At 35.0% G+C, this 230,686-nt stretch carries 216 protein-coding genes, 2 tRNA genes and 13 pseudogenes (1 of these 231 only partly in view); 103 read left to right on the forward strand and 128 right to left on the reverse strand.

Annotated features, from left to right (window positions below; translation table 11 throughout):
* The 3 genes in view from QWZ06_RS18810 to QWZ06_RS18820 are tightly spaced (at most 26 nt apart) and all read left to right on the forward strand, a layout consistent with a single transcriptional unit that may run on beyond the window.
* On the forward strand, positions 1-128 hold the final stretch of the coding sequence (locus QWZ06_RS18810; RefSeq protein ID WP_290300380.1) for a DUF2089 family protein. 145 nt of this gene lie to the left of the window's left edge; the window shows 128 of its 273 coding nt (coding positions 146-273); its start codon lies beyond the left edge, outside the window; its stop codon occupies positions 126-128.
* Between the two features lie 26 nt (positions 129-154).
* Positions 155-736 (forward strand): YIP1 family protein, encoded by a 582-nt coding sequence (locus QWZ06_RS18815; RefSeq protein ID WP_290300381.1) that lies wholly within the window; start codon positions 155-157, stop codon positions 734-736.
* Positions 737-742: 6 nt separating this feature from the next.
* Positions 743-2,395 carry a serine hydrolase domain-containing protein gene (locus tag QWZ06_RS18820; RefSeq protein WP_290300383.1) on the forward strand — a complete coding sequence of 551 codons (1,653 nt, stop codon included), beginning with the start codon at positions 743-745 and terminating at the stop codon, positions 2,393-2,395.
* 160 nt (positions 2,396-2,555) lie between these two features.
* On the opposite strand, the gene QWZ06_RS18825 is transcribed toward QWZ06_RS18820, so the two are convergent.
* Positions 2,556-3,974 carry an L-serine ammonia-lyase gene (locus tag QWZ06_RS18825; protein ID WP_290300384.1) on the reverse strand — a complete coding sequence of 473 codons (1,419 nt, stop codon included), beginning with the start codon at positions 3,972-3,974 and terminating at the stop codon, positions 2,556-2,558.
* A gap of 185 nt (positions 3,975-4,159) precedes the next feature.
* Here QWZ06_RS18825 and QWZ06_RS18830 point away from each other — a divergent pair, with 185 nt between their 5' ends.
* Together QWZ06_RS18830 and QWZ06_RS18835 are read left to right on the forward strand one after the other, a co-directional pair.
* A complete protein-coding gene (locus QWZ06_RS18830) occupies positions 4,160-4,738 on the forward strand; it encodes a Crp/Fnr family transcriptional regulator (protein WP_290300385.1) in 579 nt (192 codons plus the stop codon).
* Positions 4,739-4,798: 60 nt separating this feature from the next.
* Positions 4,799-5,422: an FMN-dependent NADH-azoreductase gene (locus QWZ06_RS18835; protein WP_290300386.1), complete on the forward strand. Its 624-nt coding sequence runs from the start codon at positions 4,799-4,801 to the stop codon at positions 5,420-5,422.
* 50 nt (positions 5,423-5,472) lie between these two features.
* Here the strand turns inward: QWZ06_RS18835 and QWZ06_RS18840 are convergent, their stop codons facing one another.
* The 7 genes from QWZ06_RS18840 to QWZ06_RS18870 form a co-directional block, all read right to left on the reverse strand.
* On the reverse strand, positions 5,473-6,816 hold the full coding sequence (locus QWZ06_RS18840) for an ammonium transporter (RefSeq protein ID WP_290300389.1): 1,344 nt from the start codon (positions 6,814-6,816) through the stop codon (positions 5,473-5,475).
* Positions 6,817-6,897: 81 nt separating this feature from the next.
* Entirely contained in the window at positions 6,898-7,566 is a 669-nt protein-coding gene (locus QWZ06_RS18845) for an alpha/beta hydrolase (protein ID WP_290300391.1), read from the reverse strand.
* A gap of 234 nt (positions 7,567-7,800) precedes the next feature.
* Positions 7,801-8,427: a YceI family protein gene (locus tag QWZ06_RS18850; RefSeq protein ID WP_290300392.1), complete on the reverse strand. Its 627-nt coding sequence runs from the start codon at positions 8,425-8,427 to the stop codon at positions 7,801-7,803.
* 78 nt (positions 8,428-8,505) lie between these two features.
* Positions 8,506-9,072, reverse strand: coding sequence for a YceI family protein (locus tag QWZ06_RS18855; RefSeq protein ID WP_290300394.1), 567 nt, complete (start codon positions 9,070-9,072; stop codon positions 8,506-8,508).
* A gap of 143 nt (positions 9,073-9,215) precedes the next feature.
* Entirely contained in the window at positions 9,216-10,265 is a 1,050-nt protein-coding gene (locus QWZ06_RS18860; protein WP_290300396.1) for a glucokinase, read from the reverse strand.
* Between the two features lie 116 nt (positions 10,266-10,381).
* Positions 10,382-10,945, reverse strand: coding sequence for a hypothetical protein (locus tag QWZ06_RS18865; RefSeq protein ID WP_290300397.1), 564 nt, complete (start codon positions 10,943-10,945; stop codon positions 10,382-10,384).
* Between the two features lie 274 nt (positions 10,946-11,219).
* The gene (locus tag QWZ06_RS18870) at positions 11,220-12,560 is read right to left on the reverse strand and encodes a DUF2268 domain-containing putative Zn-dependent protease (protein ID WP_290300400.1); all 1,341 of its coding nucleotides are present in this window, start codon (positions 12,558-12,560) and stop codon (positions 11,220-11,222) included.
* 650 nt (positions 12,561-13,210) lie between these two features.
* On the opposite strand from QWZ06_RS18870, the gene QWZ06_RS18875 reads away from it, so the two are divergent.
* The gene (locus QWZ06_RS18875) at positions 13,211-14,590 is read left to right on the forward strand and encodes a DUF1800 domain-containing protein (RefSeq protein ID WP_290300401.1); all 1,380 of its coding nucleotides are present in this window, start codon (positions 13,211-13,213) and stop codon (positions 14,588-14,590) included.
* A gap of 25 nt (positions 14,591-14,615) precedes the next feature.
* Positions 14,616-15,800, forward strand: a complete 1,185-nt coding sequence (locus QWZ06_RS18880) for a DUF1501 domain-containing protein (protein ID WP_290300403.1) — start codon at positions 14,616-14,618, stop codon at positions 15,798-15,800.
* Between the two features lie 325 nt (positions 15,801-16,125).
* On the opposite strand, the gene QWZ06_RS18885 is transcribed toward QWZ06_RS18880, so the two are convergent.
* The 3 genes from QWZ06_RS18885 to QWZ06_RS18895 all read right to left on the reverse strand — a co-directional run bounded on the left by QWZ06_RS18885 (position 16,126) and on the right by QWZ06_RS18895 (position 17,767).
* On the reverse strand, positions 16,126-16,263 hold the full coding sequence (locus QWZ06_RS18885) for a hypothetical protein (RefSeq protein WP_290300404.1): 138 nt from the start codon (positions 16,261-16,263) through the stop codon (positions 16,126-16,128).
* A 125-nt stretch (positions 16,264-16,388) separates the two neighbouring features.
* On the reverse strand, positions 16,389-17,408 hold the full coding sequence (locus QWZ06_RS18890) for a helix-turn-helix transcriptional regulator (protein ID WP_290300406.1): 1,020 nt from the start codon (positions 17,406-17,408) through the stop codon (positions 16,389-16,391).
* A gap of 23 nt (positions 17,409-17,431) precedes the next feature.
* Positions 17,432-17,767, reverse strand: coding sequence for a HopJ type III effector protein (locus QWZ06_RS18895; RefSeq protein ID WP_290300407.1), 336 nt, complete (start codon positions 17,765-17,767; stop codon positions 17,432-17,434).
* Positions 17,768-17,931: 164 nt separating this feature from the next.
* Here QWZ06_RS18895 and QWZ06_RS18900 point away from each other — a divergent pair, with 164 nt between their 5' ends.
* The 4 genes from QWZ06_RS18900 to QWZ06_RS18915 all read left to right on the forward strand — a co-directional run bounded on the left by QWZ06_RS18900 (position 17,932) and on the right by QWZ06_RS18915 (position 21,501).
* Complete coding sequence (locus tag QWZ06_RS18900) at positions 17,932-19,314, forward strand: RtcB family protein (RefSeq protein WP_290300408.1); 1,383 nt, start codon at positions 17,932-17,934, stop codon at positions 19,312-19,314.
* A 129-nt stretch (positions 19,315-19,443) separates the two neighbouring features.
* Positions 19,444-19,551, forward strand: a tRNA-OTHER gene (locus QWZ06_RS18905).
* Positions 19,552-19,747: 196 nt separating this feature from the next.
* Positions 19,748-21,181, forward strand: a complete 1,434-nt coding sequence (locus tag QWZ06_RS18910) for a hypothetical protein (RefSeq protein WP_290300410.1) — start codon at positions 19,748-19,750, stop codon at positions 21,179-21,181.
* The gene (locus tag QWZ06_RS18915) at positions 21,178-21,501 is read left to right on the forward strand and encodes a hypothetical protein (protein WP_290300412.1); all 324 of its coding nucleotides are present in this window, start codon (positions 21,178-21,180) and stop codon (positions 21,499-21,501) included. The genes QWZ06_RS18910 and QWZ06_RS18915 overlap by 4 nt, the downstream gene beginning before the upstream one ends.
* 107 nt (positions 21,502-21,608) lie before the next feature.
* Here the strand turns inward: QWZ06_RS18915 and cobC are convergent, their stop codons facing one another.
* From cobC to cobT, 3 genes are read right to left on the reverse strand one after another with little or no spacing between them, the layout of a single operon-like run.
* Positions 21,609-22,163 carry an alpha-ribazole phosphatase family protein gene (gene cobC / locus QWZ06_RS18920; RefSeq protein ID WP_290300414.1) on the reverse strand — a complete coding sequence of 185 codons (555 nt, stop codon included), beginning with the start codon at positions 22,161-22,163 and terminating at the stop codon, positions 21,609-21,611.
* Complete coding sequence (locus QWZ06_RS18925; RefSeq protein ID WP_290300416.1) at positions 22,148-22,930, reverse strand: adenosylcobinamide-GDP ribazoletransferase; 783 nt, start codon at positions 22,928-22,930, stop codon at positions 22,148-22,150. The genes cobC and QWZ06_RS18925 overlap by 16 nt, the downstream gene beginning before the upstream one ends.
* The gene (gene cobT, locus QWZ06_RS18930) at positions 22,927-23,934 is read right to left on the reverse strand and encodes a nicotinate-nucleotide--dimethylbenzimidazole phosphoribosyltransferase (protein WP_290300417.1); all 1,008 of its coding nucleotides are present in this window, start codon (positions 23,932-23,934) and stop codon (positions 22,927-22,929) included. Before cobT ends, QWZ06_RS18925 begins: the two co-directional genes overlap by 4 nt.
* A 301-nt stretch (positions 23,935-24,235) precedes the next feature.
* Between cobT and QWZ06_RS18935 the strand changes: the two genes are divergently transcribed.
* From QWZ06_RS18935 to QWZ06_RS18945, 3 genes and pseudogenes are all read left to right on the forward strand, one after another.
* A complete protein-coding gene (locus QWZ06_RS18935; RefSeq protein ID WP_290300419.1) occupies positions 24,236-24,985 on the forward strand; it encodes a nucleotidyltransferase domain-containing protein in 750 nt (249 codons plus the stop codon).
* Positions 24,986-24,994: 9 nt separating this feature from the next.
* Positions 24,995-25,609: a hypothetical protein gene (locus QWZ06_RS18940; RefSeq protein ID WP_290300421.1), complete on the forward strand. Its 615-nt coding sequence runs from the start codon at positions 24,995-24,997 to the stop codon at positions 25,607-25,609.
* A 62-nt stretch (positions 25,610-25,671) separates the two neighbouring features.
* Positions 25,672-26,740: pseudogene (locus tag QWZ06_RS18945) on the forward strand (nucleotidyltransferase domain-containing protein).
* 137 nt (positions 26,741-26,877) lie between these two features.
* Here QWZ06_RS18945 and QWZ06_RS18950 read toward each other — a convergent pair.
* Entirely contained in the window at positions 26,878-27,222 is a 345-nt protein-coding gene (locus QWZ06_RS18950; protein ID WP_290300424.1) for a TfoX/Sxy family protein, read from the reverse strand.
* A gap of 144 nt (positions 27,223-27,366) precedes the next feature.
* Here QWZ06_RS18950 and QWZ06_RS18955 point away from each other — a divergent pair, with 144 nt between their 5' ends.
* The 6 genes from QWZ06_RS18955 to QWZ06_RS18980 all read left to right on the forward strand — a co-directional run bounded on the left by QWZ06_RS18955 (position 27,367) and on the right by QWZ06_RS18980 (position 35,353).
* Positions 27,367-27,882: a DUF2975 domain-containing protein gene (locus QWZ06_RS18955; protein WP_290300426.1), complete on the forward strand. Its 516-nt coding sequence runs from the start codon at positions 27,367-27,369 to the stop codon at positions 27,880-27,882.
* 2 nt (positions 27,883-27,884) lie between these two features.
* Positions 27,885-28,088: a helix-turn-helix domain-containing protein gene (locus QWZ06_RS18960; RefSeq protein WP_002980904.1), complete on the forward strand. Its 204-nt coding sequence runs from the start codon at positions 27,885-27,887 to the stop codon at positions 28,086-28,088.
* Positions 28,089-28,282: 194 nt separating this feature from the next.
* Entirely contained in the window at positions 28,283-29,152 is an 870-nt protein-coding gene (locus tag QWZ06_RS18965; RefSeq protein ID WP_290300428.1) for an ABC transporter ATP-binding protein, read from the forward strand.
* A gap of 2 nt (positions 29,153-29,154) precedes the next feature.
* Complete coding sequence (locus QWZ06_RS18970) at positions 29,155-32,322, forward strand: ABC transporter permease/M1 family aminopeptidase (protein ID WP_290300430.1); 3,168 nt, start codon at positions 29,155-29,157, stop codon at positions 32,320-32,322.
* Between the two features lie 170 nt (positions 32,323-32,492).
* Complete coding sequence (locus QWZ06_RS18975; protein ID WP_290300432.1) at positions 32,493-32,933, forward strand: MarR family winged helix-turn-helix transcriptional regulator; 441 nt, start codon at positions 32,493-32,495, stop codon at positions 32,931-32,933.
* Between the two features lie 5 nt (positions 32,934-32,938).
* The gene (locus tag QWZ06_RS18980) at positions 32,939-35,353 is read left to right on the forward strand and encodes an outer membrane beta-barrel family protein (RefSeq protein ID WP_290300433.1); all 2,415 of its coding nucleotides are present in this window, start codon (positions 32,939-32,941) and stop codon (positions 35,351-35,353) included.
* A gap of 411 nt (positions 35,354-35,764) precedes the next feature.
* Here the strand turns inward: QWZ06_RS18980 and QWZ06_RS18985 are convergent, their stop codons facing one another.
* Positions 35,765-38,062 carry a polyribonucleotide nucleotidyltransferase gene (locus tag QWZ06_RS18985; RefSeq protein ID WP_290300435.1) on the reverse strand — a complete coding sequence of 766 codons (2,298 nt, stop codon included), beginning with the start codon at positions 38,060-38,062 and terminating at the stop codon, positions 35,765-35,767.
* 441 nt (positions 38,063-38,503) lie between these two features.
* Here QWZ06_RS18985 and QWZ06_RS18990 point away from each other — a divergent pair, with 441 nt between their 5' ends.
* Both QWZ06_RS18990 and QWZ06_RS18995 read left to right on the forward strand, forming a co-directional pair.
* Positions 38,504-39,916 (forward strand): sugar MFS transporter, encoded by a 1,413-nt coding sequence (locus tag QWZ06_RS18990; protein ID WP_290300437.1) that lies wholly within the window; start codon positions 38,504-38,506, stop codon positions 39,914-39,916.
* Positions 39,917-40,378: 462 nt separating this feature from the next.
* Positions 40,379-40,738 carry a DUF4260 domain-containing protein gene (locus QWZ06_RS18995; protein WP_290300439.1) on the forward strand — a complete coding sequence of 120 codons (360 nt, stop codon included), beginning with the start codon at positions 40,379-40,381 and terminating at the stop codon, positions 40,736-40,738.
* 90 nt (positions 40,739-40,828) lie between these two features.
* On the opposite strand, the gene rpsO is transcribed toward QWZ06_RS18995, so the two are convergent.
* A complete protein-coding gene (rpsO, locus tag QWZ06_RS19000; RefSeq protein WP_045494446.1) occupies positions 40,829-41,098 on the reverse strand; it encodes a 30S ribosomal protein S15 in 270 nt (89 codons plus the stop codon).
* A 173-nt stretch (positions 41,099-41,271) separates the two neighbouring features.
* Between rpsO and QWZ06_RS19005 the strand changes: the two genes are divergently transcribed.
* The 10 genes from QWZ06_RS19005 to QWZ06_RS19045 all read left to right on the forward strand — a co-directional run bounded on the left by QWZ06_RS19005 (position 41,272) and on the right by QWZ06_RS19045 (position 46,774).
* On the forward strand, positions 41,272-41,820 hold the full coding sequence (locus QWZ06_RS19005) for a pyruvate decarboxylase (RefSeq protein WP_290300448.1): 549 nt from the start codon (positions 41,272-41,274) through the stop codon (positions 41,818-41,820).
* A 346-nt stretch (positions 41,821-42,166) separates the two neighbouring features.
* The gene (locus tag QWZ06_RS19010) at positions 42,167-42,313 is read left to right on the forward strand and encodes a bacteriocin-like protein (RefSeq protein ID WP_290300451.1); all 147 of its coding nucleotides are present in this window, start codon (positions 42,167-42,169) and stop codon (positions 42,311-42,313) included.
* Between the two features lie 160 nt (positions 42,314-42,473).
* The gene (locus QWZ06_RS19015) at positions 42,474-42,614 is read left to right on the forward strand and encodes a bacteriocin-like protein (protein WP_290300452.1); all 141 of its coding nucleotides are present in this window, start codon (positions 42,474-42,476) and stop codon (positions 42,612-42,614) included.
* A 36-nt stretch (positions 42,615-42,650) separates the two neighbouring features.
* Positions 42,651-42,797: a bacteriocin-like protein gene (locus QWZ06_RS28240; RefSeq protein WP_435384127.1), complete on the forward strand. Its 147-nt coding sequence runs from the start codon at positions 42,651-42,653 to the stop codon at positions 42,795-42,797.
* 141 nt (positions 42,798-42,938) lie between these two features.
* Positions 42,939-43,082: a bacteriocin-like protein gene (locus QWZ06_RS19020; protein ID WP_164466615.1), complete on the forward strand. Its 144-nt coding sequence runs from the start codon at positions 42,939-42,941 to the stop codon at positions 43,080-43,082.
* Positions 43,083-43,109: 27 nt separating this feature from the next.
* The gene (locus QWZ06_RS19025; RefSeq protein ID WP_164466614.1) at positions 43,110-43,265 is read left to right on the forward strand and encodes a bacteriocin-like protein; all 156 of its coding nucleotides are present in this window, start codon (positions 43,110-43,112) and stop codon (positions 43,263-43,265) included.
* A gap of 20 nt (positions 43,266-43,285) precedes the next feature.
* The gene (locus tag QWZ06_RS19030; protein WP_164466613.1) at positions 43,286-43,447 is read left to right on the forward strand and encodes a hypothetical protein; all 162 of its coding nucleotides are present in this window, start codon (positions 43,286-43,288) and stop codon (positions 43,445-43,447) included.
* 162 nt (positions 43,448-43,609) lie between these two features.
* Entirely contained in the window at positions 43,610-44,932 is a 1,323-nt protein-coding gene (gene mgtE, locus QWZ06_RS19035; RefSeq protein WP_290300457.1) for a magnesium transporter, read from the forward strand.
* Positions 44,933-45,354: 422 nt separating this feature from the next.
* Positions 45,355-46,092 (forward strand): ABC transporter substrate-binding protein, encoded by a 738-nt coding sequence (locus tag QWZ06_RS19040; protein WP_290300459.1) that lies wholly within the window; start codon positions 45,355-45,357, stop codon positions 46,090-46,092.
* Positions 46,093-46,306: 214 nt separating this feature from the next.
* Entirely contained in the window at positions 46,307-46,774 is a 468-nt protein-coding gene (locus tag QWZ06_RS19045) for a cupin domain-containing protein (RefSeq protein WP_290300461.1), read from the forward strand.
* Positions 46,775-46,833: 59 nt separating this feature from the next.
* Here QWZ06_RS19045 and QWZ06_RS19050 read toward each other — a convergent pair whose 3' ends face one another.
* Both QWZ06_RS19050 and QWZ06_RS19055 read right to left on the reverse strand, forming a co-directional pair.
* On the reverse strand, positions 46,834-47,283 hold the full coding sequence (locus QWZ06_RS19050; protein WP_290300463.1) for a GAF domain-containing protein: 450 nt from the start codon (positions 47,281-47,283) through the stop codon (positions 46,834-46,836).
* Between the two features lie 11 nt (positions 47,284-47,294).
* Positions 47,295-48,722 (reverse strand): TonB-dependent receptor, encoded by a 1,428-nt coding sequence (locus QWZ06_RS19055; protein ID WP_290300465.1) that lies wholly within the window; start codon positions 48,720-48,722, stop codon positions 47,295-47,297.
* A 54-nt stretch (positions 48,723-48,776) separates the two neighbouring features.
* On the opposite strand from QWZ06_RS19055, the gene QWZ06_RS19060 reads away from it, so the two are divergent.
* Together QWZ06_RS19060 and QWZ06_RS19065 are read left to right on the forward strand one after the other, a co-directional pair.
* Positions 48,777-49,544 (forward strand): MBL fold metallo-hydrolase, encoded by a 768-nt coding sequence (locus tag QWZ06_RS19060; RefSeq protein ID WP_290300467.1) that lies wholly within the window; start codon positions 48,777-48,779, stop codon positions 49,542-49,544.
* A 93-nt stretch (positions 49,545-49,637) separates the two neighbouring features.
* Positions 49,638-49,717: transfer RNA gene (locus tag QWZ06_RS19065), tRNA-Leu, on the forward strand.
* Here QWZ06_RS19065 and QWZ06_RS19070 read toward each other — a convergent pair.
* The 3 genes from QWZ06_RS19070 to QWZ06_RS19080 all read right to left on the reverse strand — a co-directional run bounded on the left by QWZ06_RS19070 (position 49,671) and on the right by QWZ06_RS19080 (position 53,147).
* Complete coding sequence (locus QWZ06_RS19070; protein ID WP_290301385.1) at positions 49,671-51,245, reverse strand: recombinase family protein; 1,575 nt, start codon at positions 51,243-51,245, stop codon at positions 49,671-49,673. The two genes, QWZ06_RS19065 and QWZ06_RS19070, sit on opposite strands and share 47 nt — an antisense overlap.
* An 18-nt stretch (positions 51,246-51,263) precedes the next feature.
* Complete coding sequence (locus QWZ06_RS19075; RefSeq protein WP_290300469.1) at positions 51,264-51,425, reverse strand: hypothetical protein; 162 nt, start codon at positions 51,423-51,425, stop codon at positions 51,264-51,266.
* Between the two features lie 537 nt (positions 51,426-51,962).
* The gene (locus tag QWZ06_RS19080; RefSeq protein WP_290300470.1) at positions 51,963-53,147 is read right to left on the reverse strand and encodes a PDDEXK nuclease domain-containing protein; all 1,185 of its coding nucleotides are present in this window, start codon (positions 53,145-53,147) and stop codon (positions 51,963-51,965) included.
* 311 nt (positions 53,148-53,458) lie between these two features.
* Here QWZ06_RS19080 and QWZ06_RS19085 point away from each other — a divergent pair, with 311 nt between their 5' ends.
* The 3 genes from QWZ06_RS19085 to QWZ06_RS19095 are packed head-to-tail and all read left to right on the forward strand — an operon-like array spanning position 53,459 to position 55,482.
* Positions 53,459-53,869 (forward strand): single-stranded DNA-binding protein, encoded by a 411-nt coding sequence (locus QWZ06_RS19085; RefSeq protein ID WP_290300472.1) that lies wholly within the window; start codon positions 53,459-53,461, stop codon positions 53,867-53,869.
* Between the two features lie 38 nt (positions 53,870-53,907).
* Positions 53,908-54,981 (forward strand): DUF932 domain-containing protein, encoded by a 1,074-nt coding sequence (locus tag QWZ06_RS19090; protein ID WP_290300473.1) that lies wholly within the window; start codon positions 53,908-53,910, stop codon positions 54,979-54,981.
* Positions 54,982-55,038: 57 nt separating this feature from the next.
* Complete coding sequence (locus QWZ06_RS19095) at positions 55,039-55,482, forward strand: JAB domain-containing protein (protein ID WP_290300476.1); 444 nt, start codon at positions 55,039-55,041, stop codon at positions 55,480-55,482.
* 188 nt (positions 55,483-55,670) lie between these two features.
* On the opposite strand, the gene QWZ06_RS19100 is transcribed toward QWZ06_RS19095, so the two are convergent.
* The 15 genes and pseudogenes from QWZ06_RS19100 to QWZ06_RS19170 form a co-directional block, all read right to left on the reverse strand.
* Positions 55,671-56,123 (reverse strand): DUF3872 domain-containing protein, encoded by a 453-nt coding sequence (locus tag QWZ06_RS19100; protein WP_290300477.1) that lies wholly within the window; start codon positions 56,121-56,123, stop codon positions 55,671-55,673.
* Positions 56,124-56,133: 10 nt separating this feature from the next.
* Positions 56,134-56,694 (reverse strand): conjugal transfer protein TraO, encoded by a 561-nt coding sequence (locus QWZ06_RS19105; protein ID WP_290300479.1) that lies wholly within the window; start codon positions 56,692-56,694, stop codon positions 56,134-56,136.
* A gap of 1 nt (position 56,695) precedes the next feature.
* On the reverse strand, positions 56,696-57,598 hold the full coding sequence (traN, locus tag QWZ06_RS19110; RefSeq protein ID WP_290300482.1) for a conjugative transposon protein TraN: 903 nt from the start codon (positions 57,596-57,598) through the stop codon (positions 56,696-56,698).
* A 15-nt stretch (positions 57,599-57,613) separates the two neighbouring features.
* Positions 57,614-58,912: a conjugative transposon protein TraM gene (traM, locus tag QWZ06_RS19115; protein ID WP_290300485.1), complete on the reverse strand. Its 1,299-nt coding sequence runs from the start codon at positions 58,910-58,912 to the stop codon at positions 57,614-57,616.
* Between the two features lie 3 nt (positions 58,913-58,915).
* Positions 58,916-59,185: a hypothetical protein gene (locus QWZ06_RS19120; protein WP_290300486.1), complete on the reverse strand. Its 270-nt coding sequence runs from the start codon at positions 59,183-59,185 to the stop codon at positions 58,916-58,918.
* Positions 59,186-59,196: 11 nt separating this feature from the next.
* On the reverse strand, positions 59,197-59,820 hold the full coding sequence (gene traK / locus QWZ06_RS19125; protein WP_290300487.1) for a conjugative transposon protein TraK: 624 nt from the start codon (positions 59,818-59,820) through the stop codon (positions 59,197-59,199).
* Positions 59,821-59,832: 12 nt separating this feature from the next.
* Positions 59,833-60,824: pseudogene (gene traJ / locus QWZ06_RS19130) on the reverse strand (conjugative transposon protein TraJ).
* 1 nt (position 60,825) lies between these two features.
* Positions 60,826-61,457 (reverse strand): annotated as a pseudogene (locus QWZ06_RS19135) (DUF4141 domain-containing protein).
* Positions 61,458-61,478: 21 nt separating this feature from the next.
* Positions 61,479-63,988 (reverse strand): annotated as a pseudogene (locus QWZ06_RS19140) (TraG family conjugative transposon ATPase).
* Positions 63,985-64,317, reverse strand: coding sequence for a DUF4133 domain-containing protein (locus QWZ06_RS19145; RefSeq protein WP_290300489.1), 333 nt, complete (start codon positions 64,315-64,317; stop codon positions 63,985-63,987). Before QWZ06_RS19145 ends, QWZ06_RS19140 begins: the two are co-directional and overlap by 4 nt.
* Before the next feature lie 10 nt (positions 64,318-64,327).
* Positions 64,328-64,603 carry a DUF4134 domain-containing protein gene (locus QWZ06_RS19150; RefSeq protein WP_435384128.1) on the reverse strand — a complete coding sequence of 92 codons (276 nt, stop codon included), beginning with the start codon at positions 64,601-64,603 and terminating at the stop codon, positions 64,328-64,330.
* A 221-nt stretch (positions 64,604-64,824) separates the two neighbouring features.
* Positions 64,825-65,349: a hypothetical protein gene (locus tag QWZ06_RS19155; protein ID WP_290300493.1), complete on the reverse strand. Its 525-nt coding sequence runs from the start codon at positions 65,347-65,349 to the stop codon at positions 64,825-64,827.
* A gap of 58 nt (positions 65,350-65,407) precedes the next feature.
* Entirely contained in the window at positions 65,408-66,028 is a 621-nt protein-coding gene (locus QWZ06_RS19160; RefSeq protein WP_290300494.1) for a hypothetical protein, read from the reverse strand.
* A gap of 11 nt (positions 66,029-66,039) precedes the next feature.
* Positions 66,040-66,435 (reverse strand): DUF3408 domain-containing protein, encoded by a 396-nt coding sequence (locus QWZ06_RS19165; RefSeq protein ID WP_290300495.1) that lies wholly within the window; start codon positions 66,433-66,435, stop codon positions 66,040-66,042.
* A 4-nt stretch (positions 66,436-66,439) separates the two neighbouring features.
* Entirely contained in the window at positions 66,440-67,207 is a 768-nt protein-coding gene (locus QWZ06_RS19170) for a ParA family protein (RefSeq protein ID WP_290300497.1), read from the reverse strand.
* A 630-nt stretch (positions 67,208-67,837) separates the two neighbouring features.
* Here QWZ06_RS19170 and mobA point away from each other — a divergent pair.
* Together mobA and mobB are read left to right on the forward strand one after the other, a co-directional pair.
* A complete protein-coding gene (mobA, locus tag QWZ06_RS19175) occupies positions 67,838-68,272 on the forward strand; it encodes a conjugal transfer protein MobA (RefSeq protein WP_290300499.1) in 435 nt (144 codons plus the stop codon).
* The gene (gene mobB, locus QWZ06_RS19180) at positions 68,269-69,522 is read left to right on the forward strand and encodes a conjugal transfer protein MobB (protein WP_290300501.1); all 1,254 of its coding nucleotides are present in this window, start codon (positions 68,269-68,271) and stop codon (positions 69,520-69,522) included. The genes mobA and mobB overlap by 4 nt, the downstream gene beginning before the upstream one ends.
* A gap of 32 nt (positions 69,523-69,554) precedes the next feature.
* On the opposite strand, the gene QWZ06_RS19185 is transcribed toward mobB, so the two are convergent.
* Entirely contained in the window at positions 69,555-70,424 is an 870-nt protein-coding gene (locus QWZ06_RS19185) for a DMT family transporter (RefSeq protein WP_290300503.1), read from the reverse strand.
* Positions 70,425-70,795: 371 nt separating this feature from the next.
* On the opposite strand from QWZ06_RS19185, the gene mobC reads away from it, so the two are divergent.
* Entirely contained in the window at positions 70,796-72,796 is a 2,001-nt protein-coding gene (gene mobC, locus QWZ06_RS19190; RefSeq protein ID WP_290301386.1) for a conjugal transfer protein MobC, read from the forward strand.
* A gap of 49 nt (positions 72,797-72,845) precedes the next feature.
* Here the strand turns inward: mobC and QWZ06_RS19195 are convergent, their stop codons facing one another.
* Together QWZ06_RS19195 and QWZ06_RS19200 are read right to left on the reverse strand one after the other, a co-directional pair.
* Entirely contained in the window at positions 72,846-73,691 is an 846-nt protein-coding gene (locus QWZ06_RS19195) for an RteC domain-containing protein (RefSeq protein WP_290300506.1), read from the reverse strand.
* Between the two features lie 46 nt (positions 73,692-73,737).
* On the reverse strand, positions 73,738-75,441 hold the full coding sequence (locus QWZ06_RS19200) for a helix-turn-helix domain-containing protein (protein ID WP_290300507.1): 1,704 nt from the start codon (positions 75,439-75,441) through the stop codon (positions 73,738-73,740).
* Positions 75,442-75,718: 277 nt separating this feature from the next.
* Here QWZ06_RS19200 and QWZ06_RS19205 point away from each other — a divergent pair, with 277 nt between their 5' ends.
* From QWZ06_RS19205 to QWZ06_RS19215, 3 genes are all read left to right on the forward strand, one after another.
* Positions 75,719-75,955: a hypothetical protein gene (locus QWZ06_RS19205; protein WP_290300508.1), complete on the forward strand. Its 237-nt coding sequence runs from the start codon at positions 75,719-75,721 to the stop codon at positions 75,953-75,955.
* Positions 75,956-76,158: 203 nt separating this feature from the next.
* Positions 76,159-77,505, forward strand: coding sequence for a MauE/DoxX family redox-associated membrane protein (locus tag QWZ06_RS19210; RefSeq protein WP_290300511.1), 1,347 nt, complete (start codon positions 76,159-76,161; stop codon positions 77,503-77,505).
* A gap of 172 nt (positions 77,506-77,677) precedes the next feature.
* Entirely contained in the window at positions 77,678-77,956 is a 279-nt protein-coding gene (locus QWZ06_RS19215; RefSeq protein WP_047383977.1) for a DUF6520 family protein, read from the forward strand.
* 144 nt (positions 77,957-78,100) lie between these two features.
* Here QWZ06_RS19215 and QWZ06_RS19220 read toward each other — a convergent pair whose 3' ends face one another.
* The 5 genes from QWZ06_RS19220 to QWZ06_RS19240 all read right to left on the reverse strand — a co-directional run bounded on the left by QWZ06_RS19220 (position 78,101) and on the right by QWZ06_RS19240 (position 84,944).
* On the reverse strand, positions 78,101-80,563 hold the full coding sequence (locus QWZ06_RS19220) for an alpha/beta hydrolase family protein (RefSeq protein ID WP_290300513.1): 2,463 nt from the start codon (positions 80,561-80,563) through the stop codon (positions 78,101-78,103).
* Entirely contained in the window at positions 80,563-81,927 is a 1,365-nt protein-coding gene (locus tag QWZ06_RS19225) for a RagB/SusD family nutrient uptake outer membrane protein (protein ID WP_290300515.1), read from the reverse strand. The genes QWZ06_RS19220 and QWZ06_RS19225 overlap by 1 nt, the downstream gene beginning before the upstream one ends.
* 196 nt (positions 81,928-82,123) lie before the next feature.
* Entirely contained in the window at positions 82,124-82,651 is a 528-nt protein-coding gene (locus QWZ06_RS19230; protein ID WP_290300517.1) for a hypothetical protein, read from the reverse strand.
* A 59-nt stretch (positions 82,652-82,710) separates the two neighbouring features.
* Positions 82,711-84,144 carry a SusC/RagA family TonB-linked outer membrane protein gene (locus tag QWZ06_RS19235; RefSeq protein ID WP_290300518.1) on the reverse strand — a complete coding sequence of 478 codons (1,434 nt, stop codon included), beginning with the start codon at positions 84,142-84,144 and terminating at the stop codon, positions 82,711-82,713.
* Positions 84,145-84,152: 8 nt separating this feature from the next.
* Positions 84,153-84,944, reverse strand: coding sequence for a TonB-dependent receptor plug domain-containing protein (locus QWZ06_RS19240; protein ID WP_290300521.1), 792 nt, complete (start codon positions 84,942-84,944; stop codon positions 84,153-84,155).
* Between the two features lie 672 nt (positions 84,945-85,616).
* Here QWZ06_RS19240 and QWZ06_RS19245 point away from each other — a divergent pair.
* The 4 genes from QWZ06_RS19245 to QWZ06_RS19260 all read left to right on the forward strand — a co-directional run bounded on the left by QWZ06_RS19245 (position 85,617) and on the right by QWZ06_RS19260 (position 90,041).
* Positions 85,617-85,865 (forward strand): helix-turn-helix domain-containing protein, encoded by a 249-nt coding sequence (locus tag QWZ06_RS19245; RefSeq protein WP_290300523.1) that lies wholly within the window; start codon positions 85,617-85,619, stop codon positions 85,863-85,865.
* A 159-nt stretch (positions 85,866-86,024) separates the two neighbouring features.
* Entirely contained in the window at positions 86,025-86,762 is a 738-nt protein-coding gene (locus QWZ06_RS19250) for a hypothetical protein (protein WP_290300526.1), read from the forward strand.
* A 201-nt stretch (positions 86,763-86,963) separates the two neighbouring features.
* Positions 86,964-89,618 carry a hypothetical protein gene (locus QWZ06_RS19255; RefSeq protein ID WP_290300528.1) on the forward strand — a complete coding sequence of 885 codons (2,655 nt, stop codon included), beginning with the start codon at positions 86,964-86,966 and terminating at the stop codon, positions 89,616-89,618.
* Between the two features lie 72 nt (positions 89,619-89,690).
* Positions 89,691-90,041: a hypothetical protein gene (locus QWZ06_RS19260; protein WP_290300529.1), complete on the forward strand. Its 351-nt coding sequence runs from the start codon at positions 89,691-89,693 to the stop codon at positions 90,039-90,041.
* A gap of 156 nt (positions 90,042-90,197) precedes the next feature.
* On the opposite strand, the gene QWZ06_RS19265 is transcribed toward QWZ06_RS19260, so the two are convergent.
* Positions 90,198-90,722 carry a hypothetical protein gene (locus QWZ06_RS19265; protein WP_290300531.1) on the reverse strand — a complete coding sequence of 175 codons (525 nt, stop codon included), beginning with the start codon at positions 90,720-90,722 and terminating at the stop codon, positions 90,198-90,200.
* 229 nt (positions 90,723-90,951) lie between these two features.
* Here QWZ06_RS19265 and QWZ06_RS19270 point away from each other — a divergent pair, with 229 nt between their 5' ends.
* The 8 genes from QWZ06_RS19270 to QWZ06_RS19305 all read left to right on the forward strand — a co-directional run bounded on the left by QWZ06_RS19270 (position 90,952) and on the right by QWZ06_RS19305 (position 100,990).
* A complete protein-coding gene (locus QWZ06_RS19270) occupies positions 90,952-91,473 on the forward strand; it encodes a KwaA family protein (protein WP_290300532.1) in 522 nt (173 codons plus the stop codon).
* A gap of 14 nt (positions 91,474-91,487) precedes the next feature.
* The gene (locus QWZ06_RS19275; protein WP_290300533.1) at positions 91,488-92,300 is read left to right on the forward strand and encodes a hypothetical protein; all 813 of its coding nucleotides are present in this window, start codon (positions 91,488-91,490) and stop codon (positions 92,298-92,300) included.
* Between the two features lie 117 nt (positions 92,301-92,417).
* Positions 92,418-93,560 carry a DUF3800 domain-containing protein gene (locus QWZ06_RS19280; RefSeq protein WP_290300535.1) on the forward strand — a complete coding sequence of 381 codons (1,143 nt, stop codon included), beginning with the start codon at positions 92,418-92,420 and terminating at the stop codon, positions 93,558-93,560.
* Positions 93,561-93,588: 28 nt separating this feature from the next.
* Entirely contained in the window at positions 93,589-94,791 is a 1,203-nt protein-coding gene (locus QWZ06_RS19285) for a phospholipase D family protein (RefSeq protein ID WP_290300536.1), read from the forward strand.
* Positions 94,792-94,830: 39 nt separating this feature from the next.
* Entirely contained in the window at positions 94,831-95,940 is a 1,110-nt protein-coding gene (locus tag QWZ06_RS19290) for a putative phage abortive infection protein (RefSeq protein WP_290300539.1), read from the forward strand.
* Positions 95,941-96,364: 424 nt separating this feature from the next.
* Positions 96,365-97,168, forward strand: coding sequence for a GIY-YIG nuclease family protein (locus QWZ06_RS19295; protein WP_290300541.1), 804 nt, complete (start codon positions 96,365-96,367; stop codon positions 97,166-97,168).
* Positions 97,169-97,222: 54 nt separating this feature from the next.
* Positions 97,223-99,790 (forward strand): AAA domain-containing protein, encoded by a 2,568-nt coding sequence (locus tag QWZ06_RS19300; RefSeq protein WP_290300542.1) that lies wholly within the window; start codon positions 97,223-97,225, stop codon positions 99,788-99,790.
* 78 nt (positions 99,791-99,868) lie between these two features.
* The gene (locus tag QWZ06_RS19305) at positions 99,869-100,990 is read left to right on the forward strand and encodes a DUF4236 domain-containing protein (protein ID WP_290300544.1); all 1,122 of its coding nucleotides are present in this window, start codon (positions 99,869-99,871) and stop codon (positions 100,988-100,990) included.
* Between the two features lie 46 nt (positions 100,991-101,036).
* Here the strand turns inward: QWZ06_RS19305 and QWZ06_RS19310 are convergent.
* The 3 genes and pseudogenes from QWZ06_RS19310 to QWZ06_RS19320 all read right to left on the reverse strand — a co-directional run bounded on the left by QWZ06_RS19310 (position 101,037) and on the right by QWZ06_RS19320 (position 104,966).
* A pseudogene (locus QWZ06_RS19310) lies at positions 101,037-103,114 on the reverse strand (type IA DNA topoisomerase).
* A gap of 115 nt (positions 103,115-103,229) precedes the next feature.
* Positions 103,230-104,597 (reverse strand): DUF3945 domain-containing protein, encoded by a 1,368-nt coding sequence (locus QWZ06_RS19315; RefSeq protein WP_435384129.1) that lies wholly within the window; start codon positions 104,595-104,597, stop codon positions 103,230-103,232.
* Positions 104,598-104,684: 87 nt separating this feature from the next.
* The gene (locus tag QWZ06_RS19320) at positions 104,685-104,966 is read right to left on the reverse strand and encodes a helix-turn-helix domain-containing protein (RefSeq protein ID WP_290300546.1); all 282 of its coding nucleotides are present in this window, start codon (positions 104,964-104,966) and stop codon (positions 104,685-104,687) included.
* 478 nt (positions 104,967-105,444) lie between these two features.
* Between QWZ06_RS19320 and QWZ06_RS19325 the strand changes: the two genes are divergently transcribed.
* Positions 105,445-106,404: a hypothetical protein gene (locus tag QWZ06_RS19325; protein ID WP_290300548.1), complete on the forward strand. Its 960-nt coding sequence runs from the start codon at positions 105,445-105,447 to the stop codon at positions 106,402-106,404.
* 89 nt (positions 106,405-106,493) lie between these two features.
* On the forward strand, positions 106,494-107,483 hold the full coding sequence (locus QWZ06_RS19330; protein WP_290300549.1) for a hypothetical protein: 990 nt from the start codon (positions 106,494-106,496) through the stop codon (positions 107,481-107,483).
* Positions 107,484-107,528: 45 nt separating this feature from the next.
* On the opposite strand, the gene QWZ06_RS19335 is transcribed toward QWZ06_RS19330, so the two are convergent.
* On the reverse strand, positions 107,529-108,137 hold the full coding sequence (locus tag QWZ06_RS19335) for an alpha-ketoglutarate-dependent dioxygenase AlkB family protein (RefSeq protein WP_290300551.1): 609 nt from the start codon (positions 108,135-108,137) through the stop codon (positions 107,529-107,531).
* A 127-nt stretch (positions 108,138-108,264) separates the two neighbouring features.
* Positions 108,265-109,041, reverse strand: a complete 777-nt coding sequence (locus tag QWZ06_RS19340) for an XRE family transcriptional regulator (protein ID WP_290300553.1) — start codon at positions 109,039-109,041, stop codon at positions 108,265-108,267.
* Positions 109,042-109,102: 61 nt separating this feature from the next.
* Between QWZ06_RS19340 and dinB the strand changes: the two genes are divergently transcribed.
* On the forward strand, positions 109,103-110,245 hold the full coding sequence (gene dinB, locus QWZ06_RS19345) for a DNA polymerase IV (protein ID WP_290300555.1): 1,143 nt from the start codon (positions 109,103-109,105) through the stop codon (positions 110,243-110,245).
* A gap of 7 nt (positions 110,246-110,252) precedes the next feature.
* Positions 110,253-113,305 (forward strand): annotated as a pseudogene (locus QWZ06_RS19350) (DNA polymerase III subunit alpha).
* Between the two features lie 25 nt (positions 113,306-113,330).
* Here QWZ06_RS19350 and QWZ06_RS19355 read toward each other — a convergent pair.
* On the reverse strand, positions 113,331-113,561 hold the full coding sequence (locus QWZ06_RS19355) for a hypothetical protein (protein WP_290300557.1): 231 nt from the start codon (positions 113,559-113,561) through the stop codon (positions 113,331-113,333).
* Positions 113,562-113,774: 213 nt separating this feature from the next.
* Positions 113,775-114,668 (reverse strand): SDR family NAD(P)-dependent oxidoreductase, encoded by an 894-nt coding sequence (locus QWZ06_RS19360; RefSeq protein ID WP_290300559.1) that lies wholly within the window; start codon positions 114,666-114,668, stop codon positions 113,775-113,777.
* Positions 114,669-115,046: 378 nt separating this feature from the next.
* Here QWZ06_RS19360 and QWZ06_RS19365 point away from each other — a divergent pair, with 378 nt between their 5' ends.
* The 8 genes from QWZ06_RS19365 to ccoG all read left to right on the forward strand — a co-directional run bounded on the left by QWZ06_RS19365 (position 115,047) and on the right by ccoG (position 123,051).
* Positions 115,047-116,321 carry an NAD(P)/FAD-dependent oxidoreductase gene (locus tag QWZ06_RS19365; RefSeq protein WP_290300561.1) on the forward strand — a complete coding sequence of 425 codons (1,275 nt, stop codon included), beginning with the start codon at positions 115,047-115,049 and terminating at the stop codon, positions 116,319-116,321.
* 17 nt (positions 116,322-116,338) lie between these two features.
* The gene (locus QWZ06_RS19370; protein ID WP_073174686.1) at positions 116,339-116,746 is read left to right on the forward strand and encodes a hypothetical protein; all 408 of its coding nucleotides are present in this window, start codon (positions 116,339-116,341) and stop codon (positions 116,744-116,746) included.
* 295 nt (positions 116,747-117,041) lie between these two features.
* Positions 117,042-117,509: a PA2169 family four-helix-bundle protein gene (locus tag QWZ06_RS19375; RefSeq protein WP_290300565.1), complete on the forward strand. Its 468-nt coding sequence runs from the start codon at positions 117,042-117,044 to the stop codon at positions 117,507-117,509.
* Between the two features lie 151 nt (positions 117,510-117,660).
* Positions 117,661-118,623 (forward strand): YihY/virulence factor BrkB family protein, encoded by a 963-nt coding sequence (locus QWZ06_RS19380; protein WP_290300566.1) that lies wholly within the window; start codon positions 117,661-117,663, stop codon positions 118,621-118,623.
* A 24-nt stretch (positions 118,624-118,647) separates the two neighbouring features.
* On the forward strand, positions 118,648-119,490 hold the full coding sequence (locus QWZ06_RS19385) for a transporter (protein WP_290300567.1): 843 nt from the start codon (positions 118,648-118,650) through the stop codon (positions 119,488-119,490).
* A gap of 189 nt (positions 119,491-119,679) precedes the next feature.
* Entirely contained in the window at positions 119,680-119,937 is a 258-nt protein-coding gene (locus tag QWZ06_RS19390; RefSeq protein ID WP_073174689.1) for a GlsB/YeaQ/YmgE family stress response membrane protein, read from the forward strand.
* A 76-nt stretch (positions 119,938-120,013) separates the two neighbouring features.
* Positions 120,014-121,534 carry an FAD-dependent oxidoreductase gene (locus QWZ06_RS19395; RefSeq protein WP_290300570.1) on the forward strand — a complete coding sequence of 507 codons (1,521 nt, stop codon included), beginning with the start codon at positions 120,014-120,016 and terminating at the stop codon, positions 121,532-121,534.
* A gap of 62 nt (positions 121,535-121,596) precedes the next feature.
* On the forward strand, positions 121,597-123,051 hold the full coding sequence (gene ccoG, locus QWZ06_RS19400) for a cytochrome c oxidase accessory protein CcoG (protein WP_290300572.1): 1,455 nt from the start codon (positions 121,597-121,599) through the stop codon (positions 123,049-123,051).
* 113 nt (positions 123,052-123,164) lie between these two features.
* Here ccoG and QWZ06_RS19405 read toward each other — a convergent pair whose 3' ends face one another.
* The 17 genes and pseudogenes from QWZ06_RS19405 to QWZ06_RS19490 all read right to left on the reverse strand — a co-directional run bounded on the left by QWZ06_RS19405 (position 123,165) and on the right by QWZ06_RS19490 (position 136,674).
* On the reverse strand, positions 123,165-123,704 hold the full coding sequence (locus tag QWZ06_RS19405) for a CinA family protein (protein WP_290300573.1): 540 nt from the start codon (positions 123,702-123,704) through the stop codon (positions 123,165-123,167).
* A gap of 161 nt (positions 123,705-123,865) precedes the next feature.
* Positions 123,866-124,452: pseudogene (locus tag QWZ06_RS27975) on the reverse strand (ferritin-like domain-containing protein).
* Between the two features lie 63 nt (positions 124,453-124,515).
* Positions 124,516-124,629 carry a KGG domain-containing protein gene (locus QWZ06_RS19420; protein WP_290300578.1) on the reverse strand — a complete coding sequence of 38 codons (114 nt, stop codon included), beginning with the start codon at positions 124,627-124,629 and terminating at the stop codon, positions 124,516-124,518.
* A complete protein-coding gene (locus QWZ06_RS19425) occupies positions 124,626-125,333 on the reverse strand; it encodes a hypothetical protein (protein ID WP_290300579.1) in 708 nt (235 codons plus the stop codon). The genes QWZ06_RS19420 and QWZ06_RS19425 overlap by 4 nt, the downstream gene beginning before the upstream one ends.
* Positions 125,334-125,521: 188 nt before the next feature.
* Positions 125,522-125,740, reverse strand: a complete 219-nt coding sequence (locus QWZ06_RS19430; protein WP_290300580.1) for a hypothetical protein — start codon at positions 125,738-125,740, stop codon at positions 125,522-125,524.
* Positions 125,741-125,946: 206 nt separating this feature from the next.
* Positions 125,947-126,570, reverse strand: coding sequence for a hypothetical protein (locus QWZ06_RS19435; RefSeq protein WP_290300581.1), 624 nt, complete (start codon positions 126,568-126,570; stop codon positions 125,947-125,949).
* Positions 126,571-126,598: 28 nt separating this feature from the next.
* Positions 126,599-127,252, reverse strand: a complete 654-nt coding sequence (locus QWZ06_RS19440; protein ID WP_073174696.1) for a DUF6766 family protein — start codon at positions 127,250-127,252, stop codon at positions 126,599-126,601.
* Between the two features lie 60 nt (positions 127,253-127,312).
* Positions 127,313-128,317, reverse strand: a complete 1,005-nt coding sequence (gene amyA, locus QWZ06_RS19445) for an alpha-amylase (protein WP_290300582.1) — start codon at positions 128,315-128,317, stop codon at positions 127,313-127,315.
* Complete coding sequence (locus QWZ06_RS19450; protein WP_290300583.1) at positions 128,302-128,781, reverse strand: alpha-amylase family glycosyl hydrolase; 480 nt, start codon at positions 128,779-128,781, stop codon at positions 128,302-128,304. The genes amyA and QWZ06_RS19450 overlap by 16 nt, the downstream gene beginning before the upstream one ends.
* A 10-nt stretch (positions 128,782-128,791) precedes the next feature.
* Positions 128,792-129,544: an SDR family oxidoreductase gene (locus tag QWZ06_RS19455; RefSeq protein ID WP_290300585.1), complete on the reverse strand. Its 753-nt coding sequence runs from the start codon at positions 129,542-129,544 to the stop codon at positions 128,792-128,794.
* A 12-nt stretch (positions 129,545-129,556) separates the two neighbouring features.
* Entirely contained in the window at positions 129,557-130,351 is a 795-nt protein-coding gene (locus tag QWZ06_RS19460; RefSeq protein ID WP_290300587.1) for an SDR family NAD(P)-dependent oxidoreductase, read from the reverse strand.
* 5 nt (positions 130,352-130,356) lie between these two features.
* A complete protein-coding gene (locus QWZ06_RS19465) occupies positions 130,357-130,857 on the reverse strand; it encodes a CinA family protein (RefSeq protein ID WP_290300588.1) in 501 nt (166 codons plus the stop codon).
* A 56-nt stretch (positions 130,858-130,913) separates the two neighbouring features.
* Positions 130,914-132,080, reverse strand: coding sequence for a zinc-dependent alcohol dehydrogenase (locus tag QWZ06_RS19470; RefSeq protein WP_290300590.1), 1,167 nt, complete (start codon positions 132,078-132,080; stop codon positions 130,914-130,916).
* Between the two features lie 172 nt (positions 132,081-132,252).
* Complete coding sequence (locus QWZ06_RS19475; RefSeq protein WP_290300592.1) at positions 132,253-132,519, reverse strand: CCC motif membrane protein; 267 nt, start codon at positions 132,517-132,519, stop codon at positions 132,253-132,255.
* Between the two features lie 215 nt (positions 132,520-132,734).
* Complete coding sequence (locus tag QWZ06_RS19480) at positions 132,735-133,346, reverse strand: DUF4142 domain-containing protein (protein WP_290300593.1); 612 nt, start codon at positions 133,344-133,346, stop codon at positions 132,735-132,737.
* 54 nt (positions 133,347-133,400) lie between these two features.
* Complete coding sequence (locus QWZ06_RS19485; RefSeq protein WP_290300596.1) at positions 133,401-135,545, reverse strand: catalase; 2,145 nt, start codon at positions 135,543-135,545, stop codon at positions 133,401-133,403.
* Between the two features lie 532 nt (positions 135,546-136,077).
* On the reverse strand, positions 136,078-136,674 hold the full coding sequence (locus tag QWZ06_RS19490) for a Crp/Fnr family transcriptional regulator (RefSeq protein ID WP_290300598.1): 597 nt from the start codon (positions 136,672-136,674) through the stop codon (positions 136,078-136,080).
* Between the two features lie 362 nt (positions 136,675-137,036).
* Here QWZ06_RS19490 and QWZ06_RS19495 point away from each other — a divergent pair, with 362 nt between their 5' ends.
* The 3 genes from QWZ06_RS19495 (at position 137,037) to QWZ06_RS19500 (ending at position 138,760) form a co-directional block, all read left to right on the forward strand.
* The gene (locus QWZ06_RS19495) at positions 137,037-137,360 is read left to right on the forward strand and encodes a cyclic nucleotide-binding domain-containing protein (RefSeq protein ID WP_290300600.1); all 324 of its coding nucleotides are present in this window, start codon (positions 137,037-137,039) and stop codon (positions 137,358-137,360) included.
* A gap of 47 nt (positions 137,361-137,407) precedes the next feature.
* On the forward strand, positions 137,408-137,632 hold the full coding sequence (locus tag QWZ06_RS27980; RefSeq protein ID WP_353960023.1) for a helix-turn-helix domain-containing protein: 225 nt from the start codon (positions 137,408-137,410) through the stop codon (positions 137,630-137,632).
* A gap of 531 nt (positions 137,633-138,163) precedes the next feature.
* Positions 138,164-138,760 (forward strand): Crp/Fnr family transcriptional regulator, encoded by a 597-nt coding sequence (locus QWZ06_RS19500; protein ID WP_290300601.1) that lies wholly within the window; start codon positions 138,164-138,166, stop codon positions 138,758-138,760.
* Positions 138,761-138,943: 183 nt separating this feature from the next.
* On the opposite strand, the gene QWZ06_RS19505 is transcribed toward QWZ06_RS19500, so the two are convergent.
* The 3 genes from QWZ06_RS19505 to QWZ06_RS19515 form a co-directional block, all read right to left on the reverse strand.
* On the reverse strand, positions 138,944-139,324 hold the full coding sequence (locus QWZ06_RS19505) for a low affinity iron permease family protein (RefSeq protein ID WP_265427241.1): 381 nt from the start codon (positions 139,322-139,324) through the stop codon (positions 138,944-138,946).
* A 413-nt stretch (positions 139,325-139,737) separates the two neighbouring features.
* Positions 139,738-140,463, reverse strand: a complete 726-nt coding sequence (locus tag QWZ06_RS19510; protein WP_353960024.1) for an SDR family oxidoreductase — start codon at positions 140,461-140,463, stop codon at positions 139,738-139,740.
* Positions 140,463-140,723 (reverse strand): hypothetical protein, encoded by a 261-nt coding sequence (locus QWZ06_RS19515; RefSeq protein WP_290300606.1) that lies wholly within the window; start codon positions 140,721-140,723, stop codon positions 140,463-140,465. The genes QWZ06_RS19510 and QWZ06_RS19515 overlap by 1 nt, the downstream gene beginning before the upstream one ends.
* A 307-nt stretch (positions 140,724-141,030) precedes the next feature.
* Here QWZ06_RS19515 and ku point away from each other — a divergent pair, with 307 nt between their 5' ends.
* From ku to ligD, 3 genes are all read left to right on the forward strand, one after another.
* Positions 141,031-141,816 (forward strand): non-homologous end joining protein Ku, encoded by a 786-nt coding sequence (gene ku / locus QWZ06_RS19520; protein ID WP_290300607.1) that lies wholly within the window; start codon positions 141,031-141,033, stop codon positions 141,814-141,816.
* Complete coding sequence (locus QWZ06_RS19525; RefSeq protein ID WP_290300608.1) at positions 141,816-142,415, forward strand: DNA polymerase ligase N-terminal domain-containing protein; 600 nt, start codon at positions 141,816-141,818, stop codon at positions 142,413-142,415. The genes ku and QWZ06_RS19525 overlap by 1 nt, the downstream gene beginning before the upstream one ends.
* Positions 142,416-142,495: 80 nt before the next feature.
* Complete coding sequence (ligD, locus tag QWZ06_RS19530; protein ID WP_290300609.1) at positions 142,496-144,349, forward strand: DNA ligase D; 1,854 nt, start codon at positions 142,496-142,498, stop codon at positions 144,347-144,349.
* A gap of 462 nt (positions 144,350-144,811) precedes the next feature.
* Here ligD and QWZ06_RS19535 read toward each other — a convergent pair whose 3' ends face one another.
* Positions 144,812-145,399, reverse strand: a complete 588-nt coding sequence (locus QWZ06_RS19535) for a PDDEXK nuclease domain-containing protein (protein ID WP_290300611.1) — start codon at positions 145,397-145,399, stop codon at positions 144,812-144,814.
* 28 nt (positions 145,400-145,427) lie between these two features.
* A complete protein-coding gene (locus QWZ06_RS19540; RefSeq protein ID WP_290300613.1) occupies positions 145,428-145,685 on the reverse strand; it encodes a hypothetical protein in 258 nt (85 codons plus the stop codon).
* A 464-nt stretch (positions 145,686-146,149) separates the two neighbouring features.
* On the opposite strand from QWZ06_RS19540, the gene QWZ06_RS19545 reads away from it, so the two are divergent.
* The 6 genes from QWZ06_RS19545 (at position 146,150) to QWZ06_RS19570 (ending at position 152,828) form a co-directional block, all read left to right on the forward strand.
* Positions 146,150-147,058: a hypothetical protein gene (locus QWZ06_RS19545; protein ID WP_290300614.1), complete on the forward strand. Its 909-nt coding sequence runs from the start codon at positions 146,150-146,152 to the stop codon at positions 147,056-147,058.
* Between the two features lie 9 nt (positions 147,059-147,067).
* Positions 147,068-147,823: a hypothetical protein gene (locus QWZ06_RS19550; protein WP_290300615.1), complete on the forward strand. Its 756-nt coding sequence runs from the start codon at positions 147,068-147,070 to the stop codon at positions 147,821-147,823.
* 61 nt (positions 147,824-147,884) lie between these two features.
* Positions 147,885-149,081, forward strand: a complete 1,197-nt coding sequence (locus QWZ06_RS19555) for a Swt1 family HEPN domain-containing protein (protein ID WP_290300617.1) — start codon at positions 147,885-147,887, stop codon at positions 149,079-149,081.
* Between the two features lie 28 nt (positions 149,082-149,109).
* Positions 149,110-150,618 carry a hypothetical protein gene (locus QWZ06_RS19560; RefSeq protein ID WP_290300618.1) on the forward strand — a complete coding sequence of 503 codons (1,509 nt, stop codon included), beginning with the start codon at positions 149,110-149,112 and terminating at the stop codon, positions 150,616-150,618.
* 32 nt (positions 150,619-150,650) lie between these two features.
* A complete protein-coding gene (locus QWZ06_RS19565) occupies positions 150,651-151,346 on the forward strand; it encodes a hypothetical protein (RefSeq protein ID WP_290300619.1) in 696 nt (231 codons plus the stop codon).
* A 1,236-nt stretch (positions 151,347-152,582) separates the two neighbouring features.
* On the forward strand, positions 152,583-152,828 hold the full coding sequence (locus tag QWZ06_RS19570; RefSeq protein WP_290300622.1) for a hypothetical protein: 246 nt from the start codon (positions 152,583-152,585) through the stop codon (positions 152,826-152,828).
* A gap of 249 nt (positions 152,829-153,077) precedes the next feature.
* On the opposite strand, the gene QWZ06_RS19575 is transcribed toward QWZ06_RS19570, so the two are convergent.
* The 3 genes from QWZ06_RS19575 to QWZ06_RS19585 all read right to left on the reverse strand — a co-directional run bounded on the left by QWZ06_RS19575 (position 153,078) and on the right by QWZ06_RS19585 (position 154,900).
* Entirely contained in the window at positions 153,078-153,572 is a 495-nt protein-coding gene (locus QWZ06_RS19575; RefSeq protein ID WP_290300624.1) for a DoxX family protein, read from the reverse strand.
* A 145-nt stretch (positions 153,573-153,717) separates the two neighbouring features.
* A complete protein-coding gene (locus QWZ06_RS19580; protein WP_290300626.1) occupies positions 153,718-154,062 on the reverse strand; it encodes a hypothetical protein in 345 nt (114 codons plus the stop codon).
* Between the two features lie 232 nt (positions 154,063-154,294).
* Positions 154,295-154,900, reverse strand: coding sequence for an imm11 family protein (locus QWZ06_RS19585; RefSeq protein ID WP_290300628.1), 606 nt, complete (start codon positions 154,898-154,900; stop codon positions 154,295-154,297).
* A 332-nt stretch (positions 154,901-155,232) separates the two neighbouring features.
* Between QWZ06_RS19585 and QWZ06_RS19590 the strand changes: the two genes are divergently transcribed.
* From QWZ06_RS19590 to QWZ06_RS19640, 11 genes are all read left to right on the forward strand, one after another.
* Positions 155,233-155,694 (forward strand): DUF6438 domain-containing protein, encoded by a 462-nt coding sequence (locus tag QWZ06_RS19590; RefSeq protein WP_290300629.1) that lies wholly within the window; start codon positions 155,233-155,235, stop codon positions 155,692-155,694.
* A gap of 272 nt (positions 155,695-155,966) precedes the next feature.
* Positions 155,967-156,272, forward strand: a complete 306-nt coding sequence (locus QWZ06_RS19595) for a hypothetical protein (protein WP_290300630.1) — start codon at positions 155,967-155,969, stop codon at positions 156,270-156,272.
* A gap of 1,162 nt (positions 156,273-157,434) precedes the next feature.
* On the forward strand, positions 157,435-158,718 hold the full coding sequence (locus QWZ06_RS19600) for a hypothetical protein (protein ID WP_290300632.1): 1,284 nt from the start codon (positions 157,435-157,437) through the stop codon (positions 158,716-158,718).
* 60 nt (positions 158,719-158,778) lie between these two features.
* Positions 158,779-159,654 (forward strand): polyprenyl synthetase family protein, encoded by an 876-nt coding sequence (locus tag QWZ06_RS19605; RefSeq protein WP_290300634.1) that lies wholly within the window; start codon positions 158,779-158,781, stop codon positions 159,652-159,654.
* Between the two features lie 26 nt (positions 159,655-159,680).
* Positions 159,681-159,803: a hypothetical protein gene (locus QWZ06_RS19610; protein WP_290300635.1), complete on the forward strand. Its 123-nt coding sequence runs from the start codon at positions 159,681-159,683 to the stop codon at positions 159,801-159,803.
* An 11-nt stretch (positions 159,804-159,814) separates the two neighbouring features.
* Positions 159,815-160,084, forward strand: coding sequence for a hypothetical protein (locus QWZ06_RS19615; RefSeq protein ID WP_290300637.1), 270 nt, complete (start codon positions 159,815-159,817; stop codon positions 160,082-160,084).
* 32 nt (positions 160,085-160,116) lie between these two features.
* The gene (locus QWZ06_RS19620) at positions 160,117-160,365 is read left to right on the forward strand and encodes a hypothetical protein (protein ID WP_290300639.1); all 249 of its coding nucleotides are present in this window, start codon (positions 160,117-160,119) and stop codon (positions 160,363-160,365) included.
* A gap of 2 nt (positions 160,366-160,367) precedes the next feature.
* Positions 160,368-160,667, forward strand: a complete 300-nt coding sequence (locus QWZ06_RS19625; protein WP_290300640.1) for a hypothetical protein — start codon at positions 160,368-160,370, stop codon at positions 160,665-160,667.
* 19 nt (positions 160,668-160,686) lie between these two features.
* The gene (locus QWZ06_RS19630; RefSeq protein WP_290300642.1) at positions 160,687-161,337 is read left to right on the forward strand and encodes an endonuclease/exonuclease/phosphatase family protein; all 651 of its coding nucleotides are present in this window, start codon (positions 160,687-160,689) and stop codon (positions 161,335-161,337) included.
* 26 nt (positions 161,338-161,363) lie between these two features.
* Complete coding sequence (locus tag QWZ06_RS19635; protein ID WP_290300644.1) at positions 161,364-162,884, forward strand: hypothetical protein; 1,521 nt, start codon at positions 161,364-161,366, stop codon at positions 162,882-162,884.
* A complete protein-coding gene (locus tag QWZ06_RS19640) occupies positions 162,881-165,541 on the forward strand; it encodes a hypothetical protein (RefSeq protein ID WP_290300647.1) in 2,661 nt (886 codons plus the stop codon). Before QWZ06_RS19635 ends, QWZ06_RS19640 begins: the two co-directional genes overlap by 4 nt.
* Positions 165,542-165,640: 99 nt before the next feature.
* Here QWZ06_RS19640 and QWZ06_RS19645 read toward each other — a convergent pair whose 3' ends face one another.
* From QWZ06_RS19645 to QWZ06_RS19720, 16 genes and pseudogenes are all read right to left on the reverse strand, one after another.
* The gene (locus QWZ06_RS19645; protein WP_290300649.1) at positions 165,641-166,015 is read right to left on the reverse strand and encodes a hypothetical protein; all 375 of its coding nucleotides are present in this window, start codon (positions 166,013-166,015) and stop codon (positions 165,641-165,643) included.
* Between the two features lie 12 nt (positions 166,016-166,027).
* A complete protein-coding gene (locus QWZ06_RS19650) occupies positions 166,028-166,876 on the reverse strand; it encodes a tetratricopeptide repeat protein (protein ID WP_290300650.1) in 849 nt (282 codons plus the stop codon).
* A 53-nt stretch (positions 166,877-166,929) separates the two neighbouring features.
* Complete coding sequence (locus QWZ06_RS19655; RefSeq protein ID WP_290300652.1) at positions 166,930-167,364, reverse strand: hypothetical protein; 435 nt, start codon at positions 167,362-167,364, stop codon at positions 166,930-166,932.
* On the reverse strand, positions 167,361-168,749 hold the full coding sequence (locus QWZ06_RS19660; protein ID WP_290300654.1) for a DUF4280 domain-containing protein: 1,389 nt from the start codon (positions 168,747-168,749) through the stop codon (positions 167,361-167,363). The genes QWZ06_RS19655 and QWZ06_RS19660 overlap by 4 nt, the downstream gene beginning before the upstream one ends.
* Positions 168,750-168,853: 104 nt before the next feature.
* Positions 168,854-169,381 (reverse strand): hypothetical protein, encoded by a 528-nt coding sequence (locus QWZ06_RS19665; protein WP_290300655.1) that lies wholly within the window; start codon positions 169,379-169,381, stop codon positions 168,854-168,856.
* 12 nt (positions 169,382-169,393) lie between these two features.
* Complete coding sequence (locus tag QWZ06_RS19670) at positions 169,394-169,555, reverse strand: hypothetical protein (RefSeq protein WP_290300656.1); 162 nt, start codon at positions 169,553-169,555, stop codon at positions 169,394-169,396.
* A 160-nt stretch (positions 169,556-169,715) separates the two neighbouring features.
* A complete protein-coding gene (locus tag QWZ06_RS19675) occupies positions 169,716-170,270 on the reverse strand; it encodes a hypothetical protein (protein ID WP_290300658.1) in 555 nt (184 codons plus the stop codon).
* A 5-nt stretch (positions 170,271-170,275) separates the two neighbouring features.
* Positions 170,276-172,660 (reverse strand): zinc metalloprotease, encoded by a 2,385-nt coding sequence (locus QWZ06_RS19680; protein ID WP_290300660.1) that lies wholly within the window; start codon positions 172,658-172,660, stop codon positions 170,276-170,278.
* Positions 172,648-173,352 carry a hypothetical protein gene (locus QWZ06_RS19685; protein WP_290300662.1) on the reverse strand — a complete coding sequence of 235 codons (705 nt, stop codon included), beginning with the start codon at positions 173,350-173,352 and terminating at the stop codon, positions 172,648-172,650. Before QWZ06_RS19685 ends, QWZ06_RS19680 begins: the two co-directional genes overlap by 13 nt.
* Positions 173,353-173,354: 2 nt before the next feature.
* A complete protein-coding gene (locus tag QWZ06_RS19690) occupies positions 173,355-175,175 on the reverse strand; it encodes a phospholipase effector Tle1 domain-containing protein (RefSeq protein WP_290300663.1) in 1,821 nt (606 codons plus the stop codon).
* A 30-nt stretch (positions 175,176-175,205) separates the two neighbouring features.
* On the reverse strand, positions 175,206-175,832 hold the full coding sequence (locus tag QWZ06_RS19695; protein WP_290300665.1) for a hypothetical protein: 627 nt from the start codon (positions 175,830-175,832) through the stop codon (positions 175,206-175,208).
* Positions 175,775-176,302, reverse strand: a complete 528-nt coding sequence (locus QWZ06_RS19700; RefSeq protein WP_290300666.1) for a DUF2931 family protein — start codon at positions 176,300-176,302, stop codon at positions 175,775-175,777. Before QWZ06_RS19700 ends, QWZ06_RS19695 begins: the two co-directional genes overlap by 58 nt.
* Positions 176,303-176,353: 51 nt before the next feature.
* Positions 176,354-178,212: pseudogene (locus QWZ06_RS19705) on the reverse strand (type VI secretion system Vgr family protein).
* Between the two features lie 247 nt (positions 178,213-178,459).
* Positions 178,460-178,867, reverse strand: coding sequence for a type VI secretion system tube protein TssD (tssD, locus tag QWZ06_RS19710; RefSeq protein WP_290300667.1), 408 nt, complete (start codon positions 178,865-178,867; stop codon positions 178,460-178,462).
* Positions 178,868-179,078: 211 nt separating this feature from the next.
* Positions 179,079-179,774 (reverse strand): VIT1/CCC1 transporter family protein, encoded by a 696-nt coding sequence (locus tag QWZ06_RS19715; RefSeq protein ID WP_290300669.1) that lies wholly within the window; start codon positions 179,772-179,774, stop codon positions 179,079-179,081.
* A gap of 183 nt (positions 179,775-179,957) precedes the next feature.
* Positions 179,958-180,701, reverse strand: coding sequence for a polysaccharide deacetylase family protein (locus tag QWZ06_RS19720; RefSeq protein WP_290300671.1), 744 nt, complete (start codon positions 180,699-180,701; stop codon positions 179,958-179,960).
* Positions 180,702-180,936: 235 nt separating this feature from the next.
* On the opposite strand from QWZ06_RS19720, the gene lgt reads away from it, so the two are divergent.
* Complete coding sequence (gene lgt / locus QWZ06_RS19725) at positions 180,937-181,773, forward strand: prolipoprotein diacylglyceryl transferase (RefSeq protein WP_290300673.1); 837 nt, start codon at positions 180,937-180,939, stop codon at positions 181,771-181,773.
* 75 nt (positions 181,774-181,848) lie between these two features.
* Here the strand turns inward: lgt and QWZ06_RS19730 are convergent, their stop codons facing one another.
* Positions 181,849-182,604 (reverse strand): SDR family oxidoreductase, encoded by a 756-nt coding sequence (locus QWZ06_RS19730; protein ID WP_290300674.1) that lies wholly within the window; start codon positions 182,602-182,604, stop codon positions 181,849-181,851.
* 718 nt (positions 182,605-183,322) lie between these two features.
* Here QWZ06_RS19730 and QWZ06_RS19735 point away from each other — a divergent pair.
* Positions 183,323-183,745, forward strand: coding sequence for a cold shock domain-containing protein (locus tag QWZ06_RS19735; protein WP_047420468.1), 423 nt, complete (start codon positions 183,323-183,325; stop codon positions 183,743-183,745).
* Between the two features lie 194 nt (positions 183,746-183,939).
* Here the strand turns inward: QWZ06_RS19735 and QWZ06_RS19740 are convergent, their stop codons facing one another.
* From QWZ06_RS19740 to queG, 7 genes and pseudogenes are all read right to left on the reverse strand, one after another.
* Positions 183,940-185,382, reverse strand: coding sequence for an efflux transporter outer membrane subunit (locus QWZ06_RS19740; protein ID WP_290300678.1), 1,443 nt, complete (start codon positions 185,380-185,382; stop codon positions 183,940-183,942).
* Positions 185,363-188,484: pseudogene (locus QWZ06_RS19745) on the reverse strand (efflux RND transporter permease subunit). Before QWZ06_RS19745 ends, QWZ06_RS19740 begins: the two are co-directional and overlap by 20 nt.
* A gap of 28 nt (positions 188,485-188,512) precedes the next feature.
* Positions 188,513-189,601: an efflux RND transporter periplasmic adaptor subunit gene (locus QWZ06_RS19750; protein WP_290300679.1), complete on the reverse strand. Its 1,089-nt coding sequence runs from the start codon at positions 189,599-189,601 to the stop codon at positions 188,513-188,515.
* A gap of 59 nt (positions 189,602-189,660) precedes the next feature.
* Entirely contained in the window at positions 189,661-189,993 is a 333-nt protein-coding gene (locus QWZ06_RS19755) for a hypothetical protein (protein WP_290300680.1), read from the reverse strand.
* A 304-nt stretch (positions 189,994-190,297) separates the two neighbouring features.
* Positions 190,298-190,750 (reverse strand): SRPBCC family protein, encoded by a 453-nt coding sequence (locus QWZ06_RS19760; protein ID WP_290300681.1) that lies wholly within the window; start codon positions 190,748-190,750, stop codon positions 190,298-190,300.
* A 92-nt stretch (positions 190,751-190,842) separates the two neighbouring features.
* The gene (locus tag QWZ06_RS19765; protein WP_290300682.1) at positions 190,843-191,526 is read right to left on the reverse strand and encodes a TIGR02117 family protein; all 684 of its coding nucleotides are present in this window, start codon (positions 191,524-191,526) and stop codon (positions 190,843-190,845) included.
* A 361-nt stretch (positions 191,527-191,887) separates the two neighbouring features.
* Positions 191,888-192,826 carry a tRNA epoxyqueuosine(34) reductase QueG gene (queG, locus tag QWZ06_RS19770; RefSeq protein WP_290301389.1) on the reverse strand — a complete coding sequence of 313 codons (939 nt, stop codon included), beginning with the start codon at positions 192,824-192,826 and terminating at the stop codon, positions 191,888-191,890.
* 172 nt (positions 192,827-192,998) lie between these two features.
* On the opposite strand from queG, the gene QWZ06_RS19775 reads away from it, so the two are divergent.
* Complete coding sequence (locus QWZ06_RS19775; protein ID WP_290300685.1) at positions 192,999-193,298, forward strand: rhodanese-like domain-containing protein; 300 nt, start codon at positions 192,999-193,001, stop codon at positions 193,296-193,298.
* 27 nt (positions 193,299-193,325) lie between these two features.
* Positions 193,326-193,943, forward strand: coding sequence for an HD domain-containing protein (locus QWZ06_RS19780; RefSeq protein ID WP_290300686.1), 618 nt, complete (start codon positions 193,326-193,328; stop codon positions 193,941-193,943).
* A gap of 376 nt (positions 193,944-194,319) precedes the next feature.
* Here QWZ06_RS19780 and QWZ06_RS19785 read toward each other — a convergent pair whose 3' ends face one another.
* The 10 genes and pseudogenes from QWZ06_RS19785 to QWZ06_RS19830 all read right to left on the reverse strand — a co-directional run bounded on the left by QWZ06_RS19785 (position 194,320) and on the right by QWZ06_RS19830 (position 203,314).
* Complete coding sequence (locus QWZ06_RS19785) at positions 194,320-195,087, reverse strand: alpha/beta fold hydrolase (RefSeq protein ID WP_290300688.1); 768 nt, start codon at positions 195,085-195,087, stop codon at positions 194,320-194,322.
* A gap of 32 nt (positions 195,088-195,119) precedes the next feature.
* On the reverse strand, positions 195,120-196,109 hold the full coding sequence (locus tag QWZ06_RS19790; RefSeq protein WP_290300689.1) for an NAD(P)H-dependent flavin oxidoreductase: 990 nt from the start codon (positions 196,107-196,109) through the stop codon (positions 195,120-195,122).
* Positions 196,110-196,187: 78 nt separating this feature from the next.
* Entirely contained in the window at positions 196,188-196,685 is a 498-nt protein-coding gene (locus tag QWZ06_RS19795; RefSeq protein WP_290300691.1) for a hypothetical protein, read from the reverse strand.
* Positions 196,686-196,833: 148 nt separating this feature from the next.
* Positions 196,834-198,200 (reverse strand): annotated as a pseudogene (locus tag QWZ06_RS19800) (peptidylprolyl isomerase).
* Positions 198,201-198,286: 86 nt separating this feature from the next.
* Positions 198,287-199,210 (reverse strand): PfkB family carbohydrate kinase, encoded by a 924-nt coding sequence (locus QWZ06_RS19805; protein ID WP_290300693.1) that lies wholly within the window; start codon positions 199,208-199,210, stop codon positions 198,287-198,289.
* Positions 199,211-199,237: 27 nt separating this feature from the next.
* Positions 199,238-199,795: a gliding motility lipoprotein GldD gene (gene gldD / locus QWZ06_RS19810; protein WP_290300695.1), complete on the reverse strand. Its 558-nt coding sequence runs from the start codon at positions 199,793-199,795 to the stop codon at positions 199,238-199,240.
* A 44-nt stretch (positions 199,796-199,839) separates the two neighbouring features.
* On the reverse strand, positions 199,840-200,874 hold the full coding sequence (locus QWZ06_RS19815) for an A/G-specific adenine glycosylase (RefSeq protein WP_290300697.1): 1,035 nt from the start codon (positions 200,872-200,874) through the stop codon (positions 199,840-199,842).
* Between the two features lie 79 nt (positions 200,875-200,953).
* Entirely contained in the window at positions 200,954-201,409 is a 456-nt protein-coding gene (locus tag QWZ06_RS19820) for a hypothetical protein (protein ID WP_290300698.1), read from the reverse strand.
* Positions 201,410-201,486: 77 nt separating this feature from the next.
* Positions 201,487-202,847, reverse strand: a pseudogene (locus QWZ06_RS19825) (DUF5458 family protein).
* A 20-nt stretch (positions 202,848-202,867) separates the two neighbouring features.
* Complete coding sequence (locus QWZ06_RS19830) at positions 202,868-203,314, reverse strand: type VI secretion system contractile sheath small subunit (protein ID WP_290300700.1); 447 nt, start codon at positions 203,312-203,314, stop codon at positions 202,868-202,870.
* 355 nt (positions 203,315-203,669) lie between these two features.
* On the opposite strand from QWZ06_RS19830, the pseudogene QWZ06_RS19835 reads away from it, so the two are divergent.
* Positions 203,670-204,715: pseudogene (locus tag QWZ06_RS19835) on the forward strand (hypothetical protein).
* Positions 204,716-204,779: 64 nt separating this feature from the next.
* On the opposite strand, the gene QWZ06_RS19840 reads toward QWZ06_RS19835, so the two are convergent.
* The 5 genes from QWZ06_RS19840 to QWZ06_RS19860 all read right to left on the reverse strand — a co-directional run bounded on the left by QWZ06_RS19840 (position 204,780) and on the right by QWZ06_RS19860 (position 214,330).
* Entirely contained in the window at positions 204,780-206,876 is a 2,097-nt protein-coding gene (locus QWZ06_RS19840; RefSeq protein WP_290300703.1) for a M13 family metallopeptidase, read from the reverse strand.
* Positions 206,877-207,312: 436 nt separating this feature from the next.
* Positions 207,313-209,370, reverse strand: coding sequence for a M13 family metallopeptidase (locus QWZ06_RS19845; RefSeq protein ID WP_378170917.1), 2,058 nt, complete (start codon positions 209,368-209,370; stop codon positions 207,313-207,315).
* A 222-nt stretch (positions 209,371-209,592) separates the two neighbouring features.
* Complete coding sequence (locus QWZ06_RS19850; protein ID WP_435384141.1) at positions 209,593-212,046, reverse strand: polysaccharide deacetylase family protein; 2,454 nt, start codon at positions 212,044-212,046, stop codon at positions 209,593-209,595.
* Entirely contained in the window at positions 211,935-212,990 is a 1,056-nt protein-coding gene (locus QWZ06_RS19855) for a glycosyl hydrolase family 18 protein (RefSeq protein ID WP_290300706.1), read from the reverse strand. The genes QWZ06_RS19850 and QWZ06_RS19855 overlap by 112 nt, the downstream gene beginning before the upstream one ends.
* A gap of 89 nt (positions 212,991-213,079) precedes the next feature.
* The gene (locus QWZ06_RS19860) at positions 213,080-214,330 is read right to left on the reverse strand and encodes a CinA family nicotinamide mononucleotide deamidase-related protein (RefSeq protein WP_290300708.1); all 1,251 of its coding nucleotides are present in this window, start codon (positions 214,328-214,330) and stop codon (positions 213,080-213,082) included.
* A 104-nt stretch (positions 214,331-214,434) separates the two neighbouring features.
* Between QWZ06_RS19860 and QWZ06_RS28315 the strand changes: the two are divergent.
* Positions 214,435-214,907, forward strand: a pseudogene (locus tag QWZ06_RS28315) (DUF7832 domain-containing protein).
* 57 nt (positions 214,908-214,964) lie between these two features.
* Here QWZ06_RS28315 and QWZ06_RS19875 read toward each other — a convergent pair.
* From QWZ06_RS19875 to QWZ06_RS19900, 6 genes are all read right to left on the reverse strand, one after another.
* A complete protein-coding gene (locus tag QWZ06_RS19875; protein ID WP_290300714.1) occupies positions 214,965-215,507 on the reverse strand; it encodes a lipocalin family protein in 543 nt (180 codons plus the stop codon).
* A gap of 73 nt (positions 215,508-215,580) precedes the next feature.
* The gene (locus QWZ06_RS19880; protein WP_290300715.1) at positions 215,581-216,315 is read right to left on the reverse strand and encodes a LytR/AlgR family response regulator transcription factor; all 735 of its coding nucleotides are present in this window, start codon (positions 216,313-216,315) and stop codon (positions 215,581-215,583) included.
* Between the two features lie 84 nt (positions 216,316-216,399).
* Entirely contained in the window at positions 216,400-216,816 is a 417-nt protein-coding gene (locus QWZ06_RS19885; protein ID WP_290300716.1) for a DUF6326 family protein, read from the reverse strand.
* A 14-nt stretch (positions 216,817-216,830) separates the two neighbouring features.
* On the reverse strand, positions 216,831-217,532 hold the full coding sequence (locus QWZ06_RS19890) for a DUF4386 domain-containing protein (protein WP_290300717.1): 702 nt from the start codon (positions 217,530-217,532) through the stop codon (positions 216,831-216,833).
* 94 nt (positions 217,533-217,626) lie between these two features.
* Entirely contained in the window at positions 217,627-218,352 is a 726-nt protein-coding gene (locus QWZ06_RS19895) for a PA3715 family protein (protein ID WP_290300718.1), read from the reverse strand.
* Between the two features lie 10 nt (positions 218,353-218,362).
* Positions 218,363-220,144: a tetratricopeptide repeat-containing sensor histidine kinase gene (locus tag QWZ06_RS19900; protein WP_290300720.1), complete on the reverse strand. Its 1,782-nt coding sequence runs from the start codon at positions 220,142-220,144 to the stop codon at positions 218,363-218,365.
* 806 nt (positions 220,145-220,950) lie between these two features.
* Between QWZ06_RS19900 and QWZ06_RS19905 the strand changes: the two genes are divergently transcribed.
* The 3 genes from QWZ06_RS19905 to QWZ06_RS19915 all read left to right on the forward strand — a co-directional run bounded on the left by QWZ06_RS19905 (position 220,951) and on the right by QWZ06_RS19915 (position 223,450).
* A complete protein-coding gene (locus tag QWZ06_RS19905) occupies positions 220,951-221,625 on the forward strand; it encodes an SIMPL domain-containing protein (RefSeq protein ID WP_290300722.1) in 675 nt (224 codons plus the stop codon).
* A gap of 227 nt (positions 221,626-221,852) precedes the next feature.
* Complete coding sequence (locus tag QWZ06_RS19910) at positions 221,853-222,113, forward strand: DUF4140 domain-containing protein (protein ID WP_290300724.1); 261 nt, start codon at positions 221,853-221,855, stop codon at positions 222,111-222,113.
* Complete coding sequence (locus tag QWZ06_RS19915; protein WP_290300726.1) at positions 222,110-223,450, forward strand: DUF4139 domain-containing protein; 1,341 nt, start codon at positions 222,110-222,112, stop codon at positions 223,448-223,450. Before QWZ06_RS19910 ends, QWZ06_RS19915 begins: the two co-directional genes overlap by 4 nt.
* A gap of 91 nt (positions 223,451-223,541) precedes the next feature.
* On the opposite strand, the gene QWZ06_RS19920 is transcribed toward QWZ06_RS19915, so the two are convergent.
* A complete protein-coding gene (locus tag QWZ06_RS19920) occupies positions 223,542-224,582 on the reverse strand; it encodes an NAD(P)/FAD-dependent oxidoreductase (RefSeq protein WP_290300728.1) in 1,041 nt (346 codons plus the stop codon).
* Positions 224,579-224,746 carry a hypothetical protein gene (locus QWZ06_RS19925; RefSeq protein WP_290300729.1) on the reverse strand — a complete coding sequence of 56 codons (168 nt, stop codon included), beginning with the start codon at positions 224,744-224,746 and terminating at the stop codon, positions 224,579-224,581. The genes QWZ06_RS19920 and QWZ06_RS19925 overlap by 4 nt, the downstream gene beginning before the upstream one ends.
* 115 nt (positions 224,747-224,861) lie before the next feature.
* On the opposite strand from QWZ06_RS19925, the gene QWZ06_RS19930 reads away from it, so the two are divergent.
* Positions 224,862-225,242, forward strand: a complete 381-nt coding sequence (locus QWZ06_RS19930) for a SpoIIAA family protein (RefSeq protein ID WP_160139758.1) — start codon at positions 224,862-224,864, stop codon at positions 225,240-225,242.
* 176 nt (positions 225,243-225,418) lie between these two features.
* Positions 225,419-225,763, forward strand: a complete 345-nt coding sequence (locus QWZ06_RS19935) for a mannan-binding lectin (protein ID WP_115973016.1) — start codon at positions 225,419-225,421, stop codon at positions 225,761-225,763.
* A 111-nt stretch (positions 225,764-225,874) separates the two neighbouring features.
* Here the strand turns inward: QWZ06_RS19935 and QWZ06_RS19940 are convergent, their stop codons facing one another.
* Positions 225,875-227,074 (reverse strand): MFS transporter, encoded by a 1,200-nt coding sequence (locus QWZ06_RS19940; RefSeq protein WP_290300734.1) that lies wholly within the window; start codon positions 227,072-227,074, stop codon positions 225,875-225,877.
* Between the two features lie 176 nt (positions 227,075-227,250).
* On the opposite strand from QWZ06_RS19940, the gene QWZ06_RS19945 reads away from it, so the two are divergent.
* Entirely contained in the window at positions 227,251-228,156 is a 906-nt protein-coding gene (locus QWZ06_RS19945; RefSeq protein WP_290300736.1) for an AraC family transcriptional regulator, read from the forward strand.
* Between the two features lie 94 nt (positions 228,157-228,250).
* Here QWZ06_RS19945 and lipA read toward each other — a convergent pair whose 3' ends face one another.
* Positions 228,251-229,117: a lipoyl synthase gene (gene lipA / locus QWZ06_RS19950; RefSeq protein WP_045494196.1), complete on the reverse strand. Its 867-nt coding sequence runs from the start codon at positions 229,115-229,117 to the stop codon at positions 228,251-228,253.
* A 107-nt stretch (positions 229,118-229,224) separates the two neighbouring features.
* Between lipA and QWZ06_RS19955 the strand changes: the two genes are divergently transcribed.
* Positions 229,225-229,851 carry a hypothetical protein gene (locus tag QWZ06_RS19955; protein WP_290300740.1) on the forward strand — a complete coding sequence of 209 codons (627 nt, stop codon included), beginning with the start codon at positions 229,225-229,227 and terminating at the stop codon, positions 229,849-229,851.
* 264 nt (positions 229,852-230,115) lie between these two features.
* Here QWZ06_RS19955 and QWZ06_RS19960 read toward each other — a convergent pair whose 3' ends face one another.
* On the reverse strand, positions 230,116-230,676 hold the full coding sequence (locus QWZ06_RS19960; protein ID WP_290300742.1) for an RNA polymerase sigma factor: 561 nt from the start codon (positions 230,674-230,676) through the stop codon (positions 230,116-230,118).
* Positions 230,677-230,686: the final 10 nt, after the last annotated feature.

Raw genomic sequence — 230,686 nt, forward strand, 5'->3', positions numbered from 1 at the left:
TCAATTTTTTCCTGTCTAGTGGAAGCATTAAAGAAATGGCAAAACAAGCAGGTCTCTCCTATCCAACCATGAGAAATAAAATGGATGATCTGATCACAAAGGTGGAACAATTGAAAAGCGAACTATAAATAATAACCTGTAAACTCAATGCATAATGAACTGGAAAACCATTTTTAATCCGTTTGAAAGATTTGATGAAAAACTACTTCTCCTTATCGGAGTTCTGGCAGTCATTCTCTCCATTATTGCTGGATATGCTACAGGCAGTACTTTCACCAGTATATACAGAATCAGCTCTGTGGAAAATGCGTCATTTCATACCATTGTAATCTCTACCTTATTAAGCTTTATAACAGCTATCGCGGTTCTTTTTATTTTAGGCAAAACTCTAAATAGTAAAACAAGAATCATTGATATTGTCAATACCGTCTTAATCTCTCAAATTGTACTCATCCTTTTCCAATGCCTCGGAAAAATATCATCCATTAAGCTGGCTGGAAAAAATGTCATCAAGTACCAGTCTGATCCTTCAGGAGTATTTCCCTTTCTGGATTTTATGATTATGATTTGCATGATGGTTCTTTCCATTACCACATTGATCTATAGCATTACTCTTTTTTATAATGGATTTAAAACAGCAACCAATATTAAAAAATGGCAGCATATTGTACTCTTTTGTATTGTTTCATTGATCAGCACTTTAGCCTGCCAAATTCTCATTAATAAAATCATTTAAAATACTATGAAAATCAAACTATTATTCGTGCTGGCATGCCTGGCACAGCTTTGTCACGCCCAAATTGAAGGAACCTGGAATGGTGAATTAGACACTCAGTCCATGAAATTGCCTGTTATTTTTAAAATATCAAAAAATACAAAAGGGTATACGACTACCTTAATAAGCCCCAAACAGAGTCCTAAAGAAATCCCTACAGATAAAACAGATTTCAGTAATAATGAACTCAGCCTGGAAATAGAAAGCATCAATGCAGGATATAAAGGGATCTATAAAACAGATCATTTTGAAGGAAATTTTATTCAGAATGGCAAAAATATGGTACTTAACCTTTACAGAGAAAGCAAACCTGAGAGTACTGATATTCCTTATCTCAACGGAAAAGCCATCAATACACAAAAGATTGATGATTTCTTAAACTATATGGTTCAGAATAACAAAGAAATCGGAAGTATAGCCATCTTCAGAAACGGCGTGTCCATTTATAAAAGAAACTTTGGCCAGAATCTTCTGCCCGCAAACACAACTTACGATCAAAACACAGGTTATCAGATAGGTTCTATCAGTAAATTGATAACAGCTGTAATGCTTTTACAGCTTATAGAAAAGGGAAAACTAAATCTTGCCGATCCTCTTTCCAAATTCTATCCTGAAATTCCCAATGCTAAAAACATCACCATTCAAACCATGCTGAACCATACCAGCGGATTGGGAGATTATGTAGGCGAATCTATAAAAGACAACTGGCTTCTTGGAAAAGCCGTAGGTGATAAAGCCATTATCGAAGTTATCAAAAAAGAGGGTGTAAAATCTAAGCCTGGAGAAAAATTCAGATATTCTAACTCAGCTTATTTTCTATTAAGCAGAATACTGGAAAAGATCCATAACAAGCCCTATAATGAAATTTTAAAGGAAAATATTTTGGAAAAAGCCTCAATGCCGAACACCTTTTCTGTACTTGATAATCCAAAGAATATTTTTAAATCATATGAATTTAAAAAGGATACCTGGACAGAAGTAAAAGATTTTGATTTTCATAATTGTATCGGTTTGGGAGATATCACCTCTACCCCTGAAGACCTGAATAACTTTATTAATGCGTTATTCGACGGTACATTTATAAAGAAAGAAACGGTTGACATGATGATTTCCAATCCGAAAGAAAAACTATTTGGGTTGGGAATTATCAAAATGCCATTTTACAATATCTTATCCTACGGGCATGGAGGTACCACAACAGGAAGCCATTCTATAGTATCCTTTGAGCCTACAGAACAGTTATCCTATGCAGTAACCATCAACGGAAAGAATTTCTCTCAAAACAGCTTCTATATCGGTATTATGAATCTGATATACGGAAGAGATTATCAATATCCGGTATTTAATAACGCTAAAATTCCTGTTGCTGATCTTGAAAAATATGTAGGTGATTATACCTCAAAAGATATTAGTCTAGGATTAAAGATATTGATTAAAGATGATGCTTTATATGCTCAGGGCAACAGCCAACCGGAATTTCCACTCACTGCAGTAGAAAAAGATCAGTTCACCTTTGAAAAAGCAGGTCTAAAAATATCTTTCATGCCTGACAATAAAGAGCTTAAATTGACACAAGGCGGAAAAACCTATTTATTCAATAAGAAGATTTCTACCCAATAGTTCCTCACTGATATCACAGTGGAAAATGTAATTATTCCTGGTGGCAAAAATTCTTAGAATTTTTGAGGGGCAATTCCACCACACTACAAAATAACATCCAAAAACAAAAAATCCTTAGACAATAATCTAAGGATTTTTATATGGTAAATATTATTTTAAACTAGCATTCCGGAACATTCACCGCAATAGCCAAGCCTCCTTCAGAAGTTTCTTTAAAGCGGTCGCTCATAGAAAGAGCCGTTTCCCACATGGTTTGAATGACTTCATCCAAAGTCACTTTTGCTTTGGTAGGATCACTTTCCAATGCGATATTGGCTGCTGTGATAGCCTTCATTGCTCCCATTGTATTTCTTTCAATACATGGAATCTGCACAAGTCCTCTGATAGGATCACAAGTTAAGCCAAGGTGATGCTCCATAGCAATTTCTGCTGCCATTAAAACCTGTCCTACACTTCCACCTAAGATTTCAGTAAGTCCTGCAGCTGCCATCGCAGATGAAACCCCTATTTCAGCCTGACAACCTCCCATTGCTGCAGAGATCGTAGCATTTTTCTTAAATAGGGTTCCGATTTCTCCCGCAACTAATAAGAAACGGATAATATCATCATCACTGATAGAGTCTGTAAAAGCCTGAGAATACATCAGAACAGCCGGAATTACACCACTTGCTCCATTGGTAGGTGCTGTAATAATTCTTCCAAAGCTGGCGTTCTCTTCATTCACGGCCAATGCAAAGCAGGCAATCCATTTATTGATATTGGTAAAGTTTTCTTCGGCATCAACAACCTGCTGAAACCATTCATCTTTATTTTTATAGATTTTATCTCCTAGTAATTTTCTATTAATTCCGGCTGCTCTTCTGGTTACATTTAATCCACCGGGAAGAATACCTTCTTTATTTACACCTTTGTAAATACATTCTTTGATTTGCTGCCAGATATAAAGCGCTTCTTGTCTTGTCTCTTCCTGAGTTCTCCAGCTTTCTTCATTAATAAAAATAAGATCAGAAACCTTACTAAGTCCTAGTTTCTCACAGTATTTTGCAATATCTGAAGCTTTATGACAAGGGTATATCGTACGTACACATTGTTTTTGAATGGAATTTTTTTCCTGGCTGGCAATAAAACCGCCGCCTACAGAATAGAAATCCTGAACAAGCTCTGTTCCATCTTCAAAAACCGCTCTGAAGATCATTCCATTCGGATGGAAATCAAGAGATTTCTTCATATTAAGAATCAAATGATGCCCATAAATAAACGGAATTACCTTCTCACCACCCAGAGTAATGGTTTGAGTACTTTTTATATAATCTATTTTCTGGTCAATTTTTGTAGTATCAATCGTTTTATAATCTTCACCGTTCAGACCCAGCATTCCTGCGATATCTGTTCCGTGGCCGATTCCCGTTTTGGCCAATGAGCCAAAAAATTCAAGAAAAACTTCTTTAACTTCTTCTATTGATCTTTCTCTTTTTATAATTCTGATAAATGCAGATGCAGCATTCCATGGCCCCATCGTATGCGAACTGGACGGGCCTATCCCTACTTTAATAATCTCAAAAACCGATATTGATTCCATAAATGATTCTTCATTTTCCTCAAAGCAAAGATACAGGATAAATCTTATAATAAGCATAGTAAAATCTCACAATTAATAGCCCTTCATCATGAATATAATAAATGGTTAACCTGTATTTTTGTAAATTAGCCAATATCTTTTATCTGTTTCATCTCCATAACCAAATTCCCTTTAAATTATTTTGAATGGAAACATTAATTAAGAGCATTACACAGCATGTTCCGCTTACTCCGGAAGAGATTTCCCTTTGTAAGAGTTACTGGACAGAGAGAACGTTGGAAAAAGGGGATTTCCTTTTAAGAAACGGAGAAATCTGCCGACACGACAGCTATATTGTTTCAGGCATTTTAAAGGCTTTTTGCATCAATACTGAAAATGGAAATGAAGAGATACTCTTTTTAGCTATTGACCATTGGTGGGCTACCGATATCTCCAGTTTTTCTAAACAGAAAGCATCTATTTATAATATACAGGCTATTGAAAAGACAACTCTTCTGCAGATCAATCAGTCCTCCTTTCAAAAAATGCTGGAAAAAATTCCCTCTTTGGAAAAATACTTCAGAATCATTTTAGAAGGTTACTTAGGAACTCTTGAGAAGAGAATTGTTTTTAACCACATGCTTAAGGCGGAACAGAGATATTATGATTTTCTGGAAACCTATCCGGATATCGCCTCCAGAGTTCCACAATATTTAATAGCATCCTATTTAGGAGTATCTGCGGAATTTATAAGCAGGATCAGGAAAAAAAATAAATCCTCTTGAACTAGATCAATTTTTCTCTAATGATTAATCAGGAATTTTGTTGTTATAAAATCATAACAAATGAAAATACTGATTATCAATGCTAGCGTAAGAAGCGAAAAATCTTACAGCAGAAAACTAACCCAGCTTTTTGTTGAAAACCGGAAAACCAAATATCCTTCCGATATATTCACTTACAGGGAAACTGGAATTGACACCATCCCCAATATTGATGAACATTGGATTGCCGGAGCCTTTAAAAAACCATCAGACAGAACAGAAGAAAACAGAAAAGCTTTACAACTAAGTGATGAACTGGTAAAGGAGCTTAAAGAACATGATATGTATGTTATTGGCGCCCCAATGTACAATTGGTCTATTCCTGGAGGATTAAAAGCCTATATTGATCAGGTCATGAGAATTAATGAAACCTGGAAATTCAGATCCGGCATTCCTGATGGTGATTATGTAGGGCTTCTTGAAAACAAAAAAGCATTTATATTATCAAGTCGTGGCGACACCGGATATGGCGAAAATGAAAAAAACGGACATATTAATTTTCAGACGACTTATCTAAAACATATCTTAGGAATCATGGGAGTTACAGATACGACTGTCTTTTCACTGGATAACGAAGAATTTGGTGGTGAGATCTTTGAAAACTCAAAAAATGAGATCTTCAATACAATTCATTCTATCACATAATATGATATTTTTCAATTAGAGCCTTCTGAAAAGGCTCTATTTTTTATTCATCAATTAAAGCGCTCCTGATGTTGGGAAAGATCAAGTCCCATATTTTCAGATTCCTCCGAAACTCTTAATGTAATGATCGCATTGGTAAGTTTATACAACAACAAAGATCCTAGAAAAGTAAACGCAGACACCAGAAATAATGCAGCCAAATGATGAAGGAATACCTCAACGCCACCATGAAGAAGACTTGCTTTTTCACCATGAGCAAAAATGGCCGTCAAAATCATACCCATAATCCCTCCTACTCCATGGCAGGCAAAAACATCCAAAGTATCATCTATCTTATTTAAAGCTTTCCAATTCACCATCAGATTAGAAACAATCGCAGAAATAAACCCAATGAAAAGGCTCTCCTGAATACTTACAAATCCACATCCGGGGGTAATGGCCACAAGCCCTACCACCGCACCAATACAAGCTCCCAAAGCAGATATACTCCTCCCGTTGATCCTATCAAAAAATATCCAGGTCATCATGGCAGAAGCAGAAGCAATGGTGGTAGTTCCAAAAGCAGTTGCTGCAGAAGCAGAAGCACTTAAAGCAGATCCGGCATTAAACCCAAACCATCCAAACCACAGCATTCCTGTACCCAAAAGCACATAGGGAATATTAGAGGGTTCATGATGTGGATTTTTTCGTTTTCCCAATACCAAAGCTCCAGCAAGTGCTGCAAAGCCTGCACTCATGTGTACTACAGTTCCACCGGCAAAATCTTTCACTCCAAAATACTTATTTAGAAGGCCGTCAGGATGCCATACCATGTGACAAAGCGGAGTATAAATACAGATACTGAACAGAACAATGAATAAAAGATAAGAAATGAAACGAACCCTCTCTGCAAAAGATCCGGTAATAATCGCAGGAGTAATAACGGCAAATTTCATCTGGAATAAAGCAAACAAAATAAAAGGAATAGTGGGAGCCATCATGCTATGCGGCAGATTTCTTACTCCATTAAAAAAAGGATAGCTTAAAGGATTTCCAATAATTCCATAATGTTTCCCGGCAATAGTAATTCCCAAAGATTCACCAAAGGATAATGAAAAACCAACCACCACCCAAACCATAGAAATAACACCTAAAGCAATAAAACTCTGTAACATGGTAGAAATTACATTCTTTCTGCCTACCATTCCTCCATAAAAAAAAGATAATCCTGGAGTCATCAGCAATACAAGTCCTGCGGCAGCCAAAATCCAAGCTACATCAGCTCCTACAATTTTATCTTCAGTTAAAAATACTCCCTTATCAGCAATATCTGTAACCGGATTCCAGAACAAACCTCCAATAGCCACCAATGCAATAAGAGCGAATGAAACGATCCATTTTAATCCTATTTTCATGAAATTTATATTTAACCCCATTAAAATTACATATAAATATCATAAAAAAGCCATTTATTCATCAATAACCCCCATTAAAAACTATTCATCTAATAACATTATTGTTTTTTCACTGAATATTTCATTTAAAATTTTAGAAACCTCTTTGGCTTTAGTAGCCGGAAACAAATGGGTTCCGCCTTTAATTATATAGTCAGGTTTTGAATTCCGGATGGGAAAAACAATATCCTTATCTCCCAAAATCTGAATCACTTTTGTATTTTCTTCAAACTTCCATTCAGCCACTTTTTCTACAGACCATTTCAGATAATATGGGTCTTTTACTCTGAAATACTGAAGAAGCCTTGGATTTTTAGGATCAAACAATTTTCTGAGTACCGCATATACATTGGCAGCCTTAGCATTGAATAGTCCAACAGGCAGTATTCGTGGGATTTTAGTAACCTCTCCCGTCTTGATAAATCTGGATTTTTCTTTATCAGATTTAATGCTTCCCAGAATTACTACTTTTTCAGCTGGTTTCAGACGATTGATCTCTTGCACCATAATTCCTCCAAAAGAATATCCTAACAGACAAAATGGCTCCGAGGCATCAACTTTCTCCGCCATTCTTTCAACATAGCTATGAAAAGGTTCATTTTTTTGTGGAATGAGCCAGTCTATAAAAATTAGTTCATAATCTTTGGGAAACTGTAATCTTTCAAGTACCTTAAAGTCTGCTCCAAGACCGCTTACAATGTAAATTTTCATACTACTAATTTATAAAAAATGCGGAAAAATCACGATTTAGATTTTAAAAATTTGAATGACGGATATTCCCTTATTTTAAAACCATTTTTGAAAACAAATTTAGGTATACACTGTACCTTTAAACAATGTGTAGATATTTTCAAAATAATAAAAGAGCTTAATCTATACTTTCCCCAATCGCCCACAAAAAAAGCAGCTCCTAAGAACTGCTATTTTTATCAACATTATTTAATTTTATTTCTTCTTTACAGGAACTTTATTTTCATTATCCAGCTTTTCAGTAGACACTTTAAACTGAATATCCATTTCGTTCTTGATGAAGTAATCTTTCAGAGAAGATTGGTAGAATACTTTAAAGTCTCTTCTGTTTAAAGAGAACTTCGCAGATTCAATTACTGTAGTAAACTGAGTAACGTATACGTTTGCAGGGAAAGTAATCGTTTTTCTCACTCCTTTAAGGGTAAGATCTCCATATACGGTAGAGTTATACTCACTGTTTGCTAAAGGAATAATCTTAGTCAAATGGAATTTAGCAACCGGGAATTTCTTCACTTCAAAGAAGTTCGTACTTTTCAGGTCATTGGTAAGTTTGATCTGATCCTCATCAGAAACATCACCCGCCATCATACTTCTCATATCGATGATGAACTCACCATCCACCAATACTGTATGATCGAAGTTGAATTTTCCACTTTTTAATTTTATCGTTCCTGAATGGGAGGAAGCCTCAGTTTTTACAACCTTATATCCCCACCACCTGATCTCTGATGAAGTCACTTTCGAAACCTTATCAAATTTTCTTTGGGCAGAAACAAATGATATGCTTGCGCACACCATAGCAAACAATAGTAATCTTTTCATTCTTTTTTATTTACAATTCAACAAAAATAAAAAAAAGTGTAGAACTTCTACACTTTTAATAATCTTTTTTTGATTAATTTATTGAGCAGTTACCTTTACTACCATATCGATATCATCTTTCACAAAAACATCCTGCATTGTAGATTTATAAGCAACATCAAATTTCTGTCTGTCGAAAGAGAATTTATTAGATACTAAACTTACGACTCCTTTGCTGTAAGAAATTTTAGCTGGGAAAGTAACCGCATTTGTTTTTCCTTTCAAAGTAAGGTTTCCAGTTACTAAAGAGTTGTAAACTTTATCATTGTTTTTCTTTACACCAGTAATTTTGAAAGCAGCAGTAGGGAATTTTTCAACTTCAAAGAAGTCACCATTCTTAAGGTGTCCGTTTAATTTTTGCTGATATTCTCCTGTAAGGTCAGTAGCGTTGATAGAAGTCATATCCAACACGAAGCTTCCTCCTACAAGCTGGTTCCCTTTCATTACCATATCACCTGATTTTACTTTCACAGTTCCATCATGAGAACTTGCTTCAGATTTCGCAACTTTATATCCCCACCAGTGAACATCAGATGCTACTACTTTTTTAGATTGTCCAAATGCCAAACCACCAGCTAATACTGCTAATAAAAATATTTTTTTCATTGTTTAGAATTATTTTAATTAAGTTTAGCACAAAGGTAGCCATCTTATTTGATAGATTTCATTGATGTATATCAAGATTCTCAATTATTTTTATGAATAATATCAGCCCATAAAAAAACTCCGAATTTCTTCGGAGCTCTCTTTTATTCTTGATAGTAGGCCGTATAAAGTGCCATACCCTTTAATGCTGTGTGATTTTGCTTGACCAGATAGATTGGAATATTCTTAAGCATTCCCTCCATTTTATCACTGATCTTGAATTTTTCGTAGAATTTATCTTTATCTATATATTCTCTTACCATCTGCGGAATATCTCCTGCAATTAGTAATCCTCCTATCGCTTTTACCTTTAATGTCAAGTTATTGGCTTCTCTTGCCAGGAACTCAAGGAAAGTATCCAAAGCAATTCTGCAGATCAATACATTATCTTCTACTGCAGCCTTGTAAAGTTCTTCAACAAAATTACCATTAGTAAGACGTTCTCCTAGCCATTCAGGCTCCGGGTGTCTTTTTACATCTCTTAAGAAACGGTAAATATTAAATAATCCTGATTTGGATAGTACATTTTCCCAGCTTACAATCCCATAGATATTATTAAGGAACTGATAGAACTCAACTTCTACATTTGTTCTTGGTGAAAATTCAGAATGCCCGCCTTCTGTTGCGAAAGGTCTTAAGTTTTTCCCGTCAAAGAAATATCCGGCTTCTCCTAGTCCATTTCCTGGAGCAAGGATTGCTACATTTCCTTTTTCAAGATGACCACTGGTATAAATAGCTTCAAGATCATCATCTTCAAGAAGAGCCATTCCATAAGCTGAAGCCTCTAGGTCATTTAGCATTTCTACTTTTTCAAACCCGAAATCTCTTTTATATTCTTCAACATCTAAGTTCCAGCCCAATCTTGCAGGACTACTCTTTCCGTCAATTACAGGGCCTGGCACTGCCATTCCCAGACGTTTTACATTTTCCAGTTGATTATCCTGAATAAACTTCTTTAAGATATCGTTAAAGGAAGCATACTCTTTAGTAGCATATGTATTTTGTAATTTAATCTCAAGACCTCCGTTACCGGAAACAAAATAGCCTAAGATTGTCATATCTTCACGGAGGCTTGCCCCAATGATAGAAACATTATCATTATTACTGTTCTCTACTCCTGGTAAATAAAGTGGAAATTTTGGATTCAGAATCATAACCTCAAATTTTACCAAATATAATAATTGTTTTCGTAAATCCTGCACAGAACCAAAAAACCTTTCCACTTTCGTGAAAAGGTTTTGGTTAATAATTGTTTATATATTAAATCTAACTACTTTCCTAATGGAATATTATAACCGAACCCTACTCCGATATTCCCCACATTATAGTCCTGACCAGCTAAATCTCCTTTAGTTCCTACAAAAACCTTCTGGTATTGTACGAAGAAGTTCCAGTCTCTGTTGTGGTATCCGATCTCAGGCTTAAGGTAGAAACCACCGTTTGCTCTTTCAACATTCGTGTTAGAAGCTACAGTTTTGTCCCCAACTAAAAATCCGTACCCTAAGTCAGCTCCGAAATAGAAACCTGTTTGTTTAGGATAAATTCTTACTAAAGCAGCTACAGGAACTACCCCTACATCATTATTTTTATAACCGTTGTTATCTTTACCAAAATAGTGAGTATATCCTGTTGCGATACCTAGTCCAAATCCAGGAGTGATCAGGTTTTGATAAGCCACATCCACTCCTACTGCAGCAGAAAGGTTATCTGCGGGAACTGCTAAACCAACATTTGCGCCCACTTTGATCATGTTATTCATTTTTGAACTTTGTGCGCTTGCTATACCTGCTGTTAAAATCCCAGCTAGCAAAATTGCTTGTTTAAACATTTTCATAACTCTAATTTTTAAATTTTACTAAACAAGAGGATGTAAAAATCGTGCCAAGGAAGGCTATAGCTTTAATTTTAACACTCAAACAAGCCATAAAACAATGAATATCAATATCTTATTTTTAACAAAATTTAAATGTTTGTTTAACAAAAATTATAAAAAAAGTATCTTAAAAAGTGAATTAAGAGATAAAAAAATTTAGAAAGAGTCATGGAAATGTAAATTCTTTAATTTACACTTCTGCTCTCCAATTTAATGATATGCCTCAAGCAAAATTTTATCGGAATTTTAGATCATATTTACTTTTATCTAAAAATAGTAGAGGATTATCCATTTCTATCATTTCTTCTATCGCTTTTTCTTTGTCAAAAGCATTTTTATAATAGGCTTCAGCGATCTTATACCCTATTCTATATCCCAAATCTCCTGGTCTGTCTTTACTACTGGCAGCATTAAATAACCAATTTTGCAGATTGGTTGTACATAGTTCATTCTTCATTTCCATCCATAATTGCTTTTCGTTGGTATTGGCATAAAGAGCAGCTCTGCTTTTAACTTCCTCTGTTCGGTTCATCATCAGTTTTTCCGAAATATAGCTCGCAACGCCCTCTTTTATTACACTCTCTAATAAGCTACATTTGCAGGCATCTTTACGTATAGGCACCTGCTGCGTATGAATATATTCGTGGACAACGGTTTCTTTTACATAATCAATTACATCATTCTGATTGGAACGGGAAACAATATCGGCTTTTAAATTTTCATTTGTTATTTCAGAAATATCACTGTTCTTATCTCCGGCAAACATTTCAACCCCAATTAACAGATAGTGACCTGATATGGTTCCCCCTGTAGATACTGGTCCGATAGTAAAAGCTATTTTGGCCGGTTTACTCTTGGCATATAATCTGGTAAAATCAGAAATAATAGAGTTAAATTTTTCTGATTTTGAAAGGCTTACCGTATTACCTCTGATGCTCTCATAGTATTTCTTATATTTTTTGATTCTTTCGACAAAAAACTCAGCGGAGAAGTATCTTACTTTCTGAAATTCCTTTAATCCATTAGTACCACGATCCAAATAATATTTCTGAATGATGTCAACACTGTCTTGATTAGACTTGCTGTATTTCAATTTATCATAAGCTTCCCAAAAATGCTGAATATCAATTGTTGTTATATCTTTTAAATTTTCTGTTTTTACTTCTTCAGACTTCTTGGTTCGCCATTCAATATCCGATTTGCCTAGTGTTCTTATATTTATTTTTACAATTCCATTGGAAACCAATTTTGGAGAAACTGACTTAATATTAATTCTATATTCTTCATTTTTTTCCGGAGTATATTCCAATTTATCATATCCTTTATTTCCATCAGCAACGTCTGTTGAGGCAATCTTTTGATTGTCGGAATTGTACAGATTTATTTCAATATCAATATTTTCCTGGTACACTTTTATGATGTAAGTTTTCCCTTTTTCAAAAGGAAGAGTATAATTAAGATCTTCTTTACCGTCGAATGCAATGATTTGATCATTCAATTTGAATGTATTTTTCTGCCCGAATAACAAGGAGGGAAGAGCAAAAAAAATCAAAAATAATACAATCAGTTTATTCATATTCTTTTTATCATAAGACAATTGAAGAGATCATCTTATTACAAAAAACACAGCAAAAAAATAATTTATTATAAAATAAGAATATCAACTCTGCATTTTTGACAAAATTCAAATGGTTGTTTAACAATTTTTATAAAAAACTGAATTTAAAATATGAAAGAAGATAAAAAATAGAATAATTCAGCTTATTGATATAAAGGAAATTTAAATATTGTAAACGCTAAGACTCTAAGATTTTATTAGGATTACGTATATTTTATGGCGCAAGAAAATCAAAGATTTTCAGCAAATGAACAGTTTTATTTTTTGCCACGGATACACGAATAACCTTATTCTATGCGACTATGTGGTTTTAAAAATACTTTAACTTTAACCACATCGTAACATAGAATTTATTTGTAAATAAAATAATTCGTGCATCCGTGGCGATTAAAAAACAATTTCAAATATCTGCGTAATCAGCAATATCTGAGAGAGATTCTCACCATAATCAATTGTATTGAAGATAAAATCCTAACACCTTGGTGTTTCCCAATAATCCTATTATGTACACTTATTACTCATTACGTGTTATAATATTAACAAACCTTAACCCGTTATCATTTTAACCTTTTTTATTCAAACACATCAAAAAAATAAATGCTTTCACCATGGCTGATTCATTATTAAAAAACAAGCATCTTCTTTGGCGCGCAGGCTTTGGAGTTGGAATTAATCAAATTGCTGATTTGAAAAATAAAAACACAAAAACGCTGATTAATGAATTATTTAAAGAAGAAAGCTTTACAGAGATTAACTACGAGACACCGGATATAGCTCCTGCTGCTGACTATATGAACAGTAGTGCACCTGCTGACCAGAAAAAGGAAATGCAGCGAGTCAATAGAATACAGAACGAAGAATTGAATCTCAATTTTCTGGATAAAATGGTGAACAGTAAAGAACAGATGAGAGAAAAGATGGCTTTTTTCTGGCATGGGCATTTTGCTTCAAGAGTGGTCAATCCAAAGTTCAATAGGCAGCTGTTAAATACTATCCGGAAAAATGCATTGGGAAATTTCAAGGATCTGCTTTTTGAAGTAAGTCAGTCTCCGGCTATGCTCAACTTCTTAAATAACCAGCAAAATAAAAAAGATCATCCGAATGAAAATTTTGCCCGTGAAGTCATGGAACTTTTTACTATGGGAAGAGGAAATTACACGGAAAATGATGTAAGAGAAGGAGCCAGAGCCTTTACAGGATGGAGCTATGATAAAGACGGAGGTTTTAAGGAAAGAAAGAATCAGCATGACGAAAACACGAAAACTTTTCTTGGAAAAACAGGTAATTTTGATGGAAATGATGCTTTAAACATTATTCTGGAACAGAAGGCAACAGCCCAATTTATTACAACGAAAATTTATAAATTTTTTGTCAATGAAAATATTGACAAAGACATTGTCAATAAGCTCAGTGCCAGTTTTTATAACTCTGGGTATGATATTAAGAAACTCATGACAGACCTCTTTTCAAGTTCATGGTTTTATGATCAGAAAAATATAGGAAACAGGATAAAATCTCCTATCGAACTAATGGCCGGGATGATGCGGATATTGCCAATGCATATTCAGAATCCTGAAAACCTCATCGTATACCAAAAACTGTTAGGTCAAATGCTTCTCTATCCGCCAAATGTGGCTGGCTGGCCTAATGGAAGATCCTGGATAGACAGCTCTACGCTGATGTTGAGACTTCAAGTTCCCCAAATATGGTCTGGTCTCCGGCCACTGGAATACAGTCCACGACAAGACGACGATATTGATATGGGAATGAAATCACGGGAAACAGCTTTGAATAAAAGTTTTAAAAACCCTAATATCTCCATAGACTGGGATCGTGTGGATCAAATTTTTGCCCATAAAAACTGTGAAGATTATTTGATTCAAAATCCACAAAGTCTGGATATGAATACAGTCAATAGCTTTTCTGATAAAAGTACAAAAATGACCATTATCAATCTGATGTCAACCCCAGAATATCAATTAATGTAAGACCTTCACCTAAATCCAACACATTATGTTAATCAAAAGAAGAGAATTCCTCAAAATAAGTTCGCTGGCAACTGCTTCTCTGTTAATGCCTAACTTTCTAAAGGCAATGACACTGGATGAAGCTTTGACTCCTAATCAGAATATTTTGGTTGTTTTACAGTTTACAGGTGGTAATGACGGCCTAAATACGATTATTCCCGCAAAAAATGATATTTATTTCAGAGAAAGGAAAACACTTGCCATCCTAGATTCTTTGTCTCTGACGGATGAAGCCGGAATTAATCCTTCCCTATCCTACTTTAAAGAGCTCTTTGATAATGGCGAGCTTTCCGTCATGAACAACGTCGGATATCCAAATCCCGATAAATCCCATTTCAGAAGCATGGATATCTGGCAATCAGCGAGCAGAAGTGATGAGTTTTTGGATACCGGATGGCTGGGACGCTTTCTGGATGAAGAATGCTACCGATGTGAGCACCCCACTCAGGCTCTCGAAGTAGATGACATGCTTAGTCTTGCCTTAAAAGGAGAAAACAATAAAGCATTTGCTTTTAAAGATCCTAAAAGACTCTACCAAACCAGCCAAGAGAAATACTTTCAATCTCTTTATGATCACCATCATGATGATGAAACAGTTTCATATCTCTATCAGACTTTAGGTTCTACCATCAATAATGCGGGCTATATCTTTGATAAAAGCAAAGCGAAAAAAACAGAACAAACTTATCCTAATTCTCAATTGGGAAAGGATTTTAAAACAGTAGCCTCATTAATCAAATCGGATATTAACACTCAAGTTTACTATCTTTCTATCGGGAGTTTTGATACCCATGTGAACCAAAATGACAGACAAAAAAAGCTATTTAGTGATATTAATGAAGCTGTAAAATCGTTTGTGGCTGATATGAAAAGCAATGGTTTATTCAACAATATTCTTTTGATGACCTTTTCTGAATTTGGGCGACGCGTAGCTCAAAATGCAAGCAACGGAACGGATCATGGAACAGCCAACCAAATGTTCTTCATTGGTGGAAATCTTAAAAAGAAAGGATTACTGAACAGCCTTCCCAATTTACAGAATCTAAATGAAGGTGACCTGATCTACACCGAAGATTTCAGAAAAGTATATGCTACTATTTTGAAAAACTGGCTGCAAGCTGATTCTTCCAAGGTTTTGGGCTGGAAAAACGGGGTTTATGATTTTATATAACTCAACCGGATTTCTTTAACCATAAAAGGCACAAAAGTTTTATAACACTTCAGTTTTTTAAGCGACAAGCTTTATGTCTGACAAGTACACTTCAGTTTTTGAAAATCTAAGATTTTCTTGAGTACTATGATCAATATTCCAGTTGAAGGACTGTACATTCCCCTATTCCGGAGGGGTGTCAAAAATTCAAAGAATTTTGACGGGGTGGTTATTAACGACGCTATACTCATTCGTGCAAAACTCTGCTTAGCATCACAAAAAAAGAGACCGTCCAATATAATGACAGTCTCTTTTCGATAATTTTAAATGTAAACTACTTTTGCGTTTATGCAGTAATCTGCTTAGGTTCATTCTCTTTCTGATCTACCTTTTTGTCAAGTTTTTCAGATATTTTTTTAACGATATACTCTATCGCAATAGGTGCTATAATGGCAATAAGTGCTTTAAATATTCTTGATTTCATAGTGTGATTTTGTACCTAAACACTACAATTTCCAAGCCAAGATAAAAGCTCGGAAAAAAATAATCAATATTTACCTCTAAAACACTGTATTTATATCGCTGTTTTTACTATTAATTCTGAATAAACTACTTTTCATCAGGAATAATCAGCTCCTGATAATTTTTATTTCCAGCCTTGAATTTTTCTTCCATCCTTACTCGTAGTCTTCTTGGTTTATGGACAATAAGAGAATCTCCAAAACCTAACAGCAACCTTTCCAATTCAAAATTGATTTGAACACAGATTTTAAAAAGGGTTCCCTCATTCGTTTCATCGATCACTTCCTGACTTTTATGCAAGGGTTTTGTTTTAATATAAGGAGCATTGGCTGAATCTACAAAGAATACAACATTTCTGGGAACCATAGATTCCGCAACAGTAACCCCCACAATATCCTTGAAGTATTCGTCACCATCCAGTTCCTTATCAATGTATGGAAGACTTTCGTCTGCTTCAATACTTTCCATTCTGTCCAAAGCCAGATTGTACATCTTTTGCTTGTGTAAACAGATCAGAAACCACCGGTTATTAAATTCCTTCAGCAGTTGCGGATGAACTGTATATACACTTGATTCCCTTGCCGTAAAGCTTTTGTACAAAATTTTCAGTACCTTTTTATTGAGAATACTTTCATATAGGATATCAATATGTTCTAATCCTTTCAGTTGTTCATTTTTATCCAGATGAATAATTGATTTCTGGTTGGTAGAATGAATGGAGTCTTCCAGTTTCTGAATAACACCATTCATCTCTTTAAACATAGAAAAATCTTTGAACTGTTTCAGGATCTGAACTGCGTTGTTCATTGCTTTCAGGTCACTTTCGTTCACTGAAATATTATGAATGCTGTAATCCGGATCACTGTAACGGTAATATTTTCTCTCATACACCTCAATAGGTGCTTCATAACCAAACTTTTCACTCCGCATATTCTGAAGATCCAGCTGAATGGTTCTTTTGCTTACATAAGATTCTTTGCCTTCAAATTCAAATAATGCTTCGGAACATTCATCAATAAGATCTTCCAAAGTATACTTCCTGTATTTATTTTTGAGGCATTTATCTAATGTTTTATAGCGGATGAGAGCATTTTTATTAGATGACATGATTATTATTTTTGGCTAAAAATCTATTTTTCGGTCAATGGATTTCCCTCAAAGATCAATCCGTCCCATCCGAATTCCATGAAGTTTCTGATATTCTGATGATCTGTCCCGTCAGGATTTTTAAGAACTTCTTCTCTGTAAAATTCCCCAAAAAGCGGAAGGGTTTCTTCTTTGGTTAGCCCATGGTAAGAAGCAAAACCGAATATTTTGCATGAACCGTTATTCTGCCCTTCTTCATTTCTTGTATTCCCATTTTTGAATGCGGTAGGAGTAAAATTGTAATTTGCATCAATATAGGCTATCACATCAGGGAATTGAATCGTTTCGGGAAAATGTTTTAATTGTTCTAATAATATCATAGTTGTAAGTTTAAATTTTTATTAAAGAGAGCGAATATCTTAATTTTCAAATCAGTGAATTCACTCTTTTTAAAATTTTTGTAAAAATAATCAAAAATTTTTTATCTACGCAAATCTATTGCGCAATAAGTATATTACTTTGCACTATCAAAATGACAAAACAAATGGAATTTAATGGAAATCACTTAATCGAATTAGGATATAGACCAGCTAAATGGTTTAAAGATGCCATCGCTTATATCAACGAAAATCATTTGGATGAAATTCAGATCAAAGAATACCTGGAGCAGTTTAAACAACCTGATCCTATTCCTCTTCATGAAACCGCTCCTGAGTTTATCATCAACATCAGAGCTGAGCATGAAAGTGAAAGCGATAATGTAGAAAAAGTAATCAAGACCATGAAGGTTCTGATGAAAACACCAACACTGATTGATGGAGCTTTAATGCCTGATGCTTGTCCTACTGGCCCTGAAGGTCAGATTCCGGTAGGAGGTGTGGTGGTTGCCAAAAATGCCATTCACCCAGGATTTCATAGCGCAGATATCTGTTGTTCTGTGATGCTGACAGATTTTGGGAAAGCCAATCCTAAAGATATTCTGGATGCCGCTCATTCCGTAACACACTTCGGATATGGAGGGAGGCCAAGAGGTGAACAGATGCCTATGTCTCAGGGATTGATGGATGCTTTTAGAGAAAATGAATTCTTAAATGACGAAAAACTGATCAGTATCGCCCGTTCTCATATGGGAACACAAGGAGACGGAAACCATTTCCTATTCGTAGGAGTATCTAAAAATACAGGAAATACCATGATGGTCACTCATCACGGATCCAGAGCTCCGGGTGCTGCATTGTATGATAAAGGAATGAAGGTTGCCAACCGTTTCAGACAGGATATTTCTCCTGAAACATTGAAAGAAAATGCATGGATTCCTTACGATACCGAGGAAGGTAAATCCTATTGGGAAGCACTTCAGCTTATCAGAACATGGACAAAAGAAAACCATACATCTATTCATGATGCAGTGCTGAACAAACTGGGAATGGAGAAAGAAAACAGATATTGGAATGAACATAATTTTGTTTTCAAAGATGGTGATCTGTTCTATCATGCTAAAGGAGCGACTCCACTGGATGATAAATTCATGCCTGATATCACAGGGCCAAGACTGATTCCGTTGAATATGGCTGAACCGGTATTAATTGTTCAGGGAAAAACAAATGAAAGAAATCTTGGTTTTGCGCCTCATGGAGCAGGAAGAAATTTCAGCAGAACTCAGCATAAAAGATCATTGGCTCATAAAACAACTGAGGAGATCTTTAATGAGGAAACTGCGGGACTAGATATCCGTTTCTATTCCAATGAAATTGATATTTCCGAACTGCCAACTGCCTATAAAAGTGCAGCGAATGTAAGAGCACAGATTGAGGAATACGGGCTTTGTGAAGTACTGGATGAAGTGATGCCTTACGGATGTATTATGGCGGGTGACGTCCAAAAGAATGCACCGTGGAAGAAAAAGAAGAAATATAGAAAAGCATAATTCCTTATTTAATATGACTCAATATAAACCTTATAGGTTTTAGAAACCTATAAGGTTGTTAAAAAACTAATAACCAAGCCTTACAGGATAAAACCTGTAAGGTACATGAAAACTTTTTTCATAACGGCAGGGGCAGTAGCTCAGATGGTAGAGCAACAAAATTACTTTTCGCTGCAGGCAAATAAAGTTCCTATGAATTCCAATTGTGGGTCACAGGTTCGAGTCCTGTCTGCTCCTCAATATAATTTCAGGCAAAGAAAGTTCCTATATTTCCCTATTTACTTTCCGCCTTTTTTACAAATCATAAGGCAAAGGGAGTTCCTATATATTTGGTCATTACTCCCCGCTTTATAAAACTATAGGTAAAAGGAGTTCCTATAACACTTCACTTTTAATGAACTTACTCCTCACTTATTTTTTTAAAATTAGAACAATGAAAACATTACAATTATTCAATGCTGTATTGGCCAAAGAATCAAATGCAGAGCCATTTATTTCTAATGACGGTTTTATTATTGAACCTGATGCAGTTTGGGCAAAAAAAGACATCATCTCCTATTATTCAAAAGAAAAACTGAATGGAAATGATTTGAATAAAACGTTCCATAAATCCTGGGAAAAAATAAAGAATACTTCCAGAATTGACTTGTTTTTTGAACAGATCCAACACTATATTTCAACCTATGGAAGTGATTTCCAGAGCGAGATCTATATTCCTCAAGAAATATTGAATGTTCCTGATACCAAGTTGATCTTTAAGGTCATAAAAGCTTATACCGTAGAAGAAATGCATGAAAAATGCCTTTCTCTTCTACAATCCGGAATCGCTTTGAAAGAAGAAACGATTGATGATCTGCTGTATATTCTGCATACGGAACTGGAATATGATTTTACAGGAAAAGAAAATATCAGAAATAAGGAAGCCATTATAAAAATAGCTGATCGATATGATGCTTACCCTGAAAATCCTGTTGAATTTTTCCGTTATGTGATCTATAAGACAACCCAAACGACATTATTAATCAAAAATGATGAATTAATTGGTTTAATTAAGCAAAGTAAATTCAACCCAACGTATCTGTTTGAAAGCTTTGGGGTGGAAAGACTGGCAGAAATTTTCAACAGATTTAAACCGTTATTCCTTGCTTATAAAAACAAGGCTCCGAAAGCGATTAATAAGATCTCAAAGTTATCTAAGGTCAATCATAAGCCATTAGTATCCAACCCATTGAACAATGCTACAAATACATTACTGGAAAACAGTGATTGGCATTGGCTGGAAAATGCGACACCGTTTGCATTATTTAAAGCATTATCAGCGTGTTACTCAAGAATGTATGGTCAGGATACTTTTGTCTACAGAATCAGAAACGGGAAATCGTGGGTTAAAAAAGGTAAAGAAACTGATGTGAATCAATTCAACTATGAGTTTATTTTAGACTTTCTGAAACTGAAGTATGAACATATTTCCGGAAAGAAATTCTATTTCCCTAAGAATATAGAGTTTGCTCTTCCAACTTCTGAAAAAATGTTTGTTGGAAATATTCCTACCGGAACCCGTTTTTATGGTGATAGATTAGCTGTTGGTGTCTATTGGGAAGATCAATGGGGTGCTCGTGACCTGGATCTTTCAGGATTAAATATCGCTGGAAAAATAGGTTGGAATGCAGCTTATAATTATGCTGACGGACAATTGATGTATTCAGGAGATATGACTTCTGCTCCTAATGGTGCTGTTGAATATCTTTACGCCAATAAAGGCCTGAGTACTCCAACACTTGTGATGAACAATGTTTCAGCGGAGACGCCAACTGTGGATATAAAATCGTTATTGGAAAAGGAGATAACATTTCCTACGGCTATATGATGAATCCTAACCAACTCTTTGCAGAAGCCAGATGTAATTCTGTGCAGAAGCAAATGATTCTGGGAATGCTGCTGCCAAAAAACGAAAAACAATGTTTCGTACTGTTGAATTTCGGAGCAGGTCATTCTCATGTTTCTGGAAATACGGAAGTATCTATGATGGCCACCAGTGCATTGTATCAGCAATGGTATGAAGCAATGTCCTTCAATGAGCTTATCAAAGAGCTTGGAGGAGAAATTACTACAGAAAAAGCGGAAGCTGATTTTGATTTTTCTCTGGAAAGCCTGGAAAAAGATAGCTTTATAAAAGTCTTTAAATAAAAATGCGCTGTTCAAAAATTTTGAATGGCGCTTTTGATTTTAGCAGATGATTTTATCTCTCGCAAATTTTGCAGATAACGTAGATTTATTTTTAAATTAAGGGTCAATTATACATTTACTTTTTTGATGGAAAAATAATCCTCTTTAGCTTCAATAATCACTTTCTTTCCATAATCAATCTGAATATTGAACATGTTTTCTAATGGAAATTGTAGTACATTTTGAAGAATAAGGCGAATTACACCTGCATGAGCAATAATCAGAACTTTTTGAATGTCTTTTTTAATAATCAGTTCATTCCAGAAGTGAAATACCCGAGTCTGCATTTCAATAAGACTTTCACCACCTGAAGCTTTTACATTAATGAAATCTTTATACCACGGATCGATTTCCACTTCTGATATCTCCGTCCATTTCTTCAGTTCCCAGTCTCCGAAATTCATTTCCCGAAGTCTTTCATCAGTTGAATAATTAAACTTAAAATGTTCTGCTAAAAGACAGCATCGCTGTGCCGGACTTGAAATGACAAGCTCAAAATCTTCATCCAGATTCAGGTTTTCAAAATCTTTCTGATACTCTTTCCGTAAAGGTATTTCGGCAAACCCATAGCAAAGATTTTCCGGATTATCTACGGCAGTATGACGAATCAGATGAATTTCCATACGATCATTGTTCCTAAGTAAAATAACACTTCTGTAACCTGTTGAACAGCTCCCAGACAATCTCCAGTATAACCGCCGATATGTTTTTTAAAATACCAACCCATACAGACCTTTCCTAAATAAGCCAATACAAAAGCCAATATCAAACGCCAATCAGGAAGTAAGGCAAACGAAAGCAAAACACTTATGAATCCTACTAATAAAGCCATTCCATCCAAAGGTTTATTGGCTAAAGGCTTTGACTTACTGACATCAATATCCGTCACATATTGATGCGTATAGATCATCGTTCCGGAAATAAAACGGCTTGAAGTATGCGCTATCATTACAACTCCCAAAGTTTTCATCAGATCAGTGGTTCCCAACGCCTGAATACTGAAGAATTTTAAGGCAAACAATAAAATAATACCGATGGTTCCATAGGCTCCTACTCTACTGTCTTTCATAATGGTAAGAATCTTTTCCTTTCCATATCCGCCTCCAAAACTGTCACACATATCTGTAAAACCATCTTCATGAAAAGCTCCGGTCAGGAGAACACTTCCGATCATCATCAAAATGATTCCTATTTCCAGATTAAAAAGCTGGAAAGAAAGGTATAAAATTCCAGCATTAATGAGTCCTACCAATAATCCGATCCATGCAAAATACTTTTGAGATTTATTCATGATCTCACTGGAATATGGAACACTAAACGGAACCGGAATTCTGGTGAAGAACATCAGTGCTGTTGCAAAATAGACCAGTTCATTCTTTAAAATCTTCATTTATTCTTTATTTGAAACGTGAGCATCTTCAAACTGGACATTTCATTCAGGAAATTTACTGCACTTTGAATCAGCGGATAGGCCAATGCACAACCGGTTCCTTCTCCCAAACGTAAATTCAGGTTTAGTAAGGCTTTTTGTCCCAATAATTCCAAAAGCTTAAGATGGGCATTCTCATCACTTACATGACAGAATATACAATTTTTCAAAATATCAGGGTTCTTTTTCCATGCTGTGGCTATAGCAACTGTCGCGATAAATCCGTCCACCATAATCAACATATTCTGACGGAAGGCTTCTTCCATCGCTCCGATCATCTGAACAATTTCCAATCCTCCAAAAGTCCGGGCAATTTCATCCGGTGTTTTGACACCAGGATACTTCTCTATAGCAGTTGACAAAATATTGATCTTATTCTGCAGTTGCTCATCGTTCAATCCAGTTCCACGTCCAATACAGCTTACAATGGGAAGATCAAACAGCTGGCTCATCATTAGTGAAGAAGCGGATGTATTTCCAATTCCCATTTCACCAAATCCAATAATATTACAGCCTGTTTCTGCAATTTCTGTCACTATAAAACCTCCATTTTGCAGAGCTTGTCCATATTCTTCAGAGGTCATAGCCTGCTCTTCCAGAATATTACGGCTGGATTTTCTGACTTTCAGGTCTATTAAATCCAGCCCTTCCGGAAAATCAAAATTAACACCAGCATCTACAATCTTGATTTCAATACCGTGTTGTTTACAGAATACATTAATGGCGGCTCCACCTCCTAAAAAGTTCATTACCATTTGATACGTTACTTCTTGCGGATAAGCACTCACTCCTGCTGTCACAATCCCGTGATCGGCTGCAAAAACTACCAGATGAGGATTCAGTAGCTGTGGAGAAGTGGTATGTTGAACCATCCCAATTTTATGGGCAAGGTGTTCAAGGTGTCCTAATGCACCTAAAGGTTTTGTCTTAAAATCAATTTTATGCTGTAAGTCAGTTGTCAACATGGTTGTAAAATAGTTATGTTAAATAGAGAAAGTGCAATATTAGTGAAATAAGGGGTATTTTGGGTCATGGATTAAGGATGGATTAGAGAGAAAATAGATAATAGACGAAGAGATGAGAGACATACATCCCGGATTTTAGATATTGAGCCTATTAATGCCCGCCAACCTTAAACTTAGCACTCCCGAACACTCCTACTCTAAAACTCTCAAACTCTCAAATTCTCAAATTCTACCACTCAAAAACACTACGTAAGAACATTGCGCACACTCATCATTACTTTGCATTATAAAATTGAACACAATGACACCAAAAATAATAGAAAAAATAAAAGAAGTGGAGGCAACAAGAGGTGTAGAAGTCCTTCTAGCTGTTGAATCCGGTAGCAGAGCGTGGGGTTTTGCCTCTCCAGACAGCGATTATGACATACGTTTTATATACCGCCATGAAAAAGACTGGTATCTTTCACCTTGGGACAAAGATGAAACAATAGAGTTTATGACAGAAGATGATTTGGATGGTTCCGGATGGGATCTTCGCAAGACTTTTCATCTTTTGCTGAAATCGAATGCCGCTTTATTAAGTTGGTTCTATTCTCCTATCGTTTATGCAGAAAACACAAAATTTATAGAACTTTTCAGACCATTGGCAGATGCGTGTTTTTCCCCGGTAGCCGTTTCGTATCATTATTTAAGCATGAGCAAAAAATACATGGAAGCCTGCAGGACCGATGAAGTGAAATTAAAAAGCTATTTTTATTGTCTGCGAACTGCCTTAACTGGAAAATGGATCGTAGAAAAAGGAACTGTGCCACCAGTATTGTTCAGTGAACTTCTTGTTTTAGTGGATGCTGAAACCAGAACAAAAATAGAAAACCTCGTAGCCCTAAAAGCAACGAAAGGAGAAGCTTATTACCATCCAAATGACTGGGAGTTGTTTGAGTTTTTAGAGAAAACAATAGCTTATAATGAAGAAAAGTCAAAGGGTTTAAGAGGTGGAAATGCAGATAAGAAGGAGATGGAGAGGGTTTTTAGGGAGATATTGAAATTGTAAAAAAATAAAATGAAAATATTTAATTTTTTCAAAAAGAAGGACACTCAGATTCCTCAAAAAGAAATTAAAAAAACAATTTTTCAAGAGGAAGAAGTACATGAATTTGTTGAAAGAAGCCAATTCTTAAAAGAAGAAATGGGACTTGAAGTTCCTTTATCGGTCATTGAAACTTTCAAAAGGTATAATCTTCCAAAACACAATTATTATAGCATTTTTTGGCATGTGGATGATGATAGCTTTATCATTTTTTATACGGAAGCTTTCATTGAATTAGTTGTTTGCCGATACAAAGATATTTATGGAGACGATGTAGATTTAACTGAATTATCAGAACAGCTCAATGAAGCCATTTATGAGTATCGTATGAAAGAGAAATGTTTTGACAGAACAAATCCCGATTTTGAGTTCATCAATGCATGTTATGAAGAGTTCAGAAAGTCCGGGCAAGAATTGATTATCACTATGGATCTTGGACATTATGATCATCTGGTTCTCAATCATGAAGAAAAAGGCAATGTGGCAAATTGTATATCATCTTATCAAACAACAAGAGGAATACAGTATAAAGTTCTTACACAATTTAGGACTTTGCAAGAAGTTCTCAGAGAGACCTTAAAAGAGTAGAAACAATAAATCTATTAAAAATCTCAGTTTATGAACCAGAAAACATATTCATCAGACATCGTATGACCATCCAAGACCTAAAAAATAAAAACCTCCTCCTCTTCGAAGCCATCTCCGGAAGCCGGGCTTTTGGGCTGGCAACGGAAACTTCAGATACGGATATCCGTGGAGTGTATTACCTGCCAAAGGAAGATTTCTTTGGGCTGAACTACATTCCACAGATCTCCAATGAGACGAATGATATTACTTATTATGAAATTGGAAGGTTTGTGGAACTTTGCAAAAGAATAACCCTAATATTCTGGAGGTTTTGGCAAGTCCTGAAGATTGTATTCTGTGCAAACATCCGTTGATGGATTTGCTGAAACTGGAAGATTTTCTTTCTAAGCTATGCAAAGATACCTTTGCAGGATATGCCATTTCCCAGATTAAAAAAGCAAAAGGCCTCAACAAAAAGATCCTGAACCCTATCGACAAGGAGAGGAAATCGGTTCTTGACTTCTGTTTTATTCTGGATGGACAAGGTTCTGTTCCTCTGAAAAAATGGCTATTGGAAAATGAAAAAGTTCAGGAGAAATGTGGATTAACGGCTATTGATCATACCAAAGGACTGTTTGCTTTATTCTACGATGATTCCCAAATATTGGGTTATAAAGGAATTATCCAGCATGAAGAAGCCAATCAGGTTTCGGTATCCTCTGTTCCAAAGAATGAAAAGCCTGATGCTTACCTATTCTGCAACCTGGATGCCTACTCCACTTACTGTAAAGATTACAGAGAGTATTGGAATGGGTAGATGAACGCAATGAAGATCGGTATAACGTTAACAAAACGCATGGGCAGAACTATGACAGCAAAAATATGATGCACACCATCCGTCTATTGCAGTCATGCGAACAGATCTTCACCACCCAAACCCTTCAGATCCGTGTAGAAAACCGGGATGAATTGCTGGATATCAAAGCCGGAAACAGGTCATACGAAGCAATGATGCAAAAAGCTGAAGATCTGATTAGCTCCATAGAGTATCATTATTCTATCTCTGATCTTCTCAGTTCTCCGGATTTGGAGAAAACAACCAAAATCCTGATCGAAATAAGAGAAAAACTATACAGGGATCATAAACAATAAGTAATAAATAATGAGTAATAATAGTGGGAAACTACAACAGTAACCTCCCACTCTAATACTCTAATACTCTAATACTCTAATACTCTAAAACTCTAGCACTCTAGCACCCTAGCACCCTAGCACCCTAGCACCCAAACCTACTTCTTCTTGGAAGCCTTGGCAATTGGGTTATACTCCAGGCAGATCTTCATCCAATATTCAAAATCTTCCGGTTTCTGAAAGCCTATAGGTTCTACATAGCAATATTCCTTTAACTGCTTTCCTCTCATAATCATGGGAAGAAAACCTGTTTTTTCTGCTACTTCTTCTTCCTTTTCGGGATTGTAGCGGCACATCAGATTGTCATGACTGATATTAATACACATTTTATCATTCACAAGAAATGCCAATCCGCCAAACATTTTCTTTTCCTCGATTTTAATATCATCCACATTAGAAAGCCATTCACGAACTCTGTCTGCTACTTCAATATTGTAAGCCATGATGATTATATTTTATCTTAAAGATAAGGATTAATACAATTCAGTTTCCTTTGCGATTATATTTAAAAATAAAATTTTATTTAAATTAATTATTGTTTTACGATAATTAATTATACATTTGCAATACTAATTAATGATCGTGATATGAATCAGACCAAAATCATTTCCCGTATTTTATTTTATATCTGTACACTTTTATCAGCCGGATATTTAATAACCATGCTGTATGCTGTGCTCTGCCTTACAACCGGTTTTTCTGTGATCCCTTACGGCAATGGCCAGTATCTTCATATCAATTATCCGTTTACAGAACAGCCATTTCTGAATATAGAAGATCATTATCCCTATATTATTTTTTCATTCCTGCTGGTTTTAATTTCCTATGGAATTTTTTTCTGGTTTTCAGCAAAAGTTTTCAAGGTATTTTTCCAGCCAAAGCTTTTTACAAAGGAACATATCCTGCAACTTAAGAGATTTTATCTGTATAATATTTTCATCCCACTTCCACTGGTTATTATCGCGAGTTTCTTTGTGGAAGTAGAAAGTATCATATGGGGACTGGTGTTTATTCACTTTATGCTTGGAATTTTCTGTCTGTTTCTTGCAAATATCTTTAAGCAAGGACTACATTTGCAAAACGAACAAGACCTATTTATTTAAAAATGCCAATTATAGTCAACTTAGATGTCATGTTAGCCAAAAGAAAAATGCAGAGTAAAGAATTGGCAGAAAAACTGGGAATTACTCCCGTCAACCTTTCCATTCTTAAAACTGGAAAAGCCAAAGGCGTTCGTTTTGATACTCTGGAAGCCATCTGCAAAATCTTAGAATGCCAACCGGGAGATATTCTCGAGTTTAAAGAATAAAACTTTATCAATTAAGGTTCATAATTCGAGATGTAAAGGTTGTGAGACTTTGATCATTCGATCTGGGTTTCTTTATTCAGCCTTTCCATCCCTCATCTCTTCGTCTATTATCTAGACGTATCCGGTCTTAATACTCAACCTAACAGTAGTCCTCAACAGGATTACCTATTCTTCTATTCCCCAAACACAACACTATGAATACTTTATTAATCAACAACCTTAATCTTACTTACAATGGTTTTCAAGCCATTAATAACATTTCCTTAGAGATCAACAATGGAATGTTCGGACTTTTAGGCCCCAATGGAGCCGGAAAATCATCCCTAATGAAAACAATTGTAGGATTGCAAAGCCCAACTTCGGGAAGTATTATTTTTAATGATATTGACATTGTTAAAAATCCGGAATATATCAAACAAAATCTGGGATTTCTGCCTCAGGATTTTGGCGTATATCCTAAAGTTTCAGCCTATGATCTTTTAGAACACATTGCTGTACTGAAAGGAATTTCAGATAAAACACATCGTAAAAATCAGATCTTAAATCTGTTAGAAAAAGTAAATCTTTTAGATTTTCAGAACAAAGAAGTTCATACGTTTTCCGGTGGGATGAAACAGCGTTTTGGAGTCGCTCAGGCACTCTTGGGAAATCCTAAAATTATTATTGTAGATGAGCCCACAGCAGGATTGGATCCGGAAGAAAGAAACCGCTTCAACATTCTGCTCAACGAAATTAGCCAGGAAGTCATCGTCATTCTCTCTACCCACCTCGTGGAAGATGTGAGAAACCTTTGCTCGGAAATAGCTATTATGAACCATGGAGAGATTCTCAGAAAAGGCGTACCTCAAAAACTCATGACCGAACTAGAAAATAAAATCTGGTCAAAATCTTTCGAAAAAAATGAAACGGAAAGCCAATATTCAAAGCATGAAGTCATCAGCAGACAATTGATAGAAAGAAAACTTCATCTTACTGTTTTTGCTGAAGAACCATCTTTAGATTTTACTCCTGTAACTCCTTTACTAGAGCATTTTTACTTTTATACTTTAACTCAAAAACCTTAATCATGAATGCCCTACTATCCTTTGAAATCCAACGCAACACAAAGCATTGGCTTACCTATCTTATTGCCATAATTCTGATATTTTCAGGTATTTTTTGTGGCAACCAATTCAACCTTTCTGTAGGAGAAGGAATCTATCTAAATTCACCTTATACGATTGGGTTTATGATTGGCATGCTAAGCCTTTCTATCATATTTTTAGCAACAATTTTTGCTTTACAAATTTTATTTAAAGAGCGAGATTCAAAGTTTGATATCATGTTGTTTTCATATCCGCTTTCCAAAGAGACTTATCTAAAGGGTAAATTCCTGATCTATTTTTCACAAACCTTTTTAAGTTTTTCTTTTTTAATACTCGGATTTATAGTCGGCCAAAACGTTCGTTCAGGAAGTGAAATGCAGCCTGATTTCAACTTGGAGTATTACCTCTACCCTTTACTGATTTTTGGACTGGTCAATAGCCTTTTAGTCTGTAGTTTTCTTTTTCTGCTTTCAATGGTTATCAGAAAAAAACTTTTAGTGGTAGTAGGCGGGTTGATGCTTTATGTTTTCTATATGATTATTTTACTGTTTTCCAATTCTCCCTTTATGGCAGGAAGTCTGCCACAATCATTAGAAGCTCAGCAATTTTCAGCCATAGTCGATCCTTTCGGATTATCTTCTTTTTTTCAGCAATCCAGACTATTAACTGCAACACAGAAAAATACACATATTACCTCTTTTACAGGCTATTTGCTATTGAACCGAGTCTTTTATCTGATCTTATCAGCTGGATTTTGGATTCTTTGTCTGAAACAATTTTCCTTTTCTAATATTTCAGGACAAAAACTAAAAAAGGCACCTTTAAAAACCGACGATCAGCCAAGGGCTTTCAAATCTGAATATGCTGCCGTACTACCTGATTATGGAAGATCATCTTTAGTACAATCAATACTATCCTTTGCAAAAATTGATTCCATTTATTTATTCAAAAGTATTACTGTTCCTGCCGTTTCCATACTCCTCATATTTTCTGTAGGAATGGAAATGTATGCTGAAATTGAAAAAGGAATTCGTATTCCTCAAAAATATGCCAGTTCGGGACTTATGGCTACCACCATTTCAGAAAATTTTCACTTGTTAGGCTTATTTATTGTCGCTTATTTTCTCAATGATTTGTATTGGAGATCCCGTTCATCGGGCTTTTTTCTCATTGAGAATAGTACTTCTTTTTCCAAAAATAAATTAGCCGGACATTTTCTCTCCATCAGTATTCTCTTATTTTTCTTTACAGGGATTTTAATTCTTGAAGGAATTATTTTTCAGGCTGCCTATCATTACTTTCATATTGATTGGAATGCCTATCTCGCAGTTTTTCTTTTCAATACATTTCCTTTGCTCTTATTTTCTGGTTTTATTTTACTGATCAATGACAGACTCCCTCATAAATTTGTGGCACTCGGACTCTCTGTTTTTGCTGTTCTCATCCTTGCGAGCCCGGTTTCAAGTAAGACTCTTTCTTACCCTCTTCTTAGAATATTCTCAGATTTTAAAGGCAGCTACAGTGATTTTAACGGGTATGGAAGTTATACAAAAGCTATTGGAGAAAGGCTTTTATTTGGAACTGGAATAATAGCTTTTTTATGGACAATTAATGAATGGGTAAAGCATAAAAAATTCAGCCTTACAATCTCTATATTCTCTATTATTTTACTCATTTTCGGAACCACAGCCGGCAGTCACTTTATAACAGGTTATGTTTCTAAAGATCATGAAACAGAAATTCTAAATTCTGTTCAATATGAAAAATATTTTCTAAAGTATGAAAACATCCCGCAGCCTGACATTACAGATGTTAAGACAGAAATACAATTGAACCCCATTGAAAATTCCTATGTGATCATCGGGACTTATATCCTGAAAAATCAAACTGAAAAATCCATCCATAAAATCCTAATCAATTTCCATCCTGACCTGAAATTGGAATCTGCTATTTTTAAAACTGAGACTGAAATAATCCGTCTCAATCACAATACGCCTGAAGTTTCATTAAAAAATGCTTTACAACCCAATGATACTGCTGTTTTACATTTTAAAATATCTTATCAATGGTATCCCGTCAATGGCCATCAGTCTTTCAATGCTATTATACAAAATGGTTCATTCATGAGAATTAGCAGGTACTATCCTACCATTGGCTATCAAAAAGATGATGAAATTCAGGATCAGCATACTCGAAATCAATATCAACTTGGAAAACGAGATGCGCTGAAAAGACCTGAAGCTCCTGAGGTATTGAAAAAAGATTTTATTAATCTGGATATGATTATTTCAACTCAACAGAATCAAACTGCTATAGGAACCGGAGATCTTGTCAAAAAATGGAAAAGCTCAGGCCGGAATTACTTCCAATATAAAGCAGAAAATATTCCTTTCCGTTTTGCTGTTTCTTCCGCTGAATATGAGGTAAAAAGTATCCGTTATAAAGGAATTAATGTAAATGTATTCTATCATAAAAGTCATTTTGAAAATGTAGATCATCTCCTTAAAAATGCTCAGCTTACTTTGGATTACTGCCAGCGAAATTATGGGCGATATCCCTTTAAAAGCATCAATTTCACCGAAATATCCTCTTTTACCAAAGGCTTTGCGGCTACAGCTTATCCTTCTGCCATCTTCATGCCTGAAGATATGGTTTTTCATGCCAATATTCATGCTGATCAAAAACAGGATGTTATCAATGAACTGGCCGGACACGAGCTTTCCCATCTATGGTGGGGAAACAGCCAAATAGATCCTGATTATAGAGAAGGTTCGGTAATGCTTACAGAAACGCTGGCCATGTATACGGAAATGATGCTCTACAAGCAGATGCATGGAAATGTAAAAATGAAAGAAAGGCTACAAGTACACCAGCAAATTTATGATAATGAAAAAGGGCTTTCTGAAGATCTTCCTATCTACAGAGCGACAGGAGATGTTCCTCATATTTCTTATTCTAAAGGAGCTGTGGCTATGGTGCAATTAAGTGAGATTCTTGGTGAAGATAAAGTAAATACTGCATTAAAGAATTTTCTGTATCATAATCCATATCCTAAAAAACCCACTTCAATGGATCTGCTCAACGAATTTTATAAGGTCACCCCATCTGATAAAAAACTACAAATCGATCAGTTATTTAAAAATAAATGATCATCAATAATTTAATGTAAAATGCTTCTATGAAAGTAAAAATGCCAAATCCAATCTCAGATTTGGCATTTTTAATAAAATTATTTTTCAGGGAGTTGTAACAAAATAAATATTGCCTCAACAAATTAATTGATATATCAATAATTGATAAATCATTTTAATATCAAAATATGGAAAAATTAAATTCAATCATATTCTACAATATAGACAAAGCCATCAGAGCCTATAGAAACTATGCACAACGTCAACTGAAAGCTAATGGTTTTACCATAACCATTGATCAGTGGCTTATCATCAAAGCTATTCTGGAAAACCCGGGAATTACCCAGAATGAAATTGGTGATCTTGTTTTTAAGGACAATGCGTCTGTGACGAGAATTATTGATTTAATGGTAAAATCCGAATATATCATAAGACATATTCATCCTGATGACCGCAGAAAAACCAATCTGGAAGTAACAGATTCCGGAAAGAAGGTGATCAAAAAGGTTCAGAATATTGTTGAAAACAACCGTGAGATTGCTTTAAAAGGGGTTTCAAAGGAAGAACTAGAAATGATGTATTCAGCTTTACTGAAAATTTCAGAAAACTGTCTAACTTCTAAAACATAAACACTATGACCAGAATATTTTCACTCATTTTACTCTGGATACTGATGCTTTTCACCAGCTTTCTATCAGCGCAGACTATGCAGAGTTTTTCCTTATCAGGAAGCATTCAATCCGACAAAGCGGAACAAATGGAGATCAATCTTTTGGGCGCTGATCATAAATTGATTAAGACAGAGATAGCAGATCCCAAGGGAAAATTCGGGTTCAGCGATCTTAAAGGCGGAACCTACCATCTAAAAATCAACAGAAACGGATCTGAGGTATATCATTCTGATCCTATTTCATTGTCTGACAATAAGATTCTTCCTTCTATTGATCTTAACATAAAATCCATTGAAGGGGTAACGATTACCAAATCCAAACCCATGATCGAAAGACAGGATGGAAAAATGATCATGAATGTAGAAAACAGCATTGCCAGCACAGGAAATTCTGCCTTTGAAGTTTTAGAGAAAGCACCAGGAATCAGTATTGACAATAATGATAATATCAGCCTCCGTGGAAAGGGAAATCTCCTGATTCAGATTGATGGTAAAAATACACCCATGACCGGAAGTGATCTGGCCAATTATCTTAAAGGAATTCCTTCATCAACAATTGATAAAATAGAATTCATTACCAACCCATCATCAAAATATGATGCAGCAGGTTCTTCTATTATTAATATTAAACTTAAAAAGGAGCAGAGAAAAGGAACAAACGGAAGTATTTCCACTTCTTTGGGAACAGGGAAATATGTAAAAAACAATAATAGCTTCAGCATCAATCACAGAAATAAAAAAATCAATATTTTTGGAAACTACAGCTTTGCCTATAGAGAAGCTTATAACGGTTTGGTACTGGATCGTAATTTCTATGAGAACAACAATTTCAAGAAAGCTTATATTCAGGACAACTATCTAAAATTCAAGTTCAATAGTCATGTAGTCAAAGCAGGAATGGATTATTTTCTGAATGATAAAAATGTTCTGGGATTTTCTGTAGGGTTGGTTTCGAACAAGTTCAATATTAACGGGGATAATTCCAACCTCACATTAGGCAGTAATCGTCTTCCGGAAAGCACATTTACAACCGTAAATACTTCCAATGACCGCTGGACTAATCTTTCATTCAATCTTAACCATAAATATACTATTGATTCTCTGGGTTCAGAAATCTCTACAGATTTTGATTACATTCATTATGCAAATTCTTCGTTACAAAGCTTTGATACCAGAACCCATGAAATTGATACCGGAACCAATAGTCTGGATATTATAAAGGGAGATATGGATGGGAAGCTAAACATCTATTCCTTAAAATCAGATCTGACCAAGAATTTTAAAAACGAATGGAAACTGGAAGCAGGAATTAAATCCAGTTTTGTAAAAACAGATAATGATCTAAAATTTTTCAATGCCAATTCAGGTACATTGATCCCTGATCTTTCCAAAACCAATCATTTTATTTATGAAGAAAATATCAATGCGGTGTATGGAAATGTTTCTAAAAAATGGGAGAAATTTAAGGCTACAGCTGGTTTAAGAATGGAAAACACCAATGTAAAAGGAACACAGCTTACGACCAATCAAATCAACAAAAGAGACTATACACAATTGTTTCCAAGTGCCGTTTTTTCTTATGATCTGACTGATAAAAGTAATCTTGAAATCAATTTCAGCAGAAGAATTACAAGACCCAGCTACAATCAGCTGAATCCATTTAAGTTTTATCTTGACCCCACTACTCTAAGGGCTGGAAATCCAGACTTGAATGCACAAACCACCATGAATTACGAACTGACATACAGCCTTAGCAATAAATATTTTGCTACATTAAGCTACAGCAAAACATCCAACAATATTACAGACATCCTTAAACCTGTAATCGAAAACGGACAAGTAGTAACCGTACAAACTATTGAAAACCTAGACTCCGTATCTTATTTTGGCCTATACCTCATTGCTCCTGTAAAAGTGACTCAATGGTGGGATATGAATAACAGTGCCAATTTCTACTACGGTTCCTACACAGGAAATGTCTCCGGAACACAGATCAACAATAAAGGAAATTTCACATTCAATATCAACAATATCAATTCATTCAAATTAGGAAACGGATTTACCGCAGAACTAACAGCCAACTATAAAGCAAGGGAAATATATGCCTATTTGAATGCAAGCCCCAATTGGTATCTAAATGTTGGTGCCCAGAAGAAGTTTAAAAACAACAGTACCCTGAAACTCTCTTTCACAGATATGTTCTTTACAAGTAATCTAAAAGGACAGACCGTTTATAATGATTATTTAGAAAACTTTGCTGTAAAAAGAGACACACGGGTAGTAACGCTTTCTTATACTTACAATTTTGGTTCTTCAAAAAATGGACAACCGAGAAAAACGGGTGGTGCTGATGATCTTAAACAGAGAGTGGGAAGTTAAATTCTGTTCAGTTGTTGGATACACGCTAAGGCGTAAGGAATTTTATAACTTTACTATGTTCTTAAGGCGAAGATTTTAGCTGTGATACAATTGAATGTTGTAGATCTCTTGCTGATTTTGCAGATGACGCAGATGATGATAGGTGTGTACAAAATCTATATTTTATTTTGCCACGAATGCACGAATAAATTATTTAGATACAGTTTATAAGTAAAAAATAATTTGTGCATTCGTGGCAAAATAAAACAGCATCCTTGCTGAGAATCTTTGATTCTCTTGCGCCTTAAAAACATCATTCTATTTAAAAACTTTGCGGCTTTGCATTTTCCAGCAAGTATAAAAAAACATAAACCATCTGAAAACAAGAAATCCCTCAAAATTGAGGGATTTCTATATATTTAAGAATCATTCTTAAGCTTCTGTAGAAGGAGTTTGATCTTCAGCTGGTTTTTCAGCTTGTGGTCTATCTTGTCCTTCAGGTCTTCTTTGCCCTTCCGGTCTTCTTTGTCCATCTGGTCTACCTTGTCCTTCAGGTCTTCTTTGGCCTTCTGGTCTTCCTTGCCCTTCTGGTCTACCTTGTCCTTCTGGTCTTGGAGGTCTTGGTAAAAGAACTTTACGGGAAAGCTTCATTTTCTTACGGTCATCATAACCCATAAATTTCACTTCTACTTCATCACCTTCAGCATAAGGAACTTTATCTAAACGAGCCCATTCAATTTCAGAAATGTGAAGAAGTCCTTCTGTTCCTTTAGCAATCGCAACGAAAGCACCGAAATCCATTACTTTCACAACTTTTCCATTGTAAACCTCTCCTACAACCGGTACAAAAGTAATTTCGTTAATTCTTGCAACAGCAGCATTGATTTTCTCTCTGTCTGTTCCTGCAATCTCGATACGTCCGATTTCACCAATTTCTTCAATAGCAATAACGGTGTCCGTATCTTTCTGCATCTGCTGAATGATTTTTCCTCCAGGCCCGATTACAGCACCAATGAAGTCTTTAGCGATCTCCATTACTACCATCTTCGGAGCGTGTGGTTTCACATCTGCTCTTGGCTCAGAAATAGTTTCAGTGATTTTATTTAAGATGTGTAATCTTCCGTCTCTAGCCTGCATCAAAGCTTTTTCCATGATATCCATAGAAAGACCCTGAATTTTGATATCCATCTGACAAGCAGTGATACCATCTGCAGTACCTGTTACTTTGAAGTCCATATCTCCAAGGTGATCCTCATCTCCTAAGATATCAGAAAGTACAGTGAATTTACCAGATTTTGCATCGGTGATCAATCCCATTGCAATACCTGAAACCGGTTTTGTAATCTTAACTCCGGCATCCATTAATGCTAATGTTCCTGCGCAAACTGTTGCCATTGAAGACGAACCGTTTGATTCAAGGATATCAGAAACAATTCTGATAGTATATGGATTTTCTTCAGGAATAACTGCCTGTAATGCTCTTTGAGCAAGGTTTCCATGTCCTACTTCTCTTCTTGAAGTACCTCTTAAAGGTCTTGCTTCACCTGTTGAGAATGGAGGGAAGTTATAATGTAGGAAGAATTTTTCGTCATGTTGCGTGATTACGCTGTCTACCATGTTTGCATCTTTTACAGAACCTAAAGTTACTGCTGTTAAAGATTGAGTTTCACCTCTTGTAAACACTGCAGAACCGTGAGCTCCCGGAAGGTAGTCAATTTCTGACCAGATCGGACGGATCGTTTGAGGATCACGACCATCAAGACGGATATTGTCTTCAAGGATCATCTGACGCATTGCTTCTTTTTCTACATCATGATAATATACTTTTACGAAAGGAGTTACTCTTTCCAATTCTTCTGCATCTTCAGCATATTGAGCAAGGAATTCTTCACGAACTGCTTTGAATTTGTCTCCTCTCTCTTCTTTACCAGATGGAGTTCTTGCTACTTCATATACTTTATCGTAAGTTTCTTTCCAAACTTTTTCACGAATTTCTTCGTCGTGATTTTCGTGAGAATATTCTCTCTTAGGGAAAGCCTTACCTACTTTTTCTGCTAGTCTCTCCTGAGCTTCAATTTGCTTTTTAATTTCAGCATGACCAAAATTAATAGCTTCTAACATTTCCTGCTCAGAAATTTCTTTCATTTCTCCTTCTACCATTACGATGGAGTCTTTAGTAGCTCCAACCATAATATCCAATTCAGAATTTTTCAATTCTTCATAACTTGGGTTGATAGAAAGTTGTCCGTCAAATCTTACCACTCTTACTTCAGACATAGGTCCGTTGAAAGGAATATCGGTAATAGCAATAGCTGCCGAAGCTGCTAAACCAGCTAAATCATCAGGAATTGTTTTTCCGTCATAAGAAATTAGAGAAATCATCACCTGAACTTCAGCGTGGAAATCTTCAGGGAAAAGCGGACGTAGTACTCTGTCTACTAAACGCATTGTTAAAATTTCCTGATCTGAAGGTCTTGCTTCTCTACGGAAGAAGTTTCCAGGAATTCTTCCACCTGCATAGAATTTTTCTCTATAATCTACTGTTAATGGTAAAAAATCTACACCAGGATTTGCTTCTTTATTGGCTACAACAGTTGCTAAAAGCATTGTTCCACCCATTTTTACTACCACAGATCCATCAGCCTGCTTAGCCAACTTTCCTGTTTCAATAGTGATTTCTCTGCCATCAGCAAGAGTAATCAGCTCTGTAAACGCTTGAGGTATACTCATAAATTTGTCTTCTTAATACTCCGTATTGAGTATGAATTAATATTTAAACTCTTTAAATTTCGTGTGCAAAGGTACTATATAATAATGATATATTAAATTTTTCAATTGCATAAATAGGTTCTCAAAATACAAAATTTTGGCTATCAGTTTTATGAAAGTCTCAAAAATTAACATTAATCAGTCAAACACCCTTATTATTTCTAAAAATAAAATACAATTTTTCACAATATTGCATTGAAAGATCCTAGTGTTTTTGTATTATTGTCTCAAAAAATGAAAATAACATTTTAATCAGATAAAATGTATCCATTTCATTATAAAAACTATTGAAAGAATTGCAAAATCATAGGGTGATTCCTATATTTGCCCTACTTCACCAAATACAATGCTGTAGACAAAAAGCCAAGGAAGATATTTTCCTGACACAATAAATAAATGTTTATGAATAAAGAAGTACAAACGAAAAGCAGGAATTATACGGTTCCATTGATTACCATCACCCTGCTATTTTTTATGTGGGGATTTATCACCTGCATGAATGATATCCTGATCCCCTATCTGAAACAACTTTTTAAGCTTACCTTTTTTGAATCCATGCTGGTACAGTTTTGTTTCTTCGGAGCTTACTTTATCGGATCTTTAATCTATTTTCTGATTTCCATTTCTAAAGGAGATCCTATCAACAAAGTAGGATACAAAAAAGGAATTTTGTTCGGAATCGGTTTAGCCGCATTAGGTTGCATCCTCTTCTATCCGGCAGCAACATTCTCTTACTATCCTTTATTCCTGGGAGCTTTATTTATTTTAGGACTAGGCTTTACGGTATTACAGATCACGGCCAATGCTTATGTTTCATTACTGGGTTCAGAAGAATCTGCTTCCAGCCGATTAAATATGACCCAGGCTTTCAATGCATTCGGAACAACGATTGCACCGGTATTGGGTGGACATTTAATTTTTGAATTATTTTCTGAGCCGGACGGAACTTTCAGTGCGGTTGCCACCAGAATCCCATATTTGATCTTTGCGGCGATTCTTCTCCTGGTAGGATTATTAATTTCAAGAGTAAAACTACCTTCATTTCAAACAGAAACCGAAGAAACCGTACAGGGTTGGGGAGCATTAAAGTACAGCCATCTAAAATTCGGAGTTTTTGCCATGTTTTGCTATGTAGGTGGTGAGGTTGCAGTAGGAAGTTTCATCATCAGCTTTCTTGAAGAAACCATGAAATTCAATGAAGCAATCAGTAAAAATTATCTTTCTTTATACTGGGGAGGTGCCATGATCGGGCGTTTCTTAGGAGCAATTTCATTAAACCAGTCTATTAGCCAGTCTAAAAAGGCAATTTTTATGCTAGGGGCTGCTGCGCTGGTTTTCCTTGTAATTTTCAGCATTGTAAACCTTACTTTTGACCAAATCAGCTTTTTCTTGGTATTTATCTTGCTGAATTTCGTAGCATTTTTTGTGGGTAAAGCCGCTCCGGCAAGAACATTATCCATTTTTGCAGCCATTAACGTTATTTTATTGATTTCAACAATGGTTAACCATGGAGAAATAGCAATGTACAGTGTGTTAGGAATCGGGATTTTCAATTCAATCATGTTCTCTAACATTTATACTTTGGCCATTTCAGGATTAGGAAAATATACCAGTCAGGGATCATCCTTAGTTGTTATGGCTATTTTGGGAGGTGCTATTGTTCCTATTTTCCAGGGCTATCTTGCCGATCAGTTTGGAGTACAGCATTCATTTATTATTCCTGTATTTTGCTATCTGGCCATTTTAATTTTCGGAGCGTACTGCACGAAATATCTTGGTCATGTAGAAAGTACGGAAGCTAAATCAGGACATTAATACGATATAAAAATATAAATCAAAAACAGGCTGTTTCATTTTTGGAGCAGCCTGTTTTTTCAGCATCTTCCTATGAGACTACATGGTGAAAAAAAAGTAATTATAAAATCTGCACCATCTGCAAAATCTGAGAGAGAATTTATATCCATAATCAATTGTATCTGAGATAAAATATTTGTGCACTACAAAAAAAAACTGTCAAAAGATCTTAATGACTTCGCGTTTGTTGGGATTACACAAAGACGCAAGAGTCTTAAATATTATGCAGCGAATTTAAGGCGCAAGAAAATCAAAGATTTTTCAGGAAGAGTCCTGTTTTATTTTTTGTCACGAATACACGAATAACCTTATTCTATTACGCTTGTAACTAAGAACAATATTTTCCCTTTCAATACTCTTAGTATGTAACATTGTTTTCAAAATCCCGACTTACCTTACAGAACACTTAAACTCTCAATCCTGATGAAAACTCAATTAAAACTTGAATACGTCGCCTTTTTAGTCCTTGGAATTTTTGCTTTTACCCAAACAGGATATTCCTGGTGGTGGTTTGTCGCTTTATTTCTTGCTCCGGATCTTTCTATGTTGGGTTATACCATCAATAATAAAGTAGGTGCGTTTTGTTATAACTTATTTCATCACCTTGGAGTAGCCATTATTGTATATATTCTCGGAATGACCTTATCTCTACCTTATTTACAAATGATCGGAGCCATTTTATTCTCCCATTCAGCTTTTGATAGAATATTAGGATATGGATTGAAATATCCGGATAGTTTTCAGAACACGCATTTGGGGAAGATTGGAAAAAAGGTGGAGTGATGTAAAATAAGTTTTGTATTTGGCTAGGATATATTACAACAAAAAAAGCAACCTCTTTCGAAGTTGCTTTATTTTGAAAATCTTTATAGATTATTTTCTTAGTCCTAATGCAGCAATAATTGCTCTATATCTTGCGATATCTTTTTTCTTAAGGTAATCTAATAAACTTTTTCTCTTACCTACCAATTTCACTAGAGATCTCTCAGTGTTGAAATCGTGACGGTTAGCCTTTAGGTGTTGAGATAAGTGATTAATTCTGAAAGTGAAAAGAGCGATTTGTCCTTCTGCGCTTCCTGTGTCTTGTGCAGATTTCCCGTGTTGTGCGAAAATTTCCTGCTTTTTGTCTGTTGTTAAGTACATTCCAATATTGTTTAATGATTATTATGTAACGGGTGCAAAATTACGACTATTTTTTGAATCTGCAAACATTATTGATTTCATAAATCAAATTTGATAGAAAAAAATGTTAAAAATTTCTTAATAAATTTTACACAATTTAACGAAAAGGCAGTAATTTTGCATTTGAATTACAAATGAGAAAATTTATATTCTTTACAGCAGTTACTACTTTTTTATTCATCGGTTTTACTTCGGTAAAAGCACAAAGAAATGCTGATGATAAAATAAAAAAAGTTCTATACTTCAATCCCGAGGTAGAGCCTGATATTGATGAAATAAAGGAGCCTACCAACAATGCATTCTTTGATGTTGTTTCCGATAACTTCAGCAGTAGAAAAAATAAATTACTTCGTGCAGAAGTTCAGGTTCCCTTCGACAGTATAGACAAACAGACCATTGTGGACTACTGTTCCAATAACGATGCTGATTTTGCCATTGTTTCTAAAGTACGTTACTTTAAGGTAGGTTTTGGAAAGTATGTTTTCTCCAACCAAGTAGTGGTCAGCATGAAACTTTTCGGAGCTGATGGAAATCTGGTTACAGAAACGGATCATGATACTTATCGTAAAAACATGCGCCTGCTTGGTTCTACCGTAAACTCCGTAAAAATAGGTACGGAAGGAGCTATTAAAGGAATCATTAAAAAGCTAAGAAAGCTCAAACCTACAGATACGGAATTGTAGCGTTTAAAGTTCAACGATATATATACTGCTATTGACGAATGGTCAATTTTGTCTTACAAATCAATTATTAATGATTGATAGATTTTCTTTTTCTCTTATTTTAAATCTCAGGTACATTTGTTGTCTTTGTTGTAAAACACAAAAAACATTCAATGCTTACACATCCATATCCTTTAAGCTGCAAGGATTCAATCTTTGCTAAACTCCCCACTTCTCGATTTTATAAAATTCATTCATAATCACAAATAGATTTACACATCATTGATTTTCAGTTAAATATTCTCACCAATTGATGAATAATTAAAAATTATTTACTACTTTAGTCTGACAATAAAATCTAAATTATATGAAAAATTTAAAGAAAATCAACAGAGAAGCAGCAAAGCAAATCAATGGAGGAGCTATTGCAAGATGTAGTAATACAAGACCATGTTCAATAGGATGGTGTTGTGATGGAGTTTGTAGTCCCTATATGTGTCCTATAATAGATTAGAAAATAAAACTACATTTAGCATCTGTTTTTGCAGATGCTTTTTTTGTAATATAAATTGAAAACATACACAATAAACTGATTATCAATTTATTATTTTCACAATTCAATGAATAATTAAAAATTATTTACTACTTTAGTCTGACAATAAAATCTAAATTATATGAAAAATCTAAAGAAAATTAGCAGAGAAAAGGCCAGTCAAATTAATGGCGGGTCTACTGAAAGATGCAATGAATTCAGTCCATGTGCTGCAGGATGGTGTTGCAATGGTATTTGTTCACCATTTATTTGTATGGAGTAAAAATAAATCATTATTAACTATTCAAAATCAAATCACATGAAAAATTTAAAGAAAATTAGCAGGCAAGAACAAAAAGAAATTAAAGGTAGTGGGATTATCAAACGATGCATCGAGCACTTTGAATGTCCTGGAGGATCGTGCTGCCGAAATACATGTGTTACCCGTCCTTGTCCATTGGAATAAAATTCCGCGCCTGTTTTCAGGTGTTTTTTATTAACTAAAACAATAAAAATCAGTCATTTATTTTCAATAAAATATTTTCACCACCAAATGAATAATTAGAAAATATTTATTATTTTAGTATAACAATTAAATCTAAAAACTATGAAAAATCTAAAGAAGATCAGCAGAGAAACTGCAAAACAAATCAAGGGAGCAGGTCTTACAAAATGCACAGAACATTCACAATGTATTTTCGGAATGTGCTGTAAAGGTGTTTGTATGGAATATATCTGTTTTGAAGAATAATTTTGAAACTTAAAAAAATTTGTTCTCATGAAAAATTCAAACCTTAAAAAGCTCAGTAGACAAGCTGCCAAAGAAATTAATGGTGGCATAGGACTTTTCAGATGCAGCGAAAAGAGACCTTGCTCCGTTGGATATTGCTGTAACGGAGAATGCATTGATCATGATTGTCCGATAGAACCTTAATCCTAAATTTATTCTTGGTCATGAAAAACTTTACCCTTAAGAAACTAAATAGGCTTGAGCAAAAAAACATTAAAGGAAGCGGAATAAAAAAGTGTGGTGACAATTCAGATTGCGGGCCATACCAATGCTGTACCAATGCTGTTTGTACCTACATTCCTACTTCAGAATGTGAACCCAATTAAAAGAATATTGGAATTTTAAATTTAATTTTTAACATCCGCTTCGGTGGGTGTTTTTTAATGCCTTTTTCGGATTTCAGACTTTAATAAATCCTTAAATTTCCCAGTTTATTGCTTAGTCTTAAAAATTTGAATTATTTTTGCATATCCTAAAAATTTTACGTTTTGAATTCTAGAGACGAACTTATCTTCAATCCTGCCGACATTGCCGAAACTCTCAGCGAACTTCCAGCTGACGAGCGGCTGCTCGCATTTTTGAAAGTTCCTAAAGAGTACAAAGCAGAGGTTTTCTCTCATCTTGATCCAGACTTTCAGGAAGATACGATCAGAAGTATCGGAAGCGACGAGGTTTCCGAGATTTTGAATGCAATGACTCCTGATGACAGAACTGCCCTTTTTGAGGACTTTCCCGATGAGCTGATCAAGTATTCTATCAATCACCTTAACCCACAGGAAAGAAGGATCGCCTTGAAGCTATTAGGCTACAACTCCGATTCTATTGCCCGTCTGATGACGCCTTATTATATCCAGATCCGTAAGGAATGGACAGTAAAAAGATGCCTTCAGCAGATTAAGAAGGTAGGTAGAAAGGTGGAAACCATGAATTACCTGTATGTAGTTGATGAAAGAAATCGCCTGATTGATGACCTTGCCATCGGAACTTTATTATTGGAAGAGGAGGATACTCTGGTTTCTGATATGACAGATAATCATTTTGTAGCGATTACCACCACTACTTCCAAAGAAGATGCGGTAACCTATTTCGAAAAATATGACCGTGGTGCTCTTCCCATTATTACCGAAGCAGGTGTTCTGGTTGGAATTGTGACAATTGATGATATCCTTGACCAAATTGAACAACAGAATACCGAAGATATTCAGAAATTTGGGGGGTTGGAAGCATTAGACCTTCCTTATATCCAAACATCATGGACAGAAATGATCAAAAAAAGAGCAACCTGGCTGATCATTCTATTTGTTTCCGAGATGCTGACTGCTTCAGCAATGGGATATTTTGATAAAGAAATTGAAAAAGCTGTTGTTCTTGCCTTATTTGTTCCATTAATTATTTCTAGTGGTGGAAACTCAGGATCTCAGGCTGCTACATTGATTATCCGTGCAATGGCTCTTCAGGAGATTAGCCTGAAAGACTGGTGGTATGTCATGAAAAAAGAGATCATCTCCGGTTTGTGCCTGGGTGCTATTCTGGGAGTGATTGGGTTTATCAGAATTATGCTTTGGCAGAAAATTGGTCTTTTTGATTACGGTCAATATTGGGCATACGTAGGATTAAGTGTTTCTGTTTCCCTGATTGCTATTGTGCTGTGGGGAACTTTATCTGGTTCTATGATTCCATTTGTCCTAAAGAAGTTAAATCTTGACCCTGCAACCTCTTCTGCTCCATTTGTAGCAACATTAGTGGATGTTACAGGATTAATCATCTATTTTACGGTAGCCGGTTTATTCCTTACAGGAAGACTGCTCTAGAATTTACATAATCTATATATTGAATAAACTCTCCATAACCCTATTCAGGATTATGAAGAGCTAATGATTATTGTCTAAGGTTGAGGACAGAATATACTCATAAATCTACATGGTACATTAGTTCCTGTAATTCACAAAACATTGTACATTCTCCCTTTGGTGGAATTATTTCTCCACCGCTAATTTTTTTCAACTCTTTTCTTTCAATACTTTTTAAATTTTTCATGTTTAAAATTCCTTTTGGTTATCCCCTACTCTATAAGCTTTTCAGGCATCGCTATTTTCATGAATCCAAAATAACAAATTAATTAATATAAATAACGAATCAGTGAAAATTCATTAATACACAAATGAAAAATAGTAATATTACAGATTAACCACAATTATCATCTCAAATTTATATATTTTCTTATCTTTAAGAGATGAAAGTGATCTCTCTAGTACCATCCATCACAGAGGCATTATTTGATTTAGGCCTTACGGAAAATGAAGTTATCGGGCGAACAAAATTCTGTATCCATCCCGAAGAAAAGATAAAAAATGTTCCTGTTATTGGAGGAACAAAGAATATCAATATTGAAAAAATTAAGGCGCTACAGCCGGATATTATCCTTGCCAATAAAGAGGAAAATATCAAAGAACAGGTAGAAGCTTTAATGGATGACTTCAAGGTTATAGTAACCAACGTAGAAACTATTGAAGACAACTATTACTTGCTTAAAAACCTGGGAAAGCTTTTGGGAAAGGAAGAAAAAGCTCAACTTTTCAATCTTAAGATCTACGAAGTTCTTAATCAGGCTAAGCTTGATACTCCTGTAAAAGCAGCTTATCTGATCTGGAAAAATCCTTACATGACCATTGGTTCTGATACATTTATCCATAAAATAATGGCGGAAATTGGTTTTGAAAACATATTTAAAGATAAAACCCGATATCCGGAAATTACTACTGAAGAGCTGGAGAAAGCGGATGTGATCATGCTCTCTTCTGAGCCATTCCCCTTTAAAGAAAAGCATATTGAAGAACTGCGGGCTTTTTATCCTGAGAAAAAGATGATGATTGTAGATGGTGAAGCATTCTCATGGTATGGAACCCATATTGCAAAATGTGAGCATTACTTTAAAAAACTTATTTCTGAAGTACATTCTATGCAGCTTTGATTGTTTAACTACAAAAGCTTTTAACACTTAAGTTCTTTTTAAGCGCCAACTGGCTGAAAATACACTTAAGTTTTTGAAAATCTATGATTTTCTTTTTATTATAACCTAAGCATAAGACGTTTACCCTTGTGATAGAAAAAATCTGTCATGAAAATTGCTGCTTGTCGTATTCTCTGATTTTTGGTACCTTGATCTGAATTAATATTTACAACATATGTCCGGAACAGTTATATTGTCTGAAGGAGCAGAATTTGACCACGTTATACAAGAAGTTTCGAAATACATCCATCTTTATGTAATGCCATTTGGAAAGAGCGAGCGAAGCTTCACACGCATTGATAAACGTGAAAATATGTATGGCGGAAATGGAACAGTACACATGATACAAATGTTCGATCAGTCGGAACTTGCTAATAATCGTCTGGCCGCTTATATGGTTTTATTGAACAAAGGTGATGAATCAGGGTTTCATACTCATCACGAAAGAAACGAAGAAGAATTATACGTCGTAGTGCATGGAACAGGTGAATATCGTGAAAGAACCGGAACAGAAGGAATCATCCGTAAAAAGACTCTTCAAAAAGGAGATATTACAGCCATCAGTTCCATTGGATATCATTCTATTGAAAATACGGACAACGAACCTCTAATTATGTTTGTTATCACTACCAACAACCCATAAAAACATAAAAACTCCGGTCAGACGAACCGGAGTTTTTATTATATTTTTATTGAATTTGATTACAAAATTTTGGAAACTTCATTACAAAGCCATTCCAATAATTCTCTATCTTCAACTGTAAAAGGATCAACAGTATGAGAATCAATATCAATCTGACCGATATTTTTCCCGTCTTTAAAGATTGGAACTACTATTTCAGCTTTAGTATCAATTGAACAGCTTAAATAGTTGCTTTCTTCATGTACATCAGGTACTACAAATGTTTCATTGGAAACAGCTACCTGCCCGCAGATTCCTTTTCCGTAAGGAATAATGGTATGATCTGTTGGAGCTCCTACATATGGGCCTAAGATCAGTTCATCTTTATCTCCATTTTTAAAGTAGAAACCTGTCCAGTTAAAATAAGAGATCTCTTGATCTAACAGGTGACAAACCTTTTCAAGCTTCTCTTCTGTATTATGTTTTGGACTTTCAAGAATAGAGGAAAGTCTTTTCTTTAATTCTGACATTATATTAATTTTTAAGAGAATTGTTTTAAAGGAAGTTCTTCTTTATACCCGAACATTCCACGTTCTTTAATCATTTCTGCTACGCCTTCAGGTACCTGGGTTTCCCATCCTTTAACGCAACATGCTATTTTTCTTAAAATTTCTCTGGAATAAATTTCCAAAAACTCAGGATTGTAATTTGTAATATCTACAATACGGTTGTTACGCATGAAATATTTATACAATTCCTTCAGGTTTTCTTCTACTTTAAGATTGGTAGAATCCAACAACTGGTGTGTTTCAGGATCTTTATAAGGATAAAGGTACACTCTCATCCCGTTTCGGAAAAATTTACCGAAGGCTTCAAGAATTCCCCCCGAAAGATTCTTATAGTATTTTTCGTCAAATACCATCAATAGGTTGTTTACTCCCATGGCAACTCCGATATCTCCACTTGTATAAGATGCGAAATAATCGATCAGTCTATAGTATTCTGAGAAGTTTGAAATAATAACGGTATATCCTAATTTGCCCAAAATATCTACCCGATCCAGAAAGTCTCTTTCATCAATATCCCCATCTGCTCTAAGGTTAGAAATAGTAATCTCAATAAGGACTTCTGTTTCTTCATGGGTACAGATTGCATCTTTAAAGAACATATCCATTCCATTCTGAAGCATATCTATGTTTACCTTCGTTACAGGTCTGAAACTTCCTCTTACCGCAAAGATGTTTTTCTTGTACAGTACATCTGCCGGAAGCATATTGTTTCCCTGAGAATTGAAGATAACCGCATCAGTCATTCCGTTTTTCACTAACTGAAGAGACATCAATCTGTTATCAACATAAGAAAAAGCAGGCCCACTGAAATCGATCATATCAATCTCCAGGTTGTCTTTTGCAATATCGTCGTATAAAGACTCTACTAAGGTTCTTGGATTATCAAAGTAATTAAAAGCTCCGAAAATAAGATTCACTCCAAGATTCCCTAGGGTTTCCTGTTGTAAGGTAGCGTCATTTTCTTTGAATTTCACGTGGATTACGATTTCGTTGTAATCCTCATTTTCTTTAGTTTGAAAACGAATTCCCACCCAGCCGTGGCCTTTTACGGTTTTGTCGAAGTTGATGGTGGTTACTGTATTGGCATAGGAAAAGAATTTTCTGTCCGGATTGTTATCCCTCGAAATTCTCTCTTCGATCAAAGCGACTTCATAGCGAAGCATTTTGCGAAGTCTATTCTGGGTAACATACCTGTTTTTTACTTCTTTTCCGTAGATAGCATCACTAAAATCTTTGTCGTAAGCAGACATCGCCTTAGCAATCGTACCGGAAGCTCCCCCTGCTCTAAAAAAGTGACGAACAGTCTCCTGCCCTGCTCCAATTTCTGCGAAAGTACCATAAATAGTAGGATCTAGATTAATTGTTAATGCTTTTTGTTTAGGAGTTAGTTTCTGATACATTAGGACATTAAATTTTTTGTAAATTTACCAAAATTAAACCAACCTCAAAACAAAATGAAGTTGAAATTTTTAGGAACCGGTACTTCCCAGGGTGTGCCCGTTATAGGCTGCACCTGCGAGGTGTGTATTTCCGAAAATCCGAAAGATAAACGTTTACGTTCATCTGTAATGGTCACTACGGATGAAAATAAAAAGATACTCATCGATTGCGGCCCGGATTTCAGGCAGCAAATGCTTACGAACCACGAACATACTGTAGATCTTGCACTGATTACCCATGAACATAATGATCATGTGATCGGTCTTGATGATATGCGGCCACTTATTTTTAAAAGTGGAAAGGATGTTCCTCTTTACTGCTATTCAAGGGTAGCCCGTGAGATTAAAAACCGCTTTCCTTACGCTTTTGCAGATGTAAGATATCCTGGTGCTCCGGCTTTTGAACTTCACGAAATCGAAAATAAACCGTTCCAGGTTTTGGATACGGAGGTAACTCCTATTGAAGTCATTCACTTTAAAATTAGTGTCTTTGGTTATAAGTTTAAAAACCTTGCCTATATTACAGATGCAGGGTTTATTTCTGAAACGGAAAAAGAAAAATTAAAGAATCTGGATGTTCTCATTTTAAACTGTATCAGGAAATTTGATCCGCATCCGGCTCATTTTATCCTTCCTGATGTGATCAAACTGTTTGAAGAGCTAAAACCTAAAAAATTATTTTTAACTCACATCAGCCATCATTTGGGTGTGCATGATATTGAAGATAAACTACTTCCACCCGGAATGCACCTTGCCTACGATGGTTTGGAGATAAATTTTTAAAACTTTTTTTACAAAAAGCTTTTGAACATTGAAAAAAGTTCCTATATTTGCACACCAATTTGAAACAAACAACACGTTTGGAGTAAACATCAAGCCCAGGTGGCGGAATTGGTAGACGCGCTGGTCTCAAACACCAGTTCTTAGGAGTACCGGTTCGATCCCGGTCCTGGGTACAAGACCGGAAAGAGGTGATAATTCACTTTCTTTCCGGTTTTTTTTGGTTCCTAACTCATTGTTTATCTGATATATGTAAGAGACTAAAACATTGGCTTGAGTGGTTCGATAATGATTTTTAAAAAATTGCAGTTTTTCAGGGAATATCGAACCAATGATTTTACGTTTTACGTCGATATCCCCGTCATTATAGACTTTCGCAAGGTCTACCAGGTTCGATAATGCTTGGTCTAGTAGTTTTTGAAAATCTATTTTCTTATTATCTTTTCCTTTAGTTAATTTAGATTCAAGCTTTTCAATTTGTCCTTTACAGTCGGTCTTAATTTCAAGATAATCTTCATCATCAATTACCTCCTCCATCAGTTTATTTCTTGCCTGTTTCAATCTGCTGTTTAAACGATCTATTTCTAATAGAATTGCTTTCCTTTCTCTTTGGGGATTATTGATTAATTTTTCAAAATTTTGCCTCAACACCTTTTTCAAATAATTTTTTATAGATGCGCGCATTTCTAATGATTGCAATATCTCTAAAAATTTAGAATTAATAATCTCAGCTTTGTAACGGTATGAACACGGGGACTGGCAATGATAGTAATAATATTTATTTCCGGAACGTCCCGTAGAGGCACTGCCTGTAATCAAATGACCACATTCTGGACACACAAGGAAACCTCTTAATGGCAAATTATCATCAGACAGTACTTTTACATTAGGTCTGGCTGGATTCACATTTCCATCCATTATACATTGAACTTTTTCGAATAGTTCTTCACTGATCAAAGGTTCATGAATACTCTTAACAAAATGAGCCTCCTCTTCATTTAATTGTTCCACGTAAATTTTCCCGCAATATGCGGTATTGCGTAAACTTGCAAGAAAGGCACTTATCTTAACTGGCTTTCCATTTTTTCTGTTCATCATGTCCATTATCTGGCTCGCTGAATACACGCCTTTGGACATTTCATTAAATGCCCATTTCATATTAGAAGCTTCCGGTTCCTGTTGAATTACATACTTTTTTCCATTCTCCGTAATTCTATTAACATAGCCGTAAGGTGCCCTTCCCATTAATCTGCCTTCTTTTTTTGCACGGCGCATTCCATAATAAGTATTCAAAGCGCGCCTGTCATTTTCAACTTCTGGCGCAGCAAGATATATGGCCAGCATCATTTTATTTTCAGGAATTGAAAGATCTAGAGGCTGCTCAATGGCCTGCGGTTCAACGTTAATTTTCCTAAGTATATTAATCATCTGATAGGCATCGCCAGCGTTCCTGCTGAAGCGATCCCATTTTGTAAAGAGCAGCACGTTGGTTTTTGAGCTTTTTTTCTTTAGCGTATCCAGTAGTTTGATCCACTCTGGCCTATTAAAAGTCTTGGCAGAATAATCTTCATAGATTATTTGGCCTACTTTAATATTATTGTTTTCACAGTAACGCTTTAATCGCTCCTCCTGATCTCTTTGCGAATAGCCCTTATCTGCCTGCTCATCAGTTGACACACGGATATATAAATCGGCTCTTTTCATTTCTACAGTATTAAAATATTATTCATCCAAAAAACGCTTTAATACGATTGTTGATAGCATTTTTAGAAATTCTACAATCTGTTCCGCTTCCGCAATTGTTAGCTCAACTCTCTCCTCTTCTTTAAATATTTTGATAATATCATCAATGCTTATATTTTTAACTTCAAGTTTCCTTTCCATGACCGATATCTTTTGAATAAAAATATTCGGCATAATCAATCATAATGAGTTGAGGCATTTACTTGCAACACTTGGCTTAGAAGTGCAAATTGATCTTAAAAGAAAAATTATAGTTTATCTCGCACTTTTAACGTTTACTCAAAAGATACAGCCTCTCAAAGCATTGTTCTACACAAATGCACTAGCAAAGGCTCTCTCCTGTAAGTGAGCATTAGCAACAGAATTTACAATTTTGTTTATTATTTTTAAAGTGGCAACAAGAATGGTTGCGAAGAAATTCATCTTTCTTAGATGCAACTAAAATACAAATAATCAGTTGAATGTTAAAATTATAAGGTATAAAATCTAATTTTACTTTGTAAAATTTTGGAGGCAGGGACTATGAAACTATATTAAGCGATACATCATTTCTTAATAATGACACCTTAATTGCCAAGTAGCAAAAAAATATTAAAAAAACAGTAATACCGTTTTTTCTGTACAAGCCATATAAAATACTTTTTAGCCTAAATTGAATCCAAGGGCTTATGAACTCGATTATCCGATTTGCTTTTTAATTTCCTCCTTACTTGGAAGGATAGCCTTATACTCTTTTGCAAATATTGTATTGTTGTTTTCTGGAAGTGTAAACTCGATGACTGTTTTGTTTTCTTCCTTGCAGAGAATAATTCCGATAGTAGGATTCTCTTCTTCCAGCTTTACTTTTCTGTCGTAATAATTGACATACATCTGCATTTGCCCAATATCCTGGTGGCTCAGCTTTCCAATTTTTAAATCAAAAAGCACGAAACACTTCAATAAACGATTGTAAAACACTAAATCCACAAAGAAACTGTCGCCTTCGAATGTAAATCTGCGTTGCCGCCCTTCAAAGAGAAAGCCTTTTCCTAACTCCAGCATAAAATGCTCTAATTTATTGATGATCCCAGTTTCCAAATCACTTTCGGAATAGCGATTATCTTTTTTTAGATCTAAGAATTCCAAAACATAGTGACTTTTTAGAACATCGGTCGGCTTTTCTATGATCTGTCCTTTCTGAGCTAACTTCTTCACTTCTTCCTCATTCCTGCTTAATGCTAACCTTTCATATATAGCTGAATTAAACTGTCTTGTAAGCTCTCTAACACTCCAGTTATTCTGACTCGCCTCTATTTCATAAAAATTTCTCTCATCTGAGTTTTCAATCTTCATTAATTGAATGTAGTGAGACCATGATAATGAAAAAAAAGAATTACGAGACACTGTTTCGTATTTTTCAGAAATTCTATTTTGATACGTTAAATAAAACTTTCTCATCCACTGCAAATTATCTACTGAGTAACCTCTGCCGAATTCTTTTGTCAATTGTTGACTTAGATTTTTCAAGGTTTCTTTTGCATACTCTGCTCTATCCTTTCCGTCCTGTTCATTCTCAATGATCACCTTACCTATTTCAAAGTAAGTCAATACTATAGCGGTATTGATATTTCGAACAATACTGCGTTTAGCGTTTTCGATTAACTGCTTTATTGAAATAAAAAGATTGGATGGTAATTGACTCATATCTAAAAAATTAAAATTATCTCTGGGCTCCACAGCACTAACATTTTGTGCGATATAAAGCTGATTAGCAGTATTAAAAGAAAGTTGCCGGGATTGGCTGTCATTGGCTGTCATTGGCGTAATCCAAAACGATTTCAACCAAAGAATGCATCCATACTTCTCACAAGTTGTACTGTGCATTAAATAAGATTTCAATGTGATGAATCAGATCATTTTTTCATAATAAACCGGTAAAAAGGCAGCTAAGGTATTGTTGCCAGCCAGCGCTTTTCCCACCAAAAGACTACGGCATAAACGGTTTGCTCCCTAAAGGTACCCTCCAATTATTCCGTTTCCTTTTGGTCATTTTTCTTTGTCAACACTTCATATCTGCTTTCTTTTTTCCGGTTTTTCTTTTGAAAAATATTAAACGAAGCCTGAAAAGGCTTTCAGAGAAAGGACGGATAAGAGATTGAAAACAAAACAACATGTACAATCTTAAAAAAACAGTTATGAACATTATTGGAAGACTGACCAGAGATGCGGAAGTGCGCACCCTGTCAAACAAAAAACAAGTAGTTAATTTTTCAATTGCTACGAATGACAACTATCGCAATAAACAAGGCGAACGAATCGAACAGACAACTTATTTTGAATGTGCCTATTGGATTTCAACAAAAGTCGCTGAAATCTTAAATAAAGGAATATTAGTCGAATTAAGCGGAAGAGCTTATACATCGGCATGGATAGGAAGAGATGGTGAACCTCACGCAGGTCTAAATTTTCATACTTCGCAAATTAAAATTCATAACAGTACTAAAAAAAACGAAAATGATTCTAAATCATTCAGTAAAAAAGGTCAAAAAGAAACTGAGAAATCTAAATCTGACGAAAGTTATACGGATGATGACCTACCTTTTTAAATCAAATACAATTTATAAACATTTAAAATCTCAACATCATGGCACATAATTTAAATTTCAACAACAGAACAGGGAAATATTCATTTTTCAGTGTAAAGGAAAAAGCATGGCATAACCTGGGACAAATAGTAGAAGATTATCCAACAAGCGAAGAAGCCATAAGATTTGCAGGGCTTGATTACGAGGTGGAAAAATCACCGTTATTTACAAAAGCCACAGGCATTATCGAAACTCTGGACGGACTCGTAATGAATAATTCAGAATTGGAGATTTCAAACTATTTCGCCAATATCCGTACAGATAATAACATGGTTTTGGGAGTAGTCGGAAAAGATTATCATATTGTACAAAATCGTGAAGCCTTTTCTTTTTTCGATGATATAGTAGGCGGTGGAGCAGGCATTTCGTACGAAACTGCAGGAGCTTTAGGAAATGGTGAACGAATTTTTATTACCGCAAAACTTCCCGATTATATCCGTGTTGGAAACGGTGACGATATTACAGAAAAACATATTTTCCTTACTACTTCCCATGACGGGAGCGGAAGCATTACCGCCGCATTTACCCCCGTGCGCATCGTTTGCCAAAATACCTTGTATGCTTCTCTTAAAAACATGAGTAATGTTGTAAGAATAAAACATACAGCAGGAGCAAAGCAACGGTTGGACGATGCTCACAAAGTGATGGGATTAGCCAACACGTTAAGTGATCAATTAGAAAAGACTTTTAATCATTGGGCAAAGATTACAATTGGTGACGCAGAAATGAAAAAATTAATTCAGTTGGCACTCTGTCCAAATAAAGAAACTTTAACTCATCTGCAAAAAGGAAATTTTGATGAATTATCAACCGTTTTCAAAAACACCGTCGATGAAGCTTTTGCCTACGCAATGATAAGTGATACCCAACAAATGGAAACAACAAAAGGGACTTTATTTGGGGCTTACAATGCAGTGACAGGCTTCTATCAGAATGTAAAAACCTACAAAGACGACGAAGCCAAATTACAGTCCATTATTTTTGGTGGTACTGCACAAATGAAATCCCAAAAAGCATTTGAACTTTGCGAAAAGTTTGCTTACCATGGGGCAGATACTTTAATAATGAATTGAAATACGAATTATCAATGTACGGTAAACCGAAGTCTCCGCCGTACAGGAGCAAGCCAAATGAAATTCAATATTGTTAACGAAATAAAATTAAGTTATACTAGAAAAGGTAATTCTGAAAAATTAGTCAGTAATTCACGAGATGCCATCGATGTTTTTCGTCAACATTTTGATTCTGATGAAATTGATTACCGAGAGTCTTTCTTTGCCCTATATCTAAATCAGAATAATAAGGTTCTAGGGATTAGAAAAATTTCTGAATCTGGAATTTCCTCAACTATAGTTGATGTTCGGATAATCATGCAAACAGCATTATTATGTAATGCATCATCTTTAATAGTAGCACATAACCACCCATCTGGAAATTTAAAACCGTCAGAAGAAGATCTAAAAATTACTCAAAATTTGAAATACGCATCAGAATTTTTAAATATTAAGTTATTAGATCATTGCATTTTAACCTCAACAGATTATATGTCATTTGCCGATGAGGGTCATATTTAAATAGGGATTATTAATACTTAAATAAGCGACAATCGAGAATTGTCGCTTATTTAAAATTCGGCGAAAAGACAATTCCTTCCTTGGGTCAGAAACGTCTTTTCGCAAATGTTAGTTTATCTATATAAACTTAGATTACAAAAAAAGGCTATTTCTGACGAAATAGCCTGGATTTTAAATGATGATTTTTTTTATAAAGTTCCTGTACTTTGAGGGTTTAACTGAAAATTAACTTTCTGTCTATTACCCGCATTATCTGCTATCCAAATATCAAAACTTTGGGAAACTGTAGATTCAGAAGTGTAGTACAACCTGAATTCCTTTTCAGTTAACGGATAGAAATCATTAGGAACAAAGGATGGATCGTTAAATAAACGAAGACTTCCCTGCCCTTCGGACTGAAAATATCGTATAGAATAAATAGTTCCTGTATAATTTCCATTTGGAATAATACGACATCTGATTTCTACAGTTTCACCTTTAGAAACGTACTTCTGAACAGGCATCACCTCTACCTCAAAAGGAAAATTCTGTTGAATTTCTAAATCATCTTTTTCACATGATTGTACATGTAACCCCACCATAACTACCATGATGAAAAGTTTAAATAGCATTCCTATTTTATTATTAACTATATTTTTCATTGTAAATATTTTAAAAATTATATCTTATTCCAACTCCCACTAGGGAGTAAAACTGAGCCATTTGACTATTTTTCAAAAACCGCAGTTGTCCATTGACCAGAAAAACCAAGTGATCCGTCAGATAACTCTCAATGGATAGCTTACCATTTGCTCCATAAATAAAATTATCTGTTGCTGTTAACAATGAACCGTCATATAGCAATTCATTGCCCCTATTAACCTGTTCGTAACCTGCAAGACATCCGATTCCAAGATTAAGATTAACTGTGCGTGTGAAGTCTCCCCATACATAAAAACTGTAACCACCGCCCAGCAGGAAAGTATCTATCGGAATATTATAGTTGGTGTATTCATAATACTTTATGCTATATTCTGCCATTCCAAAAAAGTAATTACCATTCCTTAGGTAAGAAACAAACCCCGCACTTAGCGCATAATTTTGATTTTCAGGAGATTTTGGAAACACTGAATAAGAAAATTCAACACCTGTCTGTCCAGGAATCATTTGTTGAGCAAATGTTTTGCTGTTCAATGCAATCGTTAAGATGACTGCTAAAAAAATTTTGTTCATCTTACTTTGTTTTTATGGTTAAACTCTTTATCAATTTTGCACGAATCAGATCTGAATTTTTAAGCTGTACTTTCTGATGTCTTCCGCCGCTTTTCTCCAGAATTTCAATTTCCAACACCTGATCTTTTAAAAGAGTAAACTGATCCAGCAGATAAACCCCTTTTATGTTTGAATGATCAGCTGCTGTCATTTGCGGGAAATAGGTACGAACCTTTTCTAATACCTTATCCTGAACAACCGTTCGTTTTAAATTCTTCTTGTCAACAATTTTAAAGTTGACCCATTCAATACTATATGCCACATTACTTTGATTCTCAATCTGCAATGTGAAATAAAATTTGCTTTCATTAATATGGAGTGCCCTGACCGAAAACTCAATTCCATAACTTTTTGAAACAATATGTTTAGTGGTTCTGTTGCTTTTCTTGTAGAGATTTTCCATAATAAGCTCTGTCAGAGTGGTGGAGCTTCCTTTAAGGTCCTCAAACAATACATCAGTAGTATATTGCCGTTCAATACCCCTTTGAAGTTTTACTAAATCATAGTTGAGTATTTCCGGATAAGAACTGTAAGACACATCAAAATTGTAAAATTTTCCATCTTCAGTAATGACCGAAAAATTGGTTTCCTCTTCAAAATCTCTCACAGCCGATTTAATTCGGAGAACATTTCCGATAGGCTCTGCCTTATTGGCAACTACCAGTTCACTCCCCAGATCAACATATCGTATAGGTGATGGAAAAATCACGTGGCTCGTTTTACTGTAGGTGACCTGCATTTTGAAAGGTTCCAATTTTGCCTGTTCCAAGGAAATATAAGTTGTCACAGAATCCTGACCAAATATCTTGCTTGCCAACAGAAGTAATAGCATAATGAGAATATAATGGCTCTTTTGTGTATTCATTTTTTAATTTTTTGATTAGTTATTTTTGGGTAAGAGTAATACCTGATGCCCCGCTTTTACAGTGACTTTCAATTGTCTGACTCTTTTTTGAAAATAGCCTGACAATCCCTGTACGACTCCTCTGCTAAGATCAGCGGCAATCTGTTGTCCTGCTGATTGGGTCATCATAATATTGGTACCGGAAGTCTGGCTCATATTAGCTACAATATCGCTTACCGCATCTTGTTCCGGTGAATAAGGAACATATAAACCCAATTGTCCATCATTGTCATGAACATTGATTTCTACAGGATAGACATTAGCTTTATATTGAATGGAAGATATTTTTAACTGAAGCCGCCCTCCCTGAAATTTACTTACCGCAATTAGCAAACTCCCTGCTGGGATTTCGGTTCGTCCGACTTGCATCGCTTCTGAAATCCTAATGGATACTGTACTTTCGTTTACCAAAGTCTTAGTTTCATTGACCACGCCTCTTATTGCGTTTTTTGCTTGAACTAATTTCTCTGCATCATTTTGACTGTCATAAAATCTATTCTGATTTAAACCTGCAATAAAGGCACTATCGGATGGCTCTCTGTACAATGAAGAAACGATAGTGGGATGTGCTGGTTTTGCTGAAGTCAATTTAATCTTCTTTTCAGTTGGTATTTCCACCTTTTCTTTTGGTGCCCGATCTTCCTGTTTTGAAGTCGTTGGAAGGTACTTAGCTGCCATCTGATATGATTTTTCCATCAGTTCTAGCTGATCATTTATTCCTAAGCCAGCAGGAACAGCATTATTTTGCATCGCTTCATTCTTCAATCTTGAAATTTCTTTCCTCAAATTATTGACTTCCTGATCATCCCGACCATAAAATGAACTCAAGGTTTGTTGGGAATTGCGATAGCTGTTCAGAGCATTCTGATCTGATTGCTGAAGAATACTTGTTCTAGCCGCTACACTTGATGGATTATTATTAGAATTTGAATCGCTTTGGTCATTCCAATAATCGGATAAGGAGGTTACAGCATTTCTTTTCTCTTCGTTCTTTTGCTCTAACAACTGCTGCTCATAAGCCTTTTGCTTATCAGACTGCAACTGTCCTTCTTTTGCCTGCGGAATGGCAGCATTAAAACCGCTCTCTTCAATATTAGTATTGTTGGCTTTTGGTTTAAAAATGAGGTAAAAGCATGACGCACATACGGCAGCCATCAAAAAATAGATGATAGGCTTCTTCAGTCTTTCCCACTGCGCTTTGGGAGGGTCACTCACTCCGTTGGAATTTTGTGAGAAATCATTTTCGGTCAATTTAATTTTCTCTGAATCTTTCATAAGCTATTTTTTAATGGGTGATCCTACAAGATCGTTCTGTTCTGAAGCTTTTTCTATCTTTTTCTTAGAAATGCCATCAATGTGATCGATAGATATGGTGTTGCTTTTTTGACCCGTTGACACAGCTACATGGATCAGGACGATGACGGTCAGCAAACAATAACTGCCAAAGAAAAGCTTAGTCAGCAATTTTTGTTTTTCCACAGAAAGCGCTTTCCAATGATTTTCTGCCTTTAAAACATGGCGTTCAATTTTATCTCTTAACTTTTTCATTACCGACATTTTTAGCGTTCAACGGTTTCAACATCTCTATTTTCAATCACATTGAATTTTTCAATCGTAAATCCCTGCGGATTACTATCAGACCTTACTGAATTAACCAAGGAACAGTCTGTTACTAAATTCCTGATGGTAAGATTACTGGATCGGATAATAAATTGTCTGGCATAAGTCTTTACGCCATAGGGATAGTTATTGAAATTGGCAACAACACTGTCAACCTCAACCCTTTGCTGAATATTACCTGAAATGATTCTATTATAATAGCCTTTCTCCTGAAGGTCTTTGTAGTAATTGAATGCTGATTGATCTGCCAGATTAAAGGCTCTTTTCACATTACTTTCAATAGCATTCTTATCAGGTGCTATCGTGAAGAACAATTCATGAAATCGTCTCACATGCTCTCTTGCTTCAACAGGTCTGTTAATCGACATCTCCTGAGAAAGGGCAACCATTAAAGATTTACCATTGTCCAGCACATAGATTTTCTCACGTTGCTCTTCAGCGAATTGATAGGATTTGAATACCACGACCCCTACTACTCCAAAACACAACAAAGCAAAAATGAACGTGAAAAGACGGATTTGTCTGAAGCTGCTTTCAATATTTCTTAATGTTTTAAATTCCATACCACTACATTTTTATTTTAATAATCTTCCTGAAATATTACCCGTCGCAGAACCTACCGCTGCTCCCGCAACATTGCCTGATTTCGTGGCAGTCTGGTTTACATTGCGCATGAAATTGCCTGCTCCTCCTGCCTGAATGACCCAACCAGTCACCGTTGGTACCGTAAAATATCCTATAATTCCAATTACCATATAGATGATGTAAACGGTATTTGAGGTATCAGGAATGAAGGTTGGATCTGCGAGCATTTCGATATCCCGCTCTAAGATCAAAGTTTGTATCTTGGCAAGAATGGCACTGAAAATATCAGCAACAGGCAGCCATAGGTAAACACTGATATATCTTGTCAGCCATTGACTTAAAGTAGTCTGAAATCCATCCCAGACGGAAATCGCAAATGCTATTGGTCCCAAGATTGAAAGGACTATCAGGAAGAAGGTTCTGATGGTATCAATAACTAAGGCTGCCGATTGAACAATATTTCAAGAAACTCGCGGAAACCATCTCTGATATCTTTCTTGATGGCAAACATTTCTCTTTCAATATACATTCCGGACATCGTGACCAAATCCGATGGTGACCATCCGAGCTCCTCCAGCTTTTTGTCAAATTCTTCGTTTGAAATAAGATAAGCCATCTCCGGATTCCTTAGCATCGCTTCCCGTTCCAAAAGATCTTTCTTTTGCTGCAAATCATTCATATCCAATATCTGATTTTCCAGCATTGAATGACTTCCCTGAACAATAGGACTCATCACACCATTCAGACTTCCTAACACCAATGTCGAGAAAAACATAATGCAAATACCTATGACAAAAGGTCTCAGCATGGGAAACAAATCAATAGGCTCCGCACGGCTCAATGACTGCCAGACTTTTAATGCCACATAGAACAAGGCTCCTAGACCGGCAACTCCTTTTGCCACAGCAGCCATATCAGCACACATCGGCATCATTTCTTCGTAAACGGAACGCAGGACTTCGTGTAAGTTGCTTGGTTCCATCTTACCAGTATTTTTGATTGGAGGTTCCGTAAAGATCTAATACCCTTTGGGTATTGTTCTGTTTTTTGGCTCTCAGATAACTGACCGAAATATTCTTATTGGTATAGTATCTTACCAGATTATGATACGCTTTGACCTCTTTATATACCCGGTCAACTACATCCATCCTTTCTTTATCATTCAGAGAAAGCCCGTTAGAAGTGATGATCTCCTTCAGCTCTTTCAATAGCTCCGTACTCTCAGTAAGAAGTGCCGAATAACCATTGGCAATGGAAGCTAATTCCTGCGCATTGAAGTTGGGTCATTCAGCATTTTACCGAAATTGTTTACATACATCTCCGAAACATCGCCCACCAAAAGAACAGTCTGCTGTACTTTTCTGGCATCTTTTACCAGGTTATTGATAGCTTTCAGCTGGTCATAATATTCTTTGCCCTGCTCATAAACCTTTTTAACTTCATTGAAATTTTTTACGACATTGGATACCGTCGATGAAGTCTGTACAATTTCATTGGCTGAGTTTAAAATTCCGGATGCCAGATTTGCTGGATCGGTCACTACAAATTGTGCTTTTGTATAGGTGATGGTAGCGAAGAATGCCACCATCATCGTTTTGATGAATAAATTTTTCATTGTTGTAAAATTTTAAATGATTTAATTGTCTTTCGTATTCGATTTGATTCTCTTGAGAGAAATCCGCTTGATGGCATGTTCCACATTGCCGTCAAGTTCCGATGCAAGATTCATCACTTCCATCTTTTCCGTTTCTTCTGTAGTATAGGCCAGATATTCTTCTGTAGATACTTCGGTTGCATAGACCGCAGAGTGAGTTCCTCCTAATCCAATCCAGACTTCTTTGTAAAGCCTTCGGGGGTCATTGTTCATATTGATAGAAAGAACCTGAGATTTTTCTTTGTCAGTCAATCCCAGCATCGCCTGGATATCATCAAACTTATTCATGTACTTCCTTTGGTCAAGAAGAATCTTACAATCCGAATTGTTGATGATACTTTCCTTAACAATTGGTGACTGGATAATATCATCGACTTCCTGAGTCACCACAATGGCTTCTCCGAAAAATTTTCTTACCGTCTTGAAAAGGTATTTGATGTACTCTGCCATACCTTCTTTGGCAATGGCTTTCCAGGCTTCTTCGATGAGTATCAGTTTTCTGATTCCTTTGAGCCTTCGCATCTTATTGATGAAGACTTCCATTATGATAATGGTCACAATAGGAAACAGAATTTTATGATCTTTAATGGCATCGATTTCGAAGACAATGAAACGCTTGGATAACAAGTCCAGCTGTTTGTCTGAATTGAGCAGATAGTCATATTCACCTCCTCTGTAATAAGGTTCCAGCACATTGAGAAAGTTGGCAATATCAAAGTCTTTTTCTCTGACTTTCTTTTGCTCCAGTACTTTCTGATAGTCATCTTTGACGTATTCATAGAATCCATTAAAAGAAGGATGCTGGTCATTGGATTTAATCTTTTCAATGTATCCACTGACGGCATTAGACAGGGCCACTTCCTCTGAACGGGTCGGTGGTTCATCATCTCTTTTCCAAAGTGTCAGAATCAAGGTTTTGATACTCTCCCTTTTTTCGATGTCAAAGATTCCGTCATCGGTGTAAAATGGATTGAAAGCAATGGGATTGTCTTCGGTGTAAGTAAAATATACCCCATCCTCACCCTTTGTCTTTCCTTTAATGAGTTCACATAATCCCTGATAGGAATTTCCGGTATCTACAAGAAGGACATGCGCTCCCTGCTCATAATACTGTCGTACCATATGGTTCGTAAAGAAGGATTTACCACTTCCGGAAGGTCCAAGAATAAACTTATTTCTATTGGTGATAATCCCCTGCTTCATCGGCAGATCTGAAATATCCAGATGAATCGGTTTTCCTGTCAGACGGTCAGCCATTTTGATCCCAAAAGGTGAAGGTGAATCCTGATAGTTGGTTTCCCCGGTGAAAAAACATACAGCAGGTTCGATGAATGTGTAGAAGCTTTCTTCACTTGGAAAATCTGCGGCATTGCCCGGAATTCCTGCCCAATATAAGGTAGCTGTATCTGTCGTATTATGATGGGGTTTACATTCCATTAAAGCCAAAGCGCTTCCCGTATCATTCTTTAACTGCTTGAGCTCAGTAGGATTGTCAGACCATGACATTATATTAAAATGAGCGCGGATAGATTGTAACCCGAAAGAATGTGCTTCATTCAAATACTTTTCAATCCATTCCTTATTGATCTGATTAGCTCTGCTATATCTTGCCAGAGAATGCATGTTTCTTGCAGATTTTTCAAACTTACTCAAATTCTCGTCACTGTTGTCGATGAACAGATACTGGTTATAAATGTGATTGCAACTGAGCAGAAGTCCCACGGGAGAAGCAAATGATAGAAGACAGTCACTGCGGTCGGTGCTTAACTTCTCATAACAGCTGTGCGATGAAACAGTGCCGGGCAGATCTTCTGTATCCGATAAGGTGTGCATAGTAATACGATTGTTACCAATTCGCATTTCTTCAGATCCGAGCTTAATATCCTGCAATGATGGATGGGTTTCACGGGATAGAGTCAGATATTGTTCCAGTAATCCTGACCTTTCGGAAGTTCCGGATATTTCATCTTCTGTCATCCTTTCCAGATGGATATAGCCACTGTCATTCATTATCCGCTCCAGCTGATCCACAGCTTCGAGAAACGACTCATGACTTCTTTGTCCTTGATCTCTTTGGGAATCAGTTTACCCTTACATAATGATGAAAAGTTACTCTGCATCCGCATTCTCTCCTTACTGGTTTTTGTTATAAAGAGATAGCAATAATGATTTAAAAATGGTCGCTCATTGAAATGCTTTTCAAATGATTTTGATAAAAAACTCTGATCTTCTTTCGAAAGATCAGGATTGTAGTTTTCTTTAATGAACCAGTCCTGTTTATGGACGACCGTAAAATCAGGCAGTGTTTTAATCGCCTTGAACCAGGCAGAATGCATCGCTTCGTACTCAGCGGAAGCAACGGTAAACAGTTCTGGAAGTTGTACTTTAAAACAAACCGTAACATCAGCGTCCTTTGAAATGATACAATCATTTTCGATAGCCAGCAATGGAAATTTACTTTCCAAAGTGGCTGTTTTGGAAGAATTTCTCATACGTCTGTTCTTTTAAGGTTAGTTTTCAAATACCTGTAAATACTCTTTCGACTGATGATGTATTTTGGATGCTTCTTGCGTGCGCCTAATTTCATCAGGCCATGCTCACCGTATTTTCCATTCAGTGTAAAGGTTTGCCATATAAGAAGTCCACTGCTTACACCTCCGAGAATTAAACACAGGTACGTATTAACTCCCGCCATATACATGATCATTAAGGATACGAGTATTCCTAACAAACCGCCTGAAAAAATAAAAAGGTATTGCGCTTTAAGTCCCTTAAATTCTACCGTCCTTCCTATTCCTTTATTGATATGATAACTATTCATAATCATCATTTTAAAGGAAGAAGGAACGAAGGATTGTTGCGGCAACAATTAAGAAGATACATGCTCCGAACCAGCTGGCAGCCGTCTTACTGGTGTCAGGATCACCACTGCTGAACTTATTGTAAACTTTAACACCTCCAATGAGTCCGACGACTGCACCTATGGCGTAAATTAATTGGGTAGCGGGTTCAAAATAAGAAGTGACCATCTGCGTAGCCTCGTTGATCCCGGCACTGCCATTGCCTTGTGAAAGCATACGGAGCAACCAAAATTGCCAGTATTGCATAGATCAGTTTTTTTCTCTGTTTTTCCATTTTGTAAACATTTTTTTGTTAATGAGAACTGCACTCTGCAGGACTCAGGAGCAAATGTGCTTTGGAAAAACAGACTTATCGGGAAATGTCAGCAGTGGGAAGTGAATGGCTTTTAGTGGCACCGAACATAGGACTAAACATAAAAAAACGTCAAACTAGAAAAGTTTGACGTTAATCTATATTGCAATGGATTTTATATTCTCCTCCCTTTGGATTTATTGTTATTCGGCTTTTCTTTATGATTCGCAGTGGTTTTTCCCGAATTTAAATTATTTTTGATCACACCGGCAAGAAAAGTTTTTTCCCACGGAATTTGTTTTGCTTCAAACTGCATTTGAAAGCCCTCCTCTGATAACCCTTCTCTCAATTCAAAGCCGTGATGTCTATTCCATCCGATCCTGTCGAGCTCATTTTCAATGGGAAATTGTACAGCGATTAAATCTTTGGGAAATTCTTTATGCATACTAAAGTCTATATCCTGAAATTCATGTGTCTTGGGATTATAAGGTATAGTATAGCTGTTTTGATCCTCATCATAGTAATTCTGTATATCCGAAAAGACGATACCCGTAGATAGAAAATCATCTTTGGGTCTCAGCATATCCATACGGATATCTACAAAAAATATATGTCCTGCAATCATTATGGTTGGAAGCTGTCCTTTATTGATACGTAAATCATAAGTCTCTTCATTGGTCTTTTTTTCAGTTGGATCCATAACATTAAAAATTTGATTGTTCATTTTCCTAACAATCTTAAAAAAAACATTGGGAAGCCTATATAAACTTCCCAATGTCGAAACCATCTGCAGAATTATTATGCTTAGAAGGAATGGCCTTGTCATTATTTGAAATACTCTCGTTTAACAAACTGGCAATTCTTTTTGAAGCATCTCCTAAAGAGTTCTCTAACAGATCAAAAAGCTCGGTCCCTTGAATTTTTTGAATTATATCTACTGCTTGTCGTTCTAAGTCAGGCTTCAGCACGTCCTGTTGAAGCAGCTCACCCGCAGTACTCAATTCCTGGAAGGTAACCCCTGTAGCAAACCCGCTTTCAACAGTAGAGTTCTCATATTTCCAATCTTCATTCTCCTGCTCCCGTTCATCATTTTTAACTAGGATATCATCCAAATTTTTAGTCTGCCCCATAGTTTCAAATTCAGCTTCTCTGGTTTCTGATTCAAAAATATCTTCTGTTTGTAAAATATATTCATTTTGTCTCTCATTCGTATTGATTGGCAATGCTTGTCTTTCTCTCTGTTTTGTATCTCCCATAACAGATGGTAGATTCTTAGTTTTAGTAACATTATCTTTTCCACGGATATTGATTGAAAATTTTTTGTCTACAAGAACTAAAACAAGAATGATTAATAAACCGATGATGATAATTTGTTCCATAAGATGATAGATTAAAAGATTGGACGGTATTTGTTATTGAAATCATCAGTAATTTCCTTTTCAAACATTTCAAAATGATAAGCCAGTATATTATCCAGATAAGCATACAGAGGAATCTGGTCATCGGCGATGATTTGAATAATGCGTGAGAGGCGTTCGTGATATTCAGGACGGATATAAATACTTTTATCACCACGCTTAGTCATTGTATGATGCGTAAGAAACTGCTCCATATAACTTACATCATTACTTTTCTGAATCTTCAACTTATTTTTTGTTACAGCTTTCTCCTTTTGGGGATCTGCATTTTTTACAGGAACTTCTTTCTTGGGACTTCCTGCCATAATGGACATCAGATATTGTTCATCGATACTGTGATCTTGATTGTTATTATTATCGTAATCCATACTTTTATAGTTTTACAATTCTTAAAAATTCTTTTATAAATTGATCCAGCCTGCATTGTGCTAGCAGCTTAGGATCTGCAGGCAGTAAAGTTGATCGGAAAACAGCCTTTGTAATGGTCTCCCCTTCTTTTCGAAATCTTTTACTGTCTGTAATGGTTGTTTCCATAAGCGGCAGCCCTAAATCTGAAATCACTTTACTGTAATTTTTGTAAAGCAACGTCCGCTCTCTTCCATCCACCTGATTCCAGAAAAGATGGATAGCCCGGATTCCTGTTTGACTTTCTTTCATCAATACATTGGTTAGAACATTGGTGAAACTTAGCGTACTTTCCAATACGAGACGATCTGCAGTAATAGGAGAAAAAATATAATGGACATTCGTCAACGTTTTTAAAATACCTGCAGTATTCACCGTTCCCGGCAGATCTAAAAAAATAATGTCAGGAGTTATTTCCGAGCCATCAACATACATATCTATTTCTTGTAAAACCTGATCAGTTTTACTCTGAAAAATAGGATAAGCTTTTTTATTGATACTCGTAAATTGTTTGTGAGCCATCTTTTTTAAAATTTCATTCTGCATCACCATTTTTAAATCCCGCTCTCTCATCTGGAGTAAACTGTACTGCGGAAAGTCACAATCAAAGACAGCAACTTGATATCTCATTCGATAATGAAGGATGCTTGCCATTAATGTTGTAAATGTGCTTTTTCCTACGCCTCCCTTTTGAGTGGAAAAAGCAATAATTGTGGGTTGTTTTTTTGTTTTCATTATATTGAATTTTAGTTAATCCGAAATTGAAAGACTGAAGGACAGCAAGCCTCCAAACCATCATAAACTCAAACATGATATTTCCCCATCACGAATGTTGGCTACGACCATTGAAAGCTGTATTGGCTTCCGGCATTAGTGAATGAATCTCATCCGTATTGCAATCCTTATAGATTGAATTTCTGATTTCTATCCGTCAAAAATGATATCACGAAAGCTGACATTCCTGAAGGCAAGAAGGCAGGATTTCCAGAGTTATAGAATGCTATCGGATTTGCAGTTAGTCCCGCCCTCAATCTGATGCAAATGAAAAATATTTCTGTTTCAGTGCTTTTATAATGGTAGTTCTTGGCAGTAGACTTCCATCTTTGGCTTTGTTTACTATACCGTTTCTCTAATTGATTGTGGTTTACTTTGTTTTAGAAGATTGAAGAGTTTTTTGAAATGGTAGTGTCTGAATAGTATAATGTTATAAATCTGTTCTACTCAAGATATTTCCTTTCACCCGAAAGGGGCAAGTTATGTTTTGAGTGCCTCATAACTTTTTTCGTGCCTCAAAACAACTTGCCCTGGCTGGGGCTTTAAAAACCACTCCGAAGTCGTGATTTTCTTAACATTAAATTAGAGAATATGGACACAAATAGAAACAATAAAGGAGGGCGTAAGCCTAAGCTAAACCCAAGTAAAAACAGATATGTATTTCGATTGACAGATGAAGAAAATGTTGGTTTTCTAAAATTATTTGAAGCTTCAGGCATGAGCAACAAAGCAAAATTTATTACAACAATTTTGCTTCAGAGAGAATTAAAAATTATAAAAGTGGATGTTTCAACGATGGATTATCATACTCAACTCACTAAATTCTTTTACCAATTTCAGTCGATTGGAAACAATTATAATCAGATTGTAAAAATTTTATATCGAAACTTTACTGAGAAAAAAGCTTCTCTGTATCTCTTTAAACTGGAAAATCATACTAAAAATCTAGCTGTAATCTGTAAACAGGTGATAGAACTCACGAAAGAATTTGAACAAAACCATATTCAAAAAACTAATGATAAATGATCGCAAAAATTGGAAAAGGTGAAAATCTTTGGGGTGCGCTTACCTACAATCAGCAAAAAGTAGACAACGAAAATGGAACGGTTTTACTCACTAATAAGATTCCCGATTTGTGGGATCGACCTTATTCGGTTAAATTTTTTCATCAGTATTTTGAACCCTACTTGATTGCCAATAACAAAACTGAAAAACCGGTAAGACATATTTCCCTTAATCCTGACCCTAACGATAAGGTTGATGACAAAGATTATAGAGAAATGGCTCAGCAATATATGCAGGAAATGGGCTATGGCAACCAACCCTATGTCGTTTTTAAACATACGGATATTGACAGAACTCACATTCATATCGTCACCACCTGTGTACAGATCGATGGGAAGAAAATATCAGATCGCTATGATCACCCGCGATCAATGGAAGCCTGCAGAAAACTTGAAAAACAATACAACCTGAAAGTCGCTGGTGAGAATAGAAATTTAAATCAAAACTCTATTTTTAAACCTATAGATTATACTAAGGGGAATATCAAAACACAATTATCATCCGTAATAAGGCATATCCCTAAAACCTATGGCTTTCAAAGTATGGGTGCTTATAACGCTTTACTCTCTCAATTTAATATTTCCTGTGAAGAGGTTAGCGGAGAACTGCATGGAAAGATGAGAAAGGGAATCGTCTATTTTGCTACGGATAAAAATGGAAAAAAAGTAAGTAATCCTTTTAAATCATCCCTTTTTGGTAAGCATGCAGGAGTAGAAAATATTCAGGTGCTCAGTGAGAAATCTAAAGTGAAATTAAAAAATGATCCTTCAAAACATATTCTTAAAAGAACGGTAGAAACTGCCCTCAGCACGAGTAAATCAGAAGCTTCTTTTAAGTCCCAACTATTGGAACAGGGAATTGCTACGATTATTAGAAAAAATAATCAGGGAAGAATATATGGAATTACATTCATAGACCATAACTCCAAATTAGTGTGGAACGGCTCACAGTTAGATAAAGAGCTCGCAGCCAATTCCTTTAATAAACTGTGGAATGAGTTAGAAACAAAAACAGAAACCAATTCATATAGTCATTCTAAAGATGATTTATCATTTGAAAAATCATCGGAATATTTTTTTACTCCTCACATTTCCGAAATATTTGACGGATTCTTTTCCGGCTTATTGTTGCCAGATACAAATATGGATCAGGAGGAACAAATTTTCAAAGCTCAAATGAAAAAGAAACAACGGAAGAGAAGAAAAAAATAACCTACCTTTTTAGGATAGGTTATTTTTTAATTTTATTTAGACCTCTTCAGTGAAATAACGGTCTGTATTACAACCGATAGCATCACGAAAAACAAACCTATATAAAATGACAAGTTAACTTCTCTGCCTTCATTAAAGAATATAAATGCAATAATAATTGCGTAAAGCGGTTCCAAATTTAAACTGAGGTTAACGGTAAATGCAGAAAGCTTCTTTAAAATTTCTGTAAAAGTGATGTATATAAAAACTGTGCAAAACCCTGCCAGTAAAAATAAATAAATGGTATTTTTAAAGCTAGGAATGACACTTTTTTCAGGAAAATAATGCAAGTAAATGGGTAATAATAATCCCAAAACCACTGTTCCCGAAATCATTTGATAATAGTTGATGAGTTTGCTGTCATAGGTTCTGACTAGCTTTTGATTACAAATGGTGTACAGAGAAGCAAAGGCTGGTGAAATTACTCCTAATATAATCCCAATTTTATATGAGCTGTCAAAGTGGAAAATTAAACTAATCCCTAAAATAGTCAGACCACTCAACAGGAGCTCGGAAATTTTTATTTTCCGACGGTTAACTAAGGGATCAAATATAGCTTTAAAAAAACTAGCCATGCAGTAACATACGACGCCAATAGATATATTGGAATATTTAATACTTGCATAAAACAAGAGCCAGGAAACTGTTATCAGAAGACCTACCCTTCCAATTTTCAGTTTTTCAGATAGGGAGATTTTCATGTTTACTTTATAGACCCTGACAATAAAGAATAAAATAATAGAAGAAAATAATACCCGGTAAAAGGTTATTAATCCTTCATTTAAAGTTACCAATTTTCCGAAGATACCGGAAAAGCCTAATAGTACTACAGAAAGGTGTAGTAGCAAATATGATTTTTTCATAATGAACAAACAATCCGCCTACAAGTAATAAGCGAAAATTTAAAATTTAGGAATAACAAATAATCCTCTGAATTAATTACCAGTGGATCTACTTCTTTTACAAAGAATTACTAAATTAAGCTCTAGGCGGCGGAAGGCAACTTAACCTGTTCATAAGAATTTTTTGAATGCACAAATATACGTAAAGCTGCCTACAATGAATAAAAGAATGTTAAAAATATATGCTCAAAATGCATTTTGAAAGCACTCAATACTGAGATTAAAAAGAAGAGTATCACAGTAAGAAAGCCAAACCCAGCCAATAGATGCATGCAAAAGCACATTCATTTTAAAAAAAGTAGAATCGTGTATTTATGCTTCTAAAATGTGATATGCAGGGTGAAGACGATTTAAGAGGACTTGCCAAAATCATGGCGTTTATGCGAGCGGTTAGCATAATTTTAGTACTAATGCATCTCTATTGGTTTTGTTACGGATTTTTTGCACTGCAACAATGGACACTGGAGCTCATCAATAAAATACTTCATAATTTTAATAAGACAGCAGGCCTTTTTTCTCAACCTATTTATTCTAAACTGTTCGCAATAGTTTTACTGGCTTTGAGTTGCCTCGGGACAAAGGGAGTCAAAAATGAAAAGATCACTTGGAAAAAAATTAGCATTGTTTTTTCTATCGGTTTTGTCTTATTCTTTTTAAACGTAATCCTGTTACAATATGCCAGCAGTTTTACTCCTGTACTTTATATCCTATCAACTGGATCTGGATATATTCTCCTAATGCAGGCAGGGGTTTGGATAAGCCGTCTTCTGAAGCATAACTTAATGACGGATGTTTTTAACAGTGAGAATGAAAGTTTTCAGCAGGAAACTAACTTACTCTATAATGAATACTCAGTTAATCTTCCCACAAAATTCTATTATCAGGGAAACTGGCATCAGGGATGGATTAATGTAGTCAATCCGTTTCGCGCGACCGTTGTTTTAGGAACACCAGGCTCAGGAAAATCATACGCCATTGTCAACAACTATATCAGACAGCATATTGAAAAAGGTTTTTCTATGTACATCTATGATTTTAAATTCGATGATTTGTCTACCATTGCGTACAACCATCTTCTGAATCATTCCGATGCTTATACAGTAAAGCCTAAATTCTATATCATCAATTTTGACGACCCTAGAAAAAGCCATCGGTGTAACCCCTTAAATCCTAATTTTATGACAGATATTTCAGATGCATATGAAGCTGCCTATACCAGCATGCTGAACTTGAATAGAAGCTGGATCCAGAAACAAGGCGACTTCTTTGTCGAAAGCCCCATTATATTATTAGCTGCAATCATATGGTTTCTTAAAATTTATGAAAACGGCAGATACTGCACTTTTCCACACGCTATTGAACTGCTAAACAAAAAATATGAAGAGGTCTTTACGATATTAACATCTTATTCCGAATTAGAGAACTACCTCTCTCCTTTTATGGATGCATGGCAAGGAGGTGCACAGGATCAGTTGCAGGGGCAAATCGCATCGGCAAAGATTCCTTTATCAAGAATGATCTCACCACAATTGTATTGGGTAATGACCGGAGACGATTTTTCTTTGGATATCAATAATCCGAATGAACCTAAAATATTGTGCGTTGGAAATAACCCTGATCGTCAGAACATCTATTCTGCTGCTCTTGGGCTATACAATTCAAGAATTGTTAAGTTGATCAATAAAAAAGGACAGTTGAAAAGTTCTGTCATTATTGACGAGCTTCCCACTATTTATTTCAGAGGCTTGGATAACTTAATTGCTACTGCCAGAAGCAATAAAGTTTCTATATGTCTTGGGTTTCAGGATTTTTCCCAGCTGACAAGAGATTATGGAGACAAGGAAAGTAAAGTTATTCAGAATACGGTCGGCAATATTTTCAGCGGTCAGGTGGTTGGGGAAACAGCAAAAACCTTATCCGAACGTTTTGGGAAAGTGCTGCAAAAAAGACAAAGTATATCCATCAATAGGAATGATACCTCTACCTCCATCTCTACCCAATTGGATAGTCTTATTCCAGCTTCGAAGATTTCTATCTTGACCCAGGGATTTTTTGTCGGTGCTGTATCAGATAATTTTGATGAAAGGATAGAACAGAAGATTTTTCATTCAGAGATTGTTGTGGATACTGCTAAACTTTCTCAAGAAACGCAAAACAATCAGAAGATACCGCTGATCCGATCCTTTATTGACGAAGACGGAAATGATTCGATGACCAAACAGATTCAAGATAATTACAAAGAAATTAAGACTGATATTCTCAGCATCGTCACGAATGAGATGAATCGAATAAAAAATGATCCTGATTTGCAGTATTTAATCAAAAATGATTAAAATAGAAACCTCAAATACAGTATGATTTGAGGTTTAATTTGATATTCCGTTACTCAGCTTCATTAGTCATAAAATGCTGATTGAGATTGTCACCAACCAGTTGAAGGAATTTGGTGGGTCCCTGTTTCCTGTTACGGATTTCAAAGACAGTTTTATGGAAATTGCCCAAATCGCAATCCAATGACTTTTCAACAAATTTTATGACTTCACTTAATTCTATATTGCCCCCATTAAAACAACGCATCTGGTAAAGGGCATAGATCAGTTCTATAAGACCAACCTTCGATCCTGACCATGTAAGAGGAGAAAATATTTTTGCTGTTATGCTATCATTAGAATTATCAATCTGCCTTTTTAAATACTGATCAAATTGCTGATTGGAAATAAATCTGGCGATCATATGATCGTGTGATGTCGTAAAATTGGGATCATAGTTGTAAAAACCTGATGATAGCTTCATTTTCAAATCATAGGAATTACGGACAAATATTTTATGGTCGAGATAAGTCGCCTCACGTTTATAATAGCTGTAGAATTCGGAATGTTCCAAATAGAAGTTTTTTAACTTCTCCTGCTCTGCCTCATAATATTTTTTTAATGTTTTATTTCCTGCAGCAGGCTTATGGGCCTCAATATCCAGTACCGAAGAGTAATAAATAAATTTTGAAATAAACTGTGGTTTTAGCTTCTTAAAAAAAAGTACTTCTTCAGCAATATGATCAAAATGATGGTTGGAAACCAGAAGTTTCAATTTCCTTATAGACTCGTCAATGATGAGTAAAGCCTTTTCAGAAATTTTGATCATATCATTTCCATCTGCGTAGACTTCGTTAATCTTTTCATCCAGTTCTTCCAATAACTGTGAAGTTCTTTTAAAAATAGTTTTTGTTACCATGTCCTTTTTTCAGGAATTTACAAAAATTCGATAAAGCAAGACTTAATCAACTAATACCCAGCTCCTTTTTTCGATTTCTTATATAGTCTGTTGGCCGGATACCGTTGATATCGAAAAACAAATTTGAAAAGTTTTGCCGTGCAGCGATACCGCATTCTTCAGCCAAAGCTTCGATGGTATAATTTAGATATTTTGTATTGGTGTTGAGTAAATTTGTAATGTAATTGATTCGCAGTTCAGCCATATATTTATTAAAATTCATTCCTTTTTGCTCATTGATATAAACAGACAGATAATGGGCATTAGTTCCTAACTTTAAGGCAATGCTATTCTGTGTAATTCCTTTTTTTCTGAACTGGTCTTCCTGCTCAAACTTCTGAAGCTTTTCTTTAATCTCTGTGGTCATTTCTGGAGTAAGAGAGGTTTTTCTTATTGAAAATTCTGTCAGGTCTTCCTTTATAATATCTTTGATATTATAAGTTCCATCCGCCATTCTCTTTTGTAGCAGATTATATTGTTTTTTAATTTTTTGATCTTTTCTGTGTCGCACAACAAAAAATACAAGGAGCAGACTTCCTGAAATAATCAAGATCTGAGCGATTACAATTTTTTTTCCGCTGGACTTCTCTATCTCTTCTTTTGCATCCATTAACTTTCGCCTGTCAAAATCTTTATGAAGTTTTGAAGATAAATAAGGAAAATCTTTGCTGATTAAACTGTCAGACTTTAAAAGCTGATTGGTATAGTAAAGCTGTTTATTGACATCCTTATTTTTATATTGATCTATAAGATAATGATAACTCTTATATACCTCAGGTAATATAAAATCATGCCTATTGAAAATAGAATCTATCTTTTCATAGCATCTCACCGCACTTTCGATATTATTCTGCGCTTCATAAGTTTTACCCATATAAAAATAGACGACTGAAGCCCAGGCGAAATCGTTTCTGTTGAGGATAGTGGGTAAGGATTTTTGTAAATAAGTATGAGCACCTGTATAGTCTTTTTTGTGATATCTGGAAATTCCTATGCATTTGAGGAAATAACTTTTTTCTAAAGCAAAATCTCCATCTTCCGCAGTTAAACGGTAGCCCAACATACTTAAACTGTCGCTCTTGGAAAAATTATTAAGGTATCTGTTGAGTACGGTCAATTGATGTAAGCAGTTCAGATATGCCTTCTCATAATTGAACTTTTCATTTTCGTGATGGTTTTCATTTAACCTTAACCTGTAAAACGCAGCGCAGTCCAGAAAATGATTCATTGCTTCATCATAGTAGCCCAAATGACTTTTTACAATTCCTAAATGATAGAGGACTTTATACTTATGGTACTGATCTTTTGAACCTTTTGAATATTTATATGCATTAAGGTACTCATTTAAAGCTAACTTATATTTCTTTTGATAAAAATAGTAGATGATTCCCTTGCTCAGGTATTCTTTACTGATATCATCTTGACTCCCATGCTGCAAGCTAACAGCAAGTGCACTGTCAGCATACTTCATTTTGTTTTGATAGTCAAACTGTCTTCCGTCTCTATACCCTTGAATCAACTTTGAAAAATTACTCTCATTTTTTGCTTTCTCAATGTACAGTTTTACATAGGGCATTGCATGAATGTCATCTATTACCATTTTTTCATATGGCTTTCTGATCTCACTGAACGTTTTTTCCTTTTCCTGTTGTGAAAATAAAAATTGTGAAAATGCAGAAAATAAGACGAGAAAGTAATAAAACTTTTTCATATGCTGATATTTAGAACCTCACCATATCAAAAATAATCATTTATGTTTTAAATAAATCAAAATTAAAGGAATTGAATACCCGTAAAAATAAAACAAACACAATATATTGAAAATCAAATATTTGAGTCACGATTCTAAATGTTCCAATTTTAAAATTGATACGTGTTAATTTTAAAATAGAGCCACAGAACAGTTTTTTTTACCTCATAAGCAGGATAATTTTGACATCAGAATTCTAATATAATCCGGCCGGGATAACCAAATTAAAATTATCAACATGAAAAAGTTTATCCCATTTTTGAGCATAATGATCGCAGCAGTTTGTATGCAAAACTGTAGCCATCGAGATGAAGATATGATCCCCAGTAACGAACAGATTGAAAGTTCAGAACGTTCAGCAGACGTTTTTTCAATGAAACAGGATTCTGCAAAATCTATTGATTTGATTGAAAATCCTAACCCTAAAGATCCTCCGGTGAGAGACGGCGATAATTGGCGGCTTATGAAAGATTAAAAACCAGATATAAAACTATGATTCCTCATACCTCAATATTAGTTGTTACAGGCTTACCATGTCCAAAGAGTGGCATCTGGGAAAGTATGGGGAATTTCAAAACTACCATAACTCTTTTCAAAGGGGAACCAATGCCTGAATATTGCGGGTGGAAAATCAAATGGAGATTGGTTCAGGTCTGTTAAACCTAATAATAATATGCCATGAAAAACATTAAAACTATTTTTATCAAAATTGTTTCCTGCTTTTTTATTCTATTGTTTGTTTATGCAAGTGTGAGTAAATTACTAGATTTTGAAAATTTTCAAGTTCAAATAGCTCAGTCTCCATTACTAAGTGCATATGCAGGTGTTATTTCTTATGCTGTTATTATCTTAGAATTAATTATTGTATTGTTATTAATTTTTCCAAACAGTAGATTAACTGGATTATACTTATCCACTGCCCTAATGTCAGCATTTACAGTCTATATATTTCTCATTTTAAATTACAGTGACTTTGTCCCTTGCTCATGTGGAGGAATCTTGGAAAAAATGGGATGGACTGAACATCTGATTTTTAACTTGGTGTGCTTTTTATTAGGGGTAATTTCCATTATAAAAAAGGAGGACTCTAAGAGAAAATATATTTTGCTGGCATTCACAAATCTATTCAGTATCTTATTAGTGATAACTTTATTTTTTTCCTCAGAGTATATCATTAAAAAAGAGAATAATTTCACAAGAAGATTTACTCACCATCCAATCATTGAAGAGGGATCAATTGATCTTAAGGTTAACTCATATTACTTTGCTGGAAATGATGATAATCACTTGTATCTCGCAAATCTGACCAGTCCTTTTAGAATTATTAAAATTGACAGATCATTTAGAAAATTTGATACCATTGCAATAACTCCTTCAACAAAACATCGTTTTCGTAAATTAAAATATTCTATTCAGTATAATAGCCTGTTCGCATATGATGGTAGTGTTCCGATAATTTATCGATCAGCATTAGATTCATTAGATAAGCCAACTCAAGAGATTAGTTACAGAGATATTTTTTTTAATCATTTAACAGCTACTTCAAGGAATTCATTTTTTTTAAGCACAGATAATTCAAAACGTGAAACATTAATTGCAGCATTGTCAACACAAAATGAACATCACACCAAAATGAGCAATTTTCCATTGACAGCAAAAAAAGATGGAGGTTTTGATGTTGATGGAAAACTATTATTTGATAATAGTACAGGTAAAGCTTATTATATGTTTTACTACAGGAACCAAATACTGGAAGTCGACTCTAACTTACAACTTCATTCACGTATGAAAACTATCGATACTATTACGAAAGCACAGATAAACATTAAGACTTTAAGTGATGGCACAAAAAAGATGATCGCGCCTCCAATGGTTGTGAATCAAAATATGGAAGTTCATAAGGGTTTAATCTTTAATATTTCTAATCTAAAAGGTAAACATGAGTCTAATGACCTATGGAAGAAAAACTCAATAGTTGATATTTATACTACTGAGCCCGCGGGTTATTGGGCAGTATATATGTAGAAAACAGAGGAAAAAACAGATTGTCCCAAATTTTAATTACTGATAATTTCTTTTACATATTGTCAGGTACAGAATTACGTCGTTATCGTTTTGCGCAGACCATAACAAAACAATTCAATAAAGGGGAAAGCCGAAAACCCTCGGAACAGTAGGCACATCAAAAATCATTCTTATGAAAAATTTAAAAACACTCCTATTGCCAGCATTTGTACTGCTTGCAGGAGCAGGTAGCGCGTTCGCTACGCATTTAGAAAAAAATGACAATTTAGCCATTATTAGAGGCTATGTGTTCAGAGAAGGTGAAACACCGGAATGTGTTAACAGCTTAAAGGACTGCGACACTTCAGGGTCATTCACTTGTACAGCAGATATTGGTATGGGTTCTGAAGATCTCTATCAATTGAATGGAACAGTTTGTCCCAACAAATTAACCCATACTCAACCAAACTAAACAATAGCTGTCTCTAAATAAAGTGCTTATAAAAGTTTGCCACGCAGTGATTACAGCAAGGTTAAAGGTTTTAAATCCAAACTACCTACTTAATCTAACTTACATATTTGCAAAACACAACGCTTGTTTTAGAGACAGCTTTTATTATTCCATCATTTTATCTATCCATTTGACACTTTTATTCTTCAGATAAAAATCTAACCAGTCGGAAATCCTACTGTATAGGTCAATGCGATTATTATTTTTTGATAAGCTGTGCTCATCATTAGGATAAAAAAGAGCAACAACTTTTTTATGATTTCGTCTAAGTCCTAAATAGAATTCCATTGTCTGCTCCCAAAAAATATTATAATCCTTTTTGCCAGTCCAGAGAAGAATTGGTTTTTGAACCCTTTCGGCATGGTAAATTGGGCTATTGTCAATATATATCATTTTATTCTTAACGAAAGAGCCCGGCATTTCATACTGTCCATCTTCAAATTGCCAGAAAAAAGGCCTATTGAAATTATAATTGAATGAATGATAGGATCTAACCAAATCACTGTTTCCAGCCCCAGAAATATAGGTTGCAAACAGGTTGGATTGAGTAGCGATAAAATTAGTTTCATATCCTCCATGTGAATGTCCTATTAGTGCTACTTTCTTAAAATCTATAAAGCCATAACCTTGAAGCGCATTCATAGCGCTGGTGACACAATCTAAGGCAGATCTACCGGTTCCGCAAGAATCAAAAACTATATCAGGCATATATACGAAATATCCTTTTCTTAACAGGTTACGCACATTAATACCTTCTGTTGGAGGATTCATTCCAATACCGTCAACCAGATACTTATTTTTCATATATCTGAGTTTTTGGTAGATTGTAACAATCATAGGATATTGCTTACCCTCTTTAAAGTTGACCGGATAAAATAGAATTCCCTGTAATGACTGCCCCTGGCTATTTTTATATAATATAGTCTTGGAAAAAATATTTTTAGCCTCCTTGTCAAGAGAATTACTTTTGTAAACAATTTCTTCCTTCTGATGCTTTTTTAAAATCAGCTGAGGAGGTTTATTGATATTACTTTTGACATAGAGTAATTTTTTCACTCCCTCATTCCAATCTACAGCAGTTATATCATCATCTGTGACGTCTATAATATCTTTTGCCTCCTTACCATTAAAAGACATCCAGGCGTTTTTTATTTGATCCCTATCATAAAGTTCAATAATAACGGGATTACTTGCATCATAACTGCTACGGTAAATATTATAAGAAGATGAAACATTTTGCATTGTTCCATTTTTTATTTTAGCTCTGAAACCTGGTTTAAGAGGAAATCTATTCAGCTTCTTTTTCTGTATGTCATATTCAAATAACTCCCCCATCCCCTCAAAAAGAATTCTCTTCCCATCTTTAGAAAAATAAGCATTTTCATGAGTATCCAATTGTATCTCATAAGAGTTTAAAGTTCCTACTTCATACAATATCCATTTTTCTTTGTTCTGATATGTTAAAATCCATTTTCCAGCGTCATCACTAAATACCATTGAGCCGGAATTAATCATAAAATCATATTTATCAAGCAGCGTATCATACCTGTGTAAATTGAATGTCTGAAAACGTTTCGTGTAATCATGTTGATAATAGGGATCAAATGAAAGTAAATATCTGTTATTCCCTATGAAAGCATGATGGGTCAGCCTTTCATTTAAAATCTCATAAGAATATTCTTCTCTGGGAGACCAGATAAAATATTTACCAATATAATCCTCATAAAATTTTGTTTGGATTTTATTATCGTTCCCATACCACACCTCTACCTCATCTTTAGATCTAGATTTAAGTTCAGGAAAGAAATGAATAAAATATTTACCGTCATTTAATTTTGAAATCTCGCTAAAATTAACAGAATCCATAAAATCATTGCACAGAAATAGTTTATGATCCGTTGAACTCATGTATATAAGCTGCCCTTTTTTGCTGTTTTCATCCTGTTCTAAAATAAACAGACCATCCTGATCGCGATACTTAACTTCAATTTTGGAGTTAGATGAGGAATATATTTTTTTATTCTGTTTTAGATTCCATTCATAAAGACTGTATTTTTTTTTATCCTCTTCCGTGATGAAATACAATACATCATCTATTTTATCGACGCTGATTACATTATTTACTACATTATTCTCTTCCCCATTTTCATTTAGAATCTTGAGTTTTCTTTCCTGCAATATCAATATTAACTTAACATCCGGAAGCCAATAATAATTTCTAACATCTTCCCAAACTTTCATTTCTAAAGATGGTAAAATAAGTAATTGAAAGTTTTTACCATGGCGCATCATCAAATTGTTATTTGAGGTGAAATTGATAGAATTAGCCAGCACTTTTCCACTTTCAAAAATAACTGAATCTCTATTATTTCTATTGATAAGTACCACCGTATCCGAACTTCTGTCATATGCTTTATTAAAAGTTATATATTGCTCATTAGGTGATATCCTGGGAAAACTCACATTATAATAGTGCCTTTGTAATGAATCAGGAATTACCTGGTCTTTATTTTGTGAATGCAATAAACAAAAGAATATTAGACTCACACCAATTAAAATAGCTTTCATCAGTACCCAGGATTTTGAGGATTTAAATTCGGATTAAGCAGAAGATCATTCAGGGGAATTGGCCATACTTTATGAAAATTCTGCCAATTAGTTTTAACTGCATTAAGCTGGTCAAGCCGGCCGAATCGCTTTAAGGTCAAAAAGCGGTTCCCTTTCTCAGCAAAGAACTCTCTCCTATTTTCATTCAATAATTCCTCAAGAAACTGCTCATTTGATAAAAGCCCCAGATTAGAATTACCAGCCTTTTGTCTCACAGCATTAAGGAGTGGAAGCGCTTCCTCTTTTCTATTTTGCCTTACTAAAGCTTCTGCTAAAAGAAGGTTTACTTCCTCCATTCTAAATACTATAGAATATTCATCTGGATTGTTGACTGCATTAACATATTTATTACAGCGGTAAAAAACATTTTGATTTACAGTGATTTTTGTGATCCATTTCTGAAGTCTTAAATCAGTTGTTTCAAAAGAATTGACCAGATCATTTGACAAAGCATATCCTGTTGGTGCAGCCGTCGTAAAGTAATATATAGATGCTTCATTAGTAGGCAGGTCTGCCTGTAAAGGCTTAAATTGCCAAAGTATGTGCTTACCCGATTTTTTAAATGTTTTTGAAACATCAGGCTCCCAAGCATATAGGCTGTTGCTTTTGATATCTTCCAGTAAATTTTCAGCCTGTGACCATTTATTTTCCTGCATGCAGACTATTGCCAGCATCATTTCAGCTGCTTTTTTATTGGGATAAATCCGATCTGTATTACGATAGTTATCCTCCAATAAATCAATTGAGAGCATGAGATCATTATGAATAGTAGTAAGCACCTCTTCATCATTCATTTTACCTATTTTTTGATTAATAGTAAAATCTGTCGTTGTTGTATAGGGTACGTCTCCGAATATCTGAGTGAGATAAAAATAGATAAGAGATCGCAAAAATAGCGCTTCCCCTTTTATTCTGTTTTTATCTTTCGTTGCAATACCTGACGAAGCATCAACACCTATGATAATAGAATTGGCAAGATAAATTTGTTTATAGGAATTAGCCCATGAATTTTTAATAACGGAGTTAGATGACAGCTGCTGATTATTAAAAATGTCCGGTGCTCCGCCTAAAGAAGCTGCCATATAACAGTTCAGGTCATCCGTATAGCTGCCAAGCAAAGCTCCACTTCCTGCCGTTCCCCCATTTAATACAGAGAAACTGTACATTTCCGCATATAGATTACTTAATGCACCATCTGCTGTACTAACAGTTTCAAATACCTGTGTTACATCGATTTGGGTATTGGGAAAATCAACATCAATACTTTTTTCACAAGACCATAATGTTACAATAATAATACTGGTTATAAATTTATTTGTTTTCATAAGATTCATTTTTAAAAAGTTAACTGGAAACCCATTGAAACAGTTTTTAAAGGCGGCAAATAACCGTTCACTGTAAATTCAGGATCTAACCCTATATAGTGGGTCCAAGTCAATAAGTTCTGACCTTGGATGTATATTCGGGCTTCACCAAATACTTTACTTATTTTTGGAAGTCTGTAGTTGATTTGAACATTTTTCAACCGTATAAATGAACCGTCACTGATTGCTGCTGTACTGTTTTTAAATTGGAAGTAAGGGTATTTGTCGCAGTAATAGTACCCGGTGAATACGGCATAATGATACCATTATGATTCGTAGATGACCAAACATTAGCAAACTCAGCAGACTGGTTATTCATATTTCCGGGGGTTGTCATGGTTCGGTAATAATTCCAGGAATCCTGTTTTACAAACTGTAATAAAAACGAAAGACTGATATTTTTGTATGATATCTGATTTTGAAGGCCACCAAAATATTTAGTTCCTACATTTCTGATGGCCATCTGATCTTCAGGAGAAGATATTTTACCATCCTGATTAAAGTCTTTGAACATGTACCGCCCTGTTACCGGATCAATACCTTCATACTGATACACTTTTACAATTGATGTAGGTTGACCTATGACATAGGTATTTGCATAGGTTGAGCCTTCCAGCCCCGGGAATGATAATAGCTTGCTCATGGGGAATGATACGTTGAAACTGATATTCCATTTCCAATTCATACTTTTAAGGGGACTGGAAGACGCTTCGATCTCCCATCCTGAATTCTGTACCGTCGCGTTTAGATTTGCCTGGACATTTGAAATCCTGTTGTAGAAGCTAAGGGAATACCTACCAGCTGATTAGACGAACGATTTCTGTAATAGGCTGTCGTAAGATTTATCATATTACGAAACAGTGATAATTCTATCGCCGCTTCCAGTTTATTGGTCTTTTCCCAAGTAAAGTCAGGATTAAAAAGACGGGAAGGATATAATGCAGGAACATCATTATAAGAAATAGGAGCAACGGAATAAGAATTGGTAAACTGAAAATCACCTATAAGATCACTTCCGGTACGTCCGTAACTACCTCTTAATTTTCCTAAGCTGAACCATTTCGAATTTTTTAAAAAAGATTCTTCAGAAAATAGCCAGGCTGCTCCAATTGCTCCAAAATTTGAAAACCTGTTATTAGGTCCAAAGCGGCTTGAGCCATCGCGCCTTGCTGTTAAGTTGATGATATACCGGTTCATCAACCGATAATTAAGTCTACCGAACACAGCAGTATATTTATAGTCAATGTCAGTAAAATCCCTTGGCGTAATAAGTGATGCCGCAGCGAGATTATAAAGCAGGGAATTGCTGGCAAATCCTGATGCGGTAATTGCTGAAGATTTAGAATTATTGCTCTGGTAGGTATATCCTAAAAGTACATCCAGTTTACTTGCTCCTAAATCCTTTGACCAATTGATCTGAGGTTCTAGAATATAGGACATCAAGTTGCTGGTTCCTCTTGAAGATGAAGAACGTGCCGATGATGCTCCTGATGCAAAGGCAGGATTATACATCGTGTTTGGAGCTAAGGTATATTCCTCTAAAGATTGAATATTAAGACCTCCATTAAGGGTGAATTTCAAACCATTCCAAACCTCATATCCAGCTTTAACACTCTGATTAATCTGTAACACTCTATTTTCATAACGACCGTTTAGTGATGCTAAAGGATTGCTAAATGTATTATTCTGCCAATTTAAGTTTCCTGCATCATCGTATAACGCAGGTGCGTTAGGAGCCAGGTTCAATGATTTATTGGTCAGATCATTGCTGATTACATTATTCGATAGGCTCGAGAGAATATTACTGAACGAGAGTGAAACCTTTCTGTTTTCTGTGGTATAGCTATAATTAGAATTAAGAATATTGGTCTTGTATCTATAATCTCCGGGAAAGACAGTTGACTGGTTAGAATGTGAGGCGCTGACAGAAAATTGGTTCCTGTCATTTCCCCCGCTTACAGATAGTTGGATGCTGGAAGACTCGGCATTATTTCCGATCAGTATTTTCTGCCAGTCTGTATATCGATCCGTATCCCAAACTCCATTAATATCGTAAGCATTTGCAGGAACAACAACGTTATAGTTGGCATAGGCATCCCTGCGCATCTTCAGGTATTGTTCAGTGTTCATCAGCTTCATTTGATTGGCCACTTTGCTGATGCCGTAATTAGTATCCACTGTCAGCCTTATAGCGCCGGTTCTTCCCTTTTTGTAGTGATTAATATGACTCCATTCCCTCCCCTGGATCCATAAATAGCCGTAGCATCGGCATCTTTTAAAACTTCTATACTCTCTATATCATCCGGACTTATTGAATTCAGTGGATTTAGAGAACTCATAGGAAGAATTCCCACAGAATAACTGGATGTCAAGTTTGAGCTCCACGGAATTCCGTCAACCACGTAAAGGGGTTGGTTTCCGTTAACAGGGCTGTTAAGAATTGTCCGAAGACTGTTTCTTCCCCGAATCTGAACATCAAATCCTCCGCCTGCTGTTCCGCCGGCCTGAATAATGTTCACTCCTGCCATTCTTCCCTGTGCTGCTGACAGTACGTTGGTGACAGGTTGATTTTCGATATCTTTTGCTGAAACTTTGGCGATACTACCGGTTCTTTCTTTGTCTTTTACCTTGTAGTAGCCAGCGTTGAGAATAACTTCTTCGATTCCCTTTACTTTTTGTTCTAAGCTGATATTAACGACGGTCTGATTAGTGAGTGTGAATTTTTCTTCTGTATAATCAGGGTGTCTGAACAATAGGATGGGATTTTCTGCTGAAACCTTTATCGTGTAGGTTCCGTTGTTGCCGGTTATGGTTACCTGATCACTGCCCTCTTGGGAGATGACAACTCCTGAAAGAGGTTTGCCTGATGATGTAACGGTACCGGAAATGGTGCGTGATTGGGCTTTTATATTGATGCTTACAGCGGTCAACATGAGCCCAAAGAAAATGCCTCCTATATTGTAATAGGAATTTTTCATAGATTTGTAAAGGTTTTTAATTTTTAAAGATTAATTACTGAACTACGCTCTTTCCCGTAAGTGTCCAAACTGCATGGGAAGGGGCTTTTTTCTTTCTTCTGATTTTTAAGTTGAGTAGTTTTTTTGATTCATTTTGTAGATAAAGACTTTCCTGATGCCCTTTGGTATGAAAAAGGACTGGTGAGGTTCTGCAATCAGTGACCGCAAGGCACCGGAAAGAATTTAATATGAATGAAATCTGTGTTCCCGTGTAAGCTTTTTAAAGCCGCAATAGGTTGTACATTCCTATTGTATCGTGTAGTCTGATACTATGTTTAGGAAGCGGCTTAGATTTTCAGCGATTACGGGCAACATTGGAAAAATAAAGCGTGGAACTTACTACATCATCGCTTGTACTAGAGGCATCGCCAAACACCTTGCAACAAACTCCGTAAGTAAGCCCACGCCTAGGTCGTGAGCTACTTTACTTATGGTCTCGTTGCGTTTGTTTGAAAATTGGCGATTTTCTAGTACGAGATTCTAAGCAATAGCTTCTATAATTAAATTTGAAGTATCGCAAAATTACTTTATTATGTAATTTATTCCAAATATAATAAAAAAATACAACGTGGGGAATAATACCCACTAATTATTTTACCTTTATATGGAAATTGCTATCAATTTGATATTGATATGGCAACAAACTCTGAAAAAATTGCATTTCTACAAGGTTTTGGAAAAAGGGTTCAGGAATTACGAGAAGGAAAACAACTTAGTCTTAGACAATTGGCTCAAAATTGCGAAATAGACTATAGTGATATTGGTAAAATTGAAAAAGGTCTAAGAAATATTCAAATGTCTACAATACTAGAGCTATCTAAAGGATTAGACATAGCTCCTCAAGAATTATTTAATTTTAAAATAAATGAAAATCCTAACTAATAGTTAGGATTTTTGTTTTTTACCAATTTCTTTATAATAACCCTCCGATGTAAATACCGTAAAAGCTTTAAAATTTTGAAAACAATGCGATTTTTTTCATTATTATTGATAAAAGGTGACTGCTAAAATCTCATTATAAAGTAATTAAAGAAATCATTTATGAAAAAGTGTCGTTTGTGTAATATAGAACAGATTTTGATTAAAAAATCACATATTTATCCCGATTTTTTATACAAAGATTTATACGATAAAAATCATAAGATTATCAAAATCTCGACAGAAGAAATTATTAAGAAAAACCCTAAAATTAGTAGACCTTCATCAGGAGTTTATGAGGGAGGACTATTATGTAGCGATTGCGAAAATAGAATAATTGGTGGCAAATATGAATCTTACCTTGCTGATATATTGTCATCAAAAAATAGAGATGTAAAATGCAATAAGGGAAAATCAGCAGAGATTAAAACTCTGACGGTTCAAAATCTAGATTATGAAAGATTTAAAAATTTCTTTCTTTCAATTTTATTTCGAGCCGATATTTGTACGTTTGAGGAATTTGAAGACATTAATTTGGGTCCTTATAATGATAAGATACGAAAAATTGTATATGAAAATCAAACGACTGATGATTTAGAATTCCAATTAAATATATTAAAATTTGATAAAAACTCAGAATTTGATCAATTAATAGTTCAACCCTTTAAAAGTAAATTGGAAACAGAAACTTGCTATTCTTTTCTTTTGAGAGGTTTTTTTATAATCATTAATTTCAAAGAAAATAACACGTCCAAGAAAATGAAAGGCAATAGGCTTAAACAAAATGGAGAAATTATAATACCAATCATACCTAGAAGCACAGAGAAAAAATTTATTCTTACATATCTAGATTTAAAATAAGGTATTCTTCAAGATATTCTATTGAAACTATCATTTTAATGCTGACAAGAGTTGGGATTTTTATTAAAAACTTATTTATATTAAAGTTCTAAAAATATTATTTAAGATACTTTTCCTCTTGTCCAAATTAATTCCATTTTCGTAGTAGTAAAAAATTGATTGTCAAAGATATTTTGGGTAAATTTGGAAAGCAGGAAAAAAATGATAACAGAAAAGATCAAAAATATATTTTGCTTTATAGATTTTTTAGAATCTAATATAGCTCTTTTTAATAAACAAAAAACACTGTTGGATCAGATTGATGATCTTAGGAAGACTTACAACGATCTGGATCCTAAAGTAAATTTTAAGCATAAATTTGAAAGGGAAAAAATAGCCGAAAAAGGAGATAAGCTTGTTAATTCCTTTCGTAATAACTGCAAAAATTTAATCAATGAAAAAATAAGTAGTTTAGAAATAACAGACTTATCCAATATTGGTAACAATCATTTTTACAATATCGGTGATTTCGTGATACTTGTTGAAAGACAAAAATATGATCAAGAAGATGTAAAATTGATCTTAGAAGCAAAAAGTAAATATGTATCTATTCTAGAAAATTTAGAGCTAAGCTTAGATAATTTTTTACCATACGATCTTGTTAGAGATTTTCATGAAACTTTGTATGACTGCTTCAAACCATTCTTGTCTTTTGATGACAAACACAAAATTGAGAAAAGCAAACAAATACAATTTAATAGACATCAAATTACTATTGAAACTCTAGATGAGAAAGGAATCAGAAATGCTGTAAATAAACTACAAAATAAATCTGTTGAATTTGAATTCGAAATAGATGACTGGATAATAAACAACGGAAATATTTTTGAAATCACTGAAGATTTTAGTCTGTCATTTTTTGCAATTCAAACGGAGATACTGAAGCAATGTAAAGCAAACAGCACGGGCAAATTCCAAGATTTTATAACCTACGGGATTAATATTTCGAAATTAATTACAGGAACTGATGGACTATCCATAGAAAACATTTTTAAGGAATTTTTGGATCTAGAAATTAACTCTGAAAAGTTAGAATATCCCATGACCGTAAGTATTATACTTGGTTATTTAAAGATTGGGTTATTAAAAATGTATTTAGAAAATACATACAATTCGTTTCTTCATACTGAGAAGTATATCGAGAAATATGATGAATTACGAATTGACTTTACTAATACAAATATTGACACTAATGAGAGTGATTTTATTAAAAATGAATTGAAAAGATGCTTATCTTTTTTGCAAGAATTAAAAAAGCCTGTTTATAATGAGATTTCAATATTGGGTGATACGAAGGATGAATTTTGTAGTTTTAAAAAGCACCTCTTAAATACTGTTGATAAAAGACAATCTTTTCTGAATAGAAAATTATTGGAGTTTGAGAATTTATCGGAATCTGAAAAATATGAACAGTCTAGAAAAATTTTAAAAAAATTTACTGAAGAGGACATTGAAAGAATTGCATTTGCTAAACAAATAGGAATTAAAAAAGATGATGAATACTTGCAAATTCCAGAGCCAAAAAGTAAAGCAGAGGCTATAGAACGATTTAAAAAACATGATACCCAGAAAAGATTTGAAACTCTAAAAGAACTTTTTTTAAAAAAATGCGGAAATTATCCAAACGATAAAATAATTGAAGATGAGTTGAACTCAATTTATAAATTCATAGATGAAGCCAATAAATTATCAACTATTGATGCTTTTAAAAACAAAGATAAATCAGATTACTTGGAATACTTACGATTAGCAAATGGTTTTTATGAGAATTCCGATTTACCATTCATAAATTATTACACCTATTTTAATTATAGTCAAGAAAGTAATTCATTGTTGATTTATGCAAAGTACTTTCTTTATAAAAAATGGCTGGAAGAGAAAAAAAGTATTCATAATAATGGCAAGGCATATAACAGCGTAAACACTTTAAGTAAAGAAGAAGGCGGAAATTATAAAAATTTTACCAAAATTTTGAACAAAATGTATGAGGACGATTTTGATTATAAGCCGAACCTCGACTATGTAGCAATTACAAAAGATACTATCAGTGAGATTAAGGAAAAACTTTTCGAATTGCAGAATAATGAACAAAGGACTGGCTTTTTAAAAATGGTTTTTAGAGGTTTTTTTGACGATGGCAAAGATTATCATTTGTACCAAGTTAGTAAATTCGAACATACATTTAAAGATATCCCTTTGGAAAAAAGGGAATACTCAGAGGATCGATTTAATTTTATTTACGAATGTTTATTATGTTTAAGAAGCATAATTACTACTATTTCAGAAGAATCATTGGTTTATAACATAGATTTTGGTGATGTAATGCATTGGTCTTGGCGACATAGTGAAAACGGAAAACAAAATCCATATGAAGTATTTGTTTATCATATAAAAGGTGATTACGAGAAAGGTTACGAGTCTAATCCAACTATTGATAAACCTGAGCAACAAAAAACAAAATCACAACTACTAAGTGAGAATTTACGTTTATATGGTTTTTTTGAGCTTGAAAAATTAAAAAATCTTTCAGATAAAAATAAAAATGTTTTGATTCAGTTGCTAACCGAAAATAAGTTACCATATGTAGTAGCTATGCTCGATTATCTGGAATATTTTACTTACCTAGAAAAGAATCATTTTAAGAGCAAGTATAAATTATATATTGAGGTTTCTAGATGGTTCAACAGTGATAAGGATGGCAGAGCTATCAAAGGTAATATTAGCAGTCTTTTGAACAATTCAACAGAAAATAAATCCCGTTATACCGCTTTTAAATATAAAGAAAGAGTAAATAGGGACTATGAAAAGCTATTATAAGGAGTACGCCCTTATTGTTGCCCCTAAATGCCCTCTTTAATATTGCAAGGTAAACAATAAATACTTTGTAAAATGAAAGAATTAACATTCAAGCAGTTAGTTGTAGCGGAAACTCCATTTGTTACAAAATTTGGAAAGCAAAAATCTTTACAGTTTCAAAAGAGCAGACGATTCTCATATTTCGAAAATCAATTGCAGACGGTATTTCAATATCTACAAAATCATATTGCAACTGCCACTATGATAGCCGAAGCAACTGGAATTCCTCAAAAAAATATTTGCAGGTACAAAAGACAATTAGAAAAAGCTGGAAGACTCTGGGAAGTAGAAAAAAAGAAATGCAAGAAAACAGGGTTTGAAGCTTGGTACATTACTACCAATCCTATGTATCTGCCAAATTGTAAAAAATTAAACTTATTTTAATTTAAAAACTTAAGTACACAAAATGGTAAGAAATCTAATGATTTAAATTTTTGAATATAAACTATGGCTCTGTAATAAACTGTGCACTGAAAAAAGCGCATTAAAAAAAATGTAAAATCTAATTCTGGAAATTAAATTTTACATTTTTAATATTTATTAGTCTATTAATGAAAGTAAAAAGTTAAATTGTATTTCTTGACAACAAAAACGAAGCGTTATACCATCTCCTAAATTAGGTCCATCAAATAAAAAACTTTGTACTTGTTCTCCATTCGAAATATCAACCCATTGCATATTCATTTCTCCAAGCTGATCCATATCTTTCGATATAGATGGCGGATAATCATTTCCCAGAGGTATAGTTACTATATAACCGCAAGCCTCCACGTAGCCCATTGCTATTCTTTTTTCAGTCGCATCATTGAGTGATTGTATATTATTCTCCTTTAAAAAATTTAAGACAATCTTTAGTGTTTTATTATTTTTCTTTCTAAATTCTGCAAGAAATCTTTGGAATGTACTGTTCACTCCTTCTTTTCGAGTTTCAAAATCTAAATAATCCAGCATTTGTCTTTCTGATTGCTCAGCTGGAAATCTCTCATCATCTAAGATTTTCTTTGCGAAATTGCCTGTAGAATTATCTAATGAAGAAGATTCTGCAATAAATTCATTGAGTGTCATTTTTTAGTTTTTTTAGTGGCTATTATATTCTAATTTTTACGAATATAAGTAAATCAATAAGGTTTTAATTAATAAAAGTAAATTTTCAGTGAAAATACGGATTTGAAAAACTCAGTTTATATATATTTTTGCTTTTAAGGGAAACCGTAATGATTAAGAAAATATACAGGCTATATTTGCAATAGTTTCAAAATTTTACAATTTTATCATCATGTAGAAAATAAAAGAAATGAAATATTTTTATCAATTATTTTTAGCTTTTAACTCAACGTGGTTAATTATTGTTGTATTTCTGGTGAAAGATAAATTTGTTTTTAATTTTCTTGAACAATATTCAATGTATTTATCCTGGGGGCTATTTATTTTAGTTCCGATAGTCTTTACAGCTTTAAGCTTTCTTATTGCTAGAAAACTGCCTCGAGATCAGTTACAAGCAAGTTCAGTTACGGAAATTGAATTAGCCAACAATAATTTCTTACCGACTTATTTAGGTTACTTTTTTGTTTCTCTGGGGATAAATGACATTCCAACACTAATAATTGTCTTTTTAATCATTTATATTTTTACATATTTATCACAGACACTTTATTTCAATCCAATTTTTTTATTATTTGGATATCATTTTTATTTTATAAAAACTTCGGCAAATATTAAAATCTTTTTAATAACTAAAAAACAACTGAAAATTCCGGGCAATGATAGTTTTGATAGCTTAAGAAGAATCAATAATTATACGTTTATAGAACTTTAAAAATAATATTTTTTATGGCAACCTTTATTTATGGGAAAGTAAAAAGAAAAAATAACATCTTTCGTGTAATTGAAACCGAAGAAGATGTATATAATACTTCACAGTTAAATTTAACTGGAGTTGAATATAATCCTGCTACCATTATCGAAAATGAAGAACTTTATAAGGTTTCACAATTTTCTCAATCTGGATATTCTTTTGATTTCTTAGAAAACGATCTAAATTCTGTAAATCACGACCAGATTACAAGAACAGATCTAACAAAACTTTCGTTTATCTGTACGGTACAGAATAATCTCTATTTTTTCCAGATCATTAATTCTAGCATTTTTATAAGTAAAAAATGGTTTTCAATTGACGAGCTGACACTTGAAACAGAAAAACCTATTATAACAGTGAATCCGTTTGCCGACGCGATCTACGATAAACATTTTGATACGCTATATTTTAAAAGGTTAACGGCTGCTCAAAAAATCTTTAAAGGGATGGATCAGTTATATAAAGAAGCAACTGCTACAGAGACTGATTCTTTTTTACAAAAAGATTTTCTTGAAGTAGATTCTGATTTTGACCACAGAAGTGTTTCAGTGCTCAACAGAAAAAGAATTGCATTAGTTATGGAGACATTAAATAATTTATCGGATTCCGAAAAACAAGCTGTATATTCTTACACGAGCGAATATAGTCAAGTAGTCTTTGAAGCTGGAAAGTTTAAAATTGAAACAGATGATGATCTGAAATTTGTTTTATGGGGAATACAGCAAAGATTTTATACAACACCAATTGGAGGGGAAAAAAGAATTGCAAATTCAATTATAAGTATTTAACTGATTTTGATTTTTAAAATATTGATTTTAGTAGATAAGCTAAACTGTTTTTAAGATTAGATGTTACTTTTCTGATAAACCATTTTCTCAGTATTTTTATAGTATTACTTAATTAATATGAAACAGGTTATTGCCTTTGCCGACGAATTCGGAAATAATTCATTTAAATTTTCTACGGAAAGTTCTCACTTTATCATTGCTAGTATTATTGTCAATTATGAGGACTTGGAAGAATTTTATAATGAGGTGGAAAAAATCCGGTCAAAATATTTTCAGACCGGAGAAATTAAATCATCAAAAGTAAAAGATAATCACAGAAGAAGATTGCTTATTTTAAATGAGCTGTCAAAACTCAAGTTCAATATTTATTCTGTTGTGGTCGATAAAACAAAACTATATGGTGAAGGTTTTAAATATAAAAAATCTTTTTACAAGTATCTAAACGGTATTTTATATAAAGAATTATATAAAACATTTCCAAAACTTGAACTGAAAGTTGATGAACATGGAGGCAATGAATTTATGCTGGAATTTAAAGAATATGTACGACAAAATCACATTCGTACTCTATTTGAAGGCTCTGAGTTTTTTGTCAATAAAAGCGACAAAGAATTAGGAGTACAAGTTGCAGATTTTGTTGCCGGAACTTTAGGGTATATTTTTGACGAACATAAAAAAAGTGATTATTCCCAGCAGTTCTTGGAGATTTTATCCGGGAAAATCATTAGTATTAATCATTTTCCAAAAGTTTATAAAATCAATGAATACAGCGAATCAAAGGCTGACGAGTTTTATAGCCAGGCAATAACCGATCTCAGTCTCCGAAGTATTTTCGATTATCTTGATACTGCATCTCCAGAAACTCAACAGATGCAGGATTCAATAAATTTTCTCAAAGTATTGGTGCGGTATCATGAAGCCAATCATTATAAAAACTATACTACAGCCCAGGAGTTTATTGAACATCTTGATGTTAATAGAGAATCCAAGCTGAGTAAAGAGCAATTCGTTAACATGGTCGGTAGCCTGAGAGACAAAGGCATTCTAATTGGTAGCAGTCGTGAAGGATATAAGATACCTGTTAACCATAGCGAAATAAAAAAATATGTTCAACACGGAAATTCGATCGTGTTACCCTTGCTGCGCAGGATAAGTCTATGTAGAGAATCAATATTATTGGCGACAAATAATTCTTTAGATATTTTAGACGATCCTGAATTTGAAATTTTGAAAGATATTATTACAGGTATGAAAAGATAAAGGAAAATAAAAATTCTTAGAATTTACAATGAAACTAATAACTAAACAACATTATTTAAGAAAAGAATTTAGACGTTTAATAAAAAAATACAACACTTTTAAATGGGCTACTGCATGGGCAAGTGCGGGAAATGAAATTTTCGATGATCTGCTTGAATATAAATATAAAATAGATATGCTTTCAGTTGGCATACATTTCTACCAAACTCATCCTGATTTTATAAAAGAGTTCATTGATGATGAAACCGTTCATTTTGTAGAGCAGCCTGACGGAACATTTCATCCTAAAGTATATTTATTTTCTAATGATGAAAATGATTGGGAACTTATCATTGGTAGTGCAAATTTTACTACAAGCGCCTTTTCAAAAAACACCGAGGTTTCTGTTTTAATAAATAACTCAGATCATAATTCCTTAGAAGTATATAATACCATATTACAGGTAATCAATGCTTCATTTGAGCAGGGAAAAACCTTCAATGATCAAGATTGGGAAAACTATAATAAGATCTGGAGAATTCAACAGCCAAAAGTTGACAGTTTATCAGGTCAATACGGAACAGTTAAAGACACACCTACACCAATCCATAAGGTTGAACTACAAACAAAAACTTGGGATGAATTTGTTGACAATGTCTATGAAAAAGGGGTACAAGATGTGAAGACGAGAATCAGAGTAATAGAAATAGCAAAAGAATTATTTAATAAAGCCAAACACTTTAATGAATTGGAAGATGATGAGAGAAAATTTATTGCAGGAATTCCTAATAATTTAATGGTAACAATTGACGGTGCGGAAGATTGGGCATATTTTGGTAGTATGAAGGGGGCAGGCATGTTTAAAAAACAGATAAATGATAACAGTGAATTGATATCAAAAGCCTTAGACCAAATTCCGCTCAATGGACAAATTACAAAAACGAATTATGACCATTTTCTAGAGTACTTTCAAACGGCACTGCCCGGAAATTATTTAGCAACCAGTACAAGATTGCTAGCGATGAAGAGACCAGATGTTTTTATATGTTATGACAGTAAAAATAATTATGCTCTTTGTAAAGATTTTGGTATCACTAGAAATGGTATGAATAATGAAAGATATTGGAATGAAATCATCTTAAGAATTTATGATAGTGATTGGTGGCAAAATCCGACTCCTAAAAGCGACATTGAAATTAAAATAAGTTTAGCTCGTTCTGCATTTTTGGATAGTTTATACTATGAACGATAAAAAGAAACGTGATTTTTAAGACATATTACATATTCTATTATGAAAAATTTAATTGCCTCAAAATGGGTTCTATTCCTAGCATTCATTTTATTCTTATCATCTACTTATTTTATAACAGACCTTTCAAAATGGACAATAAATCAATATTACAAATTTATCAATCATCCAACAAATTTTGACGTCTCAACAACAGGACAAATCGGAGATACTATACGAGGGACGACAGGTCCGTTTATAGCCCTGTTAGCCGGCTTTCTAACGTTTATTGCATTTTGGGTTCAGTTCAAAGCTAATATTCAAGTACAACAGCAATTTAAGATACAACAATTTGAATCACAATATTTTGAAATGATTAGACTGCATAAAGAAAATATTAGTGAAATGAGAATTACTGGATATAGCTATTTAATGTCAACTACTCATAATTCTTGTGATACTTTAAATGAAACTATAACAAAAACACAAATTGAAAGGGTAGTTGAAGGAAGAAAGACATTTGTTTCAATGGTTAAAGAGCTCAACGCATGTTTATCTTTTTGTAAAGATATTGGAGATTCTTTGCAAGTTCCAGATGATATTATTTTAAAAATCGGATATAGATTTTTCTTTTTTGGTTCATTTTCACAATTAATTAAAGAAGATGAATATAAAATATTTATAAAGGAATGTAGAGCTCAGCTAAAAAATGTGAGAAAGGAACACAAGGAAACTTTTGGTGGAAAGAAAGATTTTGATTTAAACTCGGGGAAAATTGATCTTCATATTAAGTATGCACCATTTACAGGCCATGAATCTAGATTAGTACATTATTACAGACATTTATTCAGTACTGTAAAATTTGTAGTGAAAAACGAGAAAGAAAAGCTATTTGATTATGATCAATCACGGGAATACCTAAAAATTCTTAGAGCGCAAATGTCTAATGATGAACAAATTTTATTATATCACAATTACATTTCAGGTATTGGTGAAGATTGGGAAAGTGAAGAAAATCTATTTTTATCCAAGTATCGAATGTTACATAATTTGCCAATTGATAGAGTAAAACATGTTGAAAAACCAAGGAAACATTTTGCAAAAAAAATTATATCGATTGCTAAAAAATCTAATAGCAAATCTGATCCTATGTTTGAATGGGCGGATTATTAATGCTTAAATTTGAGCCACTTCTGTAAGACTCCATTATGTTATCAAATATAATAATTTAGCAGATTTTGCATTTTTAATTTTACAACCTAAGTTATATAGATATAATAGATTCATTATAGTACCCCATATACACTTAATGCATTTTGTAACAATTCGCATCAAGTTGTTAGTAAACAACCAATAACCCATGCAAAATACGACACCAAATACCAACAGAAAGCAAGCAATCTACATTCATGGTAAAGAAAGAACTGATGAGATAGAATCTCATTCCTTTGAGGGTAATAATTGCGTCGCAATATACGAAAGTAGTGGTAAAGCCTATTCTTATTTTCAAAGTAGATTAAAATTCAATAAGATTAAATATATCCAATTATTAATTTTATAACTTAGGTTTAAAATACAATTTCTGATAAATTACTTTATGATTAATGCCATAGAAATTCAAAACCAATTTGAAAATTCTTATTTTACATTAGACGAAGAGTTAATACATCTTTTAAATAAAGATGACCAGACGGGGCAGCTCAATAATGTTATTATTGGACTAAATAAAGAATGCTTTGGTCTTCGTCTTTTTGAGGATAAAGAAGAACCTATATTAATTGAGATTTATTACGTAAACAATAATAGGAAACTTAAGGGAAATTTAATAAGAATAGAGTTAAATAACCTTAATTACCAATTTTTATTGTTACGATTTTGTGCATTATTAGCAATACATTATTCTGAAATAAATGAAATCCACGCATTTAACACTTTTCAAAAACAGCTTCGAACTATTTTGGAAAAAGATGGCTATTTTACAATTACGAACGTGGATATTAAAGAGCTTAGAAAATTTGGTCCAAATGGAGCATTAATCAACTTACATCATAAAGCTATTAAACAGATTGATGTAATACCTATTGTTGATTTTTATAGAGAAATTTTCAAGGATAGCTATAAAAAAGTTTCTGAAAACCACAATAATTACGTGTATCTTATGATTAATACGGAAACTTCATTAATAAAGATCGGATACAGCAAAAATCCATTATTTAGAGAAAAAACATTACAATCACAGGAACCTCAAGTTTATTTAATTGCTTGCTGGAATGCAAATAAAAGTGTTGAAACCGAACTCCACAGAAAATTTAAAAAAAATAGAATTCGTGGTGAATATTTTAAACTAAATTTCAATGAGTTAAAAGATTTAAAAAATTTTATGTCGGAATATTGTTTATAAATGATAATTCAATATTTTCACTTCATGTCCTTATATTTGTAACAATTAAGAACCATGCAAAATTCTACATCACAAACCTTTAGAAAAGAAGCAGTCTATATCGATGGTAAAGACAGAACTGATGAGATTGACTCTTATTCTTTTGAGGGTAATAAGTGTGTTGTGGAATATAAAAGCAGTGAGAAAACGTATTCTTATACTCAAAATAGAATTAAAATCGTAAGATCAGCTATTCAAAGTGAGAGAGCAGGAAATATTTTTTCTTATCTAAAGGCGATTGCAGAAAGTGTTGGATTGAAGACCGAGAAAGGCAATAACATTCTTGCCAATAGCTATGGGAGTATTAGTTTTATTCCTGACACTTCTATTCTTTACAATTTCCTTAATGGAAAAGAACCTGATAAGAATTACCACGCCTCTCCTATTGGACTCTTCCCCTTTGGTTTTAATTTAAGTCAGAGAACAGGAGTTGACAATGCATTTTCAAATCCTTTAAGTGTCATTGAAGGTCCTCCAGGAACAGGAAAGACCCAGACAATTCTTAATATTATTGCCAATGCTGTAATGAATAATCAGAGTGTAGCTGTTGTTTCAAGCAATAATTCTGCTACAAAAAATGTTTTTGAAAAGCTAGAAAGCAATGGAGTTTCTTTTATAGCGGCATTGTTGGGAAACAGCCAGAATAAAAAAGAATTTATCGATACTCAGAATGAAATCCCGGATCTTTCAGATTTTAGATTAGAGGAGGAACAGAAACAATCTCTTATGCAATCTACCACTCTTCTTTTTACTGAACTTGCTGAAAAATTGGAATTAAAGAATGAATTAGCTTTACTCAAGTTGGAAACCGATAAGATCCAAACAGAACATCAGCATTTTACAGATGATGTCGCGTTGGCAACGGAAATCCGTTTTAAAAAGAATGTGAGTTCAGATCAACTGCTTTCTTTATGGATTACATTGGAAGACTATGAGAAAAGTGGGAAAAGGTTTTACTGGTGGCGAAAACTGATATTCCCTTTTCTGTATGGGGTAAGAGATAAGATTTTTTATACCTTATCGTATGAAGAGATGATCAGGATTGTTCAGTCAAAATACTATGGGGTAAAAATTTCAGAGCTTAGTCTCAGAAAGCATGAGTTGCACAATACGTTACAGCATTTTTCCTTCCATGATAAAATGAAAGAATATACGGAAGGATCGATGCAGCTGTTTAAAAACAAACTCTACCAAAAATATAAGGGAGAAGAACGTTCAGAATATACTGAATGGGATCTTCGTTTTAAATCAGAGGAATTTATTAAAGATTATCCTGTCATTATGAGTACCACCTACTCATTAAGAAAAAGCCTTGCTGAAAATGTAGTCTACGATTATGTCATTGTTGACGAATCTTCACAGGTGGATCTTGCAACGGGTGTACTCGCTTTATCCTGTGCAAAACAGGCCGTCATTGTAGGAGATTTAAAACAGCTTCCCAATGTAGTGGATTCGGAAACAGCAGAAAATACAGATCAGATTTTTAAGAACTATGATATTCCGGAACCTTATCAGTATTCCAGTCACAGCTTGCTTTCTTCCGTGGCAGAAGTATTTCCGAAGGTTCCTAAAACACTGTTAAAAGAACATTATCGCTGCCATCCTAAAATCATTGATTTTTGTAACCGTAAGTTTTATAACGATCAGTTGATCATTCTTTCGGAAGGACAGACGGAAAGAGAGCCTTTGCTAGTCTATAAAACAACTGAAGGCAACCATGCCCGTCAACGAGAGAATCAACGGCAGATTGATGTGATTATTCAGGAAATCATTCCACAACAAAAGCTGGAGGGTGTGAATCTGGGAATTGTAACGCCTTACCGTAATCAGACCTTAGCACTACAAAGAACATTTCAGGGAACAGATATCAAAGCTGATACGGTGGATAAATTTCAGGGAAGAGAAAATGATGTGATCATTCTCTCTACAGTAGATAATGAAATCTCTGAATTCACCGACAATCCAAACCGTCTGAATGTAGCCATTTCCAGAGCCAAAGATCAGCTGATTCTATTGGTGAATGGAAATGAAAGTGATAATGAAACGAATATCTCCGATCTGATCCGTTATATTGATTACAATAATTTCACTACTATAAATAGTGAGGTACATTCTATTTTCGATTACCTATACAAAGGGTATGAAGAAAAAAGAAGAACGCTTTTATCGGATCAAAAAAAGAAATCTGTTTTCGACAGTGAGAATCTTATGTATGCGCTAATCAGGGAAGTTTTATCTGACGATCAATTTTCAAAATATGGCGTTATTCTGCATCATCCATTGAGAAATTTATTATTAGATTTTTCCAAATTAACTGCTGAAGAAGAACGATACGCCAGACATCACGCTACACACCTTGATTTTCTGATCTATAATAAGCTGGGGAAAAACCCTGCATTGGCTATTGAAGTTGATGGTTATGAGTATCATAAAACGGAAAGCAAGCAAGCTGGAAGAGATCGTATGAAGAATGAGATTTTAGAGAAGTATAGAATACCTTTGGTACGATTTTCCACTACAGGAAGTGGTGAGAAAGAGAGGTTGATTAGCAAACTAAATGAAATAGCGAAGAATAATTCCTGATGAGATTACGGTTTTCCGTAAACTTTTCTGTCTGTAGTAGTTTAGATTTGTGACTACAATCATCTTAAAAACTATATCATGGCTTGGTCATACAGAAAGAGAATCAAAATAATTCCCGGTGTACATTTGAATTTCAGCAAAAGAGGAATTTCTACGAGTATTGGGGTTAAAGGTATGAGTGTAAATTTGAGTTCGTCAGGCACGAGACTTAATACCAATTTTTCAGGTTTTTCAAATTCATACAGGCTTTCTGGTTCATCATCACCAAGGACTCCTTCGCAATCTTATCCTGATCCACAACCTTTTTACACTGAGTTATCAGATAACATTTTTAGTGCCGATATTCATGAGATCACATCTCAAAATATGGCAGGTATCAAAGAATCTATCTTAATGGCTCAACAGCAAAAAGCGGAATTGAAGACGGATCTGAAGAAAATAAAAAAAGCGTTAACCTTTACCAAGACCAAGAAAGTTGCAAGTTATATCTTTATATATGGGTTGGTAAACAAAAATATTGTACAACAGATAAATGAGGATATTAATGCACAAAAAGAAGCTCTTAAAGAAACCAAGATTGTAATTGATAACTCGGCTGTTAATATCGATATACAGTTCGATGATCCCTCTAAGAGAAAGTATGAACAATTACAGCATTCTTTTAAAAATCTAACCACAGCGCATAAAATATGGGATATTACCGGAGCACATTTTCAGGATCGTGTGGCTGCCCGGTCTAGCGCCAGCACGTTGGTCAACAGAAAAGATGCAAGAATTGGTTTTAAATCACTTCCCATCATCACATCAAACTATGAAGCCATATATTTTCAAAATGTAAACGGAGCGGATTTATATTTTTATCCAACATTTATACTGATGTATAAAAATGATCACAACTTTGCAATTATTGGGTTTGATGAACTTAATGTTACATTTTCTTCTGTAAGTTTTACCGAAACCAGCAGTGTTCCTCGTGATTCAAAAGTTATTAGAAAAACATGGGCGAAAGTCAATAAAAACGGAACTCCTGACAAAAGATTCAAGAGCAATTATCAGATACCTGTTGTTCAATACGCAAGGCTGAGGTTTTCTTCCAGTAATGGTGTTAATGAGGAATATCAAATAAGTAATTTTGAATTCGCCCAAGAGTTTGCAAATTCATTTAAAGAGTATAAAAGTTTGTGTAAGGAATTAACTTAAAGTTGATCTCAGAAAATAATACGTTTAGAAAACAATCTTTAAGTGTCTAGCAAAATTTAAAAATCAAATTTACTTTATCATCTAAAGTTAAATAAGCATCAAATTTTTTACCGTTTTTGCTTTTCATGTTTTTGATTAAGGATGTTTTGTTATGAGTTAATAGTAAAGTAAGATCTTTAATACTGAGTTGTACTCCGCATATAATTCTGAAGAGAATCCAACTGCATTGTTCATCTGGGCATTTATGATTTTGTCTTTGATAATAAGAGTATGTTGTTGGCATTTGGGGCATTTTAATTGTAGGATATTTTCTTGGGGAATATGGAGTGATAAAAGTTCGCTGGTAATTTCTGCTGTGTAGGCTTGGATGTCGTTCATGAATTGGGTTTTATTGAGTTCACCTTTTTCAATTCTATCCATTGCTATTTCCCATTCTGCGGTCATTTGGACATTGCCTATTTTTTTGTCTTTGACAAGGTTGTAAACCTTTAAACCTTTATCTGTAGGATGCAGCGTTTTGCTTTTCCTGATGATATAGTTTCTGCTGAGCAGGGTTTCGATAATGGAGGCTCTGGTAGCTGGAGTTCCGATGCCGATATTGGAGAGTGCTATCTGTTCTTCTTTGTTTTCAATAGATCTACCAGCATTTTCCATCGCTGATAAAAGGTCAGCTTCTGTGAAAAGTTTGGGAGGCTGGGTTGTTTTTTCAAGTAAGTCGGTTTTTGAGATCTTCAATTCATCTCCTATTTTGAATTCCGGAAGTTCAGTAAGGACTTCATTTTTATTATTGGAATTTTCATTGTCAGACAGAATTCCTTTGATGGCTCTCCAGCCTTTGTTGAGTATTTTTGATCCCTTGATCTGGAATTCATAATGATGTACTTTTATCATGATATGGCTGACTTGTTTGGTGCAGGCATGGGATAGGGATTCCAATAAGCGGTAAGCAATCATATCATAGATGGTTTTTTCCATAGCGCTAAGTGCGGAAGGTGTTTTGGTTGTTATGAGTAATCCGTGATGGTCGGTAACTTTTACATCATTGACGATCCGCTTGTTGAAGTTTCCGAATTTTAAAGTAGATATGGCTGGTTTGAAATGATCGGTTGCATTGAGGATTCTGACCAGCTCAGGAATTTCAGGCCATAAGTCTTCAGGAATATACTTGCTGCCGGTTCTGGGATAGGTAATGAATTTCTTTTCATATAAGCTTTGGGCAATCTGTAAAACCTCATCGGCAGAAAGGCCAAGCTTTCTGTTGGCTTCTTTCTGTAATTCCGTGAGGTCAAAAAGTAAAGGAGACTGTTCCTGCACTGTTGTAATGGATATATCTTCTACAACAGCTTTTCCCTCCCGCTCTATAGATTTTTGGATTTGTTCTGCCTGCTTTTTTTCTTCCCATTGTAATAGTGAAAGGCTGGTGAAATCTGTATATTCTTTTCTATGGCTCAGCTGAATTTGAAAGTACTTTTGCTTGGTGAAGTTTTGATGCTGAAGAAATCGTTGACAGATTAAAGCAAGGGTCGGTGTCTGCACTCTGCCTAATGAATAAACATCTTGGTTTCCTGCGATGGTTAATGCCTGAGTGGCATTGATTCCTACCAGCCAGTCCGCTTCGCTTCTGGCTTTAGCAGCTTGATATAAACCGTCAAAGGTATCGCCTGGTCGAAGATTCTTAAAACCTTCCTGTATTGCCTTTTCGGTAAGGGAACTGATCCATAGTCTTTCGAAAGGTTTGTTGCATTCTATGTAATGATAGATATAGCGGAAGATCAGCTCTCCTTCCCTTCCTGCATCTGTGGCTACAATAATACTGCTGCATTGACTGATGACTTGTTTTATGGTGTTGAGTTGTTTTAAAGCCGAAGGATCAGGCTCATAGCCTTTTGTTTTCTTAAGTTTTTTGGGAGTGAGAATAAAAGGGTTCGGAAAGATAGGCAAAGAGGCTTTGTTAAAGCCTCTTATACCATAATCCTCCGGCATTCCTAATGCGATCAGATGTCCTAATGCCCAGGTGACACAATAGCCGTTACCGGATAAATAACCATCTTTCTTTTCATGGGCTCCCAACAATTGTGCGATTTCTCTTGCTACACTCGGTTTTTCTGCGATGATTGCTTTCATATTATGGATTTAGATGATTATTATAGTTTTTGTCTTCTTGGTTTTCTAACCTTTTTTTGCTGATCTTCCTGCTGTTTATTAACAGGCTGCTGCTGTTTTGATTCTAAAGGCTCCTTTACATTTTTAGTAGCTTCATTGGTCTTACCCTGGGTGTTAACCGCAGTTTGGGTTTTATGATCTTCTGTAGGTTTTGCCTCCTCTTTAAGTTTATTAGGATGAGTGAATGAAAAGTCGGTTTTGGAAGTTTCTTTGTTGAAGGTAATATAACCTTGATAGGCTTTGCCCTTAGCATCGGTAAGGTCGTCAACATAACGGTTTGCCCGGCTTTGAACTTTTCATACTGTGAATCGTCCAGTTCTTTTCCTCGGAATACTTTGGGTGCTTCCTGATCCGTAGGTTGAGTTTGCTGTTGGTTATGATTGTGCTGTTGACTTTGTTGTTGATTCTGATTATTGTTGAACAAAAATTCCACATACCGCTTATCCGCATTGAACTGTACGGTGGCATTGAAAAGTTCACCTTTTTTAGAGGTCATGCCTTCAAGATATAATGAACCTCCTTCCAGTAGTGTTTGTTTCTGATGTTCATCAAGCCTAATTCCTTTGATTTCATCAGGAATTTTCATGTATTCTGCCCGATAGGCAACCAATTCATTGGTTAAACGGTCACGGCTGATCACTGATGGAATGATTTCATCTGTTTTAGGATTGACCAAATCTACTACCCTGCCCATATTCCCGGTTTCTCTAAGGTTTCTTTTGTCTTCATCACTGAATTGATGACCTAAGAATTTATTATTGAGACTGGGCTCTTTTCGGATTCCATGCAGATGAACGGCAACCTGTCCTGTATCTCCTGTTTGAAGAGATAACCGGACATCCATCTTACTAACCGCCGTTCCCAGATTAATAGTAATCGGAATTAGTGTGTTGGTTTTAAAACCTCTGAGTAATGAATCCATCGCATTCATTTTTTCAAGCTTCTCCTGATTAAGTCCGAATTTTTCCATCGTTTTCCAGTCGATCTGTTCAGGCTGAAAACGGTACTCCTGATTGTCTGTGTTGTTGTCCATTGTATTTTGATTTTTTGGATTGTTATTGTGTTGAGGTAAAACTTCGTAGCCTTTCAGCTTTTCTTTTTCTTCAGGAGATGCCTGATCAACATATTTTTGAAGATCGTTAGCGGTATTAACAGCATCGTATTCCGAAACTTTGAAAAAGTTGAAATGCGTGGGATTTTTAAGTTGCCGATAAAAATTAGAAAAGAAGTTGGAGAATAGATCGCCGTGCTTATCAACTCTGATCAGCGGCTCATTATCCTTTTTTTCTTGTGGAGGAACCTTTTGCAGGTTCCCATCTTGATCAATTCCTTTGACCATTTCAACCTGATTGGTGTGAATGTTCAGTACAAGGAGTGTGTCTGTTGCCGGTTTGAGTTCATTGGGTTCCTGAGGGTTTATCAATTCCTTTCCATTGTATTTCATTTAATGGAACCAAGGTATAGGTCAATTAAGAAAATCCTAAAGATTGGAATGGTGATGAATGGTTTGGCTGTGGATGTCTTGTTACGATCAAGAGTTTAAACATTCTCTGATCAATTGATGGACATCCGAAAGTTTATAGTATAACTTTCCGCTGATAGTATAGTAAGACAGCTTTTTATCAGTCCGGTATCGCTGTAATGATCGGGAACTTATTTTTAAAAGCTGTAAAACATCCTGGTTATCCAGAAGCTGTTCGCCGTCTATTTCTATAAATCTGGACTGATTCTTAAGCATCTGTTCTTTTAGAATATCAAATCTTTCCATGATTCTCTCCATCCAGGTTATAAACTCTGTTCTCTCGATATTCATAATGGTGATTTTTATGATTGTTGGTGATGTAAAATTGGACAACAGAAATCATATAAAATCACTACTTTTTCGTAGTAACGAAATTTTTTCATAATTTTTAGCAAAGTTTGAGTTTACATTTTGATATATTTTCACTCACCCTTCCTTAGATCCGTTAAGTATTAATTTCTTGTATAAATAGTTCAGATATTGAAAATTGGTTGTTCTGCAAGTTCTTATATTGGATAGTAACTTAAAAGCAATAATTAAAAAGTGGTTATACATCTGACACACAAAAATTAGCCGATTTTTATAATATTTAAACTTGGAATGATTGTAAAAAAAGGAGTGGTAAAGAAAGAACCTTAATCAAAAGATTATACGTAATTTTAAGCCAATACTTATGGGTAAAATTAACATGATCTTCCTTTTTTTCTGGCATTAAAGTTTTATCAATTGGTATTATAAAACGATCCAATGAAAACTTCTAAAATTAAATATGCATACAGGAATCTTATACAACGATATCGAATTGGGATATTCTCCAATTAGTTCTTATCATCTAGGGTTATTAACACGGAACAAAAATTTCTATAAGAATGTTATAGATAGTCATTTATATATTATTGCACAAAGAAAAGAAATCACTTTTCATAAATTATCTTACTCAAAGAAAAGTATAAAATTTGAAATCCATCAAGAACATAATAATAAGATTATCAACTGTGAGCTTCCGTTAGACCAAGATGGTTTTAGACTAGATTTAAAAAAAGATATACAGTTTCGAATACATGACAGAAGAAACACTTTAGAAAAAAAAATAGAATATCCTTTTGATGGAATGCAGGCATTTTCTATCCTAAGGACGAATCCTTTAACCCAAAACAGTGAATTAGTAGTTTGGGTTTCACCTGATAAACTTTTTTATCATCATTGGAAAGGGGATCTTATCGCTAAATTTTCCGATGACTATCTTGATATGTTGAATTTCAAAATACATTATGTAGGCAAATCCACTGAACAAAATATTTGCAAAAGATTGTCAAATCATTCAACTTTTCAGGAAATATTAATCAATGAAACTCCTCTTAGTTATGGTAATATTCCATCAAATGAGATTATGGTTCTTCTTATGAGGATATGTGATAATAATAGTATTGTTAGCTGGGGTAAAGAAGCCACGCCGGAAGAAATGGCTGACTTTATCCTAAATTATCAACTTCCTAGTGATAAAACGGTTTCATTAGATGCTGAAAAAGCTTTAATAAAACATCTACAACCTCAGTACAATAAGATTCTTTATCACTCCTTTCCTCAAAACAATGATCTTGTTAATATGGATTATCATTCTGTAATCTTATATGCTTTCCGTGATCCCATTTCTTTATTGTACAATCAAGGAGTTATGAAAGGTGGAAAATTTGGAGAAGAGCGAGACTATATTGCTGTAGAACGATGAACTAAAAATTAAATCCTACTTTTATAAATAAAAAAAATACTAATCAACCAATACACTACTTCTGTAGTGGTTCAAAATTTAATTAAAATATGAAATTTCAAATCCCACCCGTTGAAAATGCTACAGACTTTGAAGATTTGATATGTGATTTATTCAATGTACAAAACAATACAGATACTTTTAAAAAATTTGGTAAACAAGGTCATAATCAAAAAGGTATTGATATTTTTTCTGTTGAACATGATATTGCTATCCAATGTAAAAAGAAAGACTTGTCAAGAAAACATTCTCTTTTGAAAAAGGAACTATTTGATGATATCGAAAAGGATGTAAAAAAAATAATGATCAGTGATCTCAAGATCAAATTTAATAAGCTTTTCATTGTGACTACTTTCGAAAATCATCCTGATTTTGATGAATTATGTGAAGATATAAAGCAAGAGTACAACTGTCATTTCGAAATCATATTTTGGGGCTGGAACACCATTCAGGATTTTATATTAAAGCATGAGACCATACTGCATCAATATTATCCTAAGTTTATAATCAAAATCGACCATGAGGAGCAGGATTTTTTACGAAATCAGGATCTTAAGAAACAAATAAAAAATGATTTCAAAGATTGGCTAAGCTATTCCATGGATAAAAGGAAAAGAAAACCAAAAATGTTAATCAGAAAGTTCAATGATAAAGGATATCCTTCATCTAATAATCCTAATGAGTTTGGAAATTACGATTGGTATAATGCAGGCATATACCAAGAATATCATAAAGGATTAGAATTTATTGATCAAATACTTGAGATTGTTAGCCTTCCCAACGGTAAATGGAGATTTGCAGAACAGGGTGAAATATTGGATGATAAATATAAAGTCTATAAATCGGAAGAATTAATTATTCTGATATTGTCAGCTATGATATTGACGGTAATAACATTGATCGGCAGCCACATATTTTTTGTAAATTTTTATATGAGGGCACTCCTTATGAAGAAATATACTATGTTGATGTTGATAAAATTTATAACAGATTTGAAGAACAGGATCAGGAAAAGGGAAATTGAGTTAACATTAACTTAACTTGCTTATAAGCCTATAAATTCACATCTTTACATTCATCATTAATTATCCTGCTTTTATCAGACGAAAAGTCAGATTAATGCGTTCTTTCATTCGTATATTTGATTTCGCAATGCGATGCTCCCAGTTTTCTTGAAGATCTCCTTTCATAATGAGTAGTGATGCGTGAGGCAGTGGCAGACTATATTTACTCTGATGATGGTCTTTCTTTCTGAAATCAAAGTTTCTGGTTTGTCCAAGGCTGATGGATGCAATGACAGGTCGTTTTCCATATCGGCTTTCCTTATCCCGATGCCAGGCAACGGAGTCATTATGATCACGGTATAGATTTAACAGAACCCCATTGAATTGGCAGCCAAATTCCTTTTCAATTCTTTGTTTTAATGAAAACAATTCAGGAGTCCATGGATTGGTTGGCTTTTTATCTGCTTCAGAATCATTATATTTTGAATCCCCATACCAAGCGGTCAATCTTGGAGTAAGCACCATCTTATCATACATTTTTTGAGTACGCTGTTCCCAGGGAGCAGTTTCCAACAATTTGTTTTTAAGCAGATCGGCTTCTTCCCTACTCAGAAAACTCTCTCTGTATTCCAAAAGGTCTTTTGGAAACTCATACAACTCTTCTGCATCAAATAAACTAAGCTGACTCATTGTAATTTTTCTTTAAATCATTTAACTTTGTCTTATTCCGTTTCTACGGAATAATTTTTTTTCATCATTTGTGTTTTTACTTCCCTTCGGGGAAGTTTTTTAATTATGCCATGTACTCAAAATAAATTCAATTCTTATCTCCCATTTTTTCTTTGATCTGTCTGATATCAGTTTTAATTTCTGTGATAAAATTTTGAATATGGTGTTCTGCAAATTCATCAGGCTCATATTCTTTGGTATTAATACTACAGGCAAATTCCCAGATCTCTTTAATTTCAGGCAATGGAATTTTATAAGGCTCATAAAATTGATTGTCAGCCTTCACCCATATACCATCTGCTTCATGAAACTGAAACCTTTTGTAACTGATACCATCATTGGTGGTAATGAAAACATACGTTCTGTCCGTTTTCAAATCCGAAAGATTTTCTACATATTTTCCTACGATATAGGTTCCGTTCTTATAGGGGGGCATTGAATCTCCATCAGCTGGAAATGCCCTGAACTTACCACCTTTTAAAAAAGGTAATGATATGGTCTCCAGACTTTCTATGTATTCCGGATCTCCATAGCCATTCAAGTAGCCCATAGAAGCTTTTTGGGGGATAATCTCAATCTGATTGTTTCCATCTAGATCAACCTTTATAGGCAGAACAATCCTATTCTCAGGAAGCTCCATGAGTTCCTCGATAGAAAATTTTCTGACATCTACAGTCAACAATAAGTCGATGCTTATGTTATAGAATTTTGAAATTCTAAGCAATATTTCAATAGGAGGTTCTGTTCTGCCATATTCATAGGCGACATATCTGGATCGGGTAAGAATTAATAGATCTGCCAGTTCTTGCTGAGTCATATTTTTCTTTCCTCTCAAAAACACGATGTTATCAGAGAATTTTGACATTGTTACAATTTTAGACAACAAAAATACAAAATTTGTTTCAAAACGTGACTAATTTTGTCACATGGAAAGAGCAATTGTACATATGGATTTGGATACGTTCTTTGTTTCCTGTGAAAGGCTGAAAAACTCCGAATTGGAGAAAAAGCCTGTGATCATCGGAGGTGGAGACCGTGGTGTAGTGGCGTCCTGCTCTTATGAAACCCGTTTTTTCGGAGTCAGAAGCGCCATGCCGATTAAAATGGCTTTACGGTTGTGTCCCGAAGCTAAAGTAATTAAGGGAGATATGGAAATGTATTCCAACATGTCCCATATGGTAACGGAAATTATCCAGGAAAAAGTTCCTGTTGTGGAAAAGGCAAGTATCGATGAATTTTATTTGGATCTTTCTGGAATGGATCAGTTTTTCGGATGCTATAAGTGGACATATGAAATCGCAGAAAGTGTACAGAAAAATACAGGTTTACCAATAAGTTTTGCGTTGTCTGCCAATAAAACCGTATCCAAAATCGGAACCGGGGAATCAAAACCAACCGGAAGGTTTGAAGTCAAACAGCGTGACATTCAATCGTTCTTGAACCCACTTTCGGTAAAGAAGATTCCTATGGTTGGCGATGTTACCTTTCAGCTGCTGTCAAGATTGGGGATCAGAACGATACAAACGCTTTCAGAAATGCCTGTTGACGTTCTTCAACAGCTGATTGGTAAAAATGGAAATGAACTCTGGAAAAAAGCAAACGGAATTGACGAAAATCCTGTGGTTCCTTATTCGGAAAGAAAATCTATTTCTACAGAAGATACTTTTGCCCAGGATAGCATCGATATTCAAGGTATTCAAAGTATACTCTCAGGAATGGTTGAAAAGCTCTGTTATCAGCTCAGGGCAGAGAAATGGCTGGTGTCAGTAGTGGTGGTAAAACTCCGCTACGCCAATTTTGATACGGAAACCAAACAATGCAGGATACCCTATACTTCAGCTGATCATACCCTGCTCAGGTATGTTTTGGACCTATTCAAAAAAGTATATACCAGACGTATGAGAATAAGACTGGTCGGAGTAAAGTTTACCGGACTGGTTCACGGATGCCATCAGATGGATCTCTTTGAAGATACGGAAGAACTGATCTCCTTGTACCAAACGATGGATAAAATCAAGAACAGGTTTGGAACTTCAAGTGTAGGAAGAGCCTCAGGTTTATTAAAATAAGTACAAGATGTTTCTGAATTGTCATTCTTATCATAGCCTTCGGTATGGAACCATTTCTATTAAAGAACTGGTTGAGCAGGCTGTACATTTTAATATTAAAACCCTGGCTCTTACGGATATCAATACCATTACCGGGATCTATGATTTCTACAAACTTTGTCAGGATCATAATATCAAACCGATCGTCGGAGTGGAAATACGGGTTCAGGATGAACTGTATTATATCTGCCTAGCCAAAAATCAAAAAAGCATTGCAGAAGTCAACAGGCTTTTAACCGCATATAACTGTGAAGACATTGAAATTCCTAAAGCAAATTCTGATTTTACAGATACTTTTGTTATTTATCCACTGGAGAATATTCCTGAAAGATTATTGGATCATGAATTTATAGGGATCAGACAGAATCAGTTAAATCTTTTGATTAAACCGGAATTAAAACAGTTCATTCATAAAATGGTTATTCTTCATCCGGTTACCTTTACGACCCCTGGAGAATATGAGCTTCATAAAATAGTAAGGGCTATTGATCACAATACATTGATCAGTAAGCTTACAGAAGCTGATTACTGTAAAGACAACGAAATGTTTACTGATAAAAAAGAGCTTCTCGCTCAATTTTACCATGAGCCACAGATTATTGAAAACACAAAGTATATTGTCAATAGCTGTCATTTTGATTTTGATTTTTCAACACCTAAAAACAAAAAGCATTTCACAGACAGCAAAGAAAATGATTCTAAGCTTTTAAAAAAGTTAGCATATCAGGGACTTTCTAAGAGATATTCCGAGGATAATCTACAGGCGAAAGCAAGAGTGGATAAAGAATTGGGGGTTATTGACCAGCTTAATTTCTGTGCTTATTTTCTCATCACCTGGGATATTATCCAATACAGCAACCGAATGGGGTTTATGCATGTAGGAAGAGGCAGTGGTGCCAATTCAATAGTCAGTTACTGCATCGGAATTACTGACATATGTCCTCTGGAGCTGGATCTGTATTTTGAACGGTTTCTAAACCTCAACCGCAAAACGCCTCCGGATTTTGACATAGACTGGAGTTGGCAGACCAGGGATATTATCCTTGAATATATTTTTGATAAATATGGTAAGAACCATGTTGCCTTCTGTGGAACCAATGTTGAATTTAAATACCGTTCTATTTTCCGGGAAGTAGGAAAAGTATTTGGTCTTCCGAAAGAGGAACTCGATACACTGGCAACAAAACCCATCCAAGAACATGATATTAATTCGGTATCCAGACAGGTTCATTACTACGGAAAGCTTTTAGAAAAGTTTCCTAACCAGAGAAGTATGCACTCCTGTGGAATTCTGATATCAGAAGAACCTATCACCAATTATTCAGCACTCGAAATGCCTCCTAAAGGTTTTCCGATCGTACAGTTCGATATGTACACTGCTGAAGAGATTGGCCTTGAAAAATTTGACATTCTCTCACAAAGAGGGTTAGGAACTATAGATGACACTGTAAAGCTGATTAAGGAAAAAAGAGGAATTGATATTGATATCCGGGACACTTCTCTGTCAAAAGACGAAGCCCGATGCAATGAATTCTTAAGTTCCGGAAAAACCATCGGCTGTTTTTATATTGAATCTCCTGCCATGAGGGGATTACTACGAAGATTGAAATGTGACAACTATAAAGTACTGGTAGCTGCCTCATCCATTATTAGACCCGGCGTAGCTCAAAGCGGAATGATGCGGGAATATATTTTCAGGCATAACCATCCTACAAAATTTGAGTATTTCCATGAGGTTTTTGAAAAGGAATTAGGAGAAACCTATGGTATTATGGTATATCAGGAAGATGTTATTAAAATTGCCCTGCATTTCGGAGGCTTATCCGCTCCTGATGGTGATGTGCTGAGAAGAGCAATGAGCGGTAAAGGCCGTTCTTTATCAGCTTTACAGAAAGTAAAAGATAACTTCTTTGAATCCTGTAAAAGATTAGGACACCCTGAACAGTTATCCATGGAAGTATACCGGCAGATCGAATCATTTGCGGGATACTCATTCTGTAAAGCACATTCTGCTTCTTATGCTGTGGAAAGTTATCAGAGTTTATTTCTCAAGGTCTACTATCCTATCGAATTCATGGTTTCTGCCATTAATAACGGTGGAGGGTTTTACAGAACTGAGGTATATATTCATGAAGCCAGAATGTCGGGAGCTGCCATCAATAATCCTTGTGTCAATTTAAGTAAATATCAGACAACGGTTTATGGTTCGGATGTTTATTTGGGATTGATGCATATTGAAAGACTGGAAACGAGATTAGCACAGCTGATTCCTGAAGAAAGAGCTCAAAATGGAAATTATACTTCCTTGGAAGATTTTATTAAGAGAATTCCTATTGGTATTGAAACATTGCAAATTTTAATCTTTATCGGCGCATTCCGCTTTACTGGAAAACAAAAACATGAACTGCTGATTGAATCAAGATTTCTTCTGGGAACTCATAAGACTTCCTTTAGGCACCTGACTTTATTGGAAGAGCCTCAGAAAGATTATCAGCTTCCTTCTATAGAAAGAAACCCATTTGAGGATGCTTTGATGAAATAGAGATATTAGGTTTTCCTGTTTCTTTCAGTCCTTTTGATTTGCTACAAACCCGATACAGAGGCAGTGTAATGGCCAAAGATCTTATACGGTTTCACAAAAAACAAATTAAAATGCTCGCTTATCTCATTTCAAGAAAGCATGTTCCCACCAAAAAAGGGACGATGTATTTCGGAACCTGGATTGATGCGGAAGGAGAATATTTTGACACCGCACATTTTCCAAACTGCCTTGAAGAATATCCTTTTCAGGGTGGTGGCTGCTATCTCTTATTGGGAACAGTAGAGGTCGATTTCCATTTCCCTACCATTACCATTCATAAAATGGCGAAAATGCCTTTTATTCCAGATCCAAGATATTCTATGGATAAAGAAAAATCATTGGAAGCTCAGCGTAATCTGCATGAAGATATAAGTATGACCTGGCGGAAGCCTTATCCACAGGAACATGAAATAGGATTGCCAAGGCAAAAGATGTTTTGAAGAAATAATTATCAACTATTGTAATTTATGATTCAATTTTTTTCTTAAAACTAACCACTAAATATTCTCCATTTGAACAATACTTCTTACAACTCTCATCTTTGAATTTACCGGGCTGTTTCGAATACTCTTCAATATATTTAGTACTTTCTTCAGTATCAGCTGGAACAACAATAATATAATAGTTTTCCAGAACAGATTGATCCGCATTTTTTACAGCCTCATTTTTATATTGTATTGCCTCGTTATATTTCATATAAATTTATTTTTATACAGTAAATTACTGACAATCCTGACTAAAAATTATGACTTGAATCATTTCTAACATCCACTATAATAAATGCGTAAATTATTAGATTGAACATTGAGGTAATGCTTTTTTATCTTTCGCTATTTACAATAAAGCATGATTTCTTATATTTCCTTAAGTTGATTTCTGTAAAATTTAAAGATATGATTATTAATACTCCTAACTTTTTTTATTGGCAAAACCTTTTTTTAATCCTATTACGGCAAAGCCGGCCACAATTCCAACTAATATAGCTACTTTAACGCTTTTGGAAGTATTTAAAGGAGGTGTACCGTATATTTTGTGTGGGTCTTGAGAAGGCTCAAGTATATTCCCGGATACTTCAGGACCATTCTTTATTTTCATCATTAAACGTACACCAGCTGATGCTGAATTGATTACTAATTTGGGAAAAAGCCTGTAAATTGATGTAATTGCATAAGATCTGAAATCAGGAAATAAATCTTTTTTCGGTTTCCTGGCTAATTCAACCATTTTTGCAGCAGTATCCCTTGGATCTGAAGCAATGGGAGGTATACTCATCTTGAACCCCGAATATTTTGCAGAATGAAGATTCCCGGTAGATTTTTGAAGTTGAGGGTACAAATTACAGATATGAATGGCTGCATAATTTGAAATCTCACCTTGAAGACCATCCATCATCCCTTTGATACCGTACTTCGTTGCTGAGTACACAGAGCTGTAAGGTGCTGGCATATATCCGCCTATAGAAACATTATTTATCAATATCCCTTCATTCTGTTTTTTGAAAATTTTAATGGCATTGTAAGCACCATGCATATAGCCAAATAGATTAGTTTTAATAACCTGTTCGTGAATCTCCATTGGAATCTCTTCAAATTTTCCACTCGCCATTACCCCTGCATTATTTATCCAAATATCAATCCTGCCAAATCGGGCCAAGGTCTCTTCTGCTACTCGTTCTATATCTGCAGCAACGGATGTATCGGCGGAAATTCCCAGTACCTCTACTCCCATTCCTTTGCAAAGCTCAACCACTTCATCTATACCTTTCTGTCCTCTGGCTACGATAACTATATTGCACCCTTCCAATGCAAAGCCTCTGCAGCAGCCCTGCCTACTCCACTGCTAGAACCTGTTATTACAACTGTTTTTCGTAATAAAGTCTGTTGAAATTGTTCTTCTTTTCTCATGTCTTTCTTTTTTAGATTCAGTAACAAATAGAACATGTATTATGCCAGAGGTACAATTTTAAAACATATTACATTCATCCAAATTTTTACATCTAAGAATAATAGTGATTTTAGCAAAGGCGGATATTTAGAATCAATCGGTTTATAAATTCTAAATTATGATTATCAATGTTTGTGTATCTCCGTTTTTATAAAAAGTACCACAAATCCACTTTTTAATGTAATTGGTCTTATTATTGGATACATTTTAGTACACCAATCACAAAAATATCCTTTTATGAAAAAACATATTGTCATCATAGGAGGAGGTTTTGCAGGTATTAATTTCATCAAAACTATTGCTAAATCTAATGATTTCATCATTACATTGGTTGACCGAAATAATTACCATTTCTTTCCTCCGTTAATTTATCAGGTAGCTACTGCATTTATTGAACCTTCACATATCAGCTATCCATTCAGAAAGTTATTCTCAGATTATACAAATGTTCAGTATCATATGGGAATTTTTATATCCATTAATACAGAACTTCAGATCATTGAGACCGATACCGGTTCAATAGCATATGATCATGCGATTTTTGCGCTGGGAACCGAAACTAATTTTTTTGGGCTAGATCATGTACAAGAGTGTGCATTGCCTATGAAAACTATTAATGAAGCCTTATATATTAAAAACCACTTACTGCTGAACCTTGAAAAAGCTTCAAGAAATCAAGATGAGAATAAAGCAGAAAGGTTACAGAATATTGTGATTGCAGGGGGTGGGCCTACCGGAGTTGAACTGGCAGGGATGATTGCAGAGATGGGTGCTTTTGTCGCAGAAAAGGAATATCCTGAAATTGAACTTAACCTCTCCCATCTTTATCTGATCGATGCGCTCCCATCGTTGTTGGCTCCTATGAGTGATGCTGCAAAAAAAACCGCATATGATAATTTAAAAAGACTCGGCGTTAATATTCTTCTGAACGTTTCAGTAAAAGATTACGTTGAGGGAAATGTTATCCTATCAGACGGAAGAAAAATAAAAACAGAAACACTCATCTGGACCTCCGGAGTAATCGGTCGTGAAGTATTGGGTATTCCCGAAACGAGTATAGGTAAAGGAAGAAGATTATTAGTTGATGAATACAACAGAGTTTTAGGGTTTAATAATGTCTGGGCATTAGGAGATATCTGTTTGCAGTTAACAGATAAAAATTATCCTAAAGGACATCCTCAGCTTGCTCAGGTTGCTATTCAACAAGCAAAATTAGCCGCTAAAAATTTTATAAAACTCCGTAATGAGAAACCTTTACAGTCTTTTGTGTATAAAGACAAAGGCAGCATGGCTATTATTTCAAAATACAAAGCCGTGGTTGATCTGCCTAAATTCTCTTATACAGGTTTTTTCGCATGGCTTACCTGGCTTTTTATACATATCATTCCCTTGACAGGCTTTAGAAACAGAGTAAGGCTTGCCTTGGAATGGTTCAGATTATTTATAACCAATAATCCTTCTATAAGAATGATTTTGCAACCTGGCAAAAATGGTCAGAATAATAAAAATTAACTTTTAAAATACATATTATGCTTAAGAAAATGTTAGCAGGTTTGGGCGGAGCCATCGCACTTAACCTACTCCACGAAATCGTAAGAAAAAATTTTGACAACGTACCCCATATCAATGAGGTGGGCGAAGAAGCGTTAAAAAAAGTAACCGATTCTACAGCACTTGAAATTTCTGATCCTGATAAATTGTATGCAGCAACTTTAGCTGGTGACATTGTGAGCAACGCTATTTACTATGGAACCACAGCAACAAATCATAATTTCGCAAGTGGAATTGCAGCCGGAATAGGAGCCATTGTTCTTCCTCAAAAAATGGGTTTGAATGATCATCCTGTAGCAGAGAATAATAAAAAGAAATTCATGACTGTCGGATACTATATTTTCGGTGCAATGGTTACCAAATTTATCTATGATAAAATTAAGTAAGACTCATTACCCCTGCTCGCGGGGGTAATTTTTATGCCATGTAAAATATAGGAATAAGACTTATAAATACTTCAGTATACAGCAAATGATTATTAACATTTTACTACTGTGTTTTTAAAAATAACACTTTTTATGTATGATAATAATTAATGAACTGCTGTTCAAATAATTAAATCCCAGATCTAATGGATTCACACATTGTCCGTTTACGAATTTTATAAAAACAAAGCCATAACATACCACAAAACAAATAGTATAGGCATATTTATTGTTCAATCATTCAAAAATATTCAGTATGGAAAATAATAAAACAATTTCAGCACTTAATGAATTACTTCATATTACCAATGACAGAATTAAAGGTTTTGAAAGCGTAGAAGGAAAAGTTTGGGAAAGCTATTCTGATCTAAAGGGTGAATATGATAAAATGATCTCTCAGTCAAAAATAATGAAGAATGAAATTATTAATCTCATTACTGAAAGAGGTGGAAATCCTGATGAGGAATCATCATCATTGGCTGGTAGTCTACACCGGACTTGGATCGATATTAAAAATTCCATACCGACAAGTAATAGTGATAAAGAAACCTTGGAGAATGTAGTTTTTGGTGAAAAACATGCCATTGAAGCATACGATAATGCATTAAAAAGCGGTGATCTTTGTAGCGAAAGTTCAAAGATAATTGCGGAACAGTTGAGACAGCTGCGCATTTCTTACCATCAGTTCAATAACATTGAACATTATAAAAAGAAAGATGAATAATCTGTTTCGTATCTAACAAGCTCTATTATAATTTTCACAGACTAATTTAAGAATCGGAAGTGATATCCAAGTAATAGCCTTTTGATTCTGTTTGTTTCACATTGGTAAGTAAAAATTATATACCTGATTTTTAACGGTAATACTATACATCATGAAAGCAATTAATAATTTTTGGGAAATACTTAAAGGTACATACAAGGACTGGAGTGCACGGGATCTGGGAACCGAGGCTGCCAGCTTAGCATATACCGCCATTTTTTCGATTCCTGGGCTCTTAATTATAGTGATATGGCTCACGGGTATATTCTTTGGTGAAGAAGCGGTACGGGGAGAAATCACTAAACTTATCGGGAGCATGATGGGGAAAGATGTTGGTAAGAGTCTTGAAGAAATGGTCGTAGCCGGCATGGTGGATAAAAAGAACATCGTTATGAAAATCATTGGAATCGTTACGCTTGTTTTTGGGGCCACTTCACTTTTCTTCCAATTTCAAAAATCCCTCAATAAACTGTGGGATATCGTGGCAACTCCTAAAAAGGCTTGGGAAAAATATCTTCTCGACCGTGCAAATTCTCTGGGGATGATTATTGTCATTGCATTTCTTATGCTCATTACCTTGCTGCTGAGTTCTTTCATCGGTCTTGCTAACGATTGGGTTATCCACCGTTTCGGGTTGGAAACCCTGGTTTTGGTGAATATTATTAATATTGTTGTAGGTTTTCTGGTTACACTATTTCTTCTCGCAGCTATGTTCAAAATTCTGCCGGATGTTGAGTTACAATGGAAATCCGTGTGGGTTGGAGCTGCAGTAACAGCTGCACTGTTTACACTTGGAAAGTATATCCTCACTTTTTATTTTGAAACGTTCAATCCCAGTTCGGCATTTGGTACGGCCGGGACTGTTATTTTACTGTTGTTGTGGATTAATTACACCTGTCAGATTATTTTCTTTGGTGCAGAATTCACTAAGGTCTACGCTAAAAAAATGGGGCATCAACTTAAACCTTCAAAACATGCAAAATGGAGCCCGCAAATAGTATCTAAAGAAGACTCGAAAAACATAGTAACTGCTGAAAAAACTCCTGATAAAACGGTGAAAGATTCGACGATTTAGTTTTGAAAACTTAAAATAAAAACCATGAATAGTTTTTACTTTTTTTTAAAGTTAACGTTTAGTGTTGTATGCCTGCCAGCATTGTGCCTTGCACAGCAAAAGCATCTGAACTATTCACTTTTTCATCCTGTACCAAAGGAGCATATGAGAGAAATGGAAACTGACCGTCCGGATGTTACCGAATCTCCCTACACAATCGATGCAGGCCATATTCAATATGAAACGGATGTAATAAGGCTGATAAAAGAAAAGTCAGACATGCTGAAAACAAGCACATTACTAATCAATCAGGCCAACTTAAAAATTGGAATTACCGGAAGCACAGCCATACAGGTTGGTTTTCAAACCTACGGCCGGCAAAAGGAAACAGACCTAATTTCAAATTATGTAGTAAAAACTGACGGAATAGGTGATATAACATTCAGGATTAAACAGAATGTAATAGGAAACGACCATGGTGACTTTGCTCTGGCAATCCTTCCCTACCTCAAATTGCCTACTTCAAAATATGATGAAGAGAGCTGCCTGGAAGGTGGACTCATTGTACCTATGTCCTATAAGTTACCTGGAAAATGGAAATTGGGTCTACAGGTGGAAGTGGATAGACTCAAGGATCTGGATCAACCGGAAATGCATACTGAATTCCTGCAAACATTGACAATTAGTCATCCATTATCAAAAGGAATAGACTGGATAGCTGAAACTTATTACACCTATAATTTTAAAGCCCATGAGCTTTCCAATTTTATTAATGCTGCAATTCAAATGGAAGTTGTCAAAGACTTTAAATTAGATATTGGAATTAATTATGGAATACAAGATACCGCAGCGAAACATTATTTCATTGGTGCTTCTTACCGTCATTAAATTCTATTATTTAAAGCGTTTATAATTCTTTGAAAATCGCAAAGTTTCCGTTATAATTCGACTCATTTATGACCATAATCATAGTATAATTATTATTAATTTTCCGCTGCTGTTGATGGATCTGATTGGTATACATTTGGTTCTCTGCCTGCTAACACAAACCACATTACTATCACAAAAAAATATATTATGGGAATTTTAGCATGGATCCTTTTTGGATTAATAGTAGGGGCAATTGCCAAGTTTTTAATGCCTGGAAACCAAGGCGGAGGATGGATTATAACCATTATTCTTGGAATAGTGGGCGCATTAGTAGGAGGTTTTATTGCAGGGGTACTCGGAATTGGGGATGATGGAAATCCCTGGGATCTGGGAACTATAGGAATCTCTGTTCTAGGAGCCATTCTTGTTCTGATCATTTATGGAGCCTTTACTAAAAAAAGATAATTATTTACACCTGGGTGTCGGTTCATTAAAAGTATGCCGGCACTTCTCTTTTACACCAATCACTAAAAAAATTATTATGAACAGAGACGGTAATAATAAAAGCTTATGGCAGTATAACATAGAGCAAGAAGCGTTACAGACTTATACAGCAAATGACTTTGACACCATCATTGTTGGTGCAGGAATAACAGGAGTGACTTTAGCAAAGGAACTTCAAAATAGAGGTCGTAATTGTCTTCTCATTGAAAAAGAAAATCCTGGATTTGGAACAACCGGTGGAACCACTGCACATATCAATAATTTTTTTGATTCATCTTACGACGAAATCATTAAAAATTTTGGGGAAAGCTCAGCGGTATTACTAGCCAATTCCGCAAAAGAAACAGTGCGGTATATCAAACATAATATTCTGCAATACCATATTTCTTGTGACTTTAACGAATGTAATTATTATCTTTTCAGTACTGATGGAAAGCAATCAAAAAAATTGGATGATATCTTGGAAGCCCATCATCAAGTAGGAATAGATACTCAACAGGTTTACAGCATTCCATTTACCCTGAAATTTGAAAAAGCTATTGAAATTAAAGGTCAGGCACAATTTCACCCGCTCAGATATATCAATAAGTTACTCAAAGAATACATTAAACAAGGAGGAGCAATTGTCACAGGAGCACAAGTTACAGATTTAAAAAATAAAGACGGAATCGTTACGGTTACAACCAACGATCAAACAATATTCACGGCAAAAAATTTAGTTTGGGCTACCCATATTCCCCCAGGAAACAACCGTTTCAGTGTTCTTTTGGCTCCTTATAGAAGCTATGCAGTTACCCTGAAGCTTGCCAACCCTGTAAAATCCATGGCGCAGACTGCCGATCTTTATGATCCATATCACTATGCCCGTTATCATAAATCAGACAATAATTACTTCCTAATTGTGGGAGGTTTCGACCATAAAACCGGTGATGAAAATGATACCGAAAAACATTTTGAAGATCTCATGGAATATGTAGATAACAATTTTAAGTATAAAGAAGTTACGGCAAAATGGTCATCTCAATATTATCAGTCTGCAGATGGCTTACCCTATATTGGAAAAATGCCGGGTGAAGACAATATTTATATTTCTACAGGTTTCACAGGTAATGGAATGACTTTCGGATCGATGAGCTCACTGATTATTCCCGATTTAATGGAGAATAAAATAACAGAGTTAGCCAAACTCCTGTCTCCGGCACGGATCAAGCCTATAGCTAGCGCAGGAAACATTCTCGATGAAGTGGTCAATGCTTCTATGCATTTTGTAAAAGATAAATTTTCGGCAGATAAAATTACTGAACTCAATGAGATAAGCAGTGGTGAGGGAAGAATAATCAAGCATGACGGCAATACGTATGCGGCCTATCGCGATGATAAAAATGAATTACATCTGCTAAGCCCCATATGTCCCCATACGGGCTGTAATGTGGCATGGAATCCTTCCGAAGTTTCCTGGGACTGTCCGTGCCACGGATCACGTTTTGATATTGAAGGCAAATTGCTCAACGGACCTGCAATGTCGGATTTAAAAAAAATTGATAATGAAATTCAATAGCTGACAATTACCTCAACGTTGGTGAACATTTATTTCAGCCGTAATCAAATAAAAAACAGCACATGAAAGATCATAATATATCAGATTTTAAAGGCGGCGAGGGACAGGTATTAGAGCCGGAAACTTACAGGGATTCCATTGGTACAATGGAACAATCCGGTAAAAGAAAGTGGGTATTTCCCAAAAAGCCTAAAGGCAGATATACCAATTACAGGAATTTAGTAGCCTATTGTTTACTGCTATTTTATTTTACACTCCCATTTATCACGATAAATGGTAACCCCTCATTACAATTTGATGTTTTTAACCGTCAGATTTTTATTGCCGGTCAGCCCTTTTACCCTCAAGATTTTTTCATACTCACTTTGGGCGCAATCGTATCATTAATATGCATTATTATATTTACAATTGCATTTGGGAGAATATTCTGTGGATGGATCTGTCCTCAGACGATCTTTCTGGAAAATGTTTTCAGAAAAATTGAATATGCTATCGAAGGTGATAGAAACAGACAGATGAAGCTTGACCGTCAGGAGTGGAATGCTGAAAAAATAGGGAAAAGAAGCTTGAAATGGTCTATCTTCATTTTACTTTCTTTGATTTTTACCCATTTTATGTTTATGTATATTATGGGATATAAGGAGGTTTTCAGGATTGTTCAGGAGGGGCCTTTTGAACATCCGACCAATTTCATAGTTATGATTCTCCTATCGGCTGCATTTTATTTTGTTTTTGCATGGTTTAGGGAACAGGTATGCACATTGGTTTGCCCTTACGGAAGATTACAGGCAGTACTGATAGATAAAGAAACGATCAATGTTTTTTATGATTTTAACAGAGGGGAGAACAGAGCAAAATGGAGAAAGGGTGAAGACAGGAGAGCTGCGGGAAAAGGCGACTGTATTGATTGTTATCAATGTGTTGTGGTCTGCCCCACAGGGATTGATATCAGAGATGGTCAGCAGCTTGAATGTGTCAACTGTACAGCTTGCATTGATGCGTGTGACGAAGTAATGGATAAGGTAGGATTACCAAGAGGACTAATACGATATGCTTCAGAAAAGGAAATAGAGACCGGTAAGCCTGTTAAATTTAATGCACGAATGAAAGGTTTTGTTATTCTTTTAGTTGCTTTACAATTTTTATTGGGATATCTTCTTTACAACCGTGCCGATATGGAAGCCAAATTTATTAAACCCGCAGGCAGTACATTTTTCGTGCGGGACGGAAAAATTACCAATACTTATAACTTTACTTTTCTAAATAAAACAAATGACAAAAAAGTAGTCAGTATTCGAATATTAGAACCAGCAAATGGTGAAATTACCTTCAGCGCTTCCAGTAAAATAATAGTCGAACGTGACAAAATTGTGAAAGGAACCATTAACATAAGCTTTCCCGAAAAACAGATAACACTGTCAAAACAAAATCTAAAACTTGGAGTTTATGATCAGGAAGGAAATCTCCTGGATACGTATGAAACCTATTTTGAAGGTCCATTTAAAATACAATTTTAAAATAAATTGATACGGATTGAACTTTCTAAGACCATATTCTTTAAAATTGAAGACTGTCTTGCAAAGCGCGTAAGTTAAAAGTCAGGCTTGGATCTTATATTTATTTCTTCTTTTTATAATGTTGATCTGTCGTTAGTTTCTCTACTGTTTAGGATAAGGGTCAGTTTCAACTGGCTTAGAAATTTTCGTAAAATCTCTTCCGTGTAATATAATTTTACAGAAAGAGGGCTAAGTTTATTTTTATAATTATTGAACTCTATTTTATCTGAAAAAACAACCTGTCTTTTATACAGAATCGAGTAATAGACATAAATTTCAAATACCGAATGTCTTTCCGGTGTACAGTATCCGGATGTAGCAATACACCAATCACTTTCAAACATTGTGGATGCATACAGTCCCAACTTGTCAGCAATAAGGCTGGATACACAATTAGAATTTTTGATCTCAGAAGCCTCGACCTTCAAAAGCTTCACTATTTTATCAGGAGTATGTACCGTGATACCGCCTTTATAAAATAATTTTGAATTAGTCATTTCCGAAAACGCAAGCTGCATCGCACCAGCGGTAACACTTTCTGCAATGGAAATGGTTTGATCACAACTCATAAATTCTTCATTGATTTGTTCCAAAAGGATCTTGTTAAATTCCATGATACTTTATAATATAGATTTACGAACTTAAAATTGATCTGTATTTCATTAATGTATTAACGAACTCAGGGTAGTGTTTATTCTTTAAATGAAGGCTACTTTATATTATTGAAAACAAGCCATACAGCTGATAGTGTATGGCTTGTTTAAATTTTATATGTTTAATCTTCCTGCTGGGCATCAAAATTAATGTTAGTCTCTGCAATCTCCGTAAGGTTATAATCTGTATCTTCTTCCTCCTGCAGTGTTTTTTCTAACAGCTCAGCAGCCTTATCATGTCCCATAGTAATAGCAAGTTGCGTTAGGCCTCCATAGCTTGCGATCTCGTAATGTTCTACCTTCTGCGCCGCGATTATCAGAGCTGCATCTCTTGTCATTGTACCTTCTTCCGTAGATTTAATTATTTCTTCACCTTCCTTAATCAATCCATCCATTGCTTCACATTTTTCTGCTCTGGACTCTCATTAATGAGTTTAAAAACTTTCTCCAAGCGGCTTATATGCTTTTTAGTCTGTAACTGATGATCCTCAAAAGCATCTTTAAGCTCTTCGGTTGTTGCTGCGTCATGCATAGTCTGTAACGCATCTACTAATTTATGCTCAGCGTAATAAATGTCTTTTAGTGCATCTACAAAAAATTTATGCAGCGGAGCATTTTTCATCTCACTTTCTTTTACTGTAGCATTCTCTACTGTCATTTTTTTGTCAGCAGTACCGGTTGTCGTGTTTTCTGTTGTTTTAGTTGCCATAAGATAATGGTATTTAAAAAGTTAAAAGGCTGCCCCTTTTTCACAGAGACAGCCTAAAAAGAATTATGAATTACGTCTGCCTCCGAATCCGGATCTGCCGGATCCTGAAGATCTTCCACCACCATGAGAAGCCTGACCTCCCATTCTGGCTATTCTTGTACGTTCAGATTTACTCATTGAAGCAAAACCTCTTTTTGATGTTCCCCCTCCTGAATTAGAACCTCTGTTGCTACCTCCTGACCCGGAGTTAGAATTAGAGCCACGACCGCTTCCTGAACCGGAGTTTGATCCACGGCTATTTCCTGAACCGGAGCTTGAACTACGCCCTCTTCCTGAACCACTGTTTCCGCCCGATCTTGAATTGGAGTTTCTTGAGCTTCCTCCACTGTTTGATCCTGATCTTCCTGATCCTGAATTTGATCTTGATCCTGACCCAGATCCTGAAGATTTTCCGCTTCCTCCTGACCTTGATCCAGAACCTGAACGGGATCCTCCACGAGAGCTACTGCCAGAACTTCCTCTGCTACCAGAACTAAATCTTCCCTGACTATCCCTGTTTTGACTACCGCCTCTATTTCCTCTGCTTCCGCCTCTTGAACCTCTGCCCCTATTATCGTCATCGTCGTCATCATCGTCATCGTCGTCATCATCATCATAATCATCGTCGTCGTCATAATCGTCATCATCATCTTCGTCATCATACCCTCCTTCCTCATCGAAATAGTCTTCAAATCTGAGAAATCATCATCGTACTCCTCATCCTCACTTCCGTCGTTATAACCATGCTCATAACCTAATTGGTACGCTTCCTCAAGCATTGATTGGTCATCATCTGATGAATTTCTGCCTGAACTTCTGTTGTTTGAATTTCTAGTGTTCATAAATTTTACTTTTTGAAATTAATATTTAGTGATGTACCGCAGTCCTTGACTAGTATCAGACTACAGTCGGTTTATTTTTAATGTTTAGACAATACAATACCCGCACACCGTAGGAACAGTGTGAAACATGATTGAATAATACTTTTAGTTATTCTATTATTCTGTAATAAGTTAAATGATACGTGTCCCTATTTAGAGGTCACGCCAGCTGAATCCTTCTTAATAGTGGCAACACTATCATTTTGATTTCTTGATGTAGCACCTGTTGTGTCTGGCCGGGTGGAATTTATATTCATTGAATCTGTAGCAGATGTATCAGCAGTAATTGGTGGTGCCGTTTGTACTTCTTTTTTACAACTGATTGTCAAAAGCCCGAGAAGAAGAGCTAAAGAGATTATTGCTTTCATATAACATATTTTAATTTGGTGTATCAAAGCTACAAGCTCAGGAAGGCAAATCCTATGACAATGATCATAATCGATTCATAAATTTTATTAAATTTTACTCTTCAGCTATTTATATGATAAGAAAGAATAGAATCCCTCTAATATTTTTTTTAGATAGTAATTATTACTTTCTTTAGAAGAATTCATATGATTTCAAAATCTATATATCACCAGGATCGAAACTCAACTAACCCATCTGTCAAAATTTTCCATTGAATTTTTGAAATTCCCACCATTCCTCCAAGGGCAATAGCTAAATTCCTTGCTTTGTCTGCGATCTGAGCATCCATATTCGGTGTCTCGTTACGTCCGTAAATACCTGCTTTTATAAAGTCTTTCCCTCGTGATACAATAAAGGTAGAGCTTGCATCTCCCGTGTAAAAGTGTGCGGTGTGCGTATTTATTTTACCCGGTATCCCCGATGGTTTACACTCAATAAGCAGCTGCTCCAAAATTTCATCATTAGCAGATAAATTTTCATACATATCTGTTATCTCGACCCAATCAAATCCTCTTGCTTCAAAATTGCCCGGCCCTGGAATATCAATCCTAATGAAATCTCCTTTTTCAGGTAATCTCTTTTTTAAATTCCCATTTTTATCGTGCAGTTTAAAATCCGCACCAACTCCACTAGCATAATAATTCCAGTAATTTACCGACAAAAGGCGATCTTTTAAAGTCTTATACAAATCAACTATATCTTCAAAATCTTTAGCTAAACGAATACTTTCCGTATCGTGAAAACTTCCTTTTTCTTGCAGGGGTACCCCTGTGATCAATTGTGGCTTCATTTCGTATTTTTTTTGTGTAACTAAACATTTAATTTTCATTATGCGGCATATCAACTGGCTTTGATTCCGGAGATCCTTTTTCTCTGAGCCAAATTGAAAGGATAACCAGCGAAGCAACTGCTAAAAACTCACTCTGCCAGTTTTGAAACGACTCAAACCAAAAACGGGCATCATACAAATATTCCTGAATTGGCATCACAGGCAGTTCTTTAGCAATCTGCTCACCACTGTATTCTTCATAGCTTCCATAAAAATGACAGGTAAAACTGATAAGAAAAAGAATACCAAAAGCAATTGATAGTGAATGTTTATAGAGAATAAGCCATACACCACCCTGTTTAACCGGCCAGGGTGCATTGGAATGAGCTCGAGGTTCTTTATCAACATCTTCTTTTTCATCCAAAGACTTTGATTCACTTGACCCCTTCTGTCTGAGAAAAACAGTCAGAACAACATACAGCATCATTTGTAAAAATTCACTTTCCCAGTTTTCAAAAGTGGCCTGAACAAAATGGCCGCTGTGCAGATATTCTCCGATACTTAAAAGATGCTGCCCTTCTTCAGCCAATTCTTTGTTTTCAGTTTTCCAACCCGTCATGACCTGCCCGTACAGGCAGACAAACATCAATATAAAAAGAACAATACTTAAACTGTTGCGGTAAAAGAAATTATGTTTATTCATTGATACTTGATTTTATGTGATTGAATTTATTTTTAAAATAGGGTTTGCATCAGTGAAGATTTATTTTTTAACCCAAACGCTTACTGACCTTGCATTTACTTTAAAGATTCCTTTACCATTGTTATCCACCACAATTTCTTCTTGTCTTTGTTGCAAAAAATCATAGAATACAGCATTTGAATATTCTTCACCCCACATTATTTCTTTGCAGGCTTTTCCATTATTTGAAATAATGACCAGACAGCCTTTATTCTTTTTATCACCCATACGCATGAATGCAATACAATTGGGATCATCAAAAAAATTGACTTGTGAGCCATATCCAAATTGTTGTCTTGCCTCCATTAATTTTGGTAGGGTCTCAACTTTACGGATTTCAACATGTATTTCTTGACCGTCTTTCATATCGGAATACTTGGCTCCGAAAAGGTCAGGATAAAAGACACATGGATAGGCTTTTTCTGATAACAAAATGATGGAATAAGCTATTGGTTTAAACCATTCTTTGACAGTGGACTCCAACGCCTGAAGCTTTTGTGTATCATGATTTTCAACAAAAGAAACGGTAAAAACAGGCATCTGCTGTAACAAAGAATTATCAAGAATCTGACGCAGGTCGTACTGATCTCCTTCTTCAGATGCTTTGAAAAAATTATAGTGTAGGGGCACATCGAAACATGAAATTAAATTACTCATTTCATCAGAGAAATAATTTATTTTTCCGGCCTCTTCTTTCCAAAACTCCCCCAAAATATAATAGTCAGAATTAATTTCTGTTTTAATATAATTAATCCACTCTTTTAAAAATTCTGAAGAAATATGCTTTAAGGCATCCAACCGTACCCCGTCGACTTTGGTACTTTCAAGATACCATTTGATCCAGTTTTTCATCTCCTGAACAACATCTGGGTTTCTGTATTCTACATCAGCGCCCATGAGATAATCATAATTTCCGAGCTGATGACTCACTGAAGGATTCCATTCCGTGCCATATTCATTTATAATCTTAAAGATACCCAGTACCTCTTCTCCATTTCTCTTAATGCAGTCTATTCCACTAAACAACGATGATCCCAGTTAAAATCTGAATACATTCCATTCCGGGCAGAAAAAGTAAATTTTGTCATTGCTGATGCTTCAAAAGGTTGTTCTATAGTCTTAATGCGATTATCCTCCTCAACCTGTTGTACAAAGATATTTTCTGGTTCGTCTCCACCCATTCTGTGATTAAGAACAATATCGGCATATACACTCATACCTGCCTCATGTGCTGCTTCAATTGCTTTAAGGTATTCTTCCTTAGTTCCGTATCTGGTTGCAATACTACCTTTCTGGTCAAATTCTCCTAAATCATATAGATCATATACGTCATAACCCCGGCCTTCCTTACCGAGAAAGCACTTTGTTGCAGGAGGAAACCATACCGCAGTAAAACCAAGCTGTTTTAAATAACCCGCCTTTTCTGCAAACTCATTCCATAAATTCCCGGGATGGTACCAATGAAAAAACTGAATCATTACTCCGTTCATAACCCATAATTTAACCGTTGACAATGAGCCCACCGTTCGGATGGAGAACCTGCCCCGTCATCTGTGCTGAAGCATCGGTAGCTAAAAACAGATAACTTGAAGCAATCTCATCCGTATTAGCATTTCTTTCCAGTGGAGGCTTGCTTTGATCGTCTTCTTCTTCACCAAAAGTTTTCTCAGTAAGGGGTGTCGCTACCGGCCCAGGTGCTACTGCATTGACCCGAATTCCTTTAGGTTTCGCCTGTAATGCCAGCGATCTCGTAAAAGAAACAATGGCCCCTTTTGTAGCTGAATAATCTAATAATTCTTCATGCCCCATATAAGCCACTGCGGAGGTCGTATTAACAATGGAACTCCCTTTTTTTAAATGGGGAAAAACTTCCTTGGTAAGTAAAATCATTCCAATGATATTGGAATTAAATGTCTTTCTGATGTTTTCTTCTGTAAGGTCAATAATATTATCTGCAGGAATTTGTGTTCCTGCATTATTTACCAAAATGTCAATTTTCCCAAACTCAGCAACTGTTTTTGAGACGGTTACTTTACAAAAATCTATATCATTGATATCTCCGCCAAAACATATAGCACGCCTTCCTAGAGCTTCAATTTCCAATTTTGTTTTCTCTGCATCTTTGTCGTCTTTATAATAGATAAACGAAATATCCGAACCTTCTTTGGCAAATAATAAGGCAATTGCTTTACCTATTCCGCTGTCTGCTCCTGTAATGAGCACTGATTTATTCTCCAATTGCAGCCTCTCCATACTAGTTAAAATTTATACATCCTGTGGTTCCTGCATTTTTCCCATACGATATGCTGCCATGCTATCGCTTGCCAGATTAGACATGGCTACCGTTAATTTATTTTTCAACCCCGAGATTATTTTATCCTCTCCATTCATCAGAGCATCATAGCCATCCTTAGCCACTTCTTCCGGAGTGCTGAAACTCTCTTTATCTTCCATAATTTTACTTCTGTTCATCTGGGCTTTGTTGAAGAAATCTGTATCGGTCGGTCCTGGAAGAAGTGCCGTAACCGTAATTCCGGTATCTTTTAACTCTTCACGAATCGCCTCAGACCATGATAAGATAAAAGCTTTACTTCCATGATAAACTGATTGCCATGGACCGGGTGCTTTACTTGCGATTGAAGCCAGATTCAGTATTTTTCCTGATCCTTTGCTGATACGATCCTTTAGGAAAAGTTTGGTTAAAATCAGAACTGCATTTATATTGAGCCTGACAATATCCAATTCCCGATGTATATCTGTATCTTCAAATTTTCCATAGAAGCCCTGTCCTGCGTCATTCACCAATATTTCCGGGCTAATATCGTTAAGCCTAAGTTCGGCATACATAGAAAAAACATCATCTTCTTTAAAGAGATTTTTTGCCTGGGTTACCACCTTAACACCATATTTTTTAAATTCATTGGCTTTTTCAAGCAGTTGATCATGACTGCGCGATACAATAACCAGGTGGTAGCCATTTTTTGCGAATAATTTCGCCAGTTCATATCCGATTCCACTGGTTGCACCGGTGATCAGTACATATTGATTTTTGATTTCCATATCGTTTATTTTAAAATAATCATTTGATTGAGTTCACATTTAAAGCATCCGAGAATAAATTCCGCGTAATACAGCTGGGCTGTTGAAGCATTTGTTTTATGGTGCAATTCCAGTTTTTTGGATAAAATGATTTCATTTTTGTAGGCGAATGAAAAATGCGCGAAAATTTTTTGATCAGATTCTTTCACAGGAGTTGCATATCCGGTGACAGATATTCCCCAGTCTGTATTGAATAATGCACTAACATTCAACGCCATTTCATCGGCAACTTCCTTAGAAACACAATCACACTTTATCGCTTCCTGCTCATCAACTTTCAAAAGTTTTACTTTTTCCTCAAGAGTATAGGCGGTTATACCGCCTTTAAAAAATTCAGAGGCATCTTTCATCTGCGAAAATGAAAACTGCAGGCAGCCAGCAGTAACACTTTCTGCCACAGAAACTGTTTCATGGGCAGATTTCAGTGCCCCGCCGATATAATCCAACAAAGACTGTTTAAATTCCATGAGAATACATTTTAATTAATTAAGAATACGTCTCTCCTAATACTATAGAGATTTACTTATCTCCAGGGATCAAGCACGACTTTTACACATCCGTCCTGCTTTTTATCAAATATTTCATATCCTTTTGCCACCTCATCAAGAGAAAGGCGATGCGTTATGATATCATCGAGTTTTACCTGCCCGGTTTCCACATATTTCATTAATTTATCAATGATCGCATGAACCGGAGATTGTCCCGCTTTAAGTGTAATGCCTTTATCAAAAAGCTGACCTACCCTAAAATTGTCATAATTCATGGGATAGACTCCTAATATGGAAACAAAACCTCCGCGTCTTACTCCACTCATACACGCCTCCAGCACTTTGATAGAACCTTTTTCAAAATTGACAGCTGCCTTTGCTCTATCCATCAGATTTCTGTCTGGTTCAAAGCCTACAGCATCTATACATAAATCGGCACCTCTGCCATTGGTCATGCTTCTGATTTCGTCAACAGTCTGTTTAGCGTCTTCCCAAAGAATGGTTTCGCATCCTGTAAGGTTTTTTATCTGATCCAGTCTATATTGAAGGGTATCAATAACAATTACTTTTTTTGCATGATGAAGAATAGCACTTTTTACGGCCATTGATCCCACAGGACCTGCACCGAAAATGGCTACAGTTTCCCCACCTTTAAGGTCCGCCCACATTACGCCGGTATAACCTGTAGGAAAAATATCGGTAAGAAAAAGCACCTGTTCATCGGTCAATGAATCAGAAACCTTTCTAGGTCCGAAATTAGCATAAGGAACTCTTACATATTGTGCCTGCCCGCCATTATACCCACCATACAGATCGGTATAACCAAACATTCCACCTCCTTTTTCAGTAACCAAGCCTCCTTCGGGACCATAATTTTCTATATTGGAGTTTTCACAGCCTGATGGTAAATCATGCTGGCAGAAATAACACCCTCCGCATGCAATCGGAAATGGCACAACAACTCTGTCACCCGCTTGTAGATGATTGATGTTTTTTCCTACTTCCTCCACAATTCCCATAAACTCATGTCCCATTACCATAGGACGTGGCTGAGGAATTCCTCCCGAATACATGTGAAGGTCACTGCCACAGATTGCGGTAGAAGTTACACGAAGAATAATATCATTTTGATCTTCAATCTTTGGATCATCGACGGTATCGCAGGTAATGTTACCCGGCGAATGAAAAACTGCTGCTTTCATATTGTTATATTTTATGGTTTGGTGTTTATTCGTTATCATGTGGTCATTAGACCCTAAAAAGCTGATGCGTTGGCCATTTCAAATTGTAAGCTGATTAAAATGGCTGACGCAAGATCTGGGTAAAGTTTTTTATACCTCAGCAATGGGAGAGGATATCCCCCTCCCTGAACAACTAAAGATAGTGTACCAACAATAAATAAATGAGGCAAAGGGAACTTAGACTCATCCCCAGAATGCTTAGCATTCTTCCTGTTTTTAAATTGTCGAAATTGGAGTAACCTCCTTTATTTTTATCGTATACTTTTTTATCTTTTCTGTAAAGAAAAAGAGCGATGCCTCCGGTAAGTATTCCCGGGATTCCGTAACAACAGCATAAGGCTACAGAAGAAATTCCGAGCACTAGCACTGCTGTAGCATTGGGTAATTTGGAATTTCTCATGATGATAGGTTTTGAAGCCAGTAGATTATTCCAGTAATAAAATGCAGCCGGCATTAATGATTAAACACTGTCATTATAAACATTAATTTTCTGGGTTATAAATAAATAATTTAAACCATCGAACCGTCAGCATCAGATTTTCAGAAACAATATTACGTCCTTCGAATAATATCCGATAACCCTTTCAAGGCAGATTACCGGATATTTATTCGACATTATTTTACAGCATCTTTTGCTTTTTTAGATTCCATTAAATGATGATCTAAAGTGGGAAGCGTTTTAGTGGCAAAATTTTTCAGAGAGGATTCGGAACCGTCAGCAGCTTCTTTCTTGAAATCAGCTATTGTTTTTTCATGATCCTTAACCATCATATCGGTATATATACGATCAAAATCAGCTCCTTTTTTTGCCTTCAGATCATCGTATGTCTTTTGTTGGTCTGCATCTAAACCGGTAGGCAGAGTGTAAGCAGTTTTAGAGGCCCATTGTTGTAATTCTTCGTTGGCTTTAGTGTGATCCTTTACCATCATTTCACCCAGTTTTTTAACCGCTGAGTTGGTCGCATTTTGAGATGCAAGTTTTCCCGCCATCACTTCCATCATTCCTCCTTTTGCTGCTGCATCAGCAAATTTTCGATCCTGATCATTTAATGATGTTGCTTCAGAAGACGTTTGGGAAGTTGAAAGAGAATCTCCAGGCATTGCACCCGAATCGACGGGAGCAGACATTTCGCTGTGATCAGCTGAATGATCAACAGTAGTGGTTTCTTTTTTGTTACACGCCGTTATTGCAGCAATGGCTACAATGATTAGAATTGTCTTTTTCATAATATTTTAATTTGTTGGTGTTGATATGAATGTCAAGTAGTTTCTACTCATTTTTTATACTAATCCGTTTCTTTCTTTTTCAAACTGCCATACCCTGTGATTAGCTATCGCCTCAACAAATAAGTCATCAGAATCAGTATCTTTAGCAGAAATTACTCCAGGATCATCATGTTTGATCGATGCCATATCTGTAAGGTTTTTGATTACTTCAGTATCATATCCAAAGTAAATGGCTTTACAGTGACGGAATGCTTCATTAATAAAATCAACCGTCATATTTTTATTTCCAGGCTTTACAAAGCCTTCTGCAGATTTTGCACCTCCACAGATATACAGGGCATCAAAACAAACACTTGAAGTCGTAGATAATGAATGATCCGGAATGTACGTCTGGCCGTCCGAAGATTTTACCGGTGCTACCGAATCAGCAATATATTGTACAACTGCACCCTGCCCTTCTAATTTTTCTATTAAATGATCGGTAGAAGCAGCATCAAACCCATCAGTCATCATAAAGCCAATTACACGACTTTCAATGGTATCTTTAACGGTATTGGCCATACTCAGCGCTTCTGAAAATTTTAAGGAAGGTTCAATTTCCGCACTTTGGAGACTTGCTGGATCGGCATCTGCAGGAATACTTTGATTGGGCTGATCGAGAATTTTAACCTCAACACCTAATCTGGATGCCACCTCCTGTGCCAAATCTTTGTTTACAAAAGCTAACTGACCAACCATTCGTTCTCTGATGACAGGAAGCGTTACTTTTGAAAGCTCAAAAACCAATGCATTTTGCAGATGCGTTTTTTCAAAAGCAGACTGACTGTTGTAAAATAATTTTGCTTGAGAATAATGGTCTACAAAGCTGGAGCTTCTTGCCCTCACTTTATGTCCTTCTACCCGCTCCTCCTGGGAGACAAAACCTCCTTCTTTCATCATAGCCTGAAACGGACACCCCCCACCCATTGAATTGGGTTCGTAACTTACTTTTCCTTTAACGATCTGCTGACGCATGTGTCCGTCACGCTGATTATTGTGAATGGTTGTAATGGACCTGTTGATTGGAATTTCATGAAAATTCGGAGAGCCTAATCTGGTAAGCTGAGTATCGGTGTACGAGAAAAGTCTTCCCTGTAAAAGAGGATCATTGGTAAAATCTATGCCGGGAACAATATGACCAGGATGAAATGCTACCTGCTCTGTTTCTGCAAAGAAATTATCCGGATTTCGGTTTAACGTTAGAGTCCCTACAAGTTCCACAGGAACAAGCTCTTCCGGGATAATCTTTGTAGGATCAAGGAGATCAAAATCAAATTTGTGTTCATCTTTTTCAGGAACTACCTGCACCCCTAAATCCCACTCAGGGAAAGCTCCGTTCTCAATGGCCTCCCAGAGGTCACGTCGATGAAAATCAGGATCATTTCCTGAAATCTTCTGTGCTTCGGGCCACGCCACCGAATGGACACCCAATTTGGGTTTAAAATGAAATTTCACAAAGTGTACATCTCCCTGTTCATTGATAAATTTAAATGAATGTACGCCAAAACCTTCCATCATACGGAAGCTTCTCGGAATCGCACGGTCACTCATCAACCACATGATCATATGGGTACTCTCTGGCATTAATGAAATGAAATCCCAAAAAGTGTTGTGAGCCGAAGCAGCTTGTGGAATCTCATTATCAGGCTCAGGTTTTACAGCATGAACCAGATCTGGAAATTTTATAGCGTCCTGAATAAAAAATACAGGCATATTATTACCTACCAAGTCATAAACGCCTTCTTCCGTATAAAATTTTACAGCAAACCCTCTTACATCGCGAGCCAGATCTGTACTTCCTCTACTTCCGGCAACGGTAGAAAAACGCACAAATACAGGAGTCTCTTCCTCTATATTGTTTAAAAATTTAGCTTTTGTATATTTTGCCAGACTTTTATTTAATTTAAAAACACCGTGAGCACCGGAACCTCTTGCATGAACTACTCTTTCTGGAATTCGTTCGTGATCAAAATGAGTAATTTTTTCTCTGAGAATAAAATCTTCAAGAAGAGAAGGTCCTCTTTCGCCAGCTTTCAGTGAATCTTGGTTGTTATTGATCTTTAATCCCTGATTAGTGGTCAGTTTTTCGTTGCTGTTATCCGTTGTATGGTCTTGAAGTTGATCACGCTTCGGGTTTGATCCTAAATTTTCATTTTCCATATTTCTTGTTTTACGATTTGATGTAGGTGATGTTGACTTAGTATTTAATGTACTGTATCAGATAATGTGATACAGCAGATTGTCTTAGGATGATTATCCAACTCATTATTATATTCTGAATAAAGTTTCTTTTGTAAAAAAAAGAGAATCAACTAACCGGGTCGCGCCAATTAGAAAATAGAGTGCATTACCTCAACTTTCTATAACATATTATAAAAAAGTAAGCCGCACAGGTTAATCTGTGTCAGTATTTTGTAATTGGTGTTCATATAATTTTATTTTTATGGTGTATTTCAAAATTACAAATCCATAAAAATCTACCCTATGACTTAAGTCATATAGTAATAATTTATTGTAGTAATACCTATGAAAAAATTATAAATATTAATTGTCGAATTATCTATTCCAGGTATAAAAGAATATGCTTTTTAAACTCTTTGGTTTGGTTAAATTTATTCAAATCATCAGATAGCATCTAATGATAAAGTAACAGGCAAACCAGCAAGAGGATAAATAGGTATTACTGAAAGGACTAATAAAATATTTTTCCACCAATATTTTTTACAATATTTTCACGTTCCATCTTTTTTAATACTCTTATCACGGTTTCTATTCTCAATCCTGTAAGTGAGGCAATTTCAAGACGGGTGTATGGAATTTGATAACCGTATTGTTCTGTCACATTATGATATTGCTTCAAACAATCCATCACACAGATTATTTTACTGAAAGTGTTTGTGGATGATAAATTATTTAACATCACATAACGGTAGTGCATTCTTTCCGAGGTATATTGATAAAGTTTAAATAATATGCTTTTATCACTATGAATCAGATCAAAGAATCTGGCTATTCCAACTTTAATAACGGCTACATCATTCATCGCTACTGCATTGACGGGATAAGGTCTTTCGGAAAATATAAAAGTTTCTCCAAGACAGTGCCCGGTTGAAGGTAAACTATGGATAAATTCTTTTCCTTCCTGATGATAATTGTTGATTTTTACATTGCCATATTTTATCTGATAATAAAATTTTGGTATTTCTGATTCTCTAAATATCATATCATTTTTGGTGAATTTCACTAATTGTCCTCCATAATGAAAGAGCAAATCTTCATCAACCAGCATATTGAAAAAATTATTAGGGGGTATTAAACTTGTACTAATTAAATTGCAGAGTTTAAAAAAAGTGACATATATCACTGATAAGTGTGCAATTAACTAGCATCCAAAGGTAATGGTAAAGGACACTTCACATGTATGACCTAAATCATACGTACGAATTTTGAGTACAAAATGTCAATCTGTCAAACGAACAATTTTACTTATATGTATTTAAAAATTTAGGTAACCAGTACAATCAATAGATTTTTGATTGCTGGTTTTTGTATTATCTTTAGATAAGAATTGTACTATTTACTATTAAAAGATCTAGTATAATCAGGAATATTTAATTTTTGATATTCTATTAACTTCAACACCACATTATTATGATTATCGATCAAAATCTTTTGCAGTTATATGGTGCAGAAACAACACAGTTTAAAGCCCATGATACAATATTTCAGGAAGGGGATACTCCAAAACGTTACTATCAAATAACAGAGGGAAGAGTTAAATTAAATCATTACGATGAAGATGGGAAAGAGATTATTCAAAGTATTTTGTTTTCAGGACAGAGCGTTTGTGAGTTACTTCTTTTTATTACCGAAAAATATCCTGTCAACGCAATAACATTAACTCCTTGTGAAATCATTACCATTCCAAAGACAACTTCTTTAAATTACTTGCTGATCATCCTAATGTATCTTTAGATATCAACAAGTTTATATCCGAACGATTGTACCAAAAATTTGTCATGATGCAGCATAATTTATCATTGAGACCGGAGGTGAGGCTTTTGGGAATTCTTGACTACTTTAAAAGCTACAGCAATAACAAAGAAAAATATTCATTTGAGGTTTATTTGACGAGAAAACAGATGGCTGCCATCACGGGTTTACGAATTGAAACTGTAATTAGAACTATTAAGAAAATGGAAAGTGATCATGTATTAAAATTGATTAACAGTAAAATATTTTACTAAACCAACTCATGATAATTCGTATTGGAGAGAGCTATCTCTACTCAAATTATATAGAGGTAACTTAATTCCATATTTAAATCGTATATAGGATTAAGATAAAATAATTATGATTTAATTAACATATTTAAATTATAAAGCTCAAAATATATTTTCGACTACCTCTACCATTGTATTTTATATTTTATAATAAATTAACTTTATAATCATAAATAATAGTAAATATCCCACTATATGATTCAAAGCATATCATTTATATAGTACTTGCATTATATTTGCTGCATATAATTACCGATGAATTATAATTTCTCCTAACCAATGATGGAGCCTTAGCAATTTTCATCCAGAAGTCGCTGATAAATATTTAATTAAATGGTACTATCCACTTTGTGGGTTTTAGTCAACTCTAAGTTAGATTGTTTATTAAAAAATATATTGTAACATGAAGTAAAATTACGATTCCCCATGGTACTTTAACGATCCTTATATTGGGAATTTAAATCCACCTTTATCACTAACCACAAAATTATTATTATGTTTTTTAAAGAAGAACTTTTACGCGCTATTGGAGCTGTAGAACAATATTACAATCCGGGAGATTATATATTCAGAGAAGGCGCAAGTCCCCAGTTTTATTTTCAGATTATTCACGGTGATGTTAAACTAAATAACTATAATAGTTCAGGTAAAGAATTTATTCAAAGTATACTAAGTTCAAAAGATCCCGTAGGAGATTACATGTTATATCTAGAGCAGACATATCCCGTAAATGCCGTAGCTCTTTCGAATTGTACTATTCTCAAATTATGTGCAGATAAATTAACGCATTACTTAGATCAACACCCTAATCATTATTTGGAACTCTGTAAATCCTTATCAAAGCACCTGTACCGTAAATTTATTCTCATGCAAAAAATATCTTCTCCCAGTGCCGTTGAAAGAATTAAAGAAGTATTGGAACTTATGAAGCATGACCACGAAAATAAAACTCCATTTACTTATGAAGTTCCCATCACAAGGCAACAATTAGCTTCTTTAACAGGGTTATGCGTTGAAACGACTATAAGAGCTATAAAAAAGATGGAGCGAGAGAAAATAGTCCGGATTACAAATCGAAAAATTATGTACTAAACTTTATGTAGGCCTCATTATACAATGGGACAATTATATTACAGTTTAATCCTATAGATAAAAAGGAATGTTCTTTCGAGCATTCCTTCATTATAGTATATCATACATTATTCATTTCTTCACAAAAGATAAGGACATTCGAGGTTCTTAATTTAAAATTAGTCCAATTTACTTAAATTCCAACTACTTTCTGTTTTCGTGATTTTTAGGGAACTTGCCAAACTTCTCATATAGTTTGTGAAGCTCATCCAGTTCATCTTCTGTTAAATCTTCAATATCCACAATTCGATTGTTAGCTTTTTCATGAGCTGAAATCAATTCGTTAAGCTTTATTTGTATGGCTTTAGAATCTTTATTCTGTGCTTTTTGGATTAGAAAAACCATAAGAAATGTAACTATGGTGGTTCCTGTGTTAATAACCATTTGCCATACTTCAGAAAATTTAAATACCGGTCCTGTAGCTGCCCAGATAATAACCAAAATACTTGCCCCGATAAAAGCACCCGGACTTCCTGCAAAACAGGCAGCCCAATCTGCAAATCTGTCAAAAAAATTCTTTTTCATTTTATAAACTATAGGTGAAAATTATTATTAATATTGAAGCATACTTAATAAAGATTATGTCTTTAATGATCGTTTTTTGAATCACTTCTCAAAATATTTAGCTAGTGACCGAACTTTTAGAGTTAGATAGTTTAGATAAATAAAATTCTTACTGCCCAATGAAAGCTTTTATGTGAGTTGCCAATTTCGAAAAAATTAGTTCAGTTTAGTATGATCATGATCACATCGACATCTATTTTTATAAGGGGTTTGTGTCGCATGTACTACAAAAGATGCATTTCTTCTGTGACATGGAGATAAGTATAACTATAGTGATGAAAAAGAAAATTCTCTAAAAATAATTAATGAACTATATATTTGACAATAGAAAGTGCTCCTTTAACCACTTTCTATTGTCTAAATACATTTATTTTTTATGGTTGCCCATTACCACCTGCTGCACCATATATATGCCCAGTTGTAAAGCTGGCACTGTTTTCAGCAAGCTGAACAAAGATCGAAGCAAGCTCAGCAGGCTGTCCCGGTCTGCCGAATGCCGTATCTTCACCGAATTTTTCAATTTTCTCTTGTGTTTGTCCTCCGCTGATCTCAAGAGCAGTCCAAACGGGTCCTGGAGCGACACCATTCACACGGATTCCTTTTGATCCCAATTGCTTGGCTAATGATTTTATATAGCTTGTGGTCGCTGCCTTTGTTTGTGCATAATCATATAGATCCTCAGAAGGATCATAGGCCTGTACTGATGAAAGACCAATGATACATGATCCTGCTTTGAGATGTGGTAATGCGGCCTTTATGATCCAAAACGGTGCATAAAGATTGGTTTTCATAGTCCTGTCAAATTCTTCAGTACTTATATCCACTATGGATTCATGAGTTTTCTGATGACCAGCATTATTTACCAGGATATCAATACCGTTCAATTCCTTAACCGCCTTAGATACTAATCTTTTACAGAAACTTTCATCTCTTATATCTCCCGGAATAGCAATAGCTTTGCAGCCTGCTTTTTTTATGAGAGCGATTACCTCCTTAGCATCAGCTTCTTCTTCAGGAAGATAGTTTATTGCTACATCAGCTCCTTCCCTAGCATATGCTATAGCAGCTGCTCTTCCGATACCCGAATCTCCACCAGTAATTAAAGCTTTCTTCCTTTCAACCTGCCAGAACCTACATAACTTTTTTCACCATGATCAGGAACTGGATCCATCTTACCTGCTAATCCAGGAAATGGCTGAAACTGCCTTTTAAAAGGTGGTTTAGGATATTTTGTTACTGGATCTGTCAATACTGAATCCCTTTGATTTTCTTTTTGTTGTAATGAAGATTCTCTTGAATTGATATGGGCCTTTGACACATCCTCACCCATTTCATTACTTTTTGTAGTCTGCTTTTTCATTAATAAAGTATTTGGTGTGATAAATTGATAATGAAAGTTCAGCAACTATAAGACCATTAAATAACGTATTATCAAAATATGGTACGTGAAAATTAGATTCTAACTACGAACAACGCTCACTAATTAAATTATTTAAGTATAATTACTCCTAAATACAACAAATCAAAGAAAATAAAAACCAATCACTTGCCTTATTCAATGCCAAAACAACACCTACCTAGTATATTACATGCTCAATATTAAGACATTACAATCGATCTTTTTCACACGGCACAATCATTGTACGTTTTATTCAAAATAAAGTGCAATGAAAGCAATTTGGAACGGCGCCATTGGCTTTGGTTTAGTCAATATTCCTGTAAAGATTTATTCCGCCACAGAAACCAGCAAATTGGATTTGGATATGCTTGATAAATCCGATTTTTCGAATATTAAATTTAAAAGAGTCAACGAAAAAACAGGCAAAGAAGTGAAATGGGAAAACATTGTTAAAGGTTATCTCATGGACGATAAATACATCATTCTTGATGATGAAGATTACGAGGCTGCAAGTCCTGAAAAATCTAAAATTCTTTCCATTGATCAGTTTGTAAAAGAAGTGGAAGTCGATTCCGTTTATTTTGAAAATCCTTACTTTCTCGAACCGCAAAAAAATGGTGAAAACGCATACCAATTGCTGTTAAATGCTTTAGCTAAAACAAAAATGGTCGGTGTCGGAACTTTTGTTCTCCGTGAAAGTGAAGCCATCGGAATGATTCGACCTTATAATGATGATGTTTTGGTTTTAAACAGATTACGATTTGCTCAGGAAATTCGAGATTATAAAGATTTAAAAATACCCTCTAAAAAAGCTCCAAAACCAGCCGAACTGAAAATGGCGGTAAGTTTAATAGAACAGCTTTCGCAGGAATTTGATCCAGAAATGTATAAAGACACCTATTCCGAATCTTTAATGAAAATTATTAAGCAAAAAGCGAAAGGAAAAGGCGTAAAAGCTAGAAAAGCAGAACCTGCTAAGGAAGGCAAAGTGATTGATTTGATGGCTCAGTTAAAAGCCAGTTTACAAACTTCTAAATCCAAAAACGCATCGTAATGGCTCTCAAAGATTATAACGCAAAAAGGAAATTCGACGAAACGAGTGAACCAAAAGGGAAAACAAAAAAAAGCAAAGACAAGCTTATTTTTGTAATTCAAAGGCACGCGGCGTCGCGACTTCATTATGATTTCAGATTAGAAATGGAAGGCGTTCTGAAAAGCTGGGCAGTTCCGAAAGGTCCTTCTTTAGACCCGAAAGACAAACGTTTGGCGATGGAAGTTGAAGATCATCCTTACGATTATAAAGATTTTGAAGGAAATATTCCCGAAGGAAATTACGGAGCCGGACAAGTGGAAGTCTGGGACAGCGGAACATATGAACCTTTGGATGAAAATTCTAAACTTTCTGATGAAAAGGAATTGCTGAAAGAATTAAAAGCCGGTTCGTTAAAATTCGTTTTACACGGAAAAAAATTAAAAGGAGAGTTCGCTTTAGTTAAAATGAAAAATGCAGAAAATAATGCATGGCTTCTCATTAAACATAACGATAAATTTGCAGAAGAACATTATGATGCCGAAGAAAACACAGCCAAAAATTCTCAGGTTACAAAATTTTTAGAGGAAAAAAAAAGCATAAAAAACAGCAAAAAGAAATAATAACTTCGGAAACAAAACCTAAATTCCAACGATTTAATTCTTTAGTTGACGAAAAAAAATTAAAGAATTTCATTAAACCGATGCTCGCAAAACCTCATGAAAAAGCATTCGACGACGAGGATTGGATCTTTGAAATAAAATGGGACGGTTATCGAGCTGTTGCCGACCTTAGAAAAAAACAGCCACTTTTCTATTCCCGAAACGGAATTTCTTTTTTATCCAAATTCGAAAAAATTTCGCAAGATTTCGAAAATCAAAAGCATAAAATGATTTTAGATGGTGAAATTGTTGCTTACGACGAAAACGGAAGACCGAATTTCCAGTTATTACAGCAGATTGGAGACAACCCAAATTTAGCCTTAGTTTATCAGGTTTTTGATATTTTGTGGCTGAATGGTCATTCAACTGAAAACATTCCTTTAACTCAACGAAAAGAGCTTTTAAAAGAAGCGTTGATTGAAACAGACATCATTAAATATTGCGATCATATTCCCGAAAAAGGCATTGAATTTTTTAATCAAATGAAAAAAATGAACTTGGAAGGAATGATTGCCAAAAAAGCTGACAGTTTTTATATTGAAAATCACCGAAGTTCCGATTGGCTGAAAATAAAATTCACCAACACAGAAGAAGCTATTATTTGTGGATTTACCGAACCCCGCGGTTCAAGAGAAGGTTTTGGAGCCTTGATTTTAGGGAAATATACTGATGGAAAATTGATTTACGCCGGACATACCGGAACCGGATTTAATAAAGAATTGATTCATCAAATTCATTCAAGATTAAAAAAATTAACGACAAAAACTTCACCGTTTGAAACCATTCCTAAAACTAATATGCCGGTAACATGGACAAAACCTGAATTGGTCTGCGAAATAAAATATTCTGAAATTACCAAAGACGGAATGTTCCGACATCCTGTGTTTGTCACGATTCGTGAAGATAAAAATCCTGAAGATGTAAACGAAAAACCTAAAGAAATGAAAGCAAAAACCTCATCAAAAAAATCAGAAGTTTCTGAAAAAGAGAAAGAAATTACATTGAATAAACATACCGTAAAACTGACCAATCAGGATAAAATTTATTTTCCGAAAGACGGCATTACCAAAGGTGACTTGGTCGATTATTATCAGTCGGTTGCGGAATATATTTTACCCCATCTAAAAAACCGTCCGCTTTCTTTAAACCGCTTTCCAAATGGTATTGAAGAACAGGGATTTTATCAGAAAGATGCAGGTGATAGTATTCCGGATTGGATTAAAACAACAGAGGTTTATTCGGAATCCAACGACAAATACATCGATTATATTTACTGCAATGACAAGGCAACCTTGGCTTATCTTAATAATTTAGGCTGTATCGATCTCAATCCTTGGAATTCCTCGCTTCCTGATTTGGAGCATCCTGATTTTTTGGTTTTAGACCTTGATCCTTCAAAGAAAAATACTTTTGATGATGTTATTGAAACGTCTCTGCAAGTGAATGAAGTATTACAATCCATAAACATTAAAGGATATTGTAAAACTTCTGGAAGTACAGGAATTCACGTTTATATTCCGATGGGTGGAAAATATGACTTTGACCAGGTGAAAGAGTTTGCTTATATTTTGATGAAGCAGGTGAATGAAAAACTGCCAAAACTCACGACATTAGAAAGAAGTTTACAAAAAAGAGACGACAAGAAAATCTACCTCGATTATCTTCAAAACCGAACCGGACAGACTTTGGCGAGTGTTTACAGCGTTCGTCCGAAAGAAGGGGCTTCCGTTTCGATGCCTTTAGAATGGAATGAATTAAAAAAAGCATTAAAACCAACGGATTTCAATATTCATAATGCTTTGGGGAGAATTAAAGAGAAGGGAGATTTGTTTAAACCTGTTTTGGGAAAGGGAATTGATATGATGAAGTCGTTGGAGTTGTTGCAGAATATTTAATTTAGACCTGAAAAAAACAGAAAGGCCTATAAATTATTTTTATTTATAAAATAATGTCTCTATAAAACAACTATAGGCCAAAAGAAGCAAAGGTTAAAATTTTAATTTGAATTCTTTTCAGAGATTAAACAATTTGACATTTTTGCGACCGACAAGTAAATCATACAGAAGACAAACAATTCTAACTTTGCGTCAATATAATTTTTGAAATTAAATTGCATTAAAATTTAATATTTTTAATTCGTTTTTAATTTGGCTCAAAAGAATCAAATCATCGATAAAAGTGTTTGAAGATACGCTCGTCAAGGTCACATGACAGGATTATTTAATTCTGCAATTCTTTCCAAATCACCAACCAAATGTTTCGATATCTCTTCGGTTATGGGTACAAAAATCCTCTGGAATCTTTGATTTCAGAGGATTTTGCTTTTTGAGATGATCAAAAGGTGACTAAAATTTTAATTAACTTTCTTTATTCCAATCTATGCTTTTAGACTTTTCAAACAATTCATGCAATTTTTTCTGAAGTAATTTTTTATCCGGAAGTTGTGTTTTATATTCTGAAACCATCGTAGGGGAAAGCGATCTACTTAAAGCATATTCCACCACTTCGCTGTCTTTATCTTTGCAAAGCAATATTCCAATACTCGGATTTTCATTGGACTTTTTTACATCTCTATCTAATGCTTCAAGGTAAAAATTGAGTTGTCCTAAATGTTCTGGTTTAAATTTATCCGCTTTGAGTTCAAAAGCAACCAAACACTGCAATCCTCGATGATAGAATAATAAATCAACATAGAAATCACTATTTCCAACCTGCAATTTGTATTTTTTGTCAATGCAAAGAAAATCTTTACCTAATTCTAAAATAAAATTTCTCAACTGGCTGACTAATCCTTTTTGTAAATCACTTTCGTTATGGGTTTCAGAAAGGTTTAGAAAGTCAAATATATAACTGTCTTTAAAGGTATTTGAAATATTGGGATGTAATTCTCTCAACACTGGTGAGAGTTTTGGAAAATGTTTATAAGTTTCATAAAACTGCTTCATTCTCCAAAGATTTTTACCTGCATTTACTTTAGGATTTACCTGCTATATTTCTAATCCAACAATTTTTATAAATAAAATTGCCAGATAATTCGCTTCGCAATTGCAACTTACTAATTGATAATAAAATAAAAAAACTACTCAACGATGAGTTTATATGAACTATTTTCAACTTTGATAAATAAATACCTTTCGAAATATCATTTATAAATAAAGTACCAGCTTCTTCCTTCTCAATTATTTTGATACCATTAAATTCTTCAGATCCATTATCTGAATTTGGATCCATCTGCCTGGTTCTGGATTGTACATTTTGATTATTGCTAGTATTGCTTTTGTTAAGCTCAGGAATACAATCAGCATATGACTGTATCTGGAAATGGGAAAGAGATATCTATATTTTCAAAAATGTAAATGTAGCCGAATATTACAAAAACCATAAAAATGAAACTGTAAGAAACAGTATTCAAAAATAGCTCGATAACCACGGTGGCTTTCCCACCTTAGATTCTTTAGAAGAATATTCATTTTACGCAGAAAAAGCTTACCCTATTGCAGATGATAGGAGAAAGTATTTTTTTAGTCTCATCTGGTAACACGACAAACACTTCTCTACCTTTTCTAAAGAACTAAGTGAAAATTTTTCATTTAGTTAAAAATTGTTTCAATGTGCGCAAAATGAATGCGTATTTATATATTTTCTTTGCATTATGAAAAATAATATATTACTAATACTTAAAACACCATTTTGCAATGGATATACATATTAAAGAAATCTATAATACAATTTATACGAATGCAATTCTATTTCTAAAAAGAGGAATAAAAGAAATTACTAAAAATGGTCGCGCTATTTCAGACCCCGAGCAGGCTATTATATCCTGCTTTTATATTCAGACATCAATCGAATTGTCATTAAAAACATATTTGATCAAAGAAATTGATATTTATTCAATCTTAGAAAGCAATCGAAACTTGTCTCCAAATCTTCTTCTGGAAAAATTTAAACAGAATCATCTGAAAACAAAAAGATATGACCAGCTAAAAAAATCTTTGAAGAAAAATAAGAACCTAACTTTTTTTAATGATATTCATTTCAAGCATTTAGATAAATTGCAAATGTATAGGAATCGACTTGTACATTTAAATCTGTTGTCTAAAGATGATATAAACAATATCCAAAAGGAACTAATCTTCGCCGTAACCCACTTATTGATGCCTTTGTTAACAGATATAAGTTTTAAGTTTGAAACTCCTACACAATTCTACAAGGAGCATTTAGATAAGAACGATTATAAAAGTTTAATTTCTTTCCATCCTTACATTGATGAAATGCATAATATAGCAGTTAAATATTCAGGTCTGGCTTATGAATGTTTAAGATGTTACAATAAAACATTCTCTCCAAATACTGAAATATGCTACTGTTGTAATCTACAACTTTTTGATGCAGCGGGCTATATCGACTGTGATCTGTGCTCCTCTAAAAAATCTATAATCTACGATACCTTGAACATTCATGTAGAGGGTAGTGAGAATAGTATAAATGGTTTTTGCATGAGTTGTGGGGATAAAATGATGGTATATGATTGTCCGGAATGTGAAGGTAAATTTTCATTCTATGGAAAACCTGATTTGGAAGAAAAAATTTGTAATTGTTAATATGTAAATATGGATAAAGCTGAAAAACTGGAAAAATGGAAGTATAAGGGTAGCAATCTTAGTTCTTTCAGAAAAGATGATAAAGAATTTGAAGACTTATCACAAGTTATAGATACTGCCAACAAGGAAGAACTTAAGGGAGTTTTCGACAATGGTCTCGAGTCTAAGTACGATCAATATAAAAAATATCTTTTCAACCACAACCTATTTTTATTTAGAGATTTAGAACAACATATTAAAGACTCAGTAAACTGCTTAATTATTGACGCGTATATTCCCAGCATAACCAACACGAATCTACTTCTTGAACGTGCTTTGAAACTGGCTTTGATACAATTCGAGGTAGGAGCTGTCATAGATTACGATGATAAAGAAATCATAGAAGCATACATAAAAGCTGACAAGCAATATGCAGGAAAAAATATGGAGGCCAATATTCAGAGATGTATTAAATATAAAATTCTTAATGCCGCAGAGGCAAAAGAACTTAAAGATTACAAGCTTAAATTCAGAGATGGATTTTCTCATTTTACACCAATAAATATTTTAAAAGAAGAGAGACTGATGACCAACATTTCATTAGAAGAACACCCAGGTCTTGAAAAAACTTTTAAGCTGCCACAATATCAGTCTATGCAAGTGGTCTTTTTTGCTATAAAAAATGCTGAAAATCATCTGCGCTATGTACTTGACATCATCAATCACTTACAGTTTAAAGTGTTAGAAGAGTTTCGGAAGAATTTTAAAGCGAAGGAAAAATCTTAGGGAGTTGCAAAAGTCTTTTTTTGAATTTTCGCATCAATAAAATCTATTTAAAACAGTAAAAATGATAACAATTGAGAATCTAACGCGTATGGTCAGTGCGACATTGAAAACGTTGCATATTTTTAGTAATAATTGTAAGGAAATCAATGTAAAAGATGTATATCTCCTCAACGAAGATACACTATGCTGCGATTTCTATCCTGTTTCAAGAAACTCATACGATATAAAATTAGAAATAGCCCCGATAATGGGCTGTTTTAATGGTATTTTTAGAGATAAGAACTACAAAAATGTCAACCTGTTAAACTATGCGGTAAGAGCTTTTGATGAAAATAACAACGAAATTTTATACGCTTTATCAACCAAAACCACAGCAGAGCTCATTGGGAAGGGAGGATCAATCGAATGGCTTGCATCAACCTTTTTTCAAATAAATACACAAGATTTTCGTCTGGCTCAGGCCAAGCAGATAATTTCTGAAATTGAAAATGGATTAAGGGAAATTGTAAAAATAAAACTTAGAGATCAATTTGGAGATGATTGGTGGGAAAAAGCATTGAATAGTAAAACTGGCAGAGATGTTAAGAAAATCTATTTCAACAATTTTGGAGAAGATTGTACTGATGGTGATATTTTAATTGCCTATACCTTTACCCTGCAGCTGAAAGAGATTATCATCTCTTGCTACAATTTATTTACGAAGTATTTTCAAAGTTCTGCGGAATTTGAAACTTTAATGGATAGCTTAAATAAATTAAGAAGAGAAGAAGCTCATAACAGACCCATTTCAAATTTGGATTTGAAGAATCTACAGACTCTTCATGAAGAATTGCTATCCGGTGTTCTCCAAGATTTAAAATCACTTCAATCTGTTTATTTAACTGAAAACTGGAGAGGAAAAATCAAAAAAATAATGCCCGAAAAAAGGTACAAGGATGTTTACACTGATTTAGAAATCAGTAATGAAATTGATGCTGAACAAAAGATGTTTAAAATTCGAGAAAACAAATCATCTTTAATCTCTTACCTTGATGATACAATTTTAAAGTTAAAATCTGTTATTGTACCAATACATAAGAAATCGACACACACAGAACTATTAAGCTGTTTTGAAGTTTACAGAGTTCTGCAAAATTCTTTATTTGATGAATATTCAACCTTACATAATGAAAGAATAGACATCGTCAAAGATAAAATAAAAATACACGATCGAAAAATGAATGAGTTCGTCGAAAAATTCCTCCTGAATGAGAAATAATATTAATTTGCTGTTAAAATAAAAACCAATGAACCAAAAATATACTGATCTTAGAACAAAAATATTAGCACCAGCCGATCTTATCTTATTTGATGAAGTTATCGGAACAATGACTGGTGGCTTTTACCGTTCATCATACATTATGGCTTGGGTTAATATAATTGAATCTTTAAAAAACAAATTATATCAACTTGCAGCCTTAGAAGACAGCAGAGCAAAAACCGCAGTTACAGACATAGAAAACCTAGAAAGTAGTGGATTATCAACTGACAGAAAAATATTTGAACAATGTGCTGTTTGTGACATTATTAGGCCAACTCAGAAAAGTACGATTGAATTTCTTTGGGGACAGCGTTGTATCTATGCTCATCCTTACAATACAAGTCCGAGCATTGAGGACTTAGATTATATTATTAATCAGGCCGTAACCATTGTTTTATCTAAAGAAGTCGATTTCAATAAGAATTATATTGATGAATTTTGCAGCAACATAATTACAAGACCGCACCTAGTAGATAATGATGAGAATAAAATTCTGCAGTTAGCAAATAATATTCTGGTTAGAGTCAAAGAAAATCTACACCCCTATTACTTTAAGAAACTATTTTTTTATTACGGAAGTAATCTAGACAAGCCAAATGAAATAAAGAAAATTGAAATAATTGTAAAACATCTTATTTTAAAAACCACTTATGATTTCTCTGATAAAAACTGGGCATTTGAAAGTAGGGCAATCAGCTTTGCGGAAAATTTCACCATATGTGTGGTCGACCAAAACTTCTGGGCTAAAGTTGATGATCGTGTAAAAGATGTACTGATAAATTACTTTGTGAATTTACAGGACAATAATACTATTACGAAATTGGCTGAAGTATATGGTAAACTACAAAGTTTGAGTATTCTTGAAGATGAATACAAGAACAAGTTTTTCACAAAATTAGACTCTTTGAGATTTTCATTATCAATTTATTATTATGGCAACGCGGATAAACAATTTGAAAGAATAATAAAAGAACTAAAAACCTGGCAATTTTCTCAGATGAATGTTGTTATTGATTTCATTGATAGCGAATTCGGAATCAATGCTTTAAGTAATTTCAATTTGGAACAGAATATTGAACTTGGAAGAGTTCTGTACGCTTCAGCCGATGAAGGTCATTGGAAGTCCCGTTCACTTATAGCTTTTGAAAATTTTAATACATCTAAACTTAGCAAAGAGATTTTTGCAGGAATTATCATTGGTCACTTTATCAATATTAAAAATGAGGTCAGATTTGACGACGAAAGAGCACACTTTGCATTAAAAGTATTAAATGAACTTGATGATAGCTTAATTGATCTCGTGTACGCAAAGATCTTTGACGTTCTCGACAATGGTACACAACAATACCCTAATGAAATATATGTTTTTGGTAATGACACGATGAAGAACATTGCTAATAAAGTGAATCTACTTAAATTAAAATGGAAGTCAAAAAATTTTGATAACTATAATCTTTTAGATAACAAGGTTAAAAAGTATTTTCAACTGCCTTGATGTTTGAAAAAAGAAAATATAAAAGAAAGAATATGAATATTAATGAAAAAATCGACTTTACCGGAAATTTAATAAATTTTATAGGTGAAAATAATACGCATCCTGATTCAGAAGATATCAGAAGTATAACCATCGACAGCATTGCACAGGCTTTTCAGAATTTTTGGATTTCTTTAAAGCTATCCAAAGAGCTTCAAAGTATTGATTTTGTTCAGGAAAAAATATCAGATCAGTTTAAAGAATCTGATCTTGAAGATATTGAGTTTAATCTTGATGGATTTATAAAAGATGCTCTTTTTACAAGGCTCTTTATATCTTTAGAAAGTCATCTTAAAACTATAGCACGTCACTTTGAAACAAAACCCTTTGATATTTATGACGATTCAATAAAAAATACATTTAAGAATTTACTTGAGAAGATTGTATTCTTTACTGATATTAGCGATTATGAAAAGAATGTTGTATTCTATTTTTTCTATCTGCGAAATACGATACATAATTTCGGAATTCAAAATAGAAAAACCCAGATTTTAGAAATTGAAGATCCAACGTCTGTTGTCAGTCAATTAAAATTTGAACTAAAGCTTATCAAAGGGAAAACTAATGTTATTTCATCTCTGGAACTCTTACTTCTTTTCGAACAAGTAATAAAAGTCATCATTAAGTTAAATTCATTAATTCCGACCAATGAAATAATTAAACATCCCTTAGCTGATTTTGATTATTAATTCTTTAAAAATCAAGACAATTTATAAACGTAAAAATGTTATATACTTTTTAAGGATGGTTTGTAAATTTTTATAGTAGATTATAATAAAAGATAGCGCGACGATTAGATGTAAAATACTTAAATTTATATGATTACAACTATAAAATCATCAATATGAATATACTACTAATTATTGCAATTATTAGTTTGTTGATTGGTGCAGTAATTCGATATTGGATTTACCAAAGAAAATTCTATAGAAGAAACAGTTCCGGACTTGAAGCATTCTCAAGCTATGAAAAGTCTGTATTTACTAAATTTTTTGAACTTATTTTAAAGTGGATATCATACATATTTATTATCATTAGTCTTCTATATCTATGGCGATATGCTCGACATTCAGAGTCTAAATCCGGAATCTCGGTAAAGATAGAATTAACGAAATAGTGGATTTTTGTAGTACTTAGTTATATTTGATAATTGATTACATTTGGAATAAGCGATTACATTAACATGAAAAATCTTAATTAATTTTAAGAATGATTCAAATAAAACCTACTGTAAACTATCAATATAAAAGTGATAAAAAGCTTTTTATTAAAGAGATCCCATTTATAAACCATCTTAAAACGCTTTTTATTTAAGTTAAATATAATACAAAAAAGCAAAACAATAATTATTATAAATTCAATAAGACATACGTTTGCTAAAGATTCTCAATCATATTTGAGTTTTCATGGTTATTAGTTTTTATCCTCGATTTTACATTGAGGATTTTTTATTTTAGTGATGTATATATTATTTGGCAACTATATACTTTAATGTATCAAATGTATGAAATTCTAGGTCTCTACATTCAACCTATGATATTTATATTTATTAGTAGCAGCGATGTTTTATTTAAAAATTATATCTGGTACATTAAAGTATATCATCCTTCGCTATTGTAAGTTCTTTAGTCAGAGATTTTTGTTTTAGTTCCTACTCTTGGTTAAGCTTTTCGGATTCCGCTTTAATTTTATCCCAAAACAGTAAATTAAATCAACAATATTAAAATTATTTACAAACATCACAATTACATTCATTCATTTCTTGAAATAACGTAATTAATCTTTATATGACAAACTTTGAAGTTGTTTTCACAAAAAATTCAGGATCGGTTTTCAATATAGGATGTAGTTATTTAATCATAATTATTAAAAAAGCACTTCAAAATATTCCTAACTTTGATATAAACTTTTAAAATAATACTCTCATGAATTCAGAAAACACCAATCAAGAAGAGCTGAACCAAAGTAATTTGGTAGAACATGCCAAAAGTTACATTGAGACGCAAAAACAAAACAATGAAGATGCGACTCAGGAAGGATGGTTTGAACTATTAATCAAGGACGATCTTGTCGGAGGTTGGAATGAAATAGTAGACAGTTTTAAAGACGCCTGGGAAGTGGCTAATACCATGATAGATTCCATGTTTGGAATGAATAAAGATCGAAAATAAGCCATGAACAAACAGAATCCCACGAATTGTGTGAGTTTAAAAAAGTTATTCTGAAAACTCCTTAACTTGAATGTTTTTATTTTTTCAGAATAACTTTTAATATTTGTAGACAACACGGTTGTAAAACACATATTAAATATTAGCATCCTCCCTCCACACGAGACTTCTTAATTAACCTCTCCTTGCTATTATACATGATGGATCTAATAAAAAAGACCGTCTTTGGGACAGCCTTTTTTAGATAAATATTTACTTATTATCATTAATATTCTTCCTCAAGGTATCTATTCCGAACCCTGTACATCCCTGAAACAGAAATTGTGTCAAAAACATCAGATACAAAACCTGAGGCAGATACAGAAAGTAACTCAGCCATGTGAAGGGATCCATTGCATAGATTCCTGTTTCGGCTTTAATAGGGTTCAGCTCCTTAGGAATTGAATTCAGATCATGGGTAAATAAAGCTACCAGGATAATAATGATTAAAAACACTGAGCTAATTCGTGTCCAAAAACCCAACATCAGGAATAAACCAAATATACATTCACAAAAAGCAGTGAAATTAGCCGTAAACTGTGGGAAAGGAAATCCTATAGTACTGATGGTATTGAACATATACCCCTGAAAAATAGGATGAAACAGCTTATTAAATCCTGCAATAAAGAAGAATAACCCAATTAAAATTCTGCATAGTATATAAATACTGGTACTATTTTTTTCAAAGTTTGATATTATTTTTTTCATTTTTTAAATTCTTTTTTGATTACATAATCATGAGCGTATACCATGAACCCTGGTAAGTCATGTAATCTTTAATGATACAATTGTTTATGTTGTTTGGAAAAATTATACGATTTAAGATACCTGTGATTGTATCTTAAAATGGAAGTTAAATTTTAGGAGGAATCCAGATGGAATAAAAAAATGAATAATAAGGGGCATCATCATACAAGAAGAAACGGTCTCCTACTTCTTTGCCCATAAATTTTTCAAATCCAAAAGAAGGAAAAGAGGCGGTAAAAAAGGATGAAAAGCTTGAACAATAATTACTATTGCACTTTAGTGGAACTTTGTTGTTTTCTTCAAGATAAGTCTTGTTACATTTCTGATGAGAATCTGTTTGGAAATTATGAAAAGTATTCAAAACAGTTGTGGAGAAACTACTATAATCTGCTTTGTGAATCAATAAATGAAATAGTACTAAAAACAGACCTGCTATTTTTATATAATACAATACATTTATTTGTTTACCTGTAATTCGGCTTTCCACTAACACAAATATAGTAAAATATCTGAGACCTTGCTTCTCAGACACAACCAGTTTAACTAAAAAAAGCAACCATTTAATACTTTAAATCAATAACTTACACATCACTGATTGCATTTTTATAGAGTATCTTAGCCATTTCGGAGTGAAACTTATTATAAAAAAGAATATATCCAAAAAACTGAAATCACTTCTTTATTCATACAACTCGCGTAGCATCAAAGCTTACTCCGGTTAATTTCTCTTTTTGTATCGCTTTTCTTAATGTTTCACTTACATATATAGCAGAGGTTATTTTCCAATAATTATTTTTTGGTGAAGGTTCTGTAAATGCGTTATAGGTATTAATTTTTGAAAATGAAAAAACAGGCTTTATAGTATGATCTGTACCTGGAACATACACTGTATTTTCCTTATCCAAAACATCCAGCATTCTATTGAATCGCGGAATATAATAAATCCTTTGTTCTTCACCTGTATTGATTACAGCCTCAATCCAGTCTACTTGCTCATTTCCCGATACATTATTGTCTACGACTGATTTCATTTTTGCAGACATTAAGGGCCACGCCAAACTATTGAGTTGATAATCCTGCCATACATCTTTTATACCTGTCAAATCATTACTTTTGATCAAACCCTCTTTACCTACCTCTAATTTAATGAGATGCAGCTCAAATGGAAGTTGATTTACCCCTTCCAATTCTGAAATAAGATCCTGAGCCAATGGAATTCCTTCTGGAGCAAAAGCACTTGCTGATGCCCCTTTCTCATCTTTCCAGCTTAATAAATAATACTTATCCATCGTCATTTCATTTTTTTATTTTCAACGTGTATTTTTAATAATCAGAATTATTGATTATCGGTTGTTTCAATTTTTGTTTAAACAGCTGCAAATCCTGCATTGATCTTTGCCGCAAATCTAATAATTACAGCCGATTAAAAGTCATATTATGGATCACATGAACAGGATTTAATATCCATTGTATTTCCTTCTATTAATAAGAAAACATGACAATATGTAGAGATGAGTAGTTTTGTATAATTCATACTTTTTACCTATTATTTGATCCCTGCAATCTTCGTCAGATATTGTATCTTTAGCCCCATTTTTAACACCAACACATTGTTTATAGTATGAAATATATTGTTTCATTGATCTTCCTTTCGCTTGCAATCATTTGCAGCGGTCAACAAAAAGTTAACTCTGCCAACACTGTGGAGAAAGTAATCATTAAAAAGAGCGACTGTATGTCAGGAGATTGTCCAGTCTATACGATCATTATTCATAAAGATGGGAAAGTTAACCTGAAGGCTCTAAGAAATATTCCTAACAATCTGAATGGTACTTACACCTCAAAACTGGGATATTTAGATTGGGAAGTGATTACTCATATGGATTTTACTACATTAAAGAAATCTTACGGAAATGTTAGATATGCCGATTTTTCCTCTACCGATCTTGAAATCTTTTTTACTAATGGGAAACCTAAAAAAGTACATGATCATTATAGTGAAGCTACTCCTGAACTCATAAAACTATATGAACATATCGACCTGCTTTTCATTAAACTACGCTGGAAACGAGTAAAGGGTTAGATTCTTGTTTTTTCTTTTCTTAAAAAACATAACAATATCCCAAATTAAAAAGCCTCCTGAAGATCATTTTCAGGAGGCTTTTATTCTTTTATTACAACGCATCCATGTATTTTGAATTATAATTAACATATTATTAATATTGATTTAGTGTTTTTACTTAAATATAAAATTAAGTATTAATACTGTAAAATTTAAATCAATTACTTCGTTCCTTTGACATATAACACTTTACAGTGATAAATTATAATTAAACCTTAAAAAACGATTATATTATGTCAAATCCTAATCAACAAATTGTCATTAATGCATGGAATATGCTTTGGGATAAAAACAAACATCCCGACTATTATTTGCCAGATGTTATTTTAAATGGTATAAAAGCCAATGGAATAACAGTAGACCCGTTAGGAAATTTAGACATCCCTAAGTACGGCCCTTTTACCTTATTTAATGAGCCTGTTCTTGGTAGTATTTCTATAGAATTCACCAACAATATTATCCATGGTCTAGAAACGATGTCAAACAATGGAATTGATGTACCCACTGATGGATTAAGCTTTCAGCAACGGTTAAAGTAGCTTCATTAGTATCTTCCGGAAAATTTGATGTGCTGGCAACCGGTTTAAGTATGTGCGCTATAGATTCTGTTTGGGCACTAGGTCACTTAACTGGCAAAAAAGAATTCAGTGCTGCCGATGCTGATGATTCACCAGGAATTGTTCAAGCAAAAAATTACCGTACTCAACTATTAAATCAGGGTGAAAACGGACAGTTCTTAGTAAGTACTTATTATGATAATAATGATGTATACAATGATATCACCAACGATCCAAACTCTATGTTTGCCCATAAGTGGCCAGTTTACCAAACATCTGGTTTGGGACCTGATGGAAAAACAAGAGTAACGGTAACCAGCCAGAGCCTTTCTTCTGAAACTACTACTGCCGCTCAAAATCCTGACAGCACCAGCCAGGTAGTGGGTTATGACGCTTATAATTCACATTCATATATTGGCCAGGGACTGATGATCAAATCAATAGATCATAAAATAGGTGAACTTCAAAACCAATATTCCGGACAAACAATACCAGCTTCTGTTCAGGCACAAATTGATAGACTGCAGCAGGCGAAAGATGCTACTTTCATTTTTGGTGAGAATACAAAACCTATTACTCAGGATAACGCTAATGGTATTAATGTAAATACCGCCATGAACAATGTTAAAAACACGAGTCCTATCACAAACAGTGAAATGACGAGTAAGCATAAAACCGGAATGAGCTTATCTAAATTGGCAGTTACCGATGATTATCCACTCTACACTGCTGCTATGGCTAGTGTTGATGAGATGGAAAAAGAGTTTTTAGAGCTTAAAGCAGCCAATGCATTATCTAGTAATCTAAAGGACAGCACTCCGGTTTCAGGAACTTATAATTTAACGATCCCAGTTCCTACAGTTACATTCAAAGGCAAAATCTCAACTGACAGTGGTCTGAGTGTAACCATCACTTCTATCACTCCTGTTATCCCGCCACTTACGTTCAATCTGGTACCATCAGATTCAGGAAGCAGCTTAGTGACTAAAATTTTGCAGCATTACGCTTCTGCTACTTATATCCATCAATTGGCTCAATCAAAGGCGAATGACGCATTAAACTCTGATAAAGTACGTGGTTATATCACAGACAGAATTAATCAGGCATTGAATAAAGTTTCGGATAATCATCAAATCTATTTACTATGGCAAATTTTGATATTGCAATTGGTATCAGCCAAAATGCACTCAACCAAATTACGTCGGCATTCTACGACCTTGGAAAAAATACAATTTTTAAAGGTTCTATCGATGCCTCAGGCATAACTGTTAATTGGCAGGCGAATACAGCACCTGTCATCAATCTTAATCCGCCCTCTCTGGATAAGGCTCAACAAATTGTAGAAAGCTGTGATCTCAATAAGTATCCGCGATTATTATCTATCGTATCTCCGGAAACTAAAAATCATGTGGCAGAATTTCTAGCTGATTCAGGTAACGGATTTTCACTTAAAATAGATGAATTCCAAATGACATTTGGAGATGATCCTGTAACAGTTCCTTTGTATGCAAGAGGAAGTGTGACTACAAATGGTTCACAAACCAGTTTAAACATTTTGAGTATTGCTATAACAGTGCAGGGATCTGTCAATCAGAATATCGTCAATAAATTTATCATTCCTGAAATGATGAATGTATTGGGCGGAGCATTAAAAGGGGTATCCATCCCACCTCTTTCCTTACCGAATATCAATCTTGGCGGGTCACGCGCTGCTATCAAAAATGGACAGCTTTTGGTTTTTGCCAATATTTCATCCAATCCTTCAGTACCTTCCATAGACGGTTTTGGTTTTCCTTCAAATGATTTCTTTGCTGTTCTTAGCAATAATACAATGCAACAAGAAGTCAACGCATCTGTAGCAGGAAAAACTTTTGGTCCATCCGGCTCTGTCGATTTAGGAATTACCCATGCAGATTACCATGCAACTGTTACAATACAAAATCCTAAGGTTTCTATTTCAGGCACAGATCTCCACATCAATATGGATCTTAAAGGATCAGCCGGAGCCAGCATTACCATAGCTTGTAGTCATCCCGGGATAGACTTCAATGTATATGCTACTCCTTCTCCAACCGTAACTTGCAGAACTTCAATAGACAATAATAACAATATTTCAGTACACGGCTCTTCATGTTCTTCATTTGCATCGATCGTGAACGTTACCGGCTGGGTTCCACCGATTGTCAGTGAGTTTGTTGACTTAATAGCGTCTGCTATTGCCTCAACAGTTACTGCTACGCTAAGCTCCCAAATTGTAGGAGCCATTTCTTTTGGTTCTTTTCAGCTACCACAGATTGGTGTTAATTATGGCGGTGTCAATCTAAATATTTCCGGTACAGGAATGAATATGGGAAATATACAGGGTTGTATGACCATTCAAGGAGGTATAAGCATCGCTTACCGTGCAGAACCAGCTCAAGTATATTAAGAAGGAACTGTAGCAAACACTACAAAATCAAACAAAATTAACCTTAAACCTTAACACGCTATGAATCCTATTATCAATACTCTTTTGCATGATGAATTAGCAAGATATGACCTCATGCTCGATCAGGCAATTGATGAACAAGAAGGATATTTAACCGATCTGGAAAAGAAAATGTACAAAAAGGGAAAACGCTTACGTCCTATAATGCTTCTATTGAGTGCAAAACTTAGCCAGCGTGAAGATTCCCCATTAGATGATAAAGTAATTCTTTCTGCAGTATCTCTCGAAATGCTACACGTTGCCTCACTGATACATGATGATATCATTGACTGTGCACCTACTCGCAGAGGATATCCATCCATAAAAGAAGCCAGAGGCTCCAATATGGCTGTACTCATAGGAGATTTACAATTCTTACAGGCAATGAGAGGACTGTTAAAAAGCGTAGTTGTACAGGAAGACATTTCCATTATCGAAAAAATACTAAAAGCGGGTTATGAAATTTGCATCGGTGAAATTGATGAATTGAGAGTGGATCCGGCAAAAGCCTATGATGATTTAACAGAAATGGAGTGCAGCTATATGAATATCATCGACCGTAAAACAGCAGCTTTATTTGGAATATCATGCGAAGCCGGAGCAGCATTGGCGAATTCAAAGTCAATTCATCTCGCTGCCTTAAGCCTTTTCGGACGGTATTTTGGGCAGGCTTACCAAATTATGGATGACATCAATGATTTTTTGAAGTCAAGTGATAATGCGGGAAAACAGCAGCATATAGATCTTGTGCAGAAAAAGCTCTCTCTTCCCATCATCAATGCCTTAAGAGAGCTACCACCCAACAATGCTCTTTATAACTATTTAACAGACAAAGCAATAGACGATACTGCTCTGCAAGAAGCCGTAGCTGCCGTTGTAAAATCTGAAAGTTTGTAAGCACTTATAATAAAGCCAGAGAAATTATGCTCAATGCAATCCATCAGCTATCTGTCTTTGGTGATTCTCCTTACAAATCTGCATTAGAATCCATAGCCTTTGAAGTAATTAATGGAAAAAAGGCTGAACAAACTGCAACAACAATTTAAACGATATTCCCATGAATGCATCAGCAACTTTACTGGAAGCAATTCTCAATATGCTTCAAAAGAAAATGATAGATTCCTCAAGTAACTATTACTTACCCAATCTACTAAAACAGTTAAACAATCCAAATATCAATCCATATATCGTAGAAGGCAGCTGGACTTTGGACAATCTATCAGGAGATAGTATAACTACGGGAGCTGATCAAATTTGCATACAAGCGACTCCCGATAATATTATCCAGATTCAGGTATCAGCTCTTCGCCACCTCAAATTGTATTAAGTTCCATCCAGGTAAATGGTCTTATTAATGCATTGCCGGAAAAACCGAACGTAACTGATCCGAACAGTGATGCTCCAAAAGTGTCTGTTGTGGTTGACTTCTGTACAATAACTGACAACCAAATTCCTTCAACCATAACGGTGAGTGGAAATTTTACGTTGAGCCAAAGTTGTTGTATTCCTGATAATGTAACACAACTTTGCAACGCATCTTCAGCCAAGTTCGGCACAGACGGTGACGGAACTTTCTCAGCAGTGATCTCTCCGAAACCAGCCAATTAAAGATGAATTGCAATGCGGTCATCACAGTTCAACCGGATTCATCATTTCTTGTAACAGTATCTTCTCTGGAAGCAATTATTCCTAATACAGCACTTACTATTTCGGTAACCATTGATTCAGCAGGAAAAGGAGATAAAAAAACGTATGAAAAATTAGCTGAAGAAGCCTTGAATTCCGATGGGGCAAAAACACAGATATTGAAACAGTTACAGGAACAATTATCGAGTCAATCAGCGCTTAGCCAAATAAGCAAGATGATCACCGATCAGCTCAATAATGTTTTCCAACAAACATTCTTTTAATCATTTAAATAAAGTTGTCATGAGGATTTTATTTTGGAACGTTCAAAGATTAGGCTGGACAAGTGATGATAATCGCAGAAGTATTATCGGCAATGTTTTTTACAGCCAGGCTCCTGATATCATGCTTCTTTGTGAGTTAACTACAGCCTCACAAATACCTCAAGCACAAAATGTGACGTATAGGCTTCAAAATTCATCACAATTATGTTATGGAGCAACGAATAATGACGGTTCCTTAATTCAGCTCCAAAGAATCAATCCTCCCGTTGGGGCTGGATATCCGGGAAGGCCTGGTGGTAATAATTTTGCCAATCTGGTAGATCGGGCACTCGCTTATACCGGCTTTCACAATAATTATCATATCTATGTATTTCATGCTCCTGCTTACTTTATAGGCGCTGAAAGAGCTGCTACATTTCTTACTTATGCCTTAAATGCTTTGCATGCGGGACAGAATTGGCTTGTCATTGGTGATCATAATGTAGAGCCTTACAAATTAACTCCTTTTGTACAAAACCATGCATTTCAATCCAGTACCGCTACTTACATAGGAGGAATACCTAAAATGTATGACTATGTTTTGACTAATAACCCAGTCAATTTTTCTTTGCAAACAATAGTCCCTGGAGGAGCAGGATCTGATCACCTACCCATTGTTCTTGATTTTTAACATTCTTTATACTAAAAACATACAAGATGACTTTAGCTGAATTAAATAATTTGTTACAGATTAACGATGGTAATCTCAGATTAACATCAGTTTCTTTACCGGATTGTCATTTTTCCGATCTACTCGAAGAATACAATCAGGGAAATGATTTAGTAATTAATAAAGCTGAAAAAACGGTTTCAGACAATGATATTACCATAACAGGAACCTCATCTTTTCTGAATTCTGAAAATCTTCCACTTACCGCAATATTCAGTATAGATTCATCAGGTAATCCTTTGGCATACATCAGGTATACATTAGTAGGAAAATCACGAAACAATTGGAAATTCAGCCAGAATTTCACGACCCTGCCAGCATTTTACTTTTCCAGTCCGCAGTCTGATTTTCTAGATTCACTTGTACTTACAGACTCTTACTATGTCTTATGTACGGGTGAAGTTAAGGATCCTTATAACGGAGAGCAACTTTCTAGAGGATTGAACTTCTACAGTGACTTTGATCCGCTAAACATCGTTGGCGTTTTTAATTCTGTTTTTAATAAATCGAAAACATTCATTCTGAAAGGACAGATCCATATTCCTAACGATCAACAAAATATTCCGCCTGTCCCTAATCAAGAATTCCCTTGGGATATGTCTGATCCTGTTCCGGGTATTAACTTAAGTGCAGACATAGGTATTGACATAGCCATTTCAGATAAACTAAAACTTACCAATACCAAGATAAGAATATACTCTCCCATCACCAGTGAATGGCTGTTAAAAAACAATTCCTACCAACCGATAGCTTCCATTGAAGGAGAACTTGCTATACCTAGTTTAAATGTAAGTGTCACGGTAAATGCATACTTAAATCCTGAGAAAAAAATCACCACTATCGTAGGCAGTTTTGATGGAGTATCTTTTAAAAATTTATTGGAGCTCACCGATCTAGCTAATGGAGATGGCCTAGCACAGGTCTTACCTTCGGATATACAGAAAGGTATTAAAACCCTTGAAAAATTAACCCTTGAAAAAGCCAGTATTACTATTAAAAATGATTTGAGTTCTTTGGGAATTACATCCATTTCTCTCGTTGTTGGATTACCTGGTCTCGCATGGTCTCCTATCGGCTCCTCTTTCATCGTATCTGATATTGATTCTGAGTTCATTATCATTAATCCATTTCAGGCAGGACGAAATGTTTCTTTGGCACTGAAGGCAACTCTCACTGTAGCCAATGCCCCATTTTCTGTTCTTCTGCGAGCCCCCAATTTTATGCTGACTGCAGAATTACAACATAACACCACCCTTTCACTCACTGACACTTTTAAAACCTATCTTCAGGATCTTCCGGCACCTCCCGATCTCACTATAAATGACATGTCATTTTCCTCTGATCTATCACAAGGTTCATTTAACTTTGACATGACAATGGCCGATGATCCTGCATGGACATTAAGTGTTCCTAAACCACTAACCATTTTTGACGTCCGTGCAGAAGTTTCAAAAGGCACCGAAGCAAAAGCTGCTTTCTCAGGCTCTTTGGAGTTCGCAAAAATGTGATTTCTGTTTCCTACAATACTCCTGGAGATTTTATGATTCGTGGAGATTTTCCAAAGATCAATGTTACAGATCTTATCAGTGAACTCTGTGATAATACAATAAAATTCCCGAAGGGCTTCGACATTGAATTATTGGATTCTACTATTTTAATACAAAAAGTACAATCACAAGATACTTTTTTCTTTGCCACCCAGGTAGATAGCTATGGTGCTTTCTTATTTCAGGCTGTACGTGACAGCGGTAAAACAGGTCTTGCTTTTGGATTTCAATTGGGAAGTAAGGCATTAAGTTCTATCAACGGACTTTCTATCCTTAAGCCTCTGGAAGATATATTCCAGCTCTCAGATCTTATGTTACTCGTGACCTCTGTAGATCCGAGTGCCATTACATTTCCTGATCTTGATAAGTTTCAAAATCCATATATTAAAGCCAAAAAGATCTCTATTCCTTCACAAACAGGTAATAATAATGGATTTTACGCCTATGCCAATGTTGTATTTGGTTCCAATGGCGGACAGGGAACGCTTTCTAAATTATTCGGGCTTTCCGGTCAACTGGGAATGGTTTTATTTATAGGTGAAAACCCGGCTAAAAATGCTAAATTCTTTATCAATCTTGATTTTAAAGGAAGTTCCGGGGTACTCAATGGCTGTACCATCAATGCTCAATTGGGTGCATTAATTGCAAACGGAGAACCGGGGCTATTTTTACTAGGTAATCTGACCACAAGCTTTGGATCACAAAAGGTAATTTTTACCCTTGAATTATTAATTGTTCCTAATGGGGCTTTTATTTCGGGTACTTTACAGGGATCTACTCCTAGCTTCCACCTTACAGATTCATTGAGTATTACATTCAGCCAATTAGCACTTGAAGTGGGTATCGACTTAGAAGGAATTCCTAGTTTTGGATTTACCGGACAAATAGATACAAGTAATGGGTTTGATAGTTCTATTGCTGTATTTTTTGATTCAGCGGATCCGGCCAAATCGCTATTAGCGGGAGCGGTAAGTGATATCAGTTTATTTGATGTCGTTTCAGTATTTTCAAAAAACATACGTGAAGACTTACCGGGATGGCTTAAAGATATATTAAAAAGCATTGCTGTTAAAGGGATGAATGCTTTTAGCATTGATAAAAGCTATTCTTCAGCATTGGATGATCTGGATTTAGAAAAGATCAGCTCAGCTTTTGCTGCACACGGCATTACAGTTTCTAAAAACATACAGGAAAGTTTGTTGGTTGTCAATACCCGTGGTAGTATCTGGAGTTTGGCAATAATGGATAAAAATAATGGGATCACTCATTATCAGTTGAAACTGAATGGAAACAAGATCGATGTAAATTTGGAAGCTCAATTATACCTTGCCCCTCAAAATACGGCAATAGGTAGTATTACGTTTCCACAAGGATTCAAAGCAATCGGAAATGTGAGTATTTTCGTCTTGCAATTGCAATCCAATACTGAGATTTTCCCTGACAAGGGTATTAAAATTAATGAAGAAGTCAATAGTATTAACTGGAATGTAGCCGGTATTGATCTCTTCAAGATTACCAGCGCAAGTGGCTCCGGAAATCCAGTTCTTTCCATGTCTACTTTTACAGATAATACACAAAAGAATGATGATCTGAAAAACCCTCATTTCCTAATCGATGGAAAAGTAAGTTTCTTAGACATTAATGGGATTAGCATATATGTCAACATCCGAAAAGAAGGAATTAATTTTGAAATAAAAGATAAATACTTTTTAGTAGATGTAGATGTACAAGGTAATTTTACAAAATTAGATGATTTCTCAGTATCGGGATCTGCCGTTGTGGGCATTACTGAACTCAACCTGGGAGCAGCAGGAACAATACCTATCAATACAAATATTAAATCAAGCTTAGGTATTGCCGTAACTACCATTTCTCAAAATTTAACGTTGAATGCCAATGCATCACTCACTGTAGAAATTCTGGGTGACTCCTTCAATTTAGTAGATGTAACCATCAGTATATCTCAGTCTTTCTTTAAAAGCTTACCGGATACGATTGGAAAACTCCTGATCGATGCAATCCTGAAAGAGCCTCTGAAATGGCTTAATTGGGTTAAAAATGGTTTAATAACTATTGCGGGTGACGTCGTACAGGTTTTAAAAGATATTTTCAAGGTTGTTTCCTGGAAAAATATCTGTGATCTGATGCAGCAGGTAGGTTATGCTTTTTCTGAAATTGTTAAAAGTATTGTTCATGTTTTTGGAATAGCAGCCACAGATGTATGGAATTATCTTATTTCGATCGCTGAAAATTGTGCAATAGATGCAGTAAACCATTTAACAGGGTCTGCAAATCATTACACACTGTTTGAGTATTCTCAATCGTTCTTGAGTACCCTTGGAGGGACTGAGGATGCACAACGATTATTATTCTTATACTACAACAATCAGGAAAGTCTACAAAACTCTCTTATGATCAATTCTGAAATCTGGAACGAATTTATTGCCCCAGACAATCAGAAACTATTACAAATAAAGCCTGCAGAGACCACCATCATTTATTTAAACAAAATAAAAAGTGTTTCACCACATATGAGTAAGGATATTGATGAGGTCATCTCTATTCTAGCGGAATATGAGCATTTGGAAGTGGATGTGTTTATCGAAAAACTAAATTAGTCATAGAAGAATCATTTCTTCTCAGATTGAGAAAAAACAAAGGAAGATAACTGTAGTAGAACTAATAGTATAACTTTTTTCAAGACTGCATTCTTATAATTATTCAGTTTTTTGTTCAAATTCTTTAAGAACAGTAAAATAATATTTTCCTTTATTTTTTTGGAAATAAAGTTTATCACCAACAATGTTATTTCCAAGGAATGTTCGTTTGATGATCAGAGCATTTTTTTTACAACAATCCACGGTAACTTCTATAGGAACATGGTTCCAGTAATTAACCGTTTTTATGCTTACATCTTTACCGAGCCACTTATTTTCTTTTCTGTCTATGGAAACATAGGTACTGTCATCGGTAACTTTCTGATGCAGGACAATATTTACTCCTAATGCTTTGGTCCATATCTTTTTCTCCTGTGCTTTCATCAAAACACTCAATAAAATAAGAACCAAAGTCATTTTTATTTTTATATTCATTAAAAAGCTCTGTTATTTTATTCTTGTATAAACATATCCGGGAACTTTGCTTCTATCTTTTTTCTGAGTTAGGATTAAAGAAATATATTTTTTATAATATTCCTTTCCATTCTCTTTCTCCCCTGTATTCCAGTAACTGTCTGCTAAATTCAGATAAGCAACGGTTCTATTCGGGGATTTACTGATAATTTCCTTCAAAAGTTCAATAGCTCCAGTATAATTCCCATTATTTAAAAGAGCAAATGCGATATTATTGTAACTATCTACATTACTTTGAGATAAGGAAAACTTCTTTTTAAAATCCAGCAATCCTGTTTTATTAAAACGTTCTGACAACACAGGATAGCTCAATAAATCTACATAAAGTTTTTTAAGATCCTTATATGGTTTTATGATTCCTTGATGATCAAAGAATGTCAAAGATTTAAAACCTTTAGAATCGATTTCCAAAGCTTCTGAATCTATATTTTTTAAGGGAAGATTAATATTTTTAGTAAGAATTTTAAAATTCTGATCTTCACATTCCTGACAAGGATTATAGAAATTAACATTTTTTATGTACCAATCTTTTTTATATAAAAGGTTTACAGCTCCATATAATCCGCGGTCACCTCCATAATGTATTGTGATCTCAGAAGGATTTGTATATCCTAGACTGGTATTTTTGAGAGCTGTAATCTCAGGTAATTCAAAACTACTGGTCTTTTTATTTCCAAAATGAACAGTAACAAGATTCTTTTCCAACACAACCTCATCCTGAAGATGATCAAGATCCAGATCATAATAATTGGATTGTGCTGATAAAAAATTCAAGAAGAATAGGCAGGTAACTGATATTACTTTGAAGGCCTTATTTTTCAATTTTATCATCATATTCATGAATTCCAATTAATTACTTATTTTAAGACAGAGAATTAAAAAATAATTTTCCCGTCATTAACCCATCTATTTTGCTTATTCCAGCTTCCTCCACAATCTCCTTGCAATTCAGTCACCACTTTTCTTTTCGTAACATCAACAATCACACATAAATAATTCTCATACAATTTTTTACTCACACCGTCATCCACATAACCTTTTGATATATAATCCAGTACAATGTACTTTTTATTAGGAGACATACTCAAGATCTGTCCACCTGAATAATTCTCATTGTCATATCCCTGTATTTTGTACTTCTTGCCTCCTTTTAAGATAAATGGTTTTTTATACATCTTAAATTCTTCATTATACTCACTAAAACCTAGCTTACAACTTTTCACTAAAGGAATGAGTGGCAATTTATTTTTTGTTTGGGCCAGAATAGTCGTGGTAAATAATAATAGAAATATAATAATAGCTTTTCTCATAATTTTGACTTTAAGTTTGTGTATCTGCTACTTGCAGAAGTCATTGTATACTTTCCAGTGCCACGAAGCGGGCCATAAATTTCTAAAATTGCCTTTTCATATGTAGCATGATTTTCGTTCCAGTCTGCAGGGTTTTTAGATACCTTTTTATTGGCCGCAAAAAATTGATCAAGAGCATCTCTAAAACAATTTGAAACGTGTCCCGGTCTATTCACATCATGATCCAAAACAGTAGCTTTTCCAAGTTTTGATTTTACAAAATCTTTGATATTATTGGTATAACCGGTAGGTTTTTTATTAATGGCAGCATGTAATCTTTTAATAAAGTCAACGATCTGTCTTGCCTGAAAATCAGAATCTTTGCAGGCATTAATAAAAGGTTCTATAGGAGCACAGACCACCTTTTTTTTATTTTTAGCGGCAACAAATCCTTTTCTGATCAAAGTTTTTAAAGCACTTCCTGTTGTATCATTATAATATGCCTGATATTTCTTAATGGACGGTTTATTTTTTTGAGGAATTTCAATTTCTTTTACTTTCCATCCACAATTCTCAAAAAGATCTTTGAATTTATCGGGGAAATCCTGTTTAAACTCCCACATTTGTATAGGCAGCTCTCCATATCCTTCCGTTGTCATCGTTTTCTGCATGGCTCCAACAGTTAAAGCTTCACTATCATAAGATTGCACAGAATCCATATTTCCTTCATTTTCTGACATTGCCAAAATAATCTCTTTTTCCTCTGCTGTCACCTTTCCAGAAGAAACAAGTGTACTCCAATTCTTAAAAGATCCTAACTTCAGGGAGCCATCATACAATGGACCGTATACCGATCCGTATTTAACACAAGTAACATCATTTCTATACTGAATTCCACATGTTTGTTTTTCGGGTACTGGCGCTCCTTTTGCCTCAATACTATCCGGGTTATGAACCTGCCCGCTATCTGTAATTTTAATATCAACCTGCCCATAGGTACAAGGAATTGTACTTTGCTGCAACAATACGTGTTGTTCCTGAGACTTATAGGTTCCTACTTTTTTCCATTCTCCTAATTTCATCACACTGGCACAAGGAAGTGCAGCATTAGGACTTTTAATACAGTTTCCTGTAAATACAAGACTTTTAGGGTCTTTTTCTTTTACTGTTGCTGTTTTCTTTTCCTGAATGGTGGGGGTATTGTAATTTACCACCATTATTCCTTTGGGATTGGTACATAATGTACATTCCAAAGTCGCTGTATCAATGACAACTTTCAGGCCAGCCTCAGCCTTCTCTTTTTCGGCATCTGCTACACGTTTGTCATCCATCTTTTTCCTGTTATCTGCTTTCTGCTGATCAGTTGTTGGAGCAGTATGATTCTCGCCGTTATTGGACTTACCCATAATAATGATGTTTTAAATGGAAATTGTGCTTCTTACTTTTATAAATCCTTATTCAAGCTGAGTCTTTTTGTGTACAAAGACTCTCTTGAACTCAGTAGACATTCTCACTTATTGCTTATAAGACTGTCATTTTTATAAATCACTTCCTTTATTGTATTTTGAGAATTTTCCAAATCATTGTATTTATAAATCTTCCAGACTCCATCTTTCTTTCCATTATTATAATTTCCTTCCTGAGATTTTTCTTTCCAATAGCCATCTTTCTTCGACTGTTTATTAAATTCTCCCTCACCATCAATTTTTTCAATAACTGTTTTACGAAAGATATATTTGCATTGATAGCATTGATCAATCCTGTTGATGTATTTGCCAATAGGTTGATCTCTTTTAAAATTACCGAATACGATGGTATCTGATTTTTCTATCAGAAGTATTTTCCCGTTTAATTCTCCTTTATACAAAGAATAGGAAAAGTTCATATTCGGAAAGATAAATTTTCCTGTCTTTTTTTGCCTGATATCGCCATAAAAAATATCCCCTTTGTAATCTACCTGTTGATATACAATAGGTTCACTTACACATGACACCATAAAAAGGAGTATAACGAGTTTATAAAAATTGGAATTCATCATTTAATTTTCTTATTATTCATGTTGATAATAAAAGGTGGTTCCGGCAACAGAAGTATCTGGATATTCCATAATATTATCAATTGAACCCTTTTTGAACCTTATATTATTATACAGATTAATCTTATTCTCCATTTCCTTTAAGCTGTCTTCATATTCCAGCTTTTCAGTCTTCAATTGGCTTTCTATCTCAGAAATTCTAGTTTCCCAATCTTTTTTATTTTTAACTTTTTCATTTCCAAAATCAAATGGATAACGCTCTGGTTTTCTTTATTTTAAGTCTTTTTTATAATTACCAATACGCTTTTCGAAATCTTCAAGGTAAATTTTCTGTTTTTTATTTTATGTTATCCTTTTGGGAATCTGGATTTTCAGGGTTAATTTTCTTTATGGTTTTTGGAAATTTAGAGTAATCTATTTTTTTTACTCTTTTCAATTCTGATGGAAACTCTATAGAAATTCGGTTCAAATTAGAATTATCAAAGTGATAATCTTCCGGCTTTTTGTTTTCCTTTCTATAGACATTGTTTTCTTTAAAATATCCCCCTAATAATTTAATATCAGTCTCTGATAAGAGTGTATAGTCAATTACTTTTTTTTGATTTTCATCGGTATAGTAATAAAATTTTGAGGCTTTCCACAATGGAATGTAATCCAAATCACTTATTTTTTCTGTTTCAATATAGATAAAAGAGACAGGTTCTTTTTCTTTGTATACATAGCCATTATCGAAAGCTCTATAAATCGCTTTATCTTTATGTACCTCTAAAGTGCTATAGACATATTTAGAATTAATTTCTGATAAATTATCGTTGTAATAATATTCATAATATTTTACAGAACTACATGATACTATTGTTAATAATAAAAATATAAAGAATATTTTTTTCATCTTTTTTATTTTATTTCAATTAAATATTTCTTTGTTTTTCCAAGGTTAATCATATCTTGCCATTGCCATTGATAAAAAGATTTATATTGAAAATTGCTATTGAAAGTACCATCTGTTTTCTGCCTGTAATCCAAATAATTCTCTAGAGTTTCACTATTGGATCTAGAGTTAGAAAGCTCTTCATATGAATTTGCTTTTTTCCGTTCTTTTTTCAACCTTTCTAATTCTTCTTCTTTTATTTTTAAATTTTCTTTTTCTCGTGATAGGGTCAACTCATTAGAGCTTATTTGAGACAACTCTTTTCCTTCAAGACTTATCACATCATTTGTTATAAAATCTATGAAATTTGTTTCAAAATTTGTAAAAGAATATTTACTGGTAACCATTCCCTCTAAAGAGGTATATTTTTCATTAAGTAAAGTCAAGCCCTGTAAATCACTAATTGGAATATTATCTTTTTTAGAGATAGCTTCCAGCTTTTCTAAATTCCCAATATTCGGTTTTATGACGCTATTTATTTCAATGGTTAAGCTTTCAATTTCGCTTTCATAGTCTTGTTTATATTTTTGTCCATCTTCTTTTACCTGATATTTCCCCATAACTTGTGCTTCAAAAGGATGTCTTAACCCGAAAGCATGACCTAGTTCATGTATAATCAAAGAAGCTGCATCTTTATCAGTAAGAGCAGAATTGAAAATTTGTGCAGTTCCAGAATTTATTAATGAAAATGCTTGTATTTCTTTTTCCGGAGATCCTGCTCCATGTATATCTTCTGTGTAAAAGAAATAGATTTTACCATTTTGGTCTAACTTGAATGAGTTTGGATACAATCGATTATATTCTGCTTTTTCCTTTACAAAATCTTCATACAGAACTTTTATTTTTGGATCGTTCCAGATATTAGTTACTTTATGATCCTCATGCATCTTTTTAGCTTTTTTCAAGTCACCGCTTTTATAACCATACTTATTATCAATATCTTTCAAAAGATTTTCAATATTTTTATTAAGTAACTCTTCTCGTCTTTGCTGATCTGCCTTACCAGAGTTATTCGCTTCATATCTACGTCCTATCAGTTCATCATATTTAAGTGCTTTCTGCTTACTTGTGGCTGAATATTCCAAATATCGTTTTCCGTCAATATCATTGAATGAACTTTTAAATTCGCTTTCCAAAAAAGTCACTTGTTTTGTAGTAGCAGCTAATTCTCCAAAAATATATGCTTGATTAAAAGAATTCTCATTAAATAATTGTACTATATTTTTTATTAAATCTACATGAGGAATATCTTTTGATTCAGTGCTTGCTACAGTGCCAAAAGTCACCTTAACGGGTTGTATAATCGTCTTATAAATGGTGTTTCTTTTTACGATAAGCTTTCCTAATTCCTGAGGCTGGCCTTTTGCTTTTGCTATAACCATAACATCTTTATCCAATGCTCCCGTACATTCAATACTTATTTTTTGAGGAGTTCCTTTTACACTTAATTTTATAACACCAGGAGATATTCTGATGTTATCATCAGAACTCGTTAATTCAATTTCACCCTCATTGGTTTTACTTTTTACAGATGCCTCATTAGCCTTTATATATAAAAAGACCTTACTTTTTTTATTGTCTTTATTATGATCAGTATTTGGTGCCCAAATACTTAAATATGAACATAGATATTCTTTTTTATCACCATAGGTTTTCTCTTTAGGAGTAATGCCAGATAACTTTTCATATTTAGAAGCTAATCCTTCAGCATAACTTTTTTTATCAAATCGATCAAAACCAAATTCCCCATTATACTGAGTATCTTCTTTTCCAAATTTTCCATTTGCATTTAATTGTGACCGGTAAAAATCAATACAAGCAACAAAAGTCTGTTCCAAAATAATGTTATCCGGAATCGGAGCTCCAATTGGCTCAATACTTTCAGGTATATTCACTTGTCCGGAATTTGAAAACTCCACATTCCCACTTTCCGGAGGTGTTCCCGGGATAGCTCCAACTCCCGGCATAAATGATTTCTTCAACAAAACTTCGTTATCCTGTACTTTTACACTTCCAACATTTTGCCATTCTGTAAGAGTATTTAAAACAAAACCATCCTCAAAGATAAAATTAAGAACCTGTTTTTCTACTACCGTTCCGGTAAGTTTATCCTGTGTTGTGGGCACATCATTCAGTACTTTAAAGGTTCCCGAATGGGCATTGAATTTAATTTTTGCTCCATCTATGGCCAACAATAAACCTTCTTCTTTTTTATCCTTCTCTTCATTCTCAGCCCGTTTTTCCACCATCTTTTTACTGTTCTCCGCCTTCATTTGCTCATTATCCTGAGCAGGAGCCTGATTCTGAGTTTCAAGAGCATTTCCCTTTCCCTCATCTTTTAGCCTATCCATAATAATGAATGTTTTAAATGAGAATTTTGTTTTTTGATTTCTATAAAACCTTCTTCAAATTGATCTCCTTTGCAGACAAACATCCCTCTAAAATGATCAACATCTGATTCTTCCAGGTTTTCTGATGACACTCTCAACGTCAATGTATTTCCGGCTTTTACAGGAGTCATAATTTCTGTAAACCCTTCGGCGGATTCTCTTTTCATTTTAGTATCAAATGAATTCAATAAGCCATTAAAAAGTAATCCGAACATATTGTAACTTCCCAAAAAGTCTATCAACGTTCCCTCATCTTCCAGCAAATCACTGATCTGACTGAAATAATGATCCACTGCTTCTCCTTTATGATTTTCAGATAAGTTGGCTAGGATTTTAGTCCATCTTAATCGTAAGAAGAGTACATTATCTACTGCCGTAATATTTCCTTCATCATCTACTCTACACTCTATTTCATCAAATAAATAGCTGATTTTTTTTAAAAACTGATCCGTAGTGCCATCTCCTTCAGAAAAATCAAAGTGAGTCACCAGGACTTGAAAGTCATGCTGATCCTTTACTTTTCCATAATAATAGACCTCCACTTCCCTTACATAGCTTTTTTGCGTGGAATAAAACGGATTTTTTTGTTCTATAACAATGGTCTCCAAGCGATAGGTCTTTTGATCAAGATTTTGCAATACGTTTACGGCCATACTTAATATATCCTTCTTTGATAATCATTATTGGGATCCATTCCCATCCAGTCTCTATTCGCTGACCAATGCAGGTATCCGTTTCTTAGGGTTCTCAATAGTTCCTGCCATCGTAGTCCTGTAACCTGAACTCCAGGGAGATTCGTGATCGGATTTCCATCCTTATCTTTACCTGTCGTTGGCTGCTCCAAAGCAGCTTGTGCATTAAATCTTTCTGCTTCTTTACCAAGATCTCCATCTTTGATGAATTGCCAAGGTTTCCCCTCTCCAAAGACATAATTTTCCAGATGTCTTTTTGCAGCTGGCAGATTCTCATCATTCTCAATAGAATAGGTAGTCTCTGTTTTTGTGATGATTTTATGATTATAATAATTGATTCCATGTTTTTCCATAAAATGAAGGGGAATATAGCTGTATTCTTTTCTCAGAAAACGGACTCCTCTTATTTTATGGTATTGGAAAATCCATAAATGGCTTTCTTTTTCTATACTGATCTGACCATCATGATACCAATGTCCATCTTTAATTTCCTGCATTCTCTCCTGCAACCTTTTCAAAGCATTCCAGGAACTATAGGAGTTGAATCCTACACCGGGATGTTTATCTGCTACTTCAATCTCATCCACGATTTCGGTTCCATTTTCATAGGCCCCGCCGATATCACAGTGTACACCCGGAAAATCTTTCTCAACACTTCCCGGAAATCGGGTCAATGAAAAGTTCTCACGATGTTCATCCATTGCTGTAAAATGAACAGCTTTGTAATAAGGCCCCGGGTTTTTGAGCTGAAGCTGCTCAACATCATCTCCAAAATTATTAGCAGATCCGAAAGTTGCATGCAATGGCCCACGATATCCTACTCTTTCAAATGCACCCATATCCCCGAATTCCTCATAAGAAGAAACGGTATCATAAACTCCGATGAAACGAACATCCAGTTCCAATTCTTCCAATTCTTCCTCAGTAAGAACGTCTTTGCTTAGAAGATAATATCCTAAAAACCCAAATTTAGGAAGTTTGCCATCCACCAAATAGGCTGGGTTTACCTCAATTTTATCTTTATCTATCCAAATATCTTCATATTCGGCAATCAGCCCATCATTTCCATAAGACCGGCTTTCTCTGTATCCTGAAAACTTTCTGCTTTTCTTAATTTCAACATCCTTAGGCCTCTTATTTCCATTGATTTCATAGGAAAAATTTCTCGCTGCAGCAGCGCCGCGGCTGAATCCAAAAGTATCAATGGTAATTTTGCTGAGTACTTTTTCTGAAGAATGTAGTTTCTTGAGCGCATCAATTCTATCTGCAACCATTTCACAGCCTTTTCTCACTTTCCCTCTTACTCCGGTTTGTCCGGATCCATATTGAAATCCATCATCCACATCTCTGTGGCCATCCAATGTTCCTATCCCTTCAACATATACTCCATATTCGTCTCTTTGGGAGCATTTATACATTCTGGCTACATTGGTGTAATCATTACTGTAGCTATTGTCAACTCCTTTCTTATCTAGCCAGCCTCTATGGCTTGCTTTAAGAAAACGCACAGATTCTTCATCATCTTCAGAGATTTCTTTATTTTTTAATCCATCATATTTTTTTTCCTGTGCTTCAGTAGTTAATTTGATAGCCTTTTCTTTGGCTAGAATTTCATCTTTAGTATCAGTACTTTCAATCTTATTCTTTCCATCTCTGTATTTCTCCCGCATTTCAGTATTCTTGAGACTATTCAAAGTACCATCAAAGAAAACACCTATCTCCAAGTGTATTTCATCAATTGGAGGAGTAGAGTTTCCGGTATTATATACAAATGTTTTTCCCATAATCAATACTCAATTATAGTTCGATATGTATTATTTCTTTCTGGATTTAAACATCTCCAGATTTTCTGTCTTAATAAAAGCTTCTTTACCATTTTCGCCTTTTAACAACACTGTAAAAAAGCTATATGCTTCGTTTATTTTAATCACCAAACTGGCTTTCGTGGACTTCGGATCGTTTCCAAACACCTTCGAAAATGCCTCACTAGCTGACTTTTCATTAAGTTTACAGCCTGCTCCATATCTTACATTCTCAGCATCCATTACAGAAAATGAAAAAGACAGGGGTATAGCCTTAAGTTCATTATCTCCAAGAGGTTTTTTAGTGAAATCTAACTGATCCATTTCGCCATTAATCATTATCATTCCTACATCTGTCAAAGGATTTAGCTGTCCTTTTTCAGGCAGTTCGAAAACGAGTTTCCAGTTATATCGAATTCTATAAGAGTCCCATAAACCAAAAGGAATAGGTTTCCCTTTATTTTCCTGTTGTACTTTTAGAGGAACAATTTTTTCACTGGTATGAATTTCCTTTAAGTAATCCTCTCTGAAAAAACGATTCTCATGGCTATCCAGCTTGGCAATCTCTGATTCAGGAATAGTTACTTTTTGCCTAAATACCTTCCTATTTCTTTCTGAACACCTACACCGGCCACCCATACCACTATCACTCCTCCAGGAGCCATTCCTATGCCTATTTTATTATAGTTTAAATGTTTTATATTTCCGCTTCCATTACTTGCTTTAATGTCATATCCTTTACTGAAATACTCTTTTATTTTACCTGTGTCTACCTGAGTATCTATCATATAGAATTGATTTTCCATATACGACATCCAGGTAAAATCAAGACGAGTAGGAATCCCTTTAAAACTATTCCCCATCCCATTATTGATGGTTCCCCAGGTATTTCCTCCCGGTGATAAACCAATGTCTAATCCTACCCATTCCCCGCCTTCACATTCTATTCCTCCTTTATATACCTCCATTGGATATCCTAAAGGAGCAGAAGTTCCCTCTGTCCACTCATATTTTGTCATTGTTGCTGTTTTTTTATGATCCTTTTTTTCCTGACATGAAATCTGGGTAAAAAATAAAAAGCTTAACAGATATTTTATTATTTTATTCATTATAGCCATCTTCTAATCTTCAATACCATGAAACCTATTTTCATGTGTTTTTTATCCTTTATTTACTTTAGCGTCAATCTTACCTAACATTTTAGCGACTCCCGAACTCTGTAACAAAATGTCTCCATTCTTCGCCTTATGGGTAGTTGTAGAAGTTGTTTCCTTCAAGTCACCTGTTACATTAATCGTTTTATTTTCATTAACGGTCTGTTTATAATTTCTTGAAGTAAACTTATGATTATTGGTAATATTAATCGCATTATCATTTCCTACAGTGGTTTTCATATCCTGTCCTACATTTATCGTAAGATTTTCTCCAGCATTGAATGTCATATTCTTTGGAGCAGTGACAGTAATATTTCCTCTTCCGTCCATGAAATAATTATTTCCACTAGGATCAATAATCGTAACACTTCCTTCAGCATCATTCATCAAAACTCTGATCCCACTTCTGGTTTGGATTGATTTTAAATGATTGTCTACACCGCCGCCCATGGCTGTTCCACCATGAAACATTCCGCCCATCACAAACGGCCGGTCGGGATGATTGTGCACAAAACCTACCATTACCTGGTCTCCAACCTCCGGTATGGCAACATATCCTCTGTTTTGGGTAATCTGATCGGTACCTCCTGCATCAGGAGCCATCATCCGGATGAAATTGGTGGTATCATGCAGCTGCCAGTCGAATCTTACAGTCACTCTTCCCTGTCCCAGCGGATCTGTATTGGATATTACGGTAGCAATCTGAGGTTCTGCAATGGGAACTGTAAAATCAGGAGTTGGAATATATCCTGTATCAGAGGCTATAGCTTCAAATCTGCCTTCATAACGTCCCAAAGTATCTACCTCATGAATAACTTCTGTGACCATTAGTTTGGTAAAATAAGATGTTTGATTGCTGTCTGTTTTCCTCATATTAATATCAGCAACACATCCCGGATACAGAAAAGGGATAGTGGTACCTCCTGAAACAGTAAAAACATCCACAGCTCTGCTGCCTGCTGTACTGGTTTGTGAGATAACTACGTCCATATCAGTAGCAGCCTTTATCGGAGCCACTTGTAATGATGGGGTTTTAAAAATTTTATCATTATTCTGATAGGCTGTTTTCGCCAGATTTCCGACATGTTTAATAGGCGTTTCCCCAGAAGTGAGTTTAGCATTGGAACTGCTGTTATATCCGTAAAAACGAGGTTTGATGTGAACAGCCTTCATCTCTACACTAATATCTGAAACATTACTGCCATAGATCAGTTCTACGGCTTTATTCTGCGGGGGCATATTTCCGAAATGAAGGATTTCCCCGTCATAATAGAATTGTTCACCATAGGCTTCTGCCATTCTGCAAAGGTAATTGTAATGAGTTTCGTTGTATTGGGAACTGTAAAGAATCTGAGCGGATGCCTTAGCATTCACTTTCACATCAAATTTGCTGTTTTCTATTCCCTGTTTGATAACATCAGTAGCAATAATTCCCATATTCACAGGTTGATCACCTCCAAAACTTTGGGTATGTGGAGCAGCATCCAGAAGAATTGTAGGACTGTATCCTTTCAATACAATATTTCCAAGACTGTGATTTTCCTGGCTGAATCCTACTTTTGTAATGACTCCTACAAAAGTTCTTTCAGGGCTTCCCTCTACATCTTTATATTTAAAAACTACTGTTAAACGTTTTCCTAAAAACTGCTGGGCCTCTTCCAGATCATGGTTTTGTACCCCATCTAAGGTGTCATGTGCCAGTGTCAGTTCAAAGTTATGATGCTTCTTTACACTTTGCTGTAAGCGGAAGTGTTTGAAGTGTTTGATCATTTGCCTTCAATTACGATATCCAGCTTCACCACACGGTTGATTCCAGGAATATGATTCTCCGAAATCTTTTCGGAATTCGAGGTATTATTATTCATATTAATGTAAGGTGTTTGGAAGGCTTTTGTACTCAGAAAAAAATTCTAAAAACAATCTCCTTTATATAAAATTATAAATTTTTTACGATATAAAATCTACTTTTATCCGATTTATTTTAATAATCACAGGAAATTAACGAGGATACTTTCCCTGATTTTGACGTATGTATCAGAGCCAAAAAAACAGAACAGTATCTATTGTACCATTCTGTTTTATATGTACTTGATTTTTTAAGACACCAGATTCTTACGCTGTAGGCCAAGCCCCATTGTAAGCAGAGTTCCCTAAATCAATTTGTTCTGCACTTACAACAAAAGTGATATACATACTGTTTTCATCTACTGCATCGAAGTCTACTTCGTGCTGGATTACGTATCCATTCTGCCACTTTAAAGTTGTTAATGTTCCTTCCTCGTGAGACTTGTTAAAAGTAACTTCTCCCACTGTAGGCTTGTACTTTCCGTTGAGTAAGCTCTCCAGAATGTCAGATTTTTCTGTAGCTTCTACTGTAATTTTGATAAGAGCGTTAGAAGGGTCTGATGCTACACGTCCAGATACATCTGTAGATCGTGCTACACTGTAGTTAAGTTTTAATAACTTTTGTCCTTCTCCGTTGTTGAATTTTAAAATACCTCTTGAATTTCTTTCTGCCATGATCGTAAATTTTAATCGTTAATATTGTGTGATTTGTTGTTTTATATCACCAAATATAGATCTAATTAATATAACAGAATAGTATTTATTTGGAAATCTGAAAAAGTGTAGTAATTCTACGACTAACACTTGTTAGGTAAAATATAATCTGAAAATCATATACTTATAATTCCATAATCGCTTAAACACTGTACCAGAAACCTATTTCACATCAAGATACATTGACTCCAAAAACATGGCCTACCAATGCTGTAATTCCCATAGCTACCGTTTCCCAGAAACAGATTCTCAGGACAGCAATTTTAATACTGGAGCCTCCAGCTCTGGCAGAAATAGCGCCTAAGAGCATTAAGAATATCATAGAAAAACCATATTGGAAGTAAACCATTTGCTTGATAGGAGCTAAAAGAGAGACTGTAAATGGCAATAATGCTCCTACTGCAAATGATCCAAATGATGCAATGGCTGCCTGTAAAGGTTTTGCCTGGGTAATTTCATTGATGCCTAATTCATCACGGGCATGGGCTTCCAATGCATTATGTTCTGTAAGTTCAATAGCAACCTGCATCGCCGTTTCTTTTGTACAACCTCTTTTTTCGTATACCTTGGCCAGCTCCCGAAGCTCTATTTCCGGCATTTCTTCAAGCTCCCGTTGCTCCCGGATCAGATCTGCTTTTTCTGTATCTTCCTGTGAACTTACAGAAACGTATTCCCCGGCAGCCATAGACATTGCTCCTGCAATCATTCCTGCCAAAGCAGCTAAAATGATAATATGCCGCTCTGGCTCTGCTGCTGCAACTCCTATAACAATACTTGTGGTGGACAGCAATCCGTCGTTGGCTCCTAAAACGGCTGCCCGAAGCCAACCTACCCTGTTTACATAATGCTTTTCCAGTTGATGATGCATATTAAAATCTTCTATATTTGGTACTATTTTAATGATAAGCCTGGAGACAAAAGTTATAATAAGGAGGCTTTGTTCCTAATTTATTCGGAAATCTATGAATATTAACTTTAGCTGTGCTTGCTTTCTAAACTTAGCTTAAAGTTATAAATGTTTATTCAAGAATGATTTTAAATTATATGACTTTTATTGTGGGTAGAACCTCATCTGTTCAAAGCTATAATTGGGATTTGTTCTCAGTAAATCTATTAATGTCTTTAATTCTGATTCTTCCCAGCTTTTTTGAAACATTTCATCATGAATCAACATCACTACATTATTTTTGGTAAATGTTTTATCGGAAATACAAAGCTTCTGAACTGCTGTATACATATCATCGACTGTCTGAATAGGGGTACCATCAGCAGGACGATGCTGCCATTCTATATCCCACCCTACTACTTTGTAGCCTAATGCTGCTAACTGATCTGCTGTTTGTATTCCATTGGTAATATCATTCTTTGCTCTTCCACCCAGCCGCCATATATTTCTTCCCGGAAGGCGAACAATCTTATAAGGCAACTTCAATAAAGTCTGATTATATACAATATCCTGTACCGACTTATCTACATTATTATAAAATGCCTCATAATGATCATTGGCGTGAGTAAAACTATGGTTGTATTCGTCAATATAAGGATTCTGATCATAATATTTGGCATAAGTATCCATCTGTTTATCTTTAATCACGTGTTCTCCAACCATAAAAACACTGATCTTAATTTTTTCCTTTAAAATAATATCATTGATATTTTCACTTCCATTGAGCGGGCCATCATCAAATGTGAGATAGATATAGCATTTATTAGGTTGAGCGGGTATTTTTTGTGAATGCAAGGTATTGCTCAATAATAAAAATGTACTTGTAAAGTAAATAAATAGTTTATTCATACAAATTAGTTTTTTACAAAGATAATAAGGACCATGAAATGAAAAACAATAGATTCTTGCGTCTGTTTTTGTCATCAAATATCATAGACTTTTATGTATTAAGATTTCATGACAGACAACACAAATAAGCTTTAAGAGTTTAAAAATCAAACCATAAGACCATGTAAATCGGGTATTTTTATCAAAAAATCCTATTTTCCTATCTTTGCACTCGTAAAATACGATAACAATATCAATGAGTTTATTATATATCAACTGGGATGTAAATCCTGAAATCGTCAATATTTTAGGTGTTTCCGTTAAATACTACGGCCTGTTATTTCTTTCAGGGCTTGTTTTATGCTTTAATATTTTAAAAAGTATTTATAAAAAAGAAAATTTAAGTGTACAGGCGCATGATGCTCTATTTACCTATGCACTTATCGGAATATTAGCGGGTGCCAGATTAGGACATTGTATCTTTTATGATTTTGATTATTACTCCCAGCATCCACTAGAAATATTCTTGCCCATCCAGAGAGGACCGGATGGCGCTTATCACTTTACAGGTTTTGCAGGACTTGCAAGCCATGGAGGGGGAATTGGACTGATGATTATGCTTCTGATCTATGCCAGAAAGTTTAAGATCCCATTAATGACTGTTTTGGATGCCATTGCCATCGTACTTCCACTGGGAGGCGTTTTTATCAGGCTTGCTAATCTTATGAACTCGGAAATCATTGGAACTCCTACCAACGTTCCGTGGGCTTTTATATTCCGTCAGGTAGATCAACTTCCTAGACATCCTGCTCAGCTTTATGAGGCGATTTCTTATTTGATTATTTTCCTTCTTGTGTATCTTATTTACAAGAAAGATATCTTCAAAATCGGAAAAGGTTTTTACTTTGGAATCAGTATTCTATTAATCTTTATTATGAGAATTCTGATCGAATTTATAAAAGTAGATCAGGTAGAATTTGAACATGGAATGAGCTTAAATATGGGACAACTTTTAAGTATCCCTTTTGTTCTTCTTGGACTTTTCTTTATCATCAAGAGTGTAATGGAAAAAGGAAAGATGAAAACTTTATAGTTTTTCGAATTCTTTAATCAATAAAAAACTCACTGAAAATTACTTTCAGTGAGTTTATTTTTTTATAGTTTATGATTATCTTGTCGTATAACCACCATTGGCAAAAATCGTCTGCCCTGTGATCCACCAGCCATCAGTGACAAGGAACTCTACTAAAGGAGCAATATCTTTAATATTGGTAAGTCCTCCCAATGCAGATGCTGATTTGTGATAAGCTACCGCATCATCCGTTTCCTGACCATAGAAGAAAGGAGTATCCATAGGACCAGGTGCAACAGCGGTTACAGAAACACCTCTGCCTCCAAATTCTTTAGATGCAGCTCTGGTAAAATGTTCTACTGGTGCCTTTGCCCCTGCATAAGTAGAATATAATCCTGTATAAGCAGCCAATAATGAAGTAACAATTGTACAGATCTTACCATGATCATTTATTTTTTTACCCGCTTCCTGTAAAAAAAAGTAGGCTGATTTTGAATTGACATTGAACATGGTATCATATTCTTCTTCTGTAGTTTCTGAAAATGGCTTTTTCAGTACCATTCCTACAGTATTGATTGCAATATCCACTCCACCAAAACGGGAAATGGTTTCATCAAAAAACTTAGCAATATTATCTACTTTGGTAAGATCTCCTTGAAAGAGGAATGCATCTGCTCCCAACGCTTGAACTTCTGCAAGAGTTTTTTCACTTTCAGCTCTGGAGCTTTCACTATTATAGTGTATTGCCAGTTTTGCTCCTTTTGCAGCAAAATCTCTACTTAGTAATCCGCCAAGGTTTTTACCTCCTCCGGCTATTAAAACAACTTTTCCGTTTACATCTTGTGTTGACATTATTCTTATTTTTTAAAAGGTTAATGAAGCAAAGATGGATAATAAAAGTCATCTCAACATGGTGAATTTTTCGGAAATTCGTATAAACTTTGAGACAAGATTCCGTTTTGGGCTTAAAAGGCTCGTAAAATATTTAAATTTTATATAAACAAATATTTTTACAATATCATATTATCTACCAGACAGATAGACTTTGAATACAGTTTACCATATTAAACATATGTTTACTTTTTCCAGCTTAAGTGAATTTTAGGCACAGCATTTGATGGTCTCCCACCCGTATTAACAACACACCATTTCATTCTTAATATATTTTTTTAAATCCTCAGCTTACTGGGGATTTTTTGTAAAAAAATATCCAATACTTCTTTATTCTTCTGTATATAAGTGCATGCTGGCGAGTTTTTATAAAAACCATTTCTGATAATCAATCATTTAAAAACAGCTTTATTCATTTTATTATTGTATATTTGCATATTATTAACCAAAGTCACTACTTTGTTTTCTGTGACGACTTAGAATATACGTATTCAGTCTTTGCTTTTTGAGCAGCCATATTTTTAACTTTTATTCTTCTACCCAGAACAATACTTGTCGGAATTTTAAAGCTCTGTATGATTAGGAAACCCCACAACAGGAAACATCGACGGACTTTAAGGTCTAAGGCAGACCAGAGTGAACAATACAATTTATAGAAACTAAATACTAAAAATAATTTATGGCAGATTCTTTTTCTAAAAAGGAAAATTTCAAGAAAAAAATTCAAAAGCAAAAAGAAAAGGCGCTAAGACGCGAAGAACGTAAAACGAACAACAACAAAGGAGCGGAGGACGTATTCATGTATGTAGATGAATTCGGAAGGTTAACTTCTACTCCACCAGAACAAAGACAGGAAGTAAATCTTGATGATATTCAATTAGGAGCTGCTCCTATTATTGAGGAAGATCCAAGAAAAACAGGAATTGTTACTTTCCTTAGTGAAAAAGGATATGGTTTCATTACTGAAGATAACAGTAAAGAAAATATCTTCTTCCACAATAACAACTGTGTAGAACCGGTAAAGAAAGGAAACAAAGTTTCTTTTGAAAAGGAAAAATCTCCAAAAGGATTTTCTGCAGTTGAGATTCAGATTGTAAAATAAAGATACATTATCTTATACAAATAAAAGCCACCTTTTCAGGTGGCTTTCTTCATACATCGTAAAAATAAAAATGTCCGGTTTATAAAACCGACAAAATATTTCTTATAGAAAAGTTTAGCGCTATAATTTTAAGCACAAGCTTTTAAAGAGAAGGCCACTTTCGTGATGAAGTGACCTTCATTTACTCATCTTCCTTAATCCAACTTTCCTCCCAGCGCCTTGAATAACAGAACATTATTTCTGGTATTCTGATGCTGAAACTGCAATAGATCAAGTTCTGCTGTCAGCTTACTTTTCTGAGAGTTGATCAGTTCAAAATAATTGGCATATCCTGTCAGATACAGATCATTGGAAACCTCAACTCCGCGATCCAGAAAACCTACTTCTTCTGATTTTAACTTTAATACCCTTTCATAGATTCTGGTCTGTTTCAAAATAGATTGAAGCTCATTGAACGCGGTGGTAATACTCTTTTGATAATTTAGAAAAGCAATTTCCTGTTCTTTACTGGCTACTTTAAACTCATATTTCAGCTGACCTTTATTAAAAACAGGAACCATTAATCCACCTAACAACTGCCCAGCCAATGAGCTTGGCTTGAAAAGCGTTTCCACGGAAAAAGAATTCATCCCAATTCCAGCTCCTAGGTCAATCTTTGGATAGAAAGCAGCTCTTGCGGCTTTAGCATCTGCCTGTGAAGCTTCCAACACATAATAATTGGCAGCAACATCCGGTCTTGAATGAATAACAGCTTCTACATTAATAGTCTTGTTTAAAACATCCATATTAGTAGGCATAAGTATTTTACCACGCTTTACTTCTCCACCATAGCTTCCCGTTAAAGTTGTAATCGCTTGCTCAACGGTAACAATCTCTACTTTGATATGTTCAATCTCTGCCAGCCAGTTGTTATTCTGTGCTTTGAACTGCTGCACGGCAAGCTCTGTAGCTTTTCCCACTTCACGTTGTGCCAGAACAATTTCAAAGGCTCTCTGCTGAAGGTTATAGTTCTTCTGATAGATGGCAAGGCGGTTGTCTAAGGTCACCAATTGATAGTACAAATTGGCAATATCGGTGAAGAGCTCAACCTGAAGTAATCTCAACCCTTCTGTAGAAGCCAAATACTTCTTTTGGGCTGCAATTTTCTTATTTTTTAGTTTCCCCCAAGCATCAATTTCCCAGCTGCTTCTTGCTCCAAGCCAATAATTAGGGGTAAAATCACGGTTAATTTTCTGCTCATCCGTAATATTTGGAGAAAGATTCGTGTCATAGTTTCCTACTCCTTCCATGGTGTATTTTCCGTAACGGTTTCCGCTGGCTTCTGCTCCGACTTCAAGGGAAGGCAAAAGATCCATTTTCGAACGCTGCAGAAAGCTATTGGCAATCTCTACTCTTTGGTGCGCAATCTGAAAATCCGGATTAGCCTGTACTACTTTATCAAAAAGCTCCAATAAATGAATATCCGTAAAATAAGCTTTCAGATTAAGTTGCTGGAATTCTCCTGAACTGGAAGCTTTAGTTGGTATTTCCGGCAATGTCTGAGCTTTTTTGAGATCAGTTACCTTTGGAACAGCACATGATACTAAGCTTAAGGCAGCTACTCCAAACAATATATTTCTAGGATTTAATCTTTTCATCTTTCTTCTTATTTTCAAGTTTTGCAAAGAATATATACAGTCCCGGAATGACAACCAATCCGAAAATAGTTCCAATCAGCATTCCTCCTGCCGCTGCGGTACCGATAGAACGGTTACCAATGGCTCCGGCTCCTGATGCGATACACAACGGAATAAGTCCGGCTACAAAGGCAAAGGATGTCATCAGAATAGGTCTCAGACGTTGTCTTGCTCCTTCAATGGCTGCAGGAATAATGTCAAACCCTTGCTTGTTTCTGGCTACGGCAAATTCTACAATCAGAATAGCATTTTTAGCCAATAACCCGATCAGCATGACCAGAGCAACCTGTGCATAGATATTATTATCCAATCCTGCCAGTACCAATGCGATATAAGATCCGAAGATTCCCGTCGGAAGACTTAATAACACAGGCATTGGAAGAAGGAAACTCTCATATTGAGCTGCTAATAAAAGGTATACGAATAACAGACAGATCAGGAAAATATACACCGTTTGGTTTCCTGATAAAATTTCTTCTCTTGTCATTCCCGACCATTCAATGTCGAAACCTCTTGGAAGCACTTCTTTGGCTACACGCTCTACTGCGGCAATAGCATCTCCCGAGCTGTACCCTTCTGCGGGCTCTCCATTAATCATAGCTGACATATACATATTGTACCTTGTCAACACCTCCGGACCATACACTTTTTCAATGGTAATAAATGTTGAAAAAGGAACCATTTCTCCTTTATCATTTTTAAGGTATAAATTCAGGATACTTTCAGGAGTATCTCTGTGTTCCGGACTTGCCTGAACCATTACTTTATACATTTGGCTGAAACGGATAAAATTGGTTGCATAGTAAGATCCCAGCATGGTTTGTAATGTAGACATTGCATTGTCTACAGACACTCCTTTCTTCGCTGCCATATCATAATCCACATGAATCATATATTGTGGGAAAGTAGCATCAAAACTGGTAAAGTTATTCTGCAGTTCAGGAGCTTCATTCAATTTTTTAACAAAATCTTTGGTGATTTTATCAGTGTTTTCGATGGTACCGCCTGTTCTGTCAAGCATACGTAATTCAAAACCACTTGTATTTCCGAATCCAGGAACAGTAGGTGGAGCAAAAATTTCAATCTGGGCATCTGCAATTCCTTTTGTTTTTTCTGAAAGCTCGGTGATCAGGTCATTGACTGAAATGGATCTTTCTTTCCAGTCTTTAAGGTTAATCATGGCCATTCCGTAGGATGAACCTGCAATTTCCGTTACAATACTGTATCCAGCAAGAGTAGTTACATTCTCTACACCTTTTATCTTTTTGGCAATAACCGTGACTTCATCCAATACTTTTTCTGTTCTTTCTACGGTTGCTCCCTGTGGAGTGGTTACACTTACATATACCATTCCCTGATCTTCCATAGGAATAAATCCGGTTGGAAGGAACTTACTCGTTACAAAGGTTAATCCGATAAACAGGAACAGCAATCCAAAGTAACTGTAGTTCTGGTCGCGAATTTTGACAGAATACTTACATAACCATTAGTTAGTCTTTCAAAACCTGTATTGAAACTTTGAAAAGCCCGGTCAATGATGGTTTTCTTTTTATGATGATCATGAGGCTTTAAAATAATTGCACACAATGCCGGAGTAAGTGTCAATGCATTTACCCCTGAAATCACAATACTAATGGCCAACGTTAATGAAAACTGACGATAAAATACTCCTACAGGACCATCCAGGAATGCTACAGGAATAAATACGGCAGACATTACAATAGTAATAGCAACTACGGCACCTGCAATTTCCTTAGTAGCACTGATGGTTGCATCCATCGCATTCATCCCTTCTTCCATTTTTACATGGACGGCTTCAACGACGACAATTGCATTATCTACTACAATTCCAATTGCCAATACCAGCGCAAATAAAGTCAATAGATTTACGGAGAAATCCAGCATATTCATAAAGGCAAAAGTTCCTATTAATGCTACTGGAACTGCCAATACAGGAATCAACGTAGAGCGCCAGTCCTGAAGAAATATAAACACCACAATTCCTACTAGAATAAAAGCTTCGATAAGGGTTGTTAATACCGCGCTAATCGAGGCATCAAGAAATCTGGAAACATCATAGGCCATATTATATTCCATTCCTGGTGGGAATGAGGTTCCTTTTAATTCTTCCATTTTAGCCTTTACACTTTCAATTACTTCAGAAGCATTGGATCCAGGACGTTGCTTCATCATAATAGATGCAGAAGGTCTTCCGTCTGTTTTGGAAACCATTCCGTAGTTCATTGCCCCGAATTCTACCTTAGCAATATCCTTAAGCTTTAAAATCGTTCCATCTACATCGGATCTGATCGGAATTTCTTCATATTGTTTAGGCTCAAAAAATTTCCCTTTATATTTAATGACATACTGAAGCTGACTGGAAGTTTTTCCGGACGTTTCTCCTACTTTTCCAGGTGCTGCGGAAATATTTTGCTTTTGTAATGATGTAATCACTTCATCTGCTGAAATAGTATAGGCAGCCATCTTCTGCGGATCAAGCCACACTCTCATGGAGTATTCTTTCTGCCCCATGATTTCAGCACGTCCTACTCCATCAATACGTTTTAGTTCCTGAAGAACGTTAATATCCGTAAAGTTGTAGATGAACTGCTCATCCTGGCTTGGATCCGTACTCGTAATGTTAAGGTACATCAACATACTGTTCACCTCCTTTTCTGTAGTTACTCCGGCACGGATTACCTCTTCGGGAAGTTCATCAAGAATGGTTGTTACCCTGTTCTGAACGTTTACCGCCGCTACATCGGGATCTGTTCCCACTTCAAAGAAAACCTGGATCAGGGTAAGCCCGTCATTGGAAGTTACCGTTGACATATAGGTCATTCCCGGAACCCCATTAATAGCTCGTTCTAGCGGAAGTGCAACAGCATTAGCTGATACTTCGGCATTGGCTCCTGTATATTTTGCTGTTACCGTTACTGAAGGCGGTACAATATCCGGGAACTGGGTAATCGGCATCTTTAATAACGCCATAATTCCCAGCAATACAAATAATATAGAAATAACCAACGAAAGAACCTTTCGTCTTATAAACATCTCTACCATAATAAGTTGATTTAAAGATTATGAAAGGTTAAGACTTCTTTTTGATTTTAATAATATCACCATCCTTTAGGGACTGAGTACCTTCATAAATGATTAAATCTCCTCTTTTAAGACCATTTTCTACTATATAGGAATCCCTTAATGTAGTGGCGATCTTGATATTGGTCATTTTCACTTTATTCTGTTTATCCACTACAAAAACGTAGGTTTTATCCTGAATAGAGAATGTAGATTTTTGTGGAATAAGAATAGCATTATCCTGATTTTCGGAAATGATCAGTTTTCCTGAAGTACCATGCTTGATCAGATGGTCTGGGTTTGGGAAAAGTGCTTTATATCGGATAGATCCTGTCGTTCTGTCAATTTCACCTTCTGCTGTTTTTAATGCTCCATTAAATTGATAATTAACACCATTAGGTAGTGTTAATTCAATTTTCTGATGTTGCCCTAGTTTATCATTAGCGAGAAGTTCAAAATAAAGGTTTTCCGGGATTGAAAAGTAGGCATACACCTCATTAAGCTGGGATAATGTTGTTAATAAAGTTCCATTTTCTACTAAACTCCCGTCTTTAAGAGGAATCACATCAATAACTCCATCGAATGGGGCTGTAATTCTTGTAAAACTGATCTTCTGAAGTACGGTTCTTTTTTCAGCATCGGCAAAAGCATGTTTAGCCTGAGCGGATGAAAGCTTTGCCTTTACCATTTCCAACTCGTTATTGGCTACAAACTTTTTAGCATGAAGGCTCTGGATCTGCTTTAATTCTACTTCAGCAATACGAACATCTGCCTGAGTTTGTTTCAAGGCTGCATTAGCCTTTAAAAGCTCCATTTGTAGCTCAGCATCATTGATCTTGAATAAAGGTTGCCCCTGATGAACAAATTGTCCTTCATTGACATAAATGTGTTGAATAATTCCACCGATTCGGGAACGCATCTCCACATTTTTCTTAGCTTGAATATCCGTCACAAACTGATTGCTGACCAGAGTATCTTTTTCTTTGATTTCCAGTACAGGAACTTCTTTTTCTTTTTGATCGTTCTTTTTCGTGTCTTTACTGCATGACACTGCGAATAATATTGCAAAGCTGCAAATTATTACATTTTTAAAATACATTTTTGAATGTTTAAGTTATAAAATTTTCGTTAAAATAAATTGAAATTCAATACCTTAAACTAGTACAACTGGAGGAGATGGAGAAAGGACTTAACTCCACAAATAGTAGAAACGGCAATATCAGGAAGTACAATTTTCGGAGCAATTTTTAAAATTGCTGAAAAGTCCCCAACTGCCTGATCGTTTTTACGTCCTGAATGTTTTACAATTTTAGAAGCAGCAGGCAATGCATGCGTATTCATATCTGCTTCTTCATAAACATCCAGAAGATGAATATTATTTACATGGGGAAGATGAGGTATATTCTGTAATGAATTTTCTACCCAATTCGAATTGAAAAGGGTAAAAACTAATAGGATATAGAAATAGAAAAACGACCTCAGACCTGTCATGTCAATAGAATACTTAGTTTTTCAGTAAAAACGATAGTTCTGCAAAAATAGGAATTTTTGATGGAGTTCCTGCCCATAAACTGTTAAAAAAACTTAAATAATACTGATGAAATCTCATTTTTTTGATGATGACATAGGGTATTGTAAACAATATCATTGTATTAAAAACAGTAATTGATGAGGTATTGGGACATCATATTAATATCGTGTCCGAATAGGAAAGAGTAAAGTGAAGATTCTTTAAAACAATTAATGAGATTCTTCATTCGTCAGAACGACAAACGACATACAATAAGTAAATTTTTTAAAATAACTTAGTGAGCACTCTGAAACGATAATCAAAGATGTATTCCAGTTTCTTTTTTACGAATAATGAATGAGCTATTTCACCTAAGAAACCCAAAGGAAGTTCATAATCTATAGTATCTTTCATCAATACACCTTCTTCATTAGGAATAAATTCATGATGATGGTTCCATAATTTGTAAGGCCCTTTTCTTTGAAAATCGATAAAGCTTTTCTGAAAATCGACATGGGTAATTTCGGTCTGCCATTTCATTTTAATCCCTAATAGCGGGGAAACATAATAATCAATGAGCATTCCTTCATATATTTCATCATCTTCCATTTCTGTTAATACCGTAAACCCCATATCCTTCGGCGTAATTTCGGAAAGATTATTGGCTGAGGAAAAAAACTTCCACGCCGTTTCTATGTCACAGTTTAGTTGTTGCTCTCTGAAAAGCTTATGTTTCATCTTACTTCTTTTTAATTATATCCCACATCAGAACAGGCTTTATTGAAATTTCTTCTCTTTATTACAAAAAAACAAAAAAATAGGTTTCATGCTTATTTATAATGATGGAAAATTCCAAAATCAGAAGGTGTCCAAAGTGCAGCCTTTTGCCCTGCAGCCTTCAATGCATTATTTGTCCAGGTATTGCAGGTATAAAGGAAGCTGTATGTTCCTTTTGCATCATAAAATGCATCATTATCACCATATACTGCATTGGTAGGAATCAGCATGAACTTTCCGTTCTGATCTCTGTCGAATTTATCTTCTACAAATTTAACTAAACTAAGGTACTGGCTTCTGCTGATCATCATCATTTTGCAGTCTTCCCCTTCTTTCATTGCATAATAATAGGTAGTATGCATTGCTGAATCACTTAGCCAGAATGCGGCTTTTATTGCTGTTGAAAACTTCAGGTCAGCCCAAGTTGGAGTATCCAGATAAAAGCCTTTATCTCCCCATCCTATTCCGATATATTGATAATCTGTTTTCTTGGATTTTGTATCTGCAAAAGGAATCATAAGGCTCCAGTCTTTCAGGTCATTTTTTACTGGCATTACAATATCTGTGTGAACTCCATTGGTATAAATATAGATTGGGATGTCTTTCTTTTCGCCATCATCTTTGGCAGAGACCGGAATAAAAGGGATCAGCAATCCCAGAAGAACATATATAATTACAATTCCCAGAATAACTCCTACAATTTTCAACACGTATATTAATATGGTTTTCACAGTCATGTTTTTTGAATAAAATTTAATATATAGTTTTTCGTAAAAGTATTTGTTTTAATCGAAAAAAACGCTATATTTAGTTACGAAATATTCACAAATATGCGTAAAAATACCAAGTCACAAAAAAGATTTAAAGTAAGAGTAAAAACTGCTCCAAAAAGAGTACAAAAAAAACGTTGATTTTCGGTGAGACTTTAATCTCATGAAAATCAATTTTTCTTTTTAGGAAAGGGTTTTTAGACAACTTATCCAGTTAAATCAAAACCTCTTTAGTGTGGAAAACCTAAGGAATGGTCGATTATCAGCTCTTGTTTGGAACTTTAAAAATTTCCAACGTAGGAATCGTCACCAAATATTTCAGCAAAAATTAATCTGAAGATTGTTGTAAGAATTCAATATTTCTCTTCAGACCTGCAAATTTGGTTCTTTTTACGGGAGATTTTCTAAAGATCTCGGAAAAAATTTCCTGGGTAAGCTCTTTCCATTCTCCTTTTTTGAAGTTCTTTAGCGCTTCATTAGGCTTGAATCGGCTCTGCTGATGGGGTGCCGCAAAACGGTTCCAAGGGCAGACATCCTGGCATATATCACATCCAAACATCCAGTCTTCCATTTTATTTTTGAAATGATCCGGAATTTCATTTTTAAGTTCTATCGTGGCATAAGAAATGCAACGGCTTCCATCAATGATCTTTTCCGAAACAATAGCGTCTGTAGGACATGCATCAATGCATTTTCTACAGGTTCCGCAATGATCTGTTGTTTCATGATCCGCTATAAGTTCCAGATCGCAGATAATTTCTGCCAGAAAATAAAAGGATCCGTTTTGTTTGGTAATCAGATTAGCGTTCTTCCCTACCCAACCGATTCCTGATTTTCGAGCCCAGCTTCTTTCCAATACAGGTGCAGAATCTACAAAGACCCTGAATTCAAACTCTCCTATTTCTTCCTGTAATTCTGCAACCAACTCTCGGAGAATCTCTTTGATCACTTCATGGTAATCTTCGGCATAGGCATATTTTGAGATTTTAAAATTCTCCAGAATGGAAATTTTCTCTTCGGGGAAATAGTTATAAGAAAGTGAAATAACAGATTTAGAACCTTCTACCAGTAATCTTGGATCGAGTCTTTTATCAAAATGGTTCTCCATGTATTTCATTTCCCCATGGGAATTATTTTTCAACCATTTTTCAAGGTGTGCAGCATCTTCCTCCAAAAAGTCTGCTTTAGATATCCCACAACTCTGAAACCCAAAGCTTTTAGCCTTAGACTTTATCAATTCGGAATATTTTTCAGCACCAGCGTTCATTAATTTCACAGTGCAAAATTAAGATTATTTTATCAATCTTCCGATGAGTAGGTCTGTTTCATGTTCAAGTTTAAAACCGTTTATTTTCTGAAAATTTATGCTTCCATTAAGATTTTTTTCAAAAAAAAATTACGTAATTTCGTCTATAATTTAATGTTTAAAACAAACAACTATGTCTTTAATAGAAGTAATACAATCTGGAAACTATGAATTGATCGACGTTCGTGAGCCAATGGAGCTTGAAATGGACGGAAATATAGATGGTGCCAAAAATATTCCACTGGGTGAAGTAGAAGACAGACAGGATGAGATCCTTTCTATCGAAAAACCGGTTATTTTATTCTGCAGAAGTGGAAACAGAAGCGGAAAAGCATTGGAATACCTTAACACTCAAGGATTAAAGAACGGTTATAACGGCGGAGGCTGGGCTGAGCTAAAAGCTGTTCTAGAAGCAAACAGAGGAACTTTTTAAAAGTTCCTTTTTTTATATCCTATCACCATGAATATTAAAGATCAATTTGAGCAACTTTGTTTACCTTTTACCAAAGATCAGAGTTTAATTAACAACCTATGGAAGGAGATTGATACAAAATATACTGAAAAAGGCAGGCATTATCACAATCTTTTTCATCTTGAAAATATGTTCAGGGAACTTGAACTTATCAAAGATAAAATTTCTGATTTTACAGCCGTTTCTTTTTCCATCTTCTATCATGATATTGTTTATAATGCAAGTTCTAAATCTAATGAAGAAAAAAGTGCTTTAAAGGCTAAAGAAAAACTTTCTGAACTTGGTTTCCCTCAAAATCGTATAGAACATATTTATAAACAGATTCTGGCGACCCAATATCATCAAAAATCTAAAGATGAAGACACCAATTATCTTTTGGATGCTGACCTATCCATTCTTGGGAAAGACCTTGAAACTTATCTTACTTATACAAGAATGATTAGAAAAGAATATTCCATTTATCCTGATCTTCTTTATAAACCTGGCAGAAAAAAAGTTCTTAAGCATTTTCTGGAACTCGACAGTATCTTTAAGACTGAATATTTTAAAGAAAAGTATGAAATGCAAGCCAGAGCCAATATTGCGGCTGAAATTCAATTGCTATAATTAAAAAACAAAAAGAGATGCAAAATTGCATCTCTTCACACATTCACATCAAACAAACCTTTAATGATTTATACCATTACTTTCGCTAAACCTATTTTTCAAAAATAACAATTTACATATCTCTAATAGGTGAAATTCATTGTGGATTTATTGTAATTTCAGGCTAGAATAAAGGCTTTGTGTATAGATTAATGTCATTCATGAGTTTCAACAAATCATCTATACTTTGTTTTCCTTAATGTTATATTCTTAGGAAAATAATTGACCTTCTGCTTTTTCCTACTTAAATGCTTTTCAAGTGTACTGACTGATAATTGCATACATATTGTACAAAAAAAAGCATCCTCATTTCAAATAGGATGCTTTACTTTTTATTTTACAGTTTATTGATAAACTCTGAAACTTTTCCAAGAATTAAATCCGGAGATTCTTTATGTGGAGTATGTCCAATTCCCGGAATGATATATTTTTCTGCAGTGCCACTTACCTGGGTTACCGTTTTATCTACCTGATCCAAAGTACCGTATTCATCAGCCTCTCCCTGAATAAACAAAAGGGGACAAATTATATCTTTCAAAAGATACTCGATGTTCCAGGTTCTGTAATCATCGCGAGTCCAGGTTTCTGTCCAGGCTTTGAATAAGGTTTCCACCTTATCTCCATGGTATTTGTGAAGACGTTCCGGCAGATTGGTAGTTTTGTAAGCTTCCCAGGCATCATAAACACCTTTTAAAGTGACTTCTTCAACAAAGATATGTCCAGCTTCACAAATGACCGCTTCCACCTTTTCAGGATATTTTGCAGCTGTAATTAAAGCAATTGTTCCTCCATCACTGTGTCCGAATAAAATTGAATTGTCAATATTGAGCTCTTCTAACAACTCGTTTAGCAGATCTGCTTCCAATTCCATGTAATGTACAGGCCTTACATGGGTAGGCATCGGATAAGATTTTCCATAGCCTAAGCGGTCATAAACAAGGACATTATATTGAGTTTCTTCTGCAAGCTTAGCAGGCAAGTCCCTCCAAAGCTGTACAGATCCCAGCGAGTCATGTAAAAAGACAATAGTTGGTTTATTTTCGAATGAATTGTAATATTCTGTATATAGTTTTTTTCCTTTTACATCGATGATTCTACTCTCCATTAATTCAAATTATCATATTATATTCCTGCTTGTTAGAAAGAAGGCATTTTAATGTCTTCAAATTCGCTTAAAAGATGATTGAAAACAGTTTCCACCGGAAGGATATCATCAATCAAAGCTGAAACCTGCCCTATTTCAAGTTCACCGTCTTCCATATCACCTTCAAACATTCCACGCTTCGCTCTCGCTCTTCCTAATGATTCAATTAGTGCTTCTTTATTTCTTCCCGCATGGTAGATATCTTCAAGTTCATTGAAGAATTTATTTTTAACCATTCTTACAGGAGCCAATTCTTTAAGTGTCAAATGAGTATCTCCTTCCTGAAGTTCTGTAATTTTCTTTTTCCAGTTCTCATGAGCGCTTGCTTCTGTAGTAGCAGCAAAACGCGATCCGATTTGTACTCCATCAGCTCCAAGAATCATTGCGGCTTTCATCTGGGAACCTAAAGCAATTCCTCCAGCTGCAATTAATGGTTTTGAAATATGTTTTTTTACGTTGGGGATAAGACAGAATGTGGTAGTTTCATCTCTTCCGTTATGCCCTCCTGCTTCAAAGCCTTCAGCTACTATCGCATCCACTCCTGCATCTTCACATTTTACGGCAAATTTGGTAGAAGAAACTACGTGAGCTACTTTGATCCCTTCTTTTTGTAGAGTTTCTGTATAAGTTTTCGGATTTCCTGCTGATGTAAACACAATTTTCACACCTTCCTCCATAATGATCTGGATGATTTCTTCAATATTAGGATATAACATAGGAACATTTACCCCAAAAGGTTTATCCGTAGCTTGTTTGCACTTCTGTATGTTTTCTCTGAGAATGTCAGGATACATGCTTCCTGCTCCTATTAATCCTAATCCTCCACAGTTGGAAACTGCAGATGCTAGCCTCCATCCGGAATGCCAGATCATCCCAGCCTGGATAATCGGATATTTAATATTAAATAATTCTGAAATTCTATTTTGGTTGGCCTGCATATCATGCAGTTTTTTAGCCGCGTTGAAATCTATAAAATTGCCCATGCTGTAAAAATACTAAAAACAAAGCTTGCCAAGCCCTCTATCCCTTAAAAAACATTGACAAAGGCTACTTAAATAGTATTATTTCTTATACTGTTCTAAAGCATTATCTATAATAAAGCTGATGTTTAAAAAATTCTGAATCAATTCATGTGTATTTTCCAATATATGATCTGGTTTCAAATCAACCCAGCCTTGCATTAATGTCAAAGGGCCATATTGAATATTTACATTAGGCCAATCTTTTTGATACTCCATAAATTCATTTCTAAAATCTTGTGCAAATTTTCTACTTGATAATCTGTAGTTTTTCAATTCCCTAAGCTTTAGAGCATGGATGTTATAATACATTCTTTCCTCCCGAATCGTAGTATCATTTACCCATATAGAAAAGAAAATCCGGCCTACAGCATCTAACGGTGAATTCACATCTGAAGACCATTCCGGTTTATAAACTTTAAGAGCAACCGAGTCCAGAATAGTCATAACAGATAATTTCAATCCATTATTTTCAAGTTTCTTCACGAGATCTTCTGTGATTGCTGAGTGAAATTCATTCAAATAAAAATCGTAATCCATCCTGATGGTTTTTGTAAAGGTATCAAATAATTTCATCCCAATATAGAAAAGCTAAGCATCTAATGGAAGCCCATATAAGGAATCATTTTGCATTTGCCTTCACATTTTTTACAAAAAAAAACCTTCAGAAATTCTGAAGGTTTTGATTTTATTTTTTGATTGATTCTTTCTTCCAGTTGGATTTGAAATTACAATTATCGTAACGCCCATCAATGGAGATGAAAGTAACTGGCAACTTGGAGTTGACAAATTTTTCAACCATTTCGTTTTTCTTTTTATTAAGAGCCATCTGTTTGATTCGGCTAAAGTCTGTTTCCAGAGTAATCTGGTGTGAAGGAATCACATCTTCAAGCTTAATGATTTTTACAGCTTTTCTTCTGTTGTCTTCATCATCAAAAGCAGAGGTAATGTCTCCTTTATTCAATCCTGCCAATTCGTAGCTGATTGTTCCAGGAATACTTTCTCTTTCAATTTTATCAGAACCATCGCCTCCAGGAATTACTCCGGCATTGAATTTAGTTTTTTTATCATCTGAGAATTTGAATGCAGCATCCTTAAACGTCATCTTACCATCAATAATTAATCCTCTGATACTGTCTAATTTTACTTTTGCAGTCTTAAGCTCTTCTTCTGTAGGTGTTGCTTTCAAAAGAATGTGTCTTGCATCGTATACTTTACCCGATCTCTTGATTAACTGAATAATGTGGTATCCGAATTCAGATTCAATAGGATCTGAGATATCGTTTCCTGAAGGTTTAATGCTGCAGCTTCAAACGGCTTTACCATTTGTCCTTTGTTGATATTCTTATATAACCCTCCATTAGAAGCGGAACCTTCATCTTCAGAGTAAATTCTAGCCTGGCTTTCAAAAGTTTCTCCACCAAGAATATCTTGCTTAATCTTTTTCAATCTATTGATAAGATCTTGCTTATGCGCTTCCGTTAAGGTAGGATACATCATGATCTGAGCTAGGGTAACTTCGTCTTTTACCTGTGGCAGCTGCATTTTATACATATTGTAAAAATCAGTTACCTCATTAGGAGTAACGTCTGCTTTATCTGTAACTCTCTGATATTTTGCCTGTCCGTAATATTGATCCGTATCGATTTTTTCGATAGCGTTTTTCATTTCGTAGGCATTTCTGAATTTATAAGCAGTTAATAATGCCTTTTCATCCGGAAATTGAGATAGCAACTGACGGTATTTTTGATTGGCCTGCTCTTTGATCGCAGCAGAACGGTTTTCAATTAACGTATCTTTTTTTGCTTCGTATACAAGAAGTTTGTTGCTGATAAGACTTTCAAGGAACTCACACTTGTCTGTGTTAGTAGCTCCCTGTTGTTTCCCATAATTCATCTGCTCGGTAACATCCGATTCCAAAACAATTTCATTTCCGATCACAGCAGCAATACCATCCACTAAATCTCCCGGTTTTAGCTGGGCGTTCATCATATTAGAAGAAAATATCATGATGAAAATCCCAAGAAGATAAGTGATTTTTAGTTTATTTGTCATTTTACTATTTTAACAAGTTGCAAATTTAGAATTCTTAACGAATTTTACTCAATTTTTTATTATAAATATTTCTTAAAAAGACTTATTTACTGCAGTTCAACATCAAATGTCGTCAATTCTTTAAATTGTCTCAATCTGTTGAACATATCTGATTCCTGTACTTCCTGAATTCTTTCTGTTCCGAATTTTTCTACAGTGAATGAAGCCATTGCAGATCCTACGATCAAAGCAGACTTCATGGTTTCGAAATCAATTCTTTCTTTTTTAGCAAGATAAGCGGCAAAACCTCCCGCAAAAGTATCTCCTGCTCCTGTTGGATCGAAAACATCTTCTAATGGAAGTGCCGGAATAGCAAAAACTTTATTATCGTGGAAAAGTAAAGCTCCGTGCTCTCCTTTTTTGATGATAACATACTCAGGTCCCATTGTGTGGATCTTTTTAGCAGCTTTTACTAAAGAATATTCTCCAGAAAGTTGTCTTGCTTCTTCATCATTAATTGTGATTACATCTGTTTTTGCAATCATATCCATCAGAATATCCAACGCACAGTCCATCCAGAAGTTCATCGTATCAAGGATGACAAGCTTAGGACGGTTGTTCATTTTTTCCAACACGGATAACTGAACTCCAGGGTGTAGGTTTCCAAGTAATAAAATTTCGGCATCCTGCATAGAATCTGGGATCTTCGGATCAAAATTCTCCAATACGTTTACTTCTGTAGCCAAAGTATCTCTGGTGTTCAGATCATTGTGATATTTTCCAGACCAGAAGAATGTTTTTCCTTCTTTTACGATTTCAATTCCTTCGATGTTTACTTCTCTGTTTGTAAACATATCAAGGTGTTCCTGTGGAAAGTCTCCTCCTACTACAGAAACAATACCAGATTTAACGCCTAAAATAGATGAAGTGATCCCAATATAAGTAGCAGCTCCGCCTAAAATTTTGTCCGTTTTACCAAATGGTGTTTCAATTGCATCAAATGCAACACTTCCTACAACTAAAAGTTTCATATATTTTTCAATGTATATTAAAAGTAATTATTTTTTCCATTCAAAAGAATCCAGCAGGTGCTTCATATCGTTTTTGATATAGTTCACTGCAGGAGCCAGAGAGTCCGGCTTCGGTCTCGTATTAAAGTATAAGTAACCAGTTACGAAATGTTTCGTACTGTCTGTAATGTAAAATTGAAGATTGGAAGCACTTTGCCCCTTCAGTTCATAGAAATTCCCGTATACTTTTTTTTCGGGATATTCAAAGGATTTTGTATCTATAGAACTGGCTTTAATGGTATGTTCGTAAACCATCTTTTCAGCTTCCCTAATGTGTTCTGCAAAGTCATTTTGTATCGGGTAATAAGTAACGAAAACTTTTGCTTTCATTTGAGGATAATTCAGATAATACCAGCAAGGTTTTTTAGCTGCTGTAATATTAGCAAAGTCCGAATACTCGAAAGTATAGGCACAGTTGTTTTCAAACTTCTGGTATTTCGGTGCTGGATATTCCAGACGCAGTTCTCCGTACGGTTTCGGAACCGGGTCTTTTCCACATGAAATTAAAAGCAGTGATACAAAAATAAATATGACTTTTTTTATCATTTTGCAAAAGTACAAATTAGATTTCAGATTTCGGAAGACAAATTTCAGTCTTTCAATGAGTTTTGAATGTAATTTTCCAGAGGCTTTGGAAAGGATTTTTCATGGGAACCCTGAACGTCTGTAATCTGGTATTGATTTTCAGTGATAAAGCGATTCCATATCTCTTCTGAAGTCACCTCAACATTGAATATTTCAATGCTTAAATTCTTGTGTGTCAGCTTATGAGTAATTGTTTTTGATCCTTTAATAAAAGGTTCCATTTCAGCAGAAATAGAGGTTGGAAACTCAAATAATTTTTTCCAGATAAAATCTTCTTTTCTCTGACGGATCAGGAATTCTCCATTTCTGTGAACAAAATAATAGGTCAAAGCCAGATCTTCCGCCTTTACCTTTTTTGTTTTAACAGGATAATCGGGTATTTTCTGAAGGGAAAAAGCCAAGCAATCTTCATTAATCGGGCATTCACCGCAAAGTGGATTTTTGGGTTTACAGATTTCTGAACCGATATCCATCATAGCCTGATTGAAATCGCCCACGTTGTCAGGCATTATTAGAGCCGCTAATTCTGAGAAATAAACAAATGCCTTAGAGTTTGAAATATCAAAATCATCGGCAAAGAAACGGCTGAGAACCCTGTAAAAGTTCCCATCTACAGCCGGAATTCTTCCTCCAAAGCAAATGCTTGAAACCGCTGCTGCTGTATATTTCCCAATTCCTTTCAGTTTTAAAATTTCTTCGTACTGATTCGGAAATACACCATCATAATCATTCATGATCTGTTGGGCTGCTTTATGGATATTGATCGCTCTTGAATAATAGCCTAAACCTTTCCAGTACAGTAACACTTCATTTTCCTCAGCGGTAGCCAAAGTTTTTACATCCGGAAATCTTTTAATGAAATTATTATAATGATTCAACCCCTGATTGATTCTTGTCTGCTGAAATACAATTTCACAGATCCAGATTTTATAGGGGTCTTTTGTCTGTCTGAAAGGCAGATCTCTTGCATTATTCCGATACCATTCCAAAAGCCTGTTTCCTACATGAAGGAATTCTGAGGCTGTAATATTCTTTTCCAAAAACCAATCAATTTAAGTCACTGAAGAGATGTTACTCCTTCATCCTGTATTATTTCAGGAACGCAAAGATAGGTTTATTTTATTTTTTCTTCACAGAATATACAGATGCTCCTCTCAGCCACTGATATTTCAGGTTTCTGTCTTTTGCTATAAAACGATATCCATCCAGTTTTTTCAGGTAAAGATACATGGAGTCTTCTTTCAGTTTTAATTTGTAAGGAGATAGGAACATCATGGGCATTTCTAAAGTAGAATCTCTAACTGTTTTCAATACTTTTCCGGATCTTACTTTATAAAGGAAAAATGATTTTCCACGACCTTTGGAGCTGTCTGCCAGCTTTACATTTGAGCTTGCCAGTACCAATTCGCTGCCGTCAAAACATTCTTCTTCATCCATGATATACGCCTTACCTTGCTGACGTTCATCTGCAAAAAGATCTTCTTCATATTGACCTGGACTTTGGTATTTTTTTTCACAACTTACCAAAAGAGCCATCAATAATAGCGGCAAGCCAATGGCCAGTTTAATATTCATTTTAATATTCATAGGTATTGGTAGAAAAAAACCGATGTAAAAAATGCATCGGTTTTTATTATTTAAATAAGGTGTTATTATTCCTGAGTGTATTGAGCATCCCATTCGTTACCATCATCTCCTTTGTGTCCGTCTAGTTTAATAACGAAACTTTTTGTAGGGAAATAAGGAGTCATACGGATATCAAGCCATACTCTGTCTTTGTTTACTCTATCCTGCTCGAAACGAACAATCTTGAATTTCTCGATCAATTTATCCGGCCCTTTGATATTATCAAGGAACGTTACTATTTGTCTTCTCAAATCGTCTTCGTTTTTAGCATTCCAGTTTTCGAAAGCTCTTCTGTTTAAGAAGTCTAGTAATACTTTAGTTACATAGTCGAATACACGAACTACTGAATACGTCTGAAGACCAATGTTGTCTCCTGTAAATAATGTCTTCGCAGAGAAAGCCATAATTTACCATATTCGTTAACCATTGGTACAAGACCCATTTTTTCCAACTGAGAAATTTCACTTTTCTTCAATTCGAATTTCACGGCATCTACTTCGTTGATATTACCGTGCTTTTTACCAGCTGCTACCTGAGACATAAGAGTCTTATGGATTTTTCCTGCTAATGAAGTGGAAGGTGGAAGTTCTACGTTTTCTTCTTCCCCTACTTCTTCAGCTTTTCCACGACCTACTAGCCAGTTACACGTCATGATCACGTTACTTCTGTGAAGTTCACCACCTGTAAGGTTTGCAGAATGGAATAAATCTACAACGTCATCCGGCTTATCAAGGTTCGCAAAGTCTGTAACCATCATTACTTTGTTCTCGTTACAGATTTTAGCCCACTTTTCAATAACTTTATTAGATCCTAAGTATCCAGGGATAGCAAGGAGTGAGTAGTTATCTCTAAGGTCTAAACGGTCGTAGTAATTTTTGAATTCTTCAGAAATAGCATCAATGAATAAAGGATTGTCTAAGTCTGAAACCTGATCAAGGCTTGCGTTTACAATACTTACGTTATCCACTTTATCCAATTCTGTATTTTTGTAGAATTGAGCTACAGTTCTATAGTTGGTTTCCAACATACGAACTGCGTCTAGTGTACTTTTTAGGTTTTTCTTTAAATTCTGATCAGCTTGTTGTGCTTTAGTTTTGCACGTATCAGCCATTTTATCTGCAGATTCACTTCCTTCTAAAAGGCTTACCCAAAGGTTGATCTTCTGAAGAAGTTCTTTTCTTTCTTCTGATTTATTGTTATCGTTAAGGAAGATTTCTTTCCTTGCTTTTCTGGTTGGGTTCATATTGGCGATACCGTCTACAACGGATTCAACAAAGCCAAAACCTCCCATTTTATTGAGCTCTGCAAGCGGGTTCCCTTTCGGTTGCCCTGAGTGTTGCTGCTGCCCTTGTTGTTGGCTTTCTTGCGCCTGTAATTTGCTATCCATGATTTAATGTAAGTCTTTAATTATTTTTCAAGTTCTTGTGCTACTTCTTTCAATACATCGATGAACGCCGCTCTAGTTTGGTCGTTCTCCAGCATATTACGAAGAATTTTATTGGTTTTTAACTGACGTACAATTTTATTGTACTGCTCCTGTTCCATGCTCAGTTGCTGAAGATAATCAGATTTTTGAGTAAGGCTTTTAGGAGTAAAGTCTCCAAGATTCTGAAAACGGAATTCTTCATCAACCACTCCTCCATCTTCTGTTTCGTGCTGTACTGCCACAGAAGGCTGGAAATGTTTGAAAACATCTTCCACGGTTTTTAATCCTGTTACAATTTCAGGGGTATAAGATTCGTCTGTTGTAAGCTGGCTTACTATCAGTGATTTATTTTCCTGTATTTCCTGAATAGCTTCATTAGCGTCTACTTTTACCTCGTTTCCGCCAACACCATAATTAAACATTGCCATATTATTATTATTTTGAGATTTACTATTTTGGTTTAGATCTGTATTTTAATAATTTACAAGTAAATTGAATTCAATACAAATCCAGAGTTTAAATTTAAAAAAAAACTGTAACATACAAAATTTTGTCAAGATTTTTCTTATCTATTTTAAATTTGCGCCCATTTATTTAACATAAAATCAAAGTCTTATGAAGTCACTAAGCTATGAAAAAATAAATAAAAACAAACCATGGAAAGATAAAATAAAATCCTGATCTCTTTTAGATTTATAAAAAATATCCAACACATATTAAAATAAGAATTCTTCTGATGTAAGGAAAAAATATTCATTATATTTAAGTAAAGTAAACAGAGTAATGAAAGATGTAAAGATTGCGTTTAGAAAACCAATATATCCTGTTTCGGAAGCATTAGAACAGTATTTGGAAAAACATAACAGAACGACCAAGATTCACTTCTTATATGAAGATCTGTTAAGGTTTAGTGACAGTATAAATATTCTGGATAAGGAAGGCAAAGATACTTTATGGCTCGGTGTCATGTACCCTGAATATGAGTTAAAGAAATAGAGGCTAATTTAAATAAGATATATACCCTTCTTCACTCTGATGGAGATGAGGCTACTTTACCGTACCTGGCAGTGGATACCATAGACTTTTGTACTTTCGGAAATTCCAAACCTTTTCGAATTCGGGTAAGAAATATCCTGAATGATAATTATACTAATTTTTATATTAAGCAGGCCGATGCTTCCCGCATATATGGTCTGGAGCTTGAAGACTTGCTTTCTCCTAATCGAATTAATTTTCTGATTTATAAAAATACTTTAATAGAAGAACATATTTTAGGGATTCCCGGAGATGTATTTATTCAAAAACATATGCCCCATTGTACAGATTTGGAAAAGGCACAGATCTCTAAAGAATTTGTAAAATTCAATGAGCGTTGCCTTATTGGGTTATTGGGTGATATGCGCTCCTATAATTACGTCATTATCCCTATACACGATTTTGATCAGGTTATTTATAGAATTCGCCCCATTGATTTTGATCAGCAAAGTTACGAGGGGAATTTGAAGGTTTATCTTCCCCAATATTTCAAAGAAAACAATCCGATGGTTACAATGGTACTGGAAAGACTAAAGCCTAATTCTATAGAACAATATCGGAAGGAAGTACGTTCTCAAATTGTAAAAAGGGTAACCAGCAGTAAGAACAGATTTGATGAACTCATTTCTATTATGAAAAAAGAAGATCTTGCCCCGGAAGCCAATGTTACAGAGCTAAAAACGGCATTGCAAAAACTCACCTATGATATCAATTTCAAATATTGCAAAACGATGGGAGATATTATAGAAACCGGAATAAAGTTTGTGATCCGGAATTACAAAAAGGCATATTAAAAAAGAATCCATCTCACATTACATGGGGATGGATTCTTTCTTTTCTAACAATTTTTTGGTACTCTTACCAAATTTTTATTCTCTCCTCAGGAGCTTTGTACATTTTATCTCCCGGTTTAATATCGAATGCTTTGATAAATGAATCCTGATTCACCAATGGCCCGAAAGCTCTGTACATTCCCGGAGAGTGCGGATCTGTTTTCACCTGGTTAATCATATATTCATTGGTTGCTTTTGTTCTCCAAACGGTAGCCCAGCTCATAAAGAATCTTTGATCCTGAGTAAATCCACTGATTTTTCCTGGGTTTCCTTTATCTTTAAGATACATCTGAAGGGCATCATAGGCTACAGCTACCCCACCTAGGTCTCCGATATTTTCTCCACTTGTAAATTTACCATTCACAAAGCTTCCTTTTACAGGTTCATAAGCACTATATTGAGAGGCTAACTGACCTACTTTTGCGTCAAAGTTCTTACGATCAGCATCTGTCCACCAGTTATTAAGGTTACCATCACCGTCGAAACGAGAACCACTGTCATCAAAACCGTGAGATATCTCGTGACCAATTACGGCTCCAATTCCACCAAAGTTTACTGCAGCATCTGCATTAGGGTTATAGAAAGGAGGCTGAAGGATTGCTGCCGGGAACACAATTTCGTTATTAGATCCGCTATAATAAGCATTTACCGTTTGCGGAGACATTCCCCATTCAGTTTTATCAACCGGCTTACCTACTTTATCAAGATTTCTTTGATACTGCCATGCCGATACATTCTGTAAGTTAGCATATAATGATCCACCTTGTTTTGGAGATTCTACTTTTAATTGACTATAATCTTTCCATTTGTCCGGATATGCGATCTTCACTGTAAATTTGGATAATTTTTCCTGAGCTTTTACTTTGGTTTCAGGAGACATCCAGTCGATATTGGCAATATGGGTTTTGAATGATTTTAAAAGGTAATCAATATAGGTTTCCATCTGCTGTTTTGCTTCCGGAGTAAAGTATTTGTCTACATATAATTTCCCAAATGCTTCTCCAAGAACTCCGTTCACAAGAGTTAAACCTCTTTTGTTCATAGGGCGTTGCTCTTTTTGCCCTTGTAAATCTTTTGCATAGAAATCAAATCTGATTTGCTCAAGGTTTTCATCCAGGTTACTAGCATTTCCATTAATCAAATGGTATTTAAGGTAGTCTTTTAGTAATGGCAAGTTTTTCTGTGTGATGAACTGATCCATGTTCTGGTAGTATTTCAGCTCGCCAATGATCACTCTATCTGTATTAACCCCTGCTTCTTTTAGATATTTTGCAAGGTCAACATTTTTTACTAACCCTGACAATTCCGAAACATTTTTAGGATTGTATCTTAAATTAGCATCTCTGTTTTGCTCCAATGTTAATAGATAGTTCGCCAATTGCTTTTCAAAGTCCACTACATTCTGTGCAGCCTGGCTTGAATTTTTATAACCTAAAACACCAAATAATTTTCCAACATAAGCCTGGTACTGGCCTAATGTCTTCGTATTGGCTTCGTTTACTTTCTGATAATAATCTCTTCCTAAACCAAGATCCGGTCCACCAAGATATACCGCATTCATTTTAGAATTCTTCATATCGGCTCCGGCTCTCCATCCGTAAAAGGAGTTATCTCCTAATTTTGTAGCTTCTAAAAGATATTTCTGAAGATCATTAACACTTTTGATAGCCTCTATTTTTGCCAGATCTGTTTTGATAGGATTTAATCCATCTGCATTTCTTTTAGCAGTATCCATAAAAGAAGCATATAGACTTTGGATCTTCTGCCCTTCAGAACCTGCAGGATATGATTCAGTAAGAATTTTATTTAAAATATCCAATGAAGAGTCATCTACATTTTCTCTCAAAGCATTGAAAGATCCCCAATTGGCTTTATCTGAAGGAATTTGAGTTGTTTTCACCCAATTTCCATTCACATAGCTAAAAAAGTCATCCTGCGGACGGACACCTGTATCCATATAAGATAGATTGATCCCTTCCTCTTTTACTTCTTCTTTTGCCGGCGTTGCTACTGTTGCTTTAGCCTCTGTTTTTGTCTCTGTCCCTGCAGTCTTTGCTGCACCACACGAATTTAGCAATACTATACCCGAAAAGGCAAGTATACCAATATTTAGCTTTTTCATTGAAGATAATTTTTGATTTTACACAAACTTATCAAATATACAAACTTTAATGATATGTAATGGATATAATTATTCAATGGCGTTTTGAGGTATGTGGACAAGTTTTTAGTCTTGGGTAGAAATAGTGTAGGCAGGCCATCCCGTCAAAATTCAGAGAATTTTTGACACCCTTCCTGAGGAGGTAATAATGGCACTTCTTTACGGATTATGATCTGATTGACTATTGTTCCATTTAGATGGTATGTTTTGGCTAAAGCCAATGGAAAAATTTAATCTATTTTGGATGGGCTAAAGCCCATCTCTATTGATCTAGCTAAGCAAACATTGAAATTTCACCCACAATGTAATCTATAATATAATCCCTACAACCTGCTGCCTACAATCTGCTACCATCTAAAAAAACAAAAACCGCCCATTACTGAGCGGTTTGTCTATTTTACCAGATTTTGATTCTGTCTTCCGGAGCTTTGTATAACTTGTCTCCTTTTTTCACGTCAAATGCTTTGTAGAATGCATCAACGTTGATTAGCGGACCGAAACTTCTGAAGTAACCCGGAGAGTGCGGATCTGTCTTCACCTGATTGATCATATATTTTTCACTTGATAAAGTTCTCCAAACGGTTGCCCAGCTTAAGAAGAATCTCTGATCCTGAGTAAATCCACTGATTTTCCCTGGATTTCCTTTATCTTTCAAGTACATTTGAAGTGCATCATAAGCAATGTTCACACCACCTAAGTCAGCGATATTTTCACCGTTTGTGAAAGTACCATTTACAAATGTTCCTTTTACAGGCTCATACTTATCATATTGAGAAGCTAGTGCTTTTGTTGCTTTTTCGAAGTTAGCTTTATCTTCCGGAGTCCACCAGTCTACTAAGTTCCCTTCAGCATCAAACTGAGCTCCTGAATCATCGAATCCGTGGCTCATTTCGTGACCAATAACAGCACCAATTCCACCGAAGTTTACAGCAGCATCAGCTTTAGGATTGAAGAATGGCGGCTGAAGAATAGCAGCTGGGAAAACGATTTCGTTATATACTGGGTTATAGTAAGCATTTACAGTCTGTGGAGTCATTCCCCATTCTGTTTTATCAACCGGTTTTCCAATTTTAGCTAATTCTCTGTTATATTGCCACTCACCGATATTCTGAAGGTTTTTGTACAATGTACCTCCTTTCGATTCTGGAGTAATTTCTAATTTTGAATAGTCTTTCCATTTGTCAGGATAAGCTACTTTTACAGTGAATTTATTTAACTTCTGTAGTGCTTTTTCCTTAGTTGTAGAAGACATCCATGCCAGATTATTGATATGAACTACGAAACTTTTCTTTAAATAGTCGATTAATTCAACCATTTGAGCTTTAGCTTCAGCAGGGAAGTATTTTTCAACATATAATTTACCGAAAGCTTCTCCAATATTTCTATTGATCAATTCAAATCCTCTCTTGTTTAAAGCTCTCTGCTCCTGTTGACCTCTTAGATATTTACCAAAGAAATCAAATTTCATATCTCCTAGTTTTTCACTTAGGTAAGAAGCACTTCCGTTGATCATGTGGAACTTCAGATAATCTTTAATTACCGGAAGATTCTGAGCATTCACTAATTTATCGAAGTTTTTATAATACCCTAGTTCACCGATGATTATTTTATCAGTATTTACTCCTACTTTTTTAAGGTAAGCCGGAAGATCTACTCCTTTTACCAAAGTAGAAAGTTCAGCCATTGTCTGAGGATTGTACTGAAGTGTATTGTCACGGCTTTGCTCGTTAGTCAGATATGTTTTTGCAATGCTTTTTTCATAGTCAACAATCCCTTTTGCTGCAGCATCTGCATTTTTATATCCTAATTCTTTTAGCATTGAAGCTACATATTTCTGGTATTCAGCAATAGCTTCCGTATTCTTTTCATTTACTTTCTGGTAGTAGTCTCTCCCTAATCCAAGAGAAGCTTCTCCTAAGTAAACCGCGTTCATGTTAGAGTTTTTCAGGTCAGCATATACTCCCCATCCGTAGAAGTTGTTTTCACCTTCTTTTGTTACAGATGCTAAATAATTCTGAAGATCAGCCATATTTTTGATGGCATCAATTTTATTTAGGTGATCCTGAATAGGCTTGATACCGTCAGCGTTTCTCTTCTGCATATTCATGTAAGAAGCATATAGATCCTGGATTTTTTTCCCTTCGCTTCCATCTGCAAACTTATCTTTCAAAAGAGAGTTCAGGATCGTCATGGAATTGTTATCCGTATCCTCTGCCAGTTTATTAAAGCTTCCCCAAGTCGGTTTATCGGATGGAATTTTCGCTGTTTTCATCCAAGTTCCACTCACATAGTTATAAAAATCATCCTGTGGACGCACTGAAGTGTCCATTAAGCTAAGGTCTAAGCCTTTATCCGTATTGTTTACTGCTACTTTAGCAGCTGTACCTTGTGCACTCATCGTATTTTGAGAGCAGATCCCTGCTATTAGAAACAAAGAAAGCGTTAGTTTTTTCATTATGATAACAATTTTTACAATATGTATGATTTATTTCTTATTTGTTACTTTTTTGTAAAATAATTTTTAATAAATGATGGAAGCTGGAAGATTGGAGCTGGAGGTTATGAAAATCATAAAGAAAACTACTCTATTTCTTTATATCTTTTAACAAAGTTTATTCGAACTCTCAGTAATAATACGACTAAAAGTAACTTTCAACCTCCAGCTTCCAGCCTCCTTTTAAGATTCTGTTATCTCCTTTACATTTCCTGTACGTTTCAGGAATCCCCAGGATTGCATTTCGCCTTTCAATGCTTTTCTTAAACTTTTAAATAATACAATATACATCAGCCATCGATATCCAAATCTTTGCGGAATGATATAGAGCAGATTCGTTAATTTCTCCCGTTGCATAATGAATGCAATCAAAGCCAGTGAGGCATCTACCAAAAGGAAAAGCAGATAATAATTAAATATCTTTCCTCCGTTTCCTGATAATAGTCCCAAGAACATAATCACGTCAGCCAATGGTGAAAAGAACGGGATAATATACTGGAACAATAAGATGTTCGGCATCGCCCAAAGTCCCAATCCTTTATATTTAGGATTAAGGAATGTTTGTCTTTGTTTCCAGAACATCTGCATAATTCCATAAGTCCAACGGAAACGTTGTTTCAAAAACTGTTTTACGGTTTCCGGAGCTTCTGTTACCGCAACAGCACTGTTTTCATTGGCAACGGTATAACCAGCTTTCAGGATTTTCACTGTAATATCACAATCTTCTGCCAGCGTATCGGAAGAATACCCACCTGCTTCAAGAATTACAGATCTCTTAAATGCTCCGATAGCTCCTGGAATTACAGTGATAGCATTGATGTTTGCATAAGCAAGTCTATCAAAATTCTGACTGGTTGTATATTCTATAGCCTGCCATTTGGTTAGCCAGTTCACGGTATTTCCTACTTTCACATTTCCTGCTACTGCTGCGATTTTCTCTTCAGAACCTGCATTCAGAAATCTTGCGATCAGATATTTCACAGCATCTTGCTGCAACTTGGTATCGGCATCTATACAGACTACATATTCAGCATCTGTTTGTGAAATTCCAAAGTTTAGCGCGGTCGCCTTCCCCCCATTTGTTTTGGTAAATATTTTTAACGCCGGATGATCCGGAAATGCTGCTTTAGCTTTTTCATAAGTGGAATCTTTACTTCCATCATCCACCATAATGATAGTAAAGTTCGGGTAGGTCTGCTTTAATAAATTATTTAAAGAAGAAACAATATTAACCTCTTCATTATAAGCAGGCACAATAATGGAAACCTTTGGATAGGATTCTAAAATAGGAAACTCTCCAAGCTTTTTCTCTTTTTTTCTTTCTTTAAAAGCCCAGTACGCCATCAGGATCAATCTTATCAATCCTAGCACTATGAAAATCGTGAATAGAGCTACCAAAAAGTGACTGATTCCATAAATTGCAGTGGCCAATACCAAATTAAGCTGCATTACATAATAAGATTTTGTTTTCGGAACTTCCGGCATCAGTTCACTTTTGCTTTTATGCAGAATACTGGCTAGATTGGTAAAATGATATCCTTGTTTCTGAAGGGTAGGAATTAAGATCTTCAAAGCTTTTACGGTTTCTTCTCTCGTATCACCTCCGGCATCATGAAGCAGTATAATATTTCCTCTCTGTTGTTTGATTCCTGCCATTACACGTTTTACGATCTCATCAGCTTTTATTCCCGGCTGCCAATCTTCAGGATCTATATTTTCCCCAATATCAAGGTAGTTTTGCTGTCTTGCCAATGCCACTGGAATAATTTCTTCTGAAGTTGTTGGCTCAGAGTCTGCGTTATAAGGAGCACGGAAAAGAATTGTACTGTGTCCTGTTATACATTCTATCAGAAGTCTTGTCAGTTTCAGCTCAAGTAAAGCTCTTTGCGGGCTCACTTTCGCCACATTCTCATGGGTAAAGGTGTGATTTCCTATTTCATGGCCTTCACGGTAGATTCTTTTAACCAATGGTAAATTCTTTTCAGCATTTAAACCAACTAAAAAGAAGGCTGCAGGAACATGATATTTAGATAATATATCCAATACCTGAGGAGTGTACGTTTCATCTGGCCCATCATCAAATGTCAATACAAGTTCTTTTTGCGGAGCACTTCCGTATTTTTTCACCTCATAAGAACTTGGATAAGTAATATAATTTTCATCCGTAATGATTTTCTCCTTCGGATCTATTTCCACTGCAATTTTCCCGTCATGAGGGGTATTCAAAACATCCAAAACTTCACCATCGCCGATATAATCTACCATGGTCTGTCCTTTTACATTCTCAAAGGTTTTTAAATTTAATTTAGAAAGTCCTGCAAATGTAAGATCCTTGTCATAGAAATTCCAGACTCTGCTGTCTTCACTTCCTAATCTCCAAAGGGCTGTTCCTGCTAATGGATATTCGGATGAAAAACGCATGGTATTAAAAATAGACGCTGCATCATTAAAAAATACAGTATGGGTATTATTTTTAGAATCCGTATAAGAATAATTGAGATTAAAGGTATTGTCATTAAAATCAATCACGGCTTTACTGGCACTGGCTTTGGTAATGGCCTGCATATAGGTAACCGAAGTATTATCATCCTTGTTGGAGCTCCAATCATAACCATATGCTCCCAGTCCAAGAATAATCTTGTGAGGAGAAGTTTGTTTAACAACTTTACCTGTTTGAGCTTCAATCCATTTCTGTGAAGAACCGGCCCTGCATCACTTCCTGCTGAATACTCATCATAAGCCATCAGTACAAAGTAATCTACATAAGGATCTAATCTTGGAATATTGTAATCATCATTATCCGTCATAATATCCATAGTCACCAATAACTGATTCTTTTTGAATGTTTCTGAAAGCTCTTTCATAAAAGCGATCAGGTTATCATCAGAATTCAGATTCATATCTTCAAAGTCGATATTGATTCCTTTGAAGTTATATTTTAAACATTGCTGAGTAATTTTTTGAATCAGGCCCGTTCTTTTTTTAGGATCATTCAACACTTTTGCCAATCCTTCTGAACGGAATTCTCTGTCTGAGTTATTACTCAACATCGGCATCGCGGCCACTCCGGTTCTCTTGATCACTTTATACCCTTCAGGGTCTACATTGGTTTTCAGATCTCCTGTTTTGGGATCAATAAAAAACCATTCCGGAAATACAAGATTGACATGTCTGATATTTCGTTTCAAAGACATCAGAGACTGAGGATCCCATGCTACATAAAATGCAGATCGAATCCCACCCGGAAACTGAGCCCAGTTTCTGTTTTGATTTTTATATCTTTCTGCTCTTGCTTTTTGAATTTTGGCAAGATTGGTATGAATTGTTTTTTCGGAAATAAAACTTCTGAAGCCTTTGTATTCTTTAGAAATTTTATTCTCCTGAAGATAGGGTTTATTGGCTGTAATGACAGCTTTATAGTCTTCCTTAAAAGGAATTTTCGGACTTCTGTCCAGGGTCATCATCAGTCCTAAGGCCAAAAGAAGAAGTACCGCAACAAAAATAAAGATACGGCTTCCCCATTGTACTTTTTTCCAGCGTTTTTTGCTGTTGGTCTGAAAAATCTGTTTGGAATTTTCCACGATTTTAAAATTTTAATGAATGATTTTCAAAAAGTGTGAAAAAGCACATTAAAATTAATTAAAAAAAAATTAAAAAAGAAGAACTTACATTATGGATTTATTAAAAGACCAACAAGATCCTGAATCACCTTCTGGGATACAAAATTCATAAAGTCTAATCGTTCCAGATGTGGCATATATAATTTCGAGGTAATCTCCTGATTATTGATGCGCATGGTGTAGAAAACTGTTCCTATATCTTTTCCATCCTCCCCTTTTCCAGGGCCGGCAACTCCGGTAGTAGAAAGGGAAATATTCGTTTCAAACAATTCCTGACATCCTTTTGCCATTTCCTGTGCTACCTGCTCACTGACTACGGTAAACTGATCCACCGTTTCCTTGGAAACATTCAGTATTTTTATTTTTTTTTCTGTGGCATAAGCTACTATTCCGCCTAAAAAGTATCTGGAACTTCCGCCCACTGATGTAATCATTTTTGCCAGTTCTCCTCCGGTACAGCTCTCTGCCGTTGAAATGGTCAGCTTTCTTTCAGTAAGAATTTCTGCCAGGATATTTTCAATTTTATCTTCAGATACTGCAATTACATTATCCTTTATCAGAGGAAGCAATTTTTGGATTTCGTCTTCGGTCTCTTGTTTCAAGGTTTCTTCATGGTCTCCAGAGGCTGTTATTCTTAGTTTCACCCTGGTTCCTACCGGAAGATAAGACAATGAAATATTTTCAGGAAGAGCAAGTTCCCAGTCTTCAATCGTATCTGCAAGAATACTTTCAGGAATACCTACTACAGAAACAATTCTTGAATGTATATAATTAAGATTAAATTTTTCCTGTAAATAAGGAATGATCTGATCTTTGATCAATGGTTTTACTTCATAGGGAACGCCAGGTAAGCTATAGCTTAATTTTCCATTCAGCTCCATCATCATGCAGGGTGCTGTACCGAAGTAGTTTTGAAAAACAATGGATTTTGTAGGAACAAAAGCCTGTTCTTTATTTCTTTCCAGAATATCCGCACGTCCACGTCTTTCCATATATCCTTTAAGATGATTAAAAGTTACCTCATCCAAGGCTATTTCGTCATTGAAAAACTCAGCAAGTGCTTTTTTAGTTTTATCATCCCTTGTTGGCCCCAGACCACCGGTGGTAATAATGAGATCTCCCAATTCAAAAGCTTGGCTTAATGTATTTTTAATGGTATCAATTTCGTCTGAAATGGTAAAGATCTGTACAACCTTTATCCCGATATTTTTAAGTTCAGAGGCAATAAAATTGGAATTGGTATCTATCGTATTTCCGGAGAGGATTTCATCACCAATAGTGATCAGGACTGCTTTTTCCATATATCAGATTCTTGAAAAAAATTCTCCTGCAAATGACGGAAAAATATGCGGCTGTGGCAATATAAATTGATTTTTTCTATTTTTGAGGGAAATTAGTTAAAGTTATGTCTAAATATGATGATGCCTCATGGCATTATGGTGGTGAATTTCCTGAAGGGCTTCCTCAAAAAAATGGAGCAACGCATACCGGTATGTTCCTGAACTGGTGTATCAATAATGATCTGATCTCTGATGAATTGAAGGAAGATAATGAAGAAGAAATAGAAAAATAAAGCGAAGAGAAATTACAGGTGCAGAATTTATCATGGATTCCTGTGATGGAAAATTCTCTGAATATGATCTAAACGATCTGGGAAATAGCTTTGCAAAAGATTATTATGCAGACGATACCGATTTTGGAAACAGATACAGTTCATTTGCTGATGACTTCGTGAATCTTTTTGATGCTAAAGCAGAGGAAAACGACTATGAATATGAAACCTTCTACCATATTGAAGATACCTACGAAAATTATGATCTGATGAAACAGCTCATTGATTATCGTTTTGGAGAGTGGAAGGAATATATTAAAGGATAAAAACTGAAGAGTAAAAAGGCAATTTTGCAACTTTGTGATATTGCCTTTTTACCTTACTTATTGATTATGCTTCACCCAGATCAGTTTATCTGTATTATATCCAATTTTCTGGGCTTTTTCAATAAAACGTTGTCGGATACTTTCCGGAAGAGAAGTCGTTCGGGAGAGAATCCAAAGATATTTTAAACTGCTTCCTGCCACCAGAGCATATTGATAGTCTTCATCAATATCAATCACATTATATCCTGCCCAAATGGGTTTAAAGAAAGACACTTTCAATCGAGCTTCGGTTTTATCTTTAACAAATTTGGCTTCACCAATGGATTCCTGCCAAAGTTTTTTGGTATAATCATACCCTTTGTTTTTAACATGAACCGTTCCATCCGGATTTTCGGAATATTCTGCGGTGACATTATCCATATTTTTCTCAAACCTATAATCGAATCGGGCAATTTCGTACCATCGTCCAAGATATTTTTTTACATCAAAATTCTGTACTGCTACAGCTCCTCTCGGAATTCCAACAGAATATGAATGAAAAGCAATATAGGCTAAAGCTCCCAACGAAACGGGAAGAATAATTTTGTGAAGAGTTTTCATAACAATGTATTTTGTGTGGTTCTGAAGAAAACGTCAAAAATAGTGCCTTTGCGCTGTTAAGGAACGATAAATTCTAAGAAAAGACCTTCAGGAAATTATCTTTAAAACTTCCCGAAACTTCAATTTCAGTATCATCAGTAAGCATTACCGTTCCGCTTTTATGATAAGATTTCACAAAAGAGGTATTGATAATATGGGAACGGTGAACCCTCACAAAAGGACTTTCCAAAAGATCATCGAAATGTTTCAAAAACCGACAGACCATTTTCTTTGAACCATCCGTAAGATATACCTGGGTAAAGTTTCCGTCGGCTTGAAGTCTTACAATATCTTCTGTTTTTACCACATCAAACCCTTGCAAGGTTGGAAGGATAAGTTGTTGCTTTTCAGGTTTTAACTTCAGGTTCTCCAGCAAAATTTTATTCCGGTTAAGTTCTTCCTTTTTCTCAATACTTTCAACCACCTTATTCACCGCCAGAATCAGTTCCTGGATATCAATCGGTTTTAGAATATAGTAACTGGCCGACTTATTTAAAGCTTGTAAAGAGTATTGTGAAAATGCCGTAATGAAAATGGTTTCATAAGAAAAGTCTTTGGTAGCTTCCAGTACATCAAATGCGTTTCCGAAAGGCATTTCCACGTCTAAAAACACCAATTGAGGCTGTTTTTCTGCAATTAAAGGAACAGCTTCTTTAATATTTTCTGCTTCACCCAGAATTTCTACCTGCGGGCAATATTTGGTAAGATAGCTTCTCAATACTTCTCTTGCGATCAGTTCATCATCTACGATTACAGCTTTAATTTTCATTGGAATTTGATATTAGATTGCAAAGATAAGTTTCAGATGCAAATTAGGAATATTTGACCATCTTTGCAATCTTCCTATAACAACTTATAGCTTTTTCCATTTCCAGGCATACACGACGATCAATATCGTAATGATGCATTCTACGGCTGCAAGAAAAACATAAAATAGATACCATTCTGAAAAGGATGAAATACCAATAAGCAGCATTACCACAGTAAAAAAAATTCCAAAAACAATATTGAGAATCCTGTTGATGACCGGTTTCAGGATAAGGGAAAGAAATACCATGACAGCAGGTATTGCCAATACTACCGCTGCCATTAATAAATTCAGTGGAGAATTCAATAAATTATGCCCGTCTACAAGCCCTTGGGTTTTCCCTGGAGTATACAACTCAAAATAATCCCCATATAAGTAACATAATGTAACAGAGCCCCAAAGACCAGCAAGTATAATTTTGACATTTACCGGAGTGTCTTCAAATTTAATAGAATTGTTCATAAGACATATTAGTTTTAATGAATATTATTAATTGATTTATTCCTAACTCCTACAATCAACAACCACAGGCACATTCCTATTTCCCCTATTGAAGCTGGCAGTGTTATATATCCTGATATGGCATAATCCTGAAAATCTGGAATCAGAATTCTACTAAAGACATTCATGATATAACCGAAGCAACCCAACATTAAAAAAACACCTAAAATTTTGGGTAAGAAACCTGATCTGTACACCAGATACCCCAATGGAAATAACCAAAGCCCCCAGAAAATCTGAACAATTAAAATTCCTTTATTATAATTGCTTAGCAGAAGCATTACCTGAGCCTGTAATTGTCTGGAATCAAATACTTTTAAATAATCCGCTCCCTCAACCAGGGTAAGTACAGAAAATTTATTTTGTAAATTAATCAATGAAATAGGAACACTTATTATGGCAAAAATCACCATCAATCTTGCTGCATTTTTATTAGTTTCTTTTAGCAGCTGATACAAAGCTAAAGGGAGCAATGTAAAAGCAATATAACAAAGCATACTGCTTGCAATTCCCGACCTGAAAAGAAAATTGGATGAAGAAATATGATGAAAAGTAAGTCCCGGATCTTCTTTTACAATAAGTTGTGAGGGTACATACATTAGACTGTAAAAACCGGTTATGATGACAACAAGATAAATAAATCCTGCTAATCGGGCTGTTTTATTATTGATACTCATCTGGTTAGTTTTTAAACTAATAAGACGAGGTTAATATAAATTTTGTTACAGTGAAAAGTAATTATAATTGTTTTAATAAAAGGAGGTTAGAAGACTACTGATATTTTCCATTTTTGAATTTCAGTGTTTTATAGAATGTTTTTGAAGTTTCTTTTTCCTCACATTCTCCTTTCACTTCAGTATTGATGCTGGTTACAGAAATAGTCTTAATTTTAAGATCTGTGAAATTATTTGTTTTGGATGTATCCATCATGATATAGGAATGGTCATCTTTAAATTCACCATTACATCGGGTATCCCACTCCCCTGTGGTTGAATCCATTTCAAACTGATCAAGAACTTTTTTAAAGGTTTTTCCTTCCGGATAATACATTGAAATGGTACCTGAAGCATACGGGTTGGGTCTGCTGCTTCCTACAAAATCTGCTTTTACTCCAAAGGCACGAATATTCGGACTGATGTTGTATAGTCCGGTATCAATAGTAAAGCTTCTTAGGTTTACAGCGTCAGAATTTAGCTCCATAGGATCTAGATATTTGTTCTTTATCATTCCGTTGCTATCTGTAATTAAAATATAGTTCTTGACTGTAAAAACATAATCTTCTTCTTCCTGACTCACAATTACTGGAATAACTGCAATATAGGAGTCTTCAGCATTAGGCATTTTCTTTTCGATACAAAGCTCTTCTCTGATCTTGGTTTTATCCAATTTCAGGTTTTTAAGAATAGTTGTCAATCTGATACTGTCAATATCCTGGGCTGATACGATTCCGGAGAACAGGCAGATCATCAGTATGAATAGGGAATTTTTTTTTTTCATTGTATCATTTTTAAACCAGATTAATTTGAATAGTGACCAAAACCCCGCTATTGCTTTCTTTATCCTTTACAGAACAAGTTATATCTTTTTTATACAGATCATTCAGCAGCTTAATTCTTTCCAGCGTATTTTTCATTCCTCTTCCCTCACGGGTTTTCTGGTGTTGGGTTTTCTGTTTTTTGCTTTCTTCTATTCCTATTCCGTTATCTTCAATGGTAATTCTTAGATCATGGCTATTTTTCTCAAAGCTTAATTTCAAAAGTCCTTTTTCTGATCTATAACGCAATCCATGCCAGATAGCATTTTCTAGAAACGGCTGTACAAGCATTCCGGGAATCTGTAGGCTTTGCATATTCAGGGATTCATCAACATTAATTTCGTAGTCAAACTTATCAGCAAAACGTGTTTTTTCAAGAGCAAGATAATTTTGGAGCAGATCCAATTCCTGCTGAAAAGGGATAAAATCATTGGTAGAGTTTTCCATCACGCCACGCATCAGTTTTGAAAACTTGGTAAGATACTGATTAGCCTCCAATTCATTATTGGTCGCAATAAAGTGATTGACACTATTCAGGCTATTAAAAATAAAGTGAGGATTCATCTCCCGTCGAAGGGATTGAAGTGCGATCTTCTTATTCTTGATCTGAACTTTTTTCAACGTTCTGAAAATGAAAATAACAAGACCTGTCAACAGGATCAAAGCACCTATTAACCCATAATTAAAAAGATTTTTCTTGCGGATAAGCTCGTCTTTCAGCTCTTTTTCCTTCTCCAGTTGTGATATTCTTTGTTCCGTATCTTCCAGGATCTTATTATCTACCAGACTTCTGTCTTTAGAAACTAAATTCGGAAGTTTTCCTAGAAAATCTCTATATAACTGAACTGAAGCATCAATATTTCCTGAAATAGCATACAGACTGTCCAGTCTCTTTACACTTTTCTGAGCTTCCAGCGTATGGCCTTTATCTAATGCAATTCCGTAGGCGTTTTTCAACAAATCCACGGCTTCTTTCGGATCATTTTTCTTGATGTAGATATCTGCCAGTTCCTGAATCTGATTAACTTTCTCTTGTGAGTTATCTTTTACGAAATCTTCTTTTAAAACCTTCTTTTTAGCTTCAATAGCTTTATCAAAGTTCTTATTTTCAACATAAAGATCAGCAAGTTTCTGATTAATAGCCAAAGCTTGTTGTGGAGCTTCTTTTTTTGAAATTTTATAAGCGGCATTAAGGTTTTCCTCTGCTTTATAAATATCTTTCTGTCGTATATTCACGTCTGCCAATTGACTGTACCCTTCCGCTACATTGGCCTGTTCATTTTCTTTTTTGCTTATATTAATATTATTCTGAATCGCTTCTGCCTGAACCTCCGGTGTAGGAGCTGAAAGTCTTGCTACATCATTAGAATTAACGGTTTTGCTTTTCTCACTATAACTCATCTGCGCTGCCATACTGTAATTGCTGATGGCAGGCGTTATTTTATTTTGCTTTTCCTGTGACTGGGCTAATTTCCGGGTAACAGATTCCAGATTCTTTTTATCATTAAGTTTCTGATAAAGAGCTTTTGCTTTCACAAGATACTCTTCACTCTTCGCATAATTTCCTTGATTATAGTAATCGGAAGCCATGCCTACATAAGTATCTGCAACGCCTTTATCATCATTCTTATCTACTGCCTTTTTCAGTTTTGCAGCAGACTTCACAGCTTGGGAAACCCTTGTAGTATCCTGTGCTGAAAAGTAATTTCCCACCATCAATATTGAAATGAACAGTATTTTAAAAGCTAATTTCACGGATTTCAAATCTTTATTGCAAAGTAAGTAAAACTTTATCGACCAGCTTCTATTCTTTACCAAGCCAAAACACTATTTCACCAAGTTGTAGTCTAAAAGAGATTTCATCACAAATGAAACAATTCCATATCGTAGAAAGAATATATTTATAGTAATCAAAATAATGATTAGTCACAAAAGATTTAAACACTTAAGGGATTTTAAGGTAAAAGCATACTATATAAGAAGTACACATAAGTTTTTGAAAATCTTTGATTTTCATATACGCAAACATCTGCAAAATCTGAGAAATCTGCGAGAGAATAAAACTTCACAAGTTTTTTTAAGAAAATAGTCAACCACAAAAGTCACAAAAGATTTGAACACTTAATGAACTTCAAGTTAAAACCATAATCCATAAGAAGTACACATAAGTTTTGAAAATCTTTGATTTTCATATATGCAAACATCTGCAAAATCTGAGAAATCTGCGAGAGAATAAAACTTCACAAGTTTTTTTAAGAAAATAGTCAACCACAAAAGTCACAAAAGATTTGAACACTTAATGAACTTCAAGTTAAAAGTACAATCCATAAGAAGTACGCATAAGTTTTTGAAAATCTTCGATTTTCATATACGCAAACATCTGCAAGATCTGAGAAATCTACGAGAGAATCTAATCATCAGCAATATTATCGGAAATAATACAATTAAAACACAATTTGTAAAGCTCACCAAGTGAAAGTTCCATTTCACCAAGTCTTCCGATTTTAAGATTCCAATCGAACTAATTTTACATCAGAATTTAAAAGTAAAAACAAGAAATTATGAAATTGAAACATTTTTTATTAATCGGAATTTTAACGCTGGGAAGTTTTGTAAACGCTCAGGAAATAAAGAAAAATGCAATTGAGGTAACGGGTGTTGCCGAAATGGAAGTAGAACCGGATGAAATCATCTTCAGCATCGGAATAAAAGCAGATAACAAAAATGATCTGGCGGACAATGAAAAGAAGATGTTTGATATTCTAAAGAATGCTGGTGTAAAGAACGAGGATATCAAATTTAAATCGATGTACCAGAACATATACGCCAAAAACGGCAAATTTTCAAAGAACTATCAGTTTAAAACTAATGCAAAATCTAACCTGAGTAAAATCTTTGAAGATCTGAATCAGAAATGGGTAAGCAGCCTGAACATTGCGGAAGTAAAAAACACCAAGATTGCAGACTTTAGAAAAGCAGTAAAGATCAATGCTTTAAAAGCAGCAAAAGAAAAGGCTGATTATCTGTTGGAAAGTATGGGTAAAAAAGTGGGCAACGTCCTTGAAATCGTTGAAATTGAAGACTACACCAGCGACACTGTTATGCCTGTTGCTTACAAAAGCAGAATGAGCAATGTACAAATGGAAATGGCAGATGCACCTGTAGATTTTTCATTTGACAATATTGAAAATATAAAGCTGAAATACAGTATCAAAACGAGATATGAAATCCTTTAAAATAACAGATTTAAATAGAGGCTGCCACACTTTTGGCAGCCTTTTGCTTTTTAATCATATAGGCTAGCATATACATTTATAAACTATTGCGAGTTATTTTATTCGTGAATTAGTGGCTAAAAATAAGAGTTTATCTACTCACCAAGTGAAAACCGCTCTTCACCAAGTATCCCCATTTTCAGGCTTTAATACAGGTAATTTTACTTCATAATTTAAAATAATAAACAATGAAACGTTATCTTTTAATCACTCTATTTTCGGTAGTCTTTTTCAAGGCACAGGAAATCAAAAAAGAAATTGAGGTAAAGCAGGCTACTGTATTTCTGCAGGGAGCAAAGGTCTTTGGAAGTACAAACGTCAATCTTCAGAAAGGAAGAAATACCATAAGAATTGTAAATCTTCCGAATGATCTGGATGAAATACGTATAAAATTAATCTTGAAAAGAACACCACACTTCTATCGATCACTCCTCAAAATAATTTTTTGAAAGAAGATCAGCTTTCCGATGGTGAAAAAAAGCTGGATGATGAAAGAAAAAAACTTCAGAGACAGGTCAGCCTTTTGAATATTCAGGTTAAAAATCTTACGGGAGAACAGAATATCATTAATGATAATTTAAAGGTATCAGCCCATGATAAATCAACGCCTCAGGAACAACTGATTAAGCTTACTGAATTTTATAGAAAAAGAATGCTGGAGATTGATAACCAGATCTTTCTATTAAATGAGCAGAAAATCACACTGGATGAAGGTATTGCCAAGCTTAATAAACAATCTGATGAAGAACAAACTCATAAAAACACGAATAGAAAAGAACTTTTACTTGAAATTCTTGCCGATAATGATACCAGCCTAAATCTAGGTGTTAGTTATATCGTTTCTAATGCAGGCTGGGTTCCGTCTTATGACCTTCGTGCCGAGTCTGTAAAGAAGCCTCTTGAAATGATTTATAAAGGAAAAATCTATCAGAAAACCGGACAGGACTGGAAAAATATAAAACTGTTTGTTTCTACTTACAGACCATTATACAATCAGGATAGACCTATCCTTTCTCCGCTTTATGTTGCAGAATATACGGCTCACAATGCCATGCTTGAAGTTGCTGATTATAAAGCGAAAAAAGAATCTGCATTGGTAAATGCTTATCAAATGAGACAGGAGATCGCTGCAAAACCTAGCCAGATCCCTATTGCATCTGTTTCTGACAGCCAAATGAATGTAATTTACGAGCTCAACTATACCCAAACTATTCTTAGTCAGGAAAAAGAACAATATGTGATCCTGGATAAAAAGCAAATTGATGCTACTTATAAATACCATACGGTTCCAAAGGTAAATAACCAGGTATTCCTGATGGCATTTGTGAAAAACTGGCAGAACCTCAACCTTATTAATGGGGAAGCGAACATCTATTTTGAAGATAATTATATCGGAAAGACCAATATTACCAGTAACTATGTAAAGGATGAGTTCCCAATTTCTCTGGGAGTTGATGAAAGAATTACTGTGAAAAGAATCAAACTGGAGGATAAAGCTTCTCAAAAACCTATGAATTCTAATAAATGGGAAACAGAATCTTACCAGATCAGTGTGCGAAACAATACCAAAGAAAGTATTGAACTTGAAGTGCTTGATCAGCTTCCTATCAGTGAAAACTCTAAAATTTCAGTGAGAGCAATAGACACTGGAAGCGGAAGCCTTGATGAGAAAACGGGAAGTATTCTTTGGAATAAAAAAATAGGTTCCGGAGGCTCTGAAAAGATCAGCTTCTCTTATGAAATAAAGTATCCTAAAGAGATGCAGATCCAATATTACAACAGATAAATTTTTAAACCGATGGCTTACTTTAGCCATCGGTTTTTTTGTAATCCAATAGTGTACTTATTTTTTTGAAAAATCTTCAATTTTCCTGTTATCACCGTCCAAATTTAAAATAACGAGACAATGGATGTTTTTTACCTTTCATAAACCAGGAAGCCATTTCCATTCCTGTTACTGAAAAAGTAATTCCATTTCCACCAAAGCCCAACACAAAGTAAGAGTTTTTGAATTTTGCATGTTCACCGATGTAAGGAAGTCCGTCTTTTGTTTCACCAAAAGTTCCAGCCCATACAAAATCAGGATAGAAATGATAGTCGGGTTTTATCTTTTTTAAATTCTTTAGGATTTCATTTTCTTTTTTATCCAGAATAGCATCCCGTTTTTTAGCGTCATAAAAATCTTCATCACCACCGCCAATCAACATTCTACCATCATCAGTCGTTCGCATATACAGGTAAGGTTCGTCGGTATTCCAGACCAAGGTACTTGCTATATTTTTAAACTTATCCTTATCTACTTCAGAAACAACGGCATAAGTACTTTTCAAATTCACAAAATTTTCCTTTAGTAAGTTTTTGCTTTCATACCCTATGCAATAGATTATTTTCTTTGTCCGGATCTTAAAACCGCTTTCTAATTGAGCTATATTGAAACCTTTATGATATTCTACTTCAGTCATTTCAGTTTTATCAAATATTTTCAATCCTTTCCTTACGTTATGTTTACATAGTTCATGTGCAAACTGAAAAGCATCAATACTTGCTCCTTGTTTTGAAAGGATACCTCCATATGTATTTTCAAATCCGAATTTCTGCAAGATCTGATCTGCCTTTAACCATTTAACTTCAAATCCTGCCTTTTTTCTGGCTTCATATTCTTTATTCAGCCAATCTGCATCTTTCTTTTTCGAAGCAAAGTACAATGATTTTTTACGTTTAAATCCAGCATTAGAATGTATTTTCTTTGTCAGCAATTCAAGCATATCAATAGACTCTGAGCATGCTTTATAGCTTGCAACAGCTCCTTTTTCTCCTATCTTTTCTATTAATTCATAGAGAGGAACATCTATTTCATATTGCAGCATTGAAGTAGTGGCTGAAGTACTCCCATTACAAAGCTCACGCTTATCAATCAAAATTGTATTGTATCCTTCTTTACCATTTGATGAGCAACAAGGCTTCCTGTAATTCCGCCCCCAATAATTAAAACATCACAGGTATCATCTGATTTTAAGGAAGGATAAGTAGCAATCAGCCCGTTTTTTAAAAGCCAGAAAGGTTCATTTGATTTAAGATCCATATTGATATTTTACATTAAAAATAACAATATTTATACCTATTTTAACAATTTATGACAAATTTATGGTGTAGTTATTGTTACTTTACTAAGTTCTAACCACCATAAAATATTCACTATGATAACAATTATTCCAGAAGCTCCGGAGAATGTTGCGGCATTCAATGCAACGGGGGAAGTGACGAAAGAGGATTTTGAAAAATTGGTAATTCCACGTGTGAAAGAGAAAGTAGACCAATTTGGTGAGCTGAATTACCTATTATACCTGGATACTGATCTGGATAAGTTTACCATGGGTGCATGGCTTGAAGACCTACTGCTAGGGATCAAAAACCTCGCAAAATGGAATCGCGCTGCCATTGTTACAGACAAAGAAGGGGTACAGAACTTTACAGACATTTTCAGCGTTCTGATGCCCGGAGAATTTAAATCCTTCCCAAAGGAAAATTTATACAATGCCCTTTACTGGTGCAAAAATGGTGATGAGGTTGAGGCCTAATTATCCTTGCAACACATAAGAAAAGACTGTCTAAAAAGGCAGTCTTTTCCATTATACACAAGTCATTATCAATACGATACGTAAAAATACCTAATTGCAAATTTGGTACATTCTACTGTAGTTATCTCCCAAAATGGTGAGTACATTTGTAATACTAATCAACAAAAATTTACACCATGTCAACATTCAAAACAAACATTATTGCAGGACCACTTTGGAGCAACGACGAAGCACAAAAATTAGGGCCACGTATTGCTGCTGCACACTTAGGAAAATTTACCGGACAATGGACTACCATTGTTGAAGGACAAATGAGCGTTATAGAAGTTGAATTGAATACCGAGCCTACCGGCAGTACGGAATATACTTTAAACGTTTTGGCTGGTCCAATCTGGAGCGACGAAGATGCTAAAGCAATTTGCCCTTCCATTTGTGCTTCTTACGGAGGTACATGGAATGGACAATGGACAACAGTTGTAGAAGGCAAAATGAGCGTTTGCAGCTGTGTCTTTAAATTCTAATCTAAAAAGATAATGTATTAATTTTAAAAAGCTGTCTTAAAAGTCCATTTTGGACTTTGAGACAGCCTTTTTTATGCTTAATTTTTATTTTCTCACGGATCTAAGACTTTTCTATTTATCACAAGAAACACATTCTGTAACCGTTTCCTCTTCATGGGTTGCCCCACCATATAGATACATATATCTTACACTGATCACAAACCCAATAAAGGTCATCCCTACTCCTACTAATGAAGGATAATTGAATGGCAATCCATATTCTAAAGGAATTCCTCCAAAGAAAGCTCCCATAGCATTGGCAATGTTAAATCCGGCTTGCATAAAAGCTGCAGCCATCATTTCACTTTTTGGTGCCGCCTTCATCATCATAATATTAATAGGTGCTGCAATAGACATCGACAGGGCACCACACATAAATGTTAATATGAAAGCAATATTCTGGTGTTCGGAAAGTAAAAATACTCCTACCAAAGAAATCATCATTAAGAAGATCAGAAGGGCACAAGTCTTTTCCGGCCCTAATTTATCTGAAATAATACCTCCCGCAAGGTTCCCGACTACCATTCCTGCTCCGGCAAGAACCATTACATAAGCCATTTGACTGCTTTCAACTCCTGAAATCCCCGTCATTAAAGGCGTGATATAACTTAACCATGTAAATAATCCACCAAACCCAATGGCTGTAATTCCCAATACCAGCCATGATTGTTTCTTTTTCAAGAACTTAAGCTCTTCCAGGAAATGGGTATTTTGATTTGCTTCTGTTGCAGGAAGCCATATTTTTAAAAATAATAAAGCGAAAATACCAATCAAAGCTACAATACCAAAATACAGTCTCCAATGGAAAGTATGCCCGATATAAGTTACTAAAGGAACCATCACCAAATTGGCTACAGTAAGCCCTGTAAACATCATCGATATATAAAATGCTTCTTTTCCTTTTCCTGCCATTTTAGCGGCGACCACGGTTCCTACTCCAAAGAAAGCCCCGTGAGGAAGTCCGGACAAAAATCTGATGATTAGCATGGTTCCGTAATTGGGAGCAATAGCAGAAAGACCATTAAATAAAGTAAATAGGATCATAAAGGCAATCAATACTTTTTTAGGAGGATACTTTACCGAATATCCAATCAAAATAGGAGCTCCTATTACGACTCCCATTGCATAAGCTGAAATCAAATGCCCAGCTTGCGGAATACTGATCTCCAATGTTTTTGCAATGTCTGGCAATAGTCCCATTACAGTAAATTCTGTAGTTCCTATTCCCAATCCGCCAATCGCCAGCGGTATTATTCTTTTATCAATCTTCATTGTATATTCTTTTCTGAATTAATATGTTGAATCTAAGAATGGTTGCCCATCTTTATTTTGAAAGTGCAAAATTCGAAAGAAAGATTGAATTTCACCCCTCTTTGAATGATAAAAATTTGCTCCGTATTAACCTTTTTATTTAATTTTAACTTCACAAACAATCAAATTAGAACAAAATGAAGATTCAGAAAGAAACGATAGAGTTCGAAAAGGGGAAGTCTTTCAAGATATTTGCTCCTAGTCTGAAAAATTGTTTTTTCTGGCATTATCACCCTGAAATAGAATTGGTTTACGTAGAAGCTTCCAATGGAATCCGGCATGTTGGGAAAAACATTTCAGGCTTCACAGACAGTGAATTACTACTTATAGGAGCCAATGTACCTCATTTAAATTTTGATTATGGTATACAGACAGAATGTAAGCAATTGGTATTACAAATGCAGGAAAATTTTCTACAGGATATCATTCTGCCTGTTCCAGAATTTGAGAATATTAAAAATCTTTTAGAACGTTCTTACCTCGGATTATCTTTTTCTGGAAAAACCAAAAGTATTGTTGTTGAAAAGCTTCAGGTCCTTAAAAATAAAAATTCTTTTGAATCATTGATGGGACTCCTTGAAATCTTACAGATTCTGGCCAATTCTACAGAGGTAAATGAACTGAATAAAGAAGATACAAGGATCAAATGGTTTCTGAATGATAAAATCAGAATGGGAACCATCTACGATTACATCCACGAAAATCATGACAAAAAGCCCAATGTAAATGAGATTGCTCAGATTGTCAGCTTAAGTACCCCCGCTTTCTGCCGGTACTTTAAAAAGCAAACCAATATGACATTCACAGATTTTGTTAATAATTACAGAATTAATCAGGCAAAAATTTATTTATTAAAAGATTCTTCTGTAACAGAGGTTTGTTTCCAGGTGGGTTTTGAAAGCCTTTCTTATTTTAATAAATTATTTAAGCAGCATACAGGTGAAACTCCTTCAGAATTTAAGAAAAAGCACTTCAAACCTATTGAAATTAATGGTCGGATTGGGGTAATTAATCGAGAGTCTGCTTGCAATAAATCGTTTTAATTAAAAAGGATATTCATTTTGGTTAAAAGAGTTTGCTGCTCCTACCCTATTTCCTAACAAAAAAATAACCGCCCATTGCTGAGCGGTCTATATTTTAGTGAATATGTTTTTCTGCGTGGTAAGAACTTCTTACAAGAGGTGAACTTTCAACGTGTCTGAAACCTAAACTTCTTGCAAAGTCACCCAACTCATCAAACTCTTCCGGAGTAATAAATCTCTTTACAGGAAGATGCTTTTTAGTTGGCTGTAGGTATTGCCCAAGAGTGATTACATCTACATTAGCATTTCTGATGTCTTCAATCGTCTGGAAAACCTCATCTTTAGTTTCACCTAAACCAAGCATAACACCGGTTTTGGTTCTTCTCTGTCCTGCCTCTTTTAAATATCTTAATACCTCAAGGCTTCTTTCATATTTTGCCTGAATTCTCACTTCTCTGGTCAAACGTTTTACTGTTTCCATATTATGAGAGATCACTTCTGGAGCAACGTCAACCAATCGGTCAATATGTTTGGTGATTCCCTGGAAGTCAGGAATTAATGTTTCCATTGTAGTTCCCGGAGAGATTCTTCTTACAGCATTAACTGTTTCTGCCCAAAGAATAGATCCCATATCTTTAATATCATCACGATCTACAGAAGTAAGAACAGCATGTTTAATCTTCATTAATTTGATTGAACGAGCTACTTTTTCAGGTTCATCCCAGTTTACATCAAGCGGCTTTCCTGTTTTTACTCCACAGAATCCACAGCTTCTTGTACAGATGTTTCCTAAAATCATAAACGTTGCCGTACCTTCTCCCCAGCACTCACCCATATTCGGGCAGCTTCCGCTTTGGCAAATTGTATTTAATTTATATTTATCAACCAAAGTCCTCAATTCTCTGTAATTCTTTCCAGTAGGAAGTTTTACACGAATCCATTTTGGTTTTTGAACGGTAGTATCTTGAACTAAATTTTCCATTTATTTCTCAAATTGAGGTTCAAAGTTAGTGATTTTTTTATCGAAACAATCAAAGACAGATATTGATGAAACATATAATTTTGTAATTTCAAAACTCAAAATATTTTATGAAGACCATATTCTGCATCTTATCTCTTATTTCCGGTACATTTTGTTGGGCTCAAAAAGAATTCCAGCCCAAGGGTTCTACCATTCTTCAAACGGTGGACGGAGATCTGGATGGAGATAAAATTCCTGAAAAAGTAATAGTCTACAATATAAATGATGGTGAACTTGGTGAGATTCGTGAAATTCAAATCTTGAAAAAGGTGAATGGCCAATGGACTATCCTTGAAAAGTCAACGAATGCCATTCTCGATAGCGAATCCGGAGGCATTATGGGAGACCCTTATTCCGGAACCAGCATTGAGAAAGGAATTTTAATCATTAATCATTTTGGCGGGAGCAGCTGGAAGTGGCAGTATACGGATAAATACAGATATCAGAATGGTCATTTTGAACTGATAGGACATACTTCAAATTCGGGAAGACCGGGAGATTATATCAAAAATTTGGATTTTAATCTTTCTACAGGGCAGATTAATTTTAAAAACGAGGTTGATAATACTAAAGAATATGGCCCTTCCCAAAAAGAAACATTCATTAAAAAAGGAATCAAGATCAATCTTCAGAATAGAAATGATAAGAGTATAAAAATTATACTTCCTAAAACTAAGGCGGAAATTTTTATATAGTTTGTGATGAATGTTGTGAAGCGCAAAGGCGCAAGTTTTTTTCTTTTGACACTGCTTTAAGGCGCTAGGATTTTATCTGCGATAAAATTGTATACTGCTAAATAATAGCCCCAGATACACGAATAATTATTATTTATTCATAAGAGTCATGTCTATGTGGTTTAAAATCTTCCACCACATAGGCACATAGCTGATAAGCATAATTAAATTTATTCGTGCATTCGTGGCAAAAAAATGGAGTCTTAGAATTTCTTGACAACGATATTAGTTGTCTTCGAACTCATTATTTTTCAATAATTCAGCAAGAACTTTTTTAGCGCGCATTACACGAACTTTGGTGTTGGCAACAGAAATTCCTAACTCTTCAGCAATTTCTTTGATGCTTTTTTCTTCAAAAAATCTCAGTTTGATGATGTCCTGATAATTAGCATCCAGAGATTCAATGGTTTTAATGATTTTCTTTTGTTCTTCTTCAGAAATCAGTAGTTCCTCAGGAGATTTTGCATATTGATTTTTTACCTCATCGAGATTTTCAACGGTATCTTCGTTTTCACGATTCTTTTTTCGCCAAAAATCAATGACTGTATTCTGAGCAATGGTTAAAATCCAGGTTTTAAATTGGAAATGGGGATCGAACATATCTAATTTCGATAATACTTTGGAAAAGACATTTACGGTAATCTCATCAGCATCATTTTCATCTTTCACTTTCTTCATTATAAAAGAGAAAACATCTACCCAAAAAACATTGATGAGTTTAGTCTGAGCCTTCTGATCTTTGTCTTTGGCCTTTTGAATGAGCAGAAATAGCTGTTCGTCGTTCATTAATAACAAA

Origin of the sequence: Chryseobacterium tructae, from assembly GCF_030409875.1 — a bacterium.
Classification (GTDB): Bacteria; Bacteroidota; Bacteroidia; order Flavobacteriales; family Weeksellaceae; genus Chryseobacterium; species Chryseobacterium tructae.

What these genes read in the sequence shown, in the direction of transcription:
- QWZ06_RS18815 (WP_290300381.1), top strand. Translation starts at nt 155, where the DNA reads ATGAACTGGAAAACCATTTTTAATCCGTTTGAAAGATTTGATGAAAAA.
- QWZ06_RS18820 (WP_290300383.1), top strand. Translation starts at nt 743, where the DNA reads ATGAAAATCAAACTATTATTCGTGCTGGCATGCCTGGCACAGCTTTGT.
- QWZ06_RS18825 (WP_290300384.1), bottom strand. Translation starts at nt 3,974, where the DNA reads ATGGAATCAATATCGGTTTTTGAGATTATTAAAGTAGGGATAGGCCCG.
- QWZ06_RS18830 (WP_290300385.1), top strand. Translation starts at nt 4,160, where the DNA reads ATGGAAACATTAATTAAGAGCATTACACAGCATGTTCCGCTTACTCCG.
- QWZ06_RS18835 (WP_290300386.1), top strand. Translation starts at nt 4,799, where the DNA reads ATGAAAATACTGATTATCAATGCTAGCGTAAGAAGCGAAAAATCTTAC.
- QWZ06_RS18840 (WP_290300389.1), bottom strand. Translation starts at nt 6,816, where the DNA reads ATGAAAATAGGATTAAAATGGATCGTTTCATTCGCTCTTATTGCATTG.
- QWZ06_RS18845 (WP_290300391.1), bottom strand. Translation starts at nt 7,566, where the DNA reads ATGAAAATTTACATTGTAAGCGGTCTTGGAGCAGACTTTAAGGTACTT.
- QWZ06_RS18850 (WP_290300392.1), bottom strand. Translation starts at nt 8,427, where the DNA reads ATGAAAAGATTACTATTGTTTGCTATGGTGTGCGCAAGCATATCATTT.
- QWZ06_RS18855 (WP_290300394.1), bottom strand. Translation starts at nt 9,072, where the DNA reads ATGAAAAAAATATTTTTATTAGCAGTATTAGCTGGTGGTTTGGCATTT.
- QWZ06_RS18860 (WP_290300396.1), bottom strand. Translation starts at nt 10,265, where the DNA reads ATGATTCTGAATCCAAAATTTCCACTTTATTTACCAGGAGTAGAGAAC.
- QWZ06_RS18865 (WP_290300397.1), bottom strand. Translation starts at nt 10,945, where the DNA reads ATGAAAATGTTTAAACAAGCAATTTTGCTAGCTGGGATTTTAACAGCA.
- QWZ06_RS18870 (WP_290300400.1), bottom strand. Translation starts at nt 12,560, where the DNA reads ATGAATAAACTGATTGTATTATTTTTGATTTTTTTTGCTCTTCCCTCC.
- QWZ06_RS18875 (WP_290300401.1), top strand. Translation starts at nt 13,211, where the DNA reads ATGGCTGATTCATTATTAAAAAACAAGCATCTTCTTTGGCGCGCAGGC.
- QWZ06_RS18880 (WP_290300403.1), top strand. Translation starts at nt 14,616, where the DNA reads ATGTTAATCAAAAGAAGAGAATTCCTCAAAATAAGTTCGCTGGCAACT.
- QWZ06_RS18885 (WP_290300404.1), bottom strand. Translation starts at nt 16,263, where the DNA reads ATGAAATCAAGAATATTTAAAGCACTTATTGCCATTATAGCACCTATT.
- QWZ06_RS18890 (WP_290300406.1), bottom strand. Translation starts at nt 17,408, where the DNA reads ATGTCATCTAATAAAAATGCTCTCATCCGCTATAAAACATTAGATAAA.
- QWZ06_RS18895 (WP_290300407.1), bottom strand. Translation starts at nt 17,767, where the DNA reads ATGATATTATTAGAACAATTAAAACATTTTCCCGAAACGATTCAATTC.
- QWZ06_RS18900 (WP_290300408.1), top strand. Translation starts at nt 17,932, where the DNA reads ATGGAATTTAATGGAAATCACTTAATCGAATTAGGATATAGACCAGCT.
- QWZ06_RS18910 (WP_290300410.1), top strand. Translation starts at nt 19,748, where the DNA reads ATGAAAACATTACAATTATTCAATGCTGTATTGGCCAAAGAATCAAAT.
- QWZ06_RS18915 (WP_290300412.1), top strand. Translation starts at nt 21,178, where the DNA reads ATGATGAATCCTAACCAACTCTTTGCAGAAGCCAGATGTAATTCTGTG.
- cobC (WP_290300414.1), bottom strand. Translation starts at nt 22,163, where the DNA reads ATGGAAATTCATCTGATTCGTCATACTGCCGTAGATAATCCGGAAAAT.
- QWZ06_RS18925 (WP_290300416.1), bottom strand. Translation starts at nt 22,930, where the DNA reads ATGAAGATTTTAAAGAATGAACTGGTCTATTTTGCAACAGCACTGATG.
- cobT (WP_290300417.1), bottom strand. Translation starts at nt 23,934, where the DNA reads ATGTTGACAACTGACTTACAGCATAAAATTGATTTTAAGACAAAACCT.
- QWZ06_RS18935 (WP_290300419.1), top strand. Translation starts at nt 24,236, where the DNA reads ATGACACCAAAAATAATAGAAAAAATAAAAGAAGTGGAGGCAACAAGA.
- QWZ06_RS18940 (WP_290300421.1), top strand. Translation starts at nt 24,995, where the DNA reads ATGAAAATATTTAATTTTTTCAAAAAGAAGGACACTCAGATTCCTCAA.
- QWZ06_RS18950 (WP_290300424.1), bottom strand. Translation starts at nt 27,222, where the DNA reads ATGGCTTACAATATTGAAGTAGCAGACAGAGTTCGTGAATGGCTTTCT.
- QWZ06_RS18955 (WP_290300426.1), top strand. Translation starts at nt 27,367, where the DNA reads ATGAATCAGACCAAAATCATTTCCCGTATTTTATTTTATATCTGTACA.
- QWZ06_RS18960 (WP_002980904.1), top strand. Translation starts at nt 27,885, where the DNA reads ATGCCAATTATAGTCAACTTAGATGTCATGTTAGCCAAAAGAAAAATG.
- QWZ06_RS18965 (WP_290300428.1), top strand. Translation starts at nt 28,283, where the DNA reads ATGAATACTTTATTAATCAACAACCTTAATCTTACTTACAATGGTTTT.
- QWZ06_RS18970 (WP_290300430.1), top strand. Translation starts at nt 29,155, where the DNA reads ATGAATGCCCTACTATCCTTTGAAATCCAACGCAACACAAAGCATTGG.
- QWZ06_RS18975 (WP_290300432.1), top strand. Translation starts at nt 32,493, where the DNA reads ATGGAAAAATTAAATTCAATCATATTCTACAATATAGACAAAGCCATC.
- QWZ06_RS18980 (WP_290300433.1), top strand. Translation starts at nt 32,939, where the DNA reads ATGACCAGAATATTTTCACTCATTTTACTCTGGATACTGATGCTTTTC.
- QWZ06_RS18985 (WP_290300435.1), bottom strand. Translation starts at nt 38,062, where the DNA reads ATGAGTATACCTCAAGCGTTTACAGAGCTGATTACTCTTGCTGATGGC.
- QWZ06_RS18990 (WP_290300437.1), top strand. Translation starts at nt 38,504, where the DNA reads ATGAATAAAGAAGTACAAACGAAAAGCAGGAATTATACGGTTCCATTG.
- QWZ06_RS18995 (WP_290300439.1), top strand. Translation starts at nt 40,379, where the DNA reads ATGAAAACTCAATTAAAACTTGAATACGTCGCCTTTTTAGTCCTTGGA.
- rpsO (WP_045494446.1), bottom strand. Translation starts at nt 41,098, where the DNA reads ATGTACTTAACAACAGACAAAAAGCAGGAAATTTTCGCACAACACGGG.
- QWZ06_RS19005 (WP_290300448.1), top strand. Translation starts at nt 41,272, where the DNA reads ATGAGAAAATTTATATTCTTTACAGCAGTTACTACTTTTTTATTCATC.
- QWZ06_RS19010 (WP_290300451.1), top strand. Translation starts at nt 42,167, where the DNA reads ATGAAAAATTTAAAGAAAATCAACAGAGAAGCAGCAAAGCAAATCAAT.
- QWZ06_RS19015 (WP_290300452.1), top strand. Translation starts at nt 42,474, where the DNA reads ATGAAAAATCTAAAGAAAATTAGCAGAGAAAAGGCCAGTCAAATTAAT.
- QWZ06_RS28240 (WP_435384127.1), top strand. Translation starts at nt 42,651, where the DNA reads ATGAAAAATTTAAAGAAAATTAGCAGGCAAGAACAAAAAGAAATTAAA.
- QWZ06_RS19020 (WP_164466615.1), top strand. Translation starts at nt 42,939, where the DNA reads ATGAAAAATCTAAAGAAGATCAGCAGAGAAACTGCAAAACAAATCAAG.
- QWZ06_RS19025 (WP_164466614.1), top strand. Translation starts at nt 43,110, where the DNA reads ATGAAAAATTCAAACCTTAAAAAGCTCAGTAGACAAGCTGCCAAAGAA.
- QWZ06_RS19030 (WP_164466613.1), top strand. Translation starts at nt 43,286, where the DNA reads ATGAAAAACTTTACCCTTAAGAAACTAAATAGGCTTGAGCAAAAAAAC.
- QWZ06_RS19040 (WP_290300459.1), top strand. Translation starts at nt 45,355, where the DNA reads ATGAAAGTGATCTCTCTAGTACCATCCATCACAGAGGCATTATTTGAT.
- QWZ06_RS19045 (WP_290300461.1), top strand. Translation starts at nt 46,307, where the DNA reads ATGTCCGGAACAGTTATATTGTCTGAAGGAGCAGAATTTGACCACGTT.
- QWZ06_RS19050 (WP_290300463.1), bottom strand. Translation starts at nt 47,283, where the DNA reads ATGTCAGAATTAAAGAAAAGACTTTCCTCTATTCTTGAAAGTCCAAAA.
- QWZ06_RS19055 (WP_290300465.1), bottom strand. Translation starts at nt 48,722, where the DNA reads ATGTATCAGAAACTAACTCCTAAACAAAAAGCATTAACAATTAATCTA.
- QWZ06_RS19060 (WP_290300467.1), top strand. Translation starts at nt 48,777, where the DNA reads ATGAAGTTGAAATTTTTAGGAACCGGTACTTCCCAGGGTGTGCCCGTT.
- QWZ06_RS19070 (WP_290301385.1), bottom strand. Translation starts at nt 51,245, where the DNA reads ATGAAAAGAGCCGATTTATATATCCGTGTGTCAACTGATGAGCAGGCA.
- QWZ06_RS19075 (WP_290300469.1), bottom strand. Translation starts at nt 51,425, where the DNA reads ATGGAAAGGAAACTTGAAGTTAAAAATATAAGCATTGATGATATTATC.
- QWZ06_RS19080 (WP_290300470.1), bottom strand. Translation starts at nt 53,147, where the DNA reads ATGCACAGTACAACTTGTGAGAAGTATGGATGCATTCTTTGGTTGAAA.
- QWZ06_RS19085 (WP_290300472.1), top strand. Translation starts at nt 53,459, where the DNA reads ATGAACATTATTGGAAGACTGACCAGAGATGCGGAAGTGCGCACCCTG.
- QWZ06_RS19090 (WP_290300473.1), top strand. Translation starts at nt 53,908, where the DNA reads ATGGCACATAATTTAAATTTCAACAACAGAACAGGGAAATATTCATTT.
- QWZ06_RS19095 (WP_290300476.1), top strand. Translation starts at nt 55,039, where the DNA reads ATGAAATTCAATATTGTTAACGAAATAAAATTAAGTTATACTAGAAAA.
- QWZ06_RS19100 (WP_290300477.1), bottom strand. Translation starts at nt 56,123, where the DNA reads ATGAAAAATATAGTTAATAATAAAATAGGAATGCTATTTAAACTTTTC.
- QWZ06_RS19105 (WP_290300479.1), bottom strand. Translation starts at nt 56,694, where the DNA reads ATGAACAAAATTTTTTTAGCAGTCATCTTAACGATTGCATTGAACAGC.
- traN (WP_290300482.1), bottom strand. Translation starts at nt 57,598, where the DNA reads ATGAATACACAAAAGAGCCATTATATTCTCATTATGCTATTACTTCTG.
- traM (WP_290300485.1), bottom strand. Translation starts at nt 58,912, where the DNA reads ATGAAAGATTCAGAGAAAATTAAATTGACCGAAAATGATTTCTCACAA.
- QWZ06_RS19120 (WP_290300486.1), bottom strand. Translation starts at nt 59,185, where the DNA reads ATGAAAAAGTTAAGAGATAAAATTGAACGCCATGTTTTAAAGGCAGAA.
- traK (WP_290300487.1), bottom strand. Translation starts at nt 59,820, where the DNA reads ATGGAATTTAAAACATTAAGAAATATTGAAAGCAGCTTCAGACAAATC.
- QWZ06_RS19145 (WP_290300489.1), bottom strand. Translation starts at nt 64,317, where the DNA reads ATGAATAGTTATCATATCAATAAAGGAATAGGAAGGACGGTAGAATTT.
- QWZ06_RS19150 (WP_435384128.1), bottom strand. Translation starts at nt 64,603, where the DNA reads ATGCAATACTGGCAATTTTGGTTGCTCCGTATGCTTTCACAAGGCAAT.
- QWZ06_RS19155 (WP_290300493.1), bottom strand. Translation starts at nt 65,349, where the DNA reads ATGGATCCAACTGAAAAAAAGACCAATGAAGAGACTTATGATTTACGT.
- QWZ06_RS19160 (WP_290300494.1), bottom strand. Translation starts at nt 66,028, where the DNA reads ATGGAACAAATTATCATCATCGGTTTATTAATCATTCTTGTTTTAGTT.
- QWZ06_RS19165 (WP_290300495.1), bottom strand. Translation starts at nt 66,435, where the DNA reads ATGGATTACGATAATAATAACAATCAAGATCACAGTATCGATGAACAA.
- QWZ06_RS19170 (WP_290300497.1), bottom strand. Translation starts at nt 67,207, where the DNA reads ATGAAAACAAAAAAACAACCCACAATTATTGCTTTTTCCACTCAAAAG.
- mobA (WP_290300499.1), top strand. Translation starts at nt 67,838, where the DNA reads ATGGACACAAATAGAAACAATAAAGGAGGGCGTAAGCCTAAGCTAAAC.
- mobB (WP_290300501.1), top strand. Translation starts at nt 68,269, where the DNA reads ATGATCGCAAAAATTGGAAAAGGTGAAAATCTTTGGGGTGCGCTTACC.
- QWZ06_RS19185 (WP_290300503.1), bottom strand. Translation starts at nt 70,424, where the DNA reads ATGAAAAAATCATATTTGCTACTACACCTTTCTGTAGTACTATTAGGC.
- mobC (WP_290301386.1), top strand. Translation starts at nt 70,796, where the DNA reads ATGCAGGGTGAAGACGATTTAAGAGGACTTGCCAAAATCATGGCGTTT.
- QWZ06_RS19195 (WP_290300506.1), bottom strand. Translation starts at nt 73,691, where the DNA reads ATGGTAACAAAAACTATTTTTAAAAGAACTTCACAGTTATTGGAAGAA.
- QWZ06_RS19200 (WP_290300507.1), bottom strand. Translation starts at nt 75,441, where the DNA reads ATGAAAAAGTTTTATTACTTTCTCGTCTTATTTTCTGCATTTTCACAA.
- QWZ06_RS19205 (WP_290300508.1), top strand. Translation starts at nt 75,719, where the DNA reads ATGAAAAAGTTTATCCCATTTTTGAGCATAATGATCGCAGCAGTTTGT.
- QWZ06_RS19210 (WP_290300511.1), top strand. Translation starts at nt 76,159, where the DNA reads ATGAAAAACATTAAAACTATTTTTATCAAAATTGTTTCCTGCTTTTTT.
- QWZ06_RS19215 (WP_047383977.1), top strand. Translation starts at nt 77,678, where the DNA reads ATGAAAAATTTAAAAACACTCCTATTGCCAGCATTTGTACTGCTTGCA.
- QWZ06_RS19220 (WP_290300513.1), bottom strand. Translation starts at nt 80,563, where the DNA reads ATGAAAGCTATTTTAATTGGTGTGAGTCTAATATTCTTTTGTTTATTG.
- QWZ06_RS19225 (WP_290300515.1), bottom strand. Translation starts at nt 81,927, where the DNA reads ATGAAAACAAATAAATTTATAACCAGTATTATTATTGTAACATTATGG.
- QWZ06_RS19230 (WP_290300517.1), bottom strand. Translation starts at nt 82,651, where the DNA reads ATGAATTGGAAATGGAATATCAGTTTCAACGTATCATTCCCCATGAGC.
- QWZ06_RS19240 (WP_290300521.1), bottom strand. Translation starts at nt 84,944, where the DNA reads ATGAAAAATTCCTATTACAATATAGGAGGCATTTTCTTTGGGCTCATG.
- QWZ06_RS19245 (WP_290300523.1), top strand. Translation starts at nt 85,617, where the DNA reads ATGGCAACAAACTCTGAAAAAATTGCATTTCTACAAGGTTTTGGAAAA.
- QWZ06_RS19250 (WP_290300526.1), top strand. Translation starts at nt 86,025, where the DNA reads ATGAAAAAGTGTCGTTTGTGTAATATAGAACAGATTTTGATTAAAAAA.
- QWZ06_RS19255 (WP_290300528.1), top strand. Translation starts at nt 86,964, where the DNA reads ATGATAACAGAAAAGATCAAAAATATATTTTGCTTTATAGATTTTTTA.
- QWZ06_RS19260 (WP_290300529.1), top strand. Translation starts at nt 89,691, where the DNA reads ATGAAAGAATTAACATTCAAGCAGTTAGTTGTAGCGGAAACTCCATTT.
- QWZ06_RS19265 (WP_290300531.1), bottom strand. Translation starts at nt 90,722, where the DNA reads ATGACACTCAATGAATTTATTGCAGAATCTTCTTCATTAGATAATTCT.
- QWZ06_RS19270 (WP_290300532.1), top strand. Translation starts at nt 90,952, where the DNA reads ATGAAATATTTTTATCAATTATTTTTAGCTTTTAACTCAACGTGGTTA.
- QWZ06_RS19275 (WP_290300533.1), top strand. Translation starts at nt 91,488, where the DNA reads ATGGCAACCTTTATTTATGGGAAAGTAAAAAGAAAAAATAACATCTTT.
- QWZ06_RS19280 (WP_290300535.1), top strand. Translation starts at nt 92,418, where the DNA reads ATGAAACAGGTTATTGCCTTTGCCGACGAATTCGGAAATAATTCATTT.
- QWZ06_RS19285 (WP_290300536.1), top strand. Translation starts at nt 93,589, where the DNA reads ATGAAACTAATAACTAAACAACATTATTTAAGAAAAGAATTTAGACGT.
- QWZ06_RS19290 (WP_290300539.1), top strand. Translation starts at nt 94,831, where the DNA reads ATGAAAAATTTAATTGCCTCAAAATGGGTTCTATTCCTAGCATTCATT.
- QWZ06_RS19295 (WP_290300541.1), top strand. Translation starts at nt 96,365, where the DNA reads ATGATTAATGCCATAGAAATTCAAAACCAATTTGAAAATTCTTATTTT.
- QWZ06_RS19300 (WP_290300542.1), top strand. Translation starts at nt 97,223, where the DNA reads ATGCAAAATTCTACATCACAAACCTTTAGAAAAGAAGCAGTCTATATC.
- QWZ06_RS19305 (WP_290300544.1), top strand. Translation starts at nt 99,869, where the DNA reads ATGGCTTGGTCATACAGAAAGAGAATCAAAATAATTCCCGGTGTACAT.
- QWZ06_RS19315 (WP_435384129.1), bottom strand. Translation starts at nt 104,597, where the DNA reads ATGAAATACAATGGAAAGGAATTGATAAACCCTCAGGAACCCAATGAA.
- QWZ06_RS19320 (WP_290300546.1), bottom strand. Translation starts at nt 104,966, where the DNA reads ATGAATATCGAGAGAACAGAGTTTATAACCTGGATGGAGAGAATCATG.
- QWZ06_RS19325 (WP_290300548.1), top strand. Translation starts at nt 105,445, where the DNA reads ATGCATACAGGAATCTTATACAACGATATCGAATTGGGATATTCTCCA.
- QWZ06_RS19330 (WP_290300549.1), top strand. Translation starts at nt 106,494, where the DNA reads ATGAAATTTCAAATCCCACCCGTTGAAAATGCTACAGACTTTGAAGAT.
- QWZ06_RS19335 (WP_290300551.1), bottom strand. Translation starts at nt 108,137, where the DNA reads ATGAGTCAGCTTAGTTTATTTGATGCAGAAGAGTTGTATGAGTTTCCA.
- QWZ06_RS19340 (WP_290300553.1), bottom strand. Translation starts at nt 109,041, where the DNA reads ATGTCAAAATTCTCTGATAACATCGTGTTTTTGAGAGGAAAGAAAAAT.
- dinB (WP_290300555.1), top strand. Translation starts at nt 109,103, where the DNA reads ATGGAAAGAGCAATTGTACATATGGATTTGGATACGTTCTTTGTTTCC.
- QWZ06_RS19355 (WP_290300557.1), bottom strand. Translation starts at nt 113,561, where the DNA reads ATGAAATATAACGAGGCAATACAATATAAAAATGAGGCTGTAAAAAAT.
- QWZ06_RS19365 (WP_290300561.1), top strand. Translation starts at nt 115,047, where the DNA reads ATGAAAAAACATATTGTCATCATAGGAGGAGGTTTTGCAGGTATTAAT.
- QWZ06_RS19370 (WP_073174686.1), top strand. Translation starts at nt 116,339, where the DNA reads ATGCTTAAGAAAATGTTAGCAGGTTTGGGCGGAGCCATCGCACTTAAC.
- QWZ06_RS19375 (WP_290300565.1), top strand. Translation starts at nt 117,042, where the DNA reads ATGGAAAATAATAAAACAATTTCAGCACTTAATGAATTACTTCATATT.
- QWZ06_RS19380 (WP_290300566.1), top strand. Translation starts at nt 117,661, where the DNA reads ATGAAAGCAATTAATAATTTTTGGGAAATACTTAAAGGTACATACAAG.
- QWZ06_RS19385 (WP_290300567.1), top strand. Translation starts at nt 118,648, where the DNA reads ATGAATAGTTTTTACTTTTTTTTAAAGTTAACGTTTAGTGTTGTATGC.
- QWZ06_RS19390 (WP_073174689.1), top strand. Translation starts at nt 119,680, where the DNA reads ATGGGAATTTTAGCATGGATCCTTTTTGGATTAATAGTAGGGGCAATT.
- QWZ06_RS19395 (WP_290300570.1), top strand. Translation starts at nt 120,014, where the DNA reads ATGAACAGAGACGGTAATAATAAAAGCTTATGGCAGTATAACATAGAG.
- ccoG (WP_290300572.1), top strand. Translation starts at nt 121,597, where the DNA reads ATGAAAGATCATAATATATCAGATTTTAAAGGCGGCGAGGGACAGGTA.
- QWZ06_RS19405 (WP_290300573.1), bottom strand. Translation starts at nt 123,704, where the DNA reads ATGGAATTTAACAAGATCCTTTTGGAACAAATCAATGAAGAATTTATG.
- QWZ06_RS19420 (WP_290300578.1), bottom strand. Translation starts at nt 124,629, where the DNA reads ATGAGTAAATCTGAACGTACAAGAATAGCCAGAATGGGAGGTCAGGCT.
- QWZ06_RS19425 (WP_290300579.1), bottom strand. Translation starts at nt 125,333, where the DNA reads ATGAACACTAGAAATTCAAACAACAGAAGTTCAGGCAGAAATTCATCA.
- QWZ06_RS19430 (WP_290300580.1), bottom strand. Translation starts at nt 125,740, where the DNA reads ATGAAAGCAATAATCTCTTTAGCTCTTCTTCTCGGGCTTTTGACAATC.
- QWZ06_RS19435 (WP_290300581.1), bottom strand. Translation starts at nt 126,570, where the DNA reads ATGAAGCCACAATTGATCACAGGGGTACCCCTGCAAGAAAAAGGAAGT.
- QWZ06_RS19440 (WP_073174696.1), bottom strand. Translation starts at nt 127,252, where the DNA reads ATGAATAAACATAATTTCTTTTACCGCAACAGTTTAAGTATTGTTCTT.
- QWZ06_RS19450 (WP_290300583.1), bottom strand. Translation starts at nt 128,781, where the DNA reads ATGAACGGAGTAATGATTCAGTTTTTTCATTGGTACCATCCCGGGAAT.
- QWZ06_RS19455 (WP_290300585.1), bottom strand. Translation starts at nt 129,544, where the DNA reads ATGGAGAGGCTGCAATTGGAGAATAAATCAGTGCTCATTACAGGAGCA.
- QWZ06_RS19460 (WP_290300587.1), bottom strand. Translation starts at nt 130,351, where the DNA reads ATGGAAATCAAAAATCAATATGTACTGATCACCGGTGCAACCAGTGGA.
- QWZ06_RS19465 (WP_290300588.1), bottom strand. Translation starts at nt 130,857, where the DNA reads ATGGAATTTAAACAGTCTTTGTTGGATTATATCGGCGGGGCACTGAAA.
- QWZ06_RS19470 (WP_290300590.1), bottom strand. Translation starts at nt 132,080, where the DNA reads ATGAAAGCAGCAGTTTTTCATTCGCCGGGTAACATTACCTGCGATACC.
- QWZ06_RS19475 (WP_290300592.1), bottom strand. Translation starts at nt 132,519, where the DNA reads ATGAGAAATTCCAAATTACCCAATGCTACAGCAGTGCTAGTGCTCGGA.
- QWZ06_RS19480 (WP_290300593.1), bottom strand. Translation starts at nt 133,346, where the DNA reads ATGAAAAAGACAATTCTAATCATTGTAGCCATTGCTGCAATAACGGCG.
- QWZ06_RS19485 (WP_290300596.1), bottom strand. Translation starts at nt 135,545, where the DNA reads ATGGAAAATGAAAATTTAGGATCAAACCCGAAGCGTGATCAACTTCAA.
- QWZ06_RS19490 (WP_290300598.1), bottom strand. Translation starts at nt 136,674, where the DNA reads ATGCTGGTTGATGAAGATTTGCTCTTTCATTATGGAGGACAATTAGTG.
- QWZ06_RS19495 (WP_290300600.1), top strand. Translation starts at nt 137,037, where the DNA reads ATGATTATCGATCAAAATCTTTTGCAGTTATATGGTGCAGAAACAACA.
- QWZ06_RS27980 (WP_353960023.1), top strand. Translation starts at nt 137,408, where the DNA reads ATGCAGCATAATTTATCATTGAGACCGGAGGTGAGGCTTTTGGGAATT.
- QWZ06_RS19500 (WP_290300601.1), top strand. Translation starts at nt 138,164, where the DNA reads ATGTTTTTTAAAGAAGAACTTTTACGCGCTATTGGAGCTGTAGAACAA.
- QWZ06_RS19505 (WP_265427241.1), bottom strand. Translation starts at nt 139,324, where the DNA reads ATGAAAAAGAATTTTTTTGACAGATTTGCAGATTGGGCTGCCTGTTTT.
- QWZ06_RS19515 (WP_290300606.1), bottom strand. Translation starts at nt 140,723, where the DNA reads ATGAAAAAGCAGACTACAAAAAGTAATGAAATGGGTGAGGATGTGTCA.
- ku (WP_290300607.1), top strand. Translation starts at nt 141,031, where the DNA reads ATGAAAGCAATTTGGAACGGCGCCATTGGCTTTGGTTTAGTCAATATT.
- QWZ06_RS19525 (WP_290300608.1), top strand. Translation starts at nt 141,816, where the DNA reads ATGGCTCTCAAAGATTATAACGCAAAAAGGAAATTCGACGAAACGAGT.
- ligD (WP_290300609.1), top strand. Translation starts at nt 142,496, where the DNA reads ATGCTCGCAAAACCTCATGAAAAAGCATTCGACGACGAGGATTGGATC.
- QWZ06_RS19535 (WP_290300611.1), bottom strand. Translation starts at nt 145,399, where the DNA reads ATGAAGCAGTTTTATGAAACTTATAAACATTTTCCAAAACTCTCACCA.
- QWZ06_RS19540 (WP_290300613.1), bottom strand. Translation starts at nt 145,685, where the DNA reads ATGGATCCAAATTCAGATAATGGATCTGAAGAATTTAATGGTATCAAA.
- QWZ06_RS19545 (WP_290300614.1), top strand. Translation starts at nt 146,150, where the DNA reads ATGGATATACATATTAAAGAAATCTATAATACAATTTATACGAATGCA.
- QWZ06_RS19550 (WP_290300615.1), top strand. Translation starts at nt 147,068, where the DNA reads ATGGATAAAGCTGAAAAACTGGAAAAATGGAAGTATAAGGGTAGCAAT.
- QWZ06_RS19555 (WP_290300617.1), top strand. Translation starts at nt 147,885, where the DNA reads ATGATAACAATTGAGAATCTAACGCGTATGGTCAGTGCGACATTGAAA.
- QWZ06_RS19560 (WP_290300618.1), top strand. Translation starts at nt 149,110, where the DNA reads ATGAACCAAAAATATACTGATCTTAGAACAAAAATATTAGCACCAGCC.
- QWZ06_RS19565 (WP_290300619.1), top strand. Translation starts at nt 150,651, where the DNA reads ATGAATATTAATGAAAAAATCGACTTTACCGGAAATTTAATAAATTTT.
- QWZ06_RS19570 (WP_290300622.1), top strand. Translation starts at nt 152,583, where the DNA reads ATGAATTCAGAAAACACCAATCAAGAAGAGCTGAACCAAAGTAATTTG.
- QWZ06_RS19575 (WP_290300624.1), bottom strand. Translation starts at nt 153,572, where the DNA reads ATGAAAAAAATAATATCAAACTTTGAAAAAAATAGTACCAGTATTTAT.
- QWZ06_RS19585 (WP_290300628.1), bottom strand. Translation starts at nt 154,900, where the DNA reads ATGGATAAGTATTATTTATTAAGCTGGAAAGATGAGAAAGGGGCATCA.
- QWZ06_RS19590 (WP_290300629.1), top strand. Translation starts at nt 155,233, where the DNA reads ATGAAATATATTGTTTCATTGATCTTCCTTTCGCTTGCAATCATTTGC.
- QWZ06_RS19595 (WP_290300630.1), top strand. Translation starts at nt 155,967, where the DNA reads ATGTCAAATCCTAATCAACAAATTGTCATTAATGCATGGAATATGCTT.
- QWZ06_RS19600 (WP_290300632.1), top strand. Translation starts at nt 157,435, where the DNA reads ATGGCAAATTTTGATATTGCAATTGGTATCAGCCAAAATGCACTCAAC.
- QWZ06_RS19605 (WP_290300634.1), top strand. Translation starts at nt 158,779, where the DNA reads ATGAATCCTATTATCAATACTCTTTTGCATGATGAATTAGCAAGATAT.
- QWZ06_RS19610 (WP_290300635.1), top strand. Translation starts at nt 159,681, where the DNA reads ATGCTCAATGCAATCCATCAGCTATCTGTCTTTGGTGATTCTCCTTAC.
- QWZ06_RS19615 (WP_290300637.1), top strand. Translation starts at nt 159,815, where the DNA reads ATGAATGCATCAGCAACTTTACTGGAAGCAATTCTCAATATGCTTCAA.
- QWZ06_RS19625 (WP_290300640.1), top strand. Translation starts at nt 160,368, where the DNA reads ATGAATTGCAATGCGGTCATCACAGTTCAACCGGATTCATCATTTCTT.
- QWZ06_RS19630 (WP_290300642.1), top strand. Translation starts at nt 160,687, where the DNA reads ATGAGGATTTTATTTTGGAACGTTCAAAGATTAGGCTGGACAAGTGAT.
- QWZ06_RS19635 (WP_290300644.1), top strand. Translation starts at nt 161,364, where the DNA reads ATGACTTTAGCTGAATTAAATAATTTGTTACAGATTAACGATGGTAAT.
- QWZ06_RS19645 (WP_290300649.1), bottom strand. Translation starts at nt 166,015, where the DNA reads ATGAATATAAAAATAAAAATGACTTTGGTTCTTATTTTATTGAGTGTT.
- QWZ06_RS19655 (WP_290300652.1), bottom strand. Translation starts at nt 167,364, where the DNA reads ATGAGAAAAGCTATTATTATATTTCTATTATTATTTACCACGACTATT.
- QWZ06_RS19660 (WP_290300654.1), bottom strand. Translation starts at nt 168,749, where the DNA reads ATGGGTAAGTCCAATAACGGCGAGAATCATACTGCTCCAACAACTGAT.
- QWZ06_RS19665 (WP_290300655.1), bottom strand. Translation starts at nt 169,381, where the DNA reads ATGATGAATTCCAATTTTTATAAACTCGTTATACTCCTTTTTATGGTG.
- QWZ06_RS19675 (WP_290300658.1), bottom strand. Translation starts at nt 170,270, where the DNA reads ATGAAAAAAATATTCTTTATATTTTTATTATTAACAATAGTATCATGT.
- QWZ06_RS19680 (WP_290300660.1), bottom strand. Translation starts at nt 172,660, where the DNA reads ATGGATAGGCTAAAAGATGAGGGAAAGGGAAATGCTCTTGAAACTCAG.
- QWZ06_RS19685 (WP_290300662.1), bottom strand. Translation starts at nt 173,352, where the DNA reads ATGGCCGTAAACGTATTGCAAAATCTTGATCAAAAGACCTATCGCTTG.
- QWZ06_RS19690 (WP_290300663.1), bottom strand. Translation starts at nt 175,175, where the DNA reads ATGGGAAAAACATTTGTATATAATACCGGAAACTCTACTCCTCCAATT.
- QWZ06_RS19695 (WP_290300665.1), bottom strand. Translation starts at nt 175,832, where the DNA reads ATGGGTGGCCGGTGTAGGTGTTCAGAAAGAAATAGGAAGGTATTTAGG.
- QWZ06_RS19700 (WP_290300666.1), bottom strand. Translation starts at nt 176,302, where the DNA reads ATGAATAAAATAATAAAATATCTGTTAAGCTTTTTATTTTTTACCCAG.
- tssD (WP_290300667.1), bottom strand. Translation starts at nt 178,867, where the DNA reads ATGGCAGAAAGAAATTCAAGAGGTATTTTAAAATTCAACAACGGAGAA.
- QWZ06_RS19715 (WP_290300669.1), bottom strand. Translation starts at nt 179,774, where the DNA reads ATGCATCATCAACTGGAAAAGCATTATGTAAACAGGGTAGGTTGGCTT.
- QWZ06_RS19720 (WP_290300671.1), bottom strand. Translation starts at nt 180,701, where the DNA reads ATGAATAAACTATTTATTTACTTTACAAGTACATTTTTATTATTGAGC.
- lgt (WP_290300673.1), top strand. Translation starts at nt 180,937, where the DNA reads ATGAGTTTATTATATATCAACTGGGATGTAAATCCTGAAATCGTCAAT.
- QWZ06_RS19730 (WP_290300674.1), bottom strand. Translation starts at nt 182,604, where the DNA reads ATGTCAACACAAGATGTAAACGGAAAAGTTGTTTTAATAGCCGGAGGA.
- QWZ06_RS19735 (WP_047420468.1), top strand. Translation starts at nt 183,323, where the DNA reads ATGGCAGATTCTTTTTCTAAAAAGGAAAATTTCAAGAAAAAAATTCAA.
- QWZ06_RS19740 (WP_290300678.1), bottom strand. Translation starts at nt 185,382, where the DNA reads ATGAAAAGATTAAATCCTAGAAATATATTGTTTGGAGTAGCTGCCTTA.
- QWZ06_RS19750 (WP_290300679.1), bottom strand. Translation starts at nt 189,601, where the DNA reads ATGTATTTTAAAAATGTAATAATTTGCAGCTTTGCAATATTATTCGCA.
- QWZ06_RS19755 (WP_290300680.1), bottom strand. Translation starts at nt 189,993, where the DNA reads ATGACAGGTCTGAGGTCGTTTTTCTATTTCTATATCCTATTAGTTTTT.
- QWZ06_RS19760 (WP_290300681.1), bottom strand. Translation starts at nt 190,750, where the DNA reads ATGAAACATAAGCTTTTCAGAGAGCAACAACTAAACTGTGACATAGAA.
- QWZ06_RS19765 (WP_290300682.1), bottom strand. Translation starts at nt 191,526, where the DNA reads ATGACTGTGAAAACCATATTAATATACGTGTTGAAAATTGTAGGAGTT.
- queG (WP_290301389.1), bottom strand. Translation starts at nt 192,826, where the DNA reads ATGAACGCTGGTGCTGAAAAATATTCCGAATTGATAAAGTCTAAGGCT.
- QWZ06_RS19775 (WP_290300685.1), top strand. Translation starts at nt 192,999, where the DNA reads ATGTCTTTAATAGAAGTAATACAATCTGGAAACTATGAATTGATCGAC.
- QWZ06_RS19780 (WP_290300686.1), top strand. Translation starts at nt 193,326, where the DNA reads ATGAATATTAAAGATCAATTTGAGCAACTTTGTTTACCTTTTACCAAA.
- QWZ06_RS19785 (WP_290300688.1), bottom strand. Translation starts at nt 195,087, where the DNA reads ATGGAGAGTAGAATCATCGATGTAAAAGGAAAAAAACTATATACAGAA.
- QWZ06_RS19790 (WP_290300689.1), bottom strand. Translation starts at nt 196,109, where the DNA reads ATGGGCAATTTTATAGATTTCAACGCGGCTAAAAAACTGCATGATATG.
- QWZ06_RS19795 (WP_290300691.1), bottom strand. Translation starts at nt 196,685, where the DNA reads ATGGATTACGATTTTTATTTGAATGAATTTCACTCAGCAATCACAGAA.
- QWZ06_RS19805 (WP_290300693.1), bottom strand. Translation starts at nt 199,210, where the DNA reads ATGAAACTTTTAGTTGTAGGAAGTGTTGCATTTGATGCAATTGAAACA.
- gldD (WP_290300695.1), bottom strand. Translation starts at nt 199,795, where the DNA reads ATGATAAAAAAAGTCATATTTATTTTTGTATCACTGCTTTTAATTTCA.
- QWZ06_RS19820 (WP_290300698.1), bottom strand. Translation starts at nt 201,409, where the DNA reads ATGAATATTAAACTGGCCATTGGCTTGCCGCTATTATTGATGGCTCTT.
- QWZ06_RS19830 (WP_290300700.1), bottom strand. Translation starts at nt 203,314, where the DNA reads ATGGCAATGTTTAATTATGGTGTTGGCGGAAACGAGGTAAAAGTAGAC.
- QWZ06_RS19840 (WP_290300703.1), bottom strand. Translation starts at nt 206,876, where the DNA reads ATGAAAAAGCTAAATATTGGTATACTTGCCTTTTCGGGTATAGTATTG.
- QWZ06_RS19845 (WP_378170917.1), bottom strand. Translation starts at nt 209,370, where the DNA reads ATGAAAAAACTAACGCTTTCTTTGTTTCTAATAGCAGGGATCTGCTCT.
- QWZ06_RS19860 (WP_290300708.1), bottom strand. Translation starts at nt 214,330, where the DNA reads ATGGAAAAAGCAGTCCTGATCACTATTGGTGATGAAATCCTCTCCGGA.
- QWZ06_RS19875 (WP_290300714.1), bottom strand. Translation starts at nt 215,507, where the DNA reads ATGAAAACTCTTCACAAAATTATTCTTCCCGTTTCGTTGGGAGCTTTA.
- QWZ06_RS19880 (WP_290300715.1), bottom strand. Translation starts at nt 216,315, where the DNA reads ATGAAAATTAAAGCTGTAATCGTAGATGATGAACTGATCGCAAGAGAA.
- QWZ06_RS19885 (WP_290300716.1), bottom strand. Translation starts at nt 216,816, where the DNA reads ATGAACAATTCTATTAAATTTGAAGACACTCCGGTAAATGTCAAAATT.
- QWZ06_RS19890 (WP_290300717.1), bottom strand. Translation starts at nt 217,532, where the DNA reads ATGAGTATCAATAATAAAACAGCCCGATTAGCAGGATTTATTTATCTT.
- QWZ06_RS19895 (WP_290300718.1), bottom strand. Translation starts at nt 218,352, where the DNA reads ATGAAAAAAAAAAATTCCCTATTCATACTGATGATCTGCCTGTTCTCC.
- QWZ06_RS19905 (WP_290300722.1), top strand. Translation starts at nt 220,951, where the DNA reads ATGAAATTGAAACATTTTTTATTAATCGGAATTTTAACGCTGGGAAGT.
- QWZ06_RS19910 (WP_290300724.1), top strand. Translation starts at nt 221,853, where the DNA reads ATGAAACGTTATCTTTTAATCACTCTATTTTCGGTAGTCTTTTTCAAG.
- QWZ06_RS19925 (WP_290300729.1), bottom strand. Translation starts at nt 224,746, where the DNA reads ATGGATCTTAAATCAAATGAACCTTTCTGGCTTTTAAAAAACGGGCTG.
- QWZ06_RS19930 (WP_160139758.1), top strand. Translation starts at nt 224,862, where the DNA reads ATGATAACAATTATTCCAGAAGCTCCGGAGAATGTTGCGGCATTCAAT.
- QWZ06_RS19935 (WP_115973016.1), top strand. Translation starts at nt 225,419, where the DNA reads ATGTCAACATTCAAAACAAACATTATTGCAGGACCACTTTGGAGCAAC.
- QWZ06_RS19940 (WP_290300734.1), bottom strand. Translation starts at nt 227,074, where the DNA reads ATGAAGATTGATAAAAGAATAATACCGCTGGCGATTGGCGGATTGGGA.
- QWZ06_RS19945 (WP_290300736.1), top strand. Translation starts at nt 227,251, where the DNA reads ATGAAGATTCAGAAAGAAACGATAGAGTTCGAAAAGGGGAAGTCTTTC.
- lipA (WP_045494196.1), bottom strand. Translation starts at nt 229,117, where the DNA reads ATGGAAAATTTAGTTCAAGATACTACCGTTCAAAAACCAAAATGGATT.
- QWZ06_RS19955 (WP_290300740.1), top strand. Translation starts at nt 229,225, where the DNA reads ATGAAGACCATATTCTGCATCTTATCTCTTATTTCCGGTACATTTTGT.
- QWZ06_RS19960 (WP_290300742.1), bottom strand. Translation starts at nt 230,676, where the DNA reads ATGAACGACGAACAGCTATTTCTGCTCATTCAAAAGGCCAAAGACAAA.